Raw genomic sequence first — 230,686 nt, 5'->3', positions numbered from 1 at the left:
TATTGGTCGCGCTGATTATTTACGTGCTTACCCAAAAAGGTGCCAGCGAAGGCTTAAAAGTTTATTTACTGCCAGACTTTAATCAACTCAGCCCAAAACTTATTCTCGATGCCATGGGCCAAGCGTTCTTCTCGTTATCGCTCGGCGTAGGCACCATGCTGATTTACGGCTCGTATTTAAGCGAAAAAGAAAACCTGCCCAAACTCGGCGCCATTGTGACCTTTACCGATTCTGGTATTGCTTTTGTTGCAGGGCTGTTAATTATTCCGGCCATATTTGTAGCTCAAGAACACGGCACCACCATTTTTACCGAAACCGGCAGCCTAATCGCAGGGCCAGATTTAATCTTCCAAGTGTTGCCAACCTTGTTTGAATCCATGGGTTCTGTGGGTGTGTTTGTAGCCTTCGCGTTTTTCTTATTGATGTCGATTGCTGCACTGACTTCCAGTATTTCAATGCTTGAAGTACCGGTATCGCTTACCACCGAAGAAACCAATATGAAACGCCCAATGGCGACACTGATTATTGGCAGCGCGATTTTTGTGATCTCAATTATTATTCTGCTGAACTTTGGAGCCCTGTTTGGACTGGTTATCGACTTTACCACCGTCTACAGCCAACCTGTTTTGGGTATTTTACTGTGCGTATTTGTCGGCTGGATTTGGCACCGCAATCACGTCTTAAAAGCCATAAAAAGCGGTATGAACGACGCGGAGAATTCTTTCTTTTGGAAAATATGGCCCATGTACGTGCGCTTTATTTGCCCGATATTAATTTTGGCAAACTTTGTACAAAGCCTTCGCGGCTAAAAGAAATCTGCTTTTAGAAATAGATAGTCTGCTTTTAGAAATAGATAATTAGAAAAGACAACGTTAGAAAAAAACGAACGAAAGAAGCCTCTGATTAAATCATCGATGAGTTAGCCAGAGGCTTCTATTAATAAGTCAGCAATACCGCAACACAATCCTCAACGGCCAGAGTTCGCCGGCCGCATCACCAATACTACGCCCAACACAATCAACACAGCGCCAATAAAGAAAGCCGCGCTCAAGGTTTCGCCCAATAAAAAATACGCGTAGGTTGCGCCAAATAATGGAATAAACAGCGGAATGGTTGAGGTAATTAACGGCGGTAAAAATCGCGACGATAACGCAAAACCCAAGGTCGGCACGGCGGTAGACACCAAACCCAGAGCAATCATTAATAACACCGTGCGCGTGCTAATTTCTGCATTCAATTCACTATTCACACTGCCCGTTGCCAAGGCCACTATCACCAAACCCAAAGCGCCAAAGGCAAAAGTCATGGCAGAAACGCTGCTGGATTCTGGCGCCTTACCTTTTGCACCTAAACGCTGGTAAAAAAACGCATAAAACGCGGTAATTGCCGCCGAACCCAAGGCAAAGGTGTAACCCACAAAACGTGTTTTTGCGATGGACAGATTACTTAACTGCGGCCACGCCATAACCGCCATACCCACAAATGCCGCCGCCGCACCCACAAAATGCAAGCGCGGAATAGGCTCTTTGCATAACCATTTAATGATCAGCACAAAAATCGGTGGCGTGCACATAATCAGAGTAATTTCGGCCACCGTTGCCAATTGAAACGCGGTTGTGGCAAAGAGGTAATAACCCACAAACATCAATGCAAACACATAAGCCACAGGTTGCTTAAGCGACGCAAATAAGCGTGTGCGCGTTTGTTTAACCAATAGCAACACCGGCACAACAATGGCCGCAGCAATGAGCAAGCGGCTTGCGGTAATCACAAACGGCGAGATGGGCGGCAACAACCGCACAAACACACCGGTACCACCCCAGGTGAGTGATGTTAAGGCCGCAACCGCCAATGCTTGATTATATTTCATACTGCAAAAGCCTCTACCAATACGCTAAACCCAACAAAACCAACACGCTCAAATGCACACGCATCAGCCAAATATTTGGCTTTACAGAGACTTGCAAATAAACATTCAAAAATTACGGCAATATAATCGCGAATCACTACAAAATAACGCACAGCGCTATTTCATCCGCAGCGAATAAGCCGCTATAATCCGCCGCTATGGCAAATAATGCAAAAAAGAAAAAGTCGGGCAGCAACACCATTGCCCAAAACAGACGTGCACGTTTCGATTTTCACATAGAAGAAAAATTTGAAGCGGGCCTTGCCCTGCAAGGTTGGGAAGTAAAAAGCCTGCGCGAAGGCAAAGGCCAGTTAACCGATAGCTACGTGATCTTCAAAAACGACGAAGCATGGCTTTTGGGTTCGCAAATTCAACCCTTACTTTCGGCGTCTACCCATTTTGTAACCGACCCCAGCCGCACCCGCAAACTGCTGATGCACCGCAAAGAAATCAGCAAGCTGCAAGAAGCCACCGAGCAAAAAGGCCACACCATTGTTGCCCTATCGCTGTATTGGAAACATCACATGGTGAAGTGTGAAGTGGCCATTGCCAAGGGTAAAAAAATGCACGATAAGCGCGATACCGAAAAACAGCGCGATTGGGATCGCCAAAAATCCCGCGTGTTACGCGCCCGCTAAACCCCACACCCGCACCTGAAACCCCATCATAACCACTTAGTGATTAGAACTAACTGATGAGACTGGGTTATCTTGGACATCATCAGAACTTCCGATACACTCAATGCACAATAAAAATGTGTTGGGTGTTCTCATGACCGCTGGTAAAAAATATCGTTTCGCTTCTGTTTTGCTCTTAAGCGTTTTGTCTTACTCATTTAACGCAACTGCCGCAGACGAAAACAAACAAAATAACGCCGCCGGTGCTGCCCTACAAACCTGTAGAGTTATTCACACAGATGCAGAGCGCCTAGAATGCTACGACCGAGTGGCAAAACAATTTGCGCCGCCTACCTACAAAGGCAAACTCAGTTCCGTTACCGATCTGTTTAAACTCGACGCACCACATCGTTTACGCTACCGAAGCTACGGTTTTATTTTTGTGCTGTATGTGCTCGATGCCGATAAAAATATCGTACAAAACATACACCTTGGTGGCACCGGCGAAGACGAATACATTATTGAAGCACCAGGCACCTATTCGTTACAAATCGACGGCAGCGCCGGATGGGAAATTTGGTTAGAGCCTTTGGATACGCCTAACTAAACACATAGCGTTTAGCTGAAGAATTCACGAAAAGAATTACAAACTCAAAGATTCGTAGCTCAGGGAATTAGCTGCGAATTTTTGTTTTTGAATGTATAAATCTCGCAGTTCTCGTTCTGCATCTTCGTAAGTAAGCAATAAATCTTGAATCTCAGCACCATCAGATAGAGTCTCAGACCTTAACAGCCCTTCTAAATAAGCAATTTCCTTCTTTACTGCTTGCAAAGACATCAACACAGTGGCAATTGAAATACTATCCATGTTCTTTTCTCTTTTGAGCCTGAGCATTTGTAGCCAATATCAACAACGGTAACTGATTTAAATTGTTAATAAATTGAAAATCGCATTTTAAATTTTTGTTGTCAGATTAAATCATGGATGAGTTAATCAGAGGCACCTATAAGATTCCTAACCACGAGAATAGGTCACAATAAATCATTTACCATTAATTACTACTTTTGGGATTTTTAGCCGTAAAAAATGACAAAACTTACACATCACAAAAAAACACAAACAATGTTATTAAAAATACTCACATTCAGTTAAATCTCTAGCAACACATTTTTAGAAAACACTTTAATTTAGAGAACACGTTAAATTAATCAAAAAATTATTAGGCAATAAAATACCTCAGCCTGAGATTCTTCTAAAAAACGAACTCACTATTTAAATTAGAAAAAGACATTTTCTTTTGCAATTATCTAATTACTCTAAAAGTGATTTTTATGTCTGTTTTTTTGATGGATGTTTTTTAGGTTGGTTGTTGGATTTTAAAATGGCTTTTAGATGGGTTAAATTCGGCTTTTGGAATGCTTTAGTAATTTTCTAACACTTTGGTTTTAACCAATTTTGTAAAATAAATATTAACACTGTGTGGTGAGAAATAAGTCACGTTTTAAAATTCTATAAAAATTAAAATCGCGCAAATTCCGCTTCTGGTTGCAAAGGTTTTATTTCATTTTTCATTCTATAAGCACGCTTAATTATTTTATAAATCTGTTCCTCATCAAACTTTTACTAAAGGGATTTTCGCATGAAGTTAATACCCCGAGGGCAATATCTACAACTCAATACTCCCGGTATTGGCAAAGACGTGGTTTTTGCGCCCAATGTTCAAGAGCACGCCAAAGTTTTAATGAAAGCGGCTAATCGCGGCTACTACTATCCGTTGATGGCCATCAAACAGCTTAATGCGTTAGCGACCGGGTTAACCGGTAAACACAACGTATTTATTCCCAACGTAATTGATTTTAAAGCCAACAGCTTCCACAAGGTTGTGGTATTTGTGCCCGGCATTGCCGCTACTGTAGAAAAACGCTCCGACAAAATGCTGGTTATTACCGACTTAACACTGAGTAGCGAATACGAGAGTATTGCTAAGGGGAATCTACAGAAACCCGGTGTGTATAGCGTTGTAAAAAAGGGAGAGACAGAGATTGAAGTCAAATTTAGAAACAATGGGCGAATTTTGTCTAAAGACGGCAGGCAGGTGGTGATCTCTAGTACGAACTACGAGAGTCCTCGAAAAGCCGCGGAGGAAGCACTTGAGCGCTTAGATGATATATTTGGTGGTAACTCCTCCTTAAAATGTGATTTTGATCTACTCTATTCACCCTTGGGTGACAAACTGAATGGCATGCGCAATTATAACCCAGCAAAAGTTAATCAAACCTACGGTTTTGCTGGATTATTGGCCGATACTATGGAGCAATCTAAAAATAAAAAAGACATTGAATGGACCTCTGAACGCGGTGGTTCTGTGGTCTTAACCCAAGCCTTAATGGCCCTCGCCGCCAAGGATGTTTCGTTTAAGGACCAAAAGCATATTGTAAAAATGTGCTGGGCCACCTCTAACCCGCGGCCGGCCTACGATGCTATTATAAAATTAAAGATGATCCCGGATAAAAACCTGTTTAACAGCAACAGCCATATTCGCGCTAGCTTAAGCGCATTCAAGGGCAATTTAAAGCGGGTTAAGCGAAAAGATGACCCCTATAATTACCGCGACCTATTAAAAAGTACTGGCAACGGCGGCATGGCCTTTAATACCCTCGCCGGTGCGGGCGTTTTGGTGGCAGGCACGGCCTTATCCGGTATGCCCACCGGGGTAATTGGCGCGGCGGGTTTGGTCACGGGTGCGGTGGGCGGTATTCAATTTGCCTACAGTAAGTTTAAAGAAAGAAATCTACGGCGGTAACTTTATGTGGGACTGGTTAAAGTTTTTCCCCTATGCAGCTGTATACCCCAAGCGGAGAGAACATTTAGAAATACAGGGGCCATATTTTTCAAAACCGCGGCAGAACAAATGGTTTTTTGGGGATTCCGTTTTTTATTTTAATGCCCCTTGGGCAAACCCAATACTTAGCATTGACGGGTACGGTTCCAGTGTAAATGCCAAACATCCAAGAGGTAGGGATCTCTGCGCACCTCCTAGAATAGTACCCAACTACCGTCCCGATGCTCGCCGCTACCAGTGGCATGACACGGCATTTTACCGCAATACTTGGTACTTTGTCGGCGCTTGGTTTGTGGGCGAAAAAGCCCGTTTAGGTGCCTCCGCTGTAATACTTACTGCGCATAAAGGCTCTCTCTTTAAAGAAACCAAGTTGTTTCATCCCCGAGTATTTGAATCCGCTATAGCCAATTACTTGGATGATCTTTATGGCTACGATCGATCCGGTAAAAGACCTCATTATCGCGGCCCCTTACATTGGCGTGTATTACCCTTAAGCGACAGTATCCAAGGGGTGGTGTGCGATATACACCAGATTCATAACGGCAGTCGAGACAATCCCGACTTACGACGTTTAGTATTTTTTCCAGTCTCAACCCATCAGTTTGTGCGTATTACTTTTAATCTAGGAGGGGTTGATATTTATCATGATGAGCTAAGAGCCAAACCTATGTTGGATTTGACTGATTCAATTATCAATTCCATGCGTTTGCAGGTTGGGCCGAAGACGCAGGCAGAGTGGGATAAGGTAAAGGCGACCTGTGATGATATGTCTATTGCGAACACCTTTGGTGAACTTGCTTGGCCGTTATTCGAAGAGAAAAAATCTAGGAAAAAACCCGAGGTGGATATTACGCCCAACGATACTCCAATCGAAATATCCAAGGTTATAAACCAACACAAATGACGCACTGGTTAGACCGGTTAAAATTCTTTCCATTTGCGAAAGCCCAATATACACGGCCGGTAGTCACAGAAATACGCGGCCCGTATTTTTCAAAACCACGCCAAAACAAATGGTGCTTTGGCGATTCGGTGTTTTATTTTCATGCGCCACGAGCAAACCCAGTATTAGGTTTTGATGGCTGTGGCCGCTCTGTTGATGCCATGCACCCCAGAGGTAGAGAAGACCTCTGTGCACCTTTCAGAACAGAACCCAACTACCGTCTCGATGCTCGTCGTTACCAGTGGAGTGTGATACCGTTTTACCGCAATACTTGGTATTTTGTGGGGGCTTGGTTCACGGGAATGGAGACTCGTTTGAGTGCCTACGGTGTAATACTTACTGCGCATAAAGGCTCTCTCTTTAAAGAAAGCAGTTTGTTTCATCCCCGAGTATTCGAGTCAGCCATAGCGAATTATCTAGATGACATCTATGGCTATCGTCGTTCGGGTAAAAAGCCCGTTTATCGTGGCCCCTTACATTGGCGGGTATTCCCCCTAAGTGGCAGTATTCAAGGTGTAGCATGCGATATACACCAGATTCATAACGGCAGTCGAGACAATCCCGAGGTTGACCGCCTCGTTATTTTCCCCGTATCAACCGACCAATTTGTGTGCATTACGTTTAGCTTTGGCAGTATTGAAATATACAGGGATGAGTTAAGAGCTAAACCCATGTTGGCATTGACCGACTCGATTATCAATTCCATGCGTTTGCAGGTTGGGCCGAAGACACAGACAGAGTGGGATAAGGTAAAAGCCACCGGTGATGATATGTCTGTTACCGAAACCTTTGGTGAACTTGCTTGGCCGTTATTTGAAGAGAAAAAATCTAGGAAAAAAACCGAAGTGGATATTACGCCGATCGATACACCAAAAGTTATTGCTCAACACAAATGACACGCTGGTTAGACTGGTTAAAATTCTTTCCGTATGCAAAAACCCAATATACACGGCCCGTAGTAACCGAAATACGCGGCCCCCTACATTGGCGTGTATTACCCCTAAGTGGCAGTATTCAAGGTGTGATACAACCTACCTGAATATAAATCTTCTATAGGAAAAATCATGGTGTAATCATCCCAATTAAGATTACCGTCAATTAATTGATAGCCTAAAAAACGAGCCTCGGATTTGTATTTTTCGTAATCTGGGTGGCCATTAGAAAAAATAAAAGGTGCGAAATCGATAATCTGTATATGACCATCATTAAACATAATCTCAAGAATATGAGATTTTTTATGAACAACCTTATCGATTAATAATTCCGGCATTTTTACCCTTTAAAAAATTATTTTTTTCAGTTACACACAAATTATTTCTTATTTTAGCAAATCACCTAAAGAGCCCACCTCATTAACAGACACGCCGTAAATATGTCCCTGTAGGCTCGCTTGCAGCATCCCTGCTGCAAACGGCCTGTTAATCAGGCGGAGGCTTTTTTGAGTGAATGCGTTTCTTCGATTTTAAATTTTGTTTCTGATTTTTTAAAGAAACACGACAACGTTAAACAGATACATTAATTTAAAATCTGCGCGCGAAAAATTATTGCATGCAATAATTTTAAAAAACGCGTCTGAATATTCACAATCAGTTCTCGTGCGTCTGCTTTTAGTTTAAACCTGCAAACTAACGCTTTAATTCTAGGAGCCTCTGATTAACTCATCCATGATTTAATCAGAGGACAGAAATTGAAAATGCGATTTCCAATTTCTTCACAATTTCAATCACTTACAGTTCTTGAAATTGACGACACATCCTTGTGTCGCGAGAAACTCTAGGTTAATCAGAGTTTCCTCTACAATTTAATCATCATTATTCATTTACCTTCTTTTTTGTGAAGGACAAAAAGCAGTACGATAAAAAGATTAAAACCCCCACCAATAAACACACGTCCCTTGGCAATACTCAGTTTCTCAGTTAGTATTTCGCCCTTGCTCGGTGGAGCAATACTAAGTTTGGAGCCATCCAAGCCCTGATTACCCGAATTCGGGGGCGATTAGGATTCGACGACGGTGACAAAACTTTGAGTGCATGTGGTGATGACAGCCAATCACCTTAATCCAAAGCTGTACATTAATAGTTGCAAACGATGACAACTACGGTGCTCAACTAGCTGCTTAATTGCAGCCTAATTGATGTACCTTCTAGCCGCCACGGCCGCTAGCGGTTGCTAACAAGATGCCCGTATCGCGTTAGTAACTGTCATATAGAATGGGATCGCAGCAAAGCATGCTTGGGGCGGCGCTGTTAAATAATTACCAAGATCGCATCACTCGCCCTGCCCGTTGGGCCGCTTGGTGCTAAATCAATAAACGGACCTAAACATGTAGAGCTTAAAGCGGCGCGCTGGCGGACGCGGGTTCAAATCCCGCCGCCTCCACCAAATAAATAACCCTGCCATCGCAAGATGGTAGGGTTTTTTATTGCCTGAAAGTCGGTGTTTTTAATGCTCAAATGCCTTGATCTCGAATATCTGGAGTTCACCAAAGTAAGTGAAAGCACTTTGGTACAACTTAGGGAACTATTGCCACTCTTTACCACATTTTAGATCCATGCCTTTAGCAAAGCACGCAGAACACTCCTAAATTTGGCATAATCATTTAGTGCGCAATTGGGTAGGCTGACAACAATTTTAAACGACTTTAGTATTTTAATCGGGTGCATACCAATATGACCACCGAACCCTGGGTCACTGCCCTCGACGTAGCCCAACACCTGGGCATCGCCAAAGATACCGTCTACCGCTGGCGCGAACGCAAAGGTCTGCCCGCTCATAAAATCGGCCGGCTGTGGAAGTTTCAGCTGTCGGAAGTGGATGAATGGGTGCGGGCAGGTGGCGCGGATGACGATGTAACCAACAACAGCAACACGATTGAATAAATGATTAGGATTATCGAATGCAAAACGCACCACACCAAAACCTGGTCGGGTTTATCTGGAACATCGCCAACAAACTGCGCGGCCCTTATCGCCCACCCCAATACCGCCGGGTGATGCTGCCCTTAATCGTATTACGTCGCTTCGATCTGGTACTGGCCGAAAACAAGCAAAAAGTGCTGGATGAAAAAAAACGCTTGGAAGATAAAGGCATCACCGGCCCCGCGTTGGAAAAAGCTCTGTCGCGTATAGCCGCCAATGACCGCAAGCAGGAGCTGTTCAACACCAGCGGTTTTACCTTTGAAAAACTGTTGGGTGATGCACCCAATATCGCCGGCAACCTGATTGCCTACATTCAGGGCTTCTCGCCGCGCGCCCGCGATATTTTTGACAAGTTTGAATTCGAAACCGAAATCGCCAAGCTTGACGAAGCCAACCGATTATTTTTGATCATTAAAGAATTCTGCTCACCCACTATCGACCTTTCGCCCAACAGCCTCAGCAACTTGCAAATGGGTTACTTGTTTGAAGAGCTGGTGCGCAAATTTAACGAGCAGGCCAACGAAGAAGCCGGGGATCACTTCACCCCGCGTGAAGTCATCCGCCTGATGGTGCAACTGCTGTTTACCGGTGAAGACGGCATTTACGAGAAAGGCATTTACCGCAGCGTGTACGACCCAACGGCAGGTACTGGCGGTATGCTGTCTGAATCGGAAAAATTTATTTGTGGCGATGGCATCAGTGCAGGCTTAAACCCCGATGCCCATATCGAACTCTTCGGCCAGGAGTACAACCCTGAGTCTTACGCCATTTGCTGCGCTGACTTGTTGATAAAAGACGAACCCATTAACAACCTGATTTACGGCGATACTCTCGGCATTAAAGACGCCAAAAACAAAACCAACGGCTTTGTTGCACATGACGGCCACCCGGATAAAAAATTCCATTACATGCTGGCCAACCCGCCCTTTGGCGTGGAGTGGAAACCCGAAGAAGACTTTGTGCGTGAGGAATACAACAACCTCGGCTTTAACGGCCGTTTTGGCGCTGGCCTGCCGCGCATTAACGACGGCTCGCTGCTGTTTTTACAGCATATGATCGCCAAAATGCACCAGCCGCCGAAGATGGTTAACGATAAAAATGAAGGTGGTGATGGCTCCAAAATCGCCATCGTCTTTAACGGCTCGCCACTGTTTACTGGCGATGCCGGTTCCGGCGAATCCAATATTCGCCGCTGGATTATCGAACGCGATATGCTCGATGCCATCGTCGCGCTACCCGATCAGATGTTCTACAACACTGGCATATACACCTATGTGTGGATCGTCACCAACAAAAAGCCCGCCCACCGACAAGGTAAAGTGCAACTCATCGACGGCACCCGCCATTTCAAAAAAATGGATAAAAGCCTGGGCAATAAACGCAATGAACTGTCAGACGATCACATTAAAGAACTGGTGCGCCTGTATGCCGAATACGAACACGATGCCCAAAGCCAGGTATTAGTGGATGGCAAAAGTGAGGCCCGCGTGTGCAGCAAACTGTTTGATAACCAGGATTTCGGCTTTTTAAAAATCACTGTCGAGCGGCCGCTGCGCTTGAACTTTCAGGTGAGTGCCGAGCGCATTGCCAAGCTGGATGAGCAAAAAGCCTTTAGCAATTTAGCCACCAGCAAAAAGCGCAAAAACGAAGCCGCCTATGCGGCCGAAGTGGCAGCCGGTGAGGCGCTGCAAGCAGCGATTAAAACCCTGCTCGAACAGATGAATGGCGAAACCCTGTATAAAAACCGAACCCAATTTGAAAACCTTTTAAATAAGGCCCTAAAAAAAGCGGAACTCAAACTCGGCGCACCGGTGAAAAAAGCGATTTTAGCCGCACTCAGCGAGCGTGATAAAACTGCCGATATTTGTACCGATGCCAAAGGCAACCCGGAAGCCGATAGCGAGCTACGCGATACCGAAATTGTCAGCCTACCCGCCAATATCGCCCTACCGTTGCCGCTGGGTTTTGATAACGAAACCGGCCACGATCAGTTATTGGCCTTGGTGAAAGATCACTGCGAGGATTACCTCAAAGCCGAAGTGCTGCCCCATGTGCCGGATGCCTGGATAGACCACAGCAAAACCAAAGTGGGTTACGAAATTCCGCTAACGCGGCATTTTTATGTGTACCAGCCACCACGCCCATTGGATGTGATTGCCGGTGAAATCAGCCAGCTGGAAAAAGAGATTGTGGCTATGCTGGGTGAGGTGGTTTGATGGGTTCTTACAGTACCTACTCTAGCTACAAGCCTTCGTGCCTTGAATGGCTTGGTGATATACCTACGACTTGGAAAACGACAAGGGTTAAGTTTCTGGGCGATCTGATTTTAGGGCTTACTTACTCGCCAGATGACGTTGTTCGCGATGAAGGGTCACTAGTCCTGAGGTCATCTAACATTCAAAATGGAAAATTGGATTTAGCTGATCGTGTCTATGTAAATAGAGACATTCCCAAGAAAATCGTAACTAGAAAAAATGACATCCTTATATGCTCACGAAACGGAAGTAGAGCCCTAATTGGTAAGTGTGCATTGCTAACTGAAGAAGTAGAAGGACAGGCATTCGGCGCATTCATGACAGTGCTTCGTTCAGAGTATGCCTCATTTCTGTATTACGTTTTAAACTCGTCGTTATTCAATTTTCAGTCAGGTCGTTTTTTAACATCAACTATTAACCAGTTAACAACACAAACATTAGGCGATTTCGAAATTGCGCTTCCTCCTATAGAAGAACAACAAACCATCGCCCGTTTCCTCGATTTCAAAACCGCACAAATCGATGCGCTGATCGCCAAGAAAAAAGCCCTGCTCGACAAACTCGCTGAAAAGCGCACCGCCCTGATCAGCCACACCGTCACCAAGGGGCTTGATCCCACCGTGCCGATGAAAGATTCGGGGGTGGAATGGCTGGGGGAAATTCCGGAGCATTGGGATGCGAAGCGGCTGAAGTTTACTGTCTCGATATTTGGCGGCGGAACACCGAATACTGGCAAGCCCGAATATTGGAATGGCGATATTCCTTGGGTATCTCCTAAAGACATGAAGCTGGACTTTATCGCTACAACCGAAGATTACTTGACCGAGATTGGCGTTGCAGAAAGTGCGACGAAAATAGTGCCTGTAGATTCAGTATTGATCGTTGTCAGGTCTGGGATTTTGCGGCACACCATTCCGGTGGCCAGAAACACTGTTGAAGTCTCTCTCAACCAAGACATGAAGGCGCTGGTTACAGATGAGAAACTACGCCCAGGATTTTTACACTGGTTGATCAACGGGCTGCAAAACGGACTTTTACCAATTTGGAGCAAACAAGGCTGCACTGTCGAAAGCATCGAAATGGATTACATGAGAAATACCGTAATTCCACTGCCCCCCGTTATTGAGCAAGATGCGATCATCGAGGAAATATCAAAACTAACCGCATCGGTTAACACTCAAATCGACAAGGTATCGAGTGTTATTACAGCACTGAGTGAATACCGTTCCGCTCTAATCACCAACGCCGTCACAGGCAAGATTGATGTGCGTGACTGGGAGGCGGCATGAGCGAGTCAACCGTCACGGGTAAGGCCGCTCCTGCGCATCCCTGCGCCCGCGGCATTTGGGATATCCTGCCCTTCATCAATGTGCGCGGTTTTGATGTCACCACTACTACTCCACGGAAGGAAAATACCCATGCCTAAATCACCTATTTCAAGCCAGCACCACGCCACTTTTGAAGGCATCCGCCAAACCGATGAGGCTGGAAATGAATTCTGGTCAGCAAGGCAATTAGCCAAGGTGCTGGAATACTCGCAATACCGCCACTTTTTACCGGTGATGGATAAGGCGCGGGAAGCCTGTACCAACAGTGGCCAGAAGGTGGCCGACCATATGGAGGAGTTCCTCACTATGGTCGATATCGGCTCCGGGGCCAAGAGGCAGGTCGAGGATGTGCGCTTGTCACGCTATGCCTGCTACCTGATTGTGCAAAATGGCGATCCATCAAAGGCAGTCATCGCCAACGGCCAAACCTATTTTGCCCTGCAAACCCGCCGACAAGAGCTGGAAGACAGTGCCAAATTTGCACAACTGAGCGAAGATGAAAAACGCATCGCCATTCGCAATGAACTGGCCGAGCACAATAAATACCTAGCGGCAGCGGCCAAAGATGCCGGTGTAGAAACCCCGCTGGATTACGCCATATTTCAGGATCACGGTTATAAGGGCTTGTATGGAGGGCTGGGCGCAAAAGACATTCACGCCCGCAAAGGTTTAAAAAAGAGCCAAAAAATCCTCGACCATATGGGCAGCACTGAGCTGGCAGCGAACTTGTTCCGCGCCACCCAAGCCGAAGAAAAGCTCAAACGCGATCAGGTCAGCGGCAAGCAGCAGGCCAATCAAACCCATTTTGAGGTGGGCAAGAAGGTGCGCCAGACCATTGCCGAATTAGGCGGCACCATGCCCGAAGCCCTGCCAACGCCGGAACAGAGCATCGCTCAGGTAAAAAGCAGCCAGAAGAAGCTGGAAAAAACACAAGCACCAAAAAACAAAAAGCCCCGATGACACACACCGAGGCTAGCTTGATCCGCTGCTATCTGACCTACAGCGGGCGACCGGGCACCCCCAATCCGCATGGGGCGCACTGTACTAAATCCAGCCGCCAAGAATCAACGGAAGAATGACCATGCACATAGAAAGCGACTTTGAAAACGACATTGAACAAGCTTTGATCAGCCTCGGCGGCTATAAAAAGGGCAACCCAAAAGCCTATGACCCGGAAACAGCGCTGTTCCCCGCCGATATTGTGGCCTTTGTGCAACAAACCCAGCCCAAAATCTGGACACGGCTCACGGGGCTGGATGCCGCCAAAGCCCCGGCCATGCTGATTGATAGTCTGGTGAAGGAGCTGGCGGTAAAGGGTTCGCTGGCCATTTTGCGCGAGGGCTTTAAATGCGTGGGTAAAACCGTGCGCCTCGCCTATTTTGCCCCCAATACCGGGCTGGACCCGGCCAGTACCGAGCGCTTTGCCGATAACCGCCTGACCATTATTCGGCAGGTGAATACGAAAAGCGGAGCCATTCCCGATGTGGTGCTGGCGGTGAACGGCCTGCCGGTGGCGACCCTGGAGCTGAAAAACCCGATGTCGGCCACGCGCTGGAATGTGGAGCACGCCAAGGCGCAATACCGCTTTGAGCGCGACCCTAAGGAGCTGCTGTTTGCCTTTAAACAGCGCTGTCTGGTGCACTTTGCCGTGGATACCGAGCAGGTATACATGACCACCAAACTGGAAGGCAAAGATACCTTCTTTTTGCCCTTTAACCTTGGGCATAACCATGGTGCCGGTAACCCACCGGCAGCCGGTGATGTGCGCACTGGCTATTTGTGGCGAGAAGCGCTCACCCGCGACAGCCTGATGGATATTCTGGCGCGGTTTATCCACCTCGATATCGAAGAAAAAACCGTCGTTACCGAAAAAGGCATCAAGCGCCACCGCAAAGAAACGATGATTTTCCCCCGTTACCACCAGCTGGATGCGGTGCGCGCGCTCACAAGCCATGCCCAAGCCAATGGCTCTGGCCATAATTACCTGATTCAGCATTCGGCAGGTTCCGGTAAATCCAACTCCATTGCCTGGCTGGCGCACCGCTTAAGCAGCTTGCACGATGCCTTTGATGAGAAGATATTTCATTCGGTAGTGGTCATCACCGACCGGCGCGTGCTCGACCAGCAATTGCAAGACACCATCTTCCAGTTTGAACACAAGCTGGGCGTGGTGCAGAAAATCGACGAAAACACCCAGCAGCTGGCCAAGGCGCTGGCCGATGGCGTGCCGATTATTATTTCCACCATTCAGAAATTCCCGTTTATTACCCAGGCCATTCGTACCATGGAAGCTAACGGCAAGGGCGTGGCGATCTCTACCGAAGGCAAGCGTTTTGCAGTGATTGTGGACGAAGCCCACAGCTCGCAAAGCGGTGAAACCGCAATGGAGCTGCGCAAAATTTTGAATAAAGACGGCATTGAATCGGCCATTGCAGAGCAACTGCTGGATATAGATGACGACGCACTGAGTGAGGAAGCCAAAAAAGAATTACTGCGCGAGCAACTTAAGCGCGCCAAGCAACCCAACCTCAGCTTTTTTGCCTTTACCGCCACACCCAAATTTAAAACCCTGGCGGTATTTAATGAGCCAAATCCAAAAACAGGTAAGCCACCGTTCCATCACTACAGCATGCGTCAGGCCATTGAAGAAGGCTTTATTCACGATGTTTTGGCGCACTACACCTGCTACAAGCGCTATTACAAGCTGATTCAAAAAGTAGAAGCCGACCCGGAAGTGCCGCGCCGTAAAGCAGCTCGCGCACTGGCACGCTTTGTTGAGTTTCACGATTATGAGATCGCGCAAAAGGTGGAAGTGATTGTGGAGCATTTTCGCACCCATACCCGCCATAAAATCGGTGGTCGCGCCAAAGCCATGGTGGTCACCGGCTCGCGCGAACACGCGGTGCGCTACAAACTGGGCTTTGATAAATACATCAAAGACAAAGGCTATACCGATGTGAAATCGCTGGTGGCCTTCTCCGGTGAAATTACGCTAAAAGAATATGCCGACAAAAAATTCACCGAAGTGACTATGAATAACGGCATTAAAGAATCAGAACTGCCGGAGAAATTCAACACCGAGGAGTATCAGGTGTTATTAGTGGCCGAGAAATATCAAACCGGTTTTGATCAGCCACTACTGCACAGTATGTATGTAGACAAACGCCTGTCGGGCATTCAGGCGGTTCAAACCCTGTCACGCTTAAACCGTACCACACGCGGAAAAACCGATACCTTTGTGCTCGATTTCGTCAATGAGCCGGAAGATATCTACACCGCTTTTAAGCCCTATTACGAAACTACCGATAAAGGTGAAGACACCGACCCACAACAGCTCAATACATTGGCGCATACACTGGCTGGATGGAAAGTATTTACCGAGTCGGAAATCAGTGCCTGGTGTGAAATCTGGTTCCGCAATCGCTTAAACCCCACCGGTGGTGAGCACAAAAAACTGAACGGCATTCTTGATCTAGCAATCGAGCGCTACAAAGAACTGGCCGAAGAAGGTCAGGCGTTATTCAAAAGCCAGTTGGTGAGTTTCAGAAATCTGTATGGTTTTGTTTCGCAGATTATTCCGTATCAAGACTCTGACCACGAAAAGCTCTACACCTATGCGCGTTTTCTGCTCACCAAGTTGCCACGCAATCCGGATAACCGCACCGTGCAAGTAGATGATGAAGTGGAGCTGAAATACTACCGCCTGCAGAAAATCAGCGAAGGCGCGATTGATTTAAAGGTGGGTGAACCCGAAGCGCTTTACGGCCCCACTGAAGTGGGTACAGGCCAAGCCGACGAAGAAGTGCAGCTCTCGACATTAGTGGATAAATTAAACGAACGCTTCGGTACTGAGTTTACTCCTGCTGACCAATTGTTTTTTGATCAGGTGCGCGAAACCGCCGTGGCAAATGAGCAATTGCGCCAAGCTGTGATGGCCAACAGCATGGAAAACTTTGAGCCGGTATTTAACAAGCAACTTGAAAACCTGTTTATTGAGCGCATGGACGGCAACGAGGAGATTTTTGTACGCCTGATGAACGACGAGGCATTTCGGAATATCGCCGCCAGCCATTTGATGCGGGCGGTGTATCAGCAGATTCGCACTTCGGACAAAAACGTGTGAGCCATTGAGGTGTTGCCTCTACCCGCAGCACTCCGCACCGGCCTGCACCACCCTCGTAAGCTGGTTTTGCTATAAGCCGCATACGCCACCAATAAACAAACCCTGCCATCGCACGATGGTGGGGTTTTTATTGGCCGAAAGCCGTTGTTTTTAATGCTCACACGTCTTGAATTCACCAAAGGTGCCGATTGTTCGCAAAGGAGAGCCACGGATGAGTCAAATAAATACTCATAGCCCCAAATTTGAATTAACTTCCTATATGAAATTTTATTCTAAAATCCTCGTGCAGGTGGCTCCAGTGCTCTTTGAGTTTTTGTTTGTGTGTTTCATTTATGGGAAGGTCTTTGATTGCGTCTTGCCATAGGTTTCGGGCTTTTTCTACAACATCATTTAAATGTGGTTTAATTGCTCGCCAAGGAATATTGGCGTGCTCGGCCCATGATTGAAAATGCGTAAGAGAGACGTTATACCAGTCTTTGGTTTTTCCTAAATTAAGCGCAAGGTTTTGTTCGTTATTGATGTATACGTTTGTGGTAAGAATATCGTATGCGGGTGAAAGTCTTGGGGTGATTTTATCACTATAAATTAAACTCCAATTTTTTAAGTGTGCATCGCCATTAGCCAACAAAATGTTTACGAGTAATCGTCGAGCAAATTGCTGTGCATCTGCCAAACCATTACCAGAATATTCATAAATAATACGCCCTATTTGTTCGTAGTTTGCTGCGTAATATTTTTCGTGAGGGTATTTAACCAATACTTGGGCAAAATCCTCCATGTGAATACGAGTATTATTTTCGCGATCAAATCGTTTAATCGCGAAAGCGAGTTTTTCATTCGGTAAGTTTATCTGTGGTAGGTTATCGAGTTTATTCAGCTCAACCAGTTTAATTTCTGGAATGTCTACACCCACCAATTCTGCGAGTTTCATTGCAGTGTATTCATTAAGCGGCACATCTTTATGCTTGGTAGAAGGTGTTTTTACAATCCAATCGCCCAACATATTACTTTTAGTAAGATTGTAGCGTCCATCCTGTTCTTTCATGGAGAATTTCATTTGAACACCGGCTAACGAAAATTTATTTTCCGGTGAAATTCTATCGAATTTTATAGGAAGAACTTTACCGTGAATATTCAAAATGCTCTCTGGAACATCGTTTGGTTCAACAGGTTCGACAATTAAAGCACCCGGCAGGTCTGCGCCTAAATAAGAGAGAATATGAAATTCATTATCGATGTGAACTTTAAGCTCTTGAGCTATCAGTTCTCTTAAAGATCCCTCTGGTAACAAATTAGATAAGACGGGATGCAGCTTTTGATTTCTCGCCCACTGCTCTGTCATTATTTTTTTAGCGTGCGGGAAAGTAGGATGAGTAATTAAGCTAAAAGTTGGGCGGTTTGGATCGTGCTTAAATTCGTCCGCAAAGTTCAGAATATTTCTGCCACTTTTAAAACCCACTAAATGGCCAACCAGCCTTCCGTGCAGGCTCAATTTAAGTACCTTGATTTCCTCAGCGCGGTCACCGCTCATGATTCGTCCCCTAACAAATCTTGCCATGGATCATCGGAAAGCCGTTGTTTTTTCTCCGGGCTTTCGGGCTGGTTCGCTTGTAGTGCGGGTTCTTTATCGGGTTCGTAGCTTTTTTGTTCGAGCAGCTCAATAACAGCGTTTAGCTTTTCTTTTGGTATGAGCATGAGTTCGCTATCTAGGCCCTTCGCAATTAGCTCTAAGGTATCTAATCTCGGATTTCCCTTAGATTCTAGGCGCTGATACTGCTGGCGAGATACACCTACGCGCAGCATCATGTCGTTTTGCTTAAGATTTAGCTCTAATCGCCGCTGTTTGATTTGATGAAGTATCGAATTCATAACCGTAAATACATAAGTTGCTTTTTATTGAATAAGAAACATATTAGTTGCTTTTGAGCACTTATAGCAACTTATAAGTTGTTTTTTTATGTGCCAGCTGCTTTCAATCATCAATCACATAAAAACCTTGGTCTTAGGTTAAAAAAACTTAGCTTTATTTGTGCTCTCCTGCTATGAATGCAACTTAGTTTTACGATTACACCTTTCATTAAACAACGCCCTTTTTCCTGCTAGCAAGGACTCCTTTTGTGCTAAAAACCCTGTTTGTTGTTGATAACAACGATGATTCACCGTTTCCTGAAACGTCTATTAGTTTTGATGATTATCTGCGTGATTACCCGAAGATTGGCGAGCCAAAAACTCGCGTGGTGAATTTGTGCGATACTTCGCGTTATTTAAGCAAAGGCTATTATTGTTCGCTGCTGGCAGAGGCTCGTCACCACGGTGCCATTCCGAGTGTGAAAACCATTAATGCGCTGCGCGGTGAAGGGGCGATTTTGTGGCTTAAGAAGAATCAGATTAAAGACGACGACATGCCTACCGAGCAGCAGGAGTTTATCCTGTGCATGGGTAAACCACTGGATGGTCGTTACGGTTCGATTGCGGTAAAGGTTTTTAATGAATGGCCGGCGCCGTTGCTTAAGGTTACGTTACTGCCGGATTCTGGCGGTGTACGCGTTCAGGTTCAGCGTTGCAGTATAAAAGCGTTATCGCCAGAGCAACACGCGGTAATGACGCAAATTCTGGAGCTTAATGCGAATTCGTATTGGAAAAAGCAAAAAGGCGATAAGCGTGCGCGCTGGAATATGGCCATGCTTGTGAATAAAGCGGAGAAGGTGCCACCGAGTGATAAGAGCGCGCTAAACCGTTTTGTAAAAGCCGGAGCTAAGCTGGGTATTGCTGTGGATATTATCGAGGCGTACGAGCTTACGAATCTTAATCAATACGATGCGTTGTTTATTCGTGAAACCACGGCAATTAATCACCCAACTTATCAGTTAGCAAGCCGTGCCGAAGAATTGGGTTTGGTTGTAATGGACGATACCCGCTCGATTTTGCGTTGCTGCAATAAAGTGTATTTACACGATGCCTTTAATTATCAAAAAGTACCCAGCCTAAAAACCGAATTTATTTTGGATGACAGCCCGCAAACGCTGGATAACATCGAACAGGCTTTCGGGTATCCGATGGTCATCAAAATGCCGGAAGGTTCGTTTTCTAAGGGTGTGTTTAAGGTTAAATCTCGCGAAGAGCTTGAAAATACCTGCCAAACGTTGCTTAAAGACTCTGCGATTTTATTGGTGCAAGAATATCTGTTCACCGAATATGATTGGCGTATTGGCATGATTAACGGCCGAGCGTTTTATGCTTGTCGTTATTATATGGCGCGCGGCCACTGGCAAATTTATAACCATGGTTCGTCGCGAAATTTCTCCGGCGGTTTTGATGCGCTACCAACCTTTGAGGTACCACGCCCCGTGCTAAAAGCCGCGTTAAAAGCCGCCGCTGCGGTGGGTAACGGCCTTTACGGTATCGACATTAAAGAGGTGGATGGCAAAGCCTACGTGCTAGAAGTCAACGACAACCCAAGCATTGATCACAAAGTTGAAGATGCTTATTTAGGGGATGAGCTTTACATGCAAGTAATGGGTGAGTTTTTGAATCGATTGGAACAGCGTGGCCACTGAATTCGTAAAAATTTCTGGTACAGCATTAGCGATAATTTGTGGTTGGGCGACAACGTCGCCCGTAAGGCACCGATATAAATGACCAACGCAGAACATTCTTTTGCTATCAACGCGGCAACGCTTACCGATTTAAATTCGTTGATAGAATTGGAAACCGCTTGTTTTAAAACCGATCGTTTGAGCGCACGAAGCTTTAAACGTCATATTCAATCGCCCAATTCTAGCTTGCTAGTAATTCGCAATGAGGAACAAAAATGCATTGCCTACGGACTGGTGCTGTATCACCAAGGCACTCGTCTGTCACGCTTGTATTCTTTGGCCGTTAGCAGTAATTACCGCGGCCAAGGCTTGGCATTAATGTTGTTGAAGCAATTGGAATCTTTAGCGGCAAATAACGAACGTCACTATATGCGCCTTGAAGTTGCCAAACATAATCAAAAAGCCATCGACCTTTATGCGGCAAACGGTTATCGCGTGTTTGGCGAATATCAAGATTACTACGGTGATCACGACGATGCGTTGCGTATGCAAAAACGTATTCGCGCACCGCGAGAACCCGGCGTACAGCGTCATACACCTTGGTATCGGCAGTCTACCGAGTTCACCTGTGGCCCAGCGGCGTTACAAATGGCCATGGCCAGCCTTTCGCAAAACTACACCTGTACGCTTGAGAACGAACTGGATATTTGGCGAGAAGCCACAACCATATTTATGACTTCCGGCCACGGTGGTTGTCATCCTTATGGACTGGCTTTAGCGGCTAAAAAACGAGGTTTTTCTACCGATGTTTGGCTAAGCACCGACCAACCTTTGTTTATTGATGGCGTGCGTTCAGACCATAAAAAACAAATCATGGCTACGGTTCATCATCATTTTTATGAGCAGTGTTTACAGCAAAACATTAATATTCATGCCCAAGCCATCAGTTATGATGATATTGCTCACCTGATTGCTAACAAACACGCCGTATTAATTTTAGTAAGCACCTACCGTTTAGACGGTAAAAAAGCGCCTCACTGGATGGTGGTAACAGGTATTGATGATAACTGCTTGTTTGTGCACGATCCCGATCAAGATGAAGAGCACCAAACACCCTTAGATTGCCAATACATTCCCATCGCACACGATGACTTCGAGCGTATGTCGGTATTTGGTAACCAACGAATTCGGGCCGCAGTAACACTTCATTTAAATACGCATTAAATAGAACGCCGTCATAAATACGCAGATAAAATATTAAAAAGCTAATTTTAAAATTTCAAATTAGAAGAAAGAAATTTCTGATTAACCCGGATTTTTCAGCAATACATGGATGTGTTATTAATTTCAAAATTGCCAGACAATTGAATTTCGAATACGTTAAAAAATTTACGCACTTATTTTTTTAAACATTTCTCAATAACAATACAACGAATTCTTAAGAAACTACGCTGTAATCAAGATAATATCTCTCAAAAAATTTAATAAAATAACATTAAATTGATCGCAGTCATTCTTCTTAAAATAATTAAATTCCACTGCGAATTCATAGGCTATTAAAATAGAGAGCTCTAATTCACCTGGAGTTTCCTATAAATCATTCTAAGTAAACATGACGGTCAACAATCTTGTTGGCCGTTTTTGCGTATGTAAATAACCCTCAATTAACATCATTACGACCCAACTTATTTGGTATAAACTGCGGTTATATAAACTAATGAATCGAATGGGGCAGCCCCTGATGCAAAAAACCACTTTAGAACAATGGCGCATGTTTAAGGCAGTGGTCGACGCAGGTGGTTTTAATCAAGCATCCGATCAGGTACACAAAAGCCAATCAAGTATTCACACCGCCGTTAATAAACTTGAAGAAGCACTAGGCGTTAAATTATTTTATGTAGAAGGCCGCAAAACCGTTTTAACCGAAGCCGGAAAATTACTACTAAGACGCGGCGAATTTTTATTAGACGAAGTACAACGCATAGAATCGGTTGCAAAATCTTTAAGCACCGGTGTTGAATCCGAATTACGCATTGCCGTAGATGGCGCCTTTCCGCAAAAAGTAGTCTTTCAGGCTTTAGAGCGAGTCTCTGCTATTTTTCCGCAAATACGAATCGATATTTTTGACACGGTTTTATCCGGCACTAATGAGCTTATTGAAGAAGGCAAAGTAGATGTTGGAGTATCGCCCTTCCCAATGCCATCGGGCTTAAACGAAGAAATTTGCTTATTAGAATTTATCGCCGTAACCCATAAAGATCACCCGTTATTGCAGCTTAAACGCGAACTCAGTTACGAAGATTTAAAATCTTACCGACAAATCATCGTTCGCGATTCCGCCACACACAACAACGCAAGCTCCGGCTGGTTAGGTGCAGAACAACGCTGGACAGTAGAACAAATGCGCGCATCCATAGAATTAATTAAACAAGGCATGGGTTACGCGTGGCTGCCTAAATTATCCATATTAGAATATTTAGACTCTGGATTAGTTGTACCACTGCCCTTACTCGAAGGTAGCAAAAGAACCTGTAGCTTCTATTTAAACTACCAAGACCGCGACCAAATTGGCCCCGCAACCCGAGAATTTATGGGCGAGTTGCGCCTGCTTACTCTGGATCTACCCACATCGGAAGATATTAATTAAATCACCGCTGTTCGTTCGACTAAACCGAATAATACATACGAATAAAAGCCATTTTTCTTATCCGCCGTAATCACTAAGATTACTCCCAACTTAAATTCAATCGTTGGAAGCATTTATTATGTTTTATTATCGCCCTTCTCAAGATCGTGGTGAGGCTAGTTTTAGTTGGCTTAAGAGCAAGCATTCGTTTTCGTTCGGGAATTATTACGACCCGCAACATATGGGTATTTCGGCACTTAGGGTTATTAATGACGATTTGGTAAAACCCGGTTCGGGCTTTGATACACACGGGCATCGCGATATGGAGATTATTTCTTATGTGTTAGAAGGTGCTATTGAACACCGCGATACCTTGGGAAATGAGTTTGTGGTGCCTGCCGGAGAGGTACAGCGCATGAGTGCGGGCAGCGGAATAAAGCATTCGGAATTTAATCACTCCCAAACCGATAATTTACGCTTTTTGCAAATTTGGGTTCAACCCAACCAAAAGAATATTCAACCAAGTTACGAGCAAAAAGCCATTGAACAACACAGCCAGTTAACGCCATTGGTGACGGCGGACGGTCGAGATGGATCGTTAATGATGCATCAAGACGCAAGCCTTTTTCGATTACAATTATCCGCTGGCGAAGTTTATACCTTTAACACCCAGAGTAGACCCGGGTATTTGCATATCATTAGTGGCAAAGCCATGATTGATGGTAAAACCTGGCAAGAAGGTGACGCACTAGGCGCTTTAGGCGAAACATTCACAGTAACGGCCAACAGCGATTTAACGGCGTTATGGTTTGATTTACCACCACTTGAACAACAGTAGGTTTATTTGGACATTTACGTATTTTGGCTTTTAGCCATAGTCGGAGTAATTCTTACCGGCATATCAAAATCGGGATTTGCCGGTGGTGCCGGGGTTGTGGCCGTTCCGCTTTTATCATTGGTTATTCCGGTGCAACAGGCGGTTGCACTTATGTTGCCACTGTTATTAATTATGGACGCGCGAACGGTAGGTCTGTACAGAAAATCGGTCAATTTAAACGATATAAAAGCCATTAGTCTTGCGGCATTGTGCGGTATCGCTTTAGCTGGAACACTCATGCAAACCTTGTCTGCGGTGAGTTTACAAATAATATTGGCGTTGTTTTGTATTTTATTTGCTTTTTGGCACAACATCATTCCGCTAATTGGCAAACTACCCGGCGCCGCATACGTGTGGGGATGTGTCTCTGGCATTAGCAGTACATTACTGCACGCCGGTGGCCCGCCCATTAATATTTATTTTATTGCCAAACAAATACCTAAAACACAATGGCTGGCACAGGCTGCGGTATTTTTTGCGTTTATGAATGTTATTAAATTGGTACCCTATACGCTAAGTGGGCTTTGGAGTCGATCTTCTTTATTGTACGATTTACTGTTACTGCCAGTGGCGCTTTTAGGTGTTCAAGCAGGCTATAAAATACAAAAGCACCTGAGTGAAAAGCAATTTATGACGATTTGTAGAGTCTTGTTAGCCTGCTCTGGTTTAGGATTACTGATTAAAAGCTTTATTCATTATCACATTATTAAATAAAAAAATAACCAAGTTAAGTTCACACAAAAATTCTAAAGCTATGGGTACTATTCCTGCCATTTTCGATAACCCGTTCTTGTCTACAATAAAACGACCTAATTTAAATGGCAGGAAGTTTCTTAGCTTTTTTAACCCAGTTTTTAAATCGAACTCAACTCTTGCATCGAATCCAATAAGGCAATGCCACCGTCGCTTAACACTAAGCGATCTAAGTGGTTCCAAAAAGCGATTTTTCTGACCACAAGCACGTTTTCGATTTCTTTAATTAACGAATTTTTTAATCCCACCGCGTTCAATATATTTTGGTATTCTTCGGTCTCAGATATTTTTTCGATGTGTTCGCGGCTTAATCCGGCATTAAAATCGGTGATTACGCTAATCAACAACGGAATTTGTGTAATGCCACGGCACAATATCACCAATAAGCTCTGGATTCGCATGGCAACGTCAGAGAGCATTTCGTCTTTGCCCATTTCGTTGAGAAAAAAACAATCACCCAGTTGCTTGAGTTCGTAACCAATACAGCTGTAGAGTTGATCGTAATGAACTCGATTAATTTCTGAGGCAAGCTCATCAAATAACGGATTAGGCTCTAAGTGCTCGCCGTTGCGGATTTTTTTATTAATTAAATTACCGTTAATTAATTCACGATAAATTTTACGGCTTAATTGTATTTGCATTGCTGATTCTCTTTAACTTACGCGTGGCTTTTAGAACGTGTGCTGTAATAGCGTTTGCGATAGCGTAATCGTAAGCCCTTGTATTCAAGGGTTGCAGAGGCCGCCGGAAGTGCCAACTCTACGATGCCTTTTGCGGAAAGAAAGGGCACAGCATCCATTAGATTCTTTAGCGAATAGTCACTCAAATGCTCACACAAAAACTGATGCACACTTAAAAACGCATCGTCGTAGTTTTGTTCGTAATTAAAATCGGCCATAACGGCGAGCATTTTTTCAATGAATTTACGCTGTGCGATTTCTGCATCACTGGTTGGTTTGCCAACGCCAGAAAATTCTACTCTCGGTTTATTCAGCTCGGCTTCAAGACGAACACGCAGAATTTCATTTAAGGCAAAGCTGCCTTCAGATTTAGGCCAATTTACATTGGCAGACTGAGCGCGCAAAAAGCTTTTTAATCCACCTAACGGGCGCGCCGAAGCGAATACCGGGTGATCGGGGCGCAGCATAAAATCCCGTAATAATCCGGTTTGCTTTTCTTCAACCGCACCACGCAAGGCGTTGTAGAGTTGCTCGGTGCGGTTGTAGCGGCGACGTTCAGCTTCTGCGTATTTAACGTAACTGTCTAAACCCTTGGCAATATCGCCAATTTCACGACCCATCGCCAGAATATGAAACTGAATACGCTGCAATTTTGCAACGTGGTCGGTAAGCTTGCGCTCTTCAAACCGCGCGATAATCTTTTTTAACAACGCCATGGGGGCTGTTTCGCCAAACAGCTCGGTACGCGCGCGGCGAATATCCAAGCGCTCATCCAAAAACTGCAAGGTAGGCGTTACGTGGCGTTCGTGGATGCGCAAAATTTCGTTCAGCGCAACACGTACCTGATCGGAACGTTCTAAATCTATATAAGATTTTTCGTCAACAATTGTTGCCAGTCGCTCGGTCTGACCTTTCAGGGCTCGCACATTGGATTTCAACTTTGATGCAATGTGCTGCAAACTGGAATACACCGACGAGACCAACTCTTCAAAATTATCGTCTCCGGCGATCCACATAACTTGTGTATCGCTCACCTGCCGATAACACTCTTCGAGTTGTTTCATTAATTGATTGAGTTCGGCGGACGATAATTCCCGCAATCGCTTGCTGTCGAGGTGTTGCAGCATTTGCAAAATAAAATCTTGCAAACGAAAGCGCCCGGTACGGCGATCGGCGTAATTCAATAAACCATTACGCTCTAAATTATCAATACTGAGCGTATCAAATAATCGGCGTCTTTCGGTATCGTTAAAGCCTTTGGTGGTTGCTACCAATAACGCATCGTAGTCACTAATGGTAAATTCCAAGGCGTGGTTTTTGTAATCCGCAAGCGCGTGATCCATTAACCGGAAAAATAACGCCTTATTATTTAAGATCGCAATAATAGTTTGGTCGCTATTAACAACTGGCATAATTCACCCTTAAACCAGTTCGAAAGATTCTTCAGAATCTATGGCAGCGAGGGATTCGGTCTCGGCAATATAAATTGCCAAACATTTATTCACCACCTGGCCTTCGGTGACATTATGCAGATACACATCGTGCCAACGGCCAATGTGCTGGGCGATGTAACCATTATTGTTTGGGTTGGCAACCAACAACACAAAATGATTAGACTCAACAACTCGGCGTAACTCTGGAAGGTTATCTTCATCCAAACTGCCGATTTCATCAAACACAACCGGTAAGGTAAAGGTAACGTCTTCGGGCACAAGGCGACGCATTAAAATTGCCAATAACACGGCGTTAACCATGCCGCTGGTGCCGTTCGATTGCGAAGTCGTTTCTTTTTTACCGTTAATTTCGTATACAAATTTAACGTCGGTAATGATTTTTTCTAAATCGAGTTTGCCGTAGTTAGCGCCTTCAATTAAATATTTTTCACAGAAATCCAACAAGCGTTGATAAAACGAATCTTCCATTAGCTGATCAGACGTCGAGCCGTGATTAGCAAGTTCACGACGTAGGGTATTAAAACCGTCAAGGGTTTTAATCTCGATGGTCACACCGGTCAGGTTAGAGATTTTCACACTGCCAAGCAGAGCATTAATTCGCTCTTCAAAGTTTTTAATGGCTCGCGCCATGCTGTCAAGCAGGCTGATTTCAACACTGGTTTGATGATTGTGCTGGCGAACTTGAATAAAATGTTCTTTCTCTTTGGAAACAATATTTTCAAATTCGGAACGCAGTTTTTGGTAAGCATCCAAAAAGTCACTGGATTCTAAATCGGTGCGGTGAGCTAGGTCGGCATCTATGGCAAGAATATTCGCCGAAATTAGCGTTCTAAACTGCTCCAGCGATTTTTGCTTGTTCGCTTTTAATTTATTTTGCAGCGTTTCTAACGCGTTTAAATACTGTTCTATCTCATCAACCGTTAACGGGTTATCACCTTCAACCGAGGCAAGCATTTGGTCTTGTTCGTCGGCAACCAGTTTCTTTAAGTACTGTAGCTGTGTATCGCACTGTTTGATGCGCTCGAAATTTTTCTCGATACTCAATACTTCTTTGCGAGTCACTTCTTCTATGGCAAAACATTCGATATAGGCATTATTTAAACGGTCTTTTTCAGACTCTAACAATTCAAGCTGTTCGTCTAAATTGGCTTGCTGCAATTGCTTTTCTTGTAAATCGTCGAGATCACGTTCATAGCTTGCCAATGCCTTAATTTCGGCATCAATTTCTTTAATTTCTTGCTTTTTCTCTTCCAGCAATGCCGTGGTAAGATCACCACCAGCTTTAATAACACGATCTAGTTCATCGATGGATTTTTCGTTGTTATCGTACTGATTTCGAACATTGTCTAGTTCTACTAAAATAGTTTCTCGAAACGACTGCGCATCAAATGGCTTGATTTTGACGTTCTCTAATAGCTCACCGCAAAACAGTATTTGTTCGTTTTCGAACTCAAACAACTCTGTAAAACATTCAACGGCTTGCACCTGCATACTCATGGGCTCTTCAACAAGCGCCTTAAAGCTCGGGTTTAAACTGTTAAGCACCGTTGCCGCGTGATTTTCTAGATAACTTAATAAACCTTTCGAGTCGTCATTTAATTGTTGCTCTAGCAATTTTAACTTGGTTGCTAGTTTATTTTTTTTGCTGATCAATTCGCCCAAGCGAGCATTGGCTTTTTCGCTGTTTTGAAAACTCTCTAACTCTGCCTCGGCTTCTTTTTTGAATTCCCGTAAATGATTACTAATTTCAAAGGTATCGTCGCTGTCAATGACCGGCCGTTCGCGCTTAATAACGTCTTCGGCTAGGGTAATGCTGGCGGTGAGTTTTTCAATGTCTTTGGCGATAGGTTTGCGCTCGCCGTTTTTAGCGGAGATTTCAGCGGTTTTTTCGGCGAGGATTTTTTCGTGTTGTTTGCGAGTACCCACTAAATTGAGCAGCTTTTCTTGCGCGCTTTCGTGTTCGGGCTGAAACTGATCCATCAACAACTGAATGGATTGGCTAAGACCGGCAACGTCTTTTTGCCAACTTCTAACGTTTAATCCGTAGTCACGGTAGCAAGTTTCTAAAACTTTCCAATGTTGTTGGTGATTTTTTACCTTGTGAATATGATTGGCTTCTTGTCTTAAGCGTTCGCGATCGGAATGAATGCGTTTGAAATCAATATTAATCGGTTCGCGCCCGGTTGAAACTTCGCTGTCGATAATATTAGCAATGGCCAGTGGCAGGTTTTTGGTATCCGCACCTTTAATATCAAATGAGAGCTGCAATAACGCTTTGATAGATCGCATCATTGGTGGTTTTGGTAATTGCACCAAAGGCATTAAACAAAACCGTGTTTCGGGTTTAGTTGGGCTTACTCGTGTATACAGCGCGGTACGAATGGTTTCTTGATCGTTAAGTGGTAGCGCTTTTAATGCTTGTAACTGTTTTTGTACGTCACTTAAATTAAAATCGTCTGGGTGTGCACCCATGCCTTGGTTAGCAGCCGATTGCGTATTCCAAAACAAATGGCGAATTTTTGCGTAGGCACAGGGCACAGCAATGCGGTTGTATCCTAGGGTTTCTTTGGGGTTTTGATGCAAGACAATGCAAAAATCCCCTTGCGGATTAGTCGCTTCTAAAATAATAAACGATGTAGAACTTGGAAAATAATAACTAAAACTTTCTTCACCGCTATAAACCTTACCGCCAGAAGAGAATCCGAATTTCTTTTCACAGGCTTTAAAATTTACCTCGGCCAATAAAAATAACTTCAACGCATTTAACGCCGAGGTTTTGCCTTTATTATTTTTACTTAATAATGCCGCCGTTTGATCAATAGGAATTTCAACATAGGCAGCGCTGCCTGAATTGACCATAACCAAACGTAAAACTTTGTAACGGTCCCCATCTGGTAACAAATCCATAATTTTTTCCATGATTTATCCTAGATAGGCCCTTTTGTAATTAAGTTATTAAGCATTAAATATTGTCAGTAACACAGACTAAATCGATTAAAAATTGGCTTGCCTCAAACTTGGTTTGATCAAACCCTACACAAACTCGTTCGGGCATCTAAACCCGAGAACAACTCTCTATTGTAAATAACCCAACGCAACTTCTACAGTAACAATCTCGCTTGAACAGTGATTTTGTGCTCTTAACTGCCAAATATCAGTAATGCCTACAAGTCATTGTTGATATTTACGCTGGATTTTGGTCAAAAAACACTCTGATCACACATAAGCTTGAATGAGAATAAGTGTCGTAGCCAAACACTAGTGCGGGTATGGTTACTCAAAAATCTCATCTACGCCGTTTTTAAGTAGGATAGTTTATGTTTAATTTATGCCGCGCCCTGACCGTTATTGTTCTCTTATGCTCATCAATCGCTCAGGCAGAAGACCTAAAAGCCAATAAATACCGATTAAAGAATCCAGATACCAACGGAAATATCTGGGTTTATCTGCCAAGCACTGCAACAACAGAGTCAATTCCGGTGATTTTAATCGCACCAGCCGGGTCAGGTTTGTTTTTTGGTATGCAGTTAAGCGACGGCGACACTCCTGAGCACGTTCCTTACGTAGAAGCCGGATACGCCGTAATTAGTTTTGATTTGAGTGGCCCGTGGCCAGAAACCGCAGACGAATCCAGTCAGTTAAGCGCCATTAACCAATTTGTAGAAAGTGATGGCGGTATTAAGGATGCTTTTGAAGCATTTGTTGTAGCAACCCGAGAATTTAAACAACTCAACAAAGAAGAAGTGTACTTTGCGGGACACAGCTCAGCTGCCACGGTTGCACTTATGGCTCCGCAGAAATTACCTTTTTTAAAAGGCATTATTGCCTATGCGCCCGTGCTTAATACCGAAGAATATTTATCTGATATCGGACGACAAGTGTCAACCGCAATTCCAGCGTTTAAAAAAGCACTCATGGATAGCTCGCCCCACAAAAATATCGCGTATTTTGACATGCCTGTATTTTTATTTTCAGCCGACGATGACAGTCGAATGGCGGCCCGACAAAAAACCTATCAACAATTTGTTTCCGATTTAAAAGAACAAGGAACGCCAATTACCTATAAAACCGTTGCCCACGGTGGCCATTATCAATCGATGATTGACGAAGGTATTCCGGCTGCGATTGAGTGGCTGAAAAAACAATAAAAATCTCACATTAACGCTTTCATGATTCATTCATGTGAGACATTGCTCTGTAGAAATTTCCACAATACATGTGATTATATAAACCCAGTATTTTACGAAAACAATGAACCATGATTTAACAAATGAACCATGATTTAACACCTGTGTGTAAAAACATGCTCGACAATGCAGACATGTCATTAAATTTTTCGCAATACCCGAAAATAGTCTTAAATTTTACCGTTTACGGCTTTGTGGATGGAAAGTTTCGGCAAGTGGTTTGAATGTGACGAAACAATTGATTTAAAACTAGAGAATGGAATTGAGGTATCTATTGATGAGTTTATTGCTAAGCAACCGCGCTATTCATTTGATAAAAGTGCTTACGCTAACCCTTGCAGCCATGCTGATACAAGGTTGCACTACAAGTAGAAATATCGACAATATTGGCACTCACATTTCTAACCAATACCAATTACCCAGCAATTATAAAGATCATCGCGCACAGCAGCAGTTATTTACCCTAGAAAATGGTTCTCAAATTGCGTTTACCGATCACGGCGAAGGCGATGTTTTGGTGTTATTGCACGGCGTGCCTACGTCCAGTTGGATGTATCGAAAGATGATTCCTACGTTACAAAATCATTTTCGGGTAATCACGGTAGATTTTTTGGGTTATGGCTCAAGCAGTAAACCAGAAAACAAAAACGCTATTTATAGCGATTCTTCTCAAGCCAATTACGTTCAACAACTACTTAATAGTCTTGGCGTAGATAATTACAGTTTGTTATTTCACGATATGGGCGGATTGGTAGCATGGCAGATGTTACGTAACGATGTTACAACCGAAAATTCTAAGCAGCATATCGATAATTTAATGGTGTTAAATACCATTGTTCGTGAAGAAGGTTTTAATCATCCCAATTTCGAACAAGATATTTTCACACGCTTAATGACCGACGCCTATGAAAACCGAGTTACCAGTGCACTGGTTCTTAAACAAACCTTTGAGAATATGGGCCTAGGGGAACACGAACTGTCTGAACAAGAATGCGCGGGTTACGTAAAACCCATGACAGAAGGTAGCAGCGATGCTTTATTTGCGTTTTACAGCCATATTGATGATGCGTTATTTTCGCAATTAGAAAGCAATGCTACTGTATTTGAGAAATTTACCGGTGAAACCTTGGTATTTTGGGGCGCTAAAGACGAAACCCTAACCACACAGCAAATTCCGTTTTTAATAGATCATTTAAAAATACCGGATGAAAACGTGTTTATTTTTGAAAACAATGCGCATTTTTTAGCGGAAGAAATTCCCGACATATTAACAAACACAATAGTTAAAGCATTAAGATAATAAAAAGACTACAACAACAATACCGTTTGTTATGCTGCTATTAATTCTACGAGAACATAAAAACTCTGATCAATTTTTTCATATGTTAATCAGAGTTTTTAATCCATGAATTACTCTGCAATCAATAATTCATATCGAGTTCTCGCGATTCCGTCTTCGGATAACCGCTGAGAAACTTCACCAAAACCGCTTTTGAATTGCTCTGGCAAGGTCCATGGTGGATTGACCACAATCATGCCCGAAGCCGTCATACCTTTATTAGCGTCATCGGCTACACCCATTTCGAATAGATGCACGTTTTTTAAAACAGTTTTTTTAATGTGTTTTTCAAGTTGCGTAATTTGTTCTCGATCCACTACTGGGTACCATAATAAAAACACCGTTTGCGGCATTTTTTTGTAGGCTTTTTCAACGGTTTCTACAACGGTTCTGTAATCTGCTTTAATTTCGTACGATGGATCCATTAAAACTAATGCACGCTTGTTTTTGTTAGGCAACAAGCTCAATAAACCTTTAAAACCGTCTTCAGTTTTAACAAAACACCCAGTTTTAGAAGCCAGTTTTTTTTGTAAATTGGTAATGGCTTGCGGGTGCATTTCAAAAAACCATGCATGATCGCCCGAGCGCAAGTGTTGCTGTACTAACTTTGGTGAACCCGGATATTTATGCTGTGCGATATAAGATAGCACTACATCTAAGTAGTTTTTCAAGACTTCGGGCTGATTATCTATTAATTTTAATACTCCGGCGCTGGCCTCGCCGGTTTTTAACGCAGCTTGGCTTTTTAGCGAATAGAGGCCATCGCCCGCGTGAGTATCAATGTAATCGAAGGGTTTATCTTTTTTTTGTAAATACAATAGAGTTTCAAGCAGGCACCAATGTTTTAAAACATCGGCGTGGTTGCCTGCGTGAAAAGCGTGTTGATAACTGAGCATATTTTACTTAATAGAGTGAGCGACAAACTGTTTAACAGCATCAATATCACCCGGTGCTGCAATAGCAGGGCTGATAAATTTAGGCGGATTTAAATAATGTTTTTCGACTAATCGAGAAATGACATCGATATATTCAAATGAAACTTTACCAATCAACAGGTTTTGGAAGTTTGGGTGTTTTTCATAGGCGTTAAGCATTTGTCGCAAGCCACGCAGGTACAAATAATCTTTGGTATAACCACCACCACGATATACACGCGCGGTAATGGTGTAGGCCAGATTTTCTTCAACACCATGGGTTTCTTTTAACAATAAAAAGGTTTGTTTAAAATCTTTTTCGTTAATCATTGAGTCTACGGCAATTACACGCAACGCCAAAACTTTTAACCGCGGAATGGTTAAAAACCCAGCCAAGTATTCGCACAAAATGGCGATACCTTCTTGGGTTTTAGTGTTTACTGGGCAACCTAATGACATAATTTTTAGTGGTTGCTCTGCGGCATTTAATGTTGTCACCAGATGCACACCTAATTCATGGTGAGCGAGTGCGTAAACTTCGGTCTCTGGAATTTTTGCATTTTGATTAATTTTTAGCGTTCTGCCAGATACCACTGCATTGGCAATCATAGCAGATTCAATTTTGATCTTATATTCATAACCCTGCGCACCGGCAAATTCATCCATATGTTTTTGAATTTGTTGGGCATTCATTAAATCGGTTTCGATATCGCAAAATTCTTCATCAAGATCATCGGGTAGATGTAAAATAAAATTCGCATTATTCAGATCTTTTTCGTTTGGCTCGCCAAAATAACGCAGCGAGTCGTATAAAAAATCTGGCGACCCGATCGACAAAGATTGGTCGAGCTTGTCGACATAAGACTCGATCACTTCAGCATATAAAAACGCTAGGTCTTCATCGAGAATATCTTCAACCGGTAAATTGTAAAGCGCACGCTTTTTTTGGAACGAGTTAAACGGTGATTTTTTGTAGGTAAATTCTGGATTTATAGAGAAGTTACTCTCAAAAAATATCTTCTTTTGCTCTTGGAAGTTTTGTGGCGCAATGGCTTCTAAAACATCGACATCACGAACCAGATCGTAAAGCGCAGAATCAAGTTTTCTAGCCTTTTCGAGATCGGTGGAATTATGAATCATGTATACAACCAGATAACTTATAAAATAAAGGGCTAATACTTAGATTACCCTGTGTTTACTGCAAAAAATTGCGAGAACTTCATCTTGTTTACACTATCGTATGAGTGTGCATGAAATTTAACGCTAGGCAAACTACTATTTCTCGGGTACCAACTCTTCCGTCGCCCTAAACACCGCCCTTAAACACGCGCAATCGCGCACATATAGCCAAGAAGTGTTCGATATCCGATGACAGCTGTAATACAATCGCGCGCCTAATTTTCAGCCACAAATTTCTTAACTGAGGTAGTCGAATGAGTCAGAAAAAAGTCGGGTTTATCAGCCTTGGATGCCCCAAAGCCCTTGTGGATTCAGAGCGGATTCTGACTCAACTGCGTACCGATGGTTATGAGATATCCCCCACCTATCACGACGCGAACGTGGTGGTGGTGAACACCTGTGGCTTTATCGACGACGCCAAACGCGAGTCACTAGAAGCCATTGGTGAAGCCATGGCCGAAAACGGCAAGGTGATTGTTACCGGTTGTATGGGTAACGAAGCCGCGAAAATTCGTGAGCTTTATCCTGATGTGCTTAGTGTTACCGGCGCCCACGCCTATGAAGAGGTGGTTGGTGCTGTACACCAGTTCGTTCCACAAGAAGTTATCCACAACCCACTTATCGATTTGGTTCCACCCCAAGGCATCAAGCTGACTCCGCGTCACTACGCTTACTTGAAGATTTCTGAAGGCTGTAACCACCGCTGTAGCTTTTGCATTATTCCGTCATTGCGCGGCGATCTTGTCAGTCGCCCTATTGGCGATGTTATGGACGAAGCTGAGCGCTTAGCGAATGCGGGTGTTAAAGAGTTGTTGGTGATCTCCCAAGACACCAGTGCCTACGGTGTAGACATCAAATACCGCACCGGTTTTTGGCAAGGCCGCCCCATGAAATCTAACATGAAGTCTTTGTGCGAAGGCTTGGCAAGTTTGGGCATTTGGGTGCGCCTGCACTATGTGTATCCATATCCGCACGTGGATGACATTATTCCGATGATGGCCGATGGCCTAATTTTGCCGTACCTAGACATCCCGTTCCAACACGGCAGCCCGAAAATTCTTAAATCGATGAAGCGCCCAGCTCATGCAGAAAACACCCTAGAGCGCATTCACAAATGGCGCTCTATCTGCCCAGACCTAACCCTGCGCAGCACTTTTATTGTGGGTTATCCGGGTGAAACCGAAGAAGACTTCAACATATTGCTCGACTTCTTAAAAGAAGCGCAGCTAGACCGCGTTGGCTGCTTCCAGTATTCACCGGTAGAAGGCGCAAAAGCCAACGAACTCGCCGACCAAGTGCCCGACGAAGTTAAAGAAGAACGTCACGCCCGATTTATGGAAGTACAGGCCGAAATATCCAAGCAACGCCTGCAAGACAAAATTGGCAAAACCGTCCACGTTTTAATTGACGAAGTTGACGAAGAAGGCGCCATTGGCCGAACCAAAGCCGACGCGCCAGAAATTGACGGCATGGTGTATTTAAATGGTGAAACCGAACTAGCCCCCGGCGATTTGGTTACCGCAAAAATATTCCAAGCCGACGAACACGACCTATGGGCAGAGATGACCGACTTTGACGACACACTGTAAAAGCCTGCGTTAATTTAAATAACTCAAGAAGTTCTAAACGGTTTAGAACTTCTTGATAAAAATCCCTCGACAAATATCTCTCAACAAAATATCTCGATAAAAATTGCATTTATAATTAGCAACATAAAACATTAATAAATTCAAAAATAACGTTAAATACAATTTACACTTCCATAATTACCAGCCTAAAAAAATAGAGCGGCAACTCAAAATACTCTACGACTCAAAAATACAACTTGCCAAGAAAACCGACTCGCTAGATAAACCCTACATTAATAAACCCACATATTAGAAAACATCAGCTAACGCATACATCTAGAATTTAACTAATACTTAAGTTTACTCAGTTAATACTAGAGCAATAAAACCATTAAAACTTCGAAATATAAGTATCATCTATTTTAAAAATTTCCTTCCAAAACACTTTTAATACCGTCATTAGCCGATACACTTGCCTAAATTCATGCACTAATACCGCATAACTTCTTTATAGGCAGCAGAAATGGCACTTAAAAACTTTTCGAATTTTATATACTTCTCAAGAAATACAATGGGAAATTCCGGAAAACCGGTTTACATTGATCCTAACTTAATTGTTGATTTTGTCACTTATGTGAACCCTAATGACCAAAAAAATGGGGGGCAAAGTTTAGTTATAGAGATTAGCAATACTCTAATATCTATCTCTGCAGGAGGCGCTGATGGATCATCCATTCAGAAGTCGAATAAATTCTACAAAGATATTAAAGTACCTAACCTTCCTGGAGTACGGCTTTACTACCAAACATTTCAAGATAAAGTTGAAGGAGTTTCTAGAGGTCCTGGAATTTACATTTACGATTTAAAACCGCTAAAAAATAATGAGATAGAGACTGAAGGATTATACAAGGTATATCATTCCAACGATAAATGGATCTACGATAAGAAAAACAATAACTTACTCGACGAAAAGTTATTCTTTATCTCAGCTATTAAGGATACAGACAACAGATTTTCCGCTCAAACTACAGCCGGGTCAATAGTTTCCCATCTCCATCAAAAATCAGATAAATCTAGCTCTAACTTATACTACTGCCCTTCTTATTTGACTGATAATGGTGAAGCATGGGCTCCAAATGATAGGCTCTCTAAAACGGCAAGTGCCGATGAACTAGCACAAATATTAATTGACTCAGAGAATAAATGGATAGCTGGGCATAACTTTGATTACGAAACTATAGTAGAACAAGATGGTGTGAAAGTTCTCATCAAAGCTTTAGAAAAAGTAAAACTAGCGAACATTAAACTAACAAGTCATAAATTCTCCCTGAATGCTCCTTATGCTGAAATCCACAAACTAGAAAAATTAATAGATGAATGTGGTGGACTTAAATCAAAATCCGAGAATTCTACAAAAAACAATAAAATATCCGCCTTACATCAGGCGATGACCCAGAAACTTCTCAGTGAACAGAAAGTTCTTTCTAGCGAAAATAACACTCATGAAAGTAATATAACCTTTGCTGACCTGGTTAAGAGAAAGGGGTTTGATCATGAAGCTAGTTAATTTCTCGAAGAAAAAATCCCAAAAATACACATTAAAGATAAATGAATACTTTTTTATATATTTCGATAATTCAAAAAATGAAAACATTAACTTATACACCGCCGAAATCAACATAAACTCAGATAAAAATATAGTTCAGATTTCTGAAATAAATGAATCCCATGACCTAGCAATATTAAATATTTATTGTGAAAGCAAATCAGACTTACAACAAATAAATCACTCTATTCAATGCTACTTGACTCTAGTAACAAGATACAAGGAACAAGATAGTAGTAGATTTATTAAGGATAATATTTTTAAAAGACTAACATCAGACCCTATAGGAATGGAGATTCACAATTCAGAATCATCTATTAACCCAAGAAATCCTTCAGAAATAAACGAAACTACCATTGGTGATAAAAGATGTTTTTTTCATTTCTACGGTAAGAGCATCGTAAACTATGGATTAGATGTTTATATTCTATTTGATACCTTCACTATAAGATTGGATTTTAGAGACTCTTTCGTATGGGGTTCAATCAAAAATTCAGTTGAAGAAGGAAAGCAGTTTTTCTTGGAATTTGCGAAAAAATTTATCGAAGAATTAGAAATTTTTGATTCTACAAAAGTAGATTGCTCACATCTAAAACCAGGCGTTACTTTTATCCCGAACGAAGATGCAGAAAAAGATATTACCCCCATAACTGATTTTGGTTGGTGAAACTAGAGTTAATTGGGAACAAAAAAACGGAGGCATTGCCTCCGTTTTTTTTGCGTAGCTTTTCGAATTAACGAGAGCTTGCGAATTAACGAGAGCTTGCGAATTAACGAGAGCTTGCGAATTAACGGAAGCTTGCAATGGTGCCACGACGTTGTGCGTGAACGCGTTCGTTGTCGGCAACGGTTGCGTTACCTAAAGACGCACCATTAAAGGTTTGGTCATCCGTTGAGAATAGGCCAACACGGGTTTGTGGGTTGCTGTTTACAGCCATGATGGTACGAATGCCCGCACCAGCATTAACAAATCCGTGACCAAACGCGAATGGCGCAGTGCTTGGGTCGTTATCGTGGCGAGCACCAAACAGGTGACCAAGTTCGTGAACGAAGCTAAAACCATTTGCACAGCTGGTTGCCGCAGCCATTGCAAAGAAGCCTTGCGCTTGGCTCACACCAATACCGGCAGCAATTCCGCACAAGCCACCAAATGGGCTAGATTGAGTACGAGTGATAATGGTAACAATGTCCGCAGCTTGTGAGTTGCGGGTAGTGGTAGCCAAACCATCTAGGTAACCGTCATTGGTATTTACCAAACCGTCAAGGTTGTCGGTCATAAATGGTAATTCGTTAACACCAGTACGGAATAAACCACCATTTGCTAAAACGATTGGCAAACCGTTTTGACTGTATACATCGTTACTTTGCGCCAAATGGAAGTTCATACGATCAACGGTTGGGCCAACGCCACCCAATGCGACAATTGCGTCTTCGGTTGCAGCTTGCATTACACGAATCGTGCTAGTACCGGTAGTTTCTAATGGCGCTGGTTCTGATGCGGCCGCTTCACGGAAAGGAACACCAACATTTAGTGGAGTATCGTCAGTTTGCGGTAATTTGGTCATATCAATTTCGGCCAATAAATGCCGACCATTTTCAGTGGTTTGAATACTGAAAACGCGATCGCCCATGCGCAATTCGCCGTGAACACGACCGTTGCTGCGAACTAAAACTGCACGATCGGTATTAATGCCACGAGTCGCCGATAAATCCGCACCCGTATTAATGTCACCAGCCCATACTTGGTAATCACTGCTAATCCAGTAACTTTGTGTATTAGTTGCTGTAAGTTCTAAACCGCTGCCCATATTTAAGGTAAGCGTAGAGGTCGAGCCATCTAATAAGCTGGTATTTACGTTAATTGGGCGAACAGACAAAATATTATCGTCAGAACGCAACGCTTGCATTAAAGAATCGGATTGCAGTGAACGCGCACTAGCACCAAAACTAAAAAGTTCGTTACTTTGTACTTTAAGCACTTGTGGCGCTGGCGCCGATTTAAAAATTAATTCTTGCGGTTCTGCAAAGGCAGATACTGAAGAAATTGCTAAAGAGAGCGCAGCAGTTGTCGCTAACCAATGTTTTTTCATTGCGATGTCCTCAAAAGTAGACTTTTTGGCGATTTAATTTAGATTTTAGCTTCATGCTGAGTAACACTCCTAAACTCGTTGTGCGTTAAAAAATTTAAGCGCAACAACGCAATCGAAATTTTTCAAAATTTCAATGTAATAAAAAAAATCCTGATAATTCCAAACTTAAAATAACGAGATGGTGAATTTGATAGTAAAGACGGATGCTAACTAAAGTAAAGCACTGTAAGTTTTTGCAGATGGGAATTTGAATATGACGATATCAATAAATTCAAAATTTAAATGGTGGCTATTAAAATTATTAAAAATTAATTCCTGACCGATATCTCTATAAAAAAATCAAAATTTCGCATCTTCGTTACAGAGACTATTTTTTAAACGTAATTAAAAATCTTAAAAAATTACGCAGAAAAATTTCAAGCAATGCAATTCATAATTCTAGCCGCGATAGATTTTGGATAAAGTTCACGTAGATGTGTGCAGATAATCGTCGAAACCAACCAAAAGCGTTGTTCTTATTACGATCAAGCATTTAAAAAAGCGGGAATCAACTTGAAGTTACTAACCATAAAAGCTGAGTTGTTGTTTTTAATAACGGAAAACTCTGATTAACCTAAGGGTTAACCCTTATTCAATTAATCGCAGCATGTGGTAATCAAAAACTCCTATGGTTTAAGCATTTATTAAGAACGTAAATATCGGCAAGCCGCATATTAGATCAAACTTAGTAAAATTCAGAAAGCTGACTTTAGACACCAAAATCGGCAGACTTATTGCAATACCTTTATCGGCTAAAAATACGAGTTTATGTTTCTAGTTTTTGTCTATCTTTTAAAAAATTAAGCAGCGGCAGCGTACTATGATCGATCCAGATGAGCTCAATCTTGTTAAGCAGATCAAAGAAATAAATTCTTTTACAGAGATTGATCGTAAACATTTGTCGAACAATGACTTGATTGCAAACAATTCGTTGCAGTTTTTAGGAAAATTATCGTCTGTGCAGACTCGCAAACAATGGTTGCAACACATTATTGATGAGACAACGTGGGAAGAATCTGGATATGAGGCCTTTGGCCGCTGGTTCGATCTACCAAGGCAACAGTCTTGGGTTGCAGAGCCGTCACTTAAGTATCGCTACTCAGATAATTTGTTAGCCAATCGTCCTTGGAGTGATCTACTTCTGACCATAAAGCAAGAGGTGGAGCAGCTTTGCAGCAGCGACTTCAATTCGGTTTTATTAACTTTATATCGCCACGGAAACGATTCGGTAGATTGGCACTGTGATGACGAACTGGAGCTGGGCAGTAACCCAATAATTGCGTCGCTTTCTTTGGGCGAGTCTCGATATTTTTGCATCAAACACAAACAATCCCACAGAGTACAAAAAATAGTGATTGAAGACGGCGATTTGTGGTTAATGCATCCTGATTTTCAAAGAGATTGGCTGCATGCCATCTTACCTGAACACGCCGAAAAACAACTGCGATTAAACCTAACGTTTAGAAAAGTTTATCCAGCGCCTTAGCGTTATCTTGAGCAAGACCTCTTTCTTAGTATCCTATAACGATTTTCGTAACACGCAGTTTTCTAAAATAAGAAATTTTCTAAAAAAGAATTCCTTAGAATAAAAAACTTCTTGGACTTAAAACCAAGAACTCCGATTAGAGCAAAGTTCCTGGCAGCAAGAAATTGTGCCGACAATTTCAACAACAGTAAGTCAATGAAAAGTCAATGAAATGCAGATGAGCTAATCTCAGAATTCAACTGCGCTGACTCACTGTTTTAAGGAATAATCAATGGCTCAATTTTTGTTTTGCTTCGGCAATTAATTTTGGGGTTAGAGTAATTTCGGCAATAACCAAGGTCATATCGTCGGGATTCATGCGAATTCTAAAACCTAATTTACGGCAAAAATTAATCATGTGTTTGTTTTCGGCCAATACCGTACCTTCCATTAAACTAATGCCGTTGTCTGCCGCTACTAAAAATAGCTTGCGCATTAAATAGGCCGCCAAACCGAAGCCTTGATATTTATCACCCACAACAACAGCAAACTCGCAACTGTGTCCGTCGAAATTATCGCTGTATCTTGCCGCCCCCAATTCGACAATTTTATCGTCCTCTTCCATTACGGCGAGTAATTCCATTTCTCGATCGTAATCGATGTGACAAAAACGCGTAAGCATTCTGGGGGTAAGTTCAGAAAAATTCGCAATAAAGCGAAAATATCGGCTTTCGTGAGAAAGGTTGCGAACAAAATCCGCCATAATTGTTGCGTCTTCCGGACGAACCGGGCGAATCGTTGCGCAGCGACCATCATGAAATTTATATTCGCTGACCCACTGACGAGGATACGGCTGAATCGCCAAGTGATCATAGCGGCGCTTTTCTACCGATAATCCTAAATCGGCTTTTACTCCAGCGTATACCCGCGCATCGGGCAATAAATGTACATCCGAAAATTCAAGACCGACAATTTCCGGCAATTCACAGACAAGCGTTGATAAATTTAAAATAAAGTTTTCAAGACCAAAGGATTTCCAACCCGGTAATAACTGGTTAATAAGGTCACGCACTAACACGATATTCAATGGTGGTAAGGCGACTACTTCTAAATGTTTTTGCCATTGACCTTTGCTGCCCAACGCCAAACCAATGGTCGGACCAAACACGGGATCACGAAATACTCTTACATTTAACGGAGTTTCAAAATCAGTGCTAGGATCATGCTGGCTGGTAACCGGTAAATTAAACTGATTAAACACCGGTTTTAATTCTTTAAAACCCACTTTATCAATGTTGTCGTAAAGAATTTGTTTCAAATATTTACGAGCTTGTTCAACATCAATATTAAGACTTAATGCGTGTGATTCTGGTGACTGTTTTGCCAAGCGCTGATTACGCTGAAATTGCACCAAAAATTGATAGCCTTCGATGGCGGTTTCGGGTGTTCTAAAGGTAGGAATACCGGCTTCGGTTAATCGAGTTCGAGCTCTTACCATGTTACCGCCGCCAAGCAAACACACCATTACCGGTTTATTTTGCTTGTTATGCAGTGCCAATACTTGCTCATGCAGTGAAGCAATATCAATTAATGCTGTTGGGCTTAACATTAATAATATCGCACCACAGCTACGGTCGGCCAAGGCTGCATCGGCGAGCTCAACAAACATCGCCGATGCACAACTGCCCCACACAGTCGTCACAGGGCCAATCGAGCCCATGTCGGCGACAATTGCGCTCAGTTTATTCCTGAGCTCGTCTTCAGGATCTAGTAGCGCAACGTTAAGTTCTTCGGCGCGCTGGGCAGCCAGTGCTCCAGGACCGGCACCATTACCAATGATCAACAACGAGCCTTCTTTGATGCGTCGCGCATTCGACATAACCGAAGCCGCCGCAACCAAATCGTTAAGACGTCGCCCGCGCACCGCACCGGTTCGACTTAGCGCGGCGTCTAATACTCGTTCATCGGCGCCAATGGCGTGTTCGGCCACAACCGCCACGGGTTTTGTACGACTCGCAGAGCGAAGACTGCTGAGAAAGTGCGTGGTTTGTCCAATTTTTTGCAAATACATCAAAATGGCGCGGCTTTCAAAATCCATCGACAAGCAATCAAGCGCTTGCCACGGCATGATATCCACAGGCGCACCAAGCGCGATGACCTGAGAAAATCCAATGCCCTGCCAGGTTGCCCAATCGACTAAAGCACTAGCAATGGTGCCCGACTGCGACATAAACGCCAATCGCCCAGGTAATGGATTGACCGAACCTAGCCAAGCAAATACACCGCGCTTAGGACGGCAAATACCAAAACTGCTTGGCCCTAATAAACGGACGCCGTTTTCACGAAGCGCGTTGCGAATGGTCTCGGGCTCAGCATCGGTCCAAGTCAACATAAGCAGCGACTTAAGATGCGCTCTTGAGCAGTCAGCAATGGTTTTCTCTAAACTTTCATTAGACTTGCCCGCCAAGATCACCAAATCAACGTGGGTCTTTAACTGAGCTAAGCTTTCATAATGGGTGAATGTCGAAATATCAATGTCGATTTCTGGTTTAACGCCGATCAACGTCACCGGGCAACAATTCGGTGCCGAACGCATAGCACGTAACAAAGCCAGCATAATGGGATGCGTGGCATCTTCGCCGGTTAACACCGCGACCGAGGTCGGGGCAAAAACAGGCTGTAGTGCATGTTGGGCCATGAAGGCTCTCCAAATAATAAATCCTGTGGGTTGGGAATTCAGCCCACCATAAAATCTCGACTTTAGTCGGATTTTTAATATAGGACCCTAATTTACCTCAAATTAGACCTTGGTAGGATAGGCTTTTAGCTCCTGTTTGTGGCTTGATCTACAGCAAAAGAAAAATGCCTGCTAGAGCTAGTCTGAAGTCAAAGAAGGTCGTCGAATTTTCAGACACACACCTCACTCAAATAATTATAAATTCAGCCGCTGTCACCATGCTCCAACATGAATGACAAAGCTCTAGCGGCTTGGCGTAAGTTAGACAACGGGAGCTTTCGATGACTACAGCGTACATCACCCACGACCTTTGCGAAAAACACGACATGGGCGAAGATCACCCAGAAGCACCCCAGCGCTTGGGGTCCATCCAGAATCGTTTGATCTCCGGACAAGTATTGGATTTTTTACGTTGGACAGATGCGTTACCGGCAACGCGCGAACAACTCGTTGCCACCCACGATCCGGTTTATGTGGATTCTATTTTTGAACGCGCGCCTCTTCGCGATCGAATTGAGCTTGACGACGAAACCTTGATGATGCCGCATACCCTAGATGCAGCGTTATTAGCGGCGGGCTCGGTTGTGCAAGCCGTTGATATGGTCATGGCCAAAAGCGTAAAAAACGCGTTCTGTTGTGTGCGGCCGCCGGGTCACCACGCCGAATACGATCGCGCCATGGGTTTTTGCTTGTTTAATAATATTGCCGTGGGCACGCGCCACGCCATAAACCAATACGGTCTAAAGCGTATTGCCATTGTTGATTTTGATGTTCACCACGGTAATGGTACTGAGAACATATTTCGAGAAGAGCCGAAGGTTTTATACGCCTCCAGTTATCAGCATCCCTACTATCCGTTTGCCGATCCCGGCGCTTCTCACGACAATATCATTCACATGCCTTTGGCTGCTGGTACAGGCAGCCAAGAATTTAGAGAGATTTATATTGAACAACTTTTACCGCAGCTTGAAAAATTCAAGCCGCAGTTAATCATGGTCTCGGCCGGATTCGATGCTCACCGCCAAGATCCCATGGCACAAATTCGCTTGCAAGATAACGACTACGGCTGGGTTACCGAAGTGTTAATGGATATTGCCGATCGCCACTGTGACGGCCGATTAATATCGGTTTTAGAAGGCGGTTACGAGCTAGACGCGCTCGGTCGAGCAGCTTTTGCGCACGTAAAAACATTAATGCGATTATAAAAAATGAAAGGAAGCTCTGATTACTTCAAAAATACGTTAATCAGAGCTTTCTAGAAATTATTAGATCTTGGTTTCGGATAACAAGTGCAATAAAACCCTTAATTTCTCATATTATTTGTGAATTAACTTAGAAGTCATGAGTTAATTTTAAAAACCACGAGTTAATTTAAAAGTCATGACTTAATTTAAAAGACATAAATTAAGTCATGGTATTAATTAATACTATCGTTACTTAATTAATTCTTGAATACCCAGTTCGCTGCATTCTTTAAAAGTCGTAAACGTATTATTCGTCAAATAATGTGTATAGCTGAACTCATTGTCGGCTAACGTCTGAACATTATAGGCATCGTAGAAAGTGTGATCGTCTGTGTTTGCGGGTTTTGGAACACCCTCTTCAATATACCCTAAAACTACGGTGAAATAGATAGGGTACTGGATACCCCACATACCGTATTCGGCCCATTGTGTATTTACACCATCCTTTGATGTAGTGTTAAACAAAATCACGTAACTACCATCGCGATACCGCTCGATGGTCCAAGATTGAGCGCTGCCATCATCAAAGGTTTTTTCGCCACACCAAACGCCCATCAGAAGATCGCGAAGTTGTTTAGCTTCCAACGGGACATCTGCTTTGGTGCCAACAATGTGTTCACAGCCAGACAAAAACAAACCTAATACTAACAAAATAAGAATACGCATTAACATTTCATCAAAATAAGAAAAATCACCAACCCTAAATAAATAGAGCCGAATTTAAATACAAAATCGCTAAGTTATCTCTAGACGAACCAAACGCGCTCAATAATAATCAAAGCATCTGTAGATTTTTGTATAAATAGAGAAAAATCATGAATTATTGGTTATTTAAATCCGAACCCGACGAATACAGCATCGATACGCTTGCGAATGAAAAAAACGGTTTTGGTCGTTGGGACGGAATTAGAAATTACCAAGCGCGCAATTTAATTCGCGATAAGATAGCCGAAGACGATATGGTGTTTTTTTACCACAGCAGCTGTAAGGTTCCGGGTGTGGCAGGAATCGCCAAGGTAGTAAAACCCGCCTATCCTGATCCCGCGCAATTTAATCCAGACAGCAAATATTACGATCCAAAATCTAGCCAAGATAATGTTCGCTGGTTTTGCGTGGATTTAGCGTTTGTTGAAAAATTCAAATCGGTGGTTAGTTTGCAAACACTCAAATCGATCCCGTCACTTGATCACATGGTGTTGTTAAAACAGGGCAGGCTCTCGGTACAACCGGTCACCAAAGAAGAATGGCAAACAATAGTCGCTGCTGCCAAGCAGTAAAAGAAAACGCCGATAAAAGATAACAGCAAAAACAGCAAGCGCTTGAGATTATAAAGACATTAGCAATCGCGTTGTTAATGTCTGCCCTCTGATAACTTCTTTCTTCTGATAGTCTCTGCCCTCTGATTAAGCCATGAATGAGTTAATCAGAGGTTTCTAGAATTAAACAGCATTGCAACAACAAAAGATTTGCATTGATTTATTATTTAAGTCGTTCTCGCACGCGCTCTACTAATAAATCCACAAAGCCGCGCACTTTCGCGCTGGGATTTCTGCCTTCGCGATGTAAAACGTTCACGGGCCATTTCGGTAAAGCAAATTCTTGCAGTAGTGGCACCAGCTGGCCACTCTCAAGGCTGTCTGCAACTTGATAAGATAAAACCCTAGCAATACCAAAACCGCTTTCTGCGGCATCAATTGCACACTGATTTTGATTCACCACCAATTGCGCTGAACAGCGAACCACAGTTTCTCGACCGGAGACCAGATAACGCCAAGTGTCTTGGCTGCCAGAAGTTCGCGTTTGTATCAATTGATGTTCACGCAGCTGCTCGGGAAACTCCGGAGCCCCGGCGCGCGCTATATATTCTGGCGAAGCGCAGGTGACAATGCCGACTTCACCCAAACTCACCGAATGCAAGCTTGAATCGGGTAAACTGCCGACACGAATACCAACATCAATATCTTCCTCCATTAGATTAACGATTCGATCTAAAAATAATGTCGAAATCTCAACCTTTGGATTGGTAGTCAAGTACTCGGTAATCACCGGTAAAATGTATTGGCGACCAAACATAACCGGCGCAGTTACGGCCATCGACCCAGCGGCTTCACCGACAATGCCATTGACTGCATCCTCAGCGACCTTGATTTCACTGATGATGCGTTTACAGTCAACAAAGTAGCGTTCGCCGGCATCGGTTAAACGCACGTGACGAGTGGTTCGTTGAAAGAGCTGAACACCTAACTGTTCTTCTAACGCGGATATAGCCCGGGTAGCAGCAGGAGGTGACATAGCGAGGTTTCGCGCGGCCTTCGCAAAACTACCGACTTCAGCGATAGCGACAAAAACCTGCATAGCGTGCAACTTATCCATTATTGCTTTTTTTGTAATAATTAATTTATAAAGATTTTATTCTTATGATATACGAAATAATTTAAAGTGCACCTATCAATATATACCGGTAGAAAACTTATGCCTAACAAGTACGCAGAGATATTCTTCACGGAGACGGTGCAATCACTTCAGCGAGAACGCGGAAGCCACCACATCTACGGCCCACAATTAAAAGGTGCCGACACCCATTTCGCATTAACGTTAAACGAGCAAAATTTCATTGAAGCTCGCGATAGTTTTTACCTTGCCAGCATAACGGAAGATAGCTGGCCATATGTACAGCATCGCGGCGGACCGCCTGGTTTTCTTAAAATATTAAATGAAAGAACCTTAGGTTTTGCTGATTTTAGTGGCAACATGCAATTTATGAGCGCTGCGAACTTTAAAAACAGCAACCGCGTAATGATGTTTTTAATGGATTATGTGAATAGACGGCGTTTAAAAATTGCAGGCTTGGTGACCGTTATCGATAATAACGATCCACGATTTGCACAGCTTGACTTAGGAAACTACCGAGCAACGCCGGAACGCGGAATTATTATTGAGGTACAAGGCTTCGATTGGAATTGTCCGCAACATATTACCCAAAGATTTGATAAACCCACGGTAGATCGTGCGGTCGAACAAATGCTAGCAACAATTGACGATTTAAAAAAACAAGTGGCTGATTTAACAGAGCAACTGAACCAAACAAATCAGCCAAAAAATTAATACAAGAAACTCTGATTAATCTGGAGTTTTCAGTGACGCAGGGATGTGTTGCCAATTTCAAGAACGGTAAGTGATTGAAATTGTGAAGAAATCGGAAATCATATTCCAATTTCTGTCCTCTGATTAAATCAGGGATGCGTTAACCAGAGATTCCTACAATAATAAAAACACTGAGTTTTAAGAAAGCTTACTTAAAACTCAATATTATAAATTGTGAACATAAAATCCACTCAAAAATCCTTTAGGAGTATTTATGTCAACGCTTGCGATTCACCATCTCGGATTGGCAGTTAAAAATTTACCCGAAACTCAAGCTTTTTTTATCGACTGTCTCGGCTGGGAAGTCGCTGGGGAAGTTCCTGATTATCCAGCAGTATTTGTCACCAATGGCGAAGCATTTTTAACGCTTTGGCAAACCAACGAAGGCGCCACCGAATTTGATCGCCGAGCCAATATTGGACTTCACCACTTTGCACTGCGTGTCAGCACAGAAGCCGCACTGGATGAATTATTTTCTAAAGTAAGTAATCACCCCGGTGTTAAAGTTGAGTTCGCACCAGAGCCGTTAAACGGCTGGCCAGCCAAACATTTTATGATTTACGAACCCGGCGGTATTCGCATGGAATTTATCTATAAAGCCGATGCTTAGTAATTATTCTTTCGTTTTCTTCATTTGAAATCCCCTCGTAGCCCACAGCATTTGAATCTTTTCGTGGGCTACCTTTTTCTCACTATCGAGGAATAATTGCATAAGCACCTATTCCGCCTACGCCTCTTACGTGTTCCTCGTACTCGTTCCATTTATTCTTTCTACCGACATCTGCTGTTCATACCTCCATAAGCCGAAACTAATCTCAGCCTGCTTATCGCGAGAAAATTCGACCAACCTCGGATATATCGCCAAAAACACCTGCGAATTCGCGCAAATGTCTAACATCAACTCGCCTAACATCAACTCACCTAACATCAACTCACCTAACATCAACTCACCTAAGATCAACACATCTAAGATCAACACATCTAAGCCGTGTTTTATTGCGTATCAATAACTTGGTATCCAATAAAAGCTTCTTTTTTCAAGAAGTATCTAGTTATCGAGAAAACACAGATCTAGGCACATAAAGCTAAGTAATTGATAAAAAACGCGGCAAACACCATGTATAAAACCGGAATCGTCTGGCTCAGCAATGATTTAAGACTCACAGACAACAAACTGCTTGCCGATGCCAGTCGTGACTGCGAATCCCTACTGGTTGTTTATATTCGCGAAAGTGCTTCTTTAAAGCCCAATCGCTATGGATTTCGGTCTTTGGGTAAGCTGCGCCGAAAATTTATCGATGAATGCCTAAGTGACTTAAACAGAAATCTAACCTCGCTGGGCAGCGAGCTGTTTTTGATGGAAGGCTCCACCTTAACCTACTTGCAAACACTCATTGGCCAATATCGGCCCGATGTATTTTACTGCGCGACGCAAAGTGGTTTTTACGAAAACGACATCGTTCAATTTATACGGCGCAGCTACCCAGAACTGAGATTAGTAGAGTCTGCTCACACCGCGTTACTTGACCAAACTCAGCTGCCTTTTTTACTGGCAGATATTCCCAAATCATTTACGCAATTTCGCAAAAAAGTAGAACCCATTATTTTAGATTCAGAATTTATTGACACTCTAAAAAACAACACACCGAGTTCTTTGCCAAAACAACCACAAAAAGCAACACTTTTTGCGGGTAATACCGTCCCTTTTAGTGCAGATTTGTCGTTTTTGAACGATGCCAGTAAAACAGAGCCAGCCATTATTTTCGGCGGTGAAACTCACGCCCAACAGTATTTAAAACATTATTTCTCGAATAATTACGCGAGCACCTACAAGCAAACACGCAACAAATTAGACGGTATTTATCATTCAACAAAATTCTCGCCCTGGTTGTCGCAGGGCTGTATGTCGCCCAAACAAATACTCAAAACGCTTGTAACTTTTGAACAAAATCACGGCGCTAACGAATCCACCTATTGGATTAAGTTTGAATTGCTGTGGCGAGAATATTTTTTCTGGTTAGCCAAGGTTTTAGGTAAATCCTTGTATTTACGCGGCGGCTATCGCCATAAAAATCCATTGAAAAGCTTTTATCCACAGCGGTTAAAATCTTGGTGCAGCGGCACCACACCCTACCCGCTGGTGAATGCCTGCATGACCGAACTCAATACAACCGGTTATTTATCCAACCGTGGCCGCCAAATTGTCGCCAGCTGTTTGGTAAACGAATTCGATGTGGATTGGCGATATGGTGCAGCCTACTTTGAGCAACAGCTAATCGACTACGACGTGGCCAGCAACTGGGGAAATTGGCAATACATCGCCGGTGTGGGTGTTGATCCTCGCGGTGGGCGTCATTTTGATATTGATAAACAACAACGTTTATACGATCCAGAAAATCGCTATTGCGAGCGTTGGCTGGGCGAACACGGCAGCAAATACTCAAACTCAGCCATCACCGATTACGTCGATGCCGCGGACTGGCCGCTGGAATAAAGTGGTTCGTCTTCAATCGCCTGTAGTAGCTTCTGCGTTAACTGCGATTTTGAGAATCACGGTTGCTAGACGATCGCGATAAATACTGTATATTTATACACACCTAAGTTTTTCGTTACTCAAACATGAAACAGCCACAATCACAATCACATCAACAACCTTATCAAAAGCTACAGCATAAGTTGGCCATACTGGCCGATGCCGCCAAATACGATGCTTCCTGCGCGAGCAGCGGCTCGATTAAGCGCGACTCCAGCAATGGCATCGGTATTGGCTCCACCAGCGGCGGTATGGGTATTTGCCACAGTTACACGCCAGACGGACGATGTGTTTCGCTATTAAAAATATTGCTAACCAATTTTTGTATTTACGACTGCCAATACTGCGTTAACCGGCTCTCTAGTGCCGTTGAGCGAGCGCGTTTTCAGGTTGATGAAGTGGTCAAGCTCACCCTCGATTTTTATAAACGCAATTATATTGAAGGGTTATTTTTAAGCTCGGGAATTATTCAATCGTCCGACTACACCATGGAACAGTTAGTTTCTGTGGCCAAAGACCTGCGCGAAAAACACGATTTTCGTGGTTATATTCATTTAAAAACCATTCCAGAGGCAAGTCCGGAACTCTTACAGCAAGCCGGTTTATACGCCGATCGTTTAAGCATAAATATTGAATTACCGTCTAAAGCTGCCTTGTCTAACCTAGCACCGGAAAAAAATCCTCAAACCATTCATCAATCCATGGCACAACTTAAAGAACATATTGATGAATCGAAAGAATATCGCGCTAAAAAATCCGACATTATCATCAGTGATGCCAAATCCAGAAAATCTAAATACATTTATTCACCGGCCGGCCAAAGCACACAAATGATTGTCGGCGCCGACGATTCAGTGGATACAAAAATTTTAACGCTCTCGAATCATCTGTATAAACGTTACGACATGCGCCGCGTGTATTATTCGGCGTTCAGCCCAATTCCATTTGCTTCAAAAAATTTACCCACAAAATCTCCGCCGTTGATGAGAGAACATCGGCTTTACCAAGCCGATTGGTTATTGCGGTTTTACGGTTTCGATTTAAACGATATTCACTCGGCGGCAGCGCCCACACACGGAATGTTGGATTTAGATATTGATCCCAAATTAGCTTGGGCCATAGCGAACCGCGATGTTTTTCCAATTAATGTCAATAAAGCACCTAAAGAGCTGTTATTAAGAATTCCGGGTGTGGGTGTTCGCGGCGTCGAAAAGATTATTCAGGCACGACAATTTAAGGCATTACGGTTGGATGATTTGAAAAAATTGCGAATTTCGATAAAAAAGGTCGCGCATTTTGTTGAAACCGCAGACCCAAATACAGAGCTAAAACATTTAGACTCGGTTTTACTAAAACAATTATTTATCGACTCAAAAACCGAACAGCTGGCTCTATTTTAACCGACTGTATTTATCATCATTTTAAACGATTATAATTATCACCACTTTAAACAACTACAATCATGCACGTTATCACCGTAAATGCTAGCGAGTTTGCACAGTGGCGCAATGTTAGCCGTGAACTGTTAAAACGAGACATTTCACCCGAATATATTGTTTGGCAAGATCCAACGTTAACACAGTCGAGTTTGGATTTATTTCAAGACGCCTCAAATTCTCACGAAAGAAATAACAATAATTTTGAAACTGATTTATCTAACATTCCGGTAACAACGCCCAAACCAAGCATATCAGCAGAAACCTTAGAGGCTATAGAGCTTGCCTCTTGCTACAGAGACGATACACGTTGGGCGTTATTTTATGCCATTGTTTGGCGAGTTATGCACGAAGATAAACAACTGTTAGAAAATATCACCGATAACCAAATAATGCGTTTAAACCATATGCAAAAATCGGTGGGTCGTGACATTCATAAAATGCACGCGTTTGTGCGTTTCCAAAAAATATCCGACTCAGACCATTATGTTGCTTGGTTCGAACCTGAACATCTGATTTTAAAAAAAACCAGCAGTTTCTTTAAAAACCGATTTAAAAACATGACGTGGTCGATACTGACACCCGACGGAGGAATGCATTGGGACCAGCAATCGCTGTTTTATACAGAACCCAGTAGTGAAAGGCCTGTTATTAACGATGAATTGGAATCCCTGTGGCTGGAGTATTACAAGAATATCTTCAATCCAGCGCGTTTAAAATTAAAAGCCATGCAAAGCGAAATGCCCAAAAAATACTGGAAAAACTTGCCAGAAGCACCCTTAATCAAGTCTTTATCAAGAGAATCGGCGGCTCGCGCCGAAGCGATGATTGAAAAAAATAATCAGTCAATCAGTGATAAAAAACTTGGTAAGCAAATGGCTAGCATACAAAAGAAATTTCCAACAAAAACGGATTAATATTTTTTGTTAAACAATCAGAGAGGTTTTATTCAGAGGTGTTTTGTTATGAAAAACTCTCAATGAATGAAGGTTTCCCATAACCTAATCTACGAAATCCGGTTTAGCCAATCCAATCTACGCGACCCGATCTACGCGACTCGGTCTACGCGACCCGATCAAAACCCTTAGGGGTGCGATCTTCGTTGCGGCAGTCTCGTCCACTTAAGTACTCTTTTAAACCATTCAAGCGAGCTTTGAATTTAATACGTGCTTGTTTTTTTAGGCTGAAATACGCTTTAAAGCGATACCGAGCGAGTAATGATCGCGCTTTTTTTTGTGGATTAGGAAAGTGCTTTTCGAAGTAATACATGCTCGACCAAGCCACATGCCATTGCTTTAAATAATAAATTTTATTGGATGAACCCGAAGACGTGCCTTTGTCGTGTTCGAACAGAATATCCGAATCTAAAAGAATTTTTTCTCCGGCTTTTATAATGCGTAAACAAAGGTCTTTTTCTTCATAGAACATAAAATAGCGTTCATCAAATAAACCAATGCTGTTGAGCTTTTGCATGTTAAAGAGCATGACTGCCCCCAACACGTTAGACACCTCTAAAATACCTTGCTTTTTAAAACTTTTAGCGCCGGTTGCAGGTGCAAACACCGTCCAATCCAGTTCGTTATTTTCACTACGATGATTATAGGCAACCGTAAAAAATTGCGTAATTTCATCAGCGGTCACAATAACATCAGGATTTAACAAGAGTACAAAAGGTGTTTGACAAGCTTTCATGCCGATATTCGCAGCACCGCCATAACCAATATTATAACCAGCATCAATCACGGTTAAATTTGGATAGCTATCTCTTAAATAAGCGGGCGTATTATCGGAGCTGTTGTTATCCACAACAATGATAGGAAACGCCTGACTGCGAATTAAATCCCCCAAACAGCGGTCAATAACCCCACCACTGTTATAGCTAACAAGTACGATACTAAGCTGACTATCCATTTTTATATTTCCGCTACGACAAGCCGCGAGATTCTACACAATTCTTGCCGTAAATAAGACGGCAAGAGTCTGTTTGTAAGCTTATTTATAGTTATACAGACGCTTATATATTCCATCAAGAAATATATAGGAAACTCTGATTAACCAGAGTTTCTCGCGACACAAGGATGTGTCGCCAATTTCAAGAACGGTAAGTGATTGAAATTGTGAAGAAATTGGAAATCGCATTTTCAATTTCTGTCCTCTGATTAAATCATGGATGAGTTAATCAGAGGTTCCTATAGAAAGGATTTTTTATACGCTCAATCCTGAATAGTGGTTCAACAATAAAAATTGTCAAGCAAAACGAGCTATTCACGTAGGCAATTAACGATAATTCAATAACTCTTTAAGCGGTTGCAGAAACGGTTCGTAATGACGCCACTGATCAACACCACTTTTGTAGATAGGCTGACGTACTTGTTCGGAGCTCGCGGTGCGTACGGCGCGTTTATTTTTATAAAAATCCAAACACGATTGCTCAAACTCCAAGCCACAGTAATGTAACAATCTACGAACTTGGTTTTCAAAATCATCCACAACCTCTTCGTAATTCACTTGCAATATTTCACCGGGAAATTGTGCTTGCCAAAACGCCATCAAATCTTCGTAGTCGCGGTAATATTGACCAATGTCTTTTAAGGAATAACTAAACTCTTGTCCTTCGGCAAATAGCTGTTTAAAACCACTAAAGCAACACGCCATTGGTTCTCGGCGCGCGTCAATAATTTTCGCGTTGGGTAAAATGAGTTTGATCAAACCAATATGACGAAAGTTGTTGGGCATTTTATCGATAAAATAGGCTGCGCCCTGCCGGTGAATTTGCGTATCGCGTAAGTATTCTTCACCAAACTCTGTTAACTGTTCCGGCGAGATATGTGTAATCGCGTGTGGATAATGGTTGCCACCGTCACGTGACTCACCGCGGCGAATTCGATGCACCAGCGATAAAATATTGGGTAATTCAAGGGTACCATCAACCTGGCTGTGCGATGCTAAAATCTGTTCAAGCAGTGTAGAGCCAGCTCTAGGCAAGCCAACAATAAAAATGGGATCGGGTTTTAAGCAGCCGTAGCCTTTTCGCGATTGAATAAATTCGTTAGTGAAGACTAATTTTTGCTGCTGAAACTCTTCGGTAATTTGGTCGGCTTGATAGCGACTTTGCAGTTTTTTAAGCGTGTTACCTTGTTCGTAATAATAAAAAGATTTTTCAAAATCTTTATTATCTTCAAACGCTTTGCCTAAAGCGAAATACACGTACACCAATTCAGCAGGCCCTAAATCACCGGATTGTAATTGCTTTAACATTTGATCAATATCATCGCCGGAAAACTGCACGGTTTTTAAATTCGCTAGCGCATACCAAGCTTCACCGTGAGCGGGTTTAACCGCCAAGGCTTGACGATAGGATTCAATGGCCGATTCGGTTCGCCCCCAGGTTTTTAAAGCATGACCTTTAGAGGTTAAGGTAATTGGCTCATTAGGCAGGGTGGTAAGTACCTGATCGAATAAATCGATGGCTTTTTGGTAATCACCGGTTTGCATAAACTCAATGGCGTAAATGGATTGCGCTTGAGGATTATCTGAGAATTTTTCCCACAATGTTTTTGCTTGTTCTAAGGCTTTTGCAAATTTTTGCCGTTTTCTTAAAACCTGAATATAGTCGCGGTGCACCAAAAAATTATCGGGCTCAAAAATAAGTGCGCTTTCTAATAAAAATTCCGCATCGTCGAGCACGCCTAATTGCACGCCCACTTCTGCCAATAAACGCATGGCTTCAACGTGCTTTGGGTATCTTTGCAAAAATTGTCGGCAGAGCTTTTCGGCTTTTAACCATTTACCCTGTGACATTAAATCTAAAACGCCTTGCAAGGCTTTAGGTTGTTGTTGCAAATAATGCAATTGCACCTGTACAGCATTCGCCTGATCAAACCGACTCTGGCTGCGTAATATCTCAATTTGCGCGTTATAGCTGGCGTGTAACGCCGGATTTAATTGACAAGCTTTTGCATAAGCCGACAGTGCTTGATCAAATTGACCGAGTTTTTTAAAGCAATGACCTTCTTCTTGAAACGCTCGCGAATAACCGGGCGAGCGCATTTTTAATTGATGCAATACCTGCAACGCCAAATCTACATTACCTAAATAACGCAAGCACACCGCCCGAAAATACAAACTATCGGGTTCGTCGCCATCACGCGCTATTAAGGTGTCGATAAATTCTATAGCGCCACTAAAGTTTTGCGAGCGCATAAGTTGTTCAAGCGTTTTTTGATCGGTTGGAGTCACAGAATTAAACCAAGAATAAAAATAAATGAGTTTAAAAACAAAAACACCCCTATTAAGGGGTGTTTTGTAAGCACGTGTTAGAATATCGCTTTAGGAAATTCTGATTAATCTTGAAATTGTAAACAAATTGGAAATCGCATTGTCAATTTCTGTCCTTTGATTAAATCGGGGATGAGTTAATCAGAGGTTCCTATAGGTTCCTTTAAAAGTTATAACTTAATCGAACACCACCGGTTCTTGGCCGTGCATAGCTCACGCGCTCGCGGTCGTTAATAAAGTTAACGGCAAGCTCGGCGCGTTCGTCCAACAAGTTATCCACATACAGCTCGGCGGTCCATTTGTCACTGCTTAAACCCGCAGTAAGACCAAACAACACCCAGCTGTCGATTTTTGCGCGGTTAATGGTGATGATGTCACTAAAGGCTTCGTCGGAATACGCCATGTGCGGCATAACATGCGCGGTGTAACCTTGCAGATCCCACTCGTAACGCACTTGAAGATTGGCTTGGAATTCCGGCGCATAGGCCAAAGAATCACCTTCTCTAACATCTTCCGTTGGCGTGAGAACATCGGTCACTTCGGTATCGAGCAACGAAATAGCACCTTTGACCGTTAAACCGTAAACCGCGTAGGGCGCCCAAATAAAATCGGCTTCAAGGCCTAAGATTTCGGCATCGGCGGCGTTATCTGAGAAGAACAAGTTGGTAATGCTTGGATCAAAAATGGTGGTTTGCAGATCGCTAATATCCACGTAGAAGATACTGCCGTTAAAGCGTAATTGCTGATCAAACAAATCGGTCTTCCAGCCGATTTCGGTATTTAAAACCTCGTCGGTATCAAGCGCATAGGGTACCGAGAAGGTGCCAGCAGCATTGGTTGCACCACCCGGACGGTTTAACAAACCGGGGCGGAAACCTTCCGATACGGTTGCGTAAAATAAGGTATTGTCGGTCGGTGTCCAGTTGGCGGTTATCTTAAAGATGGTACCGTCGGTGGAGGCATTACCGGGGGCATTCAGCGCCGCAATAACCGCATCGGGCACGGCAATGTTCGGATCATCGACATCGGCCTGCGTGTAGGTAATTTGCGAATCTGGGTCACAGGTACCACGGAAGGTAATTTGGCCGTCGTTATTGTAGATATCGGAAATATCGGTACCAAATCCGTTGATATCAACATCGCTGCCGAGATTACAGAATGATGAGTTAGCGCTGCCCTCAAAATCCACTTCAATATCGTAGTAACGCGCCCCAAAGGTTAAGGCAAACTGCTCAGAAATATCAAAGGTCACCTCACCAAAGGTACCGAACTGTTCATCGGTACGACGAACATCGTTACGGAAAATAACACCAGCCGGGAACGGCCCTGCATCGGAGGTAAAACCTGTGGTGAACGGGAAGTTATCGGCAAAACCCACCTGACCATTAAAACCCAGCACCTGAGTAGAACCCGGATAGTTAAAGTCGTTACGCTCTTCTAACTCAAGATCGCTGTAGAAAGCACCCACCGTGGCACGTATAGGTTTGCTGGCATCGGTAGAAATGCGAATTTCGTGGGTAATTACTTCGGTGTTGGTTTCGCTATCAACAAACAGATTAGGTGCATAACAGGTTCCGCTCGGTGCGGCACTGCCCGGATAAGATACCGAACCGTCACAGATGTAGTACGGCAAATACTGACCCACAAACAAGTAATCAGAGTAATCGACTAATTGCTCGGTATCACGATCGGTGAAGGCGCCGGTATACACAATTTCTAGCTCGGCAACACGACCGGTAATGGTCCATGCAGTATTGTTGAACTCGTCTTCGAGTTGATCGGGCTGGAAATGCTGAATAGCCGGATCATCGTCACCCAATTCTGGATCGGCAAAGAATACACCGTCAGAATCCAGCTCCTGTTGAGCATGCGAAACTAGAAGATTCCAGTTTTCGTTGATATCAAAAGATGCGCTGATACGACCGCCGGTATAGGTGGTTTCGTTAAAGTTGTCTTCAACCAAGTCGGCATTATCGGCTTCAATAAAATTAACGCCGCTCAAATCGGAACCGGCTTGGAAGCCCGCGCGGGTTGGGCCAACAACGACACCGTTAGCGCGAACCGTATCGGCGCTTCGAAAGCGCGCACTCTCTTCGGCACTTAGGGTTCCGCGTACGTTATCCACATAACCGCCCTGCTCATCACGATACACCACCGCACGCAAAGCAAAACTGTCGCTCACGGCGAGATTACCCATCACTTCAAGATTGTTACTGGGATCGCCACCACTGGTTGCGGCAGCACCAAGTTTTATCTTGCCGTAGGTTTCGCTGTGATCGGGTTTGTTGGTAATTAGGCGCACGGTACCGGCTTGCGAACTGGCACCAAACAAGGTGCCCTGCGGACCAGATAGAACCTCAACGCGGCTCAAATCCGCGGTGTAGACATCAAGATTTCGGCCCGGCTGGCCGAGAGGCTGTTCATCTAGATAAAACGCTACGTTAGGCGCAAGACCGGCAACACCGGCTGTTGTTAGGTTTGGTGTTGTTGAAGCAAGGCCACGAATATAAATGGTGTTTTGACCGGGACCAGAACCACCGGCGGTAATGCCGGGCAGTTGAATAAGGTAATCAGAAAAGTTACTGACACCCAACTGTTCAAGAGACTCTTCGTTAATGGCAGAAACAGCAAGCGGCACATCTTGAGAACTTTCTGAACGCTTGGTAGCGGTAACAATGACTTCTTCAATTTGGGCGTAAGTGATTGAACTGAGTGAACTAAACGGCACAACTGCAACAGCAGCGGCTAATAGTTTTTTATGAAGCATGATTTCCCTTTTAGTGAATGACGAAATGAGTCAGCTAACGCCACGACCCTGGCCCTAGCGATTTCCGTTGTTTAAAAACAGAATAATTATTAGTGCACTAACAATATATATTAAATAATTGATTAGAATTCTAACTATTTTTCAATTATCCACATTATCAAAATTTGCTCAACCCAATAAAAATCACACAACCAACTCCATAATCTCGGACATTTAGCGGTAAAAAATCAAAACCTCACCAAAGATACGAGCCTAGGCGTTCTATTCGAGCTAAAAGCAATTTAATGATAGAATCAAAATACATTAGACATCTAACTATATAATATTTTGAGAATAATGAATAACCATCACTCAAAACCCTATGAAACTGATTACGAAATAGGCCAAGACAACGTAAGGCTTTGGGGAATGGATCTTCACAACCCCGTATTCTTTGTTAGCGCAACCTTGATTCTTATTTTCGTCGCAGCCAGCATCATCGCTCCCACCACAGCGAACGACCTGCTCAACCAAGCAAAGCAATGGAGCATCAACAAATTTGACTGGCTGTTTATGGGCTCGGCGAGTTTTCTGATTTTGTTCTGCATAGCTTTGGCGCTACTGCCTACGGGTAAAATTCGCCTGGGCGGTGACAACGCCAAACCACAGTTTTCGCGAATATCGTGGTTTGCCATGCTGTTTGCCGCAGGAATGGGCATTGGCTTGATGTTTTGGGCAGTAACCGAACCCCTGGCCTACTACACCGGCTGGGGCGGCACACCGCTTGATGTTAAACCCAACTCGCAGGCCTCTGCGGATTTGGCACTTCCGGCAACGCTTTATCATTGGGGTCTACACGCGTGGGCCATCTATGCCGTCGTGGGCTTATCGCTGGCTTTTTTCAGCTTTAACAAAGGCTTACCACTCACCATTCGTTCGGTGTTTTATCCATTACTGGGCGATCGCATTTGGGGATTTTGGGGCCACGTCATCGATGTGTTTGCCGTACTGGCAACCATTTTTGGTCTGGCAACCTCATTGGGCTTTGGCGCCACACAGGCCTCATCGGGACTGCATTTTTTGTTCGGCACACCCGATGAAATCACCACCAGAATCTGCATTATTGTTGGCGTGACCTTTTTCGCCGTGCTTTCTGTGGTACGAGGGTTAGATGGCGGCGTTAAAATCCTAAGTAACATCAATATGGTTCTTGCTGCCATTTTACTGGTGGCCGTCTTCTTAATTGGCCCAACCCTTGAGATCGTTCATAACATCGGCACAAGTACGGTGGGCTACCTAGAAAATATCTTTGCGCTCAGCCAATGGCTAGGTCGCTCTGACGAGGGCTGGATGCAAAGCTGGACGGTATTTTATTGGGCCTGGTGGATTAGCTGGTCACCATTTGTGGGAATGTTCATCGCGCGCATCTCTAAAGGCCGAACCGTTCGAGAATTTATTATCGCAGTATTAGTGATTCCCACTGTGGTTACGCTGGTTTGGATGAACGTATTCGGCGTAAGCGCGTTGAGTCAAGCACAACATGGCGTTGGTGAACTCGCCAACGGCATTGGCAAGGTTAGCTTGGTGCTATTCCAAATGCTCGAAAACCTACCCATGTCGCAGCTGACTTCCGCCACTGCCATTATCTTGGTGCTGGTGTTTTTTGTGACCTCATCCGACTCGGGATCACTGGTTATCGACAGCATTACCGCAGGCGGAAAGCTCGACGCACCGGTGACACAACGTATTTTTTGGGCAACCACCGAAGGTTTAATTGCCGCGGTGTTGATGATTGGCGGCGGCAAAACCGCACTAGGCGCACTTCAGGCCGGTACCATCGCCACCGGACTGCCATTTACTCTAGTACTTATCGCTATGTGTTTTAGTTTATTTAAGGGCATGGTTTCAAAGCCGTAAAATTGATCTTGGCGACTGCAAATTTCTCGTTATAATCCAGCCAAATTAGTTGGCGTGGAATCAATGTCTAACACCGAAGAAGTTCTAATTGCGTTGCGCAGAGTGATTCGCGCAACCGACTTACACTCAAAACACCTCTCTAAAATCTCTGGCCTCACTGCGCCACAAATTTTGTTGATGCGTAGCATCGCCAAAAAAGGCGAGGTCACCATTCGCGAACTGGCCAACGACGTAAGCTTAAGCCAGGCAACAGTGACCACCATTTTAGATCGGTTAGACAAACGCGGACTCACCTATCGCTCCCGCTCCAGCGAAGACAAGCGCAAGGTTCACGCGTACCTAACAGAAGACGGCGAACAAACCTTAAAAGAAGCGCCAACACCGCTACAAGAACAATTTGTTCGTCAATTCAGCAACCTACAAGACTGGGAACAATCCATGATACTGGCGTCACTGCAACGCGTCGCCCAAATGATGGACGCCCAAAATATCGAAGCAGCGCCAGTCTTAGACATAGGCTCACTCGACAGACACGTAAAACCCGAACACTAAATCAAACATTTAACACCTAGCGATAAACCAGCTCCTTTCCAACAAACTTTTCTTACGAAAAACCTCTAGCGACAGATACGTTGCTAGAAACACAACTCTTTTGCATCAAAAACTCCTTTCAAAAAAACTGGGTCAAAAAATCCTTTCACAATAAATCCTCCAAAAAAATCGCTTCAATAAATCACGCATTAAAACCTAATTTTGCCAAATCAAACCATGAGCGAGTTACTCAGAATCTATCTTAAATGTTTTTATCGTGAAAAATAATTTTCGTAAAAACAAGAAATCAATTAAACCAACATTTAAAGATAAATTTAATAAAATACACCTTAAAACCACTCAACATTTTTGAGCTAATTACTTCAAAAATAAATAACAATAATATTTTGCCATCTAAAAACATTTAAAAACCACAAACCAAATAAAAAACCTCTGCGACACGCCTTACTACAAAAGAGAAAATAAAAAAGAATATTACGCCAAACAAATACAAACATTGACCCAACAAACCATTCGAGATAGCTTTGCGAAAAACCGACGACGATATACGTCGCAGCGACGGTGTATTGAGGAATATAAGTCGTGGAGACAACTATTAAATTTTATTTCTTTAAGCATTAGGGAGCATTAATAAATGGAAGATTATAGTTTTATACGAATTAGTCTATTTAATGGTGGTGCTGATTCATTTTTGGCCGCCTTAGATTCAGAAAATATTCCTCATAACCGAGTTCAATGTTTTTCGTCTCAACCTAAAACATCTGGAATTGTTGAGAGTATCAGTGCTTTATCTGAGGCAATGCCCTGGAATACTTTAGCTAAGGTTATTGCCTCATGGATTGAAGCCAGGAAAAGTCGAGAAGTAATAATTACTACAGAAAGCAATACAGTAATACATGCCAAAGGTTATTCAGTTTCCGAAATCGAACGCTTGCTTAAAACCACAACAAACCTTGCTGTTATAGACACAGATTCAAGTGATGAAACATAAAAAACCGCAGCAATAGCTCACACTGGTCGTAGGGACAACCAAAACGCTACGCTTATTTTTCTGCCCTCGCGAGAGGCGTTACACATCAGGTAATAATTTACAGCGAGATAGAATATGACTGAACCAGTTGCACTAATGGAAGTTGCGAAATTGCTAAAAAAACCACTCGATGATCTTTATGAAACTGGTAAGTCCAGCATGAAAACTAGATTGAAGAGATGGCAGGCAGCCAACAATATTAATAGTTTGTATAAGAAAATATCGAATATACAGAAGGTTAAAACAATTTGGCAAGTTGAGAAGGAGGTAAACATAAAGACCTTTTACTACCCTTCTAAAATTATTGTAGATAATAAAAGAATCGAGATAAATAAAGCTGAGAAAGTCCCTCTTGATACAAACGTTGTCATTCAAGGTACAGTAGGCCAAGGGAAGTCGATCTTTTTACGATATCTTTGTTCTCAAGAATTAAGAATTGGTAATAAAATTCCTGTTTTTATAGAGCTGAGAAAGATTGACGATCAGACAAGTTTAAAAGATCTAGTTTACACTACATTAAATTCCTGGGGATTTGATGTCGACGATTTATTGTTTGATTTTTTCGCAAAATCTGGGAAATTTTTATTTTTATTTGATGGATTTGATGAAATAGGCTCTGTTTATATTCAGAAAACTATCTCTCAGCTCGAGAACTGGTCTGACAAATATGAAAACCTAAGGATTATAGTAACATCTAGGCCTGACTCAGGAATAGAACGCTCTGCTTTCTTTAGAGTATTTCATCTAGCTCCGCTTACGAAAGAAGATCAAGAAGGAATAATAGGTAAGTTAGCCTCAAATGAAGAGCAAAAAACATCAATTATTATCGCCATAAAAAATAGTTCAAACGATATCAAGGGTCTATTAACCACTCCATTAATGATAACCCTTTTAATTATTGCTTACAAAACGAGTCAAAAAATACCAGAGGAGCTTTCAGAGTTCTATGATGAACTATTTCAAACATTACTTGTAAGACACGATAAAACAAAACCAGGTTTTACCAGGGAAAGAAAATGCGAAGTTAACGAAAGGAGGCTCCAAGAGATATTTGAGGCATTTTGTTTTTTTTCTAGCAAGTACGGTTATACAAACTTTTCACATAGAGAAATATTTAAAGTGTCTAGTGATGCCGTGCAAACTACTGACGCACAGTGTGACCCTGCCTTATTCATCCATGACATAGTTAAGTTGAGCTGTCTAATTGTAGAGGAAGGCTTAGATTATCACTTTGTTCACAAAAGTGTTAGAGAGTTTTATTGTGCAAATTTCATAAAAAATAGAAATGCCGAATTCGCTAAAAAGTTTTATGAGTTAATGCTTAAAGGTAATTGGCATCAATGGAATCAAGAATTGGTTTTTCTTTCTCAAATAGATAAATATAAATTTTTTATATTTTTTCTAAAACCTCACATTGAAGAAATAATGGAAAAGTACCGCATTGAAAAAGAAAAAGAAAAAGAAAAAGAAAAAATAGAAAAGGCGGCATTATTAGAAATTTTTGATAATTCTGATTTTAAGGTTGTATTACGGGATAAGACGCTTGCGCCATATGTAATAAAATTTAGTGGAAATAATACAGGAAATTTTCCTGGCACATATGATCCATATGAATTAGCAACTAAATTAATTTTCCGCTTCAGTGAAAATTTACAACGAGATTTTACAACAATTATAGACAGCCAAAAAGAAGAAATCTTAAGAGTTTCAGAAACCTCCACCGAATTTGAAGAATGCATTGAGATGGAAGGATTAAAGTTCATCCAGATTTGCAAGTTGGAGGATGACTTATTTCAGAATTGTTTGGAAGGAGTTATAACTCTGAAAAGAGTTTATCTAGATATCAATAGCTATATAGAAAAAGAGGAGAAAAAGATTAAAATTCTTGACCTCTAGCAGATACCTGACAAAGCGCTACTGTCGGACTGGTTTTCCGCTGCGCTCTAAATCAGCCGTAAATGTGAGCGTTATGGGAACAGCGATGATTAAAATACTTAAATGGATATTAGTTTTAGCAGTGATCGGGATCGTAGGCACCTGGGGGTTAGGTATTTATCTATTTGATTCAAAAGGAACTGATGTTGCCTTCCAATCATCTGATGGGAATTGGGCTGATAATGAAGTTCTTTTCAAAGGACGTGGTTTTGAATCAATGGTTTTTTATTTCGAGTTATATAAAATACGCTGTGAGGTAGAAGATGTTTCACTTCAGCGAGTAACTGATAAACCGAGCATTTTTAAGGCAAGTCGCTGGTTCGATGATTACAGCCAAAGGAAATGGAAAGTACCTTTAGCTGATCATCATCCAAATCTAAAAGGCGCTTTCTATTATCCAAATGTTTCAATGAAGCACTGCTACAATGGCGGTTCTACAAAAGATGAACTGGATTTAGCGGAGAAAAGAGCGAATGAATATCTATCAAGACTTTAGTAATTGTATAACAAAGCAAGTCAAAATCGTAGCACTACGTGTTACTGGACTCGATAAAGCTCGCCTTTGCTTGCATCGTTATGAGTTTTTATTGTGATTGGAATGCTGGCGATTATCTTCCTGGTGTTAGCCTTCTTTATAGTGGCGTTGCCAGTATTAATCGTGTTCGTAACGAAAAACGAAACATTAATCTCAATAACAGTAGGGAAAATATTTTGGCCTAAAAAGTTCTTTTATTGGTCATCTTCTATAGGGGCGCTATCTTTGTTGGGATACAAATTCGTAAGTTCCATATTTATAGTGCCTGCCTTTATGCCCATATTTTTAGCTCTGCTGTGGGTAAAATTGCTGCCTTTGAAGAAATCATAAAAACAAATTTTCCGCAAATGGCGGCGTTAGGCTCATGAGAAACATGCAAACCTTTTTGAAATATTCTCTACTAGCTTTATGCACCCTTGGGGCTATTTTTACTGCTTATCCTTTTGTGGCTTCTTTGAAGCCTTCATACGAGGCTAACGCTAACGTACCATCATTCAAAACTAACTGGATTAACGTTGGGGAAACCAAGAAAACCCCTGATATAGCGTCTCCTGCGGATGTTTTCATAACCCGAATAACCGAAGACAACTTCTTTATATTTGCAGTTGCTTACGATAATCACCGTAATATTTATTGGGTCGCCCCGCCTTACGATCCATGCGATCAAATAGAAGTTAATCTAAAAGAAAATAAAGTCTTCTGTATATACGGTGACAGCACATACATAAGTTGGGACTTTGACGGAAAGCCTAATAAAGAGCACTTTGCAGAATTATTAGTCCTCCCATATTCAAAAAATGGAAATACCGTGCGATACGGTCGAGGAGCCTAACAGACTGAAATAAAATTTGGTGAGCATGCTATTCCAGAATCCGATTTAGCTACACCAATAGTCATAAATTACATCTCATACCTGTTTTGCTTGTCTCACTGCAAAATTGATTCAACTACAAAGACTAAATTTCTCCGCGTTTTATTTTGATTTTACTAAAAGAATCACTGCTTAACTCATTCCTGATTTGATCAAAGATTCCTGAACTACGATATTATTGTCCCAGCAGGATTTTTTCGCTTTAAGACAACTATCTATTGATGTCTAAAATTACCATTATTAAGACGTTAAAATTTAGTAAACTAAAGCATTAAATTATCGCCTTAGCGACCAATTCTACCCTTAAAATTTCATTAATTACCTTCTGCTTGCCTTCTTTATTTGCATAAAAACGTGGTAAATTTCGTTGTCATTACTCTGCTTTTTTATGCAAAGTAATTTAACTGGCACCGCTCAGTTTTAACGATGCTTAGCATGTACAACAAGCCGTTTAAACATCAGGCAAAACTTGATTTCTGCCTTGGGCTCACCATTAAATAACACGCTGCTTTGTGCACCTCAGGGTGGAACCATAACGTTTATGCAAGTAATTATTTTACATGTTATTAGCTTTTTACTCGCTATTCTTATTCATGAGATTGGCCACCTAGTCGCAGTTTTGATGGCAGGCCACAAGGTCATTGAGTTTTCGGTGTATCCAATAAGCATAAAGCGATGTGAGAATAAATACACAATAAGCCTACAAAAAAATATATTTTCCGGCTTTGTTGCCTATGAGCGAGAAATTAATAAGACCACATGGGGGAAAGAAGTCGCCATAATAGCCAGTGGAGTTTTGGCTAATATTTTTATTGGTCTGACTTTTATACTTTACCACTACCTAATTTCTGACAATGGCCTCTTGCTTATATTCGGATGGACCTCACTAATAGTCGGCGTATTAAATTGTTTTCCAGCAGAAGTCAAAGAACTTGGACTGGACTGTGACGTAAAAAAATTTTTAACGATGTTAAAATTCAAAAGGTCTATTTCGAAAATCAAAAGATTTAATTTAGAAAAACCTCTGTTTGATATTTCTAGCAAACCCAAAGAGAGAAGCAACTCCAACAAGGCACAAATTGAATTTTTTAATGACGATGTAACCGAAATGGATTTTGTTGTAGATATCTTGAAAACGTATTTATATCTGGATGATTTTTGTTCTGCGAGCACAATGTTAGATATTCACAAGAATGGCAGCGTTAAGATCGGCTGGTTTGACGCTGAAGTGGCCATAAAAATAACCGAGCAAATTAAAAACGAAGCAACAAAGAATGGATTTCCTTTTAAATGCAATGTTTTAACATCTCTTTAAAAAAATTCGTTTTAAAAACCTAGCAAGTGACATAAATTCTGGTTGATATTGATTGCTGCATGATGTCTTCAGTTACAGAAAATAAAGTGCTGCATGATACCAAAAGAATATCTAGCTAATCTGTTAAATCCGAAATCCATTGACCTATTGCGCACTAAATAACAGAAATAATTATGAGACGAGATAACTTTGCAAATCATTTTTTTGCAACGGTTTTTTGCAATGGGTTTTCTGCAATCCCTTCGGTTTTAACTCAACATTCTAATTATTAACGAAGAAAACGAAAATGAGCGAAGATGAATATATTGAAACGGATATCAACGATACTGAAACGATATTAGAATTTGTAAAATCGTTTAAACATCAAAAACAGAGATTGTTCTAACATCCAACGGCCAACAGGTTGGAGCAATATTAACATCCGAACAATATGATTAGTTTTTAGATCATCTGGACGCTCAGCAAAATATTGAAGAGGTTAACTTACGATCTGGTGATATGAACGGAGCACAAAATCTACGTGATTTCAAAAAGGAGTTGGGGATATCTGAAAAGGGAAACAGAAGATAATATATAACGTTGTTCTCCATCGAGGAGCCAAAAAAGACGTTAAAAAATTGCACCCACAAATTAGACCCTGAATCATTGCTACGTTAGATGAAATCGCAGAAAATCCAAGGTTAAATGGTGCAATTTTGTTATCTGACTGCGAAGATTTATATAGATATCGAGTTGGTCATCGTCGGATTGTATATAGAGTTAACGACAATGTTTTCGAGGTCTTAGCTCTCGATGTAAACCCCGAGCGGAGGTTTATAAAAAGAAAAGCCGACCTAGGCCGGCTTGAAATCTTGTCAATCAAAGCAGTGACAAGTAAGAGGGGTTCTTTCCGATTTTTACAACTAAACTTTTTCTAGGGTTAGATAAACCAGCGTTTGGGTAAGAAGCTGATAGGCGATTTCACCGAATGCCATAGGGCCGGTTAAATCGGCAGTCTTTTTACCTTCTAGGTCGCAATACAATAGGTTCCAGATACTGTTACACGAGAACGCTATGTTTGTGGTGTCGGTACGACCCAGTGCTTTATCAAACTCGGTAATATAATCTTCAACCGGGCGCGCAAATTTATATTCTACGTCTGGAAAAACCGGCGCATAAAATTTCGCGTCTTCGCGGCTTACATCCAAAATAGCCACGTTTACCAACACGCCTGAGTAGTCAGCAACCAGCGGCCAGCGCACATCAATGTGGTTTTCGGTTACATACTCGGCAAAATTCCAAGTATCGCCATTAACCTCACAACTGTTAACTTCAAAACCAGTTTGTTTAAATTTGATAACCGGGCCGTCACCCTGCTCAAACAAGTTAACGGTTTTAATTTGCGCAGTTTGCTCTTCTGGTAGATGCACGTGCATTGCTACGGCCTGCGCATCGCTGAGCATGCCCGATGCTGGGCCAAAACCTACCTTCGCAGAACGCTCACCCATTTGGTCTACACGAAAGCCGCTCACCCAACCAATAATGGGCGAGAAGTACATGTTCTGGTAATCAGGAGCATGCTGGGCATATTCCATGTGAACACTCGACTCACCCGGCAGAATCAACAGCGTGAAACCATGCTCGGGCGCTTCTTTTGCGATTCGCGAAACAGAATTTACATCGTAAAGCGTTAAATGTGGACGAGCATTAGAGGGAAAACCACTAATAACGCTGACATGCAGCATTTCTTCGTCTACGCGGCCACCGTCGTTGGCCATAAAATAAGGAATTGTTCCAGCTATCCAATTGCCTGATGGCAGACCTTCGAGAACGTTTTCATCACCCGCTAAAACCATGTAATCGCCTGCTGCGATCATTTCGACAACTTCTTCGCGAGTTGCCATTTTATTTAAAAACGTTACCAATCCTTCATCAGCCATCTGTATCTCCAAATCAGCTTATACCGCAGCTGCCTGCTTCATCAAAACTCCAACTTCTTGGCGCATAGTTTTCTGATTTTGACCCAAGAAATCTCTTATACGTCGCGCCGCTTGCAATTTTATTACCGGATCAGGTTTTGTCATAACCTGTGCGCGTAGTTTAGCGAGTAATAGCCGATAAGCCATATGTTCGCTTGGAATGAAATTTTCATTCTCTAAAATTTTCTGCCAAACCTGATGTTCGGCTTCCGGCAATGATAGCTCGCTTGATCTTGGTGTGTTAAGCCACTTATTTAGTAGCACCAACTCCTGAATCAAACTGCGATAATTTTTGCGGAAGTACTCGCGAATTGTATCGATCGATTGAAGCTTTTCAGACTCGGTTTTACCTTGTACAAAAACACTGCGTTGACGCGATATCAACAGATTTAACGGTACACTTCCAGAATTAAGATTTATGGTTCCGCTTAGTAGCTCTAACCAAACTGGGCTTTTTGCCGCCGGTAAAATTAAACGCTGTTTGCTGGTATTTTGTCGAACCTGTGTACGCAATCGATCACTGTTCACACCGCACAATTGTTCTATTTCACTTTGCAGCTGGTTGTGATTCTCGATAAAGAATTTACGAAGTTCAACTGCCAAACTTAATAGCGTCGAGCCACTGTTAGATTTAGCAGCCAATAAGGTTAAACGGCTGAGTAAAAACTTTAACGGTAGCAATTGCGTTCGAATGGGCAGTTGGTTTTTCAACACATTTTCCCAAACGCGATCCACCTCAGTAGGAACGTAAAAAAGCTGATGATTTACCGCGGTCGATCTCTTGATATCTTCAGAAATCAACTGAACCATTGATTCGTTAATTCCTAAAAAACTAGAAATGACGCTGGTATCAAGACCTTTTACCAAGGCAAGAGCAACTTGTTGACGCACCAGATTAGAATAGTTGCGCGTGGGATCGCCTAAAAAAGCTGCTCGATTTAAGACATCACGAGTAATGAAGCCACCTTCGGCAGCAGCCAACTTAGGCACATTAGCGTGAACGTACACTGGGCAATTACCAACGTTAGCGTAGCGCCAACGCCCAGTCACTAAATCTTCTTCGCTACTAATCTTTTTATTGCTGGAAAAGAAAGTAGTTAAAAGCTTTTTATCTCCCGTATCCAGTGCAATATCGTAGCAACGTTCAGATTCATTAAATCTGGCCGCTTTTATAAACCACGGCGTTTGTATACCTAGCGCGAGTTCTAGGTCACGGAGATCCTTTCGGTCCATGGAGTACCCCTGAAAAATACTTTAGACGTGTATGTCCATATCCAATTAGTTAAATTTATTTCCGGTACAAAAAATACGAAGACGACAACGGTTTGAGAATTCTCAAATTTTGTCCTAAAAGAAATGGATTCTTCAAACAGGAAGACATAAGACCAGAAAAGTCTTGATATTGTCAATTTGCTAGAAAAAACAAAACATCGGAAAAAAAGTACGGTTTTATGATTTTTTAATTAATAAATTCTATACAGATATTCTTTCCACCAACGAGAATTTATTTTCCAATTTTGTAAATAAATGTCATTACTTAGAATACGTGTATGGCTAATTTCGCTGATCGCAATTATAAACGATCTTGAACAAAGTTCGTCCAATATAACAAATTTAGGAAAATACCTAAAAATATATGAGGTATAGAAATTAAACTGTCGCTATTGCGAAGGAGTTATCATAAATTAATGTTTAAAGCGCCACATTTTAGATTTAGGCGTCAGTCAATTTCAGAGTTGAGAAATGTTTCAAATTTTCGGATTTTTGATCTAAAAAGACAATTCGAGTTTTCTTTGATCAACTTAACATCATAAAATATGAAAAACTTATTGCCTATTTATTAAAAATAAAAATTGAAGCTTTATTTATTAGTGATAATTTGCCCAAAAATCAATCGGGTTAATTAATTGTTTAAATGCAAGTTCTGTGATCTACGTCTAGTTTGATTGACTTGTCAGGTTTTTCTAATACTTATTTAACCTTCTTTTTTTACTAAATCGACGTATTTACGCTTTAGCAAAATAATCCGATAAAACAGATTCCCAACTATTAATGATCTGCTTTGTATTTTTATTGGGGATAATCCTACTTGGATCGTTGGGCACTTAAGTTGACATTCAATGGGTTAAACAATAATTATTTTTAATATCTTATTTTTAGGAACCTCTGACTAACCCAAAGTTTTTAACACCACGATAACGTGTCGCTGTTTTTAATTTCTGCCAGCACTTGGAATTGTAAAAAATTTGATGTCGAGTTTTTGTTTCTATAGAGCAGCTAATTGACGACAGAGTTAATCAAAGGGTTCTTTAATAATAGAATTTTTTCGTTGAAGATTAGCGGTTTTAACTCTGTTGCAAGAGCAAGTGCGAAGAATAATTTTTTATTTTACAAAATTAACAACATACGAAACATTAAGATTTTCATGCGGTAAAACCCAAATGATGTTCCCGAAAATTTTAAAATCTCTAGGAGTTTTTAATGGGAATATTCTAATAAAAAGTAATTTAAGAAAATTCGTGGAAATTACCTGACAATATTTACAGGTAAAACGTATTTAAAAAGATCGAAGGGACAACGGCGAGGGATTCAGACGAATTCAAAACTGAGGAATTCAAAACTCATAAAAGGAAATTTACGTGTGATTAATTTTGAGAACAAGAAATAATTAAACACTTGTGGAAATAACAAATCAGGGTGGTAGTGGCAATCCTCCGTTTAAGCCTGAGCTGCATTAGCCGGAGGATCTGACTGAAAATCAATGTGGCGTTAACTGTGTTAGAGGTCCGTAAAGCTCTGGTCGACGGTCACGAAACAATCCCCAAGCTCGACGCTGCTGAGCGAACGCGTTTAGGTCAAGGGTTGAGAGTATAATTTCCTGCTGATCGCGACTGGCTTCTTGTAAAATTGCTCCGGTGTTATCACTGATAAAAGAAGAACCATAAAAAGTAATTGAGCAACTCTCGCCTTGCTCAACACCAATTCTGTTTGACGCAACAACGGGAACCATGTTGGAAGCCGAATGGCCTTGCATGGCTCGCTGCCAATGATCTTTTGAATCAATACTGTGATCTTGCGGCTCGCTGCCAATGGCTGTTGGATAAAACAATATCTCGGCGCCTTGCAAAACCATGGCACGTGCCGCTTCTGGAAACCATTGGTCCCAACAAATCGCCACACCAATTCGACCAAATTTTGTTGACCAAACTTTGAATGGCGTATCACCGGGGGAGAAGTAAAATTTTTCTTGGTAGCCGGGCCCGTCTGGAATATGCGCTTTACGGTAGTTATCAAGTACAACACCGTCGGCATCGATTACTGCCAGCGAGTTAAAATAGCATTGGTTGTCTTTTTCGAAATAGCTGATCGGCAACACCACGCTCAGTTCTTTAGCAAGTGCACTAAAGTGACTGAGTAAATTGTTGTTGGTAAAAGGTGTGGCTAAATCAAAGTGTTTGGGATCTTGGTCTTTACAAAAATACGGCGCTGCAAACAATTCTTGCAGCAAAATAATATTGGCGCCCTGCGCTGCGGCAGAACGGACTAGACTCTCTGCGGTTGCAAGGTTCTCGTCAAGATTCCATGAACACGCAAATTGCGTGGCTGCTACTGTAACCATAGGTATTATTGACCTTAGTCTTCGTTTATCAGTTCGCCTTGTCGGCGCGTACGTTCTTCGCGCGAAGAAATATAGTAGGCTGCAAATGCTGCCGTTAGTACGGTCAGAATCATTATCGTAGCAAGAGCATTGATTTTTGGACTTAAACCCAAGCGCACCGACGAGAAAACAATCATCGGTAACGTGGTAGACGATGGCCCAGAAACAAAGCTTGCAATTACCAAGTCATCCAACGAAAGAGTAAATGCCAACAACCATCCAGATACCAAGGCCGGTAAAATGATCGGCAAGGTAATAAAGATAAATGTCTTAATCTTATTAGCGCCCAAGTCCATTGCGGCTTCTTCTAGGGATCGATCCATTTCAGCCAAGCGTGACGAAACCACCACGGTAACGTAAGCCATGCAGAATGTGACATGGGCAATCCAAATAGTCAGGAAGCCACGCTCTTGCGGCCAGCCAAAGCTATTAACCATAGCCACAAATAGAAGCAATAATGACAGACCGGTAATAACCTCTGGCATAACCAACGGTGCCGTTACTAGGCTGCCAAATACCGTTTTACCGGTAAACTTACCCGCCCTTGCTAAAACCAAGGCCGCCAATGTACCTAAAATTACGGCGGCGGAGGCCGAGAAAAACGCCAGTTTTAAACTGACCCAAACCGCAGACATAATCGCGTCGTCGCGAAATAGTTCGACGTACCACTTAAAAGAGAAATCAGCCCAAATGTTGACGCGTTCTGAGCTGTTAAAGGAATAAATAATCAGAACCAGCATCGGTGCATAAAGGAAGAAAAATCCAAACCCGAGCACAATCTTAGTAAACTTTGATACGTTCGCCATCAGGATTTCTCCTCCAATTCTCTAAATTGGTATCGATGGAACAACGCTATAGGTATTAGCAGTAATAGCAACATGATGGTTGCCACAGCAGATGCCACCGGCCAATCTCGGTTGCCGAAGAATTCACCCCACAACACTTTACCTATCATCAGAATTTCTGCACCGCCCAACAATTCCGGAATAACGAACTCACCGACCGCCGGAATAAAGACCAACATGGAACCGGCAATAATTCCGCCACGAGACAATGGCAACGTAATTGAGAAGAAACTTCGGATAGGGCCAGCACCGAGGTCCGCTGATGCTTCTAGCAAACGCGAATCGAGTTTTACTAGGTTGGCGTACAGTGGCAAAACCATAAACGGTAAATAGGTATAAACGATACCAATGTAAACCGCGAATTCGGTATTTAATAATCGGATAGGTTCATCAACAAAACCTAAGCTGATTAAGACATTATTAATAATGCCGTTGTTTCTTAAAATTCCCATCCACGCGTAAATACGAATTAAAAAGCTCGTCCAAGACGGCAAAATAATCAGCATTAAACACAGGTTTTGAATGGAACCTTGCATTCTGGCAATGCCGTAAGCAATTGGATAACCAATGGCCAAACATAAGGTGGTGGAGATGGCTGCTATTTTTAGAGAGCTTAAATAGGCATTCAGATACAGAGTATCGGTGAACAACCAAAGATAGTTGCCAAAGTTTAAATTAATGACGAGTTTTTCGTTGGCGTATTCAAAAATAGCCGTGTAAGGAGGCTGTGCAATTGCCGCCTCAGAAAAAGATATTTTTAAAATAATTAAAAATGGCACGGCAAAAAATAATATTAACCATGCATAGGGTGGAAAAATTAACCACCATTTTTTAAAACGTCGCCATTGGAAATCTTTCATGATATCTCTTTTTGGGGAATTGCAGATTAGCCAAAACGATCAACCGATAGTTAGCCCTACGGAATACAAATCGTTTTAGAAAAATTATTCGGTCAAAACAACGCTCGCGTTGTCATCCCAATAAACCCACACTGGGTCGTCCCATGTGAGCCGATCACCGGCCCATCGAATGTCGTTCATTTCAGTAACAGAAATGGTTTTTCCCGAGGGAGTCCGCACGTGATAAACCGAGTGCGAACCAAAATAAGCAATGTCTTTAACTACACCGCTTATGCAGTTGTATTGTTGATCGGGTTTAGTTTTTGATATGGAAATTTTTTCTGGGCGTAAGGCTACAGCGACTTCTTGACCCACAAAGCAGGTAATGCCATGACCGATGTAAATTTCAGTCTCGCAATCATCGCTGGTAATCGTTACGTAGCTAGGTTCGTCGTCTTTAACGGCGCCTTTTAATATATTTACAGAACCAATAAATTCTGCCGTAAATTGGCTGTTGGGCTGTTCATAAATTTCGCTAGGAGTGCCAACTTGGCAAATTTCGCCAGCATCCATAATGGCAATGCGATCGGCCATGGTCATGGCTTCTTCTTGATCGTGCGTCACCATGACGCAAGTAACGCCTAAACTATCAATAATGTTGGCAATTTCTAACTGCATACGTGCGCGCAGTTTCTTGTCCAATGCACCCATGGGTTCATCGAGCAACAATAATTTAGGGCTTTTAATTAACGAACGTGCGAGTGCAACACGCTGTTGTTGACCACCGGATAATTGATGGGGTCTACGTTTGCGCAAATGCTGCATTTGCACAAGGTTAAGCATGTTAGTTACTTTTTCGGCAATTTGCGATTTATCGAGTTTATCTTGCTTTAAACCAAACGCTAAATTTTGCTCAACCGTCATGTGTGGAAATAACGCGTACGACTGAAACATCATATTGATTGGACGTTCGAAGGGTTCGCGATCGTTAATTCGCTCACCTTGCAAAATAATATCGCCCGAGGTTGGTGTTTCAAAACCAGCCAGCATTCTTAATAGCGTTGACTTTCCACAGCCAGAAGCACCTAACAAGGCAAAGATTTCGCCTTTTTTTATGGTTAAATCAACAGAGTTAACCGCAGTAAAATCACCAAATTGTTTGCTAACTTTACGTATCGTTAAGTATTCCTCATCAGCATTTAAAATTTGATCAGGATTTGCGGAGACGGTTTTTCCAACATTGTGATTTTCAGCGGTATTCACAGCATACACTCAGACAAATTCGCAGAATGCTCCTGCAAATGCAGGAGCGACTTTCAAAGGGAAGGGTTATTGACCGGTTTTAATTTCGGTCCAAGCACGATTTAATACGCGATCGATTTTGGCGGGCTTAACGGTTGCGGTATACAACTTAGCCTTCACATCAGCAGGTGGATAAATAGATTCGTCAGACTTAATTTCTTCGTCAACAAATTCTAATGATGCGGTTACTGGATTTGGATACCAAATTTCGTTGGTGTTTTCAGCGGCGATTTCTGGCTTCATTAGGAAGTTCAAAAACGCGTGAGCCTCCTCGACGTTTTCGGCGTCTTTTGGAATACCAAACATATCAACCCAAAGAAGAGCACCTTCTTTTGGAATGATGTAACTAATTTCTATACCGTTATCGGCTTCCGCAGCATCGGCCTGTGCTTGAGCGATATCACCAGACCAACCTAAGCTAACGCAAATTTCGCCACCGGCTAAATCGTCAATGTATTTAGATGAATGGAAATAGGTCACCGATGGCGCTAAAGATTTGAGTAACTCTTTTGCAGGTGCGCTGCCTTGGTAATCTTTAATATCTTCCGAGTTTGGATCTTTACCTAAATAGTGTAAAGCAGCGGCATAAACCTCTGTTGGCGCATCCAAGAACGCAACCCCACATTTGCTCAGTTTTTCTAGGTTTTCTTTTTTAAAGATCAGATCCCAAGAATCTAAAGGTACGTCTTCACCTAAAACTTCTTTAACTTTAGCTTCGTTAAAGCCGATTCCAGTAGTGCCCCACATATAAGGGATACCGTACTTATTGCCTGGGTCTAGTTTAGAGAGATTTTCCATGAATGATGCGTCAAGACCACTGAAGTTGGATAACTTTGACTTATCTAATGGTAGAAAAACACCGGCTTGAATTTGGCGCGACATAAAATCGATGGTAGGCACAACTACGTCATAGCCAGTGCGGCCTGCTAACAACTTGCCTTCAAGTACTTCGTTTGAATCGAACACATCGTAGGTCACTTTGATGCCAGTTTCTGCTTCAAACTTTTCAATAACATCCGCACCAATATAATCGCTCCAGTTGTAAACTTTTACGACTTTCTCTGCCAATGCATTGGTGCTGGCGAGCAACCCTGCTAGTGCGAATACAGCTAAAGTTGTTTGCTTCGATTTCATTCAATAACCCCCTTCAGGATGTTTAAAGATCTTCGACTAAGAGCGAAGATGAAATTTCAATCTACCTCAACATTAGAGGAAACAACCATCCTTGGAAAAAGACTTATTAAGAACCAATGTTTAAAAGTCCGAGTTGCAGTTTACGATTTCTATATATTCTGTCTACGCAACGCCCGGTAATAATTTGAAAAAAGTTTATCTTTTTTCAAAAGAGCGCCCATTAGATTAAAAACTTAATAACTTGGTATGAGTTTTAAAACTAGGTTTTTAATCGTATCGCCAAATCATCGAGTGACTTGCGAACACGTTCAACCAACAAATCGATTTCTTCTTTTTTAATGATCAATGGTGGGCTCAAAATCATTGTTGAACCAACACCGCGCATGACTAAACCATTACCAACACTGATGTCGCGGCACAAGGTTCCGACAGCGCCTTTGTTTTCAAAAAACTCGTGCTTTGATTTATCTTTCATTAACTCAATAGCACCCAGTAAACCTAGGGTTCTTACCTCACCGACAAGTTCGTGATCGGCTAGCTGTTTCAGTTTGTCGGCAAAATAAGGCGCTAGTTCATTTTTAACGCGCTCAACAATGCCTTCATCTTTTAATATTTTTAAGTTTGCACTCGCAACCGCCGCCGCAGTTGGGTGACCGGAATAGGTAAAACCGTGGTAAAACTCTTCGCCGCTACTTTTTAATGTTTCTGCAATGTGATCGGCAACTAAAACACCACCGATGGGCAAATAACCGCTGGAGAGACCTTTTGCAATCGCCATTAAATCGGGTTTAATTCCGAAATAATCGCTGCCAAACCATTCGCCGGTTCGACCAAAACCACAGATAACCTCATCGGCCACTAAAAGAATTTCATAGGCATCGCAAATACGTTGAATTTCCGGCCAATAAGTTTCTGGTGGAATAACAACACCGCCAGCGCCTTGGATGGGTTCGGCAATAAAAGCTGCGACCTTATCTTCGCCAATGGCTTTTATTTTTGCTTCCAGTTCTTGAGCAACTCTTAATCCAAATGCGTTGGGATCTTCATTAAAGCCTTCGCCAAACCAATAGGGTTGGTTGATGCGCTCAATACCCGGCACGGGAAGATCACCTTGCTCGTGCATAGGCTTCATTCCGCCTAAACTCGCACCGGCAACAGTTGAACCGTGATACGCATTATTTCTGGCGATTATGACTTTTTTCTCAGGCTTCCCTTTACATGCCCAAAAATGGCGAACTAAACGGAAAATTGTATCGTTGGATTCAGATCCAGAACCTGTGAAAAATACGTGATTAATGTGCGCGGGCGCAAGCTCACTTAACTGTCTTGCTAATTCGATGGTCGGCGGCGTCGTGCATTGAAAAAAGCTGTTGTAATAAGGCAGCTGGCGCATTTGTTGAGTGGCTGCGTTAATCAGCTCTTCTCTTCCATAACCAACATTTACGCACCAAAGACCTGCCATACCATCAAGAATTTTATTGCCTTCGGAATCATACAAAAATACGCCTTCAGCACGATCGATAACGCGCGTCCCTTTTTTGGCAAGATCACCATGATCGGTAAATGGATGCAAATGGTGTTGCGCATCTAGCGCTTGGAGTTCGGCTGTGGTTGTCATTCTGGGTTACCTATACGTTGAGTAGCAAATACTCTCGCTCCCAAGAACTGATTACTTGGAAAAAAGTTTCGTACTCTTTATGTTTAATCGCTGAATAAGCGCGGACAAAATCGCGCCCTAGAATATCGGTTAAAGGATTGGGCTCCTGTAATCGACTGAGAGAATGCTCCAGTGATTTCGGAACATTCGAAGAAGGTAATTCGTACGCATCGCCCTGAATGGGATCTGCCGATGCTAATTTATGTTTTATGCCTAAATAACCGCTGGCTAAACTGGCTGCGATAGCCAGATAAGGGTTAACGTCTGCACCGGCAAAGCGTGCTTCAACCCGTGTGGATTCTGGCGTAGAAATAGGTACGCGCAAACCCGCGGTGCGATTATCAAAACCCCAATGGGTATTATTCGGCGCAGCATCGCCGAATAAGATTCGACGATATGAGTTTACGTTTGGAGCGTAAAACAACATGGCATCGGGCGTATGCTGCTGCAAACCGCCCAGATAATTCATAAACAGCTCGCTGAGCTGCCCTTCACTACCGGCGCTAAACACGTTTGCTTTGGTTTTAACATCTATCAACGACTGATGAATATGCATTGAGCTACCTGGCTCATTCTGCATAGGCTTAGCAAGAAATGTTGCATAAACATCATGACGAAGAGCGACTTCACGAATGGTGCGCTTAAAAAGAAATACTTGGTCGGCTCTGGACAACGGATCACCGTGTTCAAAGTTCACCTCCATTTGTGCGGCGCCAGACTCATGAATTAGTGTATCTACGTCTAATTCCATAGCGTCACAAAAATCGTACATCTCTTCAAACAGCGGATCGAATTCATTCACCGCGTCGATCGAATAAGATTGGCGCGCACGCTCGGGACGTCCCGAGCGACCAATCGGCGGCTGTAGTGGAAAATCAGCGTCGGTATTTTTTTGCACCAAATAGAACTCTAGCTCTGGAGCAACAATGGGCTGTAAGCCTTCTGCCTCATACAGTGCTAAAACACGTTTTAATACATTTCGCGGCGCTAAAGGATGCGGATTGCCCTTAGCATCAAAGCAGTCGTGAATGATTTGTGCCGTTGGTTCATCAACCCAGGGCACCATACGAGTGGTCGCCGGATCGGGACGCAGATAAAGATCAATATCTGCCGGATGGACAAGACCTTCGATAGCGTCATCGTCGGGCCAATCGCCGGTGACCGTCTGAATAAATATGGCTTCAGGCAAACGTGTGCCTTCGCTATTTAAATATTTGCTGGCCGGTAAAATTTTGCCCCGTGCGTTTCCGGTCATATCCGGAACCAGAGCTTCAATTTCTGTAATTCTATTCTCTTGCAGCCAAAGTTTTAATTCTGCTTCGCTATTTATCATGTACTAACCAATTATTACCGTCATAAGCCGGTTAAAAATTTGAAACAATAAGTTCACTTATATTTATATTGAAAGCTAAAACAGTCGTTTTCAATCAAAAAATATAAAGACCAATTCAATGGTAAAAATCGTTCTAATTACTCGAACAACATCAAAAATACGTTACTTACGATAAATTTTTAAATTGCTATTTTTTTATTACTCAGTTTTTCATAACGAAAGAGTCACATCTAAAAACATTAACAATCAAATACTTTTATCAACAATTAAAAAAATTTAAATCATTAACCGAGTTTAGTTTTTCGATATTCTAAACATTGTGAGCGAAACCAAGAAAAAATAGCTCGATAAAAAGGCGTTTCGGTTACTAACCATTCTGGATGCCACTGCACACCCAACACAGGCTTGCCTGGCGCACTGAACGCTTCAATTAAACCATCTTCTGCACGAGCTTCGACTCGCAATAAATTTGACAACTCTTTAACGCCCTGCCCATGCAAAGAATTCACATCGACCATTGGCTCATGCCAAATATCTGATAAAACGCCACCATCTTGAAGAGAAATTTTATGACTGAAAGCATATTGCTCAGCCAATGTTAAGGTTTTGTCTTCTCGATGATCGTTAAAACCCGGAGTGTGGTGAACTTGTTGATAAAGCGAACCACCCAGCGCGACATTTATTTCTTGAAAACCGCGACAGATACCAAAGATAGGAACACCACGATCGTAAGCACTTTTAATTAGAGACAACGTTAATTGATCACGAGCCTGATCAACAAGACTCGAGTCAAAAGGCTGTTCATCACTGTAGTGCTTTGGCTCTACGTTCGAATAACTTCCTGTTAGAACAATACCGTCAACTAATGATAAATATTCCTCAACACTTACATTATTGATAGCTGGAATAATAACAGGCATAGCCCCAAGGGCTTGCGTGACCGCATTGAGATACTTTTCCCCAACGCAATGAAAATAGTGTGGCTCCAGAAGTTTTCTGCATGCTGGTAAACCAATAACAAAACTCATAACAACCTCGCGAACAACAATAACCAGACCGTTTAAAATATTCAACACATTAACACAAGGAAAATGCATTTAGCGCCTGAAGGAATTCTCAACAAGTCAAAAAATGTGAACTTAAGAGAATTAACATCATATTTTTTATGACTATTTCGTTGATTGAAAAATTCCTTAGCGGTTAAATGTTTACAGGTCTATTTTATTGTGTTTAATATTATCAACACATAGCCAGGTTTGTACCAAATCGTACAACCTTGACCAATACTCGCAATTTCCTTTACTAAAACGCTATATAATCGGTCTCTGTTTTAAAATTAGACACCAACTTTCTAACGAACTGACGCAAACTCGGTTCAAAACAAAACGTTGCGCACTTCCTATGTGCACTAAACGTATCACTAAATGTCATTACGCTCTAACAAATGACATTTTTAGAATTAAACCAGCTCTGTATTCGACAGAATTTGCTCGTTATTTCTCTATATTCAAGTAACTAAAATTATCAATTTCTAATGAATTCAAGCACAAAAAAGAATCGCACCAAATGTCTGACTCAATCCTTAAAATCGATGAATTAATTAATAATTATGAATATTTAGACCTACTTATACCCGATTGCAACGGCGTTATTCGCGGCAAACGTTTACCGGTAGTCTACGCAAAAAAGGTATTTTCTCAGGGGGTACTTTTTCCGGCATCGTTATTCGCCGCCGACATTTGCGGTGAACCCTGCGAAGAAACGCACCTCGGTTTTGAAATTGGTGATGCCGATTACAACTGCCCAGCAATATTAGAAACTTTAGTTCCGGTACCTTGGGCACCAAAACGTGCACAAGTCTTGTTAGACATGATTGACGATGACGGACGCTCTTTTGCGGTAAACCCGAGAGAAGTTTTAAAACGCTTACTCGCCAAACTCTCAGCACAAAACATTCTACCTACTGTAGCGGTAGAACTTGAGTTTTACCTACTGTCCCCCGATTGCGCAACCGAACCTCAAGCTCCGGTTAACCCAATTACTGGCGCGGTAGAAAAAAGCAGTCAAGTTTATTACATGGATGATCTTGATGCTTATGGTGAATTTATTGATGCCATTCAAAAAACCTGTGAAGAGCAGAATATTTTGGCCGAAGCTGCCATTTCAGAATGTTCACCGGGACAATTTGAGATCAATCTAAGTCACAGCGATGACCCATTAAAAGCCTGCGACGACGCGATTTACTTGAAACGAGCAATAAAAAATGTCGCTCGACAATGTGGATACACTGCAACCTTTATGGCAAAACCCTACGGGCAGTTTTCCGGCAGCGGCACCCACGTGCACACCAGTTTATACAATCGCAAGGGTGAAAATATTTTTGCCCAAGACGAGCGGCATCTCCGCTGGGCGATTGCAGGTTTACAAAACACTATGGCAGAAGCCATGCTTTTATTCTCACCTCACGCCAACTCCTTCCGACGATTTCAACCCAATTCCTATGTTGCGCTGAATAATAGTTGGGGTTATAACAACCGCACCGTGGCTTTGCGCGTACCGGTTAGTGATGATCAAAATAAACGCGTTGAACACCGAATAGCTGGGGCCGACGCCAACCCCTATTTAGTAGTCGCCGCAGTTTTAGCGGGATTACATAAAGGTTTAATGGACGAAAAAGATTGCACAGAAGCCATTAGCGGTAATGCCTATAAACAAACAAAAGCAACCAACCCAAATCACTGGCAAGCAGCTTTAGCGATATTTGAGCAGAGTCAATGGGTCAGTGAGTATTTCGGTGAAACATTTCATCAAGTATTTACCGCTTTAAAACACGCGGAAATTAACCGCTTTAACCGACACGTATCACCCTTGGAATGTGAGTGGTACCTCCAAACCGTATAAGTTATGAACGAAACAAATAATTCTTGGTACCAACACAGCGCTAACTGGAAAACACAATTTCCGCAATTAACTGAAAATAAAACCGTTGATGTCTGCGTTATAGGCGCAGGCATCACAGGTCTTACTACAGCACTTAATCTTGCCGAACAAGGTTTACGCGTTTGCATACTTGAAAGCGAGCACGTTGGCTTTGGCGCATCAGGTCGCAGTGGCGGTCAAATGATTTTTGGCTTTGCCGCCGAACAACCAACCATTGAAAATTTAGTCGGCAAAAATAACGCAAAAATCATTTGGGATTGTGGACTAGATGGCTTAAACCTTACTCGATCAAGAATCGAAAAGCACAAAATCGACTGTGATTATGTTGCAGGACAAGCCAATCTAGCGTTAAAACCCAGACAAGAAAAAGATTTGCGTCATTGGCAAGAATCCTTAGAAAAAGACTACGGCTACCAAACACTTGAGTTTTGGGATAAACAAAAAACTCGCGAAGAAGTTAATAGTGAAAAATACATTGCCGGTCTGTACGACAGCAACAGTGCGCACTTGCATCCCTTAAATTACACGCTCGGCCTAGCCAAAGCGGCCCAAGAAGCGGGCGTAGAAATTTTTGAATATTCTCCGGTAACCCAATTAAAAAAAGGCAATCCCGCTGTCGTTAAAACACCCAAAGGCGATATTACAGCAAGTTTTGTTGTACTCGCTGGCAATGCCTATTTACCCGAATTAGGCGTTGGTCTTCGCAATAAGGTCATGCCTGTGGGCACTTACATCTGTGCCAGTGAACCCTTGGGCGAAGAAAAGTGTCGAGAATTAATTACCAATAACTACGGAATTTGCGACATTAATTTCGTTTTAGATTATTACCGGTGTTCCAGTGATTTTCGCATGCTTTTTGGCGGTAGAGTTTCCTATTCAACATTGGAACCTGCCAATTTAAAAAACACCATGCGTAAAAGAATGATCGATGTATTCCCACAGTTAAATGACGTAAAAATCGATTTTGCTTGGGGCGGTTACGTTGCCATTACCATGAACCGCGCACCCCATTTTGGTCGCGTTACAAAAAACATCTATTTTGCTCAAGGCTTTTCGGGTCACGGAATTGCAGCGACAGGGCTTGCCGGAAAGTTAATGGCCGATGCAATCACCGGCACCGCCGATAAATTTGACGTTTTTGGCAAAATTCCACATATGTCGTTTCCGGGTGGAAGAATGTTTAGAACACCAGCTCTAGTACTAGCGATGGCTTGGTTTAGAATGAAAGATATGTTGCCTTAAAATGACTAAAATCATGACTCAAACAAACAATATTTGGTTCCCGCCCGAATGGTACACACACGAACGCTGCTGGATGGCTTGGCCATGCTTTAAAGAGTTATGGCAAGAGCACTTCACAGACGCAAAATATACTTACGCAAATATCGCCAATACTATCTCACATTTTGAATCGGTAACCATGCTGGTTCATCCAAGCCAAGTAAAAGAAGCGCGTCGATTACTGTCACACAACGTTGAAATTCTTCCCATGGATATCAATGACTCCTGGATGCGCGACACAGGCCCAACCTTTGTTTTTAACAACAAAGAACTACAAGGTATTGATTGGACGTTTAACGGCTGGGGCAAATTTCCCTTTCAACAAGATCAATTTATCGCTCAAAATGTTTTGCGACATTTATCGTTGCACATTATTTCGAGTGATCTTGTCAACGAAGGCGGTGCCATTCATACCGACGGCGAAGGCACATTAATGGTTACCAAAAATGTGCAGCTGAATAAAAATCGTAATCCAAACTTGTCGCAACAAGACGTTGAAGAAAAATTAAAAGCAGCGACCGGCTGTGAAAAAATTATTTGGTTTGATTACGGATTAACAGACGATCACACCGATGGCCATGTCGATCAATTCGCATGTTTTGTGGCACCACAAAAAATAGTGGTACTCGACAGCGAAGATCCCACAGACAGTAATTACTCGCGTTTAAAATCTCATATCGAGCAATTGCGTAATGAAACCGACGCTAAAGGAAGACCGTTAGAAGTCGTTAGTATTCAACAACCCAGTTGTGAGCTAGAAGATAACGCTCGCCTTGGAAAATCCTACATTAACTTCTATATTGCAAATGGCGGCGTCATTATGCCCTCTTACGGTGAACCCGAAGCAGACCAAGCAGCCTTCGATGTTTTGCAAAATTGCTTTACCGATCGCCAAGTGGTGCAAGTCGATTGTCGAACTCTCGTTCGTGGCGGTGGTAATATTCACTGTATTACACAACAACAGCCAAAGGCTTAATTTTTATTATTTGCGAAAGATTATAAAGCCATAATTTATTCGACTTATTTTTCTGCTCAGTATAAAAAAACCAAGCAATATTGCTTGGTTTTTTTTATTTGAAGAGCCCGATTTATTAAAACTTACAAAATCAAAAAACTATTTATGTTCGCGACAATTAATAATCCAAATTCATCCAAGTGGCTTTTAGCTCGGTATATTTTTCTAATGCGTGCAATGATTTATCTCGGCCGTTACCGGATTGTTTAAAGCCACCAAAAGGTGCCGTCATGTCACCGGCATCGTAATAGTTTACCCATACCGAACCCGCTCGTAATTTACGAGATACTCGATGCGCGCGCGCCAAGTCGGTTGTCCATAATGCTGCGGCAAGTCCGTAGTCGGTATCGTTAGCGATGGCGATGGCTTCTTCTTCGGTATCAAAACCAATTACCGACAATACCGGCCCAAAGATTTCTTCTTGGGCGATGGTCATTTTGTTATCCACGTTATCAAACACGGTGGGTTCAATATAAAAACCGCCGGTTTTTTCAAGCGCTTGCACACCACCACAAGAAAGTGTCGCGCCACCGGATTTACCCGTTTCGATGTAACTCAAAACTCGTTGCATTTGCGCCTTATCAACCATGGCGCCAAGGCTTGTCTCCGGATCGAGCGGGTCGCCGGGTTGCATGGTTTTAGCAGCATTAATCACTTTTTCAACAAACTCTTTTTTAATGGAGTTATGCACCAATAATCGAGAACCGGCAGTACAAACTTCACCTTGATTAAAAAATATGCCCACAGCACTGGCTTTTGCTGCGGTATCTAAATCGGGCGCATCCGGAAAAACGATGTTCGGGCTCTTGCCGCCGCACTCAACAAAGGTACGTTTCATATTGCTTTGTGCACCCAGTGCAAGCAGATGCTTACCAACCGCGGTTGATCCGGTAAAGACCAAGCCATCGATATCCATATGCGTTGCTAAAGGTTCACCCGCGTCTTTGCCAAAGCCGGTAATTACATTAAATACGCCAGCAGGAATACCTGCCTCTAAGGCAAGCTCACCCAGTTTTAACGCGGTAAGAGGTGATTTTTCTGAAGGTTTTAAGATTACGCTGTTGCCTGTGGCCAGAGCTGGGCCAATTTTCCAAGCCGCCATAATGAGTGGAAAATTCCACGGCACAATAGCCGCAACGACACCTAAGGGATCGCGAGTTACCAAACCCAATTCTTTCGGGCTAGTGGGAGCTACTTCATCGTAGATCTTATCGACGGCTTCAGCATTCCAGCGAATACAACGCACCGTTGCAGGAATATCCACCGCTAAAGAATCGCCAATGGGTTTACCCATATCAAGGGTCTCAAGTAACGCTAACTCGTCGCCGTGTTTTTGTATGAGATCGGCAAATTTCAATAATTTTGATTTACGCACGCCCGGTGGTAATTCCGACCAACAACCCGATTCAAAGGCATTACGAGCAGCGGTTACCGCAAGCTCTACGTCGGCTTGATTACAGGCGGGAATATTGGTTAGCACTCGACCATCAATGGGACTGACACAGGGAAAGGTTTCGCCAGTAACGCTGGATTTAAATTCGCCATTAATAATGATTTGATTAGGAAACTCAGTTCTTTGAGCTTTTTCTTGCCAAAATGCTTTATTTTTAATTTCAGACATGTGATTTACCCGTACTGTTTAGAGCGCTTCTATCGATAGCAAAGGATGACGCTCAATTTGATCAACGGTCAACAAGTGCGACCCAAGGTTATCAGATTAATGTGAACCACTTTAGCACTTGGCTGTGCAACAAAAAAGCAAACCCTGAATAGAATTTGAGATTAATTGACGAAGAAATCTCACGAGAATTGGCAAGCAATTTCACTCAAATAATGAGCGAATCAACACCTGATTAGCATCAATATCGCTTTCTAAAAGGTTGTTGGGGTACTTGCTGAAATGATAATGGCAGGTTCTTCAGTCAAATTGCGAAAACGATGTGGAATTTTAGTTTCAAAGTAATAACCTTCACCGGCCTTTAAAATTCGCACCTTCTCACCAATTGTGATTTCTACTTCGCCGGCAATAATAACTCCGCACTCTTCTCCAGAATGAGCAACCATTTCTATACCGGTATCGGCACCGGGACCAAACACCTCGCGCAGCATAGTCATTTTGCGATTGTTAAAATTGGCCCCAATTAAATAATAATTGAGAAAATTCTGACCGATATCGGGCTGATCATCAATCGAATAAAAATGAGAGCGCTCTATAGGAGCTACGTCTAGGGTAAAAAATTCCGATAGAGTCATCGGAATGCCATCAAGAACTTTTTTTAAGGAAGCTACAGAAGGGCTGACACGATTTTGCTCAATTAAGGAGATTGTACTATTGGTCACACCAACGCGCTTGGCTAACTCGCGCTGAGAGATACCTTTTGCTTTGCGTACGTCACGCAATCGCTCACCCACATCAATTGACATACATAGCTCCTGTGGTGATATTGTTCGTCGCCATCCCTGGGAAATTTGCTACCAATTAATTTGTACACATGAGTTTTTGAAAGTAACACCAACTCAGTAGAGTGTTCGATTATGCCTAAGTTTTGCTAATACTGCTAAGATTTTTAACACACGTTAAGAAAATAAATCACCGATTGTGAGGCAGTTATTTATTCGAACAGTAGTGCTTACTCACTCATTTTAAAAGGACAACAGAACTCGAAATAATCACCAAAACACAATGTTCACCAGCTGTTAATAGGCCTGCTTAAATCCGTTATTTTTATAATGACAAAGCTTAAAAATTATCAGTAATTTAAAAAGGTATTTTTCAAATTATTTCGTCTAAAGGATTCTAAATTGAAGCTTGTACTCGCCGAAACGCCTTAATAACTTTTAAGCAGCAAGACGACTAATCGCCGCCGGAACTGCATGAACTACATGAGCTACAAGAACTACCGGAGTGGCTACTGGAAGAATCGGAGCTGCATCCAAAAGTGTCATTATTATCAAAACTACTGCCACAATCTGACGAACAATTAATCTCTTCAGCGCAATAGCCGTTATTGCCTGCATTGCTATTACTGTCTCGACCGGCGATGGTTGAACACTTCAATTGATGATAAAAACCATCGGGAATTTTTAACCGTGAATCTAGGGCAAAAAGAAAAGGTAATCGACTTGGTGATTTTGGGTTTATCTTTTCACGCAGGCATGCCAATCGCCAAGTTCTTTTAATTCCTGCGGTTGCTGCCTTAGGTGATGTCATCGCTTCTGTTGGCGTATGATGCAGAAATCGACCGAAGGCTTTTTTGCAAAATTGTTCATAATTGCGGGTAAATAAAATAAATTCGTGCCATAAATGATCTACAGCTTGTGATGGCATAGCCAAGCTTTTCTGCTGAGCGGCAATAACCAATTCAAAATAATCACGCAAACCTTGTTCTGCAAGTAAAGTCTGCTGTTGCGTTAAATGCGGATAATTTTGCTGTAATTTATCGTAGATACGTTTTGGAAATTTGTACGTAGTTATATAGGCTAGTCTTTTTTGATAGGTTCTTCTCGACAACCCTTTTTTGATAACCACCGTTAAAACTAATACTAAAACCGTAAAAATACCGATATAAATTACGTTATTGAAATTCGATAAAATTCTTAGTAAAAAATCCATTTAAATAGCCTCCAACAACGAATTATCCAAAACTTCCACCTTTAAAGCTCTACAATTTCTGAATCAAAGAAACTTTTATATTTCAAAAATACAAAATTCTTTGTACTTAATATTCAAAACAAAAAATCAACGAAAAACTGCTGTAACTAAACGCTTCGAAAAATATTTAATAAAAACCTCTGACTGGCTCGTTGATGATTTAATCAGAGAACAGTAACTGATAAAGAGATTATTAACTTATTCATAATTACAATCACTTACAACACTTGAAATTGGTGACACATCCTTGTGTTACTGGAAACTCTAGATTAATCAAAATTGCTAGTATTTAAGTTTCTAGAATGAACTCTATTAATAGACAAATCTCAGGCATATTTAGATTATAAGTAATCAATCGATTAAAACAGGTTATTAACGTTGTTTATGCGTTAAGTTTTGTGGATTTTTATCTGATTTAAATTAGAAATAATTCTATGCCTAAACGCATAGTGAAGATTTTTAATAATTACTCCCACAGCCATAAACCGGCCATAAAAAAACCGGCTTACGCCGGTTTTTCGTATTGTTATCGTTTTGAACAATATTTATTCAAAAGGATGTCTTTTGATAATGGTTTCAACACGATCCGGCCCAGTTGAAATAATATCAACCGTCGTGCCGGTAAGCTCTTCTAAACGCGCAATGTAGTTCAGTGCTGCTTGAGGGAGTTCTTCGACAGTTTTTGCACCAAAGGTCGTTTCGCTCCAACCGGGCATTTCTTCGTAAACGGGTTTTACGTTTTCCCAGCCTTTGGCATCAAACGGAATACCAATTTCCTTGCCGTTTGCATCTTGGTAGCCCACACAGATTTTAACGGTTTCTAAGCCATCAAGCACATCAAGCTTAGTGAGGCAAATACCAGAAATTGAGTTGATGCGAATCGCGTGTTTAACCGCTACGGCGTCGAACCAGCCGGTGCGACGTTTACGACCGGTAGTAGCACCAAATTCATGGCCTTTGGTGCCAAGATGCTCGCCAATTTCACAGCTCAGCTCCGTTGGGAACGGGCCCGAACCTACACGAGTGGTGTAGGCTTTGGTGATACCTAGAATATAGTCGAGGTAACGGGGACCAAATCCAGAACCTGTTGCAGTACCGCCGGCGGTGGTATTTGAAGAGGTTACGAACGGATAGGTACCATGGTCGATGTCGAGTAATGAGCCTTGAGCACCTTCAAACAAGATGTTTTCGTTATTTTCACGCGCAACGTGCAGCATATCGGTAACATCAGCCACCATTGGTTTCAACTGCTCAGCCCAATCTTTGGCTTTCATGAGCGTATCTTCAAAGGAGATTGGCTCAACCTTGAAATAATTCTCAAGCGTGAAGTTGTGGTATTCCAGAACGGTTTTTAATTTATCGGCAAAGGTTTCCATATCCAGAAGATCGCCAAGACGTAGACCTCGACGAGCAACTTTATCTTCGTAGGCAGGGCCAATACCACGGCCGGTAGTGCCAATTTTGTCGGCGCCACGAGCGATTTCGCGAGCTTGGTCAAGTGCGGCGTGAAATGGAAGAATTAACGGACAAGCCGGAGACAGCAATAGACGCTCGCGTACAGGAACACCTTTCGCTTCTAGCTCAGAAATTTCTTTCAGTAGCGCCTCAGGAGATAAAACAACACCGTTACCAATCAAACACTTAACGCCTTCACGCAAGATACCCGAAGGGATTAAGTGCAAAACGGTGGTTTTACCGTCGATTACGAGGGTATGGCCAGCATTGTGACCACCTTGAAATCGTGCAACCAAAGCGACTTGTTCGGTAAGTAAATCTACGATTTTACCCTTACCTTCGTCGCCCCACTGGGTTCCTAGAATAACTACATTTTTTCCCATGGCTTGCCTTTGTACTCTATAAAAAAGTGAAAATAACGAGTTTTACCGAGTCGTTTTGACTTGGTATTGATTGTTTTCGAAAACGATCGAATCCTGACACGAACTATCTGGACGATCATTTTCATCTAAAGCAGTAACAACTTTACGACCTTCAGCTCGCAGCCTTTGTACAAATTGCCACTGCTGTGGGTCTTCTGAATAAGGCGCCCAAACTGCAATATCGCTACAATCGGTGAGCTGCATCATTTGGTATACCGTCGTTAGATCGATAGTAAAACCAATGGCCGGACGCGCACGTCCAAACACTTTTCCAATGTCGTCGTAGCGACCACCGCGAGCAATGGCATCACCAAAACCTTTAGCAAAGGCCGCAAAAACAATACCTGTGTGATAGTGATAGCCTCGAACTTCGCTCAGATCAAAGTAAAGATTGACTAACGAAAAGCGCTGTTTAACAACTTTCGCAATTTGCTCAAGCTCCGCCAATGCAGCCTCAATTTCTACAAATTGACCGCCAAAAAGTCGGCGAGCTTTTGCAAAAACTTCTTCACCACCGGCCAAATTGGGCAGCGCCATCAACCACTGTTGATGCTGCGGATCTTCAATATTGGCTGTCACCCAGGAGTTAATTTCGGTAACAGCTTTCTTTTGCAACAACTCAAAAAAGTGCGCTTCATCGAGCTCAGAAATACCACAAGCCTTAACGATGGCTCGATAAATTGCCACATGACCTAAATCGATATTCAGCTCTGGCATTTGAAGCAGTTGCAGAGATTCGAGCAGTAAACTCACAACTTCAATGTCTGAACCCAGTGTCGACGATCCAAAAAGCTCAACACCCACCTGAATAGGTGAACGTGTTGCTAATGCGGTCTTGGGTTTGGTGTGCAACACATGACCGCTGTAACACAGGCGGCTCACGCCCTCCCGTTTAAAGCTGTGTGCATCCATGCGTGCAATTTGTGGCGTAATATCGGCTCGAACACCCAACATGCGGCCGCTGAGCTGATCAGTTAAACGGAAGGTCAACAGATCAATGTCTTTGCCCAAGCCAATCAACAACGAATCGGTGTATTCGATCATCGGTGGGATGACCAACTCGTATCCCCAATTTCGGTAAAGGTCGATAAGCTTGCGACGAGATAATTCTATATTGTTGGCCGATTCGGGCAGAATTTCATCCACACCTTCGGGTAAAAGCCAACGATCTTCGTAATTCATAACAAATTCCGTGTACACACTGTCGAAAGAACCAAAAACAACCAATCAATGTGACAACAAATAGAGGACAGCAACACCGAACAGCATGCTTGCCAACCCTAATAAACGCAGTTGCCGATCGGGAACCTGCGCCATAATCACCATCATAGCGCGCCAGCGTTTGGGAGATGCAAAAGGTAATAGGCCTTCAATGATTAACACCAAACACAGCGCTTTTAAAATCAATATGTCCAAGTCAAACGCACTCCAAGCACAATAAACAGCGCAAAACGAGCACACCTGTTTTTGGTATGTCGATCTAAGTATACGCTCACGTCAGTTATTGACCGGCTTTAGAGCACATTGAGTAACGTGCAGACACAAAAAAACCGGGCTGCGCACCCGGTTTGTCAGATTTTACCACGTAAAAACGAGGTTTGTTTAGTTTTTATCTGATCCTTTTGGATTGTTTAGATAACGAAAGAACTCGCTTTCGGGATCAACAATCAATAAGTCACCGCCATTCTTAAAGGTTTCTTTATAGGCATTAAGACTTCTTAGGAAACTGTAAAACTCTGGATCTTGGTTGTAGGCTTCAGCGTAAATAGCCGCAGCGCTCGCATCACCTTCACCGCGAAGATATTCCGCCGCACGATACGCTTCTGCTTCAATAACCGCCTGCTGGCGATCCGCGTCTGCCTTAATGAACTCAGCCTGCTCGTTACCCACAGCACGATGCTCACGAGCTTCGCGCTCACGCTCGGAAGTCATACGACGGAATACCGATTCGCTCACGTCTTCAGGTAGTTCGATACGCTTAACGCGAACATCAACGATTTCGATACCCAAACTGGTGGTCGTAAACTCGTTTAGAGCAGTCGTTAGATCATTCATCAATTGATCGCGTTCACCAGAAACCACCTCTAACAAACTTCGTTGTGCGATTTGGTTACGTAAACCTTCGTTAATACGTTGAGACAGTAGAGTTTCGGCACGGCTTTCATCACCATTGGTGGATGTGTAGTAAACACTTACATCGCGTATGCGCCACTTAGCAAAAGAATCAACGACCATACCTTTCTTCTCAATGGTCAAGAAACGTTCTGGACGAGCGTCAAAGGTAAGAACACGAGCATCAAACTTACGAACCTGATCGGCCAGTGGAATCTTGAAATGCAAACCGGGTTTTAAGTCTGTACTTTCAAGAGCACCAAAGCGCAGTAATACGGCTCTTTCGGTTTCTTTGATGATGTAAACGCTGTTAATAGACAACAACCCTACAATAAAAATGACGACTAAGGTCAAGAGACTTTTCGGGCTCATTATCGACCTCCTCGAGTTGTACGGTTGTTTAGATTTTCTCGACGAACTTCGTCCATAACGCTGTCTCGAATTTGTCGAATAACGTCAGGAGATATTTGCTGTGTACGATTTACGTTTGACTTCGATTGATCAATGATCTTATCGAGTGGTAAATACATCATGTTATTACCACCATCAACATCAACAAGAACCTTAGAGGTATTTGATAAAACCTCTTGAATAGATTCGATGTAAAGACGTTCGCGCGTAACTTCTGGAGCTTTGACGTACTCGGTCAAAAGGTTTTTAAAGCGCGTAGCCTCACCTTCAGCCACTGCAACAATACGCTCTTTATAGGCATTAGCTTCTTCAATGGTGCGTTGTGCGCGACCACGAGCCTTTGGAATAATATCGTTAGCATAAGCCTTGGCTTCGTTTTTCAAACGCTCCTCGTCTTCACGAGCGCGGTTTACGTCATCAAACGCGGCTTGAACTTCTTTAGGGGGTGATGATTCTTCGACGTTGACCTTATCCACCAAAATACCCGTGGTGTAAGCATCAAGGTATTGCTGTAGGCGAGCTTGAACATCAACGGCGATGGCTTCACGACCTTCTGTAAGCACTTCATGCATCACGCTCGAACCCACCACATGGCGCAATGCAGATTCAGTCGCTTGCTTTAAGCTTAATTCAGGGTCACGGACATTTAATACAAAGTCGCGTGCGTCATTGATTACATATTGAACAGAAAGATTAATGTCGACGATATTTAAATCTTCGGTCAACATTGAGCCTTTGCTTTCATGGAAGCGCTTTCGAGTAACGTTGATCAGGGTAACCTCATCAACTAACGGTGGATTCCAGCGAAGACCAGGGCCTTTGGTATCATGAAATACGCCAAATCGTAAGATAACGGCTTTTTCTTGTTCGTTAACCTGATAAATACCGCCTGCGGCATAAACCAAAATGGCGATAACGATGATCAAAGCGACTGGAATTTTCGGTAGACTTGCGCCACCACCATTTCCAGAGCCTGATTTTTTGCCTCCAAAAACTCCATTGAGTTTTTCCTGAAATTTTTTCAGGGCTTCATCCAAGTCGGGCGGTCCGTCACCACCGCGCTTGCCACCCCAAGGGTCTTGGTTATTCCCACCCGGTTCGTTCCAGGCCATATGAGCTCTCCGTTATTTTTTAAAGCGACACTTATGTAAAACTTTTTATTGTCGTCATGCAAGCACAGTGTCTTAGCATCATGCTCAGCCATTTTAGCAAGGCAATTACTTTGATTTAAACTTCATGCCCTACAATGTGAATGCATTTACCTTCTTTAGAGGTATTTAAGACTTTCAAACACCTAATTTGCCCAGCGTAATTCAGCCCAATTACAGTTACTTTGACTCAGAAGCCGCATTAAGTCAGGTTTAGGAATACGCAAATGCACTTCGCTTCCGCCATTTTCAGAAAAATTTTCACTGATCACAGCGTGTTGCTCATAGAGTTTGGATCTGAGCGAGGCTTGCATGGGTGTCAAACACAGAGTGCCATCGATCAAATCGGTTGCTAGGCGTTCGGACAGTACCTGCTCCAGCAAATTTGCCCCTTCACCGGTCTGGGCAGATAGCCAAACCGCAACCGGCACGCCCAAATCGTCACGGTCAACGCGAGCAATCGCGTTTTCCATTAAATCGATTTTGTTATAAACCTTAATACAGGGTACTTCATTAGCACCAATTTCGGCGAGAACACTGTGCACTTCAGCAATATTGCGCTCACGCTCAGGATCGGCAGCATCTATGACATGCAGTAATAAATCAGCATTTGCTGCTTCTTCTAGGGTAGCTCGAAAAGCTTCTACTAACCGGTGCGGCAAATTACTGATAAAACCCACAGTGTCGGCCAACACACATAAACCCACATCAGCAAGTTCAAGACGTCGCATGGTTGGATCAAGTGTTGCGAATAGCTGATCTTTTGCATAAACGTCAGAGTTGGTGAGACGGTTAAACAACGTCGATTTACCCGCGTTGGTATAACCTACTAATGAAACGGTAGGAACGCTGTTGCGTAAACGCGCTCTACGTCCGTGCTCACGAGTTTTTCTTACCTTTTCTAAACGAGCCTTAATGGCTTTGATACGTGCGCGCAGTAAACGTCGATCAGTTTCGAGCTGAGTTTCACCAGGGCCGCGAAGACCGATACCACCCTTTTGTCGCTCAAGGTGCGTCCAACCTCGAATCAGCCGGGTCGACATGTGTTCAAGCTGAGCTAGCTCAACTTGTAATTTACCTTCGTGGGTGCGAGCACGCTGAGCGAAGATGTCTAATATTAAGCCGGTTCTATCGAGTACTCGACATTCGAGAACCTTTTCAAGATTGCGTTCTTGGCTTGGCGACAACGAATGGTTGAAAATAACTAACTCAACGTTGTTGCTAGAAACAATCTCGGCCAGCTCTTCCAGTTTTCCAGAACCCATATAATAGCGGGGATCTGGACTGTCGCGAGTACCAGTAATTAACGTCAAAGGATCAGCACCAGCGGATAGCGCAAGTTCTTCAAATTCGCGGGGATCGTTGGATTCGTCGTGATGATGGAGTTGCAGGTGAACCAGAACCGCTAATTCACCTGATTTAGGACGTTCAAAAAACAAAGAAGTGAAAACCTCTAAGAGAATCTAACTGCAAATGCAGCAAATGTTTTTAAGTTTCTTCGATCTCAGCACCTTCAGCGCCAGTTGGGTTCAACATTGGCACTCGAACAGCGCGAGAAGGAACAATAGTAGAAATTGCGTGTTTGTAGACCATTTGGCTAACGGTGTTTTTTAACAACACAACAAATTGATCGAAAGACTCAACTTGGCCTTGAAGTTTGATGCCGTTGACAAGGTAAATTGAAACTGGAATACGCTCTTTTCGCAAAACGTTGAGATAAGGGTCTTGTAGGCTATGCCCTTTTGACATAATTATTCTCCTAAAAAGTAATCAATAAATGTAGCCAATTTAAGCAACCAAGATATCAAGAGCGATTCGCGATAATTACCTTGGTGTTAATACAAATTGGTTACTAAGGTTGCAACCGGCACGGTATCACTATGCCATTATATGGCGAACTGATCTAAAATTCTCAAGGCTTTAAAGAGAATTTGTTCATCATTTAAGTTTTCGCCACTCTCTTCTTGTGTATAAAGCCAGTATAGCGGGTCTTTCCATCCACGTAGCCAAGTCAATTGCCGCTTCGCCAATTGGCGAGTAGCAATTATGGCTTTCTCAGTAGCATCATCTAGAGAACACTCGCCGGCGCAGTAGTTCCAAAATTGCCGATAACCTACTGCTCTGATGGCTGGAAGTTTTTCATTTAGATCGCCACGACGAAACAGTTTTTCCACTTCTTCAACAAATCCGTGAGCAACCATTTGTCGAAGCCGCTGTTCAATTCGCTGATGCAATGTTGCCCGTTGTTTAGGACAAATAGCCAATTGAATAATTTGATAATTTAGTAGAAAAGAATTCTCTTTAGGTTGCACGGCCCGAAGCTGTGACATGGTTTTTCCCGAACTTAAATACACCTCGTAAGCTCGGCTTAATCGCTGCGAATGATTGGGATGAATTTCAGCGGCTGTTTGCGGATCAACTTCTGCAAGTCGCCTGTGAATTTCCGTCCAACCTAATTCCTGAGCAACTGACTCTATTTGCGCACGAATCTGTTCATCTGCCTCAGGCATTTGCGCTAAACCATCAAGGAACGCTCGAAAATACATCATAGTGCCACCGGCAAGCACGGGTATTTTTCCACGCCCGGTTATTTCTACCACAGTTTTTTGGACTTGGTCACAAAAATCTGCTGCACTAAAAGATTCCGACGGATCGCATATATCGATTAAGTGGTGAGGCACTGCCTCTCGCTCTTCTTTTGTGGGTTTTGCAGAACCGATATCTAGGCCACGATAAACAAGAGCCGAATCGACACTGATAATTTCGATCGGAAAATAACGCGCTAAATTAATGGCTAAGGAAGTTTTTCCAGAAGCGGTTGGCCCCATTAAAAATATCAGCGTGTTTGGGGCAAGTTGAAAATCGTTCGACATAAATTATTGGCCGCGCAAAAATAATTTATCGAGCTCGGACAAGCTCATTTGCGTCCAGGTTGGTCGGCCATGATTACACTGCCCACTGCGCTCGGTAATTTCCATATCGCGCAGAAGGGCATTCATTTCGGCAATGGTTAATTTCCGATTGGCGCGCACCGAGCCATGGCAAGCCATGGTTCCTAAAATCTCGTTAATATGTTCGCGAATACGTTGACTGTCACCGTAGGTTTTTAAATCAGCCAAAACATCTCTTACCAGCTGCTCTACGTTAGCTCTTTGTAACAGCACCGGCACCTGACGAATTAAAAGTGTTTCCGGCCCTGCGCGCTGAATGTCAAATCCGAGCTTAGAAAATATTTCGGGATTCGACTCTGCAATTTCGGCTTCTCGATCACTTACAGCAATGGAAGTAGGAACCAACAAAGGTTGTGCCTGAATACCGTTTTCTTGCTGATCCAACGCGGCTTTCATTCGCTCGTAGGTAATTCGCTCGTGGGCCGCATGCATATCAACGACGATCAAACCTTGCGCATTTTCGGCAAGAATATAAATACCTTTTAGTTGTGCAATCGCGTAACCCAACGGCGGAACCAGTTCGTCACTCGCGGTTTCGAGCGAATGATTTATAGCACCGGTAGAACTTTGATTATCGGAAGATGTTGCCAAACTTCCGTAAGCCGCGATTTTTTCTTCGACAGAAGACTTGCTGTCGCTGCGATTAAAATGCGAACTATGAGAACTTAAATTTGGCGAAAACAAGGAGCGCACAACCGATTTGTCATCGGCCGATGTATCCGAAAAGCCTAAACTTCTCGGCTGAACAGGCTCGCGCTGGGACGTTAAGGACAAATAGTTCTGCCCTGCAAAACTGCCGTCTTGAATCACCGCTGGCTCGTCGGCGCCATTAGTGGATTCCGATGATTGCTGTAAGCGATGTTCCGGGCGAACCTCTGCCAAAGCATGGTGCAAACTGCTGTATAAAAAATTATGGACTGTTCTGCCATCGCGAAATCGAACTTCGTGCTTGGTTGGATGCACATTTACATCAACATTGGCAGGATCTAACTCCAAAAATAATACAAATGCCGGATGACGCCCGTGGTAAAGAACATCTTGATAAGCTTGTCTTACCGCGTGAGAAACCAACTTGTCTTTAATGGCGCGACCATTCACATAAAAATATTGCAGATCCGCTTGGCTGCGCGAGAAGTTTGGTAATGCCACCCACCCCCAAAGCTTCAACCCAGCTCGTTCCATATCGATTTGAACGGCCTGCTCCATAAAGGCAGAGCTGCAAATTTGCGCCACTCGCCGCTCGCGCTCGGCGCCACTTAATGCAGGTCGCCAGGAGTGAATCAAACGGTTGTTATGACGTAAATGAAATCCAACATCGAATCTAGACAAAGCTAAGGTTTTTACAATGTCTTCGATGCGATTAAATTCGGTTTTTTCGGTGCGTAAAAACTTACGTCGTGCGGGCGTATTAAAGAATAAATCTCTGACTTCTACCGATGTCCCTTGCGGATGTGGTGCCGGAGATATCTCGGCCTCCATATCGCGACCTTCGGTTTTTGCCTGCCAGCCCGACTGTTCTCCCGTGTTGCTTGTCAGGGTTAATCGCGCGACAGAGCTGATCGACGCCAATGCCTCGCCACGAAATCCCAAGCTCGCGACAGCTTCCAAATCGTCGAGGTGATAAATTTTACTGGTTGCGTGGCGACTTAAGGCGAGTGGTAGGTCTTCTTTGTCGATTCCACAACCGTCGTCACGAACTCGCAAGAGCTTTACGCCGCCTTGTTCGATATCAATTTGTAATTGCTTTGCACCAGCATCAAGACTGTTTTCAAGGAGTTCTTTTATAACAGAGGCAGGGCGCTCGACAACTTCACCGGCAGCAATTTGGTTGGCTAGGCGCGGTGACAGTAAGCGAATTTTATTCATGAATTATGTAGACGGAATTTTTAATCGTTGACCAACGCGAATGGTGTCATTGCGCAATCCGTTGTGTTGACGAATCGCCGAAACACTGGTGTTGTGCTTACGCGCAATGGTTGAAAGTGTATCACCACTTGCAATGACATACTCTCTTTCGATGCCAGCCTTTTTGTAAGCGACATAGGTACCCGCCGGTGGCGTGCGCTCAAAATAGGTTTTCAAACCCGTAAAAATCTGCTTTGCCATTTTTCGGCGATAATTTTTACTGCCCAAATTTTTGGCTTCTTTGGGGTTTGAAATAAAACCGGTTTCAACCAAGATGGAAGGCACATCGGGTGATTTCAACACTGCGAAACCCGCCTGCTCGACACTCGATTTATGCAATCGAGCGACCTTACCCATAGAATGCAATACATCGTGGCCGACTTCTAAGCTTGAGGTCAGAGTCGCTTTCATAAACAAATCAACAAGCACGCTTTGCACATCGGGGCTTTTGTCTTCCAAATTAACACTGGTGACACCACCAATTAAATCGGCTTCGTTTTCTTGCTGGGCTAGAAAGCGAGCGGTTTCTGAGGTTGCACCGCGTTGCGACAGTGCAAATACCGAAGCACCATTGGCTTGCGCTTTCGTAAAAGCATCCGCGTGAATAGAAACAAATAAATCGGCGCGTTTTTCACGGCCGTAATCGCGTCTTTTCAACAGAGGAATATAGTAATCACCGGTGCGAACCAACTCGGCACGAAAACCGGGTTCTTCATCAATTAATTTCGCCAGTTCCTTGGCTATATCCAGCACTACATGCTTTTCAAGCAAACCGCCGTGACCAATTGCTCCTGGATCTTCACCACCGTGACCGGCATCAATGGCAATTAAAATATCGCGCTGTTGCTCGGTCACTACTGACTCGGCGGTTTTTACGGTAGGAGTCACAGTATCAAAAAGATCGATTACCAAACGATCGGCTTTTCCGGTTTGTCGAGCAAGCGTAAAACTGCGGGGTGTAACCTCGGCGGCAAGATCTAAAACAATGCGTAAATCTTTGCCATCGCGCGACGCTGAGCGCACGGTTTTTATGGGTGTATTACCCAAAGCCAAATCACTAAAATCTGTATTTAATTCGGCATTTGATAAATCGATTACGATACGGTCAGGAGACTGAAGGGTAAACAGGCGATGATCAACAGGTTCACTAAGGTCTAATACCAAACGCGTGCTGTCGGGAGCTCGCCAGAGCCGAACACTATCGATTTGAACCTTGGCAAAGGTCTCACTGGCGCATAACAGCAGCAACCCGAAAATAGCTACGAATCGGAGAAAATGGAGCTTTATTGTCGAGTTTCGTTGTCGCAGCAACATACTTTATTTTCGCGCTTTTGTGTTGGGTCGTTTTAAAGTGAATCGATTCGCTTACGCAATACCAATACCGCGTGTACTTTCAATTTATTCAAATAGTTTTTGAAAAAACATTTTAAAAAACAAATGCATCACACACATTTTACAACTGTGCTAATACTCTTATTTAGTACTTTTATTTAGTACTCTTATTAGTGTGAAAGTTTTTTGTCGAATTCGCAAATTTAACGACTAAAAAATCGGCTAGATGTTGTTATTTCATCCTTTTTATCGAAGATTTTCTACCCACACCACTATTTATGTTTCGCCTACCCTTACCATAAAATCTAAATTGCGAAACAAGATACGTTATTTGCCGAGATTTAAAGCTCGCAAAAGCTCACCACCAAAATCACCGAACGATGTTAAAGACGCACAGCGAGATGGTGGCTGTGTATCTGCATTCACAGTGATCTCAATGACTAAATCTGGCTTGGGAATATAACCCTCACCTCTTGAAGGCCATTCCACCAAAAGCATGGCTCGCCCCTCGATATAATCTCGAATACCAATAAATTCCAGCTCCTCGCCATCGCTCAAGCGATACAAATCAAAGTGATACACCTTTGGGTCGAGCTGTTCGTAGGGCTCGACTAACGTATAGGTTGGACTCTTAACAGAGCCTGTATGGCCTAATGATTGGATAAAACCTCTAGAAAAAGTCGTCTTGCCAGCACCTAGATCACCTTGCAAATAGATCGTCAGGCAACGGTTTTGGCCAATCATCAATTGCTGACATATCTGCGCGACTGAGTTGGCGAAAGCTTCGGTCGCGGCCGCATCTGGCAGCTGAACCAAACATTTACACTCGGTATTCATCTGCCACTCCGTTAAACAACGCGCGCGCAGTTGCAATCACATCACCGGCCAATAAGCCCCTTGCGCCGTATTGCTGCGCTAATTGATCCGCCGCTTTTGAATGTAAGCACACCGCCAACTTCACAGCGAGTCCGGTTTCAATTCCCTGAGCAATCAACGCTGCCAGAACGCCAGTTAAAACATCGCCCATGCCACCACTGGCCATGCCCGGATTTCCGTACGGGCACAGAAATACTTCTTGCTCCGGTGACGCGATGACAGTTCCGGCACCTTTCAACACCACCCAAGCCGAATACTTTTCTGCCAAGGCGCATGCCGCCGCAACCCGATCGCTTTGAACTTCTGCGATGGTTTTATCGAGCAAACGCGCAGCTTCGCCGGGATGCGGGGTTAAGATATTGGTGCTCTGGTTGAGGCGTTTTTCCCGGTAGAGTTTTACGAAAGATTTCTTCGCTAAAAGATTAAGTGCATCCGCATCAAAAACTGCGGGTATAGAGGCTCCTAAAACCTGCTGTAGAAATTGTTGTCCCCATGCCTCTTGGCCTAAACCGGGGCCGATAGCAACCGTGGTCGCAGACTTTAAAAGCGGCTTAAGTTCATGGGTATCAGTGATGCCTCGCACCATAACCTCAGGACTTTTCACCAAAGCCGCTACCACATGAGCAGGCGCTGTTGCTAATACGGTTAATCCTGAACCCAAGCGCGCACAAGCTTCGGATGCCAGCAACGCCGCACCGCCAAAACCTTCGCTACCACCAACAATTAAGGTTTTACCGTGTTGAGTTTTGTAACTATCAACAGCTCGATCTGGTACTTGGGAGACAAGGTTTTCAATTTTTAAGCACAACGCCACCGGTGTTAAGTCAGAGTAGTATTCTTCTGGAACATTTAAGCTAAAAAACTCGCAAGCACCGGCATGTGCAGGACCAAAACCTGTGTACAAACCTAATTTTTGCCCGATAAATGTGGCTGTGGCCTGAGCTTTAACGGCGCAACCTAAAACCGCACCGGTATCTGCACATAAGCCCGAGGGAATATCCACCGCCACTACCGGTTGTGAAGTAGCGTTTATAAATGAAATGGCTGCGGCGAATTGGTCGTTCACGACACCATGAAGACCGGTACCAAGTAATGCATCCACAAGCACGTCGCCGGTGATATCTTGGTGCTCGCCAAAAGCTTCTACCACTACCGATTCTTGCAACGCGTATTGGTAAGCTAAGGCAGCATCGCCTTGCAGCTTGGCCGGATCGGTAACGGCAATAAGTCGCACCGTCATTTTCTCTTGGGCAGCCAGCGCGGCAATAACATAGCCGTCTCCGCCATTGTTGCCACCGCCACAAAACACCGTGATAGACTGAGTCTGTGGATAACGTCTTTTGATCATCTCGAAACACGCTCGACCAGCACGCTTCATAAGCACTCGGCCGGGAATTTGACCGTCGTGGATGGCGCGTCGATCAAGTTCACGGACTTGTTCAGCGCGATAAAGTCGGTTGGAAATAGCTATAGTGGCGACGTCAGACATGCTTGTTCACTTAATTCGGTAAAATCGCGCTAGTGTAGCAAACTGGCTTTTATTCCACGAAAAACTTTCTTTTTTGACCGCGTATAAATTTATTGCGACCCAATCATGACCAAAGCGCCCTGCCAATCCTCTGATTCCCAAAATCAACTTTTAAAACTAAAAGATCAGATTAACCTTTGGGTGCGAGAAGCTGGCTTTCAGCAAATGGGCGTCAGCGACATTAATTTAAGCGCCGAGAGCGAACGTTTTAAGCGCTGGCTTAAGCAAGGTTTTTACGGCGATATGCTTTGGCTCAATGAAAATCTAGAGAAACGATTAGACCCGAGCGAGCTGCTACCAGGAACGCTGCGCGTGATCTCGGTGCGCATGAACTATCTGCCTGAAAACACCGAACAGATAAAAATATTGAAAGACTCCAACGCCGCTTATGTGTCTCGCTATAGTTTGGGTCGCGACTACCACAAGCTAATTCGCAAGCGTTTAGCGAATATTGCCGACAAAATTCGCCTGTATGCGCAACAACATCAGCTGACTGAAGCCAACCAACGCGCCTTTGTCGATAGCGCTCCGGTTTTAGAGCGTCCCATTGCGCAAAAAGCGGGCCTGGGCTGGATTGGTAAGCATACGCTGGTCATCAACAAAGAAGCAGGTTCGTGGTTTTTTCTGGGTGAAATATTTACCAATCTAGAATTGCCTCTCGATACCGTCGAAGTGAAAAATCATTGCGGTGATTGCCAAGCCTGCTTAAAGGTTTGTCCCACCGACGCCTTTGTCGCACCTTACCAATTGGATGCCCGCCGTTGCATTTCGTATTTAACCATCGAAAATAAGGGCTCAATTCCCGAAGAATTTCGCCAGGCCATTGGCAATCGCGTCTACGGCTGTGATGACTGTCAGGCGATTTGTCCGTGGAATAAACTGGCTCACTACACTCGCGAGCCGGATTTTTTACCCCGCAATCAATTAGACCGGGCGAGTCTCGCGGAATTATTTTTGTGGACCGAAGAAGAATTTAACAAACGCACCGAAGGCTCTGCAATTCGTCGAATCGGTTACGAGCGTTGGCTCAGAAATTTAGCCGTTGGTCTTGGTAATGCCGAACGCAGCGAAGAGAATTTAGAGGCGTTAAAGTCTCGATTGGATTTTCCATCAGAGTTGGTACAAGAACATGTCCTTTGGGCCATTAACCAACACACACAAAATCTAAAACGCAAACGACGGGTGCCAGATCATAAATGGCGCTAATTATTGTTACTTAGCAAATGATCAAAACACCATTTTACCGATATCTTTAAGGGAATAACTCATGAAATATCTAAAACTCGCTACTGGGATATTATTGCTCTGCTGTGCGCAATTGAGCTTCGCCATGACGCCGGAGCAGCGTGTGCGCGCCTATTTTCAAGCCTATTCCAGCCAAGATTTTACGGCACTAGCCAGCCACCTACTTCCTGATGATCTGGCCTATTTTCGTGAGTTGATGGCTTTTACCGAACGTTTATCACCAGAGATTCGATCGGAGTTTTATCAAACATTGTATGGTCCGGGAATAACCGCCGAGAACATCAGTAAACTGTCTAATAGCGAATACTTCGCCTCTTTTATGAATGCGGTTTTTTCACTCGACCCGAGCCTGCAAGAAGCTTTAGATATTTCTGCACCACAATTAATTGGCGAAATTCAAGAAACCAGCGATTTAACTCACGTCTTGGTTAGGCACCAGATTGAATTCGATGGCATCAAATACGAAGAAATGGAAGTAGTGTCTTTGCGTCGCGTCGGTGATGATTGGCTAATTCTGTTAAATGGAGAATTTGAAAATATTCCCGCATCGATTAAAGAATCGTTTTTGGGATAAGCGAATGATTTACGCAGGTGTATTGATTTAAGTAAAGGAAACTCGGATTAACCTGGAGTTTCTCGCGACACAAGGATGTGTCGCCAATTTCAAGAACGGTAAGTGATTGAAATTGTGAAGAAATTGGAAATCGCATTTTCAATTTCTGTCCTCTGATTAAATCATGGATGAGTTAATCAGAGGTTCCTAGATGTATTAAGCCGTGTTCAGATTTTTAAAGATTCTATTACCGTTGCAGTACTGGCCTTTAAGTATTGGCATTGAAATATTGGCGTTACTGTAAGGTTGTTTTAAAGCTCCCTCAGCAGCGCCAAAACCAACATTTAGTCGAGCTTAATGAAATGTTCTCGATAATATTTTAGCTCTTCAATCGAATCCTTAATGTCATCTAAGGCCAAATGCGCGCCTTGCTTTTTAACACCTGCCAGCACTTCCGGCGCCCAGCGACGAGCCAACTCTTTTAACGTGCTCACATCCAAATTGCGATAGTGAAAATAGCGTTCAAGCTTAGGCATACCACGCACTAAAAACCGACGATCCTGGCAGATTGAGTTGCCGCAAATCGGTGATTTACCGGCTGGAACCCACTGCTGCAAGAATTCTATGGTTGCTTGCTCGGCTTGCTCGGCATCGACGGTGCTTTCGAGTACACGTTGTGTTAAACCCGATTGCCCGTGCTGGCGAGTGTTCCATTCATCCATGCCATCAAGTATGGCTTTATCTTGCGAAACCGCGAAAACCGGCCCCTCAGCCAAGATATTCAAATGAGCATCCGTTACAATCGTTGCGATTTCGATGATGACATCATTGTCAGGATCGAGACCTGTCATCTCTAAATCGATCCAAATGAGGTTGTTATCATTCATCGTCATTTTGTGCTCCTTAATCTAGAATGGCCTCAAACCAGTATTTTATGGTGTATTGCCTTAGTGTATCAGCAGTACCAGTTGCACGGGATTTTTGATCAGAAAAGCCCTGCATTTTGCAATTAAAAAACGCAAGTAACGCGCACGCTTGCGATGGAATATCGTCAATTTATGGCCAAACGCAGACTAAATCGCCGCCAATCATGGCGTATCGATAAAATTCAACAAGAACGTATTGATCGAGCAAATAAAAAATCCGAACAGGCCGAAAAATGGCTGAGCGACGGTGAGCTTGAGGCCGAGAAAGAAGGGCTGGTAACCGCGCATTTTGGTATGCAGGTCGAAGTGGTCGATGTGAATGATGAATTACGCCAACACCGTTTTCGCTGCCATTTTCGCGCAAATCTAGGATCACTGGTAACGGGAGATCGTGTGGTTTGGCGTTATCATCCTAAACACGGTTTAGGTGTTATTGTTGCGGTAATGCCACGCAGAAGTGAATTAAATCGCCCCGAAAGCCATGGCCGTGAAAAAACCATCGCCGCCAATATCGACCAGATTGTTGTGGTATTTGCCCCCTATCCCGAACCCTTTGCCAACCTTTTAGATCGCTACCTCGTCGCAGCCTATGCGTTAAATATTCCGGTATGCTTGGTACTGAATAAAAGTGATCGAATCGACGGTAATAATCGCGCAAAAATTACTCAACTCACAGAAACTTATAAGCACCTTGGTTATCAGGTTTTAACCGTTTCAAAAGCGACCGGTGATGGCATTGAAGAGTTAATTGCCCAACTTCAGGGACACATCAGTATTTTTGTGGGACAGTCTGGTGTTGGTAAATCATCATTGGTGAATAAACTGCTGCCAGAGGTAAATGCGCGTGTGGGTGAGCTATCTGAGGCTCGTCAAAAAGGCACTCACACCACTACAACCGCGCAGTTGTTCCATTTTCCCGGCGGTGGCGATTTAATTGACTCACCCGGAATTCGGGAATTTGGTTTATGGCACATGGAGCCCGAACAGGTGCTCGAAGGTTTTATTGAGGTAAGACCGTTTATCGGCCATTGTAAGTTCAGAGACTGTAAACATGAACACGAACCCGGCTGCGCCATATTAAAAGCCGTCGAAAACGGTGAAATTAGTTCGCAGCGTATGGACAGTTACCGGCAAATTATCGGTCCACAGAATTTGTGATAAGGTCGTAAACCGCACGTTATGATTACAAAAAACTCCGCTGATCCCTGAGTTTTTAGAGACACAGAAAGGCATTGCCGGTTTCATAGGCATTGGCGATTTCAAAAGTATTACCGATTTCAATAGCGCAACTGATGACGATTTTCGTACTCCGACGAGGTCGTCGGCGAGTTAATTAGTTGTTCTATCAGTCACTCACAATTAATAAAGGTCTGACATGAGTTCAAATTCCATTCTCCCCATGATTGTTGAGCCGAAAGAATTTCACCAATGGCAACAAGACAACGCTTCAAGCTCGGTGCTAATCATCGATTTATCCAGTGAAGGTAACTATGTAAACGGCCACGTTAATGGCGCCATTTATTTACCCTTTAAAACCTTGTTGATGCCAGTACCCCCTGCAGCGGCCAAACTGCCAACCATCGAACATCTGGAGATGGTTTTTTCTGCGCTTGGCTTAACACCAGACACTCACGTTGTTACCTACGACGATGAAGGCGGCGGCTGGGCCGGACGATTAATTTGGACACTCGATGCTATTGGTCATCATAAGTATTCCTACATCAATGGTGGTTTACACGCGTGGGTTGCCGATGGCTTACCGCTGCAAACCGACATTAACAGACCAACGCCATCGCAATATAAAATCGACGCGATTACCGATGCCCGAGCTACCGTTGAATTCATTACTGCACATTTAAACCAAGACCATTTCCAAGTGTGGGATGCAAGAAGCCCAAGAGAATTTAGCGGAGAAGACGCACGTTCGGCTCGCGCAGGCCATATGCCCGGCGCGATCAATGCAGAATGGACAGATTTGATGGATAAGGAAAATGGTCTGCGAATTCGCAGTGACGCTAAAGAATATTTAGCGAACCTTGGTATTAATGAAAACCAAACCATCGTAACCCACTGTCAAAGCCATCATCGATCGGCATTTACTTACTTGGTTGGTAAGTCGTTAGGGTTTGATATTCGCGCCTACGACGGCTCATGGTCTGAGTGGGGCAACCTAGAAAACACGCCTATTGAATCTTAAATTTCGAGGAGCGCGAACCGCGCTCCAATCATTGATTACTGCAACTATTTTAGTGGTTCGACGAGCTTACCTTAATCCATGAAAAATAAATTATTCACCGCGTTTCAATACCTAGTACCCCAGCATGCTCTTTCACGATTAGTGGGTAATCTCGCCGAAGCCGAAAACAAGGCCATTAAAAATTGGCTTATCCAGCGCTTTATCAATAGCTACGGCGTTAATATGGCGGAATCGCTTCGAAAAAAACCGGATGAATTCCGCTGTTTTAACGACTTTTTTACTCGCGAGCTTGAAGACGGCGCTCGTAAAATATCCAGTGACATCAATCATATTGTCAGCCCCGCTGATGGTGCTATTAGCCAGCTCGGCGATATTGAAAATGGCAGAATTTTCCAAGCCAAAGGTCAATCATTTACCACGGGAGAATTACTCGGCGGTGATCACGAGACTGCGGCATTATTCAGTCGAGGAAAATTCGCGACCATTTATTTGTCACCCAAAGATTATCACCGCGTACACATGCCTTTAGATGGCAAGCTGATTTCTATGAGCCACGTACCCGGTGATTTATTTTCTGTGAATCAAGCCACCGCTGAAAACGTACCGCGTTTATTTGCGCGCAACGAACGGATTTGCTGTTTATTTGAAACGCCAATTGGCCCCATGGTCATGGTGTTGGTTGGCGCAATGATTGTCGCCAGCATCGAAACGGTTTGGTCTGGACTGATTACTCCGCAGAAAAAAACCGTTCGCCATTGGAATTACAAGACACCGGAAGCCATTGAGCTGAAAAAAGGCGAAGAGATGGGACGCTTCAAACTTGGTTCGACGGTGGTGCTTTTATTACCAAAAAATGTTGAGTTTGATGATCGATACGAAGCGACCACGCCATTAAGAATGGGTGAACAGCTGGCGACATTCGAATAAAGTCGGCTCAGAAAAATAAATAAAAGGCTTATTTTTTAAAGAATGAAAATAAGCCTTTTTTGGTGGCTTCTTCAATTAGGTAGGTGTCACGAATATGCGCTACATCGATATCGAATTTACCCGGCTCTAAATCACGGGCGATTTCTACAGAATCCACATCATAAAGCTTTTTTGCCGCCTTAACTTTTTTGGGATGCTTTTCGTCTAGGGCGTCAAGATCGATAATTTCAGGCTTATCGAGCAACTCTCGACGCGCATTCATCACAATCATGACCTTGGGTTTTAATCGACGGCTAAAGTTTTGTTCGATAACAACCGCGATCTCGCCGGTATTTAGCTCAACCAATGTGCCCGTAGGATACAAACCAATCGCGCGGATAAATTCAACGACCAACTCTTGTTGGAACTCTACATCACGCATTTCATAAAGTTTAGCAACGGCCTTAGACGGCGCTAAAGGTTGATCACTAAAGCGAGGGTTGGTTGTGTTGTCGTAGAAGGTAACGATTCCGGCAATTTTGCCAAGCAATGGAATTTTATCGCCGCGCAAATGCTGCGGAAAACCACTACCATTAAGTCGTTCACAATGGGTTTTCACCACGGAAATGGTTCGTGGTTCAACATTTGGCGTTTTACGCAAAATCAAAACGCTGTATTCAACAAACTTTTCGAACTCTAACTCTTCATCCGGTGAGAGTTTAGGCTTGCTCAACAGCTCTTTTTTCAGACGTGTTTTACCCACATCTTTTAGCAAAACACCCATTGCCAGAGTGTTGAGGTCAGACATAGACAAGCCAATATGACGACCAAAGACAATTGCCCATACGGCAGAACGAACCGCGTGCGCATAGGTGTATTCGTCGGTCTCACGAACCCTAGCCAACCACGTAAACGCATCAGGATTACGAATAACGCTATCGACCATTTCGCTGGCGTAAGCTTTGGTCTCGTTAATTGGAATAGGGCCGCCGCTGCCAATTTGCGACATCACCTGAGACACTGCGCTGTATACATTTGAGTGCAGCTGTTGAACTTTACTGATTTCGGTTTTTAAAGGCGCCTGAACTTGTCCGTAGGTGCCTGGACGAATTTTAAGTGGCCCAACCTCAACCTTGACGCGCTCTGTTCGACCAGCGCGTGAAGGCTTTTTAATTGCCGTTGGCCCGCGACCATTAAGTGTCCGCAGTCGATTTTGTATGGGACCTTTGCCCTTAACGATATCGATATAAACATGGCGACAATGGGCTTTAAGCTCGCGAATTTCATCAAGGTCGCGAACGTAAAAACCTTGTAGAGGGAAGGGCGTTTGACTCCACGGGCGATCCAAGCCTGAAACGAACATACCCACAAGTAGTTCGTTCACGTCGATTTTGACTTGCTTTACGCCCAAATGATCACCTGCCAAACAAAATTAGAATAGTTCGCCATATTTATTTATGGCTGTAATCGTATTTGTATACCTGTAGATACAAATTGATGATATAGATTTTAGGCCCAATATTGGTAACAACAAACCCCAACAGTGCCAATATATAAAAGAACAACAACCTGACAACAATTGCAGCATAACAAAGCCGCCAAGCGAAAACTCATCCTTGGTTGAATTTTCGAACGCTTGGTGGCTTATGATGAGTTGTTCTTATGTATAAACTAACTAATTACTATAGGCGTAGGAGATTATCAGTTTTCGTGATATTCAGCCGATAATTCGTGCACAGCTTGGAAAAAAGCTCCAACATTTTCAGGGTCTATTTCAGGCGTAACACCATGACCCAGATTGAAGACATGGCCATTGCCCTTTCCAAATCGGGAGAGAATGTAACCAACTTCTTCGCGAATACGCTCTGGTTTCGCATTAAGAATAGCTGGGTCCATATTACCTTGCAAAGCAACACGATCTCCCACCTGCGCACGGGCATTTCCAATGTCGGTGGTCCAATCCAAACCGAGAGCTTGAACACCGGTATCAGCCATTGCATTCAGCCATTGACCGCCACCTTTGGTGAACATAATCACGGGGACTTTTCGACCATCGTGCTCGGTAATCAACTGATTTACGATTCGCTGCATTGGCGCCAAAGAGAAATCCAAATACGCTTGATGTGATAGAGCACCACCCCAAGAATCAAAAATTTGTACTGTCTGAGCACCTGCTTTGATTTGCGCGTTTAGATACAGCGCTACCGAGTCGGCCAATTTATTCAACAAACGAGTAAACGCTTCAGGCTCGTTGTACATAAAAGTCTTAGTTTTTCGGTAGTCTTTGCTGGAACCACCTTCAACAATGTAGGTTGCTAGGGTCCAAGGGCTACCGGAAAAACCTATCAATGGCACCCGACCGTTTAACTCGCGGCGAATCATACGCACCGCATCCATCACATAACCCAGATCGGCTTCTGGATTAATGACGTCTAAAGCGTCCATATCGGCAACAGAGTTAACCGACTTTTTAAATCGAGGACCTTCTCCGGTCTCAAAATACAAACCTAATCCCATTGCGTCTGGGATGGTTAGAATGTCGGAGAACAAAATAGCAGCGTCTATTGGATAACGATCCAAAGGCTGTAAGGTAACTTCGCAGGCAAGCTCTGTATTCATGCATAAGCTCATAAAGTCGCCAGCTTTTGCTCTGGTAGCACGATATTCAGGCAGATAGCGCCCCGCTTGTCTCATCATCCAAACTGGGGTTACATCTACAGACTCCCGCGCCAAGGCACGCAAGAAACGATCATTTTTTAGCTCTGACATGAGAATTTCCAAGTACTTGTTTTGCTGGCATTTTAACCGAGAATGGCAACACCTAAAAAGCAAAACAGGGCCTTAGTGGGCCCTGTTTAACGTTGATTTACACTAATTTCACATGGATATTGCAGAAATCATAAGGAAGTTATTAGAAGTCATTAAACGCCAAGGTAGTCCAGAATTCCTTCGGCGGCCTGACGTCCTTCCCAAATTGCAGTTACTACAAGATCTGAACCGCGCACCATATCACCACCGGCAAACACTTTTGGGTTTTTGGTCTGGAATTTATAGGTTTGCTCTTCGGGAGCAACCACACCACCCCAACTATTCGTTTCTATGCCAAAGTCGGCGAACCATGGTTTTGGATCTGGACGGAAACCAAACGCCACCAAGACCACATCTGCGGGTAAAATCTCTTCACTGCCAGGAACAGGTTCGGCGCGACGACGACCTTTTTCATCAGGCTCACCCATTTGAGTGGTTACAACCTTAACACCTTCGACTTTACCATCACCAACAATGGCGATTGGTTGACGGTTAAACAAGAACTTCACACCCTCTTCGCGGGCATTTGAAACTTCTCGTTTCGATCCGGGCATGTTCGCCTCATCGCGTCGATAAGCACAGGTTACGGTTTTTGCACCTTGGCGAATGGACGTACGGTTACAGTCCATAGCGGTGTCACCACCACCCAGAACCACGACCTTCTTACCGCTAACATCCACAAACTCTTCTGGATTTTTCTCGAAACCCAAATTGCGATTAACATTAGCAACTAAGAAAGGAAGCGCATCATAGACGCCTGGCAGATCTTCACCATCAAAGCCGCCTTTCATGTAATCGTAGGTACCCATGCCCATAAACACGGCATCGAATTGCTCTAGCAATTCGGCCATGGTGATATCGGTACCAACGTCAGTGTTCAAACGGAATTCAACACCCATTTCAGTAAACACTTCGCGACGACGAGAAAGCACACTCTTCTCTAGTTTAAACTCTGGAATACCAAAGGTGAGCAAACCACCGATTTCAGGGTAGCGATCGAAAACAACCGGTTTTACACCGTTGCGCACCAGTACGTCTGCACAACCCAAACCAGCAGGACCAGCACCAATAACGGCAACTTTTTTGTCAGTCCAAACGACTTTAGACATGTCTGGGCGCCAACCCATAGCTAGCGCGGTATCGGTAATGTATTTCTCGGCATTACCAATAGTGACTGCACCAAAACCATCATTAAGTGTACAAGCACCTTCACACAAACGATCTTGTGGACAAACTCGACCACAGACCTCTGGTAAAGAGTTTGTCTGATGGCTCAAATCAGCAGCTTCAAACAAGTTACCTTCTGAAATTAACTTCAGCCAGTTAGGAATGAAGTTATGTACCGGACATTTCCATTCGCAGTATGGGTTTCCGCACGCCAAGCAGCGGTGAGATTGATTTTCCACCTGCGGCTTGTTAAAGGGTTCATAAATTTCCACGAACTTACGCTTGCGAGTAAACAAGCTTTTCTTTTGTGGGTCCTGTCGGGCTACATCGATAAACTGAAAATTGTTATCTAAACGCTCTGCCATGGCTAAAACCTCTAAATCGTTTCTACTCAAATTCTGTTAGTTAAATTACTCACCGCGTTTTTTAACGCTGTTGAGTAGTCCCGCAAGGTTTGCGGCCTTAGGTTTAACCAGCCAGAATTTGCCCAAGTAGTCTTCGAAGTTTTCAAGCAACTCATGACCCCAAGGACTGCCCGTTTCTCTCACAAATTCTTCGATCACTCCGCGCAGATGGTTGCGATGACCTTCCGTTGCTTCGCGGTGAATTCGTTGAATTTCAATTAATTCGTGGTTGTACTTATCAACAAAAGTATTGCTTTGATCAAGTACATACGCAAAGCCACCGGTCATGCCAGCGCCGAAGTTAACTCCGGTTTCGCCAAGCACGGTAACAATACCGCCGGTCATGTATTCACAACAGTGGTCACCCGCACCCTCAACAACCACATGCGCACCCGAGTTGCGCACTGCGCAACGCTCACCGGCACGACCAGAAGCAAATAATTTACCGCCGGTTGCACCGTATAAACAGGTGTTACCCATGATGCTGGTGGTGTGACTATCAAACTCAGAACCAACAGGTGGACGCAAGACAATCTTACCGCCCGCCATGCCTTTACCGACGTAATCGTTAGCATCACCTTCTAGGTAAAGCTCTAAACCGCCGGCGTTCCAAACACCAAAGCTCTGGCCGGCAATACCTTTAAGGTTTAGCCTGATCGGCGCATCTTTCATGCCTTGGTTGCCATAACGTTTGGCAATTTCGCCGCTAACGCGGGCACCAATAGAACGATCACAGTTGGTGATTTCAAACTCAAACTCACCACCGGTTTTCGCCTCAATAGCCGGCAGAACAGCGGCAACGATCGCTTCGGCTTTTAGGCCGGGATCGAAGGGAGTATTGCGCTCAACTTGGCAGGTTTGCGGTTTGGTATCTAATAAATCGTCTGTGTATAAAATTGGAGACAAATCCAGGCGAGCTTGTTTCTGTGTTTGTCCGTCAATTGCTTCGAGTAAATCCACCCGGCCGATGATTTGCTGCAAACTGGTAAAGCCTAGTTTAGCCAACCACTCACGCACCTCTTGTGCCACAAACGTAAAGAAGTTCATGGCCATTTGCACGGTGCCTTGATAGTGATTTTCACGCAGATCATCACGCTGAGTAGCAACACCTGTTGCGCAGTTGTTGAGGTGGCAAATACGTAAGTACTTACACCCAAGCGCAACCATCGGCGCTGTACCAAAACCGAAGCTTTCGGCACCCAAAATCGCCGCCTTGATAACATCCAAACCGGTCTTCAAGCCGCCGTCGGTTTGCACTCGAACCTTACCGCGCAAATCGTTAGCTCGCAGTGTTTGGTGAGTCTCAGAAAGACCAAGCTCCCAAGGCGAACCGGCGTAACGAATAGAGGTTAGAGGACTCGCTGCCGTACCACCGTCGTAACCTGAAATAGTGATCAAGTCAGCGTAGGCTTTTGCCACACCGGCTGCGATAGTTCCAACTCCCGGACGAGAAACCAGTTTTACCGACACCAAGGCGGCCGGGTTTACTTGTTTCAAATCGTAAATCAGCTGCGCCAAGTCTTCGATTGAGTAAATATCGTGATGCGGCGGAGGCGAAATAAGGGTTACACCCGGCACTGAATAACGCAAACGAGCAATTAGTGCGTTCACCTTTCCGCCTGGAAGCTGACCACCTTCACCGGGCTTAGCACCTTGCGCCACTTTAATTTGCATAACTTCGGCGTTGACCAAGTAATGCGGTGTCACGCCAAAGCGACCCGATGCGACCTGCTTAATTTTTGAGTTTTTAATGGTGCCGTATCGAGCAGGATCTTCACCACCTTCACCCGAGTTTGAACGACCACCGAGAGTGTTCATGGCCTCAGCAAGTGCTTCATGAGCCTCAGGCGATAACGCACCCAGTGACATAGCTGCGGAGTCAAAACGGCGCACAATTTCAGAAACTGGCTCAACTTCATCCAACTCAACGGGCTTAAGGTCGGGCTTAATTCTTAAGAGATCGCGAAGCGTCGCAGGCGGACGTTCATTGACCAGAGTCGCAACATCACGCCATGCAGAGTAATCGCCACTCTTAACGGCACGATGCATAGCCTGAACCACATCTGGGTTATAGGCGTGGTATTCCTGACCGTGCATAAATTTGAGCAAGCCGCCCGGAGCGATTGGTTTACGCGTTACCCAAGCACTTGCCGCCAAGATACGTTGATCGTCTTCTAGATCTTCGAAGCGTGCGCCTTTAATACGACTTGGGGTATCCGGGAAGCACAAGTTAACAACTTCTTCGTCCAATCCGATGATTTCAAAAAGCTGTGCTCCTCGATAAGAAGCGACTGTAGAAATCCCCATTTTAGAAAGGATTTTTAACAGGCCTTTGTTAATGCCGCGTCGGTAGTTTTTGTAAGCTGTGTCGGTATCAACAAACAGTTCACCAGTGCGAATAAGGTCGTTTAGTACGTAGTAGCTCAGGTACGGATAAACCGCAGTTGCACCGTAACCAATGAGCGCAGCAACCTGATGCGGATCACGAGCAGTTGCAGTTTGCACAATGATATTGGCATCGCAACGCAAACCCGTTTGCGTTAGATGGTGATGCACAGCACCGGTTGCCAACAGTGCGTGAATTGGCAATTGACCTTGTTCGATATCTTGGTCCGAAAGCACAATCAAAACCGTTCCGCGAGAGACCACTTCCTCTACATTTTTGCAAAGGGTCTCAATGGCGGCTTTAAGATTGGTTTTGTTGGGATCGTAAGCCAAATTGAATTGACCCACTTCGTAACCCGGACGATTTAAGTCCAAAAGCGCGCGAAATTTCACCGGAGACAATACCGGAGAGGTCAAAATGACTCGGTCGGCGTGATCTGGAGATTGATCAAAGATGTTCATCTCGCGACCAACGCAGGTCTCAAGAGACATAACAATCGCTTCGCGCAGCGGATCGATTGGCGGGTTGGTTACCTGAGCAAACTGTTGACGCAAGTAATCGTATGGCGTGCGCTGTTGTTTTGAGAGCACGGCCATAGGCGTATCGTCACCCATAGAACCAACGGCTTCCTGTCCAGACTCAGCTAACGGGCGCAACACCTGATCACGCTCTTCGTTGCTGACTTGGAATAGTTTCATTGCCGCTTTTAGCTCATCCGCATTGAGTTCTTTTTCAGCCAAGTCGGCATTCAAAGTGGACTCCAAGCGCATGGCGCGAGTCTTTAACCAATGTTTGTACGGATGAGTCTTTTTGAGCTGATCATCAACGTCTTCGGTATGGAAGAGTTGACCAGTTTGAGTATCAACGGAAAGAATTTGGCCCGGCCCTAAACGGCCTTTGGCAACCACATCTTGTGGTTTATAACCGTGCGTTCCCACCTCGGATGCGACGGTGATATGGCCATCTTTAGTGATAACCCAACGCGATGGACGCAAACCGTTGCGGTCAAGCGTACAAACCGCATAGCGACCATCGGTGATTACCAAACCTGCTGGGCCATCCCAAGGCTCGATATGCATGGAGTTATATTCGTAGAAGGCCCGTAAGTTTGGGTCCATGGTTTCTACGTTTTCCCACGCAGGTGGAACCAGCATACGAATTGCACGATGCAACTCCATACCACCGGTAACCATTACTTCAAGCATGTTATCTAAGCTGGATGAATCTGAGCCTTCGCGGTTAACCAGTGGGCTGATTTCATCTAAGTTTGGTAAAAATGGGCTAACGAACTTCGGCGTACGCGCGACGGCCCAGTTTCTGTTACCCATAACGGTATTGATTTCACCGTTGTGGGCGATCATACGAAACGGCTGTGCTAACGGCCAGCGAGGTAAAGTATTGGTAGAAAAGCGTTGGTGGAAAACACAAATCGCTGTTTCTAAACGTGAATCCGCCAAGTCTAAATAGAACTTGTCCAAATCCACCGGCATCATCAAACCTTTGTAGGAGATGACATTAGTGGCAAGACTGGCAATATAAAATGATGGATCTTTCGCTAGACGCGTCTCAATTTTACGACGGGCTACAAATAGCTTTGAAGTGAACTCTTGATCGTTCAAACCATGACTGTTCACAAACAAATGCTTGAATAGCGGAAGCGATTCTAGAGCAATTGGCCCCAGACAAGCAGGATCTGTAGGCACATCTCGCCAACAGATTTCGGTTAAATCGACGCGCGCCAATTCTTCTTTTGCGACTTGCATAGCCGTTTGGGCGAGAGTTTCATGCGTGCTCAGCATGAATGCACCAACGCCATAGAGTTCAGATAACTCGAATTGGCAGTCGGTTTTCGCTACTTCGCGAAGAAATCCGTCGGGCTTTTGTAGAAGCAATCCGCAGCCGTCACCGGTTTTACCGTCGGCCGCGATGCCGCCACGGTGGGTCATACAGGTCAATGACTCAATGGCGGTTTGCAATAATCGGTGGCTTGCTTGCCCTTTTAAATGGGCTATAAGTCCAAATCCACAGTTGTCTTTGAACTCATTTAGGTTATAGAGGCCATTGCTCATAGGCGGTCTCTCACATTTGCAGTTGGAAGTTACGCTAAAGCCGGAAAACCGGTTTACTTTAGCTTTTAACTAACGTCACTCTTGACTGGGCTTTCAGCGACCCCGTATGGATGCTGTTAGATCAGGTTATTAACCGTCGCCCAAGACTAAAAAGCCCCTAGGGTAGGGGCTTGTCTTAGAATGGGCGGCAGATGTTACCTTCTGAATATGACTCTGACAATCTTGACAGATCAAAAATCACGCCATATGAAATGAATTTATTTAAACGTCGCCCATCTTGCGTTAATTTCCGCGAAAATTCGCTTTAATCTCACTAATACTTCTTGGCCAGGCACCATTTTTTTGCTGATTTTCAGGTAAAGAGGCGATTGAATCTCGCGCTTGTTGACGATTTTCATAGTCACCCTGCAATAAAACGAACCAATCTTGCCCATTTCGCTTCAAAGTGACTAACTCAATTGAGTCACGGTTTCTTTGGCTTTTCAAAAAAGTTTCCAGAGATTCCTTTCCTTGAGCAGCCATGATTTGCAATACATAATGATTATCAGGTCTGGATAAAACTGGAATTGAGCCCGTCAACTTTTGAGAAACAGGTGTTTTAAGGGCTGGCTGAGTTTGAATTTTACCCACTGTACCATTATTGCTGGAATTAGTAATTGTAGATTTAGCAACTACCGACTCAGCAACTGAATCCGACACAATTAATCGATCATCTCCAGACTCACCTGCATCGGCTTCGCCTCTGGGCTGATCGACAACAACTTCAGCTACTGCGTTATTTTGTAAAAGCTCCCCACGATCGACAACCTCTTCGCGAAGCTCTTGAGCTGAAACCGTAGAATTAGATAGATCACGCTCAACGTCGTTCAACTCAGAACCCGAAGGAGAGTTATCAGTGGCTGAAGGAGTTTCAAGAACAGCAGTTTTGGGCTGGCTGGAATCTAAAACCACAATAGCTGGAGGTTTCGATTGCTCGACAGGACTGGAACCCGAACCTAAACGATCCCCAATTAAAAACACCCCAACGCCGACCGCCAGTAAGCTTACGATGGCAATCATATGCACTGGCGATAAACCCAACCTAGGCTGAGCCCGGGCAGTATCCAAAATGGGCTCGGCAAAAGGATCGTCAATTTGATTCAACTCATCCAGCACTCGACTAAATTCGCCTCGACCACCATCAACAATTGCCTTTGTGCTAGCACGATTAATATCAAGGTCTAAGGCAGACACCGCGAATTGGTGCCAATCATCCAGAGTCGGTAGAGCCAACTCTAAATCGTAGATCATCGCCTCTAAACCTCCGAGTCGATCGAGCCTTGCAACTAACTCTCGATTACCCGCCATGACTATTTTCAGTGGCGCCGACTCAAAGCCTGCCGACAGTAGGCTCAATAACATCGACAACACTTCGTCAGTCAGCCAGTTCGCGTCATCGATCAACACCACGGGCGCCGTTAACGAATCCTGAGTTAAACAAACTCGGATTCGAGCAAGCAGTGCACCAATACTCATATCTTGATTATCGGGCAATTGATCAACGAATAAACTCAGGATTTGCGACAGTAATTCAGCCGGGGACTCTAGTGATCTGGATTTAACGAGTGCTAGCTGTGTAGAGCCCTTGAGTTCATCAACAAGCTTATCTAGAAAAAAGCTCTTGCCCTGATCGTGATTAGCAACCACGACCAACAGTTGATCACCGTAGCGACACATGTGAGCAGCTCGTTGCAGCTGAGGCTGGCGAGCTACTGCGATAAACGATGAGACTGAATTTAAAGAAGTTGTCCCTTCTATATCAGCCTCATGATCCAATAGAGCTTCTGACAAATTACCCTCGAATATCATTCGTTAATTTATGCAAGAACACCCAAGAGGAGTTCGCACTCTCGATTGGTTATGCTCAATGCCGCCTTAGAGCAATCGGCATCGATGGCTACCGGTGTTATGTCGAACTAATACTGACCGACTAACCGAACTATTCATGTCAGGCAGATCGTAAATTCAATCAATCTGTAGATCGAGTTGCATTCAATGTCTCCGCCAAAATCTTGGGATCAACATCACTGGTAACAAACGCCTCACCCAGTGATTTCAATAACACCAGACGCAACCGACCATCGAGCACTTTTTTATCCACCGACATTAAGTCAATATACTGCTCATTGGTCATGCAAGCGGGGCCTTGTATTGGCAACTTGGCGCGCTCTAATAAACTTTTCGTTCTAGAAACAACGGACTCATCTATCAAGCCCATGCGAGCTGATAAATCAACCGCCATCATCATGCCAGCACCAACCGCCTCACCATGCAACCAGGTTCCATAACCCATTGCTGTTTCGATGGCATGACCAAAGGTATGCCCAAGGTTTAAATAAGCTCGTACCCCAGATTCTTTTTCATCTTGAGCAACGATTTGAGCTTTATTTTCACACGAACGCTTGATGGCGTAGGTTAGCGCTTCCCGGTCACATTCCAACAGTTTTTCAACATGCTCTTCTAACCATTCAAAGAATTCCGCATCGCCCAACAAGCCGTATTTAATAATTTCAGCAATACCTGCGGATAACTCTCTTTGCGGCAAGGTTTTGAGCACATCAGTATCAGCCAGCACACATTTGGGCTGATAAAACGCACCTATCATATTCTTGCCAAGTTTATGATTCACACCCGTCTTGCCACCCACACTGGAGTCAACTTGGGACAAGAGCGTGGTCGGAACTTGGATAAAATTTACGCCTCGTTGATAGCAAGCCGCGGCAAATCCGCTCATGTCCCCAGTTACACCGCCACCCAAGGCTATCAAGGTCGTTTTGCGATTATGGTGATGCGCCAAGAGTTGATCAAATATTGTATTTAGGGTATCAAGATCTTTATGAGACTCGCCATCCGGCAGAATGACTTTGAGTATCGAATAATCAGACAAAGACTCACAAAACGCCTCTAGATACAAAGGCGCAACAACCGTATTTGTTACGATGCAGATCTGATTTGAGGTGAGATAAGGTTTTATTAGCTCAGAATTGGTCAATACAGAGCCAATAAATATAGGATAGGCACGATCACCAAGATCTACGTGTAGTGTTTCCATTGTGTACTTCCGCTCGCATAACATCGACCGAAAAATCTAACACATACCGCTTGAGCAATCATTGCTTAATTAGCGAGAAGATCTTCTCCGCTACCGCTTTCGGCGTTTTATTATCCGTTGATACTTGATAGTGGGAAACCGATTCGTACAAAGGCGCTCGCTCGGCAATCAAACCTTCGATCTTAGCCTTGGGGTTTTCAACTTGCAGTAACGGTCGTTTTTTATCTTTACGGGTACGCTTGTAAAGCTGCTCAACCGATGCCGTTAAATAAACAACAACGGAGTTGTTGTTGAGAAGCTCTCGATTTTCTTCGCGAGTTACTATTCCGCCACCGGTCGCCAAAACCAAATTGCGAACTTGCAAAAGATCTTGAAGAACAGAAGTTTCTCTAGCGCGAAAACCCTCTTCACCCTCAACATCAAAAATCCAAGGGATATCTGCGCCGGTGCGCTCCTCAACGACATGATCTGTGTCTTTGAATTCGCGCTGGGTCAATTGTGCCAGCATGCGACCGATGGTTGATTTACCAACTCCCATCGGCCCTACCAACACAATGTTCTTATCTTCTTCTAGCAAATGACGTTCGCCTAAAATTGATCGATTTTAGGAAATATTAACGTCTTACAGGGTCTTCCAACAAGCGAGGCGTGATAAAGATCAACAATTCACTTTTATCGATATCTTTGGTGGTACGCTTAAATAAGTTACCAACAATTGGAAGATCACCTAAGAACGGAACCTTAAGCTCAGCAACGTTCTCCGTAGATTGGAAGATACCGCCCAGCACAATGGTCTCGCCATTTTTAACCAAAACCTGAGTTTGAACTTCAGTAACGTCAATGGTTGGAGCACTGTTCGCACCGAAAGCAACAACCTCACCAATGGCATCTTGGTTAACAACTAAGTTAAGAATGATGTGATCATCTGGCGTAATTTGCGGTGTAACTTCGAGACTCAATACAGCATCACGGTACTGGGTGGTGGTAGCACCACTAGCCGAAGCTTGCTGGAAAGGCACTTCAGAACCAGAGCGAATAGACGCTGGTTGTTGATCACCGGTTACTACTTTAGGTTGTGAAATCACCTCACCGTAACCTTCAGACTCCAACGCACTTAATTCAAGCTCAACCAAGAAATTGTCGCGGACATAGCCGAACGCGATATCGCTGGTTGCGGATGTGGCGCCCAAATCTACCGAACCAAAATCACCACCCAAAACACCATTGTTTAGGTCAAGATCATTGTTAACGTTACCGCCAACGAAGAAGCTATCGTTATCGCCATTATCGATATAGCCCGCAGACCACTCAACACCTAAATCACGAACAAAGTCGGTGCTAGCGGTAACAATACGCGCCTCGATTAAAACTTGGCGAATCGGTATATCAATTTGAGTGACTAGACGCTTAAAGTCTTCAATCTTATCTTCTGTGTCCGTCAAAATAATTGAGTTGGTGCGCTCGTCTACGATTACGCTACCACGCTCAGAAAGAATACTCTGAGTGCTGTTTTCACCTTCGCCTTCACTGTCGAAAAGATTAAACAGTTGCGCGGCATCAGCATAAAGAATACGAATGTGCTCGGTTCGTAAGGGTGCGAGCTCCGCAAGCTGCTTGCGTGTTTCAAGTTCTTGACGTTCTCTGCTGGCGATCTCTGCAGCCGGAGCAACTAACAACACGTTACCTACCTGACGCTTATCAAGACCTTTAGCCTTTAATACGATATCCAGCGCCTGATCCCATGGCACATTCTCTAAACGCAAGGTAATACGACCTTCAACCGTATCACTGGCCACTAGGTTCAAATCAGTGAAATCAGCAATTAACTGAAGAACGGCACGTACTTCGATGTCTTGGAAGTTTAATGAAAGCTTTTCACCCACAAACTGGAACCGCGTACGGCGATCTTCAGCTTCGCTTTCAGTAAGTGGTTTTACACTAACGATGTACTCTTTATCGGTTTGATACGCCAAGTACTCGTACTCGCCAACAGGATCGATCTTAACCGTGGTCACACCAGACTGACTGTCTGCGTCGATAAAACTCACCGGCGTTGCAAAATCAGTAACATCCAAACGACGGCGGAATTCCTGCGGCAAAGTCACATTAACCAAGTTAATTTCAATACCGGAAGCCGTTTCTTCAACATCAACATTTACAGTAGGTTGTGACAAACGAATAATTACTCGACCTTCTCCCGCTTCAGTTCTGCGAAAATCTACATCGGTAATCGAAACACGATCTTTGGAAATAATACTAGGCGCCTTTTGGCTTACCGCGCTATCCAAAACATCATCTTTTGGCACAGTCACCTTGGCAACTTGATCACCGCCTTCACCAACAACTACGAAAAACTTATTACCGTCTTGGCGAGTTGTGTAAGTGGAGGCGTCACTCAAATTTAGAATTAGACGTGTTCTATTTTGTGCAGACAAAATAATGGCGCTGTCAGCACCACCAAAGGAAAGTGGGTACCGTTTTTTGTCAAGACTGCTCTCTACATCCGGAAAATCCAAAACGATTCGAGCGGGCTCTTCGATAATGTAACCAACCGGCTCTGAAGGAGGTTCAGAAAACTCCATGCTGACTTCAAACTTCTCTCCAGGTAATGAAGAGAATTTAATGTCATTAAGCGTCGCTTGACCGAATGCAAAACTGGTGGTGGTCAGAACCCAGGCTACGATCCCAGCTTTAAAAACCTGGCGATTATTTTTAAACATAATTATTTCCTACTCTGAAACCTTCAGTTCTAGGGTATCTGGACGCTCCACCCAACCACTGTTGCCGTCGGAGACTATCTCTAAAATAGTAAGGTGAACCTTGTTGGCCTCTACAATTCGACCGTGATTCAATCCTACATAATTGCCTACTGTAACGCGGTGAATACCGCCGTTATCATCATCAATCAATGCCCACAAAACGCCGTTCTGTTCCAGCGAACCAACCATCTGTAAAGAACTTAGTGGGAAAGATTCTAAGAATTCTTTTGTTCTGTTTTCATCGGGAGCCACATCAGACGAACCACTTCCGAATGCGAAATTTTCTAGAACTCGCGCGGGCTTCTGAAATGGGCTCCGCAGTGTTGCCGCAGAATACGTGTAGGTTCCATAAGGACTAAAGCTCGGTAACGGCTCTACAGCGCCCGCCGGACGCCTTTTGGTTTCAGCAATATACTGTGCTAAGTCGCCATTATTAGAACCACCGCACGCAGACAGTAAAATCGATAAAGAAAGCACTGTCATTAACGACGAGCTTCTCTTGATTGATTTGGGCGACTTTAAAAACTTACTTTTCAACACGTCGCTATTCCTGTGGTTTGTAACGGTATGTTTTAGCAAGAATCTCCATATCAAACAGCGTAGGTTGATCCTTACCTTTCTCAATTTTGTAGTCGTGCAGTGTCACGATTCTGGGTAATGCCGCAACACCACTGACAAACGCACCAAACTGATGATAACCACCGGTTACCTTTATAGATATCGGCAGCTCAACGTAAAAATCTTTAACAACTTCAGCTTCAAGCTCAATACTTTTAATCTGCAATCCAGTGGAGTTACCACGCTCGGTGATATCTTCTAATAGTCCAGGGACCTCAGCTTCTTTAGGCAACTGAGATAACAAAGCACTAAAAGACTCTTCCATCTCAATCATTTGATTACGGTAAACTTCCAAATTTGCCGCTTCAAACGCACGGGTAGCAAAAGTCTTTCTCAACTGAACTTCTTTTGCGCTTTCGGCGTTTAGAGATTGATTAAGATCTTTAACTTTAAAAAAGTAGGCGCCAGCTAAAATCAGGGCGAAGGCAAGAATCCAAATGAATATCCGACCGGCAATGGGCCAAGTGCCAATGCGCTCGAAATCGAGGTCGTTAAAATCAAATTCTTTGAGTTGATCAAGAGTATCTGCAAGCGACATCATCAAGCTCCATCTTCATCGTTTTTCTTCGGTGAAGAAATTTGCACCGACATCTTAAAGGAATTCGGAATTAGATCTTCATCGCCGCCTTCTTTTGCACGCGTTACACTTTGCAAATTAGGATCTTCAAACCACTGAGACTCATCAAGCTGACGCATCAATGATGAAACGCGGTTATTTGATTCAGCAACACCCTCGATGGAAACCTGAGCTCCAGAACGCTGCAACTTGGTGAAATAAACACCGTCGGGAACCACTCGAACCAAATCATCAAAAACTCGTACGATTTGAGGACGATCGCCCTGCAAACTCTGAATAACTTCCATCCGACCAACCAAATCTTCTCGACGCTCACGTAGGTCTTTGATTTCGGCCACTTTTTTATCAAGATCGGCAATTTCACGAGTTAAAATATTGTTTCTCACTCGCTGGCTATCGATTTGTGCATTAACTGAACTCAACCACACAAAAATAACGGCACCTGCCAGAATCGCAACAAGCCCCAAGACCGTGTAAAACTGTCTTTGTTTTTCCGCCCTAAGTTCGTCGCGCCAAGGTAAAAGGTTGATATTCGCCATTAGTCAAAACTCCTCAGCGCAAGTCCCACCGCAATCATTAGCGAAGGAGCATCATTGGCCAATACCGCAGAATTAACCCGAGATGCTACCGACATTTGTGCAAAAGGGTTTGCGACCGCCGTCTGAGTTCCGAGCTTTTCTTCGATCATCGCCGCCATACCTTCTAAAGTTGCGACACCACCGGCAAGAATAATTTGATCGACATCACTGTACTGACTGGAAGAAAAGAAGAATTGCAAAGATCGAGTAACTTGCTGAACAACGGCCTCTTTAAATGGCTCCAAGACTTCTAACGCATAATCATCCGGCAAACCGCCTTGTTTTTTGGCAAGGCCGGCTTCTTCCATAGATAAGCCATAGCGACGCTGAATCTCTTCAGTGAGTTGTTTACCACCAAATAGCTGTTCGCGGGTGTAAACCGTTTTGCCATCGACTAATACACTGAGCGTTGTCATGGTTGCGCCAATATCAACGATAGCAACCACTTGATCTTCCTGCTCTTCAAGTTGATTCGAAATCAACTGAAAAGCGCGCTCCATAGTGTAGGCTTCAACATCAATCACTTTGGCAGTAAGGCCAGCTAGCGACAAAACTTCCGCTCGCAAATCAACGTGCTCCCGGCGACACGCTGCAAGCAGTACTTTCATCTGCCCTTCGTGTTCTTGAGATTCGCCTTGCACTTCAAAATCTAATGCAACCTCTTCAAGAGGATAGGGAATGTATTGATCTGCTTCGAGTGTGATTTGAGTTTCAAGCGCGTCATCAGAAAGACCTTTAGGCATTTCAATGACTTTAGTGATGACAGCCGACCCGGCCACAGCGACCGCTGCATTTTTAATTTTTGTCTTGGACAGGCTAATAAGCGTGCGTAGCACTTCGGCGACGACTTCGACCTCATTAATATTCTTCTCGACAACCGCGTTAGCAGGTAGAGGTCGAACCGCGTAGCTCTCTACGCGATAACCGTTGCCGTGACGACTGAGCTCAATAAGCTTGATCGCAGTCGAGCTGATATCCAGCCCAAGCACGGGTTTTGGCTTGCTTTCGAAAATATCGAGAATACCCATTTTTCTATCAAATTCCGCAACTTAGCTAGCATTTATGTTATAGCACTTTAACTTAAAGGTGCAATATGACAACAATTAGTTAATGCAACAAAAAGACTTTATAATGTTCTAACACGAGCAATTGTGCTCTAAGCCGTTAATTCATAAAGAAAAAATGTCACGTACTAAATTCGTTATCTCTGTCACGTTTTGGCTAATGTTATTTTTTGCAGGCTCATCGACTGCTTTTTTAGCAGGAATTTACCTGTACTTAACACCTAATTTGCCCGACGTAGAAACTCTAAAAGAAACTAAATTTCAGATTCCACTGCGCATATACACTCGTGACGAAAAACTCATTGGTGAGTTTGGTGAGAAACGTCGTAGCCCAATTCGATTTGAGGAAATTCCAGAAAATTTCGCCCATGCAATCTTATCGGCCGAAGATGATAGATTTTACTCGCACAGCGGTGTTGATATAAAAGGCCTTTTGCGAGCGGTATCACAAATATTGCAAACAGGAGAAATTCAAGGCGGCGGAAGTACCATTACAATGCAGGTCGCACGCAATTTCTTCTTAACTCGTGAGCAAGTATTTACTCGCAAATTCAACGAAATTCTACTTGCTTTGCAAATTGAACGTGAACTGAGTAAAGAGGAAATTCTCACTTTATATGTGAACAAAATATATTTGGGTAATCGCGCCTACGGTATCCAAGCAGCGGCTCAAGTTTATTACGGAAAAAATATCGATGAGTTAAGTCTAGCGCAAACGGCAATGATCGCAGGATTACCGAAAGCGCCGTCGGCTTATAACCCAATTGTTAATCCAACACGCGCTTTAATTCGTCGCAACTGGATTTTAGGGCGAATGAAGGAGTTGGGTTATATCGATGAACTTACTTATCAAACCGCATTTGCAGAACCAGTTACCGCCAAAAATCACGGTGCTGTTGTCGATTTAAATGCGCCTTACATCGCTGAAATGGCGCGCAAAGAAATGATTGACCGATTTGGATTAAGCGCCTACACCGATGGTTATAAAGCGTATTTAACCGTCGACAGTAAATTGCAACAAGCGGCGCAAAATTCATTAATTAACGGCCTCGAAGATTACGATCAACGTCATGGATTTCGAGGCAAAGAAGCAGCGCTTAGCACTTCAGAAATAAAAGAAGTTAATTTACCGATAATCGCCATTAATTCCGATGAGAGTTCGTCTTTAGAAAATACTCTGGAATCAACAGAGCAAAACTCGTTATTAAATACCGAATTAAATTCAGAGAATCTTGATCAACCTCAAGAAGAAACTATTGCAACGCGCGTCGCTGTATTTGATCAACAATCTTGGCAGGAACAGCTCAGCAATATTCCAACGTTTGCAAAACGCGCTCCTGCTGCTGTTACAAAAGTCTCTGATGCTGGTATCCACGCGCTATTAAGTGATGGCAGCGAAATATTTGTCTCGAAAGAAAACGGCCTTGAGAATATTCGTGGTTATCTCAGTGAAAATGGTACGACTGCCAGATATAAATCGCCACGAGATTTCCTCCAGCCCGGCGACGTCATTCGTGTTTTCAAAAACTCAGAGAGTTGGCATTTTTCTCAAATTCCTGAAGCTCAAGCCGCGTTAGTTGCTTTAGATCCTAAAAATGGTGCCATTCGAGCTTTAGTTGGTGGTTACGATTTTAATCAGAGCCATTTTAACCGTGTTACGCAAGCACAACGTCAACCAGGCTCTAACTTCAAACCATTCATTTATACCACCGCTCTTGAACACGGCTTTACTCCAGCGACATTAGTAAATGACGCACCTATTGTGTTTGACGACGCTGGACTTGAAAGCTCTTGGCGCCCAGAAAACTCCAGTGGAAAATTCTATGGCCCAACACGTTTGCGAGAAGCGCTCTACAACTCCAGAAACCTAGTTTCAATTCGCGTATTAAGAGAAGTAGGAATCAACACCACCATAGACAACCTCGGCCGCTTTGGATTTGACACATCAAGTCTTCCAAAAGACTTATCTCTTGCCCTGGGCAGCAACGCGTTAACACCATTGCAGGTCGCAACCGGTTACGCATCGTTTGCAAACGGTGGTTACAAAATTGAACCCTATTTATTGGATGCCATAGAAGACTCGAACGGTGTCATTATCGAGTTTGCGACACCGCCTACGGTTTGCAACGAGAGCTGCCTACAAGAACGAGAACTACAAGAATTAACGGCACTGGCTGAGCAAGAGTTTGCAGCGTTGGTGGAACAAAGCCCTATTCGCGCCCGTCAAGATCAAACTCTGGCCGAGCGCCTGCACTATGCCTACCGAACTACCGAACGACCCACAACACCTGTAGCGCCAAGAATTATGAGCGAGCAAGTCAACTACCTCATAAACTCTATGCTTAGGGACGTGATTCGCAAAGGTACCGGCACAAAAGCTCAAGTACTAAAACGCAGCGATCTCGCCGGCAAAACCGGCACTACCAACGGCCCAACCGATGCTTGGTTCTCGGGATTCAATAGTAACCTAGTGGCAACAACCTGGTTAGGTTTTGATCAGAACCAATTATTGGGCGTTCGCGAGTTTGGCGGCTCCGCAGCCTTACCAATCTGGATTGACTTTATGAAGATCGCACTTGATGGTGTACCGGAAGATAATATTCGTCAACCCGATGGCATAGTGTCGATCAAGATCGATCCTGAGACGGGAAAAAGAGCTGCTCCCGGAGATCCGGATGCTATTTTTGAAATCTTCCGCGCTGAAAATGTGCCAGAAATTTCCGATAACCAAGATGGCAACTCAAAAGACGTAGATACCATCGAAGAACTGTTTTAAGGCTACCCAGAAACAAAAAAACCCGCAAAAGCGGGTTTTTTTGTTTTTAGAGCTACTGCATTACTTATTGATGCGGCTACCGAAACGCTTCTTGAAGCGATCGATACGACCACCGGTATCAACAACTTTTTGCTTACCAGTGTAGAATGGGTGACACGATGAACAAACGTCAAGGTGAAGGTCTCGACCCAAGGTAGAGCGAGTTTGAATAGTGTTGCCACAGCTACAAGTTGCAGTAACGTCGGTATATTTAGGATGAATATCAGCTTTCATGATCTTTCCTACGCGTTTTTGTGCCGCCACCCAAACTTGTGTTGGGCACCGCACTACGGTTAATGTTAGCGGAATTTTAAGAGCTGGCGATACTACTGGCAAAGCCCTGCTTACGCAAGAAAATTCGACCAATTCGACGCCATTTTGGTTCATACAAACTACTTCAAGAACGTATTTGTGATTATTTTTGAAATTGCCCTACCCGTTCCACTGCGCGCGCTCTTCGACTATCTCGCTCCTAACTCGACTCCCGACCTGCTAACACCTGAAAGCCACACAACATTAGCAATTCCTGATCAAGCTATTGGTTGTCGAGTAGAAGTGCCTTTTGGCAAGAAAAACGGTCGCACACTCATCGGAATCATCGTTGGCACCAAAGAAATCACGCTCAATGAACCCAACTCAAAACTCAAAGCCATTCATCGCTTTATAGATGAAACACCCATCATCGATGCTGCTACCATTGAACTCTGTCAGTGGGTGGCAAATTATTATCACCATTCGCTCGGTGAAACTCTCACCACAGCACTTCCGAAAAAAATCCGTTTAGGTGAAGTGATCGAATTACAAAAAGAAGAATATTGGCTGCCTACAACAGAATCATTCGGTCTGAGTGACACAGCGTTAAAAAACGCCCCCAAGCAAAAATCTGCGTTGGATTATATTAAAAAATTTCAGCCTTCCAAAGAATCTCTGAAAAATACCGATATAAATTCCGCCATATTAAAGGCGCTAGAAAGCAAACATTTAATTAAGAAAACAGTACGTGAAAATAACAAACAAAAACCAGAGCTACTGCCGGAACCCTTCATCTTAAATGATGAACAAAAACACGTAATCAATAATTTGGTGTTAGAAAAATTCCAAGTTCACTTATTGCAAGGAAATACCGGCAGCGGCAAAACCGAAATCTATTTTCAAGCCATTGGTAAAATTCTAGCGTCAGGCCAACAAGCCTTAGTTTTAATTCCAGAAATCAGTTTGGGACCGCAAACAATTTCTCGCTTTCAAGAACGATTTAAAGCAAATATTGTTGCTCTACATTCATCTCTTAATGATACAGAACGAGCTCAAAATTGGTTAAGCGCAAAAAATGCCCAAGCAGACATTATTATCGGCACACGCTCAAGTATTTTTACACCGGCACCCAATCTTGGTTTGATTATTATCGATGAAGAGCATGATTTATCGTTTAAACAACAAGACGGATTGCGCTATAACGCACGAGATATTGCTCTGGTTCGGGCACAAAAATTAAATATTCCCGTTATTTTAGGCTCTGCGACACCTTCTTTTGAGTCTCTTTTAAACGCCGATAAAGATCGTTTTAAAAAACTACTTTTAACCCAAAAAGCCGCTACAAGCTTTGAACCCAAAATAGAGTTGGAAGATTTAAAAAACCAACTCATCTTTGAAGGTTTAACCGAAAAATCGTTAGCGGCCATTGATCACACTCTACAAAAAAATCAGCAGGCTTTGGTATTTTTAAATCGCCGCGGTTTTGCTCCGGCATTAATGTGTCATCACTGTGGCTGGATTTCTAAATGCAAACATTGCGATAGGAATTTAACGCTGCATCATTATCCTAAACATTTGCATTGCCATCACTGCGACTATCAAAAACCAGTCTACCATCAGTGCCCAAGTTGTTTTAGCCCAGAATTAATTGATGTCGGTATCGGCACCGAAAAACTCGAAGTTTTTTTAAAAAATCGATTTCCATCGGTATCGATAATGCGGGTTGATCGAGATACCACACAAACCAAAAATGCTTTTGACGATTTAATAACAAAAATTAATCAGGGAGAACCGTGCATTTTAGTCGGCACACAAATGCTGGTTAAAGGCCATCATTTTCCGAACATGACATTAGTGGTGGTTGCTAACGCAGATTCGGGTTTACTCAGTGGCGATTTTAGAGGCCTAGAAAAAACCGCCCAAATATTAGTTCAGGTGGCCGGACGCGCCGGACGTGCGCAAAAGCAGGGGCACGTATTAATTCAAACCCACCATCCAGACCATCCGTTATTTCATGATTTATTTTCACTGGGTTACGACCACTTTGCGCAATTACAACTGCAAGATCGCTATCTCACCGAAATGCCTCCTTATACGCATCTCGCCATATTGGCCGCGGAATCTGAAAATTCTTACAGTGCAGAACAATTTTTATCAAATGTTCGACAGGTTTTTCAGACCAACCTGCCACCAAGCTCTACACTACAAATACTCGGGCCGATGCCAGCAACCCTTGAAAAAATCAAGAATCGCTTTCGGCACTTTATTCAACTCAAGGCCAAATCAAGAGCGGAGCTGCATCACACTCTCTCTGCAAGCCTTGGTCAAATTGAAAAACTGCCCGGACAACACAAATTGCGCTGGTCGCTCGATATAGATCCTCAAGAGCTGCCTTAATAGTTACTCAAACCAGCATCCGCTGATCAGACCCGCTACGTAATACATTTTGAAAGACTAATTTGTGAGAAATCGCGAATAATTACAAAAAACTATCAAAAAATTCAAACCAATAGATTTATTTAACAAAACTATCGATTAAATTTTATTAATTAATTTCCGAAATCTAATAGTTTTATTTAAAGTTACCTCATCAAGACAAAACAACTCGCTCTGAGAGGACGACATCATGTTAGAGAATAAAGAAGACCATAAAGTACCCTCCGTTACCTTTCGTACTCGCGATGGCAATGATTGGAAAAACGTTACTACTGAAGATCTTTTCGCCAATAAAACCGTCGTGGTTTTTGCTTTGCCCGGCGCATTTACCCCAACCTGTTCAACTACGCACCTACCACGCTACAACGAGCTTGCACCCGTTTTTAAAGCCAACGGCGTCGATGACATTGTATGTATCTCGGTAAACGACGGCTTTGTTATGCAGTCGTGGCAGAAAGACCAAAACGCCGAAAACATCACCTTTATTCCAGATGGTAACGGTGAGTTTTCTGAAGGCATGGGCATGTTGGTGGATAAAAACGACCTTGGTTTTGGCAAACGCAGCTGGCGTTACTCGATGTTGGTTAAAAACGGCGTCGTAGAAAAAATGTTTATCGAACCAGAAAAACCCGGCGACCCGTTTGAAGTCTCCGACGGCGACACCATGCTGAACTACATCAACCCAAACGCCGAGCAACCAAAACGTGTAACTGTATTCACCAAACCAGGTTGCCCACACTGTACCCGCGCTAAAAAAGCGCTGGCAGCAAACGGCTTAAAATACGAAGAAATTGAACTTGGCCAAAACGGCTTGAGCTTCTCAAGCTTAATGGCAGTGACCGGTGCTGGAACCACTCCGCAGGTTTACATCGACGGCGAATTAATTGGCACCGCTGATCAGCTAGAAGCCTACTTAGCAAAATAAGTTAGACAATAAATCCCATCTTAAAAAAACGCTGGGTAAATCCCGGCGTTTTTTGTTTAAAGCAGGAGAAAAACATGCAAACTCGAGATGTAGATGTCGCAATCATCGGCGCTGGAACCGCAGGCCTCGCTGCCTATCGCGCCGCTAAACAATACACTCAAAATGTGGTGATCATCGAAGGCGGCCCTTATGGCACCACCTGCGCCCGAGTTGGTTGCATGCCAAGTAAATTATTAATTTCAGCAGCAAACGCCGCATATATTCATAAAACCACCCATTTATTTGGTGTTGATTACCCAGCACCACAATTACGAGAAAAAGACATTTTTCAGCGCATTCGGTCTGAACGCGATCGCTTCAGCGGATTTGTGGTGGAGTCTGTAGAAAACTTTCCCGAGCAAGATCGTATTCGCGGTTACGCAAAATTTTTAAGCGACAATCAATTGTCGGTAGCGCTTAACGATAATTCCGAAGAATTAATCGTCAACGCACAGCGTATCGTCATTGCCACAGGTTCTCGCCCAAGCATAATTCCGTTTATGGAAGCTGCCGGCGATAAACTGCTGGTGAACGACGATGTTTTCGAGTTAGAAACACTACCGAAAAAAGTGGTGGTCTTTGGCCCTGGTGTTATCGGCTTAGAACTTGGTCAGGCATTACATCGCTTAGGTGTCGAAATCACCATGCTAGGCGTTGGCGGCGCATTGGGTCCATTGTCTGACCCTGAAATTAAAAGCTATGCCTACGAACATTTTAACGAAGAATTTTATTTAGATATTGATGCCAAGGTAGAAACGGTTAGTCGCGAAGACGAACACGTATTAGTGAGTTACCAACATAAGACTCGCGGCTTTGTCACCGACTCGTTTGATTATTTAATTGCTGCAACGGGCAGACGGCCAAATATCGACAAACTTGATATCGAAAAAACCAGCTTAGAATTAACCGAGCGCGGCATGCCGATATTCGACGAATTTTCGATGCGCTGCGGAAAATCTAATATATTTATTGCCGGTGACGTTAATAATTTTCGACCACTGTTACACGAAGCCGCCGACGAAGGCAAAATTGCGGGTGAAAATGCCGGTCGTTACCCAGACGTTCGCGCTGGAAAACGCAGAACATCTTTAGGTGTTGTATTTAGCGAGCCGCAAATCGCAACCGTAGGCTTAAATTTAAATCAAGTCAAAGAACGCTGCCAACAATGCTACGCCGAAGGTAGCGTAAGTTTTGAAGACCAAGGTCGCAGTCGTGTAATGGGTGTAAACCACGGATTATTAAAAGTGTATGGCGAACAAGGTACCGGATTATTTTTAGGTGCTGAAATGTTTGGCCCTGCCGCCGAACATATTGCACATCTTTTAAGTTGGTCAGTACAAATGCGCATGACGGTATCGCAAATGCTGGAAATGCCGTTTTACCATCCGGTTATTGAAGAAGGTGTTCGCACGGCTTTAAGAGACCTAAACCACAAACTGCAAATTGGCCCAGAAGTTATCGAACGTTGTTTAGATTGCGGACCAGGTGCTTAAATTATTTTAGGAACCTCTGTTAGGAATCTCTGATTAACACCGCTATGATTTAATCAGAGGTTCCTATGATCAAGGGGTGCCAATAATCACTCAAGAACCAAAAAAACTCTCGTCAGCCATTTCGCTATCACACATTTTCACGGGATTAATCACCCCAACTCTTCGTAAAAATGCAATTATCGTGATTGGGATCGATTTTACCATTTGCTAATCTATCTATATATCCCAGCATTTCGCTACAATAACGCCCCAATTCGATAAAGACTCAACCCTTATGACCCGCGATTTCGCAAAGAAGAAAAGACCGCCTTCGTCCAATACTCGTCGGACCAGCTCGCGAAAGCCCGAGGCCAAACCGCAAAAAAGCTTACCCGGTTGGCTTTGGCTATTATCGGGCGCCGTTATTGGCGCGTTTGCGATGTTTTTGGTGTATCTTTCTGGCGTTGGACCCAGCAAACCCGAAAAAACCGATTCACCGGTTGTTACAACACCACCGCCCGCTCAACCAAAAGTACAACCCAAAGCGCAGCCCAAAAATGAAGTTGTAGCCACTAAACCTGAAGAAGACGCGCCAAAACCTCGATTAGAGTTTTATAAGTTACTCAAAGAAAGCGAGGTAGAAGTCGATGCCACAGCGCCACCCATTCAAACCGGTAAAACCGTTACCCAAGAAAATATTGAATATCTGTTGCAGGCTGGTTCGTTTCAAAAACTCACTGACGCCGATCGCATGCGCGCCGAGCTGATTTTAATGAACCTAGATGTCGCCGTAGAAAAAGTCACTCTCGAAAACAAACAGGTTTGGCACCGCGTTATTGTTGGCCCTTTCGACAACCGCTCGCAAATGGCTTCGGCCCGAGCGACGCTGGTATCTAACGACATTAACCCGTTGCTCATTAAAAGGCCTAAATAGCGTCAATCTAGACCATCGACCTTCAAGCGTGAATATCTAACTTTCACGCTTGAAAATCTCGCCTCAACCCCCACCTCTGTGCTCTACACTGCTTTTATTTTCCAGCTTTAAGGATTCTTTGTGGATCAATATCGAGGAACAACCATTCTCTCTGTGCGTCGTGGCAACACCGTAGTTATTGGTGGCGACGGGCAGGTTTCACTGGGCAATACCATCATGAAGGGTAATGCCCGTAAAGTTCGCCGCCTCTACAACAACAAAGTTTTGGCGGGATTCGCCGGTGGCACAGCCGATGCGTTCACTCTATTTGAACGCTTTGAAGCAAAGCTTGAAAGCTATAACGGTCAGCTGGTTCGTGCCGCTGTAGAATTGGCCAAAGACTGGCGAACCGACCGAGCGCTGCGCCGTCTTGAAGCATTACTGGCCGTGGCAGACAAAGAAGCCTCGTTGATCATTACCGGTAACGGTGATGTTATTCAGCCTGAGCAAGATTTAATTGCCATAGGCTCCGGTGGCCCGTTTGCACAATCTGCTGCTCGTGCCCTTTTAGATAATACCGATATGAGCGCACAAGATATCGTGAAACAGGGTCTAACCATTGCTGGCGATATTTGTGTATACACCAACCAAAATCACGTCATAGAAACGCTGGAATTTTAAATCCAGACACAGAGCAAGAAGAGAATTCCTATGTCCAGCATGACACCGAGCGAAATTGTCCACGAGCTCGACAAACACATTGTCGGCCAAAAAGACGCAAAACGCGCTGTAGCCATTGCCCTGCGTAATCGTTGGCGCAGAATGCAACTTGTTGAAGAGTTGCGCAACGAAGTAACCCCAAAAAATATCTTAATGATTGGCCCGACCGGTGTGGGTAAAACCGAAATTGCCCGCCGCTTGGCAAAGCTTGCAAACGCGCCTTTCATTAAAGTAGAAGCGACCAAATTTACCGAAGTTGGCTACGTTGGCCGCGATGTCGATTCTATCATTCGCGACCTGGTCGATATGTCGATCAAAATGTATCGCGAACAAGAAAAAGAAAAGGTCAAACACCGCGCCCAAGACGCCGCCGAAGAGCGAATTCTTGATGCATTACTACCGCCTGCACGCGGCTCAGAAGAAGGACAGAAAGAATCTTCTACGCGCCAAATCTTCCGCAAAAAATTGCGTGAAGGCGAGTTAGATGACAAAGAAATTGAAATCGATGTGGCCGCGGCAAAAGTTGGCGTTGAGATTATGGCACCTCCCGGCATGGAAGAGATGACCAGCCAGCTGCAAAACATGTTCTCGAACATTGGCCAAAACAAAACCAAAAAAGCCAAGCTCACCATCAAGCAAGCCCTAAAACAACTTGCCGATGAAGAAGCGAGCAAGATGATCAACGAAGAAGAAACCAAAGCTAAAGCTATTGAGGCTGCGGAGCAAAACGGTATTGTCTTCATTGATGAGATCGACAAGGTCGCTAAACGCGAAGGCTCAAGCGGTGCCGATGTTTCCCGCGAAGGTGTACAACGCGATCTTCTACCACTGATCGAAGGCTCCACCGTGAGCACCAAACACGGCATGATCAAAACCGATCATATTTTGTTTATTGCTTCCGGCGCGTTCCACCTGTCTAGGCCGTCTGATCTGATTCCCGAGCTGCAAGGTCGTCTACCCATTCGTGTTGAGCTCAATGCACTTACACCAAATGATTTCGAACGTATTTTGACAGAACCAAATGCGTCACTGACGGATCAACAAATCGCATTGATGAAAACCGAAGGTGTCGATTTGTCGTTCACCGAAGATGGCATTCGCCGCATCGCCGAAACTGCGTTTCAGGTTAACGAAAGCACCGAGAACATTGGCGCGCGACGTCTACATACCGTTATGGAACGCTTGCTGGAAGAGGTGTCGTTCAACTCGGGACAGTCAGAAAAAGAAATCGTTATTGATGCCGCGTTTGTGGATTCACAGCTTAACGAATTGTCCCACGACGAAGATCTCAGCCGCTTTATTCTTTAAGCAGCAGCGCCCCAAGCGACACACACTACTTCGGTATTCCCTGTGTCGCTGATTTTACATCGTTGTGTTCAAAGCGGATCAGTTACCGGCCGCGCAAAAACATTAAAGAACTCATGATTACCGCGATATCGCTCATTGTTCGCGGTATGTTCCGCGAACAACGCCAATCCCACCTCAGTATAAATACGCTCGTTAGCGTAATTCCATTAGAAATCGACTTTTAAATAGCGTTAAAATTAAAAACTTGATTGCCGTACCACATTTTTCAGGGCTTAACGCTGAATTGTTAGAATTCACCACGACCGACCCAATCAAACATCAGCTCCACTGTGAGGCTAGCCATGGATGCTCCCGAAAAAATCAAACTGCATAAACAATCCCAAACTTTGGAGCTTGCATACAACGGCATCAATTATCAATTATCGGCGGAGTTTCTCCGAGTGCACTCACCGTCTGCCGAGGTTCGTGGCCACGGCCAAGGACAAGAAACCTTGCAACACGGCAAAATCAATGTAGCCATGACGAATATAGAAGCCTGTGGAAATTACGCGCTAAAAATAATCTTTAACGACGGTCATGATTCAGGCCTATACTCGTGGGATTATCTTAAAACCCTGTGCGAAAATCAGTTTAAGCTTTGGCGTGATTATTTGGATAAACTCGACGCCGCCGGTCTGACTCGCGATCCCAATGTGCAAGTACTTAAACTCAGCTAAATAACAATAATACGTCAACTCTCATGTCAGAATCAGAAGCTCGTCAAAGTAAGCCAACCGATACCAAAGCAAAAATTTACGGCCAAAAAAAACCGGCACCACCCATACGCAGACTACTCAAAGCCGCCTATTACTCTCTCAAAGGACTGAAATCGACCTTTTGGTACGAGCAAGCCTTTCGCTTTGAAGTCTATGCGCTTATTGCAGCTATTCCGCTCTCAACACTGGTTGCCAAAACAGCTTTTGAATACCTGATACTTATTGGCAGCATTATCTTTGTCATGATTATCGAGCTGCTTAATACCGGTATTGAAATGATCGTAGATCGAGTTGGTGTAGAGCATCATGAACTGTCCGGTCGCGCTAAGGATGCAGGTTCAGCAGCGGTGTTTGTCGCTATGATTCTTGCAGCAGCTTGCTGGTTAGTGATAGGCCTGTTCTAACGGCGCCCAGCTACAAACCAATCACGCCTTTTACGCCTCACCCGATATCCTCATCGAGCAGACCTTACGCCTGTCGTTGAAGGTGGATTATTCTATTCTCGCTAGCGGTAATGTTTCGTAAAAACTCAGGAAATTTCCTCGGTAAATTCGCCAAACAATCGTCCTAATGAATAGCAACTCGAACACTAAATGTATAACAACATCTGATTAACTTATCCACGATGTAATCAGAGGTACCTACACATATTATCCGTTCAAGCTTAAATATCAGCATTTATGAGCAAACGGTCAAACTCGGGTAAACTAGCTCCTAGGCTTTAGGTGTGGTTTTAAATAACTCGCCAATACATTATTCATTACAGCAGGTCAGGTCGTAGAAATGATCAAATCGAAGTTTATTAAACAATGCGCAATTCTATCTGTTGCCGCCACAACATGTTTCACTGGTAACGCTTTCAGTGCGAACGCAGCCGAAAAAACCCCGGTGATTTTCGACACCGACATGGCCATTGATGACTGGTCAGCCTTATTATTATTAGCTAAAACCGATTCAATCGATCTTTTAGCAGTAACGGCCAATGGAGTTGGCGAAACACGCTGCGCGCCCGCCATGCGAAATATTCCGGCATTATTAGCGTTAGCGACCGAAGACGAAGTTGTTATCGGTTGTGGAGATGCATACCCACTGGATGGTTACTTCACATTTCCAGAACCGTGGCGTCAACAGGCCGATACGCTTTCTGGCGTTGAAATTGCCGACGGTACCTTACCTATTACCGCAAAACACCCGGTGCACATAATTCACGAAGCCATCGAAAGTACTCAGCAAAAAATAACGCTACTTGCCACCGGCAGCCTGACCAATATTGCCCAGTGGATTGAGCATCATCCAGAAGACGTGAGTAAAGTCGAAAAATTAGTGATTATGGGCGGATCATTCGATACCCATGGAAATATTATTGTTCCAGGCTTTACCGACGGACATCCAAATAAAAGCGCAGAGTGGAATATTTATGTTGATGCCATTGCTGCCGAAAAAGTATTTTCTTCGCAATTAAATATAGAAGTGGTTGGATTGGATGTTACCAACGAAGTTAAAGTAACCACCGAATTTGCTAAAGATTTTAAAAAGAAAGCAAAAACCGAAGCGGCTATCTTTTGGGATAAAGTACTCGACGACAACGACTGGTTTATTAATTCTGGCGAATATTATTTTTGGGATGTACTCGCAGCATTAGTTGTCATTGACCCTAGTTTTTGCACTGGCGAATACAGCTCAGTAACGGTTTCTTACGATTTAATTGAACAACCGAGCCAATGGGATAATCAAAATATTCCCGATGTAACCTACACCGGCGCAAAACGAAAATCCTACGACCCTGCAACCTTTGGGGTATTAAGACGAGGTGGTGATAACAAACCTGCCAAAATTTGCAAAAAAACGAAACCCAAAGAGGCTTTTAGTTTATTTACAGAAACGATGAATAAATCTTTATAACACTTCTTAGCACTCCTTCCTTTTATTTACTCTATTGAATGATTAACTCATTTGATAGAGTAACCATCATTCAATATCACGTACAAAAAATTATATACAATTGCCAAGGCAGGCTTTGTATTAATAAATTAGCGCTATGCTAAACAAAAAAACAATAATCAACGGAGTCAGGATGATGAACTCACCTTTGCGAAAGCTTTCAATTTTAACCGCGTTAACCGTCAGTCTATTCTCAGCGAGCAATCTCGCTTCTGCTGGCAAAGCCGATGTTGTTAAGGTGACATACCATAAATTAAGTTCGGGAAATTATAATTTCCACGTTTCTATACAACACGATGACTCAGGCTGGGACCATTACGCCAACCGCTGGGAAATACTTGATTTACAAGGAAATATTCTAGCAGTTCGAGATTTACGGCACCCACAATTAGACAAAGAAACCTACCAGAAAACCAAAAATAACATAGAAATTCCAGAAGGCATTCGCACCGTACAAGTCAGAGCTCACGACATAATGCACGGCTACGGCGGTAATGTAATGACAGTAGAACTTGAATAACCAGACAGATTTTATTTATTCAAAATAATTAAAATAACAATGTTAATTTATTAATAACATGTGTTTTTTTATTTATATAAGCAGCGCTCAATGTAGGTATTGAGCACTGCAGCATCAGCTTAAAGAAGTTTGTATCACCGATAAAACCAGCAGAATTGCCATAATTCTGTTAAACCAGCGTACATGATACGAACTTTTTACAAATGCTCGAATTTTATCGCCCAACACCAACCAAGTACCCACACAAGGTAGAGCGACAGAAGTAAAAATAAATGCCACATGTAACGCCTCCTGTAACCTCTCATCTTGAACCTGGCTGAAAGACGCAATCGTACTGACCGCTACAATCCATGATTTTGGATTTACCCAATGTAAAAAAGCTCCATGCCAAAAACTGGGCGGCGTACCTACAGACGACTCAACATTAACCGACTGTGTATTAAATATCTTCCAAGCCATGTAAACCAAATAAGCACAGCCAACGATTTTTAAAATAATGTGCGCCAGCGGAAATATCGCAAAAATACTGTACAGACCAACGCCCACCGCAACCAGCATAAACGGAAAGCCTAAAACAACGCCCAGAAAAACGGGTACACTTTTTTTTACACCAAAATTAAAACCTGAACTCATGACCAAAACATTACTTGGGCCAGGAGTTAAAGTTGCTGTCATTGCAAATAGTGCGAGTGCAATCCACTCCATGATGAATTCCTTCCAGAAAATATTAATTTTTAAGTGTGCAAAATCGCCGCTTTAGCAATTATAAAATTCACCCCGGCAACCTAAGGCTATATATTTTTTATTTGAACAAATAACCTAAGTCTCTCTAATACAACACCCTAGATGACCGAAATTACTCTACAACGCGACGAATAACGATTTAATCAACTCGCGACAACCTTAATTCATCACAATGGAAAGGCGGTGATTCGACATGAAGCACACTGCGTTTACTGTCAGATATGATTAAATTAAAAAACGGATCAAAAGAATACCGATGAACCGATAAATGAGTATCTAAATTCCAAGCCAACTGTGATGGCCTTGCCTGGTATTTTTTTGCCAATAAAAAATAAAAAGTATTGAGCGTAAAAAAATCCACCTCATCTTTTTGATAAAAGCTCAAAGCAGGAGCATTGCTAAAAAAACTACAGGAAGTTGCAAAAGCATCCGCCGGATACTGCGCCAATGTTGTATCATAACCTTCGCAAATATAATCCAGCGCTTCGTTAGAAATACATACAAAAGCTACGTTATCACTGAAAAACGCATAATCGCTGTAGCGATTACTCTGCTCTAAAAATAGATCAATATTAATAACTAAAATATTGTCCAGAAAACCAGATTGAACATCTTTAATAGACTGCAAACAGCCATACACCATACTGTTGCAACCTTTGCCGCCTAAAAAATAAAGCTCTGCCGACTCAGACAGTGTTATGGACGCCGTTAATACCGTCCAAAAATCGATGGTTTCTTGCGGAGACAAGGATATTGTCGAACTCGTTACTACAACTCTATTAATAATGGGAAGCGACGCCGTTGACAGATTATCAACTAACCAACCCAATGCATCGGTTAGACCATTGGTCAATCCTAGAAAACTAAGTGCCTCGTTATTTTTTAAAATACCACTTTTATAAACAATCGAACTGGGCGCAAAAGACTGAACATAGTCTGCGAACTTACGATTATCGGGCATAAAAATCGGCGTGGATAAATAGGCAGATCTAATCACGTCAAACAAAACCTTTACAATTTATTTTTGATTCCAAACCTGATATCGAATGCAAGGTTTTCCCTCATAGCTCACAACAACCCAAGAGCCACGCAATACGATGCGTTCGATAAATTCACCAGACTTTGTTAGCGTATCTACCTGAACCAAACCCGTGACGTAAGAAAAATCATCCCCAGACAAACCTTCTATTTCAAGAAGCTCGACATAAATATGGTAATCCTTCATCCCGTAACAAAAGGCAACCATATCCACACCGGTTTTATCGGGAAGACTGGGCGGACACCACAATATATCGGGATGGTACAAATGTCGGTATATTGTGGGATCGTTGCTGTTACTGATTGTTGGATAATTGTCTCGAATAAATGCCACACCATCGATCATGTCAACTCAACCTATAAAAACATCAAAGGAACAAAAACTTACATGAATTTCCTCTATAGGAAACTCTAATTAACCTAACGTTTCCAGCGACACAAGAATGTATCGTCAATTTCAAGAACGATAAGTATTTAAAATTGTGAACAATTTGGAGGTCGCATTTTTACTTTTAGCTCTCTGATCAAATCAGGATTGGGTTAATCAGAGAATCCTAAAGCTTACTTCAACCATCTAGAAATAATTGCTGCAACACTCTCGGGCGTTTCGTACATAAACATGTGGCTGCCAGAAATCGGATAATTTTTTACCTTTGTGCTATGCGCACAATAATTCTCAGCCCATTCTGGTTTAACAATTTTATCGCCCAGCGCATAAATATTTAAGATTTCGGTATCAATATTTAAAACATGATCAGTAAACCAATCGTTCACACTCTTTAATAAAATATGTTGTTTACTACAATCTTCAAACTCAGGCATAAAAGCAAAGAAATCGCGCTTTAGAACCGACAAATTATCACCGACCATAAACTCAGGAGAGAACGCACTAAAGGTTGTAAATTTGAAAAACGTATCTGCATCCAGAGAAAATAAATCATTCAAAACGTGCTCAGAATTATTACGATACGAGCCCTTAAACTCTTCCAGATGACAGCTGCCCAATAAAATAAGTGACTTTATAGTGCTTTGCGCACGCAAGCTTGTATATATTTGTGCAATAAAGCCACCCATGGAATGACCAGCCAGATGGAATTCTTTGATACCAAACTGTTTAATTACCGCGTCAATAGAGGCCAATGTGGCCGATATATCGCTCTCGACTACATCGCCGTACCCGGTTCCTAAATTACTGATTAAAATAACATTAATATCCGGCATATGTTTGGCCATTGGCATCATCACCCAATTACCAAACATATACCCAGACAAAATAATTAAAGCATCACCTTCTGGATTACCAAACTGGGTAACTTCTAACACAGAGCACCTTCATCACAATTTTATTTTAGAGACGACAGAAAACCCAAGACTCTTGGATTTTCTGTGTTAACAAACGAATTGAAGCCAATTTTTACAAGAAACTTTGATTAACCAAGAGTTTCCAGCAATACACAGATGTGTCATCCAATTCAAGCACGGTCAGTGATTAAAATGGACAAGAAATTGGAAATCGCATGTTCAGTTTCTGCCCTCTGATTAAATCCTGGAGGAGTTAATCAGAGGTTTTTATAGATTTACAACCAAGGTTCTTTAACCTTATTAATACCTACCTTATCTTCACCAGAAACCAATAGGGTTGCGTATTTATCGAGATCCAATACTTCACCTAAGGCATCAAAGGTTTTTAAATTTTGATAAACGGCCACTTCTGGAATAACGTAACGCGCCGCCATAGCAAAACGGGTGTCTGTCTCAGATATGTTAGGGAACGAACCGTGTAAACACTTAGAAGTAAACACAAAGAATTGTCCGGCTTTAACTTCCATGGTTACCGCTTTACTTTCGTCCGGTTTCCAACTGCTATCGACCTTCAGATTTTCCCAACTGTAACCAAAGAATCCAGAATTATCATTAACGGCAACTTTTTCCTGATCGAAATTATTACCTTTAGATTCATCAAAGAACCAATTTTCTTTATGACTGCCCGGCATAAACTTCATACAGCCGTTTTCTAGGGTAGCATCGGTCATGGCGATCCAAACGGTTACAACCCAGTATTTTTCACCTTCCAATAAATGTTCAGGTGGGGTGAGTTTAGGTTGATTTTCGAACTCGAAAAAACGCTTGGCTTGATGCCATTCAGTACCGCCGTCACCGGGATATTTAGGAAACCACTCGGTGCGCCAGCAAAGCAGATCATTACCCATAATGGAGGCGACCTTATCGACAATTACCGGTGATGTAACAATTTGTTGAAGCGACTTTAAATCTAAGTGACGATCGTAATTCAAACGTGAATTCTGGAAAACGCAGTCTTCCCGATACAATAACTCTTTGCGAATACGCTTATTCCACAACTCTTTCATTTGCTCAGAGTCGAACAAGGTAAACGGACCAATAAAACCTTGCTTATCGAAGGTTTCTAATTGTTCATCGGTGAGTGAATAGATGCTTTTGTTTCTAGACATGGATCAGGCTCTCAACATGGTCGGTGAGTTGATTTAGACTGGATTTTTCGGATAACAACACTGACGGATCAAGGTCAATATCCAAATTTTTGCGGATACTTTCTGTAAGCACAAAAATACCTACCGAATTGCCACCAAGATCCAAATACTGAGCGTCGGCATCTCCGGGCATATCCATATTGAGTGATTTCCAATATAATGTTGCTAATTCAGCGTGCATTTTTATCCCTCCAATTGCTTTAATAAGCAGGCTTTAAAATTTTTACGGTCAAGTTTTCCGGTGGAAAGCGTCTTTATGTCTGAAAAATCTATTTCGATGATCGATTCCGGCACTGCATACACGGGTAATGTTTTTGAAATGTCGGATTTAATGGATTTAATTTCTATTTTTTTATCGCTGCTTACACCAGCAACTAAAGAATCAAAACCATTTTTTTGTCGAACCAAGGCTATGGCATAGGCGCCCGCTGGCATTGATTTGAGAACCGCTGCTTCAACTTCTTGAAGAGAAACTCGGTTACCGCGAATTTTAACCAGATCGTCTTTTCGACCGGTAAACCACAATCGGCCCTGCTCATCTCTATAGCCAAAATCGCCGGTGTAATACGCCTTAGAGCCATCTTCGAAAATTTTTAATTGCTCGGTTTGCTCAGTACCCAAATACCCGTCCATAAGCTGCTGGCCAGCAATAATAATTTGACCTTCAATACGCGGCTCTTGAATCTTAGATCCGTGCTCATCGATCAACTGAATATCAACGTGTTTGAGTGAATTACCCAACGGCATAAATCCAGTATCGGTATCAAAGGGCTGATCAAATTTAAAGAAAGTTGTGTTGTTGGTATTCTCGGTTGGGCCATAGAATTGGCAGAACTTAGCCTGTGGAAAAATTCCAGCAATGGTTTTTAACACACTGACCGGACAGCCTTCACCGCCGTAGTAGACTCGGGTCAATTTTGGTAATTCCTGCGGCTTACCCTGATAGATCAATCCCATCATTTTTAAAATGGTAGAAATCGCTAGGAATTCTGTAATGTCGTCCGATTTTAATAGCGTCATGATTTGCTGAGGCAGAAGCCCCGAGTCGGCAATAACGATGTTAAAACCACGAGCGAACTGCACCAAGAAATCCAATTGGAAAACGTCAAAATGGATGGGACACAAACTAAGCCAGGTGCCTGCGCGCTCGTTCATGACTCCTAGCATTGAATCAACGTAATGCGCCAGAGCCAACAAACCAACCATAACACCCTTGGGCTCTCCGGTGCTTCCAGAGGTAAAAATAATATTACCGTCGTATTGGGTATTTATTTTGTTTACTGATAAATACGCGTGTTGAAATGTCACCGGACTCTTTGCAAGTAAATCTGCGCACGATGAAGATTCATTGTTAGCGGTTAAGTCTGCACCAAATTCTGGTGTACACACACAAAGAATTGGATTAACTCGATTAAAGACACTGAGTTTTCTAGCAGTCGGCAGAGTTGTATCAATAAAACAGAAACCCAATCCTAACTTTATGCAAGCCATCAACAAGGTTACCGATTCCACCGACTTAGGCAGATCAGAAAAAACAACGCCCTTGGCTGGCAAGATGGAATCGAGTGTTTCTGCTAAGCGATCGACATTTTCGAAAAAATCGCGATAGGCTACCGGAGATTCACCCGCGTTTTTGATATAAATATCGTCTCGATTACGATATGCGCTTATTTGTTGGTATAGGTTCATAATACACCGCGCGGTTGTTAATGCCGCAAAAATTGAAAATTAAATAAACGGTTTAATTGTTTGAAGATCTACTTAAGACCTATGACAAGGTTGCATTCCATAGATCTTCAAACTGAATATCGTTAATTGCCGGTATTTTTTCAAAATTAATAGCAACACCACTACTGCCTTCTAGTTGAGACACAAACAACATTGTTTCAATAGAATTAAGATCAAAATCGGCAGTCGATAATTTATAATCGAGAGTATCTACGCTTTTGCCAATCGTACTCAGCGAAGTACCAATGGCCATTAAGAAACTTTCTTTATTCAGCACGATTTATCCACCTATTCAAAAATTTCATAACCCGAAACAACGTACCAATCTTCAATACTGTATTGGGTTACCAGTCCATTTAGGTAATACGGATCGTTATCCACAAAATTTTGCACATCGTCTTTGCTACCCGCGAATATGATCAAACCGTCTGTTATAGGATCACCACTTGCTCCACCTGCCTTGGCAACTCCGTTTTTGCAGGCGGTGCCAATATGAAGTAAATGTTGATCACGAAATGGCATCCTTTTATTTACAAAGTCTTCACAAAAGGAATATTTGAGTAATTGTAGGGTGACAATTTTAGGGTTAATAACAGGCGCTTGACTCATGTAGGGTAACTCATATTTTTTAAAATATTTAACAAAGACGATGTACTAAAATTTATAAATCTACTTCAAGAACCTTAGCTCGGTATTCTTCTTGTTCGCGATTTAATCCGTGCTCAGGTGTCGTTAATACAAACACATCGCGAAAACTGGGTTCATCTGGGTGTTTTTTCTCGATGGGTGTTGCGCAATGGAGAAAATATCGATCGCAGTGGGAAATTAAACCACCTTCCGGAACCACCTCAGAAACGACTTCTTCATCCTTGATCCAGTATTTAGTTTTACCCGACTCATCCTCGATGTTGTGTCTGCGAACAATATAAACGCCTGTCCAATCGGTACCGTCTTTATGTCTACCCTCAGGCGTTGGATTACCAGAATCGGTGGTGCGAATTTGATGTACAGAGAAGCTTTTTACCTCAAACGGAATTTGTTCAAGCCAGCATTTAATCATGGTGTCAAACGCTTCCGTTTGTAATAACGAGATAGGTACGTCGGCATAAATTCGATCGATACCGCCGTAAGAATCTATGTCGTTCACATAGGTAGGTTGGTACAGGGCAACCTTCGGTAACAATTTGTAACCCTCTTCGGTAATTTCAACGCGGGATGTCGTTCTGTAACGCGACCCCTTATCGTAATAATTATCGTAGGGTACAAAATCAAAAGATCGTTGTAATTGTGATATATCCAACTCTGGAAAATGTATATCCAGTGTTAGCTCGTCTTTGTAAAAGAATTTAGTATGACCATCTTTTTCAATACGCTGTAACATAGGTGACCCACTTTTTATCAGACTCTGGCAGATAGCCGGTTGTTAAACTTTTATAACATTGAATGATTTCGTCGAAGGCTTGATTATGACCTATTAATTGTTGGCCTCCGATTTGATCGACCACTCGAATTTCTGAAGCTGTACTTGTTAATGCACAAGCAACGACTTTATTTAATTCGTCTTTATGAACCGATCGGTAATTAACCGAAATAGCCATTTCTTTTAACAGTTCGATGGCCGTTTTACGGGTAATACCTGGTAAACAATATTCATCACTGGGCGTTACATATTCGCCATTATTTAATTTAAAGATAATGTTGTGCGCACTGGTTTCAGTAACAAAACCTTGATCATCAAACATCATTACCTCATTAAAACCTGCGGATTTTTTCCCCAAAGCCATGTACGAATCAAAATAATTACGAGATATTTTTTTGTTGATAGTCTTTGTATCTCTTACAATATCGGAGACTTCGATATTCAAGGGTTGTTTTTTTGGCATCGTCGAAAAAGGCGTAGCCATAATGACCATCTGCACCGCAGGCGGCGACGAAAGGCTCATAATGCCTTCACCAAAGAACGCTATGGGTCGAATATACAGATCTCGATCGCGACACTTAGCTACCAAATCAATCGTCAAAGATAATAATGCCTGCCGATTTATGTGCTCTGAGTTCAAATTTAAATAATTACAACTCATTAAGAAGCGATCAATGTGTTCTTCTAACCGAAAAATCCCAGCAATAGAATCTTTGTTGGTGGCGTAAGAACGAATACCTTCAAAGGCACATACCGAATAATTCAGAGAAAATAATCCAGGTGCATAACTGGGCGAAACTTCACCTTGATACTTACCGTTGTAAACATACTGAGTTTTATCCGATTGCAGCTGAGGCATAAATTTCGTGTTCATATATGACCTCCCTTATTGACCAATTCAAACAAATCCAATCCGGATTGTATTTTTGCCAATACGTCGTCTTCAATGTATTTAATGTCTTGGGCTCTTGACAAAACTTTTTCAACATCGTTAATTCCAACGCAAATAACACCGTTTGCATCGCCAACAATTAAATCGTTTTGTGCAATCCAATGACCGGAAAAAAGACAGCCCGAGCCACGGCTCTCGACCTTCATGCATCCTTGGGAGTCCATAACCGCAAGGTTCGAATACCAAACCGGGATAGAAAGTCTTTTTATCTCTTCGTAATCGCGCACGGCACCAAATAGAATGGCGGCTTGGTATCGTCTTTTTTCAATAAACGTCAGACTCATACCACCAGCCAGTACATATTCGTCGGAAATTTCGCGGCAGCCGGCGACATAAACCTTCTGTGTACCGTCATCTTTTATATCTGCGACAAACGCGCCGACGTCCTGCCAGGTAGAAGGCGACGGTTTAATAATTTCTGAACCTTTTCGTGTTGGCCCCCACATTACCGTGTCGGCATAACCCCAGAATTTTTCACCGTGTGTATAACGCAATTGTTTCGATAAATATCGACAGGGAACACCAACGTGATCGCAAGCATCAGCGATGTTAGCCGTGCTTAATCCGTCTAAAAGCGCTGCCACAGACATGTTTTAATGTCTCCGCTCGAAAATAGCCCAACCCATACTTACCGGACCATAACTGTGTTTGACTTCTAAATTATTGGTTTTCGCGGCAGCAAGTGTTGTTACACAGGCGTCGTAGTTTCCTAATGCGCATTGTTTAGCTGCGTCTGCGTTGCTATTAACCAATTCTACATTGGAGTAAAAAGGTTGAATTAATTCCACCGGTGCCGGGTGAGAGCAGGCTCTATCACCATCCCTTGCCACGCCAATTACCATGGCGTCGGTAGGTTTCATAAACACGCCGGTCATTTTAATCGACGTTAAATTTTGGAAAACAATATCGTTTAATTTTGGATATACGATGCACAAAATCACTTTATCAACTTCTTCGTTTTTTAACGCTTCTATTGATAATTCTGGCGTATCGTACAAAGCCACATCCCCTTCGAAGTTGTTTTCTTTTAAATAAAAATACGATGCCATTTCGGAATTAGTATCTTGTGGACCCAATGTTCCTATCCGCATAGAAGAAGCCTCAAAAATTAAATACAGGAATTAAGTTAATCAGATACTGAAAACAACAGAACCATTTTAAAAACCGTCGTGCGCCAAATTCAGCTACTGCTCACGGCGTTAGCTAGGCATTCATTTTAAGCACAAAAAATCTCTCCCCAAAATCCCCTGTTTTTAACATTGCAACATTTTCTGCTTTTTATTTTCAGGATTTTTAATGCTTACAATTAACTTATTTTATTGTTTGAATTTACTTATATAAATTTTTTGAACAACTCACCTATATTTAATTTTTCAACAACATAGAAATATATTTGGCGTGAAAAACATCTCATAGAAATATCTTAACTACTGCTACTTTGGAGATTTTTGCTTTTAATTGGTGTTATATTTTACAATTTGAAAAATTATTACAGCTTGATATATTTGTATTTACCGGCACTAAAAATTCGACAAATCTCGTAACTCTCTAATTAATCAAAACCACTTATTATTGAATCCTAACGTGAACATTTTATTTATATCTTTTCGAAATTAATTGAATATCGGAAAAATCTTTAATTAGGAAATGCGGAATAAAAAACGCCGAAAATGTGAAAATGTGAAAATGTGAAAATGTGAAAATGTGAAAATGTGAAAATGTGAAAATGTGAAAATGTGAAAATGTGAAATATCTTGATTATTCCTCAACAACTCAATCAAATAAAAAACTAAGAAATACTAAAACTTAAAATACCATCATCAATTTTTCTTAGTTTTAATCATTCACTATCATTAATAATAAAGGAAACTCTGATTAACCCAGAATTTCCGGTGGCACAAGGATGTGTCACCAACTTCAAGAACGGTAAGTAATTAAAATTGTGAAGAAATTGAAAATCGCATTTTCAATTTCTGTACTCTGATTAAATCATGGATGAGTTAATCAGAGATTCCTAAATAGAATATTCTTACGCTCTTAAATCCCCGATATTACCCAGAGCCATCTACCGTTTTAAATTGGAATACTTATGAAATAAAAATATTTATACATTGAAAATAATTGGTAAAAATAAATACTTTCAACCATTCTTTGCACGCAATTAACGCTCTAAGTATTCTCTATCCGGAAACAAAAAAATACCCATCCCGACTAACACTATAGTTTATACCTCGTATATCCCTTATCGATTATAATTCTGTCGATTTTGTCTATTTTACGTTTGCCCCCCTTAATAACGTACCTTGGGCTTGTTTTTAAGAATTTGGAAATGCACTGATTAAGAAGAGTTATGCTTATGGAACTAGGCAGTTTATTAACCCGGATTTTAGCGGTTTTTTTGATATACCTCGGTTTCGCACACACAACTGTGTTGGCATCAAACCTGGCGGACTATGGACGACTACCCACCAATCGCTCTATGTCAATCTCTCCCGACGGCTCGTTAGTCGCCTGGATCAGAGAGGCCAAAGGCACAACTAACCTCGTTGTAGTGGATGTGCAAACATTAAAACCCGTACGTGTCGTTAATGTTGGTGATGGCGCCAAGTTGCGATCTCTTCAATTTGGCTCTAACCGCTATATCATCACGCGTTTTAGTGAAACCACACGGGTGCACTCTTACGTAGGCCGTTTCGAAAATTCTGCTGCCTATGCAATTGATATAAAAACCGGTGAAACGGTTTTATTACTCGATAAAACTCCCGGCTTGTATCCTGCCCAAGCATCTTTGGGTAATGTTATTGCGGTAAATTCAAAGGAAGAAGTTGCCTACATGGCCGCTTATGACGATTCTTCTAACGCTCGTTATAACATCTATCGTGTTAATTTACGCAACGGCAAGGGTAAGCTGCACAAAAAAGGCAACGCCTCTACATTTGCTTGGCACATGAACAAAAATGGCGAAGTACTAGCTCGCGAAGATTTTGACGATAAAAATAATATTTATACAGTAAATGCGTACACAAGTGGCAATAATACAAAAGAAATTTATCGACACGAGACCGATATCGTTAGCTTAGATATTGTCGGTATTTCTGCAAATAATAATGAGCTGTATATATTAAGTCATGATGATAACTTTATCGAAGCGCTTTCTATTCTGCCCTTAAAAGATGGCGTAGAAACAGACCCTATTTTCCAAACCAGCAACAGCAATATTACGCAGATAATTACCTTTAAAAACGAATTGGTTGGTGTGCGTTATTCAGGCGTTCGCCCTAGTTATCAGTTTTTATCTGAACATACGCAGGCTGCGATGGATCGTGTAATAGCGACATTTCCAGAGCAGTCGGTTTTTCTGTTGGATATTGACGAATCCGGCAATACCTTTGTGCTCTCGGTATCGGGCAGCAATTCACCGGATGATTTGTATTTATTTGATACGCAAAATATAAAGCTTAAAAAACTGGGTAGTCGCTATGAGTCTATCTCGGCGAATTCGGTCGCTGATGTTTCGAGCTTTGCGTACAAAGCACAAGACGGAACCGAACTAAACGCTATTGCTACGTGGCCCTTAGGTTCTTCTCCCGAAGACAGAAAAAACCTACCTACACTTATATTCCCCCACGGCGGTCCGGCTAGTTACAGTTCCATTCAATTTGATTGGTGGGCGCAATATTTTGCGAGCCTTGGTTATTTGGTTATAGAACCGAACTTTAGAGGATCTTCTGGATTTGGCAGAGCCTTTACCGAAGCAGGCAGAGGTAAATGGGGTAGAGAAATGCAGACCGATGTTACCGATGCGTTCGATTACCTTGTGGGTTTAAACATTGCCAACCCGAATAAAACCTGCATTATGGGTGCGTCTTATGGTGGCTATGTTGCGCTCTTAGCCGGTGGTATTACACCCGATAAATTCAGTTGTGTTATTGCCGTTAACGGCGTTACGGATCTTCCTAAAATGCTTACCCAAGAGCGTCGCGAATCGGGCAGTGACAGTTGGGAGCTGGATTACTGGCGAGGCATTATTGGCGATAACGAATTCAATAAAGTCGATTTCGAGAACATTTCACCCATTACACATGCGAAAGCGTTTAAAGCGCCGACTTTGATTATCTACAGTAAAGACGACACGGTAGTTTCACCAACGCAATCGCGGGATATGATTTCAAAATTAAAATCTGCCGATAAAAATATACACTCGGCGGTTTTATCGGGTGAAGATCATTGGCTTTCGGTAAGCGATACGAGACAGCAAATGCTTACCGAAATTGATGGATTTCTAAAAACCTACAATCCCATCAATTAAATGATGAAGCGAAAAAAAGCGGCCCAAGGCCGCTTTTTTATTATTGGCAACTGCCAGCTTGGAAATAACCAGGACTCGGTTCGGATACAACCACATTATTTGGCCAGGCAACGGCATAACCCAGTTGCTCGCCAGAACCAACCGTACAGACCAACACACCACTGTTACAGTAAGCGGCTCTGCCTGCGACAAGGTGATCGTAATTACTGCTCACGAATTCTTGGCAATCAAAGGTAGGCTGGCTACTAACCACCACGGTGCGCGTTTGTGTATCTTGGCTACCGTCGGAGAAATCCACCGAGTAGCTGATGGTGTAGGTGCCTGCGGTACAGGTATCAAACTGATTGCCAGAAACGGCTACCAAATTGGTGACATCACCCAACGTTGCATCGGTTGCGCTAAAGCCGGGTTCATCGTAAAGGTCACAGGCTCCCAGCTCAACTTGGCTTGGCGAATTCAATGTTAATGAGTTAACGCCTACCGGAGGCTCTCTGCCAACACGGCGATTATTCGCAAATAAGAACGCGGTTAAATGAGCAGGATAATTAATGGACGTGTTATCCATATAAGTACTTACTCCAGAACCACCTCCAGCGGGCCATGCGTGCGCTAACCCCTGCACAATAACCTTAGAAACACGTTCACCATTTGCGTCGCTGTGTGTGGTTTCAACACCGTCGAGAGATATTCCGGGAATAACTTCGCTACCACTGTCGGCGGTTGCCCCGTAAACACTGGCAAAGCCGTTTGCGTTTACGTCAGCGTAGCCGGGCGCAGCAATAAAATCACTACTACCCCAAACAATAGACATAATTTGGGTATCTAAGAATGAGCTGTTCGAACCCGCTAAAGATAAGCACGTATTACGCATTTCTTGAGCGGTGGTTGCCACAAAAGACGCTTCAGAGGATGAAGTTCCCACAGCAGGTCCCGCGGAATTACCTAATCCGGCAAACACATCTGGCGCAAGACAAGCCATAACATTGACCATACCGCCGCCGGATGATAATCCCGAAAAATAGACTTGGTCGGAATCGATGTTTAATGCACTTCGGGATTTTAAGGTAGAGACTAACGATAAAATATTATCGTTGTGGCGATTGGTGCGCGTATGGTTTGAATCGTAATAGTCCCAACAACCAAAAATTAATACGCCACCGTTGGGTGCATTGGGCACAGCCACGACCATGCCGTATTCTTCTGCGGTGGCTTCCCAGTTACTTTGATCACGGAATTCGGTATTAGTAGCCCCCTGTTGGGTACAACCTCCGGTGGAAATCATCAATGCGCGCTTGCCATTAAGTACCGGCGCACTTGAAGGTGTGTAAATAGAAACGGGCATTTGCGCGATGGTTTCTGTGGTCCAACTTCCGGCAAAAGCCATTTGTGAGACCGCAACAGCCACGGCACCTAACGCCAAGGTAGGTAGTAATTTTTTCATAGCATTCTCTCAGTAAACAGAAATAATGCTTTAAGATTTAATTTTATTATTAGTTAGATACTGCTACTTTCCATTTCTACATTGAATCTCAAAGCGACAGGTTTGGATTAAAAAATCACAAACGATTTGGAGAGGTGTAAATTTTATTATTGTATTATGCTGAAAAAAGGTACAAAAACTCACGTTATTTGTGAGCTTTCGGCAACACAAAAATGTGTCACCGATGTTAATTATTGTTTTGCAATTAATTCACTAAAACATAAACCAGAATGATTTCGATAAAAATTAAAGGAAACTTTGATTAATCCAGAGTTTCCTAAAAATGGTCTAAAAAATTAGACATTACATTTTCTATTTCTGATTCTACCCTCTGATCACATTAGTTATGAGTTGATCAGAGGATTTCAACGGTAAATTATAACGCTTTAGATAAGGTTGATTGAAAGCATAAATCGCGAAAGAAGTCATCTAACGCCGCTATAGATTCAAGTTCATTAAGCATGGGCGTATGACCCCGCTGTTTTATTTCACAATATTGCATGCAGTGATGTTTGTTACGCATTTTATTCACGCATTGTATATCCAATATATCGGAGTGCGCGCCGCGAATGACCAAAAGCGGTACATCTAGCATATTGTCAAATTGCGGCCATAAATCAGCTTGTTTTGGCGAATCGTCTTTATCACTAATCCATTGCGCTATTTTTATATCGTAAGCAAAAGTTATCTCGCCAGACTCGCTTTCATTCATTAAGCCTTTGGTAAAGCTTAACCACTGGGCATCGGTCATGCCGGGTAATTCCGAACCATGTACCGATCTTACGCTTGCCACTGCGTCTGCCCAGCTGTGAAATACTGAAGCTTTGCCAACATAACTTTTTATGCGATCAACACCAATGGGATTTATTTCTGGGCCAATATCATTTAACACAATGCCTTTTATTAAACCTGGCGCCAAGTTGGACAAAATCATTGAGACTAACCCACCCAATGAAGTACCCACTAAGATCACGTCGTTTATATTAAGGTAATGTATTAATTGTAGAATATCTTGTGCGTAGGTTAATGGATTATAGTTTATAACATTATCGTCGTATTGAGATTTGCCGCGACCTCTAAGGTCAACAGCAATAACTCGATATTCGGTGCTGAAATAACCACAAAAGTCCAAATAGTCTTTAGAATTACGAGTTAGCCCAGGAATACATATTATGGTTTGTCGAGCACTGACATTATAATCGCGCGCATATAATTTCAAGCCATCGTTACTGGTGTAATCGATATCAATACATTTTTTCATAACAGTTCCAAGTCGACACAACACTCTGCTCTTACATTTTCGACAAGACATACCAACAATGGTGTATTTACACGAGCAATATGGTTGCGGTATTTATAGTTGTTTTTATACATTCGGCATGCGATGCATTTGCCAAAAATTAAATCACGTAAAGTGTGCTTTAAAGACCAAAAATAATAATTATTTACCGCTGAAAAAAGTCAGGAATATTTGCAAGATCAACTAATTTCAACCAGACGAACAATAATACAAATTCAATGAAAAAAACCGCGGTCAAAAAAGGGGGATATTAACCCCCCAAGCACACCTCTCAAACCGATTGCAATGACTAAGTAATTACAAACGGTAGTTTACGTTTAAAGATACCGTTCTTGGATTTCCGTAGTAACCGATAATTGAGTTTTCTAAACCTAAACCAATAAAGTTGTAACCGCCAACACGATACTCTTCATCACTCAAGTTTTTACCGTGTAGACCAACCGACCAATGGTCATCGTTACTGTTCCAGACGATACTGGCATCCCAAAGGTTGTAACCTTTTTGGTCAACCAAAGATTCTACCTGCGGGAAAATACGTGTGGCACTGCGGTATGAGGTTCCTAAATTTAAACTTAAAGTACCTGAAGTATCTAAATCGTGGAAATAATTTAACGCTAAATACGTTGTCCACTCTGGCGTAAACGAGAATTCCCAAAAATCGGATACATCTACAGGACCATCGGGACCTTCGGTAATCACTTCGGTAAATTCTGCGTTGGTGTAACCCGCAGAGCCAATTAAGCTCAACCCACCGTAAATTTGTGCGGTAACTTCTAACTCACCACCGTTAACGCGCGCTTTACCGGCGTTAACCACCTCACTCACAAAGGTGTCGCCTGAAGAGGTTGCCGACTGTACGGTGGTTTGCAGATCATCGTAATCGGTGTAGTAGGCTGCGGCGTTAACACGTAAACGTCCATCAAAGAATTCTGACTTCACGCCAACTTCATAGGTATCAACAATTTCTGGGTCGTAACCATTTACGGTGTCTGGGTTTAGACGAGCGTTACCTCGCATGTCGAAACCACCACTTTTAAAGCCGTGACTGTATGACACGTAACCCAAAATATTGTCATTGAAATGGTAATCTACGCTTAATCGTGGCGAGAATTCATTCCAGGTATCGTCATTACTGTAATCGGTGTTAATTCCGAGAATAAATAAGTCGGCACCGCCTAAACGCTCTGAACGACCATCGGCAAATAATGTTGCGTTATAAACGGTAGCGTCTTTTTGATCGACCGTGTAGCGCGCACCGAGAGTTACCGATAGATTATCGCTCACGTCGTAGGTTAAATGAGTGTAGGCTGCGTAGCTGGTGGTATCGACAGAACCTGCTGTAATCGCATCAAAATTACCAACAACGTTAGAGCCGTCACCGAATAAATCTGGATTATCAAAAGCGCCTAGCAATACATCGAAGGCGCCAGATGCGGTACCGTCGTAGTAATAAAGTCCACCAACCAAATGCAGACGATCGGTATCGTAATTTATTTGAAATTCTTGAGTAAATTGATCGTCATCATATTCTGCGGGAACGTGTAACGACGCAAAAGAAGTATTATCGAAATCGATATTGGTTTGGGTTTCGCCTTCGCGATAACCGGTAATAGATTTTAAGGTAACACTATCACTTACATCCCACTCAACGGTTACCGAAGCACCCGAGCTTTCGACGTTATTATCGGTATCTAAATCAGCGAAACTATCGTACACGCTACTTGGAATGGGTTCGTCGGGTACGAGTAAACTTGGTGTTAGACGAGATCCGCCTTTTGCGTTTGAATCATCATCGGTAAAGTCTGCGGCAACTCGAATTAAGACAGTTTCGCTCGGTGTAATTTCAACGCTAACACGCCCGGCAAGAATATCTTTATTGTAATTTTCATCGCCATTTAATAAGAATTCACCAAAACCATCGCGTTTTAAGCTTGCCAAACTGGCACCAACAATTACGCGATCATCAATTAAAGGCAGCTGACCGGCAATAACAATATCGCGCTGATCGTAACTACCAATGGTGCTGCTTACGCTAAATTCAGGATCACCGGTTAATCGTTTGGTGACGTATTTAACGGCACCACCGATGGTGTTTTTACCGTAGAGAGTTCCTTGAGGACCACGCAACACTTCAATTCGCTCAACGTCGTAAACGTCTAACACACCGGCTTGAGGACGGGCGAAATAAATATCGTCAACATAAAGTCCTACACCGGGCTCAAAACCCCACAATGGATCTTCTTGCCCAACGCCGCGAATAAACGCAGTTAAGGTTGAGTTAGTACCGCGGCTGGTTTGCAAGGTTGTGTTGGGAGAGACTTTTTGCAGTTCGGTGATATCCAAAATACCGGTTTTTTCGAGCACGTTAGAATCAAACGCCGTTACCGATACAGGAACGTCTTGTATAGATTGTTCACGTTTTTGCGCCGTTACCACAACCTCTTCTAAAATCGATTGCGCATTAACGGGCATTGCTAACAAAGAGATATGTGCACCAATAGCAGCAGCAATAGATAACGGCAATAGTTTTTTTGATTTGCGAGCGATTGCTGTAGTTGGCTCAGGATTTGAGGTAATGATTGTCATAGCTGTACCTATTTATTATTAGTGTTTTGGGTAAGCCAATAAAGATACGATCTGTATAAACAGACTTTGTTGGGTGCGAATAAAAATGCAATCAACAATGATAATTTAGGGAAATATATCGGTCTGTTTTATCTTTTTGGCTTTAATGCCATTAGAGAGTTTTAGTGCAACTGAATATTATTATTAAAATGTAAACCAGTTTTTAGATATTTAGCGTAGAGAGATCTTTGTTTTTATTATTAATGCATCAACTGAATTAAACGATGAGTTATTGAGACCAAAGATGCTAATGAAGCCTTGGAGTCGAACTTTAAGAATCTATCTTTAAGAATCCGACTTTAAGAATCTAACTCACCGCTTAATTTCATCGTTTGTTGAATTGATTTTAAGGTTATTCAACAAACGATGAAAAATCAAGTATCACTTACTAATTTTTTTTCGGATTTTAATTCTGGGCTTTTGTAACGAACCCACACTAAACCTGTGCAGCCAAAACCAAGCGCTACAAATATCGCAATGGTTGCCGATACCGCGGGGTTTTGCACGCCCAAGAACAGATTAAGAATTAAATGCAGACTCAAGCCTAAAACTGCCGGGATACCTACCACCCAAATGGGAAGTTTATCTTTAACTAAAACCCCAAATAAGATGGGAACAGCCGAGGCAGCGGCCAAGCCGTAAACGCCTTTTTGGGCGAATAAACCAATCAACGCAGGTGGATTCCACGCGAGCGCGGCAGAGAAAACACCGACACCAATCAATACGTAACGTGACATCTGCAAACCGTGATTTTGGTTACCGGTAATCGGCATAACAATGTCTTTTACGACCATAGCAGAGAGCGATACCAAGATACCGTCAAGTGTACTCATACCCGCTGCAAGCAAGGTAATAAACACAAAGGTCAGCAGATATTTACCGCCAGCGGATTCAGAAAACTCCGCTAATAAATATTCGCGCACCACCAGGTCTTGTCGTTCAATTTCTAAGCCAGAGAGGCGGGCGTAAAAACCTATGGCAAGCATCAGAGAGAAACAAAATCCTACAACAACCGTGGTACCAATAAATTTCTTAATATCACGCTCGTTCTTAAGATAGAGCACTTTCGTCAAAATATGCGGTTGCAGCATTAACGCAAAGGTAATAATAAAACCGCTAACAAAGACCGAGAAGAAACTAAAATAGAGGTCGCTGTCTGGATTGTATATCGCGCTAAAATTGTCACCCACCGACCTTAGTGAAGCCATGATTCCGCCATCGAAATAGTGGAAACCATCAACAAATAAAGCGAGGGCAATAATTAACATCATAATGCCTTGCAATGTATTCGTATAAGCGTGGGCGTAGGTACCCCCCATAAGTACATAAGAGAATACAAATACCAAGATTATGATCAATGCGACTTTTTGATCAACCGGGAATAATCCCGTCATCAAATAGCTACAGCCCACTAAGATTAATACCACGAAAGTAACCGAAAGCAGGTTAATAAACGCGAAAAATAAACTCAGCTTTCTGTTTTGAAAACGGTGGTAAATCCAGTCGGGTATCGTCAACGCATTATTACTGGCACCCAATCGCAGAAAGCCGCGACTGAGCACAACAAATGCAGTCAAAATACCCAGCGACGCCGCTACACCATAATGTAAGAATGCCGATACACCATGAATATAAACAAAGCCGGGATTGATCACAAAGGTAGCGGTTGATGCGACAGATGCAGCAAGGGTAATACCCACTAAATAGGGGCTCATATCCTTGTTACCGATCGAAAAACCTTGAATATCTCGGGTTCGGCGCATACCGATCCAAGACAGTGCATAAATTACAACAACGTAAAAACCACAGAGAAGGTACTTAAAAATCTCAGGAGTCATTATTATTATCACCTAGTTGATTTTTTTTACACTATATTCAACACTTGTTGAATAGGCAAGCGAAAAACATAAAACCTGATAAATTTCGCTTTTAGACACCTCGATAAGGAAACGCCTGATGACTGAACTGGCAACGCAAAACAATAAAGAAATCAATAAAAAAGAACGGATTCTTGACTCGGCAGAAGCGCTATTTGCGCAACATGGCTACGACGGCGTTACCATTCGCCAGATTGCAAAACTGGCCGAAGTTGACGTTGCACTGGCCAATTACCACTTCGGTAAAAAACTCGACCTCTTCCACGCCGTATTTGATCGCCGCGCACAACAGCTCAGCGACCAGCGCCACAAACTCTTAGCGGCCCAACAGTCGTCCATGCAAACTCTAGAACAGGTGATTGAGGCGTTCTTAATGCCATTGAAAATGGCTCAGCAAACCGAAGATCCGGGTTGGCGTAATTACTTGGCATTGCTTGCCTACGTAATGACATCTCCAGTGTGGAATAAAATTATGATGAGCAAATTCTTCGATAAACGCGTTGTCGAATTTATTGCAGCCTTGAAGGATATTTTTCCAAATGCCAGCGAAGACAAAATTCACTGGTGTTATCACTACATGTCGGGCGCACTGGCGTTAACTCTCGCACAAACTGGCCGCATCGATAGAATATCCAACGGTAAATGCCAATCCACCGATTTTGATACCGCCTATGAATTGATGGTGCCATTTATGGCCGCGGCTTTTAGAAAAGTATGTGATTAAATTTTTACGCCGACCTAACTGGTCGGCATAAAATTACACAATTATAAAAAAAACTCATATATCTCGATTTCGGATAATAAGTGCAACGTATATAAAAAGCTCGGATTAACCCGGAGCTTTCATCACATTAAAATGCATCGCCCATCTCAAGAACTCTAAGTAATTGAAATGGTGAATCGTATGTTTAATTTCATTAATCTGATTAATTCACTAATAAATTAATCAGACGTTTCTATAAATTGTTAAAAAAACCATTAAATACACGCGCGAACCACGCCACCATCCACTCTGAGTGCCGCACCCGTTGTTGCCGATGCCAGCGGACTGCAAACATAGGTCACCATGTTGGCAACTTCTTCTGTGGAGGCAAAACGTTTTATTAACGAACTGGGACGAACCGATTTAAAAAATTCTTCTTCGAAGGCTTCGAATGAAGCACCGCCGCTGATTTTTTTCACAAAGTCATCAACACCGTCGGAGTGGGTTGGCCCAGGTAAAATGGAATTTACGGTTACACCGGTTCCGGCGGCGTACTCGGCAAGACCGCGTGAAATTGCCAGTTGTGCTGTTTTGGTCATACCGTAGTGGATCATTTCAACCGGAATTTGTACCGCGCTTTCGCTACTGATAAAAATAATTCGCCCCCAATTTTCTGCCATCATCTGATCTATGTATAAACGACTTAAACGCACACCGCTTAATACATTCACCTCAAAAAAATGACGCCATTGTTCGTCGTCTATTTCGGTAAATGTTTTCGGCTCAAATATCGCCATGTTATTTACCAAAATATCCAATTTGGGAAATTCTTTTTTAAGTCTTTCTGCATAGGTCGCGTTCGCCATGTCTCCGGCAAAGCCTTTTAATTCGGCAGTGGGGTTTTCTTGTGTAATTTTTTCAATGGCAGCGGTAACAGATTGTTCACTTCGGCCATTGATAATAACCTTTGCCCCTTCTTTAGCTAGGGACTTAGCCGTGGCAAATCCAATACCTTTGGTTGAACCAGTAATGAGTGCTAGCTTTCCCGATAATTTAAGATCCATAAATAACTCCAAATAAAATAAAAATTCAAAATATTTGATAGGGCTTTAGAGTCTGGTTCCTTCAACTAAGACGATGAACAACAGCAGTTATTTCGGTTAGAAATCGAATATTAAATCTCTATAATAACTCACATATTTAAAGCCAAAATTCATTTCAAAAATTCAGAGCTAAATTAAAATGAGCAAACGCATTTTGTTTTTATCCGGTTCAACCCGAAAAGATTCTTACAATACTTTACTTGCCAAAGCCGCTTGTAAAATTGCTTCGCAAAAAGGTATCGATGCTGAATTTATCGATCTTGCTGAATACCCAATGCCTCTTTTTAACCAAGACATTGAAGCAGAATCGGGCGCACCAGAAACTGCAAAATTATTGAAAGAACATTTCAGAAATGCAGACGGTTTTTTTATTGCCTCGCCCGAATACAACTCAACCATTACACCCATTTTAAAGAACACCATTGATTGGCTATCTCGCCCCTACGAAAAAGACGAACCACGCTTGGTATGTTTTGATAATAAGGCTGCGGCTATTTGTGCAACTTCACCGGGTGGTTTAGGCGGTCTTCGCGCTTTAGATCCACTCCGTTTGTTGCTTTCGCACATTAATGTGAACGTTGTTGGTCAACAGCTGGCGATCCCAAGTGCTCATGAAGCCTTCGATGCAAATGGTGATTTAAAATCTGAAATGCACAACGCCATTATGAGCAGCATTATTGATACACTTACTCGCATTGCTTAAGTGACAGGCATTAAAGACCGAGTGGCCTCGACGTGCAACTCGGTTTTGCAAATCGACAAATAATCGCTTTGTCTTTGCGATTTTTATTGACCGTAGAACAGTAAATAAAAGTCGCTAACATAATTGAATTAAGGAAACTCTGGTTAATCCCGAGTTTCCGGTGACACAAGGATGTGTCGCCAATTTCAAGAACGGTGAGTGATTGAAATTGTGAAGAAATTGGAAATCGCATTTTCAATTTCTCCCCTCTGATTAATTCATGGATGAGTTAACCAGAGATTGCTTAAGATGGCTCTTATTTTTTACTGCAAAGCAGTCTTAAATTAATGATATAAAAAAAGCCGCATTAAGCGGCTTTTTTTGTTTAAGCAACAACTTCAACAGAGCAGGTTTGATGACTGGAGGCTTGGTTAACACACACCAAAATGGCATTTAATGTTGCACTAATGGTGTCTTGATCTTGGCTAATGCCGTTGTAACGCTCGCCGTCGATTTTCACCTGTAAATACGCGGCGGCGGTTGCATCGGTACCCGAACCAACCGCATGTTGGTCGTAATGAACAATCTCAATATTAAGATCAAGGGCTTTTTCTAAGGCATTACAAAACGCCGACAAGGCACCCTCACCTTTACCCTTAATACTTAGCTCTTCGCCGTTCTCGGTTTTGATGGTTGCCTGAATCGCTTCAAGGTCGTTAGCACGATCTAACGAATAACTCTGCAAGCGATAGACATTTGCAGAAGCCATAAACGACTCTTTGGTAATTTCCCAAATTTGCGCAGGGCTAACTTCTTTGGCTGAAGTTTCGGCAAAACGCTGTACCGCTCGACTGGCTTCAATCTGCATCCAACGAGGCAAAGACAAACCGTAATCTTGCTCAAGTACGTAGGCAACACCGCCTTTACCAGACTGGCTGTTAACACGAATAATGGATTGATAATCGCGGCCAATATCACGTGGATCAATTGGCAAGTAAGCGACATCCCATGGTTCGTTAGGATCTTGCTGCGCTAAGCACTTGCGAATGGCGTCTTGGTGACTGCCCGAAAACGCGGTGTAGACCAATTCACCCACCCAAGGATGACGTGGATGCACTTCGATTTGCGTACATTCGGCAACAACGCGCACAACTTCATCCGCGTTAGAAAGATCTAACTCTGGGTCGATACCTTGGCTGTATAAATTCATCGCCATGGTGATAATGTCCATATTACCGGTGCGCTCGCCATTGCCCATCAAGGTACCTTCAACTCGATCGGCACCCGCAAGTAAGGCAAGCTCGGCGGCGGCGACACCACAACCACGATCGTTGTGAGTATGAACACTGACAATAATCGAATCACGACGGTTAATTTTGTCGCAGAAAGTTTCGATCTGGTCGGCGAATACGTTAGGTGTCGCACATTCTACGGTTGCCGGTAAATTGAAAATGGCTTTGTTGTTAGGAGTTGGCTCCCAAACATCAATAACGGCGTTACAAATTTCTACGGCAAAGTCCACTTCAGTGCTAGAGAAGCTCTCTGGCGAGTATTCAAAGGTCCACTCGCAATCTGTGTGCAACGCGGCCTTGTCTTTAATTTTGCGCGCGCCTTTTTGAGCAATTTCAATGATGCCTTCTTTGCTCAAAGAGAATACTTTTTCACGCTGTACGGGCGATGTGGAGTTATAGACATGCACTACCGCGCGCTTGGCGCCTTCTAAGGCTTGGAAGGTGCGATCGATCAATTCATCGCGCGCCTGCACCAACACCTGAATGGTGACGTCTTCTGGAATTTGGTTTTCTTCAATCAACCAACGACAAAAATCGTAGTCGTGCTGCGATGCCGATGGGAAGCCGATTTCAATTTGCTTAAAACCAACTTTCACCAACAATTTCCAGAGACGCTGTTTTTGCGCCACGGTCATAGGTTCAATCAGCGCCTGATTACCGTCACGCAGGTCAACCGCACACCAAATAGGTGCCGACTCGATTTGCTTGGATGGCCAAACACGATCGGGTTTGTTTAACACAGGAAAACGACGATATTTTTGATGATTGAACATAGTTGTGTTCTCAGCAATAGACTTTAAAAACGCATTGAATACGGACGAATATAACAAAAGGACAACCTTCTAAAGATTTTTAGGTCATAGAAGGCCGTCCAATGATCTTTTGACTAGCTTAGCAACCTTTTGGGTCGCTTTTTACCATCAAATGGGTTTTATAAGAGCCTTGTGGGCTCGGGTTACTGGTTTTGGTTAACACAGCTTCCTTTCGATGAAGCTATTGTAGCTAACTAAAAAGGGCTTTTTGTGCTAAATTTACAGAAATATTCTTACTTTTAAGCAACAACTCACTACGAATATTAAAAATATTAGCTAATTATAGCCGTACAACTTCGACACAATTACGATCGAACAAGATCCACCTCAGTTAGTCATGTTTTGGAGATCCCTATGATCAAGCTCGACCGTACCGACCGACGTATTCTCAGCGAAATCCAGAAAAACGGCAGCCTCAGTAATCTAGAACTGGCTGAAAAGATAGGCCTGTCGCCGTCGCCGTGCTCCAGACGAGTGAAGGCGCTAAAAGACGCGGGAATCATCGGCCAGACCGTTACTCTTCTCAGACCCAAACCCCTGGGGCTAACACTTACGGCCCTGATTCACATCAGCATGGACAGACATACACCCGAGCGATTCGAATACTTCGAGTCTGAGGTTGCTAACTTTCCGGAAGTACAAGAGTGCTACTTAATCACCGGCCAAGCCGCCGATTACGTATTGAAGGTGATTGTGAAGGATATGGAAGCTTACCAGCAGTTTTTGTTGGAAAAGATCACTCGACTCACCGGTGTCACCGGCGTTCAGTCGAGCTTTGTTATGAAAAAAGCCAAAGACTCTACGGAATTGCCTATTGATGTTTAAACGCTAGAAACTATTGATGTTTAAACCCAAAAAGATATTGATGCTTAAACTATCTATCTACAACTATCAGCGTGCTGCGTGGCTTCGGACTAGCTGTATGACTTCGGACAAAAAGGTACCCAAAGGAACCTCTGATTAATTCATTCGTGATTTAATCAGAGAACAGAAATTACCGAATAGGATTGTGCATCGCCATGCGAAGCTGCAACTGATCTGTTGTCAGCTTCACCGATAACACAACCGCTGAGACTAAAAATATTCCGGCAATAACCAGCATCGACCAAGATAGATGCATATAAAGACCAACCGCCAAACCCATCAATACCAACAGATAAGAAGTTGCCGCGCACCACAGACCGCGAGAATGACTGTAAAACTCGGTGCGATTGGCAAGAATAGGACGCTCAATAAACCAAAATAAGAAAGCCGCCATCGTGTAACTCATCACCACCGCAGCTAAATTTTCAAGTGTTTGATTTTCAAGATTGAGCTTTTTGAAAACCGCACCAAAAAAAACCGCACCCAACCAATGATTCAAATACAACGGATACGACATTCCACCAAGCAATGTACCCAGAGTATGTTTTTTACCGGGAATTGCTAAAAACAACACCAGTGAAATTGCGGCAAAGGGCGCAAACACCGCGTAATTATCGAAGACAAATAAGCCTGTCACAGCAGCCATACAGACCAACAAGCTGATGAGTCTAAATTCCCAACGAATAACCCATTCCATTCGGCGAGAAAAAAAGATCGCCGCGAGCACACCCAAAGTAATTGCACCATAGGCTCCAGCAGCAATTAACAACCCTGCCAATAACGCCCATACCAATACACGATAACGAAACTGAAAGACCAGAATAAAAATCAGCGGTGCGATTAAATAGAATTGTTCTTCGGCGTTTACGCTCCAAAAGTGATTACCTGCACCACCCAACGGCATGCAATTAATGCATTCGCTGATTTGCGGTGGTCCAAATAAGTTATAAACCCAGGTAATTTTAAAGAAAATAAACTCTAACCATTTTTGATCGACCGTGTCTTTGAATAAACTGGCAATAATTAATAGACACAACGCAATGTAATAAGGCACCCAAATGCGGGTTACGCGCGCGAAATAAAATTTCGGCAAGTCTTTGCTTTGGGTATTTAACAAAATGCCGCCAATCAACCAACCGCTCAAGGCAAAGAAAACATCGACAGCAAATTTAGCCCCAATACCCCAAGTAATTATGTCGTAATGAAAAAGCATCACGACGCTCGCCAGAACAATTCTTAAATAATCGAAATAAGGAAAATACGTATTTTTACTCATGCTTAACCCAATTTTCCTTTAAATGTAAATTTGTCATACACTTGGTAACAAATACAACAATCCCTGTATCTGCATACGCACGAAAATACGTGGTTTTAAAAAACGCCATAATTGTGCACAGAATTCTAATACAACACTTTTACCGGCGTACAAACGCCAATGTAAAAAGAAAAATAAACTTGGCAAATGTGAATTTAATAACAATCGATGTGTTAAATAGATCGATTAAAACCACAAAAAGGTGGCTCTAGTTTAAGAATGGCTACACGTTGGAATTATTAGATGGTGGTTAATTAGCATTAATTACGCCATTAACCTTTTAGCATTTAAATCGATAACGATAATGCGATGCAGTCTAAAACAAAAAGATAAAAAATTCAGCCCCTGCGTTAAGTTAACCTACATTCAAAATATGCGTTAGAGCTTTTTCTTTGATGTTCTCTGATTGAATGTCATAACCGATTCCGAACAAATTTGCAGAACCCATTGAGTTTATCGAATGTTCAGTCGGTTAATCGAAAAATATATTCAAGGCATAGCGGGCGTAACCACGCTAAAAATAGATCATTCAAAAATTTGAAAAGCTTCACAAAAAAAACAATCGCATTTTTATACGGTTATAAAAAATCAGATTATTTATAACCTTGACAACCTATAAAACAAGACAAAGCTAATTTAGCCAGCCGGATAAATGTCTTTTTAAACGAAGAATTTAATTAAAAATATAGGAAACTCTGATTAACTTGGAATTTCTTGCAACATAAGAAGGTGTCGCCAATTTCCAGAACGGTAAGTGATTGAAATTGTGAAGAAATTGGAAATCGCATTGTCAATTTCCGCCGTCTGATTAAATCGAGGATGAGTTAATCAGCGGTTCCTATATTGTGCGCTAAGTACTGCGACGAAGTATTTTTGAACGATCAATAAAAAATATCAAAAGTACTTTGAATGAATTATTAAGCAGAGGCTAAATTATTTACGCTTATACAAATAATACAATAATCGAATAACTTGAAAGGCTAGGGGGAAATTATCCAGTCGCAGAGGAATTGTGTGCAATTTAATGGTGATAGATGGGGAAAAAGATTTTGAATAAAAAACCAAAATTAACAAAATGACTCTGGCCACCGATTTCTTCATAAGAAGATACGGCAACCAGAGTTGGCAAACCCCGTTATTCTTTTACTTGGAAATGTTCGGGGTCCATGTAGCTGAGTCGCATGGTGATTTCACCGACCTTGTTCAGCTCCATAAAAAGCATCATCACGTTCAATTGGCCTTTTACTCGAATGCCCGCAGGAATATCGAATAACACCACGCCATCTTCGTTAGAGCGGATGTTTAGATTTTGTTTAGATCGCAGTCTTGGCGCCACTTTTTTGAGTAGCTGATCCACCGACGCTCGAAATACTTCTAAGTTAAAACCTGGGCCAACGTACTCTTTGGCGCTAAGGGTAAGGTTTAATTTTAACTTAAGCCGACCACCAACCGTGATATCGCCCAAAAAGACTTTTTCGCCTTGTTTTAAGCGCTTAAATAATTCTTTAGCGCGCAACTTTGGTGCTTTAGAAATGGCGCGCAGTAAAATACCGCAGCCCAAATCCAATACCTTTGGCAGCTCGACTTTAAACTGGGTTTCTTGACCAGAGTTAGGAGTAATTACCGACGATTGACGAATACCGGGAAATTCACTTTCTGGGTGTTCTGGCTTAAGTTCTTGTTCAATTGTGTTCTCAGCAACTTCGACGGATTCTTGTGCGTCTAGATCATTGCCTGCAACTGAAGTGTTCTCGGTTTCTGGGTTGTTTTCAAAATCGGCCATTTACTTAGTATATCTCTGTAACAAAGTTAAAATCCTTTCAGACGTGTATTTGCCGTCATAAACAAATACACGCCATCCTCGCATCAACCGTTACTGGGCGCGCTCTTCTAAAACCGCTACCGCTGGTAAGGTTTTGCCTTCAACATACTCCAAAAACGCACCGCCACCGGTTGAGATGTAGGATACTTTTTCGGTGATGTCGTATTTATCAACCGCTGCTAAGGTGTCACCACCGCCAGCAATTGAGAATCCTGTGCTGTCTGCAATGGCCAAAGAAATTGCTTTTGTACCTTCGCCAAACTGATCAAATTCAAAAACGCCCACAGGGCCATTCCAAATAATGGTCTTGGCATTTTTTAGCATGTCAGCCAAAGTTTTAGCAGTCTCTGGGCCAATATCAAAAATCATATCGTCGTCGCTAACATCGGCAGCGGCTTTTAATTCGGCTTGGGCAGATTCAGAAAACTCTTTACCCACCACAACATCGATCGGTAACGGAATGCTGCATTTTTCCATTAAAGCTTTCGCCTTTGGAATCAAATCATCTTCGCACAGTGATTTACCCACAGGGAAACCTGCCGCTGCTAAGAATGTATTAGCGATACCGCCACCCACAATTAGCTGATCCACCTTGTCAGACAGAGTTTCAAGCACTTCTAACTTGGTAGACACTTTTGAACCGCCCACAATCGCCAATAACGGACGTTCTGGATTCGCCAAGGCTTTTTCTAACGCATCAAGCTCGGCCTTTAACAGTGGGCCTGCGCAGGCAATTGGCGCAAACTTGGCAACACCGTGCGTTGATGCTTGGGCACGGTGAGCGGTACCAAAAGCGTCCATAACAAATACATCACACAAAGCGGCATAATCTTTCGATAACGCTTCTTCGTCTTTTTTCTCGCCTTTGTTGAAGCGAACATTTTCTAATAAAACGACTCCGCCTTCGGCAACATCAAATTCTTCGCGAAAATCTTTAATCACCGGAATTTCAATGCCAAGTAAATCGGAGATATAACGCGCAACCGGTGCCATAGAGAATTCTTCGTCATATTCACCTTCGGTTGGACGACCTAGGTGAGACATAACGATAACTTTTGCTCCGGCTTTAATAGCGTGCTCAATAGTCGGTAGCGATGCGCGAATTCGAGCATCCGAAGTTACCACGCCATCTTTGACTGGTACGTTCAAGTCTTCGCGAATTAATACGCGTTTTCCTTTTAAATCTAAATCCGTCATGGATAGTACAGTCATGGGTTTTCTCCTACTTAATTAAATGCCGTTGGAAATTTTAATATTATCGATATGGGTACTACAGAACTTTTATTGAGCAAATTATCGCGATAAGCACGGCCAAAACCAATCACTCAAAATCGTCTGTCACAATAGCGCTTTTCTATTTAGCGTTTTCTTATTTAGGTTCGAGCAAGCATGGAGCCTGCGGCAACCAACATGGCGCCTGCTGCCGAGCGATACATGTATTTTTGTGCTTTTGGATTTACCAAGAATTTGCGCACCGCCAGTGCACCCAGCACGAAACTACCACCAACAACAATCAAGATCATTATGGTTGCCGGTACCAAGCCGTAGGCCCAAGCGCTGAAACTCACGGCTTGAACATCAATAACCACCGGTAGCAATGCCAAATAAAAAGCGATGGTTTTGGGGTTGCTTAACGTAATGGCAAATCCCGAAGCCGCCGCAGAGAGCAATTCTTTGTTATCAACAACCTTTGCCTGCAGAACACCATGTTCGGCGGTCCAAAATTTCCACGCCAAAAAGGCCAAATAGAGCGCCGCAAGAATTTTAATAACAATAAAAACCTGGCCGAAATTCTGAGCGATAACCGCTAGGCCAAATACTGCCAAAGATAGATAAAAAAGATCGCCCAAAATCAAGCCGCTTAACATGGCAAAACCCGATTTGGCGCCGTTGGCAACACTGCGTGCAACCAAGGCTGTCATACCCGGCCCCGGAATCGCAGCGGCAATACCCAACGCTACGGTGTAAGCAATTAGCTGTGAAAATTCGATCATAGAAACCTCTTTGTTTACTCAACCGTAAACTTACTATAAATACACAGAACTCACGTTGGATTTATCGATTTGATCGGTACCTTTACCTCAAACTTGTACCTCAAACCTCAAGTTCGACCAGTTACCACAGGCTCGACCAGTAGGCGGCAACATCAATCATGCGATTCGCGTAACCCCACTCGTTATCAAACCAGGTGTGCAAGGCTAATTGCCGATTGCCAACCACACGAGTTTGGCTGGCATCAACAATCACCGAGCGACAATCATGGTTAAAGTCGCAGGATGCCACCGGCTCTTCGGTATAGCCCATGATAGACCCGTAATGATTGACCGATGCCGACTTTAAGGAATCATTCACCTGCTCAACGGTTACCGCTGAGCTTAGATTCAATGCAAAATCAATCGCCGAGACGTTTACCGTAGGCACGCGCATTGCCAAACTTTGAAAACGCCCTTCGAACTCCGGCATTAAGCGCTCAATACCCAAATGCAGACCGGTATCGACCGGGATAATAGAGTTAAACGCCGAGCGCGTTTTGCGCAGATCGGTATTGTGGTAAGCGTCGATCACCGGCTGATCGTGCATGGCCGAGTGCACAGTCCACGTAATACCGGTTTCTATACCAAAAGCTTTGTGAATTGTCTCGATCACCGGAATGACACAGTTGGTCGAGCAAGACCCGCTAGAAATAATCGTTTCTGCACCCGTAAGCGCCTGATGATTAAAACCAAATACTACTGTCGCATCAATCTCGGCCGTGGCTGGATGTGAAAACAGCAAATGCTTCGCACCAGCATTGATGTGGCACTGAGCAGTATCGCGATCGGAATAGCTACCGCTGCACTCTAAAAGCAAATCAATATTTAAGGATTGCCATGGCAGCTTGGCAGGATCGGATTCGTGTAACAACAGAATAGATTGGCCATCAACGAGTAAATTTTGACCATCAACAGAAACCTCCGCCGGAAACAGCCCGTGCGTGGAGTCGTATTTGGTGAGATGAGCAATAGTCTGAGCGTCGGCTAATTCGTTGATAGCGACAATTTGAAACTGGGAAGACAACGGTATGGACGAGTCAGACGTGCGAGCTGGATGCTGGCGCTCGAACAGGGCGCGCAATACGCAACGCCCAATTCGGCCATAACCATTGATAGCAACTCGTATGGTCACTTAGTTCGCCAAGACGCCTTCAACAGCGGCGACAACTTTCTCGGTGGTAAAGCCGAAGTATGCCATCAAGGCGTCGCCCGGTGCTGATTCACCGAAGGTTTCCATACCAACAACCGCGCCATCAAGACCCACGTATTTAAACCAGAAGTCTTTGTGCAGAGCTTCAACGGCAACGCGAGCGCGCAAAGCCGCAGGTAAAACGGATTCTTTATAGGCTTTGTCTTGTGCTTCATACACTTCAGGACACGGCATAGAAACCACATTAACCGCCACACCTTTTGCCGCCAAAGCATCGGCAGCAGAGACCGCAAGGCCCACTTCCGAACCGGTAGCAATCAAAATAGCTTGTGGGTTTTCCACCGCCTTGATGATGTAACCGCCGCGCGCGGCATTGGCAAGCTGCTCTTCAGTACGTGGCATTGGCTGTAACCCCTGACGAGAAAACACCATTGCCGTTGGACCATCACGACGCTCAATCGCGGATTTCCACGCAATCGCAGATTCAACCGCGTCACACGGGCGCCAAGTGTGCAGATTTGGCGTGCTGCGCATGGAGGTCAATTGCTCAACCGGCTGATGGGTTGGGCCATCTTCGCCCAAACCAATCGAATCGTGGGTGTAAACAAAAATGCTTTGCTGCTTCATAAGCGCAGCCATACGCACAGCGTTACGGGCGTATTCCATAAACATTAAGAAGGTAGCGCCGTAGTTAACAAAACCGCCGTGCAGGGCAATACCGTTCATCATGGCGCTCATACCAAATTCGCGCACACCGTAATAAATGTAGTTACCGTCACTGTCTTTGGCATCAACACCCTTAGCGCCAGACCACAAAGTCAGGTTAGAACCCGCCAAGTCTGCTGAGCCGCCCAGTAATTCTGGCAACAAAGCACCGTAGGCTTCGATGGCGTTTTGAGATGCTTTACGTGAAGCAATTTTTTCGGATTTCTCTTGGCATTCAACAATGTACTGCTGAGCTTTTTCGGAGAAGTCTTCTGGCAATTCTTGTTTGATCACACGACGCTCGAACTCAGCGGCTAATTCTGGGTAAGCCGCTTGGTAGGCTTCAAACTTTTCTTGCCAAGCCGATTGTGCTTTAGCACCGGCTTTGTGTGCGTTCCAACCATCGTAAACAGACGCCGGAATATCAAAGGCTTCGTGTTCCCAATTTAAGGTTTTACGAACAAGCGCCACTTCGTCGGCACCTAATGGCGCACCGTGACAATCTTCTTTACCTTGTTTGTTGGGTGAACCAAAACCAATCACGGTTTTACAACAAATAATAGAAGGCTTGTTGGTTTCGGCGCGGGCGCTTTCAACCGCCGCTTTAATAGCGTTGGCGTCATGACCATCAACGCCCGGCACAACGTGCCAGCCGTATGCTTCAAAGCGCTTTGGCGTATCGTCGGTAAACCAGCCTTCTACCTCACCATCAATAGAGATGCCGTTGTCGTCATAGAAAACAACCAACTTACCTAAACCTAAAGTACCCGCTAACGAACACACCTCGTGAGAGATACCTTCCATCAAACAGCCATCGCCTAAGAAAACGTAGGTGTAGTGATCTACAATCTCGTGACCGTCGCGGTTAAACTGGCCTGCCAACACCTTCTCGGCGACTGCCATACCAACAGCGTTGGCAATACCTTGGCCTAGTGGACCGGTGGTGGTTTCAACGCCCGGCGCATAACCGTATTCAGGATGGCCCGGAGTTTTTGAGTGCAATTGACGGAAGTTCTTTAGATCATCAATCGAAAGATCGTAACCGGTCAAATGCAGAAGAGAATAGATCAACATAGAACCGTGGCCGTTAGAAAGCACAAAACGGTCACGGTTGGCCCAGTTAGGGTCAGCAGGGTTATGCACCAAATAGTCATTCCACAAGACTTCGGCAATATCGGCCATACCCATTGGGGCACCTGGGTGACCAGAGTTGGCTTTTTGGACGGCGTCCATACTTAAAACGCGAATCGCATTGGCTAGTTCTGTGCGGGAAGACATGGGCTCTTGGCTCCTGTTGAATAACTGATCGTCGATACAAAATCGACCTGATTTCGAGCGGGCGCCATTTTCGCTTAGCTGAGCTTGCAGGTAAACCGCAAATTTGGAAAAGTGCACGATATATGCTTCAAAACTTAAAGAAACAACCAAAAAACGCAACTTGGTTAGTACTACAAGACCAACTTCTTTTCGCTGACCCAGCCCAACGCCCAAGATTCCTGTGTGTGAAGCGCACACGATAAACCTTGATGGCAACACAACCGTTTAATGATCATTGCTAGAGAGTCGGGAAGTGACGGATCAGCTCCTACCTTCTAAATAGCGTGAAGCCACTCAAACACTTAAGAATAGAAACAGCTTACACACACTTAGCCATGGCTTTTAAACTTGAGCCCACAAACTCAACGCTCGATTGAGAACCCACAATCGCCAAATTATGCAAGTCTTCAAATATTAGGCAAACCAGATTAAATTGAAAGGGTTAAACAATTGACGGACAAGCGCAGTGAAAAAACGCCGATAAAATTCGACGTCAGAGAAAACAAGCTCAATAGCTTAAATTGGAAAAAGCATCCTAAAAATGAGGCACATTAGATATAAGCTAAAAAAGTAAACAATTCCACATCCCATGCTTTAAAAATCGAGGCTTAAAATTTAATGGATAATAAAGATTTAAAGGAAAAACTAGAAGAAGCCAAAAGTCGGCTTAAGAAATTCAAAAAAAATTCAACAGTAAGCCAACAAGAAGAACCCGACAACTTAGTCAGCGGGAATTTAGATGAGTTAGAATTACGAAGAAGAGAGAAAAATAACGATGAATAAAAAAGTAATATTAAACAGCAAATTAGCCAGCGAACTAGAATCTGCAAAAAAGAAATTGGAAAACGTTGATCTAGAGAAAATCAGACAAAACAACAAAAGAGCTTCAGCGGCCAGAAACTCTTCGACTAAACCTAACAACAAATCCATTTATTAATAAGCTTGCAAGCCAAATTACTCATAAATCTTTCTGATGCTCTCCGAACAAAAATCATGATCTGAAATAACTAATAAACTTTAACTTCTTCAAATATCAGCCCTTTAAAATTGTTAATTTCGTAAACTCTTTTAAATTCCTTGGTGCAATAGCTGTATACAAGAAGATCTGTATCGCTTTTAAACACAGCGGCATCGTCAAGAGCCTCTTCCTTAAAAGTTACATTGTCCAGCCCAAGGTGAACACCTGAGTCAATAACATCGACGGCCTTGCCTTTATTAATACCTTCTTCTGGAATAACCAGCAAAGTATTAAACACATAATATTTTACGCTGCTCACACAAATAGGTAGAAATTCTCCAGATTTTTCCAACAAGTCTCTAAAAACATTGTACGCAACTTCATTTAACACTAAGTTACCAGTAGACCAAGTACAAACATCCGGCACAGTCCCAGCAGGATCACCTTCGTAATTCTTGCTAGCAAAAAAAGTAGCATTCGGAGTGACCCAATCAGCTACCTTCGGTTTTGCTAAATATCTGGGCGAATATTCAGGCATCTTGTCCCAGAGCTCATCATTTTGTAGCAGAAGAGAGTATGTATTCTGGTAGTCGTGCAGTAACTTGTAGGTCATAACTTACGATTCTTTTTTAGCCAGTCATAGTATTCCACTCCGTCAATTTCTTCTTGGAGTTTCATTTCCGGTCTGATATTACCTTGCAGAAGCTGAGCCCTGACGGTATTCAGAAACGCTCTAACTTGACCGGGCCTGTTCATAACCGACAAAGTGCGCTCTATCCAGTCATAATATAATTGACGGTGAATTCTATTATGTGCTTCCCAATTTGCACCAGGCCTTGATTACCCATCCCATCGTAAGTGTTTTCCAAGCTTTTCCGATGAGTGTATTTCCTTAGCCAGCTTGCCAGATTTCATTCTCAAACCAGTTTCTATGTAAGACTGCAATTTAGCTTGAGCTTTATGTCTGGCAGCCTTCGCATATTTATCTTCTATGCGTTTAAATACTTTGTGATCTGCGTCCGAGTGACTTTCTAAGATAAACTTGTGCAAAACGGTATTCTTTTTGATGTTTAGCATCTTAATGAATCCCCTTTAATTATTTCTCAGAGCATTTCGAGAGAAAGTATAAAAGCCTTGAAAATTCTCGATCATGCATCGATACGAGTATCTATGAGAAGACCATCAAGTTTAATTAAAACCAAATAGATTTTCAGCCAATTAGATATCAAGACACTGCAATTAATTAATAAAAGCCACCATTTCAAGCAACAAAAGGTTGTTAAATTAAAACTCAAAAAATGTTCAAATCACAAATCTATCCACCAGATTCTGTATTTTTTATAAAACAGTTAACCATCTTCACCGATCATATTTAATAGTGTTTGTAATAATTTAGGAAAAGTTTTAAATCCATCCGAGGCGAGAAAGTGCCCTGCATTATCAATAGGATATATCTCTGACTATAACGCTTCTGCCAGTTGTTTTGTTAATGCATATGGAACAATGGGATCTTGAGGTGATCCGAACACAACGCGCTTCGGCACCATATGTATAATTTTTTTAAAGTTAATTGGATTGAAAACAAAGCCATTCAGTTGCGGCAGTTCTGGTAGAGGAGATGCGAAGCCAGAGACAATTACCAAGCCTCCAATCATGGAATTATCCATATTCCTATCTTCTAAATAAGTTAATAATGATACGGTACCTAGACTATGAGTTACGACAAAAGTATTGTCATTTAGCGTATCAATATTTTCTGACATTGCATTGTGCCAGTTTATTGGATCGGGAGAAGAAGAATCAGGCAAAGCCAGCACCTTTACTGCTATTGCGCGTTTTTCAAGTTCATCTTTAAGCCATGGAAACCAATGGTCTTGAGGGGTAGCCATAAACCCATGAATAATAAATACATTAACTTTACTCATTTTCGGACTCTCACCAGAGGCATAGGATGTAGCTGTTAAACAGAGAAATGAAACAGCTAATAACCATCGCAACACTAATATTCTCTTAGCTTTATTAACCATGGATATGCTCATTAGAACCTTTCTTTCGCCGATGAATTTGTGCTAGCTTAAACCCTGACAGTAGTGTCAAGGTCAAGCATGAGGAGAAAGTATTTTGCGAATTGGAGAATTATCCGTAAAAACAGGCGTTAGCCAACGAATGCTGCGTTACTACGAACAAGAAGGATTAATAACACCGAAACGATCCAGTAAAGGATATCGCTTCTATACCAATAGTTCGGTTACGTTGGTGCGTCATATTCGTAATCTAAATGAAGCGGGTATGAAGCTTAATAATATTAAAAGCCTTCTGCCTTGTATTTCAGGCGAAGAAAGTAAGCCTCAGTTTGTGGGCTGCCCAGAAGTAAAGGCTACCTTGCAGAAAGAATTAAAAAACTTAGATATAAAATTAAAAGAACTAAGCCATAGCCGTAACGCAGTAGCTGGCTTCTTACTGGATTTACTTCCAGAACATGGAGAAAATTCTTAGACTGACACTGAACAGTATGCAGGCAATCCAATCGGCGCGATAAAAAAGTCAGCGTGCTGCTCAAGCAATTGGATTTTTGACATCTGCAAATGTTGCGCTCATAACCTTACCGAATTTTTAGAAGCATAACGAAGACTCTTCAAGCCGGAGCACTCTGCGCAGAGGTCTATTTCCTGCGCAGCAAAGATGAATTACTTGGTTTTGTTATGCTACTTATTTGGCACGGGTTTTACGCCAAATTACCCGCACAAAATACAACAAGGGCAATATGATTACGATCCACGGTAAAAGGTAAGCCAACGCTATAATTGCCTGTGATATACCTTCAGAAAAATTTTCACCAAATTCTGACAATGAATCTGATATCGGCCTTAAAAAAGATACATACGAGAGCGTTTGCAAAGATATATGAACTATATCCATTTGAGTGCGTTGCAAAAGCTTTGCTTTTTCGCCTACTGCGTATTCAATATCTGATTGTACCTGCGAGAGCTCCTGAGTAACTTTTATTAAAGATTCAATATCATTCCCAGATTTCTTCTCTAGCTCAATTAATCTCGCCTGATATTGGCGGAGCATTTCAAGGCGCTTATCACCATCGACTATAGAATCTTGAAGATCTTCGACATCGGTAACTCTACTGGAAACATTACCATTCTTTGAGGCGACACCTAGGAGAGGATTAACCCCTTCAGGGAGTATTCTTATTCGAATATTGCCATAGGAATAATCTCCAGTATTTAAACTTGAGTGCAAAATGGTACATTTATTTTTTTCATCTTCGGAACAAAAAGAAATTATTTCATTAAAAACGTCTTCAATTCCTTCTTCACGAAGCTCAACAGAAACGCTGTGTTCATAAGCAAGATATTCTGTTCTCGCTCTCTGCTTTGATTCAATTAAAGCTTCGTTATTAACACTGATCGAAGCCGCATTATCGGAAGACTCACTTGAGCAGCTAAGAACACTAAATAGCATCAATCCATAAAACAAATACTGACTATAATTCATATGCTCGATCTTCTTTTAAATAGAAAGCCCCGCTTATGGAGCAAATTTTTTGATGGCGACTTTTGTGTGTGTTTTTGCACAAAAGATGACAGCGGGAATTTGTCCGTTACAGCCGCTGGTTATGCCTGCACTCCAAGAGATTTCCTATGATGCTGAACAACATACTGCCAATGAACACCTTCATACTCGTCCATTGTTAACTCAGAGAAAATTCTTGCTTTGAATCCTTTAATAGTAACAACCTCAATAAGTCCGATAATTTGAGACTCTGATCGCTCATCACTAAAATATGCGGTTATTTTGCATGGCATATTTTCAGGATGGTGCTTAAAGAAATGCCCCAAAGAGAAACTACCAGTAGGAAACGACTTACATATCGTCAGATGGTTAATTTCAGCAAATGCTTCGTTTTCCAGTTTAGCGTCTAGATTATCTATTCTAAGCCTCTCAATCTCTTGATTAACTATTTCAGCATCATGATCTGGGTAGAGACACACAAAATATAGGTCTTCGTCGATGACAAATGAGAGCTTCAATTCTGTAGTATCATTCCAGCTACGTAACAAGTCAAAAAAAGCGCGTGCATACTCAAGATTATTGAACACTATGATGAATTCGTCATCTTATGGATAAATAGCTATTGCATTCTGCCATTTGAAACCATTCATTACCCATTTGCTTGCATCATACGGAACCCTCAACGTCTGAAAATTAATTTGATTGAAGTAATAAAATATGACTTTTTCGAACAGGATATTGAGAAAAAAGCAAAAACACAGAAATAGCCAATGCTATCTACCAAGGAAAAGAAACAACACTTATCAAAACTCCGAAAACGGAGAAACCTCTCATGGCCCACTTGGTTCGGTTTTTCCGAGCGTCATCAATCAATATACGAGGAATACCTTTTCCCATCTAGTCTTAGGAAATACGGTATTATATTTACTCATATACATCTCCCATAAACACAAAACCAAGCTCCGCAGTGAGGACAGATGCTACATCGATTATGCCTTTTTTCTATTTGCCAAAACTATAAGAAACAACGAAAGCAATGAGCTTACGAAAAAACCCAGCAGAACATAAGTAAAAATGTAGGGTGCATTCTCCATTCGCTGCGATTCATGCAAATATGGAAACGATAATTTATTATAGGAGTATAAATAAATTCCAAAGTTTAATGATAGCGTAAAGAGAACTAATAATGAATTAACTAGTAGTTTTTTCATTTTATCTCCCAGAACCATATTTCCTTACTTTTGTTGAGGTCAGACACAACCCCAAAAAGCTCATAAATTGATCGCATAAACATACCGCTGCCAGTAATTTCATTTTTGTTCCATAGATCAATATGATCTCCACTACGATTGTCGAAGGTTTCTCTACCTCTCTGCCAATAATCTTTAAAAAAAATAACCCCGGTTTTACCTTTAAGTGCGGTTTGAAAAGAGCCAGGCGCAACCTTAACCATTTTTGACATTCCTATTGGGGTTCGGCTTTTTAGGCCGTTTGCTAGCTCCTCGGCCAAAAGGATGTGCTTCTTGCCTGAATGAGACCAACAGCGATTTGCTTTGATAAGACTAAGATCTATACCTGACTTTATAAAACATTCGCTAAGCATTATTGCACAATAGTCACTAAATGGATCATTACTATCTTTTTGCTTGTTTGTACATCTCGCCTTTATATTCTCTTTTTTAGGAAAGTTTTTCCATAATGTTTCAAAGTTCATATACTCTTATTCCTTTTTTCGGATTTTTTATAACGCTAAAAACACTGGCGCAGTGAAGTAGCTATTATGGTATCAGCCTAGCGCACCACAATAGCTGCGGAGCGTAACTGCGTCCACGTGCTTGCCTTTAAAACATCAATTGAGATCCCTCACGCGAATGAAAGGCCGACCAGTTTCCGCTGCTCGACGCACTTTTTTTGATAGAATAGACTGAAATGAATGCCTGCCCAATAATATTTCACTTAAATCTAAACCATCCATGCATATCAGACTTTTGCCGGTTCCAAATGCCTGGAGGCCATCTTCAGTAAAGCCGCTATTGCTAATAAATAATCCTCTAGACCACGAAGCCTTATCTTCTACCTTTGCATTAAAAGCTCTAAGATCAGAAGCATCAATTTGCTGATTCGTCCACTTGGCTTCTAGCAAATATGTTTCGCCCATCAATTCAAAACTTCCATCGATTTGCTCACCTACAAGACGGAAAGATGCTCGGCCAGACAAACCACAAACGTCGAATAGTTCCTTCAAGAATTTCTCAAATGCATAACCTCTTGGCTGTGGTTCAAGATTACTCACCTCCATCAGCTTGGCAAGTAACTGATTAGCTAAGAGTTCGTCCATTTTCTCATAGTGTGGAGTCTGCCAATTAGAAGCCTTTTGTTTTGCTGGCTTGCCACCAAGCTTTTCAATGAGCTGCCAAAATTCAGCGATATACTGAGGGTTCTCTTCTTTAGCTCCCCCTCGCTTCCTTTTAATTTCTCTGTATTCCCATAGCGCGTTAACAACTTTTAACGCTTCTTCTTTAGTAGCTTGTCTTAGATAACTTCGAAGACGCTTAGCTTTGCTGGTACCAACATCGCAATATTGGTCATTATCTATATCAATACTTAACTCATCTACAAAGAACTCGGAAAATGTTCTATTTGAGAAGTCTAAGACATACCCACCTCCCATCTCGAACACGTAATCAAGTAGATCGTAGTCCAGCTTTTTTAAGGGATTCTTATTCATTACTGCGTACTATTCATTTAGCCTAACGCTAAGCTAAGCGGCACAAAAAAGTTGTGGTAAAGTGAAGCGAGCCACAACTTTTTATGTCCGGCGTAGCCCCCTCAGGGTGAAGCGAATTTGAGCATTTTGTTAGTTATTTTTAGTAATTTCGTATTCTGGTCTACCAATAATGTCAATTTCAAGACCTTCAACCTGCAATTTGTGCAACCACATCGATTCCAACGTATCCGCCGCATTATCAAATTTTTCAGCCGTCTCAATAGAAGAATAAGAGATTATCGTTTTATTAGATTTTGGATAGAATGCGAAATGATTCGGAACATTTTCGGGCAGTTCGGTTATTTCTGAAACGGTTAACGGTTTGGCATGAGCTAGTGCATTTCTAAATTGCCCAATTCTTTTTATTGTTTGCCATGGTTCAGCAGAATAGTTGACATTCATTTTCATGAACTCAGAAATCAATGTTACTTTTCCAATAAATGACATTGACTCGAAATGAGTCCAATGAGGGAAAAGTTGACTTCCATAGAGATTACACAATGCCTCAACTCTAAATGCAGAGAATACCATAGACGGTAAAAGCCAACGGAAACGAAAACCGTCTTCCTCCTCTTTTGCTTTCATCAGTTGGTTAATCGCGATTGAACCTAAGAAGTGATGCTCAGAAATCATACGAGTAACTTTGACGGTTTTAGTCTTCTTTTCCATATCAAGCAATACCCATTTTTTCATGAAAATAGCCAACAATTTTATAGATGTCCTAACGGTGCTTTCTCCCACATTTGCCGTCACAGCCATATCTATCTCAAGTAAATTTTTCCAAACGCTATCTCGAAATCTTTACTTGGTCAATGTTTGTATCTATTTGGCATTTAATTCATCTTTTTTTAATTTCCACACCACTGAATATTAAAAATATCGCCAGTTAATTAATTGATCGTCATTTATTTTTAAGATGTTTTAGGAAAGCTATTTAGAAAATGGCGGGCTTTATGTGTTTTAGGAATTTCAATAAAATTAGAAAAGACTTTTAGAGTGCGGCAACTAAATATTCTGTTTATAAAATTAAACTGAATACCGATTAATTGAGAAGCTTTAGCGACACAAATCTGTGTCGCTAGTTTAAAGAGTGGTAGGTAATTGCAACTTAGAAGATTGTTGATTTATTTTCTAGCTTTTGCCCTCTGATTAATTTACAAGAAATTAATCAGAGGGTTTTAAAGCTATTTTTCAATGGTAAATCGTATTCTTTCAACAATAGGCCCGAAGGTATTAACGCCTTCGGTTTCTTTTGGTTGAAATTTCCATTTTTCTACGGCGCTTAGTGCCGATCCTTCAAAATAGCCTTTGGGTTCTGCGCGAATTACGGTAACCGATTCGGTGTAACCAACCGGTGAAACAAAATATTGTACGTCTACAAATCCTTCTATGCCGCGACTCAATGCATTTCGGGGATAAACCGGCGAGGCTGAAAGACGTTTTACCGGTGCACCGGTGTTAAAGTCGATACCAAACTCACCATCAATAATTGGTGGTGGCGGCAAAGTCACGAGAACATCAATGACTGAGGTGAGTGTAGTTGTAGGATTAATCGCTCGCTCAATAACCGGTGGCGGTGTTATTTCTTCGGGTGGTTTTGGTCGCGAGTATTTTTCTTCAACCGGAGGCGGAGTATCAAAAACCGCGACCACATGAACAGGGCCGCCTTCGTTTTCAATCGGTTTATCATTAAAGGCAACCAACCTCACCATTAACAATAGCAGCGCGCAGGTTAATATCACACCTGCAAACACAAATGCCAACCACTTTAAAAACTGTTCAAACATCCATGGAGCTACAGATACCATTTGCATAAATTCGCCTCAAAAAAAAGACATAGGAAGGCACCGGCATTAAAAACACCGAATAGAAAACAATAGAATTAAAAACAATAGAATTAAAAACAATAGAATTAAAAAGCTTTTAATTAAGCGAGCGACAGCTCAAGTAATAAAAATGCAACGAGCCAATTAATGAACCTTTGATTAACTCATCCATGATTTAATCAGAGGACAAAAATTGAAAATGCGATTTCCAATTTCTTCACAATTTCAATCACTTACCGTTCTTGAAATTGGCGACACTTCCTTGTGTCGCGAGAAACTCCAGGTTAGTCAGAGTTTCCTAGATACATTAAATATCAAAATAAAAACTTAGTTTTTTAAGACCGGAATCGGTTTTGTCAAACCAAAAATCGTCTAGTACAGCGAGTACAGAATTTTCAAACACGCCCATAGGATTTGCATCGGTAATGCGAGCGTTAAATACGTGTCCTTGCTCATCGATAAAAAACTCAACGCTTACCTCGCCAGACAGTGAATCAAATCTGGCCTGCTCTGGGTATTCGGGCAGTAATAGACGCGTGGGCAGAAAGCCCGCCACACGAACATTTCCTGCTGGGAAAAGCAGTGAGTTATCAAACGCCGCGGGTATAAACTCTACCCGCGTTAGTAATTCTTCAATTGGTATTTTTGAATTTATCACCGGCAGGTCGTCACGGTTATCAACATAAGAATTTGATAATAATTTTTTGGGAACGGTAATTTCCAGAATATCCTTTTTTTCGAATTCAGATTTTGCATCCAAATCGATATAAAGCGTTTGCACCGGTAAACGCTCTGTCGCTACCAACTGCCCATTATTTTGCGCCGTAAACTTCACGTTAATAATGATCAGTGGAGATAACACCAAGGCCATTATTACGCTTAACACGCAAAGCGATCTTGCAGAAACCGGCCCGCGATCAACATAAGACGATAACACTCGCACCACGCGCTGAAAAAAGTCTGAACTGGTTTCACCCGATGTAATAGCCTTACCAGCGGTTTGTGCCTGAGCTTTGGCGTTTAGCGACAATAACAATTGCGAATAGATTTTTTTGGGCGATTGCTGATTAGCAGCCATGCTTTCAACCAAATAATCGTCACAGGCAAGTTCTGCCAAAACTTCGGCTTTTTTACGAATCTTCCAAATCGGCGGTAGCCACCAAAATAGCGCGCACAATAAAAACAAGCATTCCGACTTAAGCCAATCGCGCCGTTTGATATGAGCGATCTCATGATTAAGTATACATAATTGCTCTTGTTCGCTAAGCTGCAAGAATGCATCGCTGATTACCAAGCGATTTTCGCCCAATAAAGCATCACCCCACACGTAAGCAATGTGATTTTTTACGGTGGTTTTTTTAAGATTTACATTGCGCAAACCATAGTGTTTTACCAATTTGTTTATGTTTTCGGTAAGAGTACGAGGCCCAGAATTAAAAGGTCTTTCGTTGTGAAACAGGTCATATAAACCAAGCCAACGATAAAACAACAGAAAAAATGAAATAAAACTGAATACTGCAACTACTAAAATTTCGTGTTCGGTAAATTTGCTTAACGGATAAAAAATAACCTTATTAGCAACAGGCAATTGCAAATTGATAGAGACTAAATGTAATGCTGAAAACAATATCGAAACTGGAATAAAAAATAACGATAAACAAATAATGCTATGACGAAAACTGGCCGATTCTTTTTTTAAATCCGACAAGATCGCGCCAATTACCACGCAAATAAGCAAGGGCTTTAACACAAAAACGATAAACAACTCGCCGATCAGCATAGCAACTTCCTGTGTAGCTCTATTGTTGTCGAACAGGGTTATTATTCTTCAGGTTTATTAGTAAGAATTATTAGGAACCTCTGATTAACTCATCTATGATTTAATCAGAGGACAGAAATTGAAAATGTGATTTCCAATTTCTTCACAATTTCAATCACTTACCGTTCTTGAAATTGGCGACACATCCTTGTGTCGCCGGAAACTCTAGGTTAATCAGGGTTTCCTATGAGTTATTAGTTAAGAGTCATTAGTCTTTAAGCTTGTCGATCTCTTTTTCAAGCACGGCAAGCTCTTCTTGCGTTAGCGTATTTTTGTTGTTGCCCAATAGTGCTTTCACCGCATCAACCGCCGAGCCGCCAAAAAAGGTTTCTACCAAGCGCTTCATAGCTGAAGCGCCCGCAGCCTTTTTATTATCGAGCGGAAAATACCGATAACGATTTCCGTCGCGTTCGGCGCGGATTTGTTGTTTTTCAACCATACGATTGAGCAACGCGCGCACCGACGAATAGCTGGGTGGATTATCAATTGCCTCTAACACGTCTTGCACAGAACCGCCGTCGAGCTGATAAAGCGCATCGAGTATTTGCCGCTCGCGTTTGGAAAGATGTTTTTCGGTTGAAGGGTTATGTTCACTCACAATTTACGCCATTCAATTTTAGAGGTTGAAATCGTCTACGTCACCAAAGTGCTAATTTTTTAGCATGTGCTAAAAAATTAGCACAACAGTTTGTTTTCTGCAACCATTGATTGCAAAACGATCAATATCTTAGGGACGACTAATCTATATCAAAATATTTTGATATAGATTAGGTTGGGTGCTACACTTCAACAATGAATGCCACCACCGATATTCCCAACGCCCTTGATGATTTGTCGCTACTGTTAAAAGCAGCGTCCGATCCTTTGCGTTTGCAAGTTTTACGGTTGTTGGCTCAAGACTCTTACGGCGTTTCTGAACTGTGTCGAATTTTTGGCGTGCGCCAGTCTGGCATGAGCCACCATTTAAAAATTCTGTCGCAAGCCAATTTGGTAACCACTCGCCGTGAAGGTAATTCGATTTTTTATCGCCGCGCTCTTGCGAGCGGTTTTAATTGTGCGCATTTACGCAATGAATTGTTTGTCGAGATCGATCATTTATCGGTTAGTGATGAAGTTGAAGACCAATTAAAGGTCATTCGCGCAGAACGTGTTAGCAGTTCTAAAGAGTTTTTTAATCAAAACAGCGAGAAATTTCGCTCACAACAAGACTTAATCGCAAGCTATCCCGTCTATTGTGAGCAGGTTAGTGAATTAATTCACAAAACTAAATTACCTAGCCAACGTTTAGCGATAGAAATTGGCCCAGGTGAAGGCGAATTTTTAGCGATACTTTCCCAAAATTTTGACGCCGTGGTCGCGGTAGACAATAACCAAGCCATGCTCAATAAAGCGAAAGTAAATTCAGAACTGCAGAATTTATCGAATATTGAATTTATTCTCGACGACACCAGCAATATAGAGAACTTCGTTGATGTAAATTCGGTGGATTTAATTGTTGCCAACATGGTTTTTCATCATGTGCCATCTCCGGCAAATCTATTCAGCAATTTAGCGCGAATATTAAGGCCTAATGGTGCATTGGTTATTACCGACTTATGTTTGCACGATCAGAATTGGGCAAGGGAAGCCTGCGGCGATATTTGGCTTGGATTCGACCCAAACGATTTATCTCAGTGGGCCAATAACGCCAATTTAATAAATGGCCAAAGTATTTATTTTGCTTTGCGCAACGGTTTTCAAATTCAAATTCGACAATTTGAGAAAAATTCAAACGCACCTATCGCGTTTTCGAGGAAATAATTTATGTCTGAATATTCCGTATTTACTTCCGAGAGTGTCTCGGAAGGTCATCCCGATAAAATGGCCGATCAGATTTCTGATGCCGTTCTAGACGCGATATTAAAAGACGATCCCAATGCACGTGTTGCCGTAGAAACACTGGTAAAAACCGGTATGGCAATTGTTGCGGGTGAAGTTCGAACCAACACCTACGTTGATCTTGAAGATTTAATCCGTGAGGTTATTTTAGGCATTGGTTACGACTCCAGTGATGTGGGTTTTGATGGCGCAAGCTGTGCTGTTATAAATGCGATTGGTAAACAATCATCAGACATCGCCATGGGTGTTGATGAAGCTGAAAATAAAGATCTTGGTGCCGGTGACCAGGGTTTAATGTTTGGCTTCGCCACCAACGAAACCGACGTGTTAATGCCAGCGCCAATTTATTACAGCCACCGTTTGGTTGAGCGTCAGGCGCAATTGCGTAAAGACAAAACCTTGCCGTGGTTGCGTCCAGACGCAAAAAGCCAAGTCACTTTACGTTATGAAAATGGCAAGCCCGTTGCGATCGATGCCATCGTATTATCAACCCAACACTCGCCTGACATTTCGTTAAAAGATTTACGCGAAGCCGTTCTTGAAGAAATTATCAAACCGGTGTTACCCGCAGAATGGTTACACGCAAAAACGCTGTATCACATTAACCCGACGGGTAATTTCGTAATCGGTGGCCCTGTTGGTGATTGTGGTTTAACTGGCCGTAAAATTATTGTTGATACCTACGGCGGTATGGCACGTCACGGCGGTGGCGCCTTCTCTGGTAAAGATCCTTCCAAGGTAGACCGTTCTGCTGCCTATGCTGGCCGATACGTTGCCAAAAACGTAGTTGCCAGTGGTCTTGCCGACAAATGTGAAATTCAAGTTTCTTACGCTATTGGTGTTGCTGAGCCAACGTCAATTTCGATCAATACTTTTGGTACCGGCAAAATCAGCGATGAAAAAATCGTTGAATGTGTGCGCGAACATTTCGATTTACGACCACGCGGTTTAATTGAAATGCTGGATTTAAAACGCCCAATTTATCGCGCGACAGCTGCTTACGGCCATTTCGGTCGTGAACTTCCAGAATTTACCTGGGAAAAAACCGACAAAGCCGAAGCTCTAAAAGCCGCACTGTAAAAAGGAATCTATTGTCATGAACGCTATTGCAGATTTTACCGATTATAAAGTTGCCGACATTAATCTGGCCGCGTGGGGCCGTAAAGAAATTGAAATTGCTGAAGGCGAAATGCCAGCATTAATGGCTTTGCGTACAAAATATCGTGAGCAACAACCTTTAGCTGGCGCTAAGATTATGGGTTGTATTCACATGACCATTCAAACCGCGGTTTTAATTGAAACCTTGGTTGATCTTGGCGCAGAAGTGCGTTGGTCGTCGTGTAATATATTTTCGACTCAAGATCATGCCGCAGCCGCAATCGCAGCAGCAGGTATTCCTGTGTTTGCCTGGAAAGGCGAAACCGAAGAAGAATTTAACTGGTGTATTGAGCAAACCATTCTAAAAACCACCGGTTCTTCTGAAACCTGGGACGCCAATATTATTTTGGATGACGGCGGCGATTTAACCGCGATGGTTCACGAAAAATACCCACAAATGCTGGATAGCATTCACGGCATTTCTGAAGAAACCACTACGGGTGTTCACCGTTTGTTAGAAATGATGGAAAAAGGCGAATTAAAAGTACCAGCCATCAACGTGAACGACTCGGTAACTAAATCGAAAAACGACAACAAATACGGCTGTCGTCATTCATTAAACGATGCCATCAAGCGCGGTACCGATCACTTGCTATCGGGTAAAAAAGCCTTGGTTATTGGTTACGGTGATGTAGGTAAGGGCTCTGCTGCATCTTTGCGCCAAGAAGGTATGATCGTTAAGATTACCGAAGTTGATCCTATTTGTGCGATGCAAGCGTGTATGGATGGCTTTGAGGTTGTTTCACCGTACATCGACGGTGTGAACACAGGTAACATCGATTGCATTAATACCACATTATTAGCCAATACAGATCTTGTGGTGACCACCACCGGTAATGTAAATGTGTGTGACAAAAACATGTTACAGGCGCTTAAAAGCGGTGCTGTTGTTTGTAATATTGGTCACTTCGATAACGAAATCGATACGGCATTTATGCGTAAAAACTGGGAGTGGGATGAAGTTAAACCACAGGTTCATAAAATTATTCGCAACAGCGAAACCAACGATCATTTGATTTTATTATCTGAAGGTCGTTTGGTGAACTTGGGTAATGCCACCGGCCACCCTTCACGCATTATGGACGGTTCTTTTGCTAACCAAGTATTGGCGCAAATGTATTTGTATGAAGCAAAATTTGCGGATCTTCCTGCGGCTGAAAAAGCAGAAAACATTTACGTTAAAGTTTTACCGAAAAAACTCGACGAAGAAGTTGCTGCCGATATGGTTAAGGGTTTTGGTGGTGTGATTACTCGCATGACCCAAACCCAGGCCGACTACATTCATGTAAACATTGACGGCCCGTACAAACCAGAATCGTACAAATACTAAAAAAACTTGGCTTTCAATAACTGTATAAACCTCTGATTAACTCATCCATGACTTAATCAGAGGCTCAAATGCATCATTATTGTTAATTTATGAACATAATGATTTTAAAGTTAGCAGAAAGTATTTTATTTTTTGCAATGAATAACTAAGCACAATAACTACGCACAACAACGCAGAATTTTTTAATTCTGTCTGCCAGCAGGCGAGAGATCATGGACAATAAATTCCGTTTAAGCTTTGAGTTTTTTCCTCCAAAATCTGGAAATGGCAAAGATAAATTAGTTGAAGTAAAAAACCAGTTAGCCCGTTACAACCCAGAGTTTTTTTCAGTTACTTACGGCGCTGGCGGTTCTACTCGCGACAACACTAAAGACATCGTCTGTGAATTTGTTAGCCATGGTCACGCGACCGCACCACATTTATCGTTTGGTGGTGACACCGAAGATACCATTGCTGCGTTGTTACAAGAATACAAAGATGCCGGTGTGAAGCGTATTGTCGCTTTGCGCGGTGACATGCCTTCGGGTATGGGTGGTGCGCATCAAATGGTTTACGCCAATGAACTTGTGGCGTTTATTCGTGAAAAATTCGGCGATCATTTTCATTTAGAAGTTGCTGCCTACCCAGAGATTCATCCCGAAGCCACCAGCTACGATGCTGACATTCGTTATTTAAAGGGTAAATTTGACGCCGGTGCAAACAGCGCCATTACCCAGTATTTCTTTAATCCAGACGCGTATTTTTATTTTATCGACCAATGTCAGCGCGCCGGAATTGATAAGCCGATTTATCCGGGCATTATGCCAATCACCAACTTTGTTAAGCTGGCTCGTTTTAGCGATAGTTGTGGTGCTGAAATTCCACGTTGGATTCGTAAAAAATTGCAGTCCTACGGTGACGATATTTTTAGTATTAAATCGTTTGGTATCGATTTAATTTCTGATTTGTGTGAAACCCTGCTCGATAACGAAGCTCCGGGCCTGCATTTTTACACCATGAACTCAACCGAACCAACCACGGCTATTCTTAACAACCTAGGTCTCGACTGCGACTGATTGATTCTGCCAAATGCGTGTACCTAGAGTTTACATCGAGCCCAATCAAGCCAACCTGTCTGCGGCTTCAAATTCTTCCTTGAATTTAGAAGGGCAGACAGCCCATTATTTATTGAAAGTTTTACGGCTTTCGGTGGGCCGTGAAATTGTCTTATTCGATGGCCAAGGGACTGAAGCGCAAGCGATAATCAGTTCTGCACAAAAAAACACGCTCACGGTTACTGTTGAACAAGTAGAACGTATTTCTAAAGAATCATCGCTATACACTCATTTGGGTATAGGCGTGTCTCGCGGTGAGCGGTTTGACTGGGTTTTACAAAAAGCTACCGAGCTTGGTGTTTATGAAATAACACCGCTATTAACCGAACGTGTTGAAGTAAAAATAAAGCCCGACAGAGCCGATAAAAAATACTCGCACTGGCAGCAAATTATTATTAGCGCCTGTGAACAGTGCCAACGAAATACACTGCCCATTCTTCACGATCCCCTGCCTATCGAAAAATGGCTTGAATCCAATAACAGCGCTCGAAAATTTGTGCTCGATCATCGCGGCGCCGCTGCGGATTTAAGTGCACAAAAACCCGAAAGTCTGTCGTTATTGGTTGGCCCAGAAGGTGGATTGAGTGAATCGGAAATTGCACTGGCTATTGAGCATAATTTCCAATCAATGCAATTAGGCCCGCGAGTATTGAGAACCGAAACCGCGCCTATTGCAGCATTGAGTGTGCTGCAATATTGCTGGGGCGATTTTGGTTAAATTAAGAAGGAAAACCGTCGAATTTTTTGGCTTGAAAAGATTCGTCGTGCCACGCCATTCTTTCTTGCCAAAAAATATTATCTTGCGGCTTCAGAGTTGGCTGCTCATCGAGACAACCTACTGGAACGATCAGGTGTTTTCCGTCAACGGTTGTAAACGGTAAACCGCTACCGCACTCGGTGCAAAACACCGTTGTGAATTGCCTGCCGGGATAATCGAATCGTTTTATTTTATCTTCACCGCTCAACCAACGAAGGTTATCGGGGCGCGTAAATGCGTTGGCGGCATTCGATGAGCCACTGATTTTTTGGCACTGAGTACAGTGACAAAGATGAAAATCGTAAAAATCGTCTTCAAGTTCGAAGGTAACGGCTGAACAAAGACAACTACCTTTTAGCGTTTTCAAAGCTAAAACTCCTGCGCTCGTTAACTTTTTGCGATTCTTAGAATGGCCGAAATCGCGCCTACGGATTGTTAAATATCTAAGCTTAAATACGCTTTTTCAATACGCTCTAGATCGGGAATAACGGCTTCTTCGGCAGCGATTTTAACTCTCATAAGTTCATAGGGATGCGCCGGATCTTTGCCATCGTCCACAATCAGCTCATTTTCAACCTGTGCCAAACGCGGAATACCCTGTGAAACCAACGCGATAAAATTTAGGTGCTCGCTTTGACCTGTGGTGTTGAGAATGGCAACACGCGCACGAGTAGTTACACCGGGATTAGGTTGCCCGTTCATCACTTCATAAGAAACTAACGGCACCGGGATGTTGCGCCAGTAAAACTCTCCCAAATACCAGTTGGGACCAACGTCACCGTGGAAGGGCATTTCATAGGGAACCATTTCTGCGACAGATACTGTCGGTAACAGCAGGTTATATTCCGCCAACGGTACTAATAAGCATGGCAGAACATCGACATTGTCGTAGCTGATTAACTCAACGTCGTTCATTTGGGCTTCTCAAGGTTTTCAAATGTACCAGCATCACACTGGATGAGTTGGCGCTATTTACGCTGTAATTAGCAAACGCAAATTAACCGTAGCTCAAGAATAAAGGATCGCATCAATAATTTGTAGAGCGAGAGTGTTAAGGATTACTCAGCGACCGCACAATTGTGAAAACTCGATGCACTCAAGTGTTTGGCTAGATTTTCAGGTGTGTCCACCGTACCGGTGATTTGTGCATCAATAACACTACTGGGCATCGAAGAAACAATACAAGACTCCGGCGATTGTGCCCAAACTTTTCCACCTAAGCTTTTGTAGAGACGTGCACCACTGGCTCCGTCGTCGCCCATACCAGAAAAGACGATACACCCGCCTTGATAACCACAGCCTTTGCCAAACGATAGTAGCGATGCATTTATCGACGGCTGGAATTCACCTTGCCACGGATCATCGTCTAAAAATACGACGCCACCTGGCAGAATTCTGACCTGGCAATGGGTTGGAATAATGGTGATTGATTTAGGTCGCAGAACTTCACCACTAGCGGCTATTTTGGCACTGTACCCTTGCACACCATCGAGCATGGTGACTAGGTTAGATTCAAATCCAACGTCTATGTGTTGGGCGTACAAAAAGGCAAAATCACTGTTGGGCAATAGATTTTGTACAAACGCCTTCACGGCTTCTGGGCCGCCGGTAGATGCCGCCAGAAACCAAGTTTTCTCAGGATTCATGCGGAAGTGTTGTGCGTGGGCGCGAATTTCTAGCAGTTTTTCGACAATTTTTAATTCGATTTCTGCCAGTAAAAACTGCGCTCCACTCGGCAGGTGCTCATCAAGAAACAGCGTGGGAATATCAAGCTCGTGACTCTGCGCGATAGCGACCTCTAAACGCTCGCTAATTCCGCCGGAGATATCGATCAAACACAAGTCGCATTGATCGAGCCCTTGGATAACCGTGACGTCTCCGTTAGTCAGCGCGTCGCCCTGTGAAGCTAGGGCAACATTTGCAGCCCGCTTAGGGAAGATGGGTGTCACTACGCGTTCCTGCCCGAGCGGGAACGCCTTAAAGCCGCGTCTTTGTAAAATACTGGTCAGTAGATTACGGTGGTTGTTCAAATCACTTAAGACGGCGACTTTGGCCTTCGAATCAACCAAAACAGTTAATCCTGTATTTGGGCCTGCCCTGTTAACAAGTTGATGTGATACAGCAAATCATCTTCTTGATATGGCTTGCCAAGGTAATGATTTACGCCCAGTTCATATGCGCGCTCTCGGTGCTTAGAGCCTGTACGAGAGGTAATCATGATGATGGGCAGGTCTTTCAAATGGCTCGTGGATCGCACATTTTTAGCAACCTCAAAGCCATCCATCCGTGGCATTTCAATATCAAGCAACATGACATCGGGAACGCGATCTTGAAGCTGACGTATTGCATCGACGCCGTCTTTAGCGGTCATCACGTCAAAGCCTTCACGCTCTAAGAAGCGGCTTGTTACTTTGCGCACGGTCACAGAATCATCCACGATTATGACGGTGCGAACAATGTCTTCTTTTTCAGGTAGATTTGTTCCAGATTTGTGCTCTGCGTTGGCTTCAATCATGTAAGACTGAGCAACGAGACGTCGAACGAACGCCAACAAATCTAAAATCACAACCACCGAACCGTCACCCATAACGGTAGCGCCAGAAAGGCCGTCCACACCGTTAAATTGCGGTCCAAGGCTTTTCACCACAATCTCGCGGCTACCCATTAAGCCATCTACTTGCAGAGCTACCGAGTATTCTTGAGAACGAACCAACAATACCGGCAGCGGCAAGGCATGACCTTCGACTTGGTAGCGATGATTTTCATCCAAAAGATTACCAAGGTGCTTAACTTGATACTGCTGTCCGGCGTATTCGAAACGGGCATCAGGGGTGTTGTAATAATGCTCTAACTCGTAGGGACTGACGCGTACGATACCCTCGATGGTATTCAAAGGTACCGCGTAATAATCTTCGCCAATCACAACCATTAAGGCGCGGTTTACCGACAAGGTGAACGGTAAACGCATAATGAATTCACTGCCGCGACCTTCTTGCGAGTTAATGCTGACCGAACCGCCCAACTGTTTGATTTCAGCGTTTACAACGTCCATACCGACGCCACGACCGGAAATTTGCGTGACTTTTTCTGCGGTGGAAAAGCCTGCATGCAAGATGAACTGCATGATGTCTTTGTCGGAAAGCTCGGCATCTTTGGTCATTAAGCCGCGTTCAATGGCTTTATCACGCACGCGTGCGATGTTGATGCCTCGACCATCGTCCGACAAACGTAAGATAACATCGCCGCCCTCTCGGCCAAGACCGAGACGAATCGTACCGACTTCATTTTTGCCGTTACTGACGCGCACCTCTGGCATTTCGATACCATGGTCAACGGCGTTTCGAAGCATGTGCTCAAGGGGTGCCACCATGCGTTCAAGCATGGTTCTGTCCAATTCACCTTCGATGTTATCGAGCTCGAAGTTAACGCGTTTACCAAGTTCTGTTGAGATTTGGCGAACAATACGACGAAGCCTTGGTACCAAGCGCGAGAAAGGTACCATTCGCGAACGCATCAAACCTTCTTGCAACTCGGTGTTAATACGCGACTGCTGCAACAGCAGGGTTTCGGTATCGCGTGTTTTGTTAGAAAGCGTGTCTTTTAAATCGATTAAATCCGACGCTGACTCCATCAAGGAACGCGACAGCTGTTGCAACTGAGAATAGCGATCCATTTCCAACGGGTCGAAATCCTCGTGCGCTTCCATTTGCTCTTGGCGGAACAGAATCTGCGCTTCGGTTTCGATATCAAGTCTGCGTAACTGCTCTTGTAAACGATCGATGGTGAAATCCATTTCGTCGAGCGTGTAGCCGATCTCGTTGACCTGTTCTTCCATACGCGCGCGAGAAATTGAAGTCTCACCGGCGAGGTTTACTAGCTCCTCTAAAAGCTCGGCGGCCACTTTTACAGATTCTTGTGCAGCACCGCGTTGTGCGATTTGCGCGCCCATTAGAGTTTGTACTGGTGGAGCCGTAAGGCGCTCGTTGCTGCGAATAGGTGTTAATGGCTGTTGCGGTGTCTCTTGTAGCGTTTTTCGCGGTGCAAAAGGAACGACATTAGAGATGGAATCTGAAGTAATTGTTTGAGCTTGTGATACGTGAATCGGCTCGGCCGACAGAGTAAGCTCGCCCTCAAGCGGTTCGTCATCAACCGATGTGTCATAGCTTTCATCTGTCGTGGGAAGCTCGGGCTCTACATCGGCAGACTCAACGGCTGCTGGTGACGACGCCAATCCAGCGTTGGTATTGAGGTCGGATAAATCCAGTTCGCCAGCGATAAAGAGTTTTCTTAATCCAGCGACAGGTTGTTGCTGTAAATAGTTTTGCACCTTGTCAGATGACGTGTACAGCAACTCGTAATAAGCGTTTACCTTGTTGAAGAAGCCATCGTCTAATTCACCGCGACCTTCTTTGATCAGGTAAGACTCAAATTCGTGAGCCGCTTCACCAAGACCCATGAGACCCGCCAAACGCGCACTTCCTTTGAAGGTATGCAGTAAACGTTTGAGCTTTTCGGAACAGTCTTCACGCGTCCAGTCTTCCATCCAGTCGTGAACGCTAACGTCAATCTCTTCGAGTAATTCAGAGGACTCTTCCGCAAAGATTTCAACAATGTCGTTATCGAGTTCTAAATCAGATAGGTGCTCGGCGGTTTCGAGAGGCTGTGCGGAAACACCGCTGGATAATGGCTCAGAAGACCGAATGGAGGCAACTTCAGGCTCGTCATTAATTACCTGATTTACTTGCTCGGTGTTATTCAAATCATCAACGGTCAAATCAGCCAATTCTGAGGTTTCGTCAACCTCTATAGACAAATCTTCATCGAGCCCAATGGAATCCATGTCATCGTCGATAAGAGCATTGTCATCAACGACTTCAAGAGACTCCCCTACATCGAGATCGATATTTTCGTATTCAGGCTCCGCAGCTTCGGCGTCAGTGAATGCCTCTGCTTCTACTTCAGAGAGAATTTCGTCTTCAAGATCTTCGTCGATAAATTCAAGATCATTACTCTCGGCGTACTGCTCGGAAACCAGAGATTCGTCTTTGAGCGGCGAGTCTAAAATTTCGCCGGTAGATTCGTCTTCAATTTCTAGAATCGGAATATCATCGATCAGTGTTTCGTCGTCTTCAAGCTCAAACTCTTCGTGAACTTCGGTGGTGTCGTCAACGAAGTTCTGCTCTGCGTCAATCAGTTCAACATCGTCATCTGGACTCAACAATGTTGGAATTTCTTCGTTGTGCGCTTGATCGACGATGTCTTGGTTTTCTTCAAGAATTACAACAAATTCGGACTCCGACTCAGCCTCGGTAAAGTCATGTATATCCTGAACCTGTTCGCCGGATACGTCTGCGGTAAGATAGAGATCGTCTTCGCTCTCTAAATCATCTGCGGACTCGACCAATTCAGAATCTTGGGCACTGGCATCCTCAGCCTGATCAGGCTCACTGGTAGTTTTCGGTGTAAAACCAACGGTAAACCAGCTTGCGTCGTCCAGCGACCCCACTCTAGACTCAGGTGCCGATGGAGATTCGGAATTGACTTGGTTAAGACCTGCTTCAACGTCTTCGTCGGTCTCATCAACCAATTCCACGTCAAAACTGGCTATGGGTTCTTCGCTAGATTCATAACCAACCGCCGATGCGGGTTGCTCTTCTGAGTCATCTAATTCCGACTCATCAACCAAGGTTAAATCGGAACTATCGAAGGTTTCTAATTCTGCAAGAACCTCGTCTTCTTCAAGGATTTCATCTTCAAGTACTTCGTCATCAGCATCGCTAGATTGAATCAAGCTTTGATCTGCACGCAGAGCGTTAGCCTTGGCTTCGTCCAACAGAAGCTCCATTTCGGCGCGAAGCTGCATCGATAACGGCGGAAGATTTTGACCAGCGGCAACCGAATCGATCATGTCTAGCAAGAAATCGTGGCCGCGATTAAGAACTTCGTAGAAGCGTGAAGTGCGATTTAAGGAGCCGTCTAAGGCAACATGGTAAAGACGCTCAAGCAAGCTGCTGAGCTGAGCCATGTCTGGGTAGTTGGCGCGTTTTGCGCCCTGAACCAACAGATGCAGCTCATTTAAGATGGCATGAACTTCGGCTTGTGAGATTTGATCTTGACGCCATTTTTCGAGGTATACATCTGCATCGAGTAGCAGATTCATCTCCTCGGCCATAAAGATTGACAACAACTCCGGATCGACGGGTTTTGCCTGCTGAGATGCGTCTTGTTGGCGTACGATTGGACCAATGGTTTTGTCGCGCAGCTCACTAACACGCGCTAGAAATTGGTCAAGCTTGGGGATATCCAGCGCTTCATTGTGACTGATTTGATCGAGTACTAAATGAATATAAGCAACGCCATCTTTCACTAGCGTTAGGATATCTTCATCAATGGCGAGTTGATAACTGCGCAGTTCTTTGACGAAACTTTCAAAAGGACCAACAAGTTGAGCAATCGGCCCAACCTCAGCCATGTGAGCACTGCCTTTTAAGGTATGCAGAGCTCTTTGCATAGGATCACTGGGCGCTTCAAAGACAGGCGCCGCGTCATCCATCTCATCAATGTATTCTTGAATAACTTCTAAGTGGCCTTGAGCTTCGGCACTGAAGATTTCCCAAAGAAGAGTCTCATCGTCGTCATCAACTTCAGGTTCTGATGTTTCTATCAGGTTCTCATCATTGATGGCTAAAACGGATTCAGATTCTGGATGAGACTGATCAAATTCAGCACCTAAATCAACGTTCTCTTGGTGTGACGAAGGATCTAACGCCAAACCCGGACTGACGGTTTTTTTTTGTGATTTTTCTTCTGCAGGATTCAACAGAGCTTCAGGCTCAGAGCCTGAAGCAATTTCATCCGCCCAACTCATGTACTGACGGCATAACTCAGGTTGAGGGTTGGGGCGATTTTTACTGAAGCTTTCGATTAAGCTCGGCAATAGTGCTAAAACACGGTTGATCAGTTCAACCTGCATAACGTCGGGCTTGATGGTTTTATCCAACACGCGGTTAAGCATGTTTTCAATGGCCCAAGCTAATTCGCCAATATCGCTGGCGCCAACCATACGACCACTGCCTTTTAAGGTGTGGAAACCACGGCGGAATTCGATTAAGGCTTCGCTGTCGTTAAAATCCTGAGACCAACGAGGGAAGTATTCTGCGATGGTTTCTTTAACTTCTTCGGCTTCTTCGATAAAGATTTCGATAATTTCATCATCGATTAAATCTTCTTCGTCGCGGGCGACAGGTTCTGAGTCGGCCTCAACCGTTGCGGGAGTTGCAGGCTCATTTGAGACAAGCTGGTCTTCGTCTACGAGGTCTTGTTCTGCTTCATGTTCTGAATCAGCTTTGGTCTCGATAGTTTCTTCGCTTTCTTGAGGCGATGTGTATTCACCGGAAAGCATTTTTCGCCAAGGATCTTCAAACGCAGCAACCGCAGGCGCCTCTTCTTTTGCGGCCTCATCAATGTCGATTGCTGAAGGCTCCGCGTGAGTATCCGCCGCCTTATCAGCCATTTTATTTTTCTGGCTACCGGAGTTTGTCGTTAAAGACAGATCGATACCTAAATTACGAACGCTGTCTTCAGCAACGGCCAACAGCATTTCATCGTCGTTTTGGCCATCTTTGGAGCTTAGGTGCTCAAGGTAATATTCAATACTGGCGATAGCATCTGCCAAGGTGTCTAAAACTCGCCATTCGGGCGATTGGTTACCAACAAGCAGTTCTTTCTCAATGAATTCTGCACATCCACCCAAAACCTGCGCTGCACGCGACAGAGGTACCATTTCCAAACCGCCACGAATTTCGCGCAGTAGTTTCGGTACGCCTTCAAGGTGTTTTTGATCCCACTGACTGGCAATGTACTCAATAATGCAGTCTTTTGTTTGCTCCAGACCATTGCGCGACTCGGCCAAGACAACATCTTGCGCAAGAGTTAATTGCTGGGCTTTTTGTTGATCAATGTCGTTACGGGCAAGTTTTACACCGCGAGTTAACGCATCCAATCGACTTTCGATATCGATCATTTCAGATGCGAGATTAAACAACTGCTGCTCGCTATATTCTCCGGTCCCCAGAATGGATTCCATGACCGAAACTTGGGCAAGCATTTGTTTACGAATATCGCCAACACCCAATATGGCCAAGGTGTCGGCAACTCGCTGCGCGATTGGGAAAGATTCTTTAACAACGTCCAACACCGTGTCTGATGTTAAACAGTCGTCGAGATTAAACTTGATGGTACGCAGTTCTTCTTTTAACGCTGCAACCACCGAGCGAATTGCTGCGGTATCGGGTGCTGACTGTAGGTTAACCGGCGTGTCGCTGTCGGAATTTAAGAAACCACCGAGCTTATACTTTTCGCGGATTTTGCTGACAAAACGGCCGTGCTGAGTGGAAATAGCCACATAAAACAATAAGTTTTTAAGCAGCTCTTCATCGCATTTGCGATCCAATCCAGCAACGCCGTAATGAAGAAGAATTTTAAATTGGCGATTTAATTGACGTAAAAGAAGTTTTACCGAGGCGGTAAGCTCCAGTCCACCTTCTTCGAGAGCTTCAACCAGCGCTAAGCTGATTTCCCAGAGGGGTTGATTGGCCGTACCGGATGTTAATTTATATTGCCGAGCTAAAACTTTATTCAGGTAAACAATATTTTCATTAACTTTTACGCCGCGAATAATTGCCGCCGCAGCAAATTGATACATTTGTTGCAGCTTTTTTAAGACCGACAAAAATTGCGACGGATGAATACTGGCTTCGATACGCTTATTGTTAAATTGCGTTGCCGGTTTTAAATCGGGATTAAACAATCTCGATTCAGATAACAAGCTTTCGCCACGGACAGCGCGCAAATCGTTCAGCAATGGCAAAATCATTGCCGGCTGATCGTCGCGGTGAGTTTTGATGTAGTCGAGGTATTTGGGCAGCTGAACGATGCCGCGCATCAATGCTTCTTGAGCGTCTACCACATACTGAGCTTTTTCATCACACAGGGCTTGTGCGAGATGCTCTAACTCTTCGGCAAGTAATGCCGCACCGTAAAACTCCACCATTTGCAAGGAGCCATGCACTTGGTGAATGTGGCCGAGACAGAAACGAATCTTAGATTTATCGTTGGGATCGTTAGCCCAATCTTCGAGGGCATCACGCGCATGAGAGAGGGTCTCGTCAATCTCCTGGGTAACCCAGTCAAGAGCAGCAAAATTTCGATTCTCTCCCATTTCGGAAGTCTTCCTCTTTACTTGGAGTGCCGACAGTTCTCTTGATCAGCACCTGTAAATTCTGTTCTTGTTTAAGGCATTTCGGATAAACCGAGCCTGTGATTTACAACCTATTTCTAAATTCGCTGATACGCTTGAACACCTTGTGCTGGAATCGGGGTGAGATTTTCATCTCGCCATCCCACGATTTCCCCGGCGCCGACAATCAACAAACCTTTTGGTTTTAAGCGCTCTATGAGCTTGGTTAAAATCTCTTTGCGACGCCAGCGACGAAAATACACCAACAGGTTTTGGCAATAAATCACGTCCATCGGTAATCTCGGCATTTTGTCGAGTTCACAGATGTTGCCGCGTACAAAATTCACCCGAGCGGCAATTTCCGGTCGAATTTTGTATTTTTCTTCACCAGCGACCACGTCAAAGTAGCGTTTTTTTTCCTCATCACTGAGGTTTAACAATCGGCTTTTTCCGTACACAGCATTGCGAGCATGGGCCAATGCAGAGGCGCTAATATCGGTACCCAGCACCGAAAAATAACGCTTTTCAACTGCCAATCTGAAACAATCAAAAATAACGGCAGCAAGGCCATAGGCCTCTTCACCGGTGGAGCAACCTAAACTCCAAACATCAAAACTTTCCTGTGCAGGAGCCGAATTAAGATGCTTAAAGGCTTTATTTTTAACCAAGCTTATGGATTCGCGACTGCGAAAAAAGTGGGTTTCTTTTACGAGCAGCCTTTCCATTATGGCTGCCCATTCCATTAAATCTTTTGACACGCGCTGGTAATACTCGCCGACATCGACGGTGTTCAGCTCTCGCATACGCATTGTAATTTGCGTCTTTAAGTGCCCATCTTGAATTTCGCCGAGTTGGACGCCTGTTTTTTGCTCTAAGAGCTCAGACCAAAGGCGAACATGCTCTTCCGTAAACAGAACCGGAGGCATGGATTTCCATGTCGACAAGGCTATTTCTCAAGCAATTAAACAATAACGCCCGGTTTTTTCTTTCCATTCGAGCGAAGACTGTCGGTATCATCTTCAACACTGAGATGAATGTCGCCATCAAATTCGTTGTCCAAATCGACAGCGTCATCCAATGTGGCTACATAGCCGTGTTGTCCTGAATTACCAAAACCAGATACGGTCTCGGTCATAACGGGAAGATCATCTTCGTCAATAACATGATGAGCACCGGTTTCATTTAGACCGCCTTCGGGTAAGGTGAAACCAGCAACCGATTCACGAAGTTCCATCGCCATCGACGCCAGTGTTCCGATACTGCCCGCAGTAGCGCTAGTACCTGATGCAGTTTGCGAGGTAATTTCCTGAATAACGTTCATCGTATTAGAGATATGGCCAGCAGAAGAGGCTTGCTGACGAGCGGCGTTAGAAATGTTCTGGATCAGATCAGCAAGGGTAGTCGATACGTTTTCAATTTCTTCCAGTGCAACACCCGCATCTTGTGCAAGTCTGGCACCTCGTACCACCTCGGCGGTAGTTTGTTCCATCGAGATTACGGCTTCGTTGGTATCGTTCTGAATGGTTTTAACCAGCGCCTCAATCTGCTTGGTTGCCGCCGCAGAACGTTCCGCAAGACGCTGTACCTCATCCGCTACTACGGCGAAGCCTCGACCGGCGTCACCCGCCATCGATGCCTGAATAGCAGCGTTAAGTGCAAGAATGTTGGTTTGGTCGGCAATGTCGTTAATCAACGATACGATATCACCAATCTCTTGTGACGATTCACCCAGACGCTTAATACGTTTAGAAGTATCTTGGATCTGCTCACGAATGGTATCCATCCCGTGGATGGTGTTTTGTACGACCTTAGCACCGTTGTTTGCAATCGATACCGCTCGCTCCGCAACCGATGCTGATTCGGCGGCGTTTGCAGATACCTGGTCAATGGTCACAGCCATCTCATTTACCGCGGCAGATGCTCCGGCAATTTCTTGAGCCTGATGCTCTGCTGCCTCGGCGAGGTGCAGTGCTGTTTGCTGAGTATCCTGAGATGCCGATGCAACGCCTGCCGACGTTTCGTTAATTCGTGATACCAGTACACGCAACTGGTCGATGGTGTAGTTAATAGAGTCGGCAATCGCACCGGTAAAGTCTTCGGTTACGGTTGCGGTTGTGGTTAAGTCACCGTCTGCAAGATCGGCCAGTTCGTCAAGAAGACGCAAAATCGCGTTTTGGTTACGTTCGTTGGTTTCAGCAGTTGCGCGTAGACGTTTACGTGTTGCGCCCAATAACTGCAATGCAATGGCGATCAAACAGATACCAGCCAAGCCAGCTAAGATTGCAATGGTAATAGTGTTGAAGGTACGTGTGCTGGATAGGTTTTGTAAGTCAGCACTCAAACCGTTTAACGATTCTAGAAGTTCAGGAGAGTCGTTTAAGATGGCTTCTGATGATTGGCGCGCAGCAAATAGAGAAGGAGAGGCTTCGAAAATCTCACGAACGGAAGAGTTTACGAATTCGAATAACTCCGAAATTTCACTCAAGCTTGTTACGGCGTCGCTGTCGGTAATTCTGGAAATTCCCATCGGCGCGTCACCTTCACGCATACCGTTAAGAACCTTACCGAACAAGTTCGCATCTAGGTTGAACTGGTCAGCGGCTTCGGAAGCATCTCCGCCACCACGAAGCATTTTATCCACGTTACGACCAATACGTTCCGCACGCCAAGACTGAGTTTGTGCCACTGAAACCTGCTCACCGGGAGAGTTATTTTCAAGCAAGATTTCAACGATGCTGTTATGTTCAGCCTGCAACTCAGGAAGAGATTCGTTAAGAGTGGTAGCAACGTCGTGAAGGAAGAGAATGGTGTCTTCGTTTTGAAGAATCACGCTGATGTTGTCTTGAATACGTTGGAAGATACTTTCGAAGTTTCGGAAGTCTTCTTGTACAGAAGAACGCAACTGAATGCCACTGGTCTTTAGTTCGGTCCAGTCGTTATTCATTGAGGTGATTACTTGTTGCAGTTCAGCAAACGACTCTTCGTCACCTTCTGTAGAGGCCCGAGATAAACCAGTAAGACGGTAAGACAACGCTCGCAAGTCAGAAACGTTCTGCAAATACCCCTGATCTTTTTCGGAAGCCCGATAAATTTCCACCAAGCCGTAGATGATAAATCCTAACAAAAGAACCAAGGCCAAAATCAGCCCAGCCATAACGGGGCTCTTGCGGACAGAAACCAGTAGGTTGCTGGAATCACTTTTCATGCTAACGCTCTCCCGAACGATTCGTTTTCTGGGTTATTGCTTCCGTTTAAATAATCCTGATTGCTTTGCAAGTACTCACACAACGCCAATCGTTCAACTTTAACGAGTGTCTGCTTAGGTACAGCAAGCAGATTACAAAATAATTACATCAATACAAGGGGTATTTGAGTGGTTCAAATATCCGTACGCTAATTTTTAAGTATAGGAAACTCTGCTTAATTTCGTGTTTCCAGCGACATAAGAACATGCATCAATTTCAACAACAATACGTCATTGAAATTGATGAGTCGCATTTTTAATTTCTGCCAGCCGATTAGATCAAGAATAAGCTAATCAGTGGTTATTGTGTTTACTACATCACTGCAATGCGAATTCTATCGACTTACCAGCAGTTTTAATGTGACCCCAAATAAAAATAAGCCACTACAGCTTTGCCGCCGATAAGAAATCTGGGGTTTGTATCAAATTAACCATACTAAAAACAAACCACTTGCCCTTGTTAGTATCTAGGTAGTTACCTAATAACAACGGATTTAAGGTTTCTTCGTCAATAACGGCTTCTGGTTGGTAGTTTTCAGCCAAGAAATGTTGGATACCGTAGGAGTGATCTACGATTAAACCACAATAAAGTTCTTGGTTTTCCAGAATAAGAATTCGCTGACGCTTTACTGGACTGGTTAGTCGATAACCGAGGTAGGATGCTAAATCCATAAGAGGAAGCAGGCGACCACGTACGTTAGAAACACCTTTTACCCACGGCTTTACGCCCGGCAATTTAGTGTATGAAGGCACTTCCAAAACTTCTGAAACCTGCCCCATAGGCACAATAAAATTTTTGCCTAACAAACCGAAACCCAAACCGCTCCATTGCTGCTGGGTTTCTTCTTGGGCAGGCAAGTCGCGAGCAAATGACCGGCAGCGCGAGGCTAAACTGGCTAAAGCTCGAAACGCCGTATTTTGATCTGTCACCGACTCAACCTCTTTAACCGTAATTAGCCAGTGATGCTCGAAATAGTTTCGATAAGTTGTTTTTCATCGATAGGTTTGGTTAGGTAAGCTTTTGCGCCCTGACGTAACCCCCATACTCGATCAGTCTCTTGATCTTTTGTGGTAACAATAACCACTGGAATAGAAGATGTTTGGTCGTTTTTAGACAATTGTCGCGTTGCCTGAAAACCGTTTAATCCAGGCATCACGATGTCCATTAAGATAACGTCCGGCATATGTGATTTAGCTTCAATTACACCAGCTTCGCCATTGGGCGCTGTTAAAACCGAATAACCGTTTTTTTCCAACATTGTTGTAAGTTTATGTGTTTCTGTTGGTGAATCATCAACGATTAAAACAGTAGTCATGTTTCGCATCCTAAAAATATCAGAAGGGTCTAGAAAAGCAGTCAATATAAATGCTTACTTTAAAAATTGACACTTCAGCTAGAACTAAAATCAAATTCAACGGTTAGCTTTGTAGCACACTTCCAACTGGTCAGAGCTGATCGTCGACCAAAGTAGAGGTGCTTTTTGCCACCGATTCACACAAGCGCTTTTTATCAAACTCTACGCAAAGTATCAAAACACTGAGTAACAGCGTTTTGATAGGCAAACATTGCCGACCAATATTACGACAATGTTCTTAAAATACTGTTACTTACAAATAAAAGCTAATAATAGCTCTTAAGATATCACAGCGAGACCAATTCTTCACAGCATCAAGCACCGCTTAGCCTTCGAAAATAAGCTTCTTTTCGAATCTTTTCCTATTTAACGTGCGCTATATTAACGCGCTAATTAGGAATTACCTCGTAGAACCGGTTCGTTATTCACAAAAACTTTAAAAGAATTTAAATCAAAACATTTGGTTATGAATATTGTTATTAATGGATCCGTCGCAAGGTTCATTGATTTCTCAATCTTGTCTGCTTATTTTAGCACCTATAAAAAACAAGCAACGACCAAAAGCAAGCTATAGGCCGATAGTACAAATTCACTCAATGTTTGTTTATGCAACCGTTTAGATGTACAGACAGAAACATCTGTTATACGCGAGAAAGCGAAGCATTCACAACCAAACCTAGAGTTTGGTTGTATATGCACGCTTATTAGAGGAGAAATTAAGAGGCTTTTGCAGGAACATGGGCTTCGATGGCGCCCAATAATTCTGCTTTACTAAAAGGTTTTGTCAGATATTGATCAGAACCAACAATTCGACCTTTCGCTTTGTCGAATAATCCGTCCTTACTGGAAAGCATAATAACGGGCGTAGATTTAAACTCGCTGTTATTTTTAATTAATGCACAGGTTTGATAACCATCTAGCCTAGGCATCATAATATCAACAAAAATTATATCAGGGCGGGTATCAGCAATTTTCGCCAGGGCATCAAAACCATCAGTTGCGGTGACTACATTGCAACCAACTTTTTGCAAGAGGGTCTCAGCAGTGCGCCGAATGGTTTTACTGTCATCAATTACCATGACTTTTAATCGTTCTAAATTCACATCCATAGCGTAACCTTGACAGTGAGTTCAATTACAAGTTAGTTCTTATAAAATCATTCAATTTGAAGAGTTTGCAAAACCAATAGTAATTAAGCACACGGTAAACTAAAAAGCTCTTCAAATAATATGGCGATCTCAATCTAAGAAGGGCTCGCCTTAAATCGACCGCCAGTTTTTACCACAGTTCTATTGGATTATCTATAAACCGCCATTATACGGCATATTTAAATAATACCGGGATGAGTAAAGTAATACCTCTGTAAAACCTTGGCCCAGATCACATAAAACTGATATCAATACGTATTATTGAAAAACGAGAATCTTAATTTATGACAAAAAAAATTGGCATCATAATGGACCCTATTGAGTCCATAGCTGTAAAGAAAGACACTACTCTTGCTTTAATGTTAGCTGCCCAAAAAGAAGGCTGGCAACTTTATTATATGGAACAGAAAAGTTTGTTTTTGGATCAAGGTCGCCCCAAAGCAATCGCCCACAAAATACAAGTGTTCATGGACATGCAAAAATGGTTCGAGAAATCAGAACCAGAAACCATTCAACTTGAGAGCCTAGACGCAATCTTAATGCGTAAAGACCCGCCCTTTGATAACGAATACGTATACAGCACTTATATTTTAGAAGCCGCCGAGAAATTAGGCACCTTAGTTGTGAACAAACCTCAATCGCTTCGCGACTGTAATGAGAAAATATTTGCGACTCAATTCCCGCAATGTTGTCCACCGGTTCTCGTCAGCAAGGATTACGGTTTATTGCGTAAATTTCATAGCGAGCACGGCGATGTAATCTTTAAGCCTTTAGATGGCATGGGCGGCAGCGGTATTTTCCGATTAAAGCCCGATGATCCAAACGTAGGAGTGATCTTAGAAACTCTGACCCAACACGGTCAGAATCTAATAATGGCGCAAAAATTTATTCCAGAAATCTCCAACGGTGATAAGCGCATCTTAGTGGTAAACGGGCAAGCGATTCCTTACTGTTTGGCGCGAATTCCAGCGCAAGGAGAAACCCGAGGCAACCTCGCAGCAGGTGGAACCGGCCGACCACAACCATTAACCGAACGCGATGAATGGATTGTTAGCCAAGTTGCACCAACACTGGTGGAAAAAGGTTTGTTATTTGTCGGCTTAGACGTTATTGGCGACTATTTAACAGAAATAAACGTCACCAGTCCGACTTGTGTTCGCGAAATTGATGCGGCCTATGAAACAGACATTGGCGGTAAGCTTATGACTGCAATCAAAGAAAAACTGTCATCCAAATAATTTCTGCCTGAAAACAGTATAGGAAACTCTGATTAACCAGAGTTTCTCGCGACACAAGGATGTGTCGCCAATTTCAAGAACGATAAGTGGTTGAAATTGTGAAGAAATTGGAAATCGCATTGTCAATTTCTGTCCTCTGATTAAATCATGGATGAGTTAATCAGAGGTTCCTATAAACAAAAGCACCGCTCAACATTATGACGGTGCTTTTGTTTATCGCTCAACAACCAATGTACTCTCATTAATCAAGACAACAATTTCTCTAAAGCACAAGCTCCCCTAGAACACAAAGAGTTTCAACCAATCGGCTCATTCTGTTTTTATGGGTTTATTGGCGCAGTACTCAGATACGAATCCGGCAACTTCCTCAGTTGAGCGAATCCTTTTATACTCAATTGGTTAGCCAGACTCTTATCCTTATCTTCATTACAACTGAATCGAATTTTATCCATCCATGATTGCAGCTCAAACACAAGTACAACCGGTCGAAAGACTCACCTTCACCTTATTTGTTGCCGCGGCGATTCATGCGTTGATTATTTTTGGGCTTACCTTCGATATTGAAATTAACCCCAAAACGAGTAACACCCTCGACATTACATTGGTGACATCGAAATCAGACAAGGCGCCAGAAAAAGCCGACTTTATCGCTCAAAGTAACCAAGAGGGTAGCGGCACAGAAGACGTTGCCAAACCCATTACCACTGAACAACTGTCGGAGTTCAACGACACACAAATTAGAAGCGTTGAACAAGCGCGGACGAAAAACTCAGAGATTGCGATCAACCAAAAAACTGTGATCGTTTCTCAATCTGAAGCCAAAGATCGAGCAACCACCAAAAGTGAAGATCAAGAAACCGCGTTAGAACAAACCGCCGGAGAAGATTCTGAAATTCGCCAAGCCAGCGAAGAAATCGCTAGCCTAAAGGCTGAGCTTGACCGACAACGCGAAGCCTACGCTCGCAAACCTCGCATTCGTCGCCTAACCTCTGTGGCGGCCATAGCGTCAGCAGATGCGGAATATTTACAGCAGTGGAGTCAAAAGGTTGAGTTTGTTGGCAATCGAAACTTCCCGAAAGAAGCACTCAATGCCGGTATTCACGGTAAGCTTCGCTTACTGGCAGTTATTGACCATACCGGCAACCTAATTTCAGCCGAAGTATTGCAAAGCTCGGGTTATAAGGTTTTAGATGACGCAGCTATTCAAATTGTTCACCTGTCTGCGCCGTTTCCTAAATTTCCGAGCGCTATTAGAGAAGATGTAGACCAACTAGAAATTATCCGCACCTGGTATTTTGAAATTGATGGATTGTCTACCGGTTCTTAACAAAGATATTCTCTTGTGAACTTGTAAATAAGTTCGTCACGCCCAATAATCAAATCATGAATAAATTTTCCGACACCTCCGATTTAAGTACATTGAGTCTGGCGAATCATTTTTTGATTGCCATGCCAGGGCTTAATGATCCGAATTTCAGTCATTCCATCACCTATATTTGCGAACACAACAAAGACGGTGCCATGGGTCTGGTTTTAAACCATCCTTTACCCATGAAGTTGTCTGAAGTGTTTGAGCAAATGGGCTGTGAAGACAAGGGCATTTCTGGCGATTGCGAATTATTGGCCGGCGGCCCTGTTCAGCTCGAAAGAGGTTTTGTACTGCATTCAACTGATAAAGAGTGGGACAACACTGCGCAAATTTCGGAAGAAATATTACTGACCGGCTCTAAAGATATTATTGAAGCCATCGCCGACGGTGAGGGCCCAGAAAAATATTTGGTATTTTTAGGTTATGCCGGATGGGAAGCAGGCCAACTCGAACAAGAAATTGCCGACAACGCTTGGTTAACCATACCCGCCGATAGCCGAGTGATTTTTGAAACAGAAACCTCTATGCGCTGGAAAGCGGCAGCGGAATGCATGGGCATTGATATCAATCTCATTTCGCAAACAGCCGGTCACGCCTAGGTTCATTAACCAATCGTCGTGACAACTAAACCGTTACCCAAAACCGTGCTCGCCTTTGATTACGGACTTAAAAACATTGGCGTAGCCGTTGGCCAAACCGTGTCGTTTACCGGTCGAGAACTGTCTGCGCTAAAAGCGCAAGATGGCGTACCTAACTGGAATCTGGTCGAGCAACTGCTCAAAGAATGGCGGCCCGACTTGGTGGTGGTTGGCCATCCAGTAAACATGGACGGTACCGCTAGTGAGCTATCGCAACGAGCCAAAAAGTTTGCCAATCGAATCAACGGGCGATTTGGTCTGCCGACAGAATTAGTTGATGAACGGCTATCATCGAGAGAAGCAAAACAAGAAGCTCAAGAGCGAGGCCATAAAGGCAGTTATGGAGATAACCCCATCGACTCTATTGCCGCGCGAATAATTCTTGAGACTTGGTTGAACCAAGCCCAAGCCAAGCAGACGCACTAGTCAAACAAACACATTAAAAGAGCGCTATTCAGGCTGCTGACAAAATCTCGTCCCATTGAAATGCAGTCAGGCGTTGGGATGGAATTTCAAAAACCGTGAATTCACGGGATGAAGTCGCGGAGCTACAGGCACGTATTTATGCGTTTTTTGAAATTTCATCCCAATGACCGAAGTTTCCGCCGCGAAAATTTCGATAGATTCTTTAACTATGGGATTTATCAAAAAATCTGAAGAGCGCTATTAAGCGCTCTTTTTGCTTTCTAAGACCCAACATTAAACTCAGAACAATTTCGAGCGATCACTATCGTCCGATTGCAAGCTCAATTCTTTCGCAGCGTTACCTAGGTAGTCGGCATCGGTTTCAGACGCCAACTTGATCATCAAACGCAGATCGTTTGGCGAATCGGCGTGCGAAAGAGCGTCTTCATAAGTAATTTCACCGCGATCATAAAGTTCGAACAATGCCTGATCGAAGGTTTGCATACCCAACTCGTTGGATTTTTTCATCAACTCTTTCAATTCGGCCACTTCACCCTTGCGAATCAGATCCGACGCCAAAGGCGAGTTCAGCAGAACTTCCAAACACGCTCGTCGACCCTTTCCGTCCGGCGTTGGGATCAACTGCTGGGCAATAATCGCGCGAAGGTTTAGCGACAAATCCATCCACAATTGCGAATGACGATCGGCCGGGAAAAAGTGAATGATTCGATCCAGCGCCTGGTTCGCGTTGTTGGCGTGTAGAGTACACAAACAAAGGTGACCGGTTTCTGCGAAAGCAATGGCGTGCTCCATGGTTTCACGGGTACGCACCTCACCAATCAAAATAACATCGGGCGCCTGTCGCAAGGTATTTTTCAGCGCAATCTCAAAGGATTCTGTATCTAAACCCACCTCACGCTGGGTCACAATGCAACCTTGATGCTGATGAATGAACTCAATCGGGTCTTCAATAGAAATGATATGACCTTTAGAGTTGCGATTTCGGTGACCAATCATCGACGCTAAAGATGTGGATTTACCGGTTCCGGTCGCGCCCACAAAAATGATCAAGCCGCGCTTGGTCATAGCCAACTCTTTAACAATGTCTGGCAGGCCAAGATCATCAATGCGCGGAATATTGGTTTCGATACGCCGCAACACCATACCGGCGAGGTTTCGCTGATAAAACGCCGAGCAACGGAAACGTCCAATACCTCGGGCGCTCACTGCAAAGTTAAGCTCTTTTTTCTCCAAAAATTCGGCGCGTTGTTTTTCGTTCATCACGCTCAACACCAACTCCCGGGTTTTTTCCGGCGAAAGTGGCTGTGTTGTTACCGGAGTAACCTTGCCATGGAGCTTAACAGAAGGTGGAACACCAGCCGTGATAAAAAGGTCAGAAGCTCCTTTTTCAACCATAAGCGATAAGAGCCGGTCAAATTCCATAGAAATACTCCAAAAATTAATTCGTTATTAAAAGGCTTCAGGGGCTTTTGCTTTCTCGCGAGCCACTTCACGCGAAATCACACGTCGCGCTACCAAATCTTGTAAACACTGATCCATGGTCTGCATGCCAAGGGAACCACCGGTTTGAATTGCCGAATACATCTGGGCAACCTTGTCTTCGCGGATTAGGTTACGAATTGCCGGAGTACCGCGCATAATTTCATGAGCTGCAACACGACCACCGCCCGCTTTCTTAAGTAAGGTTTGCGAAATAACCGCCTGCAAGGATTCCGACAACATCGAGCGCACCATGGCTTTTTCGTTGGCCGGGAATACATCAACCACCCGGTCAATGGTTTTCGCTGCCGAGGTTGTATGCAGCGTTCCGAACACCAAGTGACCGGTTTCTGCCGCCGTCAGCGCCAAACGAATGGTTTCTAAGTCACGCATCTCACCCACCAGAATAATGTCTGGATCTTCCCGAAGTGCCGAGCGTAGCGCTTCGGAGAAGCCGTGCGTATCGCGGTGTACTTCGCGCTGGTTCACCAGGCATTTTTTTGATTCGTGCACAAATTCGATGGGGTCTTCAATAGTTAGAATGTGTTCATACTTGCTGTTATTGATGTAATCAATCATTGCGGCAAGTGTTGTTGACTTACCTGAACCGGTCGGCCCGGTAACCAGTACCAAACCGCGAGGCACCGCACAAATATCGCGAAACACCTGACCCATGCCCAACTCTTCCATCGTTAACACCTTCGAGGGAATGGTTCGAAATACCGCTCCGGCGCCGCGATTTTGGTTGAAAGCGTTCACACGAAAACGAGCAACACCTGGCACCTCAAAGGAGAAGTCATTTTCGAGAAACTCCTCGTAATCCTTGCGCTGCTTGTCGTTCATAATGTCGTATATCAAGGAGTGAACCTGCTTGTGCTCAAGCGGCGGCAAGTTAATGCGTCGCACATCGCCATCAACACGAATCATTGGCGGTAGACCCGCAGAAAGGTGTAAGTCGGAAGCGCCTTGTTTAGCACTGAAAGCAAGCAACTCTGTGATATCCATAAGAAACCTTGTGACGTTTAAATAATTTAACGAGCGTCCGCTATAAACGAGAAGATAAGTAAGTTATACACGCAAAAGCGGCAGTCACCCTTTAAAACTGACATAATGTATTGAGTGTGTGACCTAAAAAAAGCGATTCAATAAGTATATGCACAACCTTCAACACAACCTAGATAAAGTACTAGACCGAATTCACAGCGCTTGCGATCAGTTTCAAAAGCCAGCCCCACAACTGCTTGCGGTGAGCAAAAAACGATCGGCCAGCGAGCTAAGAGAAGCTTTTTCGCTCGGTCTAAGATCTTTCGGTGAAAACTACCTTCAAGAAGCTCTTGAAAAACAATCCGAGCTTACCGATCTTGATATCGAATGGCATTTCATCGGCCCTATTCAGTCGAACAAAACACGCGCCATCGCCGAACACTTTGATTGGGTGCACAGTGTTGACCGACTTAAAATCGCGCAACGCCTCGCAGAGCAATGTCCAGAGGGTAAGGTGATTCAGATTTGCGCGCAAATCAATGTCGATCAAGAAGCAACCAAATCCGGTTTGAGTTTCGAGGAACTGCCAGAATTTACAGAGCAGGTCTTAGGTTTGAAAAATCTGAGACTACGCGGGCTTATGGCCATTCCAGCACCTGCCGACAACTTTAACGCGCAAAAGGCATCTTTTTTAAAAATGGCTGAAGCCCTTCGCCAACTGCAACTGCAATTTCCACAAGCCAATCTAGACACCTTATCGATGGGCATGTCATCTGATTTAGAGGCCGCAATCGCGGCTGGTTCGACTATTGTGCGGGTTGGAACTGACATCTTTGGCCCAAGATAGATAGGCTAGACACCTATATAATCCCAGTATGCTTTCGGGCAGAACTCAATTGTTAGAGAAAGAGAAGTAGTTGCACGTGAATACCCAAACCAACTCGACATCGCAATCCAATCAACTTAGCCATTTCCCCTCTACAGTTGCGTTCATAGGTGCAGGCAATATGGCCGGCGCAATGATCGGTGGATTACTGGCCAGAGGATTACCCAAAGAGCAATTAATCGCCACGGCAAGAACGCCTGAGCGTTGCGAAGCCTTATCGAAAGAATTTGGTATCGAGGCGACGTCTGACAATAAAGCTGCCGTTGAACAATCAGACATCGTACTTCTTGCGGTCAAACCCAACGCTATGAAAGAGGTTTGTCTCGAAATTGCACCACATTTAAAGGCTGATGCAGTAATCATCACTGTTGCGGTGGGAATTCCGATCAGCACCTACATTGGTTGGCTGGGTGAACACGCCATCATCCGCTGCATGCCCAATACACCATCATTAGTGCAGTTAGGTGCCATTGGTTTATACGCCAACGAACTCTGTAGCGAAACGCAAAAATCTTCGGCACAAAGTGTATTGTCTGCCATTGGCTTGTGCGTTTGGGTAGACACCGAAGAGCAGATTCACGCCGTTACGGCGGTATCGGGCAGTGGTCCTGCATACTTCTTCTTAATATTAGAAGCTATGATTGAAGAAGGCGTTCGCCAAGGTTTAAACGTTGAGGTCGCCAAACAACTGGCCATTCAGACCGCCCTTGGTGCAGCTACTCTGGCCGCACAAAGCCCAGATCAACCCGCCGAACTGCGCCGCAAAGTCACATCACCCAACGGCACAACCGAACAAGCTATTAAGCAGTTTGAAAGCGAAAATCTCCGTGCTATCTTTTCCCGAGCGATGACTGCTTGCTCGAACCGCTCCAAAGCCATGGGTGAAGAGCTAAAAGAACAGTAAAAATTAGACGCACCAATTAACTCATAAAACACGTTTCGTTCTGACAGGATAATTCAATGCAGGCCCTAACAAGCATCGCGACTCTGGTCATTCAAACCTTGGCCACGGTTTATCTTTCTTTCGTAGTTTTGCGGTTTCTACTACAGCTCGCCCGAGCCGATTTTTACAACCCCATCTCACAGTCGGTTGTTAAGATCACTAACCCGGTTTTAATGCCTTTAAGAAAAATTATTCCCGGATTCTTTGGGCTCGACATCGCCTGCATCGTGCTCGGTATTTTGGTGGGTTTTATTGCCATTGAATTAAATGTGCTGGCGGTATATCAGCATCTATTTAACCCCCTTATAGCACTGGCTTGGGCAGCTATCGGACTGCTGTCGTTTACCGTAACCATTATTTTTTGGAGCGTGATTGTTATGGTGATCGCAAGCTTCATCGCACCTGGCAGCTATCACCCAGCATTGCAACTTATTAATCAGTTACTAGAACCTATTCGCGCCCCAATATATAAACTCATTCCGCCCATGGGTGGCTTCGATCTCAGTCCAATCTTCATTCTATTGTTTGTTAAAATCATCGATATTTTATTGCAGAGTTTGGCGGGTCAGGTGGGTTTACTACCACAATTGGTGCCCGGTTATTGGTAACCAATCAACCTTGCTAATTTACGCTGAGACCGATGTTTTTTTTGGTCTCAGTGCGATAATGACTGACGCATCATTCATCATTCTATCTGCTTAAAGTCTATTCAGGCCTTAAAAATAACCTCAAAAATATTAAGCCCTAGCACACTGGCTAGATTTAGGCTTTAATATACTTTGTCTATCTTGTCCATAACCTAAAATCTGATTTCGCGAGACGCGGTTAACAAAAATATCCGCCAACAATCAGTAATAGAATGTTTTGAGACGTCAATCAAATTTAAATGTTTGTTAAGTTTCTGACTAATTAGGAACTTTGCTGTAAACAGTAAAACTAAACGATTCACATCAAATAGTGTGCGGTTATTCCCAAGATAGCCTGTCAGATATCACAGTTTTGGTGAGATTCACTCAACTTTTATCCAATTTTTGTCGCTATTATTCGGCATGCATGTCGCTTGAAACATTTATTGAGTAAAACTTGTACCGCTTATCTCGGATAAAACTCTTGATTTCATTGACACTTTAGAAACGATCCTTTGTTCAAAATATGAGTCTTTTTACCTTACAACGCCGACTAAATGATCTTGAACAACATCGAGTTGCTTTGATTAATAAGCTGCTTGCGTTCAAACACTGGTACGACAAGAGCGGACTTCACAGTGCTCAAGCCGATCAGATTATCGACTCAGCACTGGAGCAGTTGCGCCAGCATCACAGCTGCAGCTGTGTTTTGGTTGGCGAGTTTTCCCGCGGTAAAACCGAGCTCATTAACGCTTTACTCTATTCACGTTACCAATGCCGAGTCATGCCTACTCGTCCGTGGCGAACCACACTTTGTCCGACGGAAATTGGCTACAGCGCAGATTTACCCAATAACAGCATTCAATTGTTGCCGATGTCGACGCGCAAAACCGGGTCGAGCGTAGGTGCTTATAAAAAAATCCCCAACAATTGGATCAACATCGCTTTTGACGTGAGCAATCCTGCGTCCTTGCAAGATGCTCTGGGTCGCATCGCCGAAAAACAATACGTCACCGAAGATCGAGCTCGCGAGCTTGGTTTTAACTGCTCGACCTTAAATCGCCACCCCCAAAATATTCAGCAGGTAGAAATTCCAGCTTGGCGCTATGCATTGGTCAATCTTGATCATCCACTGTTGGCGATGGGCTTAAAAATTATCGATACACCGGGACTTAATGCTCAGGGCGTTGAGCCAGAACTGACGATTTCATTGCTCAGTGAAGCTGACCTGCTCTTATTTACGTTATCAGCAGACGCGCCAGTAAGTGCTACCGATCGAGCTATTTGGCGCGATTACGTCAGCCAAGAAGACAACAGCAAAACCATGGTTCTGCTGAATAAAATCGATAGTTTGTGGGACGACCTGATCTCTGCGCCTTCAGAAGAAGCGTGTATTAACGGTGTACGCACCGATACAGCATTGGCTTTGGGTTTAGCACTTCAACAAGTGATCCCAATCTCTGCCAAAAAGGCATTGCTTGCCAAGGCCCGCGACGACAAGGGTCTTCTTGAAAAAAGCCGCTTTGATCAGCTAGAAGCACAACTGACGACTGAGTTAATTGATAAACAAAAACTCTTACTTAAATTGCCCGCTATTGAAGATGCATTGGTGTTAATGCGTCAAACGCGCGATCAGCTACATACTCGCCTCTTAGATCAAGCTGAGATGCTGCAATCGGTACAACGAAGCGCCAACGACAACAGCACCGAAACGCTAACGCAGGTAAAAGAATCCATTAAAGATATGCACCGCAGCGTGCACCAAGCGTCTTTGATCCATCGCTCCCACGAGCGTTTGGTCAAACATCAATACGAATCGTTGTTAGCGGTATTTGATCAGAAGCAGATCGAAAAAATCTTTAATTACCTGCACGATGCCGCAGCCGATCCCGATGCGTTATTAAGCCCAGCCATGAAGGCTGCCTTTAAACAAGTTCAGTTTGGCTTGCAAAAACTTATCGCCGAAGCCGATCACGCCAACACGCTCATCAGTGAGATATACAGCACGCCCGCAGAAACGGAGTCTATGCCGTTAACATCTCGTAAGCTGGATTTGAGTAATCGTAGAGTCGCTCTGGCGCGCTTGAAACAACGTTATGAAAAGCACTTGCAAAGTGTGGAGCAAGGCCCACAAGACAAGGCGGTGGTGCGTTATTTTCTGCTAAATCTCTGTCACGAATTGCGCGCGTTTATCACCGAAACCATTCACCAAATTTCGATATGGCAGGCTCAGGCACTGACGCCGTTATCGTATCCCAATGAATGCCAAAAACAGCTTTTACAAGTTGAATTGCTGGCCTTGTCGCGACTTGGCAACCAACAAAAACCCAGCGATCAACAATTAATTGCTCTTAGGGCAGAACTCACCCTCAGCGAAGATCGTCTCTACACATTAAATCAGCTGATCGAAGCAACCGAAGCCCTAGAACCCGCCGCACAAAGCTCTGCGAAAGTGGTTCCGTTTCAATTTTCCCGCAAAAGCGCAGGGCAATAGCACTGTTTTTATACCTGCGCCGCACACAACCCTAACCGATGTGGTGCATGTTTCCGAAAAGCTCATATAATACTAGGTTTAGGTGCATTCTTGACTCGAACGCACTCGTGAGCTTTTCAGGAGACTCCCCACCTCATGACCAAACCTTTACCCACAGACTCTGTGGGAATTGTGCAACCTAAACGCCATAGGTTTACCGAACATCTCACCCTTGCCAGCGGCCAAACCCTTGAAGAATATGAACTGGTTTATGAAACCTACGGTGAATTAAACGCAGCCGCCAGCAATGCGATTCTTATTTGTCATGCCCTATCCGGCCACCATCACGCAGCTGGTTTTCACAGCAGCGACGAGAAAAAGCCAGGTTGGTGGGACAACTATATTGGCCCCGGAAAACCCATAGATACCAGCCGCTTTTTTGTGGTGAGTCTCAATAATCTTGGCGGCTGCCATGGTTCAACCGGGCCAACCAGTATCAATCCCAAAACGGGCGAAGTGTGGGGTGCAGACTTTCCACGACTTAGGGTACGCGATTGGGTTCACAGTCAGGCAAAATTAGCAGACGTTTTAGGTATTGAATGCTGGGCCGCAGTGATTGGCGGCAGTCTTGGTGGCATGCAGGCCATGCGCTGGTCACTGGAATATCCAAACCGGTTGCGCCACTGCGTTATTATTGCCTCGGCGATGAAGCTTTCCGCGCAAAATATCGCATTTAACGAGACCGCACGACAGGCAATTACGTCCGATCCAGACTTCAAAGACGGCCACTACTTAAAGCACAACACCTATCCCAAACAAGGTTTGGCAGTGGCTCGTATGATCGGCCATATCACTTACTTATCTGGCGATGGTATGGGCGAGAAATTTGGGCGCGAGTTAAAAAGCGGCAACTTCGAGCTGGGCAATGAAGAGTTGGTTGAGTTTCAAATTGAAAGCTACCTGAAGTATCAAGGCGAACAATTCTCCGGAACCTTCGACGCTAACACTTACATTCTTATGACCCGGGCCTTGGATTACTTCGACTTGAGTCGTGAATATGAAAACGATCCAGCAAAGGCGTTTGCCGAAGCTCGCTGTAAGTATCTAGTCATCTCTTTTTCCAGCGATTGGCGCTTCTCGCCCGAACGCTCCCGAGAAATCGCCGATGCACTAATCGCGGCACAAAAACCCGTGGTGTACGCCGAAATCGAATCCAGCCATGGTCATGACGCCTTTTTGGTACCGAACGAGCGCTATCAGCAGGTATTTTCACGCTATTTAAAACGAATTGAGGTCTAAGCGATGAGAATTGATTTAGACATTATTGCCAATTGGGTCTCTCCCAATAGTCGTGTGCTCGATCTAGGATGCGGCGACGGTACGCTGCTCGCGCAACTGACCCAAGACAAATCCATCTTTGGATATGGCTTGGAAATCGACGAAGATCATATCAACCAATGTATCGATAAAGACGTAAACGTTATCGAACACGATCTTGATGAGCGCAGCCTGCAAAATTTTGCCGACGCCAGTTTTGATACGGTCATCATGACCCAAGCACTGCAAACCATGCGCTATCCAGATCTATTGCTCAACGAAATGTTACGCATTGGTAAAGAATGCATAGTGACATTTCCAAACTTTGGTCATTGGCGCGCGCGCTTATATTTGGCATTGCAAGGCAAGATGCCGGTTTCCGACTTTTTGCCCTATGAATGGTACAACACACCCAACATCCACTTTTGTACCTTTAAAGACTTTGAAATACTCTGCCGCCAAAAGAACATCAAAGTGCTTCATCGCCAAGTGGTAACCGATAACAGCATCGACCAATTTGGCTCGCAGGTTCTGCCCAATCTGTTTGGCGAAACCGCGATCTATCATTTGAGTTAGTCACGAGGACATTCATCATGTTAAACCGTCACACACATCGTACATTCTGGATTGCAGGGCTTGGCACTGCACTGCTCAGCTTGCTTATGGCATCGGCATCGAGCCAAGCAGCCGACGAACGCTCTGTGACAGAAGACGGTTACAAGATCGTCTACAGTGTGTTTCCCAGTGAGTTCATCAAACCCGATATCGCCGAGCAATACGGATTAATTCGTGGTGCCGATCGAGCACTGCTCAACGTAGTCGTCACTGTTGATGGTAAGGAAACCGAATCCCTGGGTATTCCCGCTTCGATCGAGGGTGAAGCATCCAACCTGCTTCAGCAGTCGCAAACTCTTGAATTTAAAACCATCAACGAAGGCAACACGGTCTACTACATAGCGCCGGTACGACACCTCGACGAAGAAATCTACAATTTCTATTTGAAGGTCACACCCGAAGGCCACGACAAGGCAATTCGCGTTCAATTCAATAAAAAACTCTATAAATCTCAATAGTGAATATGCTTAAACTGCCTGAAAAGCTCGTCCTAGCCAGCAACAATGCTGGCAAGTTGAAAGAGTTATCTCTGCTGCTGTCGCCGTTCAATGTAAACGTGTTAGCACAGTCGGAATTTAACATTGCCGACGCTGACGAAACCGGTCTGAGCTTTATCGAAAACGCTCTCATCAAAGCCCGTCATGCATCTAAAATTTCTGGCTTGGCCGCACTGGCCGACGATTCGGGTCTGTGTGTAACTGCATTAAATGGCGCCCCCGGAATTCAATCGGCCAGATACAGCGGCGGTGGCGACTCTGAGAATAATCAAAAACTGCTTGCAGAATTGAGCGATGAAACTGATCGCAGCGCTCACTTTGTTTGCGCCTTGGCCTTGGTGACGCACTGGCAAGACCCAACACCAACGGTCGTTTGCGGCCAATGGTGCGGTGAAATTTTACGTGCTCCACAAGGTGATTTTGGTTTTGGTTACGACCCGGTATTTTGGGTGCCAACGCACGGTTGCGCAGCCGCGCAGCTCAGCAAAGAACAAAAAAGTGCCATAAGCCATAGAGCCATCGCTCTGCAAAAATTACTGGCTGAACTTAAGGCGCAATAAGTACTGTGACTAAACTTGCCCTGCCTCCGTTGGCCCTGTACGTTCACATTCCTTGGTGTGTACGCAAATGCCCTTACTGCGACTTTAACTCCCACGCCGGTGGCAATGAGATTCCTGAGCAAGAATATCTTACTAAGCTTTTGGACGATTTAACTCTGGAGCGGCAATATACTTACGGCCGAAAGATTTCGAGTATCTTTTTTGGCGGTGGCACACCGAGTTTATTCACTGCCAAAACCATCGGCACAATTATTGAGCAAGCCGAGCGTATGATTGGCTTCGACGAGGCTATTGAGATTACCCTTGAGGCTAATCCGGGAACCGCAGAGCAGGCCAAATTCGCGGATTTTTTTCGCGCGGGCGTGAATCGCCTCTCACTTGGAATTCAATCGTTTCAACCTGAGCATCTCATCAAACTCGGTCGCATTCATAACGATACCGACGCTCAGAGAGCCATCGAGATGGCAAAACAGGCGGGTTTTACGCGTCTTAATCTCGATTTAATGCATGGTTTATCGGGTCAAACCGTCGAGCAGGCGCTTCGTGATATCGATATGGCAGCGAGATTCGAGCCGGATCATCTGTCTTGGTACCAATTAACCATCGAAGCCAACACCGAGTTTTATTCCCGCCCACCGCAACTACCCGAAGAAGATTGCCTCGCGGATATTCAAGAATTCGGCTTGGCTCGCCTACAAGAACACGGCTACCAGCAATACGAGATCTCTGCCTACGCGAAAAGCCCGTCGAGCCGATCAAAGCACAATCTAAATTATTGGCAGTTTGGCGATTACCTCGCTATTGGCGCAGGCGCTCACGGCAAGATCACCCATACTGAACAAAATACTATTGAGCGCTACTGGAAAACGCGTCTTCCGGCAGACTATCTCAAAAAAGATTCTTTGCTCGGGTTTACCGCTAACCAAAAAATTGTGTCGAAAGACGAATTGCCCTTAGAGTTTTTTATGAATAGTTTACGTCTGGTCGAGGGTGTGGATGTCTCCTTATACCAAGGCAGAACGGGACTCGAACTCAACAAACTGAATCTAACCGCGCCTATTAACAAGGGATTGATCGAAATTGTCGATCGTTCGGGTGTCGAGACCATAAAACCTACGGATCTGGGGCTTAAATATTTGAACAACACGTTGGATTACTTCTTGTAGATCACGGCTCCACCAGAACACCACGCACAATAATTTGGATCAAATCAGTACAAAAAACCAAGCCCAAATTCGCCAGCAAAGCTGCTAAGATAATCGATGAAATGGATTGCACGGAAAACCGAGAAACTGTGATGTCATGATCGATCGGCAGAAATTTGTTCATAAATTCAAAAACTCGATTGCCTATCGATTGCTGTCGTTGGTCATTCTCATCACTACGGCTATCGCTCTTGCGGCCACCTTAATTAGCGTCTACATCGGCTACCAAAACGACCTCTCACTTCTTAACAAACGTATTGACCAAGTCAAAATCAGCCTGTTGCCAAGCATCACCAGTAGTCTTTGGTCCTTCGACGAAGAACAGCTAATCATCCAGGTTAATAGCCTACTGGATGTCGAAGATGTTATTCAGGCGAAAGTAGTGTGGACGGATTGGAATAAACAACAGCGCGAGATCGTCTCGGGAATCAGCCTACTGCAATTTAATGATTCCGATTTGCTGATAAAAACTTACGATTTGGTGTATCGAGAGAAAAATCTCACCGAACAAAGTCTGGGTCAATTGCAAGTCACCGCAAGCCTAGCCCGGTTAAAACACAACCTTATTCAACGCACGGGCGTGACCGCATTATTCCAGGGGATTCAAACCTTTGTTATTGCGCTGCTGTTGTTACTGCTCATTCGTAAGCTGCTAACCCGGCACATGGAGTCTATCGCCGAGTTTGCAAAGCGCGTTAATTTAAATAACTTAGAATCACCACTGAAACTCAATCGAGTTCACCACAAACATACCGATGAACTCGATAACATCGTCGAAGCCTTCAACACTATGCGCGAAACACTGCTGCAAGATATAGAACGCCGACAAATCATGGAAGAAAAACTGCGTCTAGAAACCTTAGAGAAAATCGAATCGCGCAAACAAAAAACCATCGCCGAAGCCGAAAACCGCGCAAAAAGCCATTTTTTAGCAACCATGAGCCACGAAATACGCACCCCCATGAACGGCGTGCTCGGCATGATTGAGCTGTTAAAAGATTCCCCATTAGATCGCGAACAAAAAAAGCAGCTCGATGTTATTTATCGATCAGGCAACAGTTTATTAACCATCATCAATGACATTCTTGACTACTCTAAAATCGAAGCCAATAAACTTCACTTAGAGCATATTGAATTTTCATTAGAAGAAGTTATTAACGACTGCTTACAACTCTTCGCTCGCCAAGCCAATCATAAAAATATTGAATTAATATCGCGAATTGCCCCGGATATTCCCAGCCATTATTTGGGCGATCCTACACGGATACGACAAATTCTGAATAATTTAATCAGCAATGCCTTAAAGTTTACCGAACGTGGCTACGTATTTTTGGATGTATCGCTGAAATCAAAACAACAACATGAATATGATATTCACTTTTCGGTAGAAGACTCAGGTACTGGTATTAACCTAGATCAAGCCAAATTATTGTTTGAACCCTTCCAGCAGGGTGACAATAGTACGACCCGAAAATACGGCGGCACCGGCTTAGGTTTAGCCATTTGTAAACATCTGGTCGAGATGATGAATGGCGACATTGCCGCCTGTATAAATCACCCCAGAGGCACACAAATAAAATTTCACATCCAATTAGACGTCAACCCCTTACTCCTCAAAAACCAAGTCTTTAATCCCGATGATTTATCAAAATGGAAAACTCAAAACTCCATCTTGTTTTTAGGCATTACCGATTTTTATCAAGAAATTATTACTCGAAAATTTGATTACTGGAAAAGCAACCGCAACTATTTCAGCCTAAATGATTTAAATGCTGCAAATAATGTAGACGTTGTTATTATCGATATTAATCGCTATTTAGAAAATAGTTTAGCCAAACCGTTCACTGAGCTAACCACTCAAGAACATTTTCAAAAATTGTTAAATTCGCTCAAACAATTTTCGCGAGCGCCAAAGCCAATACCAATCATTACCATTTCTTCGGTGAGTATTAGTCAGCCGCAGAAGAACCAATGGGTAAACGAAATCTTTTCGCAAATTGAACAAAGTACTTTTTTGTCGCTAGAAGCACAGCTACCCAAGCCCTTGATGCTGAATCAGCTTGAGCATTCGTTATTTGATATTCTTTCTGGCAAGCAAAGCTCATTTAAATCCAAGAATACGCCAAAGCCCGTCACCAAAACGTCAGAATTTATTTCCGGTTTAAAAGTCTTGGTCGCCGAAGATAATTCGGTGAATCAAATGGTTATAAAAGGCATGTTGAAAAAGCTAAAGGCGATTCCTACCGTTGTGGAAAATGGCCGACTTGCCGTTGATGCGGTAATAAATGCGCCAGTACCTTTTGACATGATCTTAATGGATTGTGAAATGCCTGAAATGGACGGCTTTCAAGCGGCGCGTTTGATTCGCGAATTTGAACGCGAAAATCAACGGGTCCCAATTACCATCATTGCTTTGACGGCCCACGTTTTGGCCGAACACCAAACAGCCGTGTTTGCCTCGGGCATGAACTACTATCTGACCAAACCTATGTCGATGCAAAGTTTGTTGACGGCCATACATGAATTAGAGATTGAAACTTCAGAATCAAAAGCCTGAGTTGATTTGCAGTTAGCGAATATGGCCGTGTTCGCCAACTATTTTAGACAAGCCTCATAGTTCATCGGGAAAATTTCTCAACACGATTTATTGCTCGCGACAATATCAATAACCGTTTATTCTGACCTTAATATGTCATACGCATTGGCTAAACTTTTAAAGTTCTTTAATCATTCAATGAATATGAAGAAATTGATTCTGCGAGTTTCAATTTTTCGAAAACTTCAATAAATTAGTGTTATCAAATTTGGCGTAACAGCTCGATTACCGATGTGGTTAACTTGAATCAGCCAAATACCTATGAAAACGAATTCCAGCAAATTGTTTAGCCAATTGCATTAGTGGCTAACGGCTCTTAGAAGATAGTCAACCCATGTCACAAGACCAAGCTAGTAAAAAAGATCCAGACACTCAGCCAATATCTTTAAATAATCCAGATTTCTACATCAATCGAGAAATCAGTCATCTGAAATTTAACCAGCGGGTTTTATTACAGGCTCTCGATTATGGTCATCCTCTGTTGGAGCGACTCAAATTTTTGCTTATTTTCAGCTCCAACTTGGATGAATTTTTCGAAATCCGAGTATCGGGGCTATTCTCGCGTATCGATTTAGAACAAGAACGTGCTGGCCTTGACGGTTTACCGCCAGAAGAGGTGTTGCACAAAATTAGCGAAATGTGTCACCCACTGGTTGAACATCAGTACAAAATCTTGAATGAACAACTTATCCCGGAGATGCAAAAAGAAAACATTCATTTTGTTCGCCGAGGTGATTGGTCTGACGCTCAAAAAGACTGGGTAAAAACCTTCTTCAAAGAAAACATCATCCCCGTTAGCAGTCCCATTGGACTCGATCCCGCACACCCGTTTCCGTTGCTGGTTAACAAGAGTTTGAACTTCATTGTCTCTCTTGAAGGCAAAGACGCCTTTGGTCGCGAAACCGGTTTAGCAATTGTGCCCGCGCCGAGATCTCTCGATCGCGTTATTCGCATACCGGATGAACTGTGCGAAGGTGGCGACAACTTCGTGTTTTTATCGTCGATGATTCACGCCCATGTTGATTCGTTATTTCCGGGCATGACGGTTAAAGGCTGCTATCAATTTCGTATTACACGCAACGCCGATTTGGATGTGGATATGGAGGGTGTTGCCGACCTAGCCTTGGCGTTAAGAGGCGAATTGGCGTCACGTCGATTTGGTCGCGCCATTCGCCTTGAAGTGGCCGACGATTGCCCCGACGCGCTGATTGATATTTTGTTAGAAAAAACCAAGCTCGATCGCAGCAATCTTTATCAAGTGAACGGCCCAGTAAATCTAAAAAGACTGATGCGCATTCCAAGCTTAGTCAATCGCCCCGACCTGAGTTATCCGTCGTTTACACCGGGTATCCCCAAAGGTCTGCGCGACCGAAAAAGCATGTTTACTTCTATTGCCAAAAAAGATTATCTGCTCATGCATCCGTTTGAGTCGTTCACACCGGTGATTGATCTCATTCGTCAGGCGGCCGTCGACCCTGATGTGTTAGCGATTAAACAAACGCTCTATCGAACCGGCGACAATTCTCCGATCGTACATGCGTTGCTAGAGGCAGCACGAAATGGAAAGGAAGTAACCGCTGTCGTTGAATTGCGAGCACGCTTCGATGAAGAAGAGAACCTTGCCCTTGCCGCTGAATTACAAGCTGCGGGCGTTGTTGTGGTTTATGGCGTGGTTGGCTACAAAACCCACTCAAAAATGATTTTAATCGTACGTCGCGAAGGTAAAAAATTGCGCCGTTATGTGCACTTGGGTACCGGTAACTACCACGTTGGCACTTCTCGTCTTTACACCGATTATTCACTTTTAACGGCCGACGAAGATATTTGTGCGGACGTTCACAAAGTTTTCCAACAATTAACCGGTATGGGCAAAATAGAGCGTATAAAGCGGGTACTAAATGCGCCATTTACGTTAAAAGCAGGATTAATTGAGCTGATCGAACAAGAAATCACGGCTGCTAATGCGGGTAATAAAGCCCGAATTATTATGAAAGCGAACGGTCTAACAGAGCCTGACATCATTCATGCCCTGTACCGCGCCAGCCAACACGGCGTATCTATTGATTTGATCATTCGCGGCATGTGTTGTTTACGCCCAGGTATTCCAGGCGTGTCGGAAAACATTCGCGTAAAATCCATTGTCGGACGCTTTTTAGAGCATACTCGCACCTACTACTTTGCAAATGCACAACCTTCCATTTATTGTGGCTCGGCGGATTTGATGGAACGCAACCTCAACCGACGTGTTGAAGTTTGTTTTCCGATCCAATCATCCAGCTTGGCAAACCGTGTGCTATACGATTTGGAAGCCTATTTGGAAGACAAATCCCAAAGTTGGGTGTTAGGTAGTGATGGTGAATACACCCCTCAAACGAAGAGGGATTTAGACGATGGCGTGCAGAATCGCCTTTTACAGTCGCTGAAGAATTAAACAAACATAAAATATGGACTGTGACTTAAAAAACTCCTAGCACAAGAACGATTAAGCGCTTGTCCTTGAGCCTTACAGTCCTTATCATCCCTGCCCTATTACCCTATCTAGCCAACGGGCAAACAGAATTAAACGGAGACAAGAACATGAGTGAAGCGATCCTACAGATCACTGACGACACTTTTGAAGAGCAAGTCCTAGGTGCAGAAGGTCCTGTTTTGGTGGACTTCTGGGCGACCTGGTGTGGCCCCTGTAAAATGATTGCACCCATTCTTGAAGAATTGGTGGGTGTATACGACGGCAAAGTGACCATCTGCAAAATGGACGTAGATGCGCACAAAGAAACCGCCTCTAAATTTAATATCCGTGGCATTCCAACGCTGATGATTTTCAAAAACGGAAATTTAGAAGCTACCAAAGTGGGCGCATTGTCTAAGCAGCAGCTTATCGATTTTATCGACAGCGCGCTGTAATACGTAAGGGCGAAGCAGTGCAAACCGGCCGAAAATTCTTTTGATTACCAAAAATGTGATCAAAATTTTGAAGAAATTTAAAACACCGTTTTGCACTCGCCCGAACTTATCGCTATACTTGTTTTGTTTCTGCCCAGTCATACTCTTGCCTCAAGTTTGCAGGTCTGCACACTCCCCATAAATTCCGAGTGATGCCTTCGTCCTAGAAAGCCTTAATTTCCATTTGAATACTTTCTATCGACTCTGATTATTGATGTCCTCCAAACTTTTCCGAGATGTTTGCCATACTGAATGAGCACCGGGTATACAATTTAAAATTAACGACATAAAAACCAATTATGTTTATTGCATAACAATAAAATCACATGCAATAAACCCTTTTGGATTACGGAACATTTATTGGAACGACCGATTAATTTATCCGTTAATCAGTTGCTCCTTGTATTAAGGTCAAAGACATTAATACGCTATAACATTTGAAAATTTCAATTGATTTTCTTATATCAAAATCAATTGCGTAAATAAGAACAATTAGCCGTGTTTTAGTCGCTCGGTAACGCCAGTAAAACACTCAAATAAACGCTGAAAACCACGTAGCGTTAGGCATAAAAAATTATACCTCGCAAAAATACTGGTGTTTTATCGAAGCCATTCGCGTCAAGGATTTAATTGACTCAATTGATAATCTTAACGACCTAACGTTTATGAAAGAGCAACTCAAATTGCTTCGTTTTGTCGAATTTCCTAAGTTAATTTCTATGAATGCCGAAAATTAAAATACCTTTTATGCGATTCGCAAATTTTGAAACAATTTTTTATCAGAACAATTTTCACTAACCGGTTTATACAAACCAATCGTTAATCAATCCGTATCGAGAACTTGCTCGTACGGCGCCCACCCCTAAGACTTCAATTACCTATGAATTTAACAGACCTAAAAACGAAACCCATCGAGGAACTTATTAATATCGCAACAGAGATGGGCCTCGAAAACATGGCTCGGTCGCGAAAACAAGACATCATCTTCAACATTCTTAAACGCCACGCAAAAGGCGGAGAAGATATTTATGGCGACGGTGTACTTGAAATCCTTCAAGATGGTTTCGGCTTTTTACGCTCCGCAGACAGCTCCTACCTTGCCGGTCCCGACGATATCTACGTTTCTCCTAGCCAAATCCGACGCTTTAACCTGCGCACAGGTGACACCATTGCAGGAAAGATTCGTCCTCCTAAAGACGGCGAGCGCTACTTTGCTCTGTTAAAAGTTAATGAGATTAACTTCGACAAACCGGAAAAACTGCGCAACAAAGTATTGTTTGAAAACCTAACACCCTTATTCCCAGATCAACGTTTAGTTTTAGAAGCCGGTAATGGTTCAACAGAAGATTTAACGGGTCGAATCATCGACTTGATTGCGCCGATTGGTAAAGGTCAACGTGGCTTGATTGTAGCGCCACCGAAAGCCGGTAAAACCATCATGATGCAGAACATCGCTCAGGCTATTACCCGTAACAACCCAGAATGCCATCTAATCGTTCTTCTTATCGATGAACGTCCTGAAGAAGTAACCGAAATGCAGCGCTCGGTGCGCGGCGAAGTGGTTGCCTCAACCTTCGACGAACCACCTTCACGCCACGTACAAGTTGCCGAAATGGTGATCGAAAAAGCCAAACGCTTAACCGAACACAAAAAAGACGTTGTCATTCTTCTAGACTCGGTAACCCGTTTAGCACGTGCCTACAACACCGTTGTGCCTTCATCCGGTAAAGTATTGACCGGTGGTGTTGATGCCCACGCCCTTGAACGTCCTAAGCGTTTCTTCGGTGCTGCACGTAATATCGAAGAAGGCGGAAGCTTATCGATTGTTGCGACTGCGTTGATCGATACCGGCTCAAAAATGGACGAAGTTATCTTCGAAGAATTTAAAGGTACCGGTAACCAAGAATTACACCTTGATCGTAAAATCGCCGAAAAGCGCGTTTACCCAGCGATCAATGTACGCCGCTCAGGCACCCGTCGCGAAGACTTGTTGATGAAAGAAGACGAGCTACAACGCGTATGGATTTTGCGCAAACTTCTTCACGACATGGAAGATGTTGCCGCAACCGAATTCCTTGTGGATAAGTTGAAAAACTTCAAAACCAACGATGAATTCTTCTTATCGATGAAACGTAAGTAATCGAAGCATCAGACTAAACCGGTCGGCTCTCGGCCGGTTTTCACCACTTCTCATCTGCAAATCTTACTGAACGTCCAACAGCGCTCGCTGATACAATAGCAATACAAAACTCGTTTTGTTACGTACCTGACTTCCCAGCCATTCATTGCACGACAAGTATTCATGACCGATAAAGCCCTGAAATACAAAGACTTACGAGACTTCTTAGACCTGCTCGAAAAACGCGGCCTACTCAAACGCATCACTCACGCCATTGATCCCAATTTAGAAATGACCGAAATCGCCGATCGCACGCTGCGAGCCGGTGGCCCGGCGTTGTTATTCGAAAATCCCGTCGGCAGTGATATTCCGGTATTGGCCAACTTGTTTGGCACACCCGAACGTGTTGCTCTAGGAATGGGAGCAAAAGATGTCGAAGCTTTGCGCGAAGTGGGTAAGTTGCTGGCGTTTTTAAAAGAACCTGAACCGCCAAAAGGTTTGAAAGACGCCTGGAGCAAGATGCCGATCTTCAAGCAAGTGTTGAATATGGGCCCAAAAGAAGTCTCGCGGGCGCCTTGCCAAGACATCAAACTCGAAGGCGATCAGGTCGATTTAACCAAGCTGCCCATCCAAACCTGCTGGCCGGGTGACGCGGCTCCCTTGGTAACTTGGCCTTTGGTTGTGACTCGTGGCACTCAAAGGGAACGACAAAATCTGGGTATTTATCGCATGCAATTGATTGGCAAAAACAAGCTGATCATGCGCTGGTTAAGCCATCGCGGTGGCGCACTCGATTTTCGTGATTGGCAAATAGAACATCCGGGTCAGCCATTCCCGGTGTCTGTGGCACTCGGCGCCGACCCAGCGACTATCTTAGGCGCAGTGACGCCCGTTCCCGATACGCTCAGCGAATACGCGTTTGCAGGTTTATTACGTGGCGATAAAACCGAAGTGGTGAAATGTATCGGTAATGATCTACAAGTACCGGCTTCTGCGGAATTTATTCTGGAAGGCCATATTGCGCCCGGTGAAATGGCCGACGAAGGCCCGTTTGGTGACCATACCGGTTACTACAACGAAGTGGATTCTTTCCCGGTATTTACTGTAGACAGAATTACTCATCGCAAAAATCCGATTTATCACAGCACCTATACCGGCCGACCACCCGATGAAC

At 43.3% G+C, this 230,686-nt stretch carries 187 protein-coding genes and 1 other RNA gene (2 of these 188 cut by a window edge); 86 read left to right on the top strand and 102 right to left on the bottom strand.

The window, feature by feature from the left end; genetic code table 11:
- Positions 1-809 carry the 3' portion of a sodium-dependent transporter gene (locus tag ACYQ28_RS01430; protein WP_460047541.1) on the top strand. The gene continues 538 nt to the left of window position 1, outside the view, so 809 of the gene's 1,347 nt are visible here — the last part of the coding sequence; the start codon falls outside the window, past its left edge; the stop codon is at positions 807-809.
- 158 nt (positions 810-967) lie between these two features.
- Here the strand turns inward: ACYQ28_RS01430 and ACYQ28_RS01425 are convergent, their stop codons facing one another.
- The gene (locus ACYQ28_RS01425) at positions 968-1,870 is read right to left on the bottom strand and encodes a DMT family transporter (protein WP_460047540.1); all 903 of its coding nucleotides are present in this window, start codon (positions 1,868-1,870) and stop codon (positions 968-970) included.
- 197 nt (positions 1,871-2,067) lie between these two features.
- Here ACYQ28_RS01425 and smpB point away from each other — a divergent pair, with 197 nt between their 5' ends.
- Both smpB and ACYQ28_RS01415 read left to right on the top strand, forming a co-directional pair.
- Positions 2,068-2,547, top strand: a complete 480-nt coding sequence (gene smpB, locus ACYQ28_RS01420; protein WP_460047538.1) for an SsrA-binding protein SmpB — start codon at positions 2,068-2,070, stop codon at positions 2,545-2,547.
- A gap of 103 nt (positions 2,548-2,650) precedes the next feature.
- Positions 2,651-3,133: a hypothetical protein gene (locus tag ACYQ28_RS01415; protein ID WP_460164683.1), complete on the top strand. Its 483-nt coding sequence runs from the start codon at positions 2,651-2,653 to the stop codon at positions 3,131-3,133.
- 36 nt (positions 3,134-3,169) lie between these two features.
- Here the strand turns inward: ACYQ28_RS01415 and ACYQ28_RS01410 are convergent, their stop codons facing one another.
- Positions 3,170-3,394, bottom strand: coding sequence for a hypothetical protein (locus tag ACYQ28_RS01410; RefSeq protein ID WP_460047535.1), 225 nt, complete (start codon positions 3,392-3,394; stop codon positions 3,170-3,172).
- 772 nt (positions 3,395-4,166) lie between these two features.
- Here ACYQ28_RS01410 and ACYQ28_RS01405 point away from each other — a divergent pair.
- From ACYQ28_RS01405 to ACYQ28_RS01395, 3 genes are read left to right on the top strand one after another with little or no spacing between them, the layout of a single operon-like run.
- A complete protein-coding gene (locus ACYQ28_RS01405) occupies positions 4,167-5,330 on the top strand; it encodes a hypothetical protein (RefSeq protein ID WP_460047533.1) in 1,164 nt (387 codons plus the stop codon).
- Positions 5,290-6,273, top strand: coding sequence for a hypothetical protein (locus tag ACYQ28_RS01400; protein WP_460047531.1), 984 nt, complete (start codon positions 5,290-5,292; stop codon positions 6,271-6,273). Before ACYQ28_RS01405 ends, ACYQ28_RS01400 begins: the two co-directional genes overlap by 41 nt.
- Entirely contained in the window at positions 6,270-7,208 is a 939-nt protein-coding gene (locus tag ACYQ28_RS01395) for a hypothetical protein (RefSeq protein ID WP_460047529.1), read from the top strand. Before ACYQ28_RS01400 ends, ACYQ28_RS01395 begins: the two co-directional genes overlap by 4 nt.
- Before the next feature lie 104 nt (positions 7,209-7,312).
- Here ACYQ28_RS01395 and ACYQ28_RS01390 read toward each other — a convergent pair whose 3' ends face one another.
- A complete protein-coding gene (locus ACYQ28_RS01390; RefSeq protein WP_460047527.1) occupies positions 7,313-7,582 on the bottom strand; it encodes a hypothetical protein in 270 nt (89 codons plus the stop codon).
- 717 nt (positions 7,583-8,299) lie between these two features.
- Here ACYQ28_RS01390 and ssrA point away from each other — a divergent pair.
- From ssrA to ACYQ28_RS01355, 7 genes are all read left to right on the top strand, one after another.
- Positions 8,300-8,694: a transfer-messenger RNA gene (gene ssrA / locus ACYQ28_RS01385) on the top strand.
- 287 nt (positions 8,695-8,981) lie between these two features.
- Complete coding sequence (locus ACYQ28_RS01380; protein ID WP_460047525.1) at positions 8,982-9,191, top strand: helix-turn-helix domain-containing protein; 210 nt, start codon at positions 8,982-8,984, stop codon at positions 9,189-9,191.
- Positions 9,192-9,208: 17 nt separating this feature from the next.
- A complete protein-coding gene (locus ACYQ28_RS01375) occupies positions 9,209-11,446 on the top strand; it encodes a type I restriction-modification system subunit M (protein ID WP_460047523.1) in 2,238 nt (745 codons plus the stop codon).
- On the top strand, positions 11,446-12,774 hold the full coding sequence (locus tag ACYQ28_RS01370; protein WP_460047521.1) for a restriction endonuclease subunit S: 1,329 nt from the start codon (positions 11,446-11,448) through the stop codon (positions 12,772-12,774). Before ACYQ28_RS01375 ends, ACYQ28_RS01370 begins: the two co-directional genes overlap by 1 nt.
- Entirely contained in the window at positions 12,771-12,911 is a 141-nt protein-coding gene (locus ACYQ28_RS01365; RefSeq protein ID WP_460047519.1) for a hypothetical protein, read from the top strand. Before ACYQ28_RS01370 ends, ACYQ28_RS01365 begins: the two co-directional genes overlap by 4 nt.
- Positions 12,904-13,773, top strand: coding sequence for a DNA damage-inducible protein D (gene dinD, locus ACYQ28_RS01360; RefSeq protein ID WP_460047518.1), 870 nt, complete (start codon positions 12,904-12,906; stop codon positions 13,771-13,773). Before ACYQ28_RS01365 ends, dinD begins: the two co-directional genes overlap by 8 nt.
- A gap of 121 nt (positions 13,774-13,894) precedes the next feature.
- On the top strand, positions 13,895-16,936 hold the full coding sequence (locus ACYQ28_RS01355) for a type I restriction endonuclease subunit R (RefSeq protein WP_460047517.1): 3,042 nt from the start codon (positions 13,895-13,897) through the stop codon (positions 16,934-16,936).
- Between the two features lie 247 nt (positions 16,937-17,183).
- Here the strand turns inward: ACYQ28_RS01355 and ACYQ28_RS01350 are convergent, their stop codons facing one another.
- Positions 17,184-18,467, bottom strand: a complete 1,284-nt coding sequence (locus ACYQ28_RS01350; protein WP_460047516.1) for a type II toxin-antitoxin system HipA family toxin — start codon at positions 18,465-18,467, stop codon at positions 17,184-17,186.
- A complete protein-coding gene (locus ACYQ28_RS01345; protein WP_460047515.1) occupies positions 18,464-18,805 on the bottom strand; it encodes a helix-turn-helix domain-containing protein in 342 nt (113 codons plus the stop codon). Before ACYQ28_RS01345 ends, ACYQ28_RS01350 begins: the two co-directional genes overlap by 4 nt.
- 248 nt (positions 18,806-19,053) lie before the next feature.
- On the opposite strand from ACYQ28_RS01345, the gene ACYQ28_RS01340 reads away from it, so the two are divergent.
- From ACYQ28_RS01340 to ACYQ28_RS01320, 5 genes are all read left to right on the top strand, one after another.
- Complete coding sequence (locus tag ACYQ28_RS01340; RefSeq protein WP_460047514.1) at positions 19,054-20,493, top strand: RimK family protein; 1,440 nt, start codon at positions 19,054-19,056, stop codon at positions 20,491-20,493.
- A 78-nt stretch (positions 20,494-20,571) separates the two neighbouring features.
- A complete protein-coding gene (locus tag ACYQ28_RS01335; RefSeq protein ID WP_460047512.1) occupies positions 20,572-21,696 on the top strand; it encodes a GNAT family N-acetyltransferase/peptidase C39 family protein in 1,125 nt (374 codons plus the stop codon).
- Positions 21,697-22,213: 517 nt separating this feature from the next.
- Entirely contained in the window at positions 22,214-23,119 is a 906-nt protein-coding gene (locus ACYQ28_RS01330; protein ID WP_460047510.1) for a LysR family transcriptional regulator, read from the top strand.
- 118 nt (positions 23,120-23,237) lie between these two features.
- Positions 23,238-23,936, top strand: coding sequence for a pirin family protein (locus ACYQ28_RS01325; protein WP_460047508.1), 699 nt, complete (start codon positions 23,238-23,240; stop codon positions 23,934-23,936).
- 6 nt (positions 23,937-23,942) lie between these two features.
- Positions 23,943-24,689 (top strand): sulfite exporter TauE/SafE family protein, encoded by a 747-nt coding sequence (locus tag ACYQ28_RS01320; RefSeq protein ID WP_460047507.1) that lies wholly within the window; start codon positions 23,943-23,945, stop codon positions 24,687-24,689.
- A gap of 140 nt (positions 24,690-24,829) precedes the next feature.
- Here ACYQ28_RS01320 and ACYQ28_RS01315 read toward each other — a convergent pair whose 3' ends face one another.
- The 3 genes from ACYQ28_RS01315 to ACYQ28_RS01305 are packed head-to-tail and all read right to left on the bottom strand — an operon-like array spanning position 24,830 to position 29,781.
- Positions 24,830-25,369, bottom strand: a complete 540-nt coding sequence (locus tag ACYQ28_RS01315) for a condensin complex protein MksE (RefSeq protein WP_460047505.1) — start codon at positions 25,367-25,369, stop codon at positions 24,830-24,832.
- Between the two features lie 17 nt (positions 25,370-25,386).
- Positions 25,387-26,820 (bottom strand): hypothetical protein, encoded by a 1,434-nt coding sequence (locus ACYQ28_RS01310; RefSeq protein WP_460047503.1) that lies wholly within the window; start codon positions 26,818-26,820, stop codon positions 25,387-25,389.
- A 9-nt stretch (positions 26,821-26,829) separates the two neighbouring features.
- Positions 26,830-29,781 (bottom strand): hypothetical protein, encoded by a 2,952-nt coding sequence (locus tag ACYQ28_RS01305; RefSeq protein WP_460047501.1) that lies wholly within the window; start codon positions 29,779-29,781, stop codon positions 26,830-26,832.
- A 398-nt stretch (positions 29,782-30,179) separates the two neighbouring features.
- On the opposite strand from ACYQ28_RS01305, the gene ACYQ28_RS01300 reads away from it, so the two are divergent.
- A complete protein-coding gene (locus tag ACYQ28_RS01300; RefSeq protein WP_460047500.1) occupies positions 30,180-31,010 on the top strand; it encodes an alpha/beta hydrolase family protein in 831 nt (276 codons plus the stop codon).
- A gap of 316 nt (positions 31,011-31,326) precedes the next feature.
- Complete coding sequence (locus ACYQ28_RS01295; RefSeq protein WP_460047499.1) at positions 31,327-32,349, top strand: alpha/beta fold hydrolase; 1,023 nt, start codon at positions 31,327-31,329, stop codon at positions 32,347-32,349.
- 110 nt (positions 32,350-32,459) lie between these two features.
- On the opposite strand, the gene ACYQ28_RS01290 is transcribed toward ACYQ28_RS01295, so the two are convergent.
- Both ACYQ28_RS01290 and ACYQ28_RS01285 read right to left on the bottom strand, forming a co-directional pair.
- Entirely contained in the window at positions 32,460-33,284 is an 825-nt protein-coding gene (locus tag ACYQ28_RS01290; protein ID WP_460047498.1) for a 23S rRNA (adenine(2030)-N(6))-methyltransferase RlmJ, read from the bottom strand.
- Between the two features lie 3 nt (positions 33,285-33,287).
- Positions 33,288-34,442, bottom strand: coding sequence for a flavohemoglobin expression-modulating QEGLA motif protein (locus tag ACYQ28_RS01285; RefSeq protein ID WP_460047497.1), 1,155 nt, complete (start codon positions 34,440-34,442; stop codon positions 33,288-33,290).
- 293 nt (positions 34,443-34,735) lie between these two features.
- On the opposite strand from ACYQ28_RS01285, the gene rimO reads away from it, so the two are divergent.
- From rimO to ACYQ28_RS01270, 3 genes are all read left to right on the top strand, one after another.
- Positions 34,736-36,070: a 30S ribosomal protein S12 methylthiotransferase RimO gene (gene rimO, locus ACYQ28_RS01280; protein ID WP_460047496.1), complete on the top strand. Its 1,335-nt coding sequence runs from the start codon at positions 34,736-34,738 to the stop codon at positions 36,068-36,070.
- A gap of 502 nt (positions 36,071-36,572) precedes the next feature.
- Complete coding sequence (locus tag ACYQ28_RS01275; RefSeq protein ID WP_460047495.1) at positions 36,573-37,616, top strand: hypothetical protein; 1,044 nt, start codon at positions 36,573-36,575, stop codon at positions 37,614-37,616.
- Positions 37,603-38,322, top strand: coding sequence for a hypothetical protein (locus ACYQ28_RS01270; RefSeq protein WP_460047494.1), 720 nt, complete (start codon positions 37,603-37,605; stop codon positions 38,320-38,322). Before ACYQ28_RS01275 ends, ACYQ28_RS01270 begins: the two co-directional genes overlap by 14 nt.
- Positions 38,323-38,443: 121 nt before the next feature.
- Here the strand turns inward: ACYQ28_RS01270 and ACYQ28_RS01265 are convergent, their stop codons facing one another.
- Positions 38,444-39,745 (bottom strand): zinc-dependent metalloprotease family protein, encoded by a 1,302-nt coding sequence (locus ACYQ28_RS01265; RefSeq protein WP_460047493.1) that lies wholly within the window; start codon positions 39,743-39,745, stop codon positions 38,444-38,446.
- 859 nt (positions 39,746-40,604) lie between these two features.
- On the opposite strand from ACYQ28_RS01265, the gene ACYQ28_RS01260 reads away from it, so the two are divergent.
- Positions 40,605-41,270, top strand: coding sequence for an alpha-ketoglutarate-dependent dioxygenase AlkB family protein (locus ACYQ28_RS01260; protein ID WP_460047491.1), 666 nt, complete (start codon positions 40,605-40,607; stop codon positions 41,268-41,270).
- A gap of 268 nt (positions 41,271-41,538) precedes the next feature.
- On the opposite strand, the gene ACYQ28_RS01255 is transcribed toward ACYQ28_RS01260, so the two are convergent.
- Positions 41,539-43,947, bottom strand: a complete 2,409-nt coding sequence (locus ACYQ28_RS01255) for a bifunctional acetate--CoA ligase family protein/GNAT family N-acetyltransferase (RefSeq protein ID WP_460047490.1) — start codon at positions 43,945-43,947, stop codon at positions 41,539-41,541.
- Between the two features lie 320 nt (positions 43,948-44,267).
- Here ACYQ28_RS01255 and ACYQ28_RS01250 point away from each other — a divergent pair, with 320 nt between their 5' ends.
- Positions 44,268-45,191 (top strand): histone deacetylase family protein, encoded by a 924-nt coding sequence (locus tag ACYQ28_RS01250; RefSeq protein ID WP_460047488.1) that lies wholly within the window; start codon positions 44,268-44,270, stop codon positions 45,189-45,191.
- Between the two features lie 228 nt (positions 45,192-45,419).
- Here ACYQ28_RS01250 and ACYQ28_RS01245 read toward each other — a convergent pair whose 3' ends face one another.
- Positions 45,420-45,896 (bottom strand): hypothetical protein, encoded by a 477-nt coding sequence (locus tag ACYQ28_RS01245; protein WP_460047487.1) that lies wholly within the window; start codon positions 45,894-45,896, stop codon positions 45,420-45,422.
- Positions 45,897-46,045: 149 nt separating this feature from the next.
- On the opposite strand from ACYQ28_RS01245, the gene ACYQ28_RS01240 reads away from it, so the two are divergent.
- Entirely contained in the window at positions 46,046-46,507 is a 462-nt protein-coding gene (locus ACYQ28_RS01240; protein ID WP_460047486.1) for an EVE domain-containing protein, read from the top strand.
- A 202-nt stretch (positions 46,508-46,709) separates the two neighbouring features.
- On the opposite strand, the gene ACYQ28_RS01235 is transcribed toward ACYQ28_RS01240, so the two are convergent.
- Entirely contained in the window at positions 46,710-47,603 is an 894-nt protein-coding gene (locus ACYQ28_RS01235; protein ID WP_460047485.1) for a LysR family transcriptional regulator, read from the bottom strand.
- A gap of 99 nt (positions 47,604-47,702) precedes the next feature.
- Here ACYQ28_RS01235 and ACYQ28_RS01230 point away from each other — a divergent pair, with 99 nt between their 5' ends.
- The 5 genes from ACYQ28_RS01230 to ACYQ28_RS01210 all read left to right on the top strand — a co-directional run bounded on the left by ACYQ28_RS01230 (position 47,703) and on the right by ACYQ28_RS01210 (position 53,260).
- Positions 47,703-48,335 (top strand): pyridoxamine 5'-phosphate oxidase family protein, encoded by a 633-nt coding sequence (locus ACYQ28_RS01230; RefSeq protein WP_460047484.1) that lies wholly within the window; start codon positions 47,703-47,705, stop codon positions 48,333-48,335.
- 253 nt (positions 48,336-48,588) lie between these two features.
- Positions 48,589-48,984, top strand: a complete 396-nt coding sequence (locus tag ACYQ28_RS01225; RefSeq protein WP_460047482.1) for a VOC family protein — start codon at positions 48,589-48,591, stop codon at positions 48,982-48,984.
- 507 nt (positions 48,985-49,491) lie between these two features.
- The gene (locus ACYQ28_RS01220) at positions 49,492-50,868 is read left to right on the top strand and encodes a DASH family cryptochrome (RefSeq protein ID WP_460047480.1); all 1,377 of its coding nucleotides are present in this window, start codon (positions 49,492-49,494) and stop codon (positions 50,866-50,868) included.
- A gap of 125 nt (positions 50,869-50,993) precedes the next feature.
- A complete protein-coding gene (locus ACYQ28_RS01215) occupies positions 50,994-52,307 on the top strand; it encodes a putative DNA modification/repair radical SAM protein (protein ID WP_460047479.1) in 1,314 nt (437 codons plus the stop codon).
- A gap of 62 nt (positions 52,308-52,369) precedes the next feature.
- The gene (locus tag ACYQ28_RS01210) at positions 52,370-53,260 is read left to right on the top strand and encodes a TIGR03915 family putative DNA repair protein (protein ID WP_460047478.1); all 891 of its coding nucleotides are present in this window, start codon (positions 52,370-52,372) and stop codon (positions 53,258-53,260) included.
- 145 nt (positions 53,261-53,405) lie between these two features.
- Here ACYQ28_RS01210 and ACYQ28_RS01205 read toward each other — a convergent pair whose 3' ends face one another.
- The 3 genes from ACYQ28_RS01205 to ACYQ28_RS01195 form a co-directional block, all read right to left on the bottom strand.
- Entirely contained in the window at positions 53,406-54,254 is an 849-nt protein-coding gene (locus ACYQ28_RS01205; RefSeq protein ID WP_460047477.1) for a glycosyltransferase family 2 protein, read from the bottom strand.
- A 366-nt stretch (positions 54,255-54,620) separates the two neighbouring features.
- Positions 54,621-56,582 (bottom strand): tetratricopeptide repeat-containing sulfotransferase family protein, encoded by a 1,962-nt coding sequence (locus tag ACYQ28_RS01200; RefSeq protein WP_460047476.1) that lies wholly within the window; start codon positions 56,580-56,582, stop codon positions 54,621-54,623.
- Between the two features lie 202 nt (positions 56,583-56,784).
- Entirely contained in the window at positions 56,785-59,388 is a 2,604-nt protein-coding gene (locus ACYQ28_RS01195; protein WP_460047475.1) for a TonB-dependent receptor, read from the bottom strand.
- 336 nt (positions 59,389-59,724) lie between these two features.
- Between ACYQ28_RS01195 and ACYQ28_RS01190 the strand changes: the two genes are divergently transcribed.
- The 7 genes from ACYQ28_RS01190 to ACYQ28_RS01160 all read left to right on the top strand — a co-directional run bounded on the left by ACYQ28_RS01190 (position 59,725) and on the right by ACYQ28_RS01160 (position 67,522).
- A complete protein-coding gene (locus ACYQ28_RS01190; protein ID WP_460047474.1) occupies positions 59,725-61,284 on the top strand; it encodes a BCCT family transporter in 1,560 nt (519 codons plus the stop codon).
- 63 nt (positions 61,285-61,347) lie between these two features.
- Positions 61,348-61,836 (top strand): MarR family winged helix-turn-helix transcriptional regulator, encoded by a 489-nt coding sequence (locus tag ACYQ28_RS01185; protein WP_460047473.1) that lies wholly within the window; start codon positions 61,348-61,350, stop codon positions 61,834-61,836.
- 634 nt (positions 61,837-62,470) lie between these two features.
- Positions 62,471-62,827 carry a hypothetical protein gene (locus ACYQ28_RS01180; RefSeq protein ID WP_460047472.1) on the top strand — a complete coding sequence of 119 codons (357 nt, stop codon included), beginning with the start codon at positions 62,471-62,473 and terminating at the stop codon, positions 62,825-62,827.
- Positions 62,828-62,941: 114 nt separating this feature from the next.
- Complete coding sequence (locus ACYQ28_RS01175) at positions 62,942-64,762, top strand: NACHT domain-containing protein (protein ID WP_460047471.1); 1,821 nt, start codon at positions 62,942-62,944, stop codon at positions 64,760-64,762.
- A gap of 73 nt (positions 64,763-64,835) precedes the next feature.
- Positions 64,836-65,297, top strand: coding sequence for a hypothetical protein (locus ACYQ28_RS01170; protein ID WP_460047470.1), 462 nt, complete (start codon positions 64,836-64,838; stop codon positions 65,295-65,297).
- Positions 65,298-65,700: 403 nt separating this feature from the next.
- Positions 65,701-66,168, top strand: coding sequence for a hypothetical protein (locus tag ACYQ28_RS01165; protein WP_460047469.1), 468 nt, complete (start codon positions 65,701-65,703; stop codon positions 66,166-66,168).
- Positions 66,169-66,748: 580 nt separating this feature from the next.
- Entirely contained in the window at positions 66,749-67,522 is a 774-nt protein-coding gene (locus tag ACYQ28_RS01160; RefSeq protein ID WP_460047468.1) for an ATP-dependent Clp protease adaptor ClpS, read from the top strand.
- A gap of 902 nt (positions 67,523-68,424) precedes the next feature.
- Here the strand turns inward: ACYQ28_RS01160 and ACYQ28_RS01155 are convergent.
- The 10 genes from ACYQ28_RS01155 to ACYQ28_RS01110 all read right to left on the bottom strand — a co-directional run bounded on the left by ACYQ28_RS01155 (position 68,425) and on the right by ACYQ28_RS01110 (position 81,345).
- Positions 68,425-69,441 (bottom strand): DUF6976 family protein, encoded by a 1,017-nt coding sequence (locus ACYQ28_RS01155; RefSeq protein WP_460047467.1) that lies wholly within the window; start codon positions 69,439-69,441, stop codon positions 68,425-68,427.
- An 18-nt stretch (positions 69,442-69,459) separates the two neighbouring features.
- On the bottom strand, positions 69,460-70,713 hold the full coding sequence (locus ACYQ28_RS01150; protein WP_460047466.1) for a hypothetical protein: 1,254 nt from the start codon (positions 70,711-70,713) through the stop codon (positions 69,460-69,462).
- Between the two features lie 1,525 nt (positions 70,714-72,238).
- Positions 72,239-73,099, bottom strand: coding sequence for an N-carbamoylputrescine amidase (gene aguB / locus ACYQ28_RS01145; protein ID WP_460047465.1), 861 nt, complete (start codon positions 73,097-73,099; stop codon positions 72,239-72,241).
- A 14-nt stretch (positions 73,100-73,113) separates the two neighbouring features.
- Positions 73,114-73,944: an ABC transporter permease subunit gene (locus ACYQ28_RS01140; protein WP_460047464.1), complete on the bottom strand. Its 831-nt coding sequence runs from the start codon at positions 73,942-73,944 to the stop codon at positions 73,114-73,116.
- On the bottom strand, positions 73,944-74,843 hold the full coding sequence (locus tag ACYQ28_RS01135; protein ID WP_460047463.1) for an ABC transporter permease subunit: 900 nt from the start codon (positions 74,841-74,843) through the stop codon (positions 73,944-73,946). Before ACYQ28_RS01135 ends, ACYQ28_RS01140 begins: the two co-directional genes overlap by 1 nt.
- 84 nt (positions 74,844-74,927) lie before the next feature.
- Complete coding sequence (locus ACYQ28_RS01130; protein WP_460047462.1) at positions 74,928-76,085, bottom strand: ABC transporter ATP-binding protein; 1,158 nt, start codon at positions 76,083-76,085, stop codon at positions 74,928-74,930.
- 66 nt (positions 76,086-76,151) lie between these two features.
- Positions 76,152-77,258 (bottom strand): extracellular solute-binding protein, encoded by a 1,107-nt coding sequence (locus tag ACYQ28_RS01125; protein ID WP_460047461.1) that lies wholly within the window; start codon positions 77,256-77,258, stop codon positions 76,152-76,154.
- Positions 77,259-77,517: 259 nt separating this feature from the next.
- Positions 77,518-78,876 (bottom strand): aspartate aminotransferase family protein, encoded by a 1,359-nt coding sequence (locus ACYQ28_RS01120; RefSeq protein WP_460047460.1) that lies wholly within the window; start codon positions 78,874-78,876, stop codon positions 77,518-77,520.
- Positions 78,877-78,886: 10 nt separating this feature from the next.
- Positions 78,887-80,248: a glutamine synthetase family protein gene (locus ACYQ28_RS01115; RefSeq protein WP_460047459.1), complete on the bottom strand. Its 1,362-nt coding sequence runs from the start codon at positions 80,246-80,248 to the stop codon at positions 78,887-78,889.
- 284 nt (positions 80,249-80,532) lie between these two features.
- Positions 80,533-81,345 carry a gamma-glutamyl-gamma-aminobutyrate hydrolase family protein gene (locus ACYQ28_RS01110; protein WP_460047458.1) on the bottom strand — a complete coding sequence of 271 codons (813 nt, stop codon included), beginning with the start codon at positions 81,343-81,345 and terminating at the stop codon, positions 80,533-80,535.
- A 469-nt stretch (positions 81,346-81,814) separates the two neighbouring features.
- On the opposite strand from ACYQ28_RS01110, the gene ACYQ28_RS01105 reads away from it, so the two are divergent.
- From ACYQ28_RS01105 to ACYQ28_RS01095, 3 genes are read left to right on the top strand one after another with little or no spacing between them, the layout of a single operon-like run.
- Positions 81,815-83,149, top strand: coding sequence for a glutamine synthetase family protein (locus ACYQ28_RS01105; protein WP_460047457.1), 1,335 nt, complete (start codon positions 81,815-81,817; stop codon positions 83,147-83,149).
- Positions 83,150-83,152: 3 nt separating this feature from the next.
- Positions 83,153-84,430: an NAD(P)/FAD-dependent oxidoreductase gene (locus ACYQ28_RS01100; protein WP_460047455.1), complete on the top strand. Its 1,278-nt coding sequence runs from the start codon at positions 83,153-83,155 to the stop codon at positions 84,428-84,430.
- A 13-nt stretch (positions 84,431-84,443) separates the two neighbouring features.
- Entirely contained in the window at positions 84,444-85,445 is a 1,002-nt protein-coding gene (locus ACYQ28_RS01095; RefSeq protein WP_460047454.1) for an agmatine deiminase family protein, read from the top strand.
- Between the two features lie 157 nt (positions 85,446-85,602).
- Here ACYQ28_RS01095 and ACYQ28_RS01090 read toward each other — a convergent pair whose 3' ends face one another.
- The 15 genes from ACYQ28_RS01090 to ACYQ28_RS01020 form a co-directional block, all read right to left on the bottom strand.
- Entirely contained in the window at positions 85,603-87,105 is a 1,503-nt protein-coding gene (locus ACYQ28_RS01090; RefSeq protein ID WP_460047453.1) for an aldehyde dehydrogenase, read from the bottom strand.
- Positions 87,106-87,356: 251 nt separating this feature from the next.
- Entirely contained in the window at positions 87,357-87,908 is a 552-nt protein-coding gene (locus tag ACYQ28_RS01085; protein WP_460047452.1) for a cupin domain-containing protein, read from the bottom strand.
- A gap of 430 nt (positions 87,909-88,338) precedes the next feature.
- Positions 88,339-89,097, bottom strand: coding sequence for a glycine-rich domain-containing protein (locus tag ACYQ28_RS01080; RefSeq protein WP_460047451.1), 759 nt, complete (start codon positions 89,095-89,097; stop codon positions 88,339-88,341).
- A 584-nt stretch (positions 89,098-89,681) separates the two neighbouring features.
- Positions 89,682-90,974 (bottom strand): adenylosuccinate synthase, encoded by a 1,293-nt coding sequence (locus ACYQ28_RS01075; RefSeq protein ID WP_460047450.1) that lies wholly within the window; start codon positions 90,972-90,974, stop codon positions 89,682-89,684.
- 42 nt (positions 90,975-91,016) lie between these two features.
- On the bottom strand, positions 91,017-92,195 hold the full coding sequence (locus tag ACYQ28_RS01070) for an ATP phosphoribosyltransferase regulatory subunit (protein ID WP_460047449.1): 1,179 nt from the start codon (positions 92,193-92,195) through the stop codon (positions 91,017-91,019).
- A 45-nt stretch (positions 92,196-92,240) separates the two neighbouring features.
- Positions 92,241-92,429 (bottom strand): DUF2065 domain-containing protein, encoded by a 189-nt coding sequence (locus ACYQ28_RS01065; protein ID WP_460047447.1) that lies wholly within the window; start codon positions 92,427-92,429, stop codon positions 92,241-92,243.
- A 186-nt stretch (positions 92,430-92,615) separates the two neighbouring features.
- On the bottom strand, positions 92,616-93,497 hold the full coding sequence (gene hflC / locus ACYQ28_RS01060) for a protease modulator HflC (RefSeq protein WP_460047446.1): 882 nt from the start codon (positions 93,495-93,497) through the stop codon (positions 92,616-92,618).
- Positions 93,497-94,648, bottom strand: a complete 1,152-nt coding sequence (hflK, locus tag ACYQ28_RS01055; protein WP_460047445.1) for an FtsH protease activity modulator HflK — start codon at positions 94,646-94,648, stop codon at positions 93,497-93,499. Before hflK ends, hflC begins: the two co-directional genes overlap by 1 nt.
- A 182-nt stretch (positions 94,649-94,830) precedes the next feature.
- Positions 94,831-96,123, bottom strand: a complete 1,293-nt coding sequence (gene hflX / locus ACYQ28_RS01050; protein WP_460047444.1) for a ribosome rescue GTPase HflX — start codon at positions 96,121-96,123, stop codon at positions 94,831-94,833.
- 49 nt (positions 96,124-96,172) lie between these two features.
- Positions 96,173-96,433 (bottom strand): RNA chaperone Hfq, encoded by a 261-nt coding sequence (hfq, locus tag ACYQ28_RS01045; RefSeq protein ID WP_460047443.1) that lies wholly within the window; start codon positions 96,431-96,433, stop codon positions 96,173-96,175.
- Positions 96,434-96,570: 137 nt separating this feature from the next.
- The gene (miaA, locus tag ACYQ28_RS01040; protein WP_460047441.1) at positions 96,571-97,557 is read right to left on the bottom strand and encodes a tRNA (adenosine(37)-N6)-dimethylallyltransferase MiaA; all 987 of its coding nucleotides are present in this window, start codon (positions 97,555-97,557) and stop codon (positions 96,571-96,573) included.
- Positions 97,558-97,560: 3 nt separating this feature from the next.
- Positions 97,561-99,501, bottom strand: coding sequence for a DNA mismatch repair endonuclease MutL (gene mutL, locus ACYQ28_RS01035; protein WP_460047440.1), 1,941 nt, complete (start codon positions 99,499-99,501; stop codon positions 97,561-97,563).
- Between the two features lie 3 nt (positions 99,502-99,504).
- Positions 99,505-100,854: an N-acetylmuramoyl-L-alanine amidase gene (locus tag ACYQ28_RS01030; RefSeq protein ID WP_460047439.1), complete on the bottom strand. Its 1,350-nt coding sequence runs from the start codon at positions 100,852-100,854 to the stop codon at positions 99,505-99,507.
- Between the two features lie 345 nt (positions 100,855-101,199).
- The gene (gene tsaE, locus ACYQ28_RS01025) at positions 101,200-101,709 is read right to left on the bottom strand and encodes a tRNA (adenosine(37)-N6)-threonylcarbamoyltransferase complex ATPase subunit type 1 TsaE (RefSeq protein WP_460047437.1); all 510 of its coding nucleotides are present in this window, start codon (positions 101,707-101,709) and stop codon (positions 101,200-101,202) included.
- Positions 101,693-103,237 (bottom strand): NAD(P)H-hydrate dehydratase, encoded by a 1,545-nt coding sequence (locus tag ACYQ28_RS01020; protein WP_460047436.1) that lies wholly within the window; start codon positions 103,235-103,237, stop codon positions 101,693-101,695. Before ACYQ28_RS01020 ends, tsaE begins: the two co-directional genes overlap by 17 nt.
- Before the next feature lie 105 nt (positions 103,238-103,342).
- Here ACYQ28_RS01020 and queG point away from each other — a divergent pair, with 105 nt between their 5' ends.
- Entirely contained in the window at positions 103,343-104,482 is a 1,140-nt protein-coding gene (queG, locus tag ACYQ28_RS01015; RefSeq protein ID WP_460047434.1) for a tRNA epoxyqueuosine(34) reductase QueG, read from the top strand.
- Positions 104,483-104,543: 61 nt separating this feature from the next.
- Positions 104,544-105,095: a hypothetical protein gene (locus ACYQ28_RS01010; RefSeq protein WP_460047433.1), complete on the top strand. Its 552-nt coding sequence runs from the start codon at positions 104,544-104,546 to the stop codon at positions 105,093-105,095.
- Between the two features lie 323 nt (positions 105,096-105,418).
- On the opposite strand, the gene orn is transcribed toward ACYQ28_RS01010, so the two are convergent.
- Complete coding sequence (gene orn / locus ACYQ28_RS01005; RefSeq protein WP_460047431.1) at positions 105,419-105,967, bottom strand: oligoribonuclease; 549 nt, start codon at positions 105,965-105,967, stop codon at positions 105,419-105,421.
- A gap of 165 nt (positions 105,968-106,132) precedes the next feature.
- On the opposite strand from orn, the gene rsgA reads away from it, so the two are divergent.
- From rsgA to asd, 3 genes are all read left to right on the top strand, one after another.
- Positions 106,133-107,158, top strand: coding sequence for a small ribosomal subunit biogenesis GTPase RsgA (gene rsgA, locus ACYQ28_RS01000; protein WP_460047429.1), 1,026 nt, complete (start codon positions 106,133-106,135; stop codon positions 107,156-107,158).
- 217 nt (positions 107,159-107,375) lie between these two features.
- The gene (locus ACYQ28_RS00995) at positions 107,376-108,197 is read left to right on the top strand and encodes a sulfurtransferase (protein ID WP_460047428.1); all 822 of its coding nucleotides are present in this window, start codon (positions 107,376-107,378) and stop codon (positions 108,195-108,197) included.
- A gap of 78 nt (positions 108,198-108,275) precedes the next feature.
- Positions 108,276-109,124 (top strand): archaetidylserine decarboxylase, encoded by an 849-nt coding sequence (asd, locus tag ACYQ28_RS00990; RefSeq protein ID WP_460047427.1) that lies wholly within the window; start codon positions 108,276-108,278, stop codon positions 109,122-109,124.
- Positions 109,125-109,152: 28 nt separating this feature from the next.
- Here the strand turns inward: asd and ACYQ28_RS00985 are convergent, their stop codons facing one another.
- The 12 genes from ACYQ28_RS00985 to ACYQ28_RS00930 all read right to left on the bottom strand — a co-directional run bounded on the left by ACYQ28_RS00985 (position 109,153) and on the right by ACYQ28_RS00930 (position 126,588).
- On the bottom strand, positions 109,153-110,514 hold the full coding sequence (locus tag ACYQ28_RS00985) for an HD-GYP domain-containing protein (RefSeq protein WP_460047425.1): 1,362 nt from the start codon (positions 110,512-110,514) through the stop codon (positions 109,153-109,155).
- A gap of 290 nt (positions 110,515-110,804) precedes the next feature.
- Positions 110,805-111,872 carry a uroporphyrinogen decarboxylase gene (gene hemE, locus ACYQ28_RS00980; protein WP_460047423.1) on the bottom strand — a complete coding sequence of 356 codons (1,068 nt, stop codon included), beginning with the start codon at positions 111,870-111,872 and terminating at the stop codon, positions 110,805-110,807.
- Positions 111,873-112,024: 152 nt separating this feature from the next.
- Positions 112,025-113,443 carry an FAD-dependent oxidoreductase gene (locus tag ACYQ28_RS00975; protein WP_460047422.1) on the bottom strand — a complete coding sequence of 473 codons (1,419 nt, stop codon included), beginning with the start codon at positions 113,441-113,443 and terminating at the stop codon, positions 112,025-112,027.
- Positions 113,444-113,488: 45 nt separating this feature from the next.
- The gene (gene gltB, locus ACYQ28_RS00970; protein WP_460047421.1) at positions 113,489-117,937 is read right to left on the bottom strand and encodes a glutamate synthase large subunit; all 4,449 of its coding nucleotides are present in this window, start codon (positions 117,935-117,937) and stop codon (positions 113,489-113,491) included.
- A 282-nt stretch (positions 117,938-118,219) separates the two neighbouring features.
- Positions 118,220-119,767 (bottom strand): AAA family ATPase, encoded by a 1,548-nt coding sequence (locus ACYQ28_RS00965; RefSeq protein ID WP_460047420.1) that lies wholly within the window; start codon positions 119,765-119,767, stop codon positions 118,220-118,222.
- 178 nt (positions 119,768-119,945) lie between these two features.
- A complete protein-coding gene (aroB, locus tag ACYQ28_RS00960; protein ID WP_460047419.1) occupies positions 119,946-121,028 on the bottom strand; it encodes a 3-dehydroquinate synthase in 1,083 nt (360 codons plus the stop codon).
- Between the two features lie 58 nt (positions 121,029-121,086).
- Positions 121,087-121,605 carry a shikimate kinase AroK gene (gene aroK, locus ACYQ28_RS00955; RefSeq protein WP_460047418.1) on the bottom strand — a complete coding sequence of 173 codons (519 nt, stop codon included), beginning with the start codon at positions 121,603-121,605 and terminating at the stop codon, positions 121,087-121,089.
- Between the two features lie 37 nt (positions 121,606-121,642).
- Positions 121,643-123,748, bottom strand: coding sequence for a type IV pilus secretin PilQ (locus ACYQ28_RS00950; protein WP_460047417.1), 2,106 nt, complete (start codon positions 123,746-123,748; stop codon positions 121,643-121,645).
- A gap of 9 nt (positions 123,749-123,757) precedes the next feature.
- A complete protein-coding gene (locus ACYQ28_RS00945; protein WP_460047415.1) occupies positions 123,758-124,270 on the bottom strand; it encodes a pilus assembly protein PilP in 513 nt (170 codons plus the stop codon).
- 61 nt (positions 124,271-124,331) lie between these two features.
- Positions 124,332-124,946, bottom strand: coding sequence for a type IV pilus inner membrane component PilO (locus tag ACYQ28_RS00940; protein ID WP_460047414.1), 615 nt, complete (start codon positions 124,944-124,946; stop codon positions 124,332-124,334).
- Entirely contained in the window at positions 124,946-125,521 is a 576-nt protein-coding gene (locus ACYQ28_RS00935; RefSeq protein WP_460047412.1) for a PilN domain-containing protein, read from the bottom strand. Before ACYQ28_RS00935 ends, ACYQ28_RS00940 begins: the two co-directional genes overlap by 1 nt.
- Positions 125,521-126,588: a pilus assembly protein PilM gene (locus ACYQ28_RS00930; protein WP_460047411.1), complete on the bottom strand. Its 1,068-nt coding sequence runs from the start codon at positions 126,586-126,588 to the stop codon at positions 125,521-125,523. The genes ACYQ28_RS00935 and ACYQ28_RS00930 overlap by 1 nt, the downstream gene beginning before the upstream one ends.
- Positions 126,589-126,784: 196 nt before the next feature.
- On the opposite strand from ACYQ28_RS00930, the gene ACYQ28_RS00925 reads away from it, so the two are divergent.
- Positions 126,785-129,400, top strand: coding sequence for a penicillin-binding protein 1A (locus ACYQ28_RS00925; protein WP_460047409.1), 2,616 nt, complete (start codon positions 126,785-126,787; stop codon positions 129,398-129,400).
- 60 nt (positions 129,401-129,460) lie between these two features.
- Here the strand turns inward: ACYQ28_RS00925 and rpmE are convergent, their stop codons facing one another.
- Positions 129,461-129,673 (bottom strand): 50S ribosomal protein L31, encoded by a 213-nt coding sequence (gene rpmE, locus ACYQ28_RS00920; RefSeq protein WP_460047632.1) that lies wholly within the window; start codon positions 129,671-129,673, stop codon positions 129,461-129,463.
- Between the two features lie 177 nt (positions 129,674-129,850).
- Here rpmE and ACYQ28_RS00915 point away from each other — a divergent pair, with 177 nt between their 5' ends.
- The 10 genes from ACYQ28_RS00915 to ACYQ28_RS00870 all read left to right on the top strand — a co-directional run bounded on the left by ACYQ28_RS00915 (position 129,851) and on the right by ACYQ28_RS00870 (position 140,720).
- Positions 129,851-132,088 (top strand): primosomal protein N', encoded by a 2,238-nt coding sequence (locus ACYQ28_RS00915; RefSeq protein ID WP_460047407.1) that lies wholly within the window; start codon positions 129,851-129,853, stop codon positions 132,086-132,088.
- A gap of 229 nt (positions 132,089-132,317) precedes the next feature.
- On the top strand, positions 132,318-133,052 hold the full coding sequence (locus ACYQ28_RS00910; protein WP_460047406.1) for a glutathione peroxidase: 735 nt from the start codon (positions 132,318-132,320) through the stop codon (positions 133,050-133,052).
- Positions 133,053-133,126: 74 nt separating this feature from the next.
- Positions 133,127-134,584, top strand: a complete 1,458-nt coding sequence (locus tag ACYQ28_RS00905) for a dihydrolipoyl dehydrogenase (protein WP_460047405.1) — start codon at positions 133,127-133,129, stop codon at positions 134,582-134,584.
- Positions 134,585-134,858: 274 nt separating this feature from the next.
- Positions 134,859-135,497, top strand: coding sequence for an SPOR domain-containing protein (locus tag ACYQ28_RS00900; RefSeq protein WP_460047404.1), 639 nt, complete (start codon positions 134,859-134,861; stop codon positions 135,495-135,497).
- Between the two features lie 120 nt (positions 135,498-135,617).
- Complete coding sequence (gene hslV, locus ACYQ28_RS00895; protein WP_460047402.1) at positions 135,618-136,157, top strand: ATP-dependent protease subunit HslV; 540 nt, start codon at positions 135,618-135,620, stop codon at positions 136,155-136,157.
- Positions 136,158-136,187: 30 nt separating this feature from the next.
- Positions 136,188-137,504, top strand: coding sequence for an ATP-dependent protease ATPase subunit HslU (gene hslU / locus ACYQ28_RS00890; protein WP_460047401.1), 1,317 nt, complete (start codon positions 136,188-136,190; stop codon positions 137,502-137,504).
- Between the two features lie 341 nt (positions 137,505-137,845).
- Complete coding sequence (locus ACYQ28_RS00885) at positions 137,846-138,220, top strand: gamma-butyrobetaine hydroxylase family protein (RefSeq protein ID WP_460047400.1); 375 nt, start codon at positions 137,846-137,848, stop codon at positions 138,218-138,220.
- A gap of 23 nt (positions 138,221-138,243) precedes the next feature.
- A complete protein-coding gene (locus ACYQ28_RS00880) occupies positions 138,244-138,663 on the top strand; it encodes a diacylglycerol kinase (RefSeq protein ID WP_460047399.1) in 420 nt (139 codons plus the stop codon).
- 379 nt (positions 138,664-139,042) lie between these two features.
- Entirely contained in the window at positions 139,043-140,161 is a 1,119-nt protein-coding gene (locus tag ACYQ28_RS00875) for a nucleoside hydrolase (protein WP_460047398.1), read from the top strand.
- A gap of 172 nt (positions 140,162-140,333) precedes the next feature.
- Entirely contained in the window at positions 140,334-140,720 is a 387-nt protein-coding gene (locus tag ACYQ28_RS00870; RefSeq protein WP_460047397.1) for a hypothetical protein, read from the top strand.
- Between the two features lie 114 nt (positions 140,721-140,834).
- Here ACYQ28_RS00870 and ACYQ28_RS00865 read toward each other — a convergent pair whose 3' ends face one another.
- The 13 genes from ACYQ28_RS00865 to ACYQ28_RS00805 all read right to left on the bottom strand — a co-directional run bounded on the left by ACYQ28_RS00865 (position 140,835) and on the right by ACYQ28_RS00805 (position 150,203).
- Positions 140,835-141,425, bottom strand: a complete 591-nt coding sequence (locus ACYQ28_RS00865) for a LysE family translocator (protein ID WP_460047396.1) — start codon at positions 141,423-141,425, stop codon at positions 140,835-140,837.
- Between the two features lie 178 nt (positions 141,426-141,603).
- Positions 141,604-142,461, bottom strand: a complete 858-nt coding sequence (locus ACYQ28_RS00860; protein ID WP_460047395.1) for a hypothetical protein — start codon at positions 142,459-142,461, stop codon at positions 141,604-141,606.
- 21 nt (positions 142,462-142,482) lie between these two features.
- Positions 142,483-142,848, bottom strand: a complete 366-nt coding sequence (locus ACYQ28_RS00855) for a Cif family virulence factor (RefSeq protein ID WP_460047394.1) — start codon at positions 142,846-142,848, stop codon at positions 142,483-142,485.
- Between the two features lie 215 nt (positions 142,849-143,063).
- Positions 143,064-143,825 (bottom strand): alpha/beta fold hydrolase, encoded by a 762-nt coding sequence (locus tag ACYQ28_RS00850; RefSeq protein WP_460047392.1) that lies wholly within the window; start codon positions 143,823-143,825, stop codon positions 143,064-143,066.
- 254 nt (positions 143,826-144,079) lie between these two features.
- Positions 144,080-144,973, bottom strand: a complete 894-nt coding sequence (locus ACYQ28_RS00845; RefSeq protein WP_460047391.1) for a chlorinating enzyme — start codon at positions 144,971-144,973, stop codon at positions 144,080-144,082.
- Entirely contained in the window at positions 144,966-145,193 is a 228-nt protein-coding gene (locus ACYQ28_RS00840; RefSeq protein ID WP_460047390.1) for an acyl carrier protein, read from the bottom strand. Before ACYQ28_RS00840 ends, ACYQ28_RS00845 begins: the two co-directional genes overlap by 8 nt.
- A gap of 2 nt (positions 145,194-145,195) precedes the next feature.
- A complete protein-coding gene (locus tag ACYQ28_RS00835) occupies positions 145,196-146,701 on the bottom strand; it encodes an AMP-binding protein (RefSeq protein WP_460047388.1) in 1,506 nt (501 codons plus the stop codon).
- Between the two features lie 79 nt (positions 146,702-146,780).
- Positions 146,781-147,017, bottom strand: coding sequence for a hypothetical protein (locus ACYQ28_RS00830; RefSeq protein ID WP_460047386.1), 237 nt, complete (start codon positions 147,015-147,017; stop codon positions 146,781-146,783).
- An 11-nt stretch (positions 147,018-147,028) separates the two neighbouring features.
- On the bottom strand, positions 147,029-147,349 hold the full coding sequence (locus ACYQ28_RS00825; protein ID WP_460047385.1) for a YciI family protein: 321 nt from the start codon (positions 147,347-147,349) through the stop codon (positions 147,029-147,031).
- Positions 147,350-147,401: 52 nt separating this feature from the next.
- Positions 147,402-148,121 carry a 2OG-Fe dioxygenase family protein gene (locus ACYQ28_RS00820; RefSeq protein WP_460047384.1) on the bottom strand — a complete coding sequence of 240 codons (720 nt, stop codon included), beginning with the start codon at positions 148,119-148,121 and terminating at the stop codon, positions 147,402-147,404.
- Complete coding sequence (locus tag ACYQ28_RS00815; RefSeq protein ID WP_460047382.1) at positions 148,105-149,034, bottom strand: aminotransferase class IV; 930 nt, start codon at positions 149,032-149,034, stop codon at positions 148,105-148,107. Before ACYQ28_RS00815 ends, ACYQ28_RS00820 begins: the two co-directional genes overlap by 17 nt.
- Entirely contained in the window at positions 149,031-149,702 is a 672-nt protein-coding gene (locus ACYQ28_RS00810; RefSeq protein WP_460047380.1) for an RraA family protein, read from the bottom strand. Before ACYQ28_RS00810 ends, ACYQ28_RS00815 begins: the two co-directional genes overlap by 4 nt.
- Positions 149,703-149,705: 3 nt before the next feature.
- Positions 149,706-150,203, bottom strand: coding sequence for a type 2 periplasmic-binding domain-containing protein (locus tag ACYQ28_RS00805; RefSeq protein WP_460047378.1), 498 nt, complete (start codon positions 150,201-150,203; stop codon positions 149,706-149,708).
- A gap of 1,265 nt (positions 150,204-151,468) precedes the next feature.
- On the opposite strand from ACYQ28_RS00805, the gene ACYQ28_RS00800 reads away from it, so the two are divergent.
- Positions 151,469-153,421 (top strand): S9 family peptidase, encoded by a 1,953-nt coding sequence (locus ACYQ28_RS00800; protein WP_460164682.1) that lies wholly within the window; start codon positions 151,469-151,471, stop codon positions 153,419-153,421.
- A gap of 40 nt (positions 153,422-153,461) precedes the next feature.
- Here ACYQ28_RS00800 and ACYQ28_RS00795 read toward each other — a convergent pair whose 3' ends face one another.
- The 4 genes from ACYQ28_RS00795 to ACYQ28_RS00780 all read right to left on the bottom strand — a co-directional run bounded on the left by ACYQ28_RS00795 (position 153,462) and on the right by ACYQ28_RS00780 (position 160,664).
- On the bottom strand, positions 153,462-154,862 hold the full coding sequence (locus ACYQ28_RS00795) for an extracellular catalytic domain type 1 short-chain-length polyhydroxyalkanoate depolymerase (RefSeq protein ID WP_460047376.1): 1,401 nt from the start codon (positions 154,860-154,862) through the stop codon (positions 153,462-153,464).
- Between the two features lie 415 nt (positions 154,863-155,277).
- Positions 155,278-156,162 (bottom strand): alpha/beta fold hydrolase, encoded by an 885-nt coding sequence (locus ACYQ28_RS00790; RefSeq protein WP_460047374.1) that lies wholly within the window; start codon positions 156,160-156,162, stop codon positions 155,278-155,280.
- 336 nt (positions 156,163-156,498) lie between these two features.
- Positions 156,499-158,787: a TonB-dependent receptor gene (locus tag ACYQ28_RS00785; RefSeq protein ID WP_460047372.1), complete on the bottom strand. Its 2,289-nt coding sequence runs from the start codon at positions 158,785-158,787 to the stop codon at positions 156,499-156,501.
- Positions 158,788-159,200: 413 nt separating this feature from the next.
- Entirely contained in the window at positions 159,201-160,664 is a 1,464-nt protein-coding gene (locus tag ACYQ28_RS00780; protein WP_460047370.1) for a sodium:solute symporter family transporter, read from the bottom strand.
- Between the two features lie 118 nt (positions 160,665-160,782).
- Between ACYQ28_RS00780 and ACYQ28_RS00775 the strand changes: the two genes are divergently transcribed.
- Entirely contained in the window at positions 160,783-161,427 is a 645-nt protein-coding gene (locus ACYQ28_RS00775; RefSeq protein WP_460047368.1) for a TetR/AcrR family transcriptional regulator, read from the top strand.
- A 254-nt stretch (positions 161,428-161,681) separates the two neighbouring features.
- On the opposite strand, the gene ACYQ28_RS00770 is transcribed toward ACYQ28_RS00775, so the two are convergent.
- The gene (locus tag ACYQ28_RS00770; RefSeq protein ID WP_460047367.1) at positions 161,682-162,470 is read right to left on the bottom strand and encodes an SDR family NAD(P)-dependent oxidoreductase; all 789 of its coding nucleotides are present in this window, start codon (positions 162,468-162,470) and stop codon (positions 161,682-161,684) included.
- 178 nt (positions 162,471-162,648) lie between these two features.
- On the opposite strand from ACYQ28_RS00770, the gene ACYQ28_RS00765 reads away from it, so the two are divergent.
- Positions 162,649-163,212 (top strand): NADPH-dependent FMN reductase, encoded by a 564-nt coding sequence (locus ACYQ28_RS00765; protein ID WP_460047366.1) that lies wholly within the window; start codon positions 162,649-162,651, stop codon positions 163,210-163,212.
- Positions 163,213-163,576: 364 nt separating this feature from the next.
- Here ACYQ28_RS00765 and leuA read toward each other — a convergent pair whose 3' ends face one another.
- Positions 163,577-165,256, bottom strand: a complete 1,680-nt coding sequence (gene leuA, locus ACYQ28_RS00760) for a 2-isopropylmalate synthase (protein ID WP_460047365.1) — start codon at positions 165,254-165,256, stop codon at positions 163,577-163,579.
- Positions 165,257-165,649: 393 nt separating this feature from the next.
- On the opposite strand from leuA, the gene ACYQ28_RS00755 reads away from it, so the two are divergent.
- On the top strand, positions 165,650-166,120 hold the full coding sequence (locus ACYQ28_RS00755; RefSeq protein ID WP_460047630.1) for an Lrp/AsnC family transcriptional regulator: 471 nt from the start codon (positions 165,650-165,652) through the stop codon (positions 166,118-166,120).
- A gap of 169 nt (positions 166,121-166,289) precedes the next feature.
- Here ACYQ28_RS00755 and ACYQ28_RS00750 read toward each other — a convergent pair whose 3' ends face one another.
- From ACYQ28_RS00750 to tkt, 6 genes are all read right to left on the bottom strand, one after another.
- Positions 166,290-167,435, bottom strand: coding sequence for an acyltransferase family protein (locus ACYQ28_RS00750; protein WP_460047364.1), 1,146 nt, complete (start codon positions 167,433-167,435; stop codon positions 166,290-166,292).
- Between the two features lie 1,174 nt (positions 167,436-168,609).
- Positions 168,610-169,257, bottom strand: a complete 648-nt coding sequence (locus ACYQ28_RS00745) for a hypothetical protein (protein WP_460047362.1) — start codon at positions 169,255-169,257, stop codon at positions 168,610-168,612.
- Positions 169,258-169,347: 90 nt separating this feature from the next.
- A complete protein-coding gene (locus ACYQ28_RS00740) occupies positions 169,348-170,508 on the bottom strand; it encodes a phosphoglycerate kinase (RefSeq protein ID WP_460047360.1) in 1,161 nt (386 codons plus the stop codon).
- Between the two features lie 161 nt (positions 170,509-170,669).
- Positions 170,670-171,290 (bottom strand): LysE family translocator, encoded by a 621-nt coding sequence (locus tag ACYQ28_RS00735; RefSeq protein WP_460047358.1) that lies wholly within the window; start codon positions 171,288-171,290, stop codon positions 170,670-170,672.
- A gap of 121 nt (positions 171,291-171,411) precedes the next feature.
- Positions 171,412-172,461, bottom strand: coding sequence for a type I glyceraldehyde-3-phosphate dehydrogenase (locus ACYQ28_RS00730; RefSeq protein ID WP_460047357.1), 1,050 nt, complete (start codon positions 172,459-172,461; stop codon positions 171,412-171,414).
- The gene (gene tkt / locus ACYQ28_RS00725; protein ID WP_460047628.1) at positions 172,462-174,462 is read right to left on the bottom strand and encodes a transketolase; all 2,001 of its coding nucleotides are present in this window, start codon (positions 174,460-174,462) and stop codon (positions 172,462-172,464) included.
- 657 nt (positions 174,463-175,119) lie between these two features.
- Here tkt and ACYQ28_RS00720 point away from each other — a divergent pair.
- Positions 175,120-175,284, top strand: coding sequence for a hypothetical protein (locus ACYQ28_RS00720; protein ID WP_460047355.1), 165 nt, complete (start codon positions 175,120-175,122; stop codon positions 175,282-175,284).
- A gap of 224 nt (positions 175,285-175,508) precedes the next feature.
- On the opposite strand, the gene ACYQ28_RS00715 is transcribed toward ACYQ28_RS00720, so the two are convergent.
- Together ACYQ28_RS00715 and ACYQ28_RS00710 are read right to left on the bottom strand one after the other, a co-directional pair.
- Positions 175,509-176,072 carry a hypothetical protein gene (locus tag ACYQ28_RS00715; protein ID WP_460047353.1) on the bottom strand — a complete coding sequence of 188 codons (564 nt, stop codon included), beginning with the start codon at positions 176,070-176,072 and terminating at the stop codon, positions 175,509-175,511.
- Positions 176,073-176,919: 847 nt separating this feature from the next.
- A complete protein-coding gene (locus ACYQ28_RS00710; protein WP_460047351.1) occupies positions 176,920-177,486 on the bottom strand; it encodes an RBBP9/YdeN family alpha/beta hydrolase in 567 nt (188 codons plus the stop codon).
- A 94-nt stretch (positions 177,487-177,580) separates the two neighbouring features.
- On the opposite strand from ACYQ28_RS00710, the gene ACYQ28_RS00705 reads away from it, so the two are divergent.
- On the top strand, positions 177,581-177,955 hold the full coding sequence (locus ACYQ28_RS00705; RefSeq protein ID WP_460047349.1) for a MerR family transcriptional regulator: 375 nt from the start codon (positions 177,581-177,583) through the stop codon (positions 177,953-177,955).
- Positions 177,956-178,168: 213 nt separating this feature from the next.
- Here ACYQ28_RS00705 and ACYQ28_RS00700 read toward each other — a convergent pair whose 3' ends face one another.
- The 8 genes from ACYQ28_RS00700 to ACYQ28_RS00665 all read right to left on the bottom strand — a co-directional run bounded on the left by ACYQ28_RS00700 (position 178,169) and on the right by ACYQ28_RS00665 (position 185,994).
- Entirely contained in the window at positions 178,169-178,966 is a 798-nt protein-coding gene (locus tag ACYQ28_RS00700; RefSeq protein ID WP_460047347.1) for a DUF4349 domain-containing protein, read from the bottom strand.
- Between the two features lie 119 nt (positions 178,967-179,085).
- The gene (locus tag ACYQ28_RS00695; protein ID WP_460047346.1) at positions 179,086-179,571 is read right to left on the bottom strand and encodes a hypothetical protein; all 486 of its coding nucleotides are present in this window, start codon (positions 179,569-179,571) and stop codon (positions 179,086-179,088) included.
- 620 nt (positions 179,572-180,191) lie between these two features.
- Positions 180,192-180,698: a type VI secretion system amidase effector protein Tae4 gene (locus tag ACYQ28_RS00690; protein WP_460047344.1), complete on the bottom strand. Its 507-nt coding sequence runs from the start codon at positions 180,696-180,698 to the stop codon at positions 180,192-180,194.
- Between the two features lie 135 nt (positions 180,699-180,833).
- On the bottom strand, positions 180,834-181,712 hold the full coding sequence (locus ACYQ28_RS00685; RefSeq protein WP_460047343.1) for a restriction endonuclease: 879 nt from the start codon (positions 181,710-181,712) through the stop codon (positions 180,834-180,836).
- Positions 181,713-181,841: 129 nt separating this feature from the next.
- Positions 181,842-182,510 carry a hypothetical protein gene (locus tag ACYQ28_RS00680; protein ID WP_460047342.1) on the bottom strand — a complete coding sequence of 223 codons (669 nt, stop codon included), beginning with the start codon at positions 182,508-182,510 and terminating at the stop codon, positions 181,842-181,844.
- Between the two features lie 425 nt (positions 182,511-182,935).
- A complete protein-coding gene (locus tag ACYQ28_RS00675; protein ID WP_460047340.1) occupies positions 182,936-183,565 on the bottom strand; it encodes an energy transducer TonB in 630 nt (209 codons plus the stop codon).
- Between the two features lie 319 nt (positions 183,566-183,884).
- On the bottom strand, positions 183,885-185,357 hold the full coding sequence (locus tag ACYQ28_RS00670) for a TonB family protein (RefSeq protein WP_460047338.1): 1,473 nt from the start codon (positions 185,355-185,357) through the stop codon (positions 183,885-183,887).
- 247 nt (positions 185,358-185,604) lie between these two features.
- The gene (locus ACYQ28_RS00665; RefSeq protein ID WP_460047337.1) at positions 185,605-185,994 is read right to left on the bottom strand and encodes a BlaI/MecI/CopY family transcriptional regulator; all 390 of its coding nucleotides are present in this window, start codon (positions 185,992-185,994) and stop codon (positions 185,605-185,607) included.
- Between the two features lie 194 nt (positions 185,995-186,188).
- On the opposite strand from ACYQ28_RS00665, the gene ACYQ28_RS00660 reads away from it, so the two are divergent.
- From ACYQ28_RS00660 to ACYQ28_RS00640, 5 genes are all read left to right on the top strand, one after another.
- Positions 186,189-187,196 carry an ArsR/SmtB family transcription factor gene (locus ACYQ28_RS00660; protein WP_460047335.1) on the top strand — a complete coding sequence of 336 codons (1,008 nt, stop codon included), beginning with the start codon at positions 186,189-186,191 and terminating at the stop codon, positions 187,194-187,196.
- Between the two features lie 3 nt (positions 187,197-187,199).
- Complete coding sequence (gene metK / locus ACYQ28_RS00655) at positions 187,200-188,354, top strand: methionine adenosyltransferase (RefSeq protein WP_460047333.1); 1,155 nt, start codon at positions 187,200-187,202, stop codon at positions 188,352-188,354.
- A gap of 16 nt (positions 188,355-188,370) precedes the next feature.
- Positions 188,371-189,762, top strand: a complete 1,392-nt coding sequence (gene ahcY, locus ACYQ28_RS00650; RefSeq protein WP_460047332.1) for an adenosylhomocysteinase — start codon at positions 188,371-188,373, stop codon at positions 189,760-189,762.
- Positions 189,763-189,974: 212 nt separating this feature from the next.
- A complete protein-coding gene (gene metF / locus ACYQ28_RS00645; protein ID WP_460047331.1) occupies positions 189,975-190,817 on the top strand; it encodes a methylenetetrahydrofolate reductase [NAD(P)H] in 843 nt (280 codons plus the stop codon).
- 13 nt (positions 190,818-190,830) lie between these two features.
- Positions 190,831-191,574 (top strand): 16S rRNA (uracil(1498)-N(3))-methyltransferase, encoded by a 744-nt coding sequence (locus ACYQ28_RS00640; protein WP_460047329.1) that lies wholly within the window; start codon positions 190,831-190,833, stop codon positions 191,572-191,574.
- Position 191,575: 1 nt separating this feature from the next.
- Here ACYQ28_RS00640 and ACYQ28_RS00635 read toward each other — a convergent pair whose 3' ends face one another.
- From ACYQ28_RS00635 to pilG, 9 genes are all read right to left on the bottom strand, one after another.
- Entirely contained in the window at positions 191,576-191,980 is a 405-nt protein-coding gene (locus tag ACYQ28_RS00635) for a GFA family protein (protein WP_460047328.1), read from the bottom strand.
- 68 nt (positions 191,981-192,048) lie between these two features.
- Positions 192,049-192,528 carry a chemotaxis protein CheW gene (locus ACYQ28_RS00630; RefSeq protein WP_460047327.1) on the bottom strand — a complete coding sequence of 160 codons (480 nt, stop codon included), beginning with the start codon at positions 192,526-192,528 and terminating at the stop codon, positions 192,049-192,051.
- A gap of 143 nt (positions 192,529-192,671) precedes the next feature.
- Complete coding sequence (locus ACYQ28_RS00625; RefSeq protein WP_460047325.1) at positions 192,672-193,682, bottom strand: chemotaxis protein CheB; 1,011 nt, start codon at positions 193,680-193,682, stop codon at positions 192,672-192,674.
- 5 nt (positions 193,683-193,687) lie between these two features.
- Entirely contained in the window at positions 193,688-200,833 is a 7,146-nt protein-coding gene (locus ACYQ28_RS00620; RefSeq protein WP_460047323.1) for a hybrid sensor histidine kinase/response regulator, read from the bottom strand.
- A 116-nt stretch (positions 200,834-200,949) separates the two neighbouring features.
- Positions 200,950-201,777, bottom strand: coding sequence for a CheR family methyltransferase (locus tag ACYQ28_RS00615; protein ID WP_460047321.1), 828 nt, complete (start codon positions 201,775-201,777; stop codon positions 200,950-200,952).
- A 35-nt stretch (positions 201,778-201,812) separates the two neighbouring features.
- Positions 201,813-204,056 carry a methyl-accepting chemotaxis protein gene (locus tag ACYQ28_RS00610; protein ID WP_460047320.1) on the bottom strand — a complete coding sequence of 748 codons (2,244 nt, stop codon included), beginning with the start codon at positions 204,054-204,056 and terminating at the stop codon, positions 201,813-201,815.
- 423 nt (positions 204,057-204,479) lie between these two features.
- Positions 204,480-205,025 carry a chemotaxis protein CheW gene (locus ACYQ28_RS00605; RefSeq protein ID WP_460047318.1) on the bottom strand — a complete coding sequence of 182 codons (546 nt, stop codon included), beginning with the start codon at positions 205,023-205,025 and terminating at the stop codon, positions 204,480-204,482.
- Positions 205,026-205,048: 23 nt separating this feature from the next.
- Positions 205,049-205,411, bottom strand: coding sequence for a response regulator (locus ACYQ28_RS00600; protein ID WP_460047317.1), 363 nt, complete (start codon positions 205,409-205,411; stop codon positions 205,049-205,051).
- Between the two features lie 755 nt (positions 205,412-206,166).
- Positions 206,167-206,559 carry a twitching motility response regulator PilG gene (gene pilG / locus ACYQ28_RS00595; RefSeq protein WP_460047315.1) on the bottom strand — a complete coding sequence of 131 codons (393 nt, stop codon included), beginning with the start codon at positions 206,557-206,559 and terminating at the stop codon, positions 206,167-206,169.
- Positions 206,560-206,882: 323 nt separating this feature from the next.
- On the opposite strand from pilG, the gene gshB reads away from it, so the two are divergent.
- From gshB to ruvX, 4 genes are all read left to right on the top strand, one after another.
- The gene (gene gshB / locus ACYQ28_RS00590; protein ID WP_460047314.1) at positions 206,883-207,836 is read left to right on the top strand and encodes a glutathione synthase; all 954 of its coding nucleotides are present in this window, start codon (positions 206,883-206,885) and stop codon (positions 207,834-207,836) included.
- 454 nt (positions 207,837-208,290) lie between these two features.
- Complete coding sequence (locus ACYQ28_RS00585; protein ID WP_460047312.1) at positions 208,291-209,163, top strand: energy transducer TonB; 873 nt, start codon at positions 208,291-208,293, stop codon at positions 209,161-209,163.
- A gap of 56 nt (positions 209,164-209,219) precedes the next feature.
- Entirely contained in the window at positions 209,220-209,804 is a 585-nt protein-coding gene (locus ACYQ28_RS00580; RefSeq protein WP_460047311.1) for a YqgE/AlgH family protein, read from the top strand.
- An 18-nt stretch (positions 209,805-209,822) separates the two neighbouring features.
- Entirely contained in the window at positions 209,823-210,269 is a 447-nt protein-coding gene (gene ruvX, locus ACYQ28_RS00575; protein ID WP_460047310.1) for a Holliday junction resolvase RuvX, read from the top strand.
- A 279-nt stretch (positions 210,270-210,548) separates the two neighbouring features.
- On the opposite strand, the gene ACYQ28_RS00570 is transcribed toward ruvX, so the two are convergent.
- On the bottom strand, positions 210,549-211,691 hold the full coding sequence (locus tag ACYQ28_RS00570; protein WP_460047309.1) for a PilT/PilU family type 4a pilus ATPase: 1,143 nt from the start codon (positions 211,689-211,691) through the stop codon (positions 210,549-210,551).
- 27 nt (positions 211,692-211,718) lie between these two features.
- The gene (locus ACYQ28_RS00565; protein ID WP_460047307.1) at positions 211,719-212,753 is read right to left on the bottom strand and encodes a type IV pilus twitching motility protein PilT; all 1,035 of its coding nucleotides are present in this window, start codon (positions 212,751-212,753) and stop codon (positions 211,719-211,721) included.
- Between the two features lie 148 nt (positions 212,754-212,901).
- On the opposite strand from ACYQ28_RS00565, the gene ACYQ28_RS00560 reads away from it, so the two are divergent.
- The 14 genes from ACYQ28_RS00560 to ubiD all read left to right on the top strand — a co-directional run.
- Positions 212,902-213,579: a YggS family pyridoxal phosphate-dependent enzyme gene (locus ACYQ28_RS00560; protein WP_460047306.1), complete on the top strand. Its 678-nt coding sequence runs from the start codon at positions 212,902-212,904 to the stop codon at positions 213,577-213,579.
- 76 nt (positions 213,580-213,655) lie between these two features.
- Positions 213,656-214,522, top strand: coding sequence for a pyrroline-5-carboxylate reductase (gene proC, locus ACYQ28_RS00555; protein ID WP_460047304.1), 867 nt, complete (start codon positions 213,656-213,658; stop codon positions 214,520-214,522).
- A 56-nt stretch (positions 214,523-214,578) separates the two neighbouring features.
- Positions 214,579-215,169 (top strand): YggT family protein, encoded by a 591-nt coding sequence (locus ACYQ28_RS00550; RefSeq protein ID WP_460047302.1) that lies wholly within the window; start codon positions 214,579-214,581, stop codon positions 215,167-215,169.
- A 544-nt stretch (positions 215,170-215,713) separates the two neighbouring features.
- Entirely contained in the window at positions 215,714-217,681 is a 1,968-nt protein-coding gene (locus ACYQ28_RS00545) for a dynamin family protein (protein ID WP_460047301.1), read from the top strand.
- Positions 217,682-217,816: 135 nt separating this feature from the next.
- Positions 217,817-218,959: a homoserine O-succinyltransferase MetX gene (gene metX / locus ACYQ28_RS00540; RefSeq protein WP_460047300.1), complete on the top strand. Its 1,143-nt coding sequence runs from the start codon at positions 217,817-217,819 to the stop codon at positions 218,957-218,959.
- Between the two features lie 3 nt (positions 218,960-218,962).
- Positions 218,963-219,553: a methionine biosynthesis protein MetW gene (metW, locus tag ACYQ28_RS00535; RefSeq protein ID WP_460047299.1), complete on the top strand. Its 591-nt coding sequence runs from the start codon at positions 218,963-218,965 to the stop codon at positions 219,551-219,553.
- A 17-nt stretch (positions 219,554-219,570) separates the two neighbouring features.
- On the top strand, positions 219,571-220,050 hold the full coding sequence (locus ACYQ28_RS00530; protein ID WP_460047298.1) for a DUF4426 domain-containing protein: 480 nt from the start codon (positions 219,571-219,573) through the stop codon (positions 220,048-220,050).
- Positions 220,051-220,055: 5 nt separating this feature from the next.
- Positions 220,056-220,649: an RdgB/HAM1 family non-canonical purine NTP pyrophosphatase gene (gene rdgB, locus ACYQ28_RS00525; RefSeq protein ID WP_460047297.1), complete on the top strand. Its 594-nt coding sequence runs from the start codon at positions 220,056-220,058 to the stop codon at positions 220,647-220,649.
- A gap of 5 nt (positions 220,650-220,654) precedes the next feature.
- Entirely contained in the window at positions 220,655-221,815 is a 1,161-nt protein-coding gene (hemW, locus tag ACYQ28_RS00520; protein WP_460047296.1) for a radical SAM family heme chaperone HemW, read from the top strand.
- A gap of 136 nt (positions 221,816-221,951) precedes the next feature.
- Positions 221,952-224,411: a hybrid sensor histidine kinase/response regulator gene (locus tag ACYQ28_RS00515; protein ID WP_460047295.1), complete on the top strand. Its 2,460-nt coding sequence runs from the start codon at positions 221,952-221,954 to the stop codon at positions 224,409-224,411.
- Between the two features lie 373 nt (positions 224,412-224,784).
- A complete protein-coding gene (gene ppk1 / locus ACYQ28_RS00510) occupies positions 224,785-226,881 on the top strand; it encodes a polyphosphate kinase 1 (protein ID WP_460047294.1) in 2,097 nt (698 codons plus the stop codon).
- Between the two features lie 146 nt (positions 226,882-227,027).
- Positions 227,028-227,354 carry a thioredoxin TrxA gene (gene trxA / locus ACYQ28_RS00505; protein ID WP_460047293.1) on the top strand — a complete coding sequence of 109 codons (327 nt, stop codon included), beginning with the start codon at positions 227,028-227,030 and terminating at the stop codon, positions 227,352-227,354.
- Positions 227,355-228,273: 919 nt separating this feature from the next.
- Positions 228,274-229,533, top strand: a complete 1,260-nt coding sequence (gene rho / locus ACYQ28_RS00500) for a transcription termination factor Rho (protein WP_460047292.1) — start codon at positions 228,274-228,276, stop codon at positions 229,531-229,533.
- 162 nt (positions 229,534-229,695) lie between these two features.
- Positions 229,696-230,686 carry the 5' portion of a 4-hydroxy-3-polyprenylbenzoate decarboxylase gene (gene ubiD / locus ACYQ28_RS00495; RefSeq protein ID WP_460047291.1) on the top strand. The gene runs 491 nt beyond the window's last position, so only the first 991 of its 1,482 coding nucleotides appear in the window; its start codon is at positions 229,696-229,698; the stop codon falls past the right edge of the window.

The organism is Sessilibacter sp. MAH1 (genome assembly GCF_054658315.1).
This window is presented reverse-complemented; position numbering and strand designations above follow the sequence as displayed.

Coding starts and splice junctions, on each gene's coding strand:
- ACYQ28_RS01425 (WP_460047540.1), bottom strand. CDS start 1,870: ATGAAATATAATCAAGCATTGGCGGTTGCGGCCTTAACATCACTCACC.
- smpB (WP_460047538.1), top strand. CDS start 2,068: ATGGCAAATAATGCAAAAAAGAAAAAGTCGGGCAGCAACACCATTGCC.
- ACYQ28_RS01415 (WP_460164683.1), top strand. CDS start 2,651: ATGCACAATAAAAATGTGTTGGGTGTTCTCATGACCGCTGGTAAAAAA.
- ACYQ28_RS01410 (WP_460047535.1), bottom strand. CDS start 3,394: ATGGATAGTATTTCAATTGCCACTGTGTTGATGTCTTTGCAAGCAGTA.
- ACYQ28_RS01405 (WP_460047533.1), top strand. CDS start 4,167: ATGAAGTTAATACCCCGAGGGCAATATCTACAACTCAATACTCCCGGT.
- ACYQ28_RS01395 (WP_460047529.1), top strand. CDS start 6,270: ATGACGCACTGGTTAGACCGGTTAAAATTCTTTCCATTTGCGAAAGCC.
- ACYQ28_RS01390 (WP_460047527.1), bottom strand. CDS start 7,582: ATGCCGGAATTATTAATCGATAAGGTTGTTCATAAAAAATCTCATATT.
- ACYQ28_RS01380 (WP_460047525.1), top strand. CDS start 8,982: ATGACCACCGAACCCTGGGTCACTGCCCTCGACGTAGCCCAACACCTG.
- ACYQ28_RS01375 (WP_460047523.1), top strand. CDS start 9,209: ATGCAAAACGCACCACACCAAAACCTGGTCGGGTTTATCTGGAACATC.
- ACYQ28_RS01370 (WP_460047521.1), top strand. CDS start 11,446: ATGGGTTCTTACAGTACCTACTCTAGCTACAAGCCTTCGTGCCTTGAA.
- ACYQ28_RS01365 (WP_460047519.1), top strand. CDS start 12,771: ATGAGCGAGTCAACCGTCACGGGTAAGGCCGCTCCTGCGCATCCCTGC.
- dinD (WP_460047518.1), top strand. CDS start 12,904: ATGCCTAAATCACCTATTTCAAGCCAGCACCACGCCACTTTTGAAGGC.
- ACYQ28_RS01355 (WP_460047517.1), top strand. CDS start 13,895: ATGCACATAGAAAGCGACTTTGAAAACGACATTGAACAAGCTTTGATC.
- ACYQ28_RS01350 (WP_460047516.1), bottom strand. CDS start 18,467: ATGAGCGGTGACCGCGCTGAGGAAATCAAGGTACTTAAATTGAGCCTG.
- ACYQ28_RS01345 (WP_460047515.1), bottom strand. CDS start 18,805: ATGAATTCGATACTTCATCAAATCAAACAGCGGCGATTAGAGCTAAAT.
- ACYQ28_RS01335 (WP_460047512.1), top strand. CDS start 20,572: ATGACCAACGCAGAACATTCTTTTGCTATCAACGCGGCAACGCTTACC.
- ACYQ28_RS01330 (WP_460047510.1), top strand. CDS start 22,214: ATGCAAAAAACCACTTTAGAACAATGGCGCATGTTTAAGGCAGTGGTC.
- ACYQ28_RS01325 (WP_460047508.1), top strand. CDS start 23,238: ATGTTTTATTATCGCCCTTCTCAAGATCGTGGTGAGGCTAGTTTTAGT.
- ACYQ28_RS01315 (WP_460047505.1), bottom strand. CDS start 25,369: ATGCAAATACAATTAAGCCGTAAAATTTATCGTGAATTAATTAACGGT.
- ACYQ28_RS01310 (WP_460047503.1), bottom strand. CDS start 26,820: ATGCCAGTTGTTAATAGCGACCAAACTATTATTGCGATCTTAAATAAT.
- ACYQ28_RS01305 (WP_460047501.1), bottom strand. CDS start 29,781: ATGGAAAAAATTATGGATTTGTTACCAGATGGGGACCGTTACAAAGTT.
- ACYQ28_RS01300 (WP_460047500.1), top strand. CDS start 30,180: ATGTTTAATTTATGCCGCGCCCTGACCGTTATTGTTCTCTTATGCTCA.
- ACYQ28_RS01295 (WP_460047499.1), top strand. CDS start 31,327: ATGAGTTTATTGCTAAGCAACCGCGCTATTCATTTGATAAAAGTGCTT.
- ACYQ28_RS01290 (WP_460047498.1), bottom strand. CDS start 33,284: ATGCTCAGTTATCAACACGCTTTTCACGCAGGCAACCACGCCGATGTT.
- ACYQ28_RS01285 (WP_460047497.1), bottom strand. CDS start 34,442: ATGATTCATAATTCCACCGATCTCGAAAAGGCTAGAAAACTTGATTCT.
- rimO (WP_460047496.1), top strand. CDS start 34,736: ATGAGTCAGAAAAAAGTCGGGTTTATCAGCCTTGGATGCCCCAAAGCC.
- ACYQ28_RS01275 (WP_460047495.1), top strand. CDS start 36,573: ATGGCACTTAAAAACTTTTCGAATTTTATATACTTCTCAAGAAATACA.
- ACYQ28_RS01270 (WP_460047494.1), top strand. CDS start 37,603: ATGAAGCTAGTTAATTTCTCGAAGAAAAAATCCCAAAAATACACATTA.
- ACYQ28_RS01265 (WP_460047493.1), bottom strand. CDS start 39,745: ATGAAAAAACATTGGTTAGCGACAACTGCTGCGCTCTCTTTAGCAATT.
- ACYQ28_RS01260 (WP_460047491.1), top strand. CDS start 40,605: ATGATCGATCCAGATGAGCTCAATCTTGTTAAGCAGATCAAAGAAATA.
- ACYQ28_RS01255 (WP_460047490.1), bottom strand. CDS start 43,947: ATGGCCCAACATGCACTACAGCCTGTTTTTGCCCCGACCTCGGTCGCG.
- ACYQ28_RS01250 (WP_460047488.1), top strand. CDS start 44,268: ATGACTACAGCGTACATCACCCACGACCTTTGCGAAAAACACGACATG.
- ACYQ28_RS01245 (WP_460047487.1), bottom strand. CDS start 45,896: ATGCGTATTCTTATTTTGTTAGTATTAGGTTTGTTTTTGTCTGGCTGT.
- ACYQ28_RS01240 (WP_460047486.1), top strand. CDS start 46,046: ATGAATTATTGGTTATTTAAATCCGAACCCGACGAATACAGCATCGAT.
- ACYQ28_RS01235 (WP_460047485.1), bottom strand. CDS start 47,603: ATGGATAAGTTGCACGCTATGCAGGTTTTTGTCGCTATCGCTGAAGTC.
- ACYQ28_RS01230 (WP_460047484.1), top strand. CDS start 47,703: ATGCCTAACAAGTACGCAGAGATATTCTTCACGGAGACGGTGCAATCA.
- ACYQ28_RS01225 (WP_460047482.1), top strand. CDS start 48,589: ATGTCAACGCTTGCGATTCACCATCTCGGATTGGCAGTTAAAAATTTA.
- ACYQ28_RS01220 (WP_460047480.1), top strand. CDS start 49,492: ATGTATAAAACCGGAATCGTCTGGCTCAGCAATGATTTAAGACTCACA.
- ACYQ28_RS01215 (WP_460047479.1), top strand. CDS start 50,994: ATGAAACAGCCACAATCACAATCACATCAACAACCTTATCAAAAGCTA.
- ACYQ28_RS01210 (WP_460047478.1), top strand. CDS start 52,370: ATGCACGTTATCACCGTAAATGCTAGCGAGTTTGCACAGTGGCGCAAT.
- ACYQ28_RS01205 (WP_460047477.1), bottom strand. CDS start 54,254: ATGGATAGTCAGCTTAGTATCGTACTTGTTAGCTATAACAGTGGTGGG.
- ACYQ28_RS01195 (WP_460047475.1), bottom strand. CDS start 59,388: ATGCTTCATAAAAAACTATTAGCCGCTGCTGTTGCAGTTGTGCCGTTT.
- ACYQ28_RS01190 (WP_460047474.1), top strand. CDS start 59,725: ATGAATAACCATCACTCAAAACCCTATGAAACTGATTACGAAATAGGC.
- ACYQ28_RS01185 (WP_460047473.1), top strand. CDS start 61,348: ATGTCTAACACCGAAGAAGTTCTAATTGCGTTGCGCAGAGTGATTCGC.
- ACYQ28_RS01180 (WP_460047472.1), top strand. CDS start 62,471: ATGGAAGATTATAGTTTTATACGAATTAGTCTATTTAATGGTGGTGCT.
- ACYQ28_RS01175 (WP_460047471.1), top strand. CDS start 62,942: ATGACTGAACCAGTTGCACTAATGGAAGTTGCGAAATTGCTAAAAAAA.
- ACYQ28_RS01170 (WP_460047470.1), top strand. CDS start 64,836: ATGGGAACAGCGATGATTAAAATACTTAAATGGATATTAGTTTTAGCA.
- ACYQ28_RS01165 (WP_460047469.1), top strand. CDS start 65,701: ATGAGAAACATGCAAACCTTTTTGAAATATTCTCTACTAGCTTTATGC.
- ACYQ28_RS01160 (WP_460047468.1), top strand. CDS start 66,749: ATGCAAGTAATTATTTTACATGTTATTAGCTTTTTACTCGCTATTCTT.
- ACYQ28_RS01155 (WP_460047467.1), bottom strand. CDS start 69,441: ATGGCTGATGAAGGATTGGTAACGTTTTTAAATAAAATGGCAACTCGC.
- ACYQ28_RS01150 (WP_460047466.1), bottom strand. CDS start 70,713: ATGGACCGAAAGGATCTCCGTGACCTAGAACTCGCGCTAGGTATACAA.
- aguB (WP_460047465.1), bottom strand. CDS start 73,099: ATGGTTACAGTAGCAGCCACGCAATTTGCGTGTTCATGGAATCTTGAC.
- ACYQ28_RS01140 (WP_460047464.1), bottom strand. CDS start 73,944: ATGGCGAACGTATCAAAGTTTACTAAGATTGTGCTCGGGTTTGGATTT.
- ACYQ28_RS01135 (WP_460047463.1), bottom strand. CDS start 74,843: ATGAAAGATTTCCAATGGCGACGTTTTAAAAAATGGTGGTTAATTTTT.
- ACYQ28_RS01125 (WP_460047461.1), bottom strand. CDS start 77,258: ATGAAATCGAAGCAAACAACTTTAGCTGTATTCGCACTAGCAGGGTTG.
- ACYQ28_RS01120 (WP_460047460.1), bottom strand. CDS start 78,876: ATGACAACCACAGCCGAACTCCAAGCGCTAGATGCGCAACACCATTTG.
- ACYQ28_RS01115 (WP_460047459.1), bottom strand. CDS start 80,248: ATGATAAATAGCGAAGCAGAATTAAAACTTTGGCTGCAAGAGAATAGA.
- ACYQ28_RS01110 (WP_460047458.1), bottom strand. CDS start 81,345: ATGCATTTTCCTTGTGTTAATGTGTTGAATATTTTAAACGGTCTGGTT.
- ACYQ28_RS01105 (WP_460047457.1), top strand. CDS start 81,815: ATGTCTGACTCAATCCTTAAAATCGATGAATTAATTAATAATTATGAA.
- ACYQ28_RS01100 (WP_460047455.1), top strand. CDS start 83,153: ATGAACGAAACAAATAATTCTTGGTACCAACACAGCGCTAACTGGAAA.
- ACYQ28_RS01095 (WP_460047454.1), top strand. CDS start 84,444: ATGACTCAAACAAACAATATTTGGTTCCCGCCCGAATGGTACACACAC.
- ACYQ28_RS01090 (WP_460047453.1), bottom strand. CDS start 87,105: ATGTCTGAAATTAAAAATAAAGCATTTTGGCAAGAAAAAGCTCAAAGA.
- ACYQ28_RS01085 (WP_460047452.1), bottom strand. CDS start 87,908: ATGTCAATTGATGTGGGTGAGCGATTGCGTGACGTACGCAAAGCAAAA.
- ACYQ28_RS01080 (WP_460047451.1), bottom strand. CDS start 89,097: ATGGATTTTTTACTAAGAATTTTATCGAATTTCAATAACGTAATTTAT.
- ACYQ28_RS01075 (WP_460047450.1), bottom strand. CDS start 90,974: ATGGGAAAAAATGTAGTTATTCTAGGAACCCAGTGGGGCGACGAAGGT.
- ACYQ28_RS01070 (WP_460047449.1), bottom strand. CDS start 92,195: ATGAATTACGAAGATCGTTGGCTTTTACCCGAAGGTGTGGATGAAATT.
- hflC (WP_460047446.1), bottom strand. CDS start 93,497: ATGAGCCCGAAAAGTCTCTTGACCTTAGTCGTCATTTTTATTGTAGGG.
- hflK (WP_460047445.1), bottom strand. CDS start 94,648: ATGGCCTGGAACGAACCGGGTGGGAATAACCAAGACCCTTGGGGTGGC.
- hfq (WP_460047443.1), bottom strand. CDS start 96,433: ATGTCAAAAGGGCATAGCCTACAAGACCCTTATCTCAACGTTTTGCGA.
- miaA (WP_460047441.1), bottom strand. CDS start 97,557: ATGTCGAACGATTTTCAACTTGCCCCAAACACGCTGATATTTTTAATG.
- mutL (WP_460047440.1), bottom strand. CDS start 99,501: ATGAATAAAATTCGCTTACTGTCACCGCGCCTAGCCAACCAAATTGCT.
- ACYQ28_RS01030 (WP_460047439.1), bottom strand. CDS start 100,854: ATGTTGCTGCGACAACGAAACTCGACAATAAAGCTCCATTTTCTCCGA.
- tsaE (WP_460047437.1), bottom strand. CDS start 101,709: ATGAATACCGAGTGTAAATGTTTGGTTCAGCTGCCAGATGCGGCCGCG.
- ACYQ28_RS01020 (WP_460047436.1), bottom strand. CDS start 103,237: ATGTCTGACGTCGCCACTATAGCTATTTCCAACCGACTTTATCGCGCT.
- queG (WP_460047434.1), top strand. CDS start 103,343: ATGACCAAAGCGCCCTGCCAATCCTCTGATTCCCAAAATCAACTTTTA.
- ACYQ28_RS01010 (WP_460047433.1), top strand. CDS start 104,544: ATGAAATATCTAAAACTCGCTACTGGGATATTATTGCTCTGCTGTGCG.
- orn (WP_460047431.1), bottom strand. CDS start 105,967: ATGACGATGAATGATAACAACCTCATTTGGATCGATTTAGAGATGACA.
- rsgA (WP_460047429.1), top strand. CDS start 106,133: ATGGCCAAACGCAGACTAAATCGCCGCCAATCATGGCGTATCGATAAA.
- ACYQ28_RS00995 (WP_460047428.1), top strand. CDS start 107,376: ATGAGTTCAAATTCCATTCTCCCCATGATTGTTGAGCCGAAAGAATTT.
- asd (WP_460047427.1), top strand. CDS start 108,276: ATGAAAAATAAATTATTCACCGCGTTTCAATACCTAGTACCCCAGCAT.
- hemE (WP_460047423.1), bottom strand. CDS start 111,872: ATGTCAGAGCTAAAAAATGATCGTTTCTTGCGTGCCTTGGCGCGGGAG.
- ACYQ28_RS00975 (WP_460047422.1), bottom strand. CDS start 113,443: ATGGCAGAGCGTTTAGATAACAATTTTCAGTTTATCGATGTAGCCCGA.
- gltB (WP_460047421.1), bottom strand. CDS start 117,937: ATGAGCAATGGCCTCTATAACCTAAATGAGTTCAAAGACAACTGTGGA.
- aroB (WP_460047419.1), bottom strand. CDS start 121,028: ATGGAAACACTACACGTAGATCTTGGTGATCGTGCCTATCCTATATTT.
- ACYQ28_RS00950 (WP_460047417.1), bottom strand. CDS start 123,748: ATGTTTAAAAATAATCGCCAGGTTTTTAAAGCTGGGATCGTAGCCTGG.
- ACYQ28_RS00945 (WP_460047415.1), bottom strand. CDS start 124,270: ATGACAGTGCTTTCTTTATCGATTTTACTGTCTGCGTGCGGTGGTTCT.
- ACYQ28_RS00940 (WP_460047414.1), bottom strand. CDS start 124,946: ATGATGTCGCTTGCAGATACTCTTGATCAACTCAAAGAATTTGATTTT.
- ACYQ28_RS00935 (WP_460047412.1), bottom strand. CDS start 125,521: ATGGCGAATATCAACCTTTTACCTTGGCGCGACGAACTTAGGGCGGAA.
- ACYQ28_RS00930 (WP_460047411.1), bottom strand. CDS start 126,588: ATGGGTATTCTCGATATTTTCGAAAGCAAGCCAAAACCCGTGCTTGGG.
- ACYQ28_RS00925 (WP_460047409.1), top strand. CDS start 126,785: ATGTTATTTTTTGCAGGCTCATCGACTGCTTTTTTAGCAGGAATTTAC.
- rpmE (WP_460047632.1), bottom strand. CDS start 129,673: ATGAAAGCTGATATTCATCCTAAATATACCGACGTTACTGCAACTTGT.
- ACYQ28_RS00910 (WP_460047406.1), top strand. CDS start 132,318: ATGTTAGAGAATAAAGAAGACCATAAAGTACCCTCCGTTACCTTTCGT.
- ACYQ28_RS00905 (WP_460047405.1), top strand. CDS start 133,127: ATGCAAACTCGAGATGTAGATGTCGCAATCATCGGCGCTGGAACCGCA.
- ACYQ28_RS00900 (WP_460047404.1), top strand. CDS start 134,859: ATGACCCGCGATTTCGCAAAGAAGAAAAGACCGCCTTCGTCCAATACT.
- hslU (WP_460047401.1), top strand. CDS start 136,188: ATGTCCAGCATGACACCGAGCGAAATTGTCCACGAGCTCGACAAACAC.
- ACYQ28_RS00885 (WP_460047400.1), top strand. CDS start 137,846: ATGGATGCTCCCGAAAAAATCAAACTGCATAAACAATCCCAAACTTTG.
- ACYQ28_RS00880 (WP_460047399.1), top strand. CDS start 138,244: ATGTCAGAATCAGAAGCTCGTCAAAGTAAGCCAACCGATACCAAAGCA.
- ACYQ28_RS00875 (WP_460047398.1), top strand. CDS start 139,043: ATGATCAAATCGAAGTTTATTAAACAATGCGCAATTCTATCTGTTGCC.
- ACYQ28_RS00870 (WP_460047397.1), top strand. CDS start 140,334: ATGATGAACTCACCTTTGCGAAAGCTTTCAATTTTAACCGCGTTAACC.
- ACYQ28_RS00865 (WP_460047396.1), bottom strand. CDS start 141,425: ATGGAGTGGATTGCACTCGCACTATTTGCAATGACAGCAACTTTAACT.
- ACYQ28_RS00855 (WP_460047394.1), bottom strand. CDS start 142,848: ATGATCGATGGTGTGGCATTTATTCGAGACAATTATCCAACAATCAGT.
- ACYQ28_RS00845 (WP_460047391.1), bottom strand. CDS start 144,973: ATGTCTAGAAACAAAAGCATCTATTCACTCACCGATGAACAATTAGAA.
- ACYQ28_RS00840 (WP_460047390.1), bottom strand. CDS start 145,193: ATGCACGCTGAATTAGCAACATTATATTGGAAATCACTCAATATGGAT.
- ACYQ28_RS00835 (WP_460047388.1), bottom strand. CDS start 146,701: ATGAACCTATACCAACAAATAAGCGCATATCGTAATCGAGACGATATT.
- ACYQ28_RS00825 (WP_460047385.1), bottom strand. CDS start 147,349: ATGAGTCAAGCGCCTGTTATTAACCCTAAAATTGTCACCCTACAATTA.
- ACYQ28_RS00820 (WP_460047384.1), bottom strand. CDS start 148,121: ATGTTACAGCGTATTGAAAAAGATGGTCATACTAAATTCTTTTACAAA.
- ACYQ28_RS00815 (WP_460047382.1), bottom strand. CDS start 149,034: ATGAACACGAAATTTATGCCTCAGCTGCAATCGGATAAAACTCAGTAT.
- ACYQ28_RS00810 (WP_460047380.1), bottom strand. CDS start 149,702: ATGTCTGTGGCAGCGCTTTTAGACGGATTAAGCACGGCTAACATCGCT.
- ACYQ28_RS00805 (WP_460047378.1), bottom strand. CDS start 150,203: ATGCGGATAGGAACATTGGGTCCACAAGATACTAATTCCGAAATGGCA.
- ACYQ28_RS00800 (WP_460164682.1), top strand. CDS start 151,469: ATGGAACTAGGCAGTTTATTAACCCGGATTTTAGCGGTTTTTTTGATA.
- ACYQ28_RS00795 (WP_460047376.1), bottom strand. CDS start 154,862: ATGAAAAAATTACTACCTACCTTGGCGTTAGGTGCCGTGGCTGTTGCG.
- ACYQ28_RS00790 (WP_460047374.1), bottom strand. CDS start 156,162: ATGAAAAAATGTATTGATATCGATTACACCAGTAACGATGGCTTGAAA.
- ACYQ28_RS00785 (WP_460047372.1), bottom strand. CDS start 158,787: ATGACAATCATTACCTCAAATCCTGAGCCAACTACAGCAATCGCTCGC.
- ACYQ28_RS00780 (WP_460047370.1), bottom strand. CDS start 160,664: ATGACTCCTGAGATTTTTAAGTACCTTCTCTGTGGTTTTTACGTTGTT.
- ACYQ28_RS00775 (WP_460047368.1), top strand. CDS start 160,783: ATGACTGAACTGGCAACGCAAAACAATAAAGAAATCAATAAAAAAGAA.
- ACYQ28_RS00770 (WP_460047367.1), bottom strand. CDS start 162,470: ATGGATCTTAAATTATCGGGAAAGCTAGCACTCATTACTGGTTCAACC.
- ACYQ28_RS00765 (WP_460047366.1), top strand. CDS start 162,649: ATGAGCAAACGCATTTTGTTTTTATCCGGTTCAACCCGAAAAGATTCT.
- leuA (WP_460047365.1), bottom strand. CDS start 165,256: ATGTTCAATCATCAAAAATATCGTCGTTTTCCTGTGTTAAACAAACCC.
- ACYQ28_RS00755 (WP_460047630.1), top strand. CDS start 165,650: ATGATCAAGCTCGACCGTACCGACCGACGTATTCTCAGCGAAATCCAG.
- ACYQ28_RS00750 (WP_460047364.1), bottom strand. CDS start 167,435: ATGAGTAAAAATACGTATTTTCCTTATTTCGATTATTTAAGAATTGTT.
- ACYQ28_RS00745 (WP_460047362.1), bottom strand. CDS start 169,257: ATGGCCGATTTTGAAAACAACCCAGAAACCGAGAACACTTCAGTTGCA.
- ACYQ28_RS00740 (WP_460047360.1), bottom strand. CDS start 170,508: ATGACTGTACTATCCATGACGGATTTAGATTTAAAAGGAAAACGCGTA.
- ACYQ28_RS00735 (WP_460047358.1), bottom strand. CDS start 171,290: ATGATCGAATTTTCACAGCTAATTGCTTACACCGTAGCGTTGGGTATT.
- tkt (WP_460047628.1), bottom strand. CDS start 174,462: ATGTCTTCCCGCACAGAACTAGCCAATGCGATTCGCGTTTTAAGTATG.
- ACYQ28_RS00720 (WP_460047355.1), top strand. CDS start 175,120: ATGGATAATAAAGATTTAAAGGAAAAACTAGAAGAAGCCAAAAGTCGG.
- ACYQ28_RS00715 (WP_460047353.1), bottom strand. CDS start 176,072: ATGACCTACAAGTTACTGCACGACTACCAGAATACATACTCTCTTCTG.
- ACYQ28_RS00710 (WP_460047351.1), bottom strand. CDS start 177,486: ATGGTTAATAAAGCTAAGAGAATATTAGTGTTGCGATGGTTATTAGCT.
- ACYQ28_RS00700 (WP_460047347.1), bottom strand. CDS start 178,966: ATGAATTATAGTCAGTATTTGTTTTATGGATTGATGCTATTTAGTGTT.
- ACYQ28_RS00690 (WP_460047344.1), bottom strand. CDS start 180,698: ATGAACTTTGAAACATTATGGAAAAACTTTCCTAAAAAAGAGAATATA.
- ACYQ28_RS00685 (WP_460047343.1), bottom strand. CDS start 181,712: ATGAATAAGAATCCCTTAAAAAAGCTGGACTACGATCTACTTGATTAC.
- ACYQ28_RS00680 (WP_460047342.1), bottom strand. CDS start 182,510: ATGGCTGTGACGGCAAATGTGGGAGAAAGCACCGTTAGGACATCTATA.
- ACYQ28_RS00675 (WP_460047340.1), bottom strand. CDS start 183,565: ATGCAAATGGTATCTGTAGCTCCATGGATGTTTGAACAGTTTTTAAAG.
- ACYQ28_RS00670 (WP_460047338.1), bottom strand. CDS start 185,357: ATGCTGATCGGCGAGTTGTTTATCGTTTTTGTGTTAAAGCCCTTGCTT.
- ACYQ28_RS00660 (WP_460047335.1), top strand. CDS start 186,189: ATGAATGCCACCACCGATATTCCCAACGCCCTTGATGATTTGTCGCTA.
- metK (WP_460047333.1), top strand. CDS start 187,200: ATGTCTGAATATTCCGTATTTACTTCCGAGAGTGTCTCGGAAGGTCAT.
- ahcY (WP_460047332.1), top strand. CDS start 188,371: ATGAACGCTATTGCAGATTTTACCGATTATAAAGTTGCCGACATTAAT.
- metF (WP_460047331.1), top strand. CDS start 189,975: ATGGACAATAAATTCCGTTTAAGCTTTGAGTTTTTTCCTCCAAAATCT.
- ACYQ28_RS00640 (WP_460047329.1), top strand. CDS start 190,831: ATGCGTGTACCTAGAGTTTACATCGAGCCCAATCAAGCCAACCTGTCT.
- ACYQ28_RS00630 (WP_460047327.1), bottom strand. CDS start 192,528: ATGAACGACGTTGAGTTAATCAGCTACGACAATGTCGATGTTCTGCCA.
- ACYQ28_RS00620 (WP_460047323.1), bottom strand. CDS start 200,833: ATGGGAGAGAATCGAAATTTTGCTGCTCTTGACTGGGTTACCCAGGAG.
- ACYQ28_RS00615 (WP_460047321.1), bottom strand. CDS start 201,777: ATGCCTCCGGTTCTGTTTACGGAAGAGCATGTTCGCCTTTGGTCTGAG.
- ACYQ28_RS00610 (WP_460047320.1), bottom strand. CDS start 204,056: ATGAAAAGTGATTCCAGCAACCTACTGGTTTCTGTCCGCAAGAGCCCC.
- ACYQ28_RS00600 (WP_460047317.1), bottom strand. CDS start 205,411: ATGACTACTGTTTTAATCGTTGATGATTCACCAACAGAAACACATAAA.
- pilG (WP_460047315.1), bottom strand. CDS start 206,559: ATGGATGTGAATTTAGAACGATTAAAAGTCATGGTAATTGATGACAGT.
- gshB (WP_460047314.1), top strand. CDS start 206,883: ATGACAAAAAAAATTGGCATCATAATGGACCCTATTGAGTCCATAGCT.
- ACYQ28_RS00585 (WP_460047312.1), top strand. CDS start 208,291: ATGATTGCAGCTCAAACACAAGTACAACCGGTCGAAAGACTCACCTTC.
- ACYQ28_RS00580 (WP_460047311.1), top strand. CDS start 209,220: ATGAATAAATTTTCCGACACCTCCGATTTAAGTACATTGAGTCTGGCG.
- ACYQ28_RS00570 (WP_460047309.1), bottom strand. CDS start 211,691: ATGGAATTTGACCGGCTCTTATCGCTTATGGTTGAAAAAGGAGCTTCT.
- ACYQ28_RS00565 (WP_460047307.1), bottom strand. CDS start 212,753: ATGGATATCACAGAGTTGCTTGCTTTCAGTGCTAAACAAGGCGCTTCC.
- ACYQ28_RS00560 (WP_460047306.1), top strand. CDS start 212,902: ATGCACAACCTTCAACACAACCTAGATAAAGTACTAGACCGAATTCAC.
- ACYQ28_RS00550 (WP_460047302.1), top strand. CDS start 214,579: ATGCAGGCCCTAACAAGCATCGCGACTCTGGTCATTCAAACCTTGGCC.
- ACYQ28_RS00545 (WP_460047301.1), top strand. CDS start 215,714: ATGAGTCTTTTTACCTTACAACGCCGACTAAATGATCTTGAACAACAT.
- metX (WP_460047300.1), top strand. CDS start 217,817: ATGACCAAACCTTTACCCACAGACTCTGTGGGAATTGTGCAACCTAAA.
- metW (WP_460047299.1), top strand. CDS start 218,963: ATGAGAATTGATTTAGACATTATTGCCAATTGGGTCTCTCCCAATAGT.
- ACYQ28_RS00530 (WP_460047298.1), top strand. CDS start 219,571: ATGTTAAACCGTCACACACATCGTACATTCTGGATTGCAGGGCTTGGC.
- rdgB (WP_460047297.1), top strand. CDS start 220,056: ATGCTTAAACTGCCTGAAAAGCTCGTCCTAGCCAGCAACAATGCTGGC.
- ACYQ28_RS00515 (WP_460047295.1), top strand. CDS start 221,952: ATGATCGATCGGCAGAAATTTGTTCATAAATTCAAAAACTCGATTGCC.
- ppk1 (WP_460047294.1), top strand. CDS start 224,785: ATGTCACAAGACCAAGCTAGTAAAAAAGATCCAGACACTCAGCCAATA.
- trxA (WP_460047293.1), top strand. CDS start 227,028: ATGAGTGAAGCGATCCTACAGATCACTGACGACACTTTTGAAGAGCAA.
- rho (WP_460047292.1), top strand. CDS start 228,274: ATGAATTTAACAGACCTAAAAACGAAACCCATCGAGGAACTTATTAAT.